Genomic DNA, 229,016 nt, shown 5'->3' on the forward strand with positions numbered 1-229,016 from the left:
CGTCAGTTCATTCTTCAGCAGCACCTCGGCCAGGATGGAGTAGAGGCCGCCGGTCTGGAAGTGGTCCTCCAGCGTCACGACCAGGCCCCCGGCCCGCACCACTTGCAGCAGTGCGGCTTCGTCCACGGGCTTGAGGGTGCGCATATTTACGAGGCCCACCGATTTGCCCTGGGCTTCGAGCAGCTCGCGGGCGATGAGGGCCTGCTCGAACAGCATGCCGTAGACGAGGATGGTGGCGTCGGTGCCGGTGGCCACTACTTCGGCTTTGCCCATTTCAAAGGGCGCGTGCTGGTAGGTGCCGGGGCGGGTATTGATGCGCACGTAGGCCGGGCTGGGCGAGGCCCAGATCTGGGGCAGCATACCCAGCATGTCGGCCTCGTCGGCGGGCGCGAAAACGGTCATGCCCGGGATGCCGCGCATCAGGGCCACATCCTCGATGGCCTGGTGGGTAGGCCCGTTGCCGTCCGACAAGAAGCCGGGTACGAAGCTGCTGATTTTGACCGGCAGCTGGCCGATGCCCACGTCGGTGCGAATAAACTCAAAGGCCCGCAGGGTGAGGAAGGTAGCCAGCGCGTGCACCACCGGGATGCGCCCGCGCAGGGCCAGCCCGGCCGCCGCCCCAATCAGGGTTTGCTCGGTGATGCCGGTGTCGATGAACCGGGGCCCCAGCACGGCCGGCAGGTTGCGGATGAGGGCGCGGTTTTCGGCCGTCATCACAATGAGGCGGTCGTCGGCCAGGGCCGTTTCGCGGATAAGGTCTTCGTAAGCCATTTTGCGAACAGTATTTTATTAGGCCGTCATGCTCATCTAGCGTCCGCGGAATGAAGTGGAGTCGAAGTATCTCTCCCGCTGACTAACTGATTACTAATGCAGTAGAGATGCTTCGGCTGCGCGGACGCTAGATGAGCATGACGGCCTTTTTAATTGTTTAGTTAATTACCGCACCGTCAGCGTTTCCGAGGTGAGCGTGGTGGCTTCCTGGCTGTGCAGCTCTTTCAGGAGCTCCACTACTTCGTCGGCCGAGAAGTTGCAGAACCAGCGGTCGGCGCGGGCTTCGATGCTGGGCAGGCCGCGGCCGCGCACCGTGTCGCAGATAATGACCGAGGGCTTATCATCGGAGAAGGGCAGGGCCCCGAAGGCGGCTTCGAGCTGCGCGAAGTCGTGGCCGTCGATGCGCTGCACGGCCCAGCCGAAGGCTTCAAACTTGGGCCCCAGGGGCTCCAGCGGAATCAGGTCTTCGGTGGCCACGTTGGCCTGGAAGTGGTTGCGGTCGACGACCAGGGTGAAGTTGCTGAGTTTTTGAGCGGCGGCTACCAGCACGGTTTCCCAGACGGAGCCCTCGTTCAGCTCGCCGTCGCCGGTGATGACGATGGTGCGGTTTTTCAGGCCCCTCATCCGGTTATCGAGCGCCACGCCCAGACCCACGGACGGCAAGTGGCCCAGCGAGCCCGAGTGAAACTCGACGCCCGGCACCGAGCGGTTGGGGTGCCAGTAAATGCTGTCGTTGGCCTTCAAGTGATTGGCTAGTCGCTCTTTGGGCATGAAGCCCAGCTCGACGAAGGTGCCGTAGAGGGCCGGTACGTCGTGCCCTTTGCTCAGGAACAGAAAGTCGCGGTCGGGCGCGTCGAGCGTCTGGGGGCTGATGTTCAGGAAGTCGGCGTAGAGGTACACCAGCAGGTCGGCGCAGCTCAGCGAGGCGCCGGTGAAGCAGCCGCCGTCGGTGCTCAGGCGCACGATGTGCTCACGCACGCGCAGGGCCAGGGCTTTCAGTTCGTCTTGTTTTTCGGAAGTCATAGGCTTTTTTCTTGCTAGAGAACGTCATGCTGAGCGTAGCCGAAGCATCTCTAACGCATACTGAATCGATAATTACTGCCGCAGTAGAGATGCTTCGCTGCGCTCTGCACGACCGTTCAACTATATAGCCTTGGTTTGGTCGGCGGCCACGGTTTTTAGCTCGTCCAGGTGGTTGCGGTACCAGTTCACGCCGGCCAGGCTGGCGTTGAGGGCGTAAATGTCTGGCCTTTGCTTTAATAAAGTTAGAATATCGTCCAGGCCGAACGCTGGATTGGCCGGGTACAGCGCGTCGAATACGGCCTTAATGAACTCGTAATCTTCGCGGTAGTCAATCGTGAAGCGGTGCGACATGGAGTAGTCGAGCCCCGTTTCCCAGGCCACGTTGGCGAGGCGGAAGTGGCCGGGGTTTTCCCAGAAGAAGGGTGTGGTGTGCTCGCGCTCTAGCGGGCGGTGGGCCTCGCGCCAGGCAGTGGCCAGGGCCCCCAGGGGCATCACTTCCACGTCGTTGCCGTCGGGGTAGGTGGCGGGGTGCAGGTTGCCCACGAAATCGAACTGCCCGGCCGTATCTATATAATAGCCCAGCACGCGGTCAATCACGGCGGGGTCGATGAGGGGGCAGTCGGACGGGATTTTCACTACCGCATCCACCGGCCCGAAGGCCAGCGCCGCCTGGTAGTGCCGGTCGAGCAAGTCGGTGGGCGAGCCGCGGAACACGTCGATATTGTGTGCTTCGCACAGCGTCGCCAGGGCGTCGTCGGCCGCATCGGTGGTGGTGGCCACCACGATCTGGCCGGCCAGCGTGGCCCGTTGCACGCGCTGCACCATGCGCACCAGCAGGGGCTGGCCGGCCAGCGGCAGGCTGACTTTATCGGGGAGGCGCGACGAGCCGCGGCGGGCCTGGATGACGGTGAGGATGTTCACGGGCGGTTGGGCTGGGCCGCGTGGGTGGCGGCTGGGGCCCCCGCGGCGGGCTTAGAAAAGTCTTCGGGCCGGTATTGTTTCAAAAACGCCGGGCCGCTGCCCGCGAAGCCGGCGTAGCGGCGGCACACGTCGGCGATGCGGCGGGCCGAGGTGCCGTGGTTTTGCCAGGGCAGCTTGCGCTTCAGGTCCTCCACGTCGAAATAAGAGTGCACCGGCAGACCCAGCGCCAGGCCCACGAAGGCCACGGTGCTGTACTGGGTGATGAGTTCGGCGCAGTTGGCAATCATTTCCTCGGTGTTGCCCTCGGTGTAGATGAGCGTGCCAGCGGGGGCCCAGCGCCGCACCTCGGCGGTGGCGCGGGCCATGTTTTCGTTGGGGTGGAACTTGAAAATCAGGGGCCGGCCGGCGGCGATGCGCACGGCCTCGCCGATGAACTTGCGGCGGTTGTCGGGCCGGTAGGTTTCGCGCATGTCGGTGGTGGCCACCAGCACGTAGCCGCGGTGTGGGAAGCTGTTGCGGCGCAACTGCTCCACGTCGTCGAAGTTGGGAATGCCCGTCACCACGAGCTTGCCCGCGTCCACGCCCACCTGCTCGAAGTGCTCCGCGTAGCCCGGTGAGGCCACGCAGTACACGTCGCAGCAGTTATTCATGCCATTCAGGGCGGTGCTGATGGTGAGGATGGGGTAGCGGGTGAAGCGCTTAATTAGGCGGGCCCAGAAGTTGAGCGGGTCCGTCATGCCCTCCTGCACGAACACCGACTTGGTGTAGGCCAGCAGGTTCCAGGGCACGATGATGTCGGAACAGCACACAATCAGGTCGTAGCGGTGGCCGTACACCCGGGCCTCAAAGTCGTTGGGCAGGCCGTGGGCGGCCAGGTAGCGGTCGGCCTTCTCCTTGATGTGGCCCGTGACGATGGTGCCCTTTAAGAGGTTGGCCCACAGCAGGAATTCGTAGAAGCGGCGCTGCCAGCCGTCGTAGTACAGCTGGCTGAAGTACGGGTCAAACTCGTCGCGCAGCAGCCCGGCAATTTGGTGCATCTGCGTGGTCTGGTTGGGCGAGCCAATCAGAAACAAGACTTTTTTGCGCGGCATACGGATGGGACGGAAGCGAAAGCAAAGCGGGAAGCAAATTTACGGCGGCTGGTCGTAGCGCGTCATTTTTCCATTAGCCTGGGATGAAATTCGCGCCGCTCAAGGTAGCGCCTGCGCAGGGCCCGGAGGCCCTGGGCGGCGTTGCGGGCGGGCCCCGGCGCGGGGCCCCAAGTGGCAGAAAAATTGAGTAGCTATGAAATATTGGTGAGCAAAAGCAATACTTTTTCTGCCGATTCCGTTAAAGGCAACTCAAACCCCGCGCTTTAGCGGCGTGGGTTCCTTCACCAAATCCTTATATTCCCGTGAAAAAGCAACTCGTTCTCCTCGCCCTGCTGTGCGTTGCCGGTGGCTACTCGGCCAGCGCCCAGACCACGACTACCACGACCCAGCAAACGACGGCGCCCACCACGCCCGCTGCCCCGGCCATGACGCCCGCTCCGGCCCCGGAGATGACCCCCGCCCCGGGCATGACCACTACCACCGTGGAATCGACCACCACCACTGCCGACCCCAACACGGTGACCATCCCCAAGGGTGCCAAAGTGAAAGGCAACCGCAAGAAAATGAAAATCAAGCCGAAAGACTAATTTTTAGCCGTTTTCGCTCCTGTTGAAAGCCCCGCCGCAAGCACTTGCGGCGGGGCTTTTTGGTGGTGCTTACCGCAGCAGGGCCCCCACCTGCTCCACCAGCACGGGCACGCTTAGGGCCCCCATGATGGCCACCACCACCCAGCCGGCGGCCAGCATCCAGCGCGGGTGGCGGTAGGTGCCCATGAGGCGGTGGCTGGTGGCCGCTACTAATATGATGCCCAGTGCAATGGGTAAAATTAGCCCGTTCACGGCCCCCGCGAACACCAGGAGCTGCGCGGGCTTGCCGACGAGTACGAAAATGCCCGTCGACAGCACAATAAAAACGGAGATGCAGGCCCGCTCGTAGCGGGCAAATACGGGGTGAAACGTCTTGAAAAACGACACCGACGTGTAGGCCGCGCCCACCACCGACGAGATGGCCGCGCTCCACAAAATGACGCCGAACACGCGGAAACCCACCTCGCCCGCCGCCGAGCGGAACACGCCCGCCGCGGGGTTGTCGGCGTCGAGCACGGCGCCGTGGCTGAGCACGCCCACGATGGCCAGGAACAGCACAAACCGCATAACCGTGGAAATAACAATGCCGCTGACGGCGCTGCGCGTCACCACGTCTTGCTGGCCGGGGCCCTTAATGCCAGCGTCGAGCAGGCGGTGGGCCCCCGAAAACGTGATGTAGCCGCCTACCGTGCCGCCCACGATTGTGACGATGGCCGCCGCGCTGATTTTGGCCGGCAGCAGCGTGTGGTGCAGCGCTTGCAGCAGGGGCGGGTGCGCGCTGAAGGCAATGCCCAGCGTCAGCAAAATCTTGACCGTGCCGAGGATTTTGGTGAAGCCGTCGAGCATTTTGCCGATTTCCTGCACCCAAAACAAGGTCAGGGCCACCGCGCAGCTCACCAGGGCCCCGTGCTCAAAGCTCATGCCCGTCAGCACGTTCAGGCCCAGCCCGCAGCCCGCGATGTTGCCGATGTTGAAGGCGAAGCCGCCCAGAATCACCATCGTCGCCAGGAAGTAGCCCAGCCCGGGCAGCAGCCGGTTGGCCAGGTCCTGGGCCCGCAACTCACTGACGGTGAGAATACGCCAGGTATTGAGCTGGGCCCCCACGTCGAGCACCACCGACACCAGAATGACGAACCCAAAGCTGGTCAGCAGCTGCTGGGTGAACACCGTTGTCTGCGTCAGAAACCCTGGCCCGATGGACGAGTTGGCCATCAAAAACGCCGCCCCCAGGCTGGCCCCGCCGAACCACCGCTTGCCCGCCGCCATTAGCGTGCCCCGGCAAAAGTGGCGCCCAGGTGCACGCCCGCTTCGCGCAGGGCCCCGTACAGCCGCTGGGCAAATTCCAAGGCGTGGGGCCCGTCGCCGTGCAGGCACACGGTATCGGCCCGGAGGGCCACATCGGGGCCCTGCTGGCTGCGCACCTGGCCCTCGCGCACCATGCGCAGCACCTGGGCCACGGCGGCGTCGGCGCTGGCCACCAGCGCGTCGGGCTGGCGGCGCGGGGTGAGGGTGCCGTCGGCCTGGTAGGTGCGGTCGGCGAATACTTCGTGGGCGGTTTTGAGGCCCAGCCGCTCGCCGGCTTTGGTTAACTCGCTGCCCGCCAGTCCGTAGAGTACCAGCTCGGGCTGCACCCGGTACACGGCTTCGGCAATAGCCTGGGCCAGGGCGGCGTTGGTGGCGGCCATGTTGTACAGGGCCCCGTGGGGCTTGAGGTGGTGCAACCGTCCGCCCTCGGCCCGGGCCACGGCCCCCAGGGCCCCCAACTGGTATACGGTCATGTCGAAAGCTTCCTCGGGCGAGATGGCCAGGTCGCGCCGTCCAAACCCCACCAAATCGGGCAGCCCTGGGTGTACCCCGATGGCCACGTGGTGGCTGAGCGCCGCCCGCACGGTTTGCCGCATCACGCCGGGGTCGCCAGCGTGGAAGCCGCAGGCAATGTTGGCCGACGTCACGAAGGGCAGCACGGCCGCGTCCTGCCCCATCGTCCAGGCCCCGAAGCTCTCGCCCATGTCACAATTCAGGTCAACGGAGTATGTCATACGGGATGGAATAAACGCGGGTATTTATCAAAAGCAGAACATCATGCAGAGCGCAGCGCAGCATCTTTTCCGCGCCAGTAATTATTATTAGTAACGCGGGAAAGACGCTGCGCTGCGCTCTGCATGATGTTCTGCTTTTTGCCAATTCGGAAACGATGCTAATAAAGAGTCAGTGGAAAAGATACTTCGCTGCGCTCTGCATGACGTTACTTTTATTCAGATACTCAATGGGCAAACCTAAGCCCAATACCCCGCTGCAACGCCCTCATGGCGCGCTCCTGCGCAAGGTACAGCGCCTGGGCTTCGGCCAGCGGTACTTCCCGGAAGCGCAGCGCCTGGCCCGGGGCGGCTTGTGCCAGGGCCCCAAAATCGGCGGTGATGGCTTGGGCCAGGCGCGGGTAGCCGCCAGTGGTTTGGCGGTCGGCGAGCAGCACGATGGGCTGGCCGCCGGGCGGCACCTGCACCGTGCCGAAAGTGACGGCGCTCGACAGCAGCTCCGCGTCCGTCAGCCGCACCAGCGCCGGCCCTTGCAGCCGGTAGCCCATGCGGTCGGCCGCGGCCGTGATGGCAAACGGCTGCTCCCAAAACGCCTGCTGGCTCGCGGCCGCAAATTGCCCGTACTCCGGCCCCCGCACGGCGCGGATGAGGGGGCTACGGCGCGGCACGGGGCACAGCCGGGGCCCCGGCGTCCAGCTGGCTTGGCTTTTAGCGAATTGATTTTCAGTTAATTCTTTTATGATGTTCTGCCCAATGGCCGAAGGCGCACCCACGGGCAGCTGGTCGTCGGCACGCAGGGCGCGGCCGTGCCAACCGCCCAGCCCGGCGCGCAGGTAGGTGGCGCGGCTGCCCAGCACCGGGGCCACGGCCACGCCGCCCGCCACCGCCAGGTAGGTCCGGCAGCCCGCCCGGGGTGCGCCGAAGGCCAGCTCCGCGCCCGCCGGGGCCCAGGTGGGCCGGTGCAGTTGCAGCGGCTGGCCGTTGAGGGTGGGGGAGAGGTTGGCCCCGGTGAGGGCCAGGAGGCAGCCGGCGTCGAAGCGGAGGCGGGGGCCCTGGAGGGTGATTTCGAGGCCGGCCGCTCCGTCGGGGTTGCCCACCAGTAGGTTGGCCACGCGCAGGGCCCCGGCATCCAGGGCTCCGCCCACCGCCACACCGGCTTGCTGGTAGCCGGGCCGGCCCAGGTCCTGCACAGTGGTGAGCAGACCGGGGTGCAATACGCTAATAATCATGCTGCTGGGTGTGGGCGTACTCCGCCGCGCTGATGGGCACGAAGCGTAGGTGCTGGCCCGCGTGCAGCAGGCTGGGGGCGGCCCACGCAGCATCGAATAGCCGCAGCGGCGTACGACCGATGAGCTGCCAGCCGCCCGGCGTGGGCAGCGAGTAAACGCCGGTCTGGGGCCCCGCAATGCCTACCGTGCCGGCCGGCACCCGCGGGCGGGGCTGGGCCAGCCGGGGCGTGGCCAGCCGCGCATCGAGCCCGCCCAAGTACGGAAAACCCGGCGCGAAGCCAATCATGTGCACCAGGTACTCCGGAGCCGCGTGCCGGGCAATTACCTCAGCCGCCGACAAGCCCGTGTAGCGGGCCACAAACGCCAAATCGGGCCCCCAGGCCCCGCCGTAGCACACCGGAATTTCTACCAAACCGGCGCTGGCCGTGGCCGCCGGGGGCCCCACGGCGGCCAGCCGCTCGCGCAGCGCCGCCGCCACGGTCTCGTAGGGCGGGTGCCGGCCGCCGTCGCTCACCAGCCACGGGTCGTAGTACACGGTGAGGGTAGTGAAGGCGGGCACGCACTCGCGCAGGCCCGCGAACGGGTGCTGCGCCAGGTGCGCGCCAAACGCCCGAATGGCCGCGTGCGTAGCCGGGCTGATAACGTCGCCAAACTGCACCACCACGGCCGCATCGCCCAGCGGATACAACTGCCTGGGCAGCGCGGGTAACGACGGATCGGTTTGGTTCATGCGGCGCGGGTGCGGGGGCCCTGGGCAGCCAGGCGGCCGGGCCGTAAACATAGTGGGGCCGGACCGGCCCCGCCGGCGTTTGCCTTCGGCAAGGCTGGCTTATTGCTTGATCGGCTTATATTTACCTGCGGAACAACCGAATAGCCCGGGGCCCCTGCCCGCCAGAAATGGCACGCAGCCCAGCTGCCGGAACGGAGTCTTTCTGTACGTCATCACCTTTCATTTTTCAAGCAATGAAAACCGTTCTAACCCTGCTAACCGGCCTGGTGTTAGGGGCTCTACTGCTCCCCGCCCGCGCCCAAACGGCCCCGGCCAAACCGACCCGTTCGGCTACGCCCGCCGCTACGCCCGGCCCCAAGGTAGTCGGCGCGGTCGCTCGTGAGCCCGGCTCATATAAAGGCCCATATGTGGTGAGCGATACCAAAGCCCTGGGCCAGAAATTCATCCAGCACAGCCGCCCGTCCGATGAATTCTTCCCCCGCCACCCCCTGCCTTCTCTAAAGTAAGGCTCCTATTGCGTTAGCGTGAACGAGGCCATCTGCACGTCGCGCGAGTTGCTGCCGACCATTACCTGGAACTCGCCGGGCTCGGCCACGAACTGCAAATTGTTGTTGTAATACTTCAAATCCTCCACCGTGAGGTGGAAGGTGAGCTGGCGGCTTTCGCCCTTTTTGAGCAGCACTTTCTGGAAGTTTTTCAGCTCCTGCACCGGGCGGGTGCTGGTGCCCACCACGTCGCGCAGGTACAGCTGCACCACTTCTTCGCCGTCGGTGGTGCCGGTGTTCTGCACGGTCACCGTCACGTCCAGGGCCCCGGCCATGGGTATGGTGGCGGCGCTGAGTATGGGCTTGGAAATGCTGAACGTAGTGTAGCTTAGGCCGTAGCCGAAGGGGTAGAGCGGGTCGTTGGGGAGGTCCAGGTAGCGCGACTTGTACTTGTCGAGCTTGACGCCGGCGTAGGGGCGGCCGGTGCTTTTGTGGTTGTAGTAAATCGGAATCTGGCCTACCGCCCGCGGGAAGGTGGCCGTAATTTTACCCGCCGGGTTGTAGGCCCCGAACAGCACGTCAGCCACGGCGTGGCCGCCCTGCGTGCCCGAAAACCAGGTTTCGAGGATGGCGTCGGCGTTTTGGTCTTCCCAGGGCAGGGTGAGGGGGCGGCCGTTCATGAGCACTACCACCAGGGGTTTGCCAGTGGCTTTCAGGGCCTTGAGCAGATCGAGCTGGTGGCCGGGCAGGCCGATGTCGGCGCGGCTGGCGGCCTCGCCGGTCATGCCCTGGCTTTCGCCCACCACGGCCACTACTACGTCGGCGCTTTGGGCAGCGGCCACGGCTTCGGCAATCAGCGCCTCGGGGGCCCGGGGGTCGATGTTCAGCTCGCCGCCGTAGGCGTTCAGGCGGTCAATCATCTGCGGGTCGTCGGCCACGTTGGCACCTTGGGCGTAGGTAATTTTCAGGCCCGGGGCGGCGGTCCGCAGGCCCTGCTCCACCGACACGGCTTGCTTCCAGTCACCGGCCCCGCTCCAGCTGCCAATCATATCGCGCTGGCGGTTGGCCAGGGGCCCCACCAGGGCAATACTGCCGGTTTTTTTGAGGGGCAGGGTTTGCTTATCGTTTTTGAGCAGCACGAAGCTGCGGCGGGCTACGTCGCGGGCGTCGGCCAGGTACTGGGGCTTCATCAGCGTGGCCTTGGCGCGCTTCTCGCTCACGCCGTGGTAGGGGTCGCGGAAGAGGCCGAGGCGGTACTTGGCCTCCAGCACGCGGCGGCAGGCCTGGTCAATCTGGGCCTGGGTCACGGTGCCGTCGGCCAGGTTTTTCGCCAGGTTGTTCAGGAAAATCTCGCCCACCATGTCCATGTCGATGCCCGCGTTCATGGCCAGTTCCGACACCTTTTTGTCGTCGCCCAGGCCGTGGGCCTCTAATTCGTTAATAGCGGTGTAGTCCGTGGCCACGAAGCCATTAAAGCCCCACTGCGTGCGTAGCAAGTCGGTCATCAGGAACTTGTTGGCCGTGGCCGGGATGCCGTTTACGTCGTTGAACGACGACATCACCGAGCCCACGCCGGCCTCCACGGCGGCCTTATAGGGCGGCAGGTACTCGTTGTACATGCGCTGGAGGCTCATGTCGGTGGTGTTGTATTCGCGCCCGGCCTCGGCGGCCCCGTACAGGGCAAAGTGCTTGAGGCAGGCCATCACCCGGTCGGGCCGGGTCATGTCGTTGTCGGGGCCCTGGTAGCCGCGCACCATCGCTCGGGCAATCTGCGAGCCCAGGTACGGGTCTTCGCCGCTGCCCTCCATAATGCGGCCCCAGCGCGGGTCGCGGGCAATGTCCACCATCGGCGAATACATCCAGTTCACGCCGTCGGCGCTGGCCTCGTCGGCGGCGATGCGGGCAGTTTTTTCCATGGCCGGCAAATCCCACGACGCAGCCAAACCCAGCGGCACCGGGAAAATGGTGCGGTGCCCATGAATGACGTCGTATCCTAAAATGAGCGGGATGTGCAGCCGCGACTCCTTGACGGCCAGGGCCTGGAGTTTGCGCGCCGCTACCGGCGTGTAGGTGTTCAGCACGGCCCCCACGCGGCCCTTGCGGATGTTGGCGTCCACGTCCTTGCTCACCACGGGGCCCGTCACATCGAAGCCGACTGACACGAGGTTGAGCTGCCCGATTTTCTCCTCGGGCGTCATTTTACCCAGCAGGTTGTCAACGAAGGCCGTCATTTTGGCGTCGGGCGCGGGCAGCGTAGTTTTAGGCGCGGCCGCTTGCTGGGCCGCCGCCGGCCGGGCCCCCAGGCCCAGCGTGAGTAAGAAAAAGGCGCCGCAAATACGGGTAGATTGGGTCATTGGTGAGAAGAGTAGGTGATTTGGTAAAGAACGGGATGGGCTGCCGGTTTTCCTGCCGGCTACCCGCTAATCGGTGTACTGGGTGAACGGTGCGGAGCCCGTGGCGATTACCGGGCGGGCGGCTTTATTTCTTAATATCCGGGCTCTCGAACCCCAGCTTCGTCAGGCCGCGCTGCACCTCGGGGGCGCTCATGAAGAGCTTCCAGAGCAGGCCGGTGCGGTGGTTCTCAATCATGGCCACGATGGGGCCCTGGTCGATGGCCAGGTACGAGGCGGCGTACCAGTTGTGCTCCTCGCTGTAGGCATCCACGAAGCCGTAGGGGCCCCAGATTTTATCGCCCAAATCATCGTAGAAATGGCGCAGCGCCAGCATCGATTCGGCCGGTGCGTAGGGCATGGCCGACAGCGCCGCGGTGGGCGAAATCACCCCCAGGTCTTCGGTGGGCGAGTGGGCGGCGTAGCCCTGGTAACTGTCTGATGCCGTGAGGCCCCAGGCATTGGCGCCGTAGCCCTTGTAGTGCTTGGGGTTGGCCACGCAGTAGGCGCGGTTGATGAGCGTGTGGCTTTTGTTCTGCTCCCAGTAATCGGCGTGCGCGTCCTTCAGGCCGTGGGGGTTGAGGCCCAAAAACGAGTAGTGCGAGAAGAACAGGGGGCCCCCCAGCGCGGGGCCCAGGGGTAGCTGGTGGCCGTAGTAGGTATTGCCGTTCAGGTAGTCGGGGCCCGTAGCCCAGCCCTGGTCGTACACGGTCTTGTCGATGGCGTAGCGGGGCGAGCCGGCGGCCAGCACGTAGGTCACCAGGGCTTCGTTCCAGCCGTGCAGCTGGTGGTTCATGCTCCAGCCGTTGTTGGGGCTCCAGTGCCAGTACAACACATTCTGGCCCTGGGTGAACCAGTTCCACTCCACGCCTTCCCACAGCCAGAGCACCTTGTTGCGCACATTGCGCTCGTCGGGCGTGTCCTTGGTAAAGTACTGGCGGGCGCAGAGCAGGCCCTCGTACATAAAGGAGGTTTCCACGAGGTCGGCCCCATCGTCTTTCGGGCTGAAGCGGATGGTGTGGCCCGTGGCCCCGTCGTACCAGTGCGGAAACGCGCCGTGGTACTGGTCGGCCTTCCACAGGAAATTTACGATTTTACTGACCCGCGCCGCCGCCTGCGCCCGGGTAATCCAGCCCCGCTCGGCGGCCACGATGATGGCCATCAGGCCGAAGCCCGTGCCGCCGGTCGTCACCACCTCATCGCCGTAGTCGAACGACCTATTGCTGCGCTCGCGCGCCATGCCGCTCACTGGGTGCCCAAAGTCCCAGAAGTACCGGAACGTCTGGCGCTGCACCAGGTCCAGCAGCTGCTCGTCGGTGAGGTGGCGCGGCCGTTGCCGGGCATCGAAGGCGGGCGGCGCGGCGGGTTTTTTCGGCGGTGCTTTGGGCGTGGGCTGGGCCCCCAGCAGGCCGGGGGCCAGTAGCAGGGAGGCAAGAAGTTTCAGGCGCATGGCTGTCTTTTTAAGACGTGTAGTTGTCGTTTAGCGAGGCGCCTCACGCCCCCTTGGGGCCGGCCTCAAGGGGGCCCGTGAGGCGCCTCGCTGAACGATGGGAAGGCGGAATCAATACCCCGGGTTTTGGGTGAGCACGCCGCCGCTCAGGTCGATTTGGGGCTGCGGGATGGGGAAGATTTCGCTTTTGCCCTTCGCGAAGGTTTTGCCCTGAGCCGCGAAAATGGGCACAATGCGCCCGGGCATCACGCTTTCCTGGCGCACCAGGTCGAAGAAGCGGTCGTGCTCCATGGCCAGCTCCACGCGGTGCTCCTGCCAAATGGTGGCCAGCGTGGCGGCTTTGGCCCCCAGGCCGGCGCGGGCGCGCACCGCGTTGAGGCTGGTGGCGGCGGCCCCGGCGTTGCCGATTTGCAGGGCGGCCTCGGCGTTGATGAGCAGCACCTCGGCGTAGCGCATGATGCGGACGTTTTTGGGCAGGTAGTCGGTGTTGCCGCAGTTGGGCTCCTTGGTGCGGCTGTGGTAGGCCTTGTAGCTGTAGCGCATGTTTTCCACCGAGTCCTTGGTCGGGATGCGGAAGCCGTCCCAGAGCACGGTGCCCACCGAGCGCTGCCCGGCCGGCGCCGTGGGGTTGATGAAGATGATGGTGCCGGCCCGGCGCACGTCGCCGGGCTCGTAGGCGTCCGCCAGGCTCTGGGTGGGGTTGTTGAAGCCAAAGCCCAGGTCCGACCACCCGCCCTTGCCGCCCGCGCGGGGGCCCTGGCACACGGCGTACAGGTTCACGGCCGAGTTGTTGCAGGCCGCATTCACGCCGGTTTGCACCTCAAATATCGATTCCGAATTATTGTTGCCCACCGTGCGCCAGATGTCGGCGTAAGTGGGGTACAGGGAGTAGGCCGCCCCGGTGATGATGGCGCTGGTGAGGTCGTAGGCCTTCTGGTAATTTTTCTGGTACAGGTACACCTTGGCCAGCATGGCCTGGGCGGCGGCCTTGGTGGCCCGGCCCACGGGCGTCGCGCCCTTCGCCGGCAGGTTGTCGGCGGCAAACTGTAGGTCGTTGATGATGAAGGCGTATGTATCCGCCGCCGAGGCCCGCGTCTGGAGCGCCGGGTTATTGGCGTCGGCGGCGGCGGGCACGCCGTTGATCAGGGGCACGCCGCCGAAAAACCGCACCAGGTTGAAGTAGAAGTACCCGCGCAGGAAGCGCACTTCGCCCAGCTCCTGGTTTTTGAGGACGTCGGCGGCTGGGCTCAGCGGAATTTTGTCGATGGCCTGGTTGGCCCGGGCAATGGCCTGGAAGTAGCCATTCCAGACGTTGTTGACGGTGCCGTTGGACGAGGTGGCGGTGAAGTTGTCGATGGTCAGCGCGTCGCCGTAGTCGGTGGGCGTGCTGCCCTTGTCGCCGTCGTCCGAGGCGATGTCGGTCATGATGATGTTCTGCAAGCCGTTCACGTCGGGGCCGAAGCCGCCGAAGTACAGGGCGTTGTACACGCCGTCGACCAGCTTCTGGGCCGCGGCGGGGTCGGTGCGGATGGCGTCTTCGCTGAGCTGGCCCTGGGGGGCCACTTCGAGGAAGTTTTTGCAGCCACTGGCCACAACCAGGGCCAGGGCCAGGGCGGCGGTGCCGGCCCGGCGGCCCGTCGAAAAGGGGGTAGGTTTCATAACAGGCGGCGGCTTATTTGAAGTTAGCGGTCAGGCCCACCGTGAGGGTGCGCGGGGTGGGGTAGCTGCTGGTGTTGCCCACCAGCTCGATGCCGGAGTTGAGGGGGCCCCCGGGCAGCTCGGGCGTGAAGCCGGTGTACTTGGTGGCGGTGAAGATGTTCTGGCCCGACAAAAACAGCCGCAGCGACGCCAAATGCGCCTTCTCCAGGCTGCTCACGCCGAAGGTGTAGCCCACCACGAGGCTGGTCAGGCGCAGGTACGCGCCCGATTCGAGGAAGTACGACGAGTTGGGCATGCTGCTCGTCAGGGCCCGGGGGTTGGTGCCGGAAGGGTTGGCGGCCGTCCAGCGGTCGGCGGCGAAGCTGGCCTCGATGTTGTCGGTGCCCTGGGTGCGGGCCTGCTTCTTGGCGTTGTACACCTTGTTGTTGAGGTTGCCCGAAAACACGAACGAGAGGTCGAAGTTGCGCGCGGTGAGGCCGCCGTTCACCCCGAAATACACCGGCGGCTGGTACGAGCCGAAGTAGCGGCGGTCGTTGAGGTCAATCTTGCCGTCGCCGTTCACGTCGGCGTACTTCAAGTCGCCCACCTGGGGCCCCCCGTTGGGGCCCGTGCCGAAGATGGACACCGGCGAGTTTTTAATCTCGTCGGCCGACTGGTACACGCCGATGGCGTCGAGCAGGAAGAAGCTGCCGGCCGCCACGCCGTTGTCGGACTTGGTGACCAGGTTTTGCCCCGCGAACAGCGCCTGCCCGCCGTTGAGGTTGGCGATGCGGTTGGTGTTGAAGGTGGCGTTCACGCCGAAGTTGTAGGTGATGCCGCTGGCTAGCTTTGCGCGCCAGTTCACGGCCGCCTCCATACCCTTGTTGGTGATGTCGGCGGCGTTGGTGATGAGCTGGTTGTCGGGGTCGCCGAGGATGCCAGGGATGTTAATGGGAATCAGGGCGTTGCTCGTGCGCTTGTTGTAGTAGGTCAGCTCGCCGGTGAGGCGGTTGTCGAGGAAGCCAAACTCCACGGCGGCGTCGTACTCGCTGGTGGTTTCCCAGTGCACGCTGCCGTCCTTCAGCTGGCTGATGACGGCCCCCAGCGTCTGCTGCCCGTTGATGATGTAGGGCACGTTGATGTCGGCCGTGGTCACGTAGGAGTTGGTCGGAATCTGGTCGTTGCCCAGGCGGCCGTAGCTGCCGCGCAGTTTCAGGAAGCTCAGGCCCCGCACGTCCTTCAGGAAGTCTTCGTCGGAGAGCACCCAGCCCACGCCCAGCGACGGAAACACGCCCGTGCGGCGGTTCGAGGCGAACTTCGACGAGGCGTCGTAGCGCAGGTTGGCCGTGAGCAGGTAGCGGCCCTCGTAGGAGTAGTTCACGCGGCCCAGCACTGAAAAGCGGCGGTCTTTCGAGGGCAGCATCCCGGCGTCGGGGTTGTTGGGGTCGTAGGGGTTCACCACCGACGTGTTGGGGTCGCCCGTGTTCAGGTACCACTGGTTGGGGTCGGCGGGCACGCCGCGGCGCGAGCCGTAGAGCGGCGTGGTCTGGCCCTCCTCGGTGGTAGTGCCGGCCAGCACCGTCAGGTCGTGCTTGCCGCCGAAGGTTTTATGAAACGTAGCCGTGTTTTCCCACAGGTAGCGGTAGGAGTTGTTCTGCATCACGCCCAGGCTGCTGGTTGGGCTGAACTGGTTGCCGCCGGCGATGATGAACGTGCTGGCGTCGTTGTTGAACTGGTAGTTATAAATCGTGCGGTTGTTGAAGTTCAGGTCCAGGTTAATGGCCGAGCGCAGCACGAGCCAGTCCACGGGCCGCACGTCGATGCCGACGTTGCCCTGCAAGCGGTTTTCGAGCGAGCGGTTGTTGTTCTTGTCGATGTCGAGCAGTGGGTTGCCCGCGTTGCCGAAGGCGGAGGTGTTGCCGTACAACTCGCCCTGCTTGGCCGGAATGAAGGGGGCCGCCCGGTAGGCGTTGAGGTAGGCCGCGCCCAGGTTCACGTCGCGCGTGTCGGCGTGGCTGTACGAGGCCTGCGAGCTGATGGTAACCTTGTCGGAGAGCGAGAACGAGGTATTGGAGCGCACCGTCAGGCGCTGGAACTTGTTCTGCGTCACGATGCCGTCGTCTTGCAGCAGGTTGCCCGAGAAGTAGTAGCGCACGTTGTCGGTGGCCCCCGACACGGCCAGGTTGTGGTTCTGGAAAATGCCGTGCTTCAGGATTTCCTTGTACCAGTTGGTAGTGCCCGTAAAGCCCGGGTAGTCCGGAAACTTGGTATTCGGCGACGTGTCGGCGAGGTAGCTTTTGTACTGGTCGGCGTTGGCCATTTCCACGAGGTGGGCGGCCTGTTTGAAGCCGTAGGTGCCGCTGTAGCTGAGCACCGGCTTGCCCAGGGCCCCCTTCTTGGTGGTCACAATGATGACGCCGTTGGCCCCGCGCACCCCGTAGATGGCGGCGGCCGAGGCGTCCTTCAGCACGTCAATCGTGGCAATGTCGGCGTTGCTCAGGTTGCGGATGTCGGTGGTTTGCACGCCGTCCACCACGTAGAGCGGGTTGGCCCCGGCCAGCAGCGTGCCCGTGCCGCGGATGCGCACCGTGGGCTGCGAGTTGGGCGAGCCGTCGCTGATGATTTGCACGCCGGCAATTTTGCCTTGCAGGGCCTGGGTGGGCGTTTGCACCGGCTGGTTCACAATTTCCGAGCCCTCCACCCGGGCCACGGCCCCGGTCAGGTCGCGGCGGCGCTGGGTACCGTAGCCCACCACCACCACTTCGCTCAGCGATTTGGCATCGGGGGCCAGCGCCACGTTAATGGTCGTCTGGGCGCCCACCGCCACTTCTTGCGAGGTGTAGCCCACGAAGCTGAACACAAGCGTGGCGTTGTCGGGCACGGTCAGGGTAAACTTGCCGTCGGGGTCGGTGGAGGTGCCGGTGGTGCCGCCCTTCACTACCACGTTCACGCCGGGCAGGCCCTGGCCCTTTTCGTCCACCACGCGGCCCGTCACGGGACCGGCCGCTTCGGGCTTCAGCACAATGCCGTCGTCGGTGAGGGTGTAGCGGATGCGCAAGGGCTCCAGCAGCTCGGCCAGCACCTGGCCCAGCGGCTGCCCGGTGGCCCGGAGGCTAACGTGGCGGTTGGCCCGGATGAGCTGGCGGCTGTACTGAAAGTGCGCGTCCGTCTGCTTCTCAATGTCGGCCAATACTTTGTACACCGCCGCGTCCTGGGCGTTTATGGTCACGGCCTGCGTGAGCGACGGCTGGGCAGCCGTGGGGCTGGCCGCCGCAATGCTGAGGGTGCTCAACAGCGTGAGGCACAGGAACTGGAGCAGGGCGGCCCGCTTGAGGCGGGGCAGGCCCGGTAAGGGAAGTAGCCTTGGTAGCATAGGGGTGGGAAGAAAAGAGTGGATCAATGGGCGGAGCTGCCGCCGCGCAGAACGGGAAAACCAGCGTCATTCACCCCGGGCGGCCGGGCCACCAGTTGGGGTTATGCAAACGATTGCAATGAATATACATGGTTTTTCCGGGGTTAGATTGACTGACAGCCAGTTGAATGGAAAGTAATTTGCGCGTCGGCTTGGGAATAAGTCGCTCCCGTGGCCTGGCACAGCACTTCTAGCTTGGCGAAGCGAGGCCTGCCGGTGCAGGTTCACGGTGCAGCCCGCCACGGCTGCGGGGCTGTAGCGAATGTCCACGCCATAGGCGGTTTTTAAGGCTTCGAGCACCTCGGCCACCGGTCGGTTATCGAACGCAAACGGCTGGGGGGCCAGCAGCACCGGCTGGGGCGTCAGCTCGCGGCGTAGCTGCTGCCGGCCCGGCGCGTACACGGCCTGCTGGTTGGGCAGCAGCACCAGGGCCCTCACCGCCGGGCCCAGGGTTCTGTTTTGGGCTTGGGCAACGGTGGGTGCTGGCCGGCGCGGGCTTACCCGCACCCGGCCCGTGCGCACCTGCACCACGGTTCCGGCCTGCTGCGGGTAGGCTCGCACCGTGAAGCTGGTGCCCAGCACGCGGGTTTCCAGGTGGGCCGTGAGCACCCGGAACGGGTGGGCCGCGTCGTGCGCCACCCGGAAAAACGCCTCCCCGCTCAGGTACACCGCCCGCTGCCCGCCGGCGAGGGGCGGTAGCGCAGGCGGCTACTGGGCTTAAGGGCCACGTAGCTGCCGTCGGGCAGCTGCACTGCTTGCGTGCGGGCCGTGGCGTTGGAGCGTACTTGCCAGCCAGCCGGGGCCCCAGCTGGGTCGGGCCGGGGCCCCAGCAGGCCACTGCCCACTCCCAGGCCCACGACTACGGCGGCCGCGGCCAGCCACTGCCAGCCGGCTGGGGCCCCAGCGGTGCGCTGCCCAAGGGCCATCGAGGTGGGCCGCAAACGTTGCCACAGCCGGCGCCGCAAAGCCTCGCGCTCGGCCCCGGCCAAGGAGGGAGCGGGCCCGTCGGGCTGAGCCGCGTACCAAGCCTCCACGGCCCGCGTTTCGGCGGGGGTGCAAGTGCCGTCGCGGTAGCGGTGCAGCAGGGCTTGGAGGGTGGGGTTGATCATGGGCAAGCGGCCGGCGGGGCCGGGTTCGTCCTAGTAAGTCGGAGAAAGGTGCCAAACCCCTGGCCGGCCTGCAAAAAAAAATTAAAGCCCCGCGCCCCGGGGCCCTACCACAGCCACCACAAGGCCAGCAGCACGAAGTCGCGCAGGCTCACGCGCAGCAGCTTGAGGGCGCGGGTGAGGTGGTACTCCACCGTTTTGGGCGAGAGGTTGAGGCGGCTGGCGATTTCCGGCACCGAGCGGTGCTCGAAGCGGCTGAGCCGGAACACGGCCTGGGTGTGGGCGGGCAGCTGGCGCAGACCGGCCAGCAGCGCGGCCGACAAATCGTTGGCCGCCAGTGCGTTTTCGGTGCTGGTGTCGGCTTCGTGGGCGCGCTGGTGGTCGAGGTAGTGGGCGTAGGCCAGGCGGGCGCGCAGGGCGTCGATGGTGCGGAAGCGGGCCGCGCCCAGCAGGTAGCTTTTCAGGTGCTCGATGGCCAGCTGGGCGCGCCGCTGCCACAGGGCGGCCAGCACGTTGTACACCACTTCTTCGGCCAGCTCGGGGACCCCAGCTTGCGGTAGGCCGCCGCGTACAGCTCGTACCAGTACCGCTCGTAAATCTCCGCAAACGCGGCCTCGCCGCCGCTGCCGCCCAGGGCCTGCACCAGGGCCGTGTCGTCGTGGCCGGCCAAAGGCCGGGGTACGCGGGGCGCAGACGAAGCAAACAAGGCCATACCAAGCAAGGGAACCGGCCGCGGCTAAACCACTAAAAGCGGGGTAAAAGAAGTCGAATTATTCCGCTTAACTGCTTACGGCCCGCCGCCAATGTGGTTGATTTTTTGAAATTAGTGGTAGAATAATGAGGGCTCGTTAAAAAAAATACCCGCCGGCCTCCCAGGGCGCGGCGGGTATCGTTTCCACGAAAACCAGGGCCCCGGGCGGGCTTGGCTCCTCAAAAGCTAGCGCTTTTGCAGCTCGATGCGGTCCACGCCCCGGTTCAGCCCGCGCCAAACCATGCGGGGCTGCCCGGGCGTCGCCTCTAGGTAAAAATTGTCTTGAAGCACCCCCAGATCCGTCAAGAATTGCTGGTCCACATCCAGCGGGTACGAGCCCGCCGGGCGGTTGAGGCCGGGCGAGAATATGGCCTGGGGGCCCTGGCGCGTGCTGGCGTATTCGGGCGTAATCCGGAGGGCAAAATACACCGGAAATACCTTGCTACTGTACTGCAAGGTGCCCTCAAACTCGCCGTACTGCGGGTCGCGCGGGGTGTAGCGCGAGGCCACGGCCGGCGCAAGGGTCAACACGGCAAAATCCTGAAAAACAGTATCTTTGGTTACGCCCGCGCGTTTTTGGTAATAGTCGTTGCCCAGGCGCTTAACCACTACCCGGCGCAGGTCCCACGTCCCCGTTAGCTGGGGCGTCAGCTGTTGCATGAGCTTCACGCCGGCCTGCCGGTAGTCTGTTTCAGGGGTGGCCTCCGGGGCTTTGCTGCACTGGCAAAACAGGGGCCCCGCGGCTAGCAGAAGCAGCCAGCGGGAATAGTGGTTTTTCATAGCGGTTGGGAAGGAGCAGGGTAAAAAAAACAGCAGCATCTCCTTTATTGGGAATGCTGCTGTTTAGCTGTGAGTCAAAAATTTAAGTGGCCCCGGCGAGAATCGAACTCACATCTAAAGTTTAGGAAACCCTTGTTCTATCCGTTGAACTACGGGGCCATGGCAGCGGGCAAAAGTACGGCCCGCCGGGCGGTTTCTACGATTTGTAGGCCAGCACAATGCCGAAGGAGAGCACCGTCAAGATCAGGCCCACCATGAAGATGGCGTAGCTCTTGCGCAGCAGGCCGTACTTGCGGGCCAGCACCTCGCCGAGGTAGTACACGTCGGTGACCATGTTGGTGTAGAGCATGTCTTTTTCGCGCATCAGGTCGCGCATCCCGGCCTGGAAGTTGTCGAGGCTGAGCTTGGTGAAGTTGCCAAAAAACAGCAGGTTCACGCGGCGGTTGGTGGCAATTTCGGGGCTTTTTTTCAGCCACTTGAAGCTCGTCACGTCGGGCTGGGCCGAGAGGATGGCCGTGACCACCGAGCCCAGCGAAGTGAGCAGCAGGATGCCCATCGGCACGGCCAGCATGGGGTTGCGGGTGAAGGAGGGCCCCAGGGCCGAGCTTTTGGCCCCTAGGTAGGTGATGATGACCGAGAGCAGTACGGCGTTGAGGGAAATCATCATGCTGGCCTTTTTGTCGGCCATGTCGCTCAGCTTCATGTGGTTGCCGTACATGGTACGGAACATGGTTTCGATGCCGCGCTTGGGCTGGGCCAGGGTTTCGGTTTTGGCCTCGGTGCGCTGCCTGGTCTTCTTCTCAATCTTTTTGAGTTCTTTCCGCTGTGCTTTTTTGTTGGCCCTGAAGTCCTTGTTGTAGCGCTCCTTGCCGGCCTCGGAGTGGTAGCGGTGGGCCTGCATGAAGGTGAGCTGGAGCTCGGCCCAGTCCGCGCTGCTGTAGGTTTTGCCCAGGGCCACCTCCCACTCGGTGCGCAGCAGCTCGGCGCTGGCCTGAAAATCGTCGCGGGCCAGGTTGCTCAGGTCGGCGTCCACGAGCAGCTGTTGCAGCGCAGTTTCGGCCGCCTCGTCGCGGTGCGTGGCCCGGATGAGGCTCTGCACCAGCGCGCTGCGCTCGGCGGGCACGCCCTGGCCAGCCAGCCAGGCGGCGGCGCGCGCCATCGAGCGGTACTCGTGGCCGTCGTACACGTCGAGGTAGCCGGTGTCGTGCCACCAGGCGGCCACCAGCAGCGCCTCGGTATCGGCGGGGCCCAGGCCGGCGGCGGCGGCCAGGGCCCGCGCCTCCTTGGCCACGGTGGTGGTGTGGCGTAGGGTGTGGTAGGTGAGGGTGGGCGCCAGCTGGGTTTCGAGCAGGGGCACCACGGCGGCGCGCGCGGCCTCCACTAAGGGCGAAAGCGCGGGCTTTTTGGGCTTACCAGCGGCTTGGTCTGGGCCCCCAGCGGCCGGGACTGGAGCGGCTGGGGCCCCGGCGGCTGGGTCTGGAGCCGAAGCGGCCGGGGCCCCGGCAACCACCAAGGCCGAAGCCCCAGCGGCTGGGGCCCCGGCGGGCACTGCGCCGGGCGGTGCGGGGGCGGGCGGCGGGGCCGGGAGGGGAAGGGTTTCCATGCGGGGACGGGGCAAAAAGGGCCGCGCGCCTGCCTCAAACGCAGGTACGGCCAGGCAAGTTAATTCCGGCGGCGCGGTGGGGCCAGGGGCAACTCGTCCGGGGCCCCGTATTTTTGCAGGATTCCCGCCGCGGTCGGGCCGGGCCCCGCCGCTCTCCTACGAAGGTTACTAGTTATTATCGGAAGCACGCTATTATTACATGAAGGCATTTATTCGCGTCCTGGGGCTATTAGTTGTGCTGGTGGCGGGGCGCCCGGCGGTGGGGTGGGCCCAGATTGAGGAAATCGGGGAAGCCGGCGAATCGCCCGATAACCCGCTGCACCCCAAGCCCAACTACCGCCGCGGGGCCGTGGGCTGGGAGAAAACCGCGCCCCCCGACACCACCCACCTCCGCTACTCGGTGTTCCTGATTGGCGACGTGGGCAACCCCGTGCTGCCGGCTAACGGCGGCGAGCCGTCGCTGAACTTCCTGCATAAGCAAATTATGCGGGCCGGGGCCCGGAGCACCACCGTTTTTCTGGGCGATAACATTTACAACCAGGGTATGCCGCCGGTGGGGGCCGTGGACCGCCGCACGGCCGAGGGCCGCATCACGGCCCAACTCGACGTGCTGAAGGGCTACCAGGGCGAGAAGTACATGACGCCCGGCAACCACGACTGGATTCAGGGCACGCGCAACGGCCTGGCTCAGGTGAACCGCGAGCAGGAATTCACGGAGAGCTACCTGAAAAAGGACTCGACGGCCTTCCGCTACACGGGCGACTTTTTGCTACCCCGCGACGGCTGCCCGGGGCCCTACGAGGTGCGGGTGCAGGACAACCTGGTGCTGATTTTCCTGAACTCGCAGTGGTTCCTGACGCCGGCCGAGTTCCGGCCCGCCAACGGCTTCTGCAACATCTCCTCCGACGCCGACATCTACGCGGAGGTGGAGGACATTATTGCCCGCAACCAGGACAAAAACATCATGGTGCTGGCCCACCACCCGCTGTATTCCGACGGCATCCATGGCGGCTACTTCACGCTGGCCGACCATATTTTCCCGCTCAGCATCGTTTTCAAGTACGCCTTTGTGCCGCTGCCCCTCATCGGCTCCATCTACCCCTGGGCCCGCAAGTACGGCGGCATCAGCCAGGACATTGCCTACCCGGCCTACCAGGCCTACAAAAAGGGCCTGACCGACATTTTTGCTAAGTACCCGAACGTCATTTACACCAACGGGCACGAGCACAACCTTCAGTATTTCAAGGAGAACAACACGCACTACATCACCAGCGGCTCGGGCTGCAAAACCCAGCACGTGAAGCCCGGCGACGGCGGCGGGGCCCTGTTTTCGGACAAGGAGAAGGGCTTCGCGCGGGTGAACTACTACGACAACGGGGAGGTGTGGAGCGAGTTTCTGGTGCCCGACGGCAACGGCGAAACCGCCCACCAGGTGTTCCGCACCCGCCTCTACACGGCGGGCGCCAGCGGGGCCATCGCGGCCGTGCCGGCCGGGGCCCCGGACCGGCACCACAAGCGGAAAAAGCACAAGGACCGCGACGACGACCAGCCCGAAGCGGCCGTGGGGCCCCTGCCGGCCCAGCGCCCCGCCTTCGGGCCCGACAGCGTGCGCACGGTGGCCGTGGACCCGGCCTACAACCGCCACGGCAAGTTCCACGACTGGCTGCTGGGCCGCCACTACCGCGCCGAGTGGGCTACGCCAGTGGCGTTTCCGGTGCTGGACCTGGCCACTGAAAAAGGAGGCCTCACGCCCTACAAAACCGGCGGCGGCAAGCAAACCGCTTCGCTGAAGCTGCGCAACGAGGCCGGCCACGGCTTCACGCTGCGCACCATCGACAAGGACCCCGCCGCGGTGCTGCCCGAGGCCCTGCGCACCGGCCTGGCCAAGGCCGTACTGCAAGACCAGGTGTCGGCCCAACACCCCTACGCCTCGTTTGTGCTGCCGCCGCTGGGCACGGCGGCCGGCATTCTGCACACCAACCCGGTGCCGCGCTACATCCCCGCCGACCCGCTGCTGGGTCAGTACTTCCCGCAGTTTGCCAACAAAACGGTGGCCCTGGAGGAAGATGCCAAGGACAGCCAGAGCAACGTAGCCAGCCTGGACTTTGCCAAGAAGCTGGTGGACACGGAGAAGATGCTGGAGCGCCTGCTCGACGACAACGACAACCGCGTGGACGGGGTGGCCTTTGCCCGCTCGCGCCTGTTTGATATGTGGATTGGCGACTGGGACCGCCACGAGGACCAGTGGCGCTGGAGCGAGCGGAAAAACAAGGACGGCGACCGCACCTACGTGGCCGTGCCCAAGGACCGCGACATCGCTTTTTTTAAGGGCGACGGCGTGCTGCCTTACCTGGCCAGCCGCAAGTTTGCGGTGCGCAACCTCCAGAATTTTGGCTATGACTACGCCGACTACAAGGGCCTGAACCAGACGGCCCTCAGCAACGACCGCACCTTTATGGGCGGCGTGAGCCGGGCGCAGTGGATTGAGCAGGCCGAGTACCTGAAGGCCCACCTGACGGACGAAGTGATTGAAAAAGCGTTCCGCGACAAGTGGCCGGCCCAGATTTACGCCCTGCACGGGGCCGAGATTGTGGCCAAGCTGAAGAGCCGCCGGACCCTGCTACCTGACGTGGCCGGCAAGTACGCCGACCTGCTGGCCGACATCGTGGAGGTGCGCGGCTCGCGGAAAAACGAGCGGTTCACGGTGGACCGCCTGCCCAATGGCACCACTCACGTCACGGTGCAGAAAATCAGCAAAAAGGGTAAGCTGAGCACGATTTATGACCGCACGCTCGATGTGAAGGTGACCGACGAGCTGCGCCTCTACGGCATTGCCGGGCAGGACGTGTACGTGGTGCGCGGTGACGTGAAAAACGCCATCAAGCTGCGCATCATCGGCGGCACGGGGCGCGACACCATCATCGACCGCTCGCACGTGGCCGGCATCCGCCACCGCACCCAGGTATACGACGCTGATACGGGCAACGTGGTGCTGACTAGCTCCGAGGCCCGCTTGCGCCTGGAGCCGGGCACCGACGTGAGCCGCTACGACCACCCCAAGCGCTTCGACCTCAAGGACTACCGCCTGAACTACACCGGCCCGGCCGTGTTCTTCGGCTACAACATCGATGACGGCCTGCTGCTGGGCGGCGGCGTCACGCACCGGCGCTACGGCTTCCGCCGCGACCCGTTTAGCTCGGAGCACACCCTGACGGCCAACTACGCCCCGGCCCGCGAGGCCTACAACCTGCGCTACACCGGCCAGTTTACCCGCGTGTTTGGCCACATCGATTTGCACGTGGCAGCCCAGTATTACGGGCCCCAGCTGCTCTACAACTTCTTCGGCCTCGGCAACGACTCCAAAAACCTGACCGACCGCGCCGACGCGCCCCAGGCCACCAACCGCACCGTCAACAACTCGTACCGGGTGCGCTTCAACCGCCTCTACGTGGCCCCCACTTTCGAGCGCCACATTCTCAACTTCATCAAGGTGGGCCTGGGACCCCAGTACGACCAGTTCCGGGTCGAAACCGACCCCATCGGCCAGGTCATCAAGGATAGCATCGGGGCGGGCAACGAGAACCGCCGCTTCGGCGTGCGGTCCTCGGATTTCAAGTCGAATAAGTATCTGGGGGCCCTGTTCTACTTCAACATCGACGCCGTGGACGCCGATAAGAACCCGCGCATCGGCATCCGCTGGCACAACGAGGCGCAGTACAACTGGCAGCTCAACAGCGAGAAGCTCACCTACGGCCGCCTCAGCTCCGAAATCAGCGCCTACCTCACGCCCAGCTTCCCGTTCCGCCTCACCTACGCCGGGCGCGTGGGCGTGCAGCACAACATTGGCGACTACCGCTTCTACCAGGCCACCACGCTGGGCGGCACCACCAACCTGCGTGGCTACCGCCGCACCCGCTACGCCGGCCGCACCGCCCTCTACGGCAACTTCGAGGCCCGCTTGCAGCTGCTCAGCTTCAACGCCTACCTCTTCCCCGGCAAGCTCGGCCTCCTGGGCCTGGCCGACGCCGGCCGCGTGTACTCTGATGTGGACGTGCGCCAGGGCCTGTCGGCCTTCCATTCCGGCTTCGGCGGCGGCGTGTACATCGACGTGCTCAAGCAGGCCATCATCAACGCGACCTATACCGTGGGGGAGGAACGGCTGGTGCTCGTAGGGTTTGATTTTTTGTTTTAAGCCGTAGCGCAATAAAAAGCCCCGGCCGCCCGCGCGGCCGGGGCTTTCTGGTGGCCGGTAGGCCGGCCCACTACGCCGACCCGCCGACATCCTGCTGCGAGTGGCCGACGGGCTGCCAAGGGTAGTATATATTCTGCTTTGGCTGGAAGATATCCTACTATTGGCGTCCGACCCGTTCCTCCGACCAACAGTTGTCCTACGCTGGCTAAAAGATATCTTACTTCTCCGCCCAGACTGCCAGTAGCGGTTGTGAGCGTTAGTGCCAGGCGGTAAAAGAAACTATAGTTCTGCTTATTAGCATTCGGTACCTTAGCACTTGCTTAGAAGCTGTTTGAGTTAACTAAAAAGTATCACAGGTGGTCATGCTGAGCGCAGCCGAAGCATCTCTACCGCTCAACTATTCCAATCGATTGATTTACTTGCGCAGTAGAGATGCTTCGGCTGCGCTCAGCATGACCGCTTTGTTAACTCAAACCGCTTCTTAGCCGCGACTGGCTGGGAGAGGCTTATCCACTTTACTTTTTAGGTACATGACCGACGTAGAAATCAATTTCCAAAACATGGCCACCCAAGTGCTCATGCTGCTCACCGACCAGCGCGCCACCTGGGAGCCCATCTACAAAAAACTAGTGCCCGACTACCAGGCGCTGCAAACCGCCCTGACGGCCCTCGATGCCAAAGCCCAACAGCGCAGCGGCAGCGGCACCAAGGGCTACACCGAGGCCAAAGACCTGGCCGAAATGGCCGTGCTCGACGCGGCCATGCCCGTGGTGCAGGGCCTGAAAACCCTGTACCTGGATGGCGGCTACCCCAACCTGGGCAAGGTGGCCGCCTACTCACGCTCGGGCCTCGACGACATGCGCGGCACTACGCAGGTGGCCGCCCTCGAAGACCTCTACACCACCGCCCTGCCCCTGGCCGCCGCGCTAGCCGAAGAAATGGTGAGCGCCGGCCAGCTGCAAAGCCTGCGCGAGCGCACCGCCGCCTACAAGCCCCTGCTGGGCACCCCGCGCCAGCAAACCGCTACCGGCAGCGCCCTGCGCGAAGCCGCCGTGCAGCACCTGGGCGAAGCCCGCCAGGCCCTGGCCCACCTCGACGTGCGCGTGCCCAACCTGCAAAGCGCCCTGCCCGCGCTGGTAGCGGCGTATGAGAGGGCGCGGGTGATTGTGGACGCCGGTCACGGACCCAAAAAGGCCGCTGCGGCCACCCCATCGGCATAAGTAGCGCCAGGAATAACGCACCAAGGGGCCCCGGCTGCGCAAGCGGCCGGGGCCCCTTCAGTGGGGTAGGGCAGAAAAGACGCGCTCAGCAACGTACGCCCCGCCGGCCGTAGCTTCGAAGCCGGTTTATATCCTTGCCTTTCTTACTCATGCCGCCCAAACCTGCTGCCAAAGCCCCGCCCTCAACTACTCCCTTGTTTTTCGCTACATCACCGACCCGAGCAATGAGAACGCCAAAGGAGACTACGTGCGGGGTTTCTTCCGTCAGATGTTTAAAGACTTCCTCTGTGAGTCGGACGCTAACGGGGCCGATGGCTACGTGCGTGGCCGGCTGGTAATTGAGTTGAAAGGCGACCATGAAGATTGGCTGGCTGGTTTTTACCAGGCCTTGCACTACGGCCGCTACAGCAGCCGCGAAGCCGAACCCCTTGGCTACACCCATGTCGTAGTGCTGGCTTTCGGTTTTATTGGCCTGTGGCGCATCACCGAGATACCGGATTTTGCTAAGCGCCTGGCAAACCAAACGCCCCCGCTAGAAGCCCCCAACGCCGCCGGTGTTGCCAATGCCCGCCAGACCAAAGACAAGAGCCAGCAACGAGAAATTCTGGATAAGGCCCAATTTCTCTTCAAAGAACCGCGCCCGCAGGATGTGGAAGTAGGGAAGGGTGCCAATGTAAACGCGCACCTATTTGCTCAGTGTATGCGCCAGCTGCGCGACAACCCCAACGAAGTGGGTCGCGCAGCCATCACCCTCAATAATTTCATGCTGGTGATTGAGGCAATGGAGGCGTACTTTCCCCGGCCTCTCGATGCCGTCCATGCCTTTTATGACATCGTAAACTTCTGGGATGCCATGAGCCATGTCTCGCAACGGGAGTCAGAACCGGGTGCGCTGACCGTAGTAGGCGGACGCAAAAAGAGCCTGCAAAGCGAGCCTGTACAGGTGGCGGTCGATAAGCAGTTGCTTTTCCAATCCTTTATCGAACGCCATTACGTGGCCACTAACGAGGGGTCGGGCATTACGACGGACGACTACTTTGCGCGCTTCGATGAGGTGATGGCCCGCATCGTGCCCGAATACGTGAAGCAGCATGGCATCTTCTTCACCGATTTGCGGCTGGCCCGCTTCGCCCTCTGGTTCACGGATACCTACTTTGACGCCGGCCTCACCGACAACTACGTGGTGCTGGACCCGGCCGGGGGCTCGGGCAACCTGGTCAGCTCCTGGCGCAAGCACATTCAGCACAAAATCGTGGCCGAGCTACAGCCCGACTTGCTGCGCATCATCGACCGGCGCTTCCGGGCCGACGAGGAGGAGGCCATGCGCGGCTTTACCATCGTGCCCCGCGTGGCCGAAAACCGGGGCCTCAACTTCCTCGACCAGCCCGCCACTGACTACTACCAGCACCTGCTCGACGCGCTGGCCCCCGAAGGCCGCACCCTCGACAAGCCCTTTGCCTTCCTACTGAACCCGCCCTACAAAAACACCGACGAAAGGCAGGACGTGCGCGACGCCAATGAAGCCACCTACGCCATCGATCCCGACATTCTGGAAATGACCGGCCCCGACGCGGGCAACGAGCGCTACCTCGGTTTCCTGGGCCAGATAACTCGGCTGGCGCTTGCCCAGGTGGCCCAATACCCCGATTTCCAGCCGGTGCTGCTGGTGTTCACGCCCACGTCGTGGCTGATTCCGCGCCCCACGTATGCGGCGTTCCGCGCCCGCTTCGACCAGCATTGGCAGTACGAAACCGGCTTCCTGACCACGAGCAACGAGTTTTTCAAGCTCAATGGTAAGTGGCCCGTGGCCTACACCATCTGGAAGTGGCGCGGCGGCACCGAGGCCCACGAAGGTGCCAGGAACACAATCACCGTGCGCGATTTAACGGGGCTAAAAAAGCAGGATTTGGATAAGGCTTTTTCGATGGCTGGGGAAGAGGATGCGCTGCTAAGTGACTTCGTAACGGCAGCGTCTGTCGTGACGCTAGGCAGTGAGCGGCATGACATTCGAGTGTTATTGCCCGAACTGGAAAACGGTAACCGGAGCGGGCGGCAAACGCGCTACGACTTCAGCCGAAAGAAAAAGTCGGATGAAGTAGGCCGGGTAGTGAGCGGCTTTCCAATAGCAGACAAAGCCAACCACTTTGAGCTAAGCCGGAAGTGTGGAGATGTGGCGGGGATGTTTGTAGGTTTTATGGACAACCTCACGCCGGTTCGCGTGAAGCAAGACCCCTTGGGCCGAATGTCGAATCAGCCGGACCGGGTGTGGTTTTATCTTGATACGCGGGTAATTGGGCTGAATATCTCCAAAATCTTCAACGGTCCGCCCGATAACCGAGGTTATTGCGCCTACGACTTGGCTTCGGCCCGCGCCTGCTTTACTTGGTTTGGGGTAACGAAGGCACTCAATAACAACTATCCCACTTGGTTCAACCAATACAGTCTCTGGGCCCCCGACTTCACCCGTGCCCCGGCGGTAGAGGCAGAATTTTACCGGCTGTGCTTCGCCTTCGGGCTGGCCCAAAACCGCTGCGTGGTGACGCGCTTCGAGGTCGACAACCCCGTGCCCGGGGCCCCGGCCGTGTTCGTGGATAACCCGCTGGTGCCCGGCTACGCGGCGGGATTCTGGGAGCAGGTGCTGGCCCCCGAGTTCGTAGGCCAGCCCGCTACCGATGCCGCCACGCAGCTGGTAGCCGCCGTGCGGGCCGTGTACGGCCACTGGGCCACAGCAGTGTGCGGCGGCCAAACCCTGCCCGCACCGGAACTGCACGGCGAAGCATATTTCAAGTTCTTCGCCGCCGATGCGGCCCGGCTCACACCCCGCGCCGGCCTGGTCCAGATTCGGGCCTACGCCACCCGCAATACTGGTGAGGCGTGGTATCCCGAACTGCACCGTCGCCTCGCCCGTCTGGCCGAACTACGCGAAGCCGTAAAAGGCGAAATTTACCGCCTGCTGGTACAGGAATTGCGCTATTTCAGCTAGTAGGTTTCGCCTCCGCTACCCCAGCCGCGCAAACAGCGGCTGATTCATGTAGTAGTTGCTTTAACCCCCTCTTATGTATTGGCCAGATTATAACAGTTACGCTGTTGAATCCTTTCTGTCCAATTGCCGAAAGCGCACCAAGGTCGATGCGAGGAGCTCAAACTTTTCTCGATCATGTACCTACCGCCTAGGGCTACACCGACGGCCTAAAAGGAGTTGGGGTCGAGTAGCCCGTTTTCCAAAGCAGACGCTCAACGCGGGGCACGAAACGGGTGGCCGTGACGTAAGCCGGCAAAAGCCTAGTGCGTAGGGGGGCACGAGCTTGCGGCGTTTGGCGGGCGTAGGAGGCGCTAATTGTTTCTGTTTCCAGGGATGATTTGTTGGTTTCGGGGAAGAAAAATTTGGCAGTGTCGAGCCGGTTTATATCGCGGGGCCCGTTTATTCCGTTTTGTCGAGAAAAAAGGGGGCCAGGCAAAGCAGCAAAAAGCTGATGGAGCCGTGAATAAACCGGGTGTCGAAACTAGCAATTGCTTCCGCTTGAAATTTGGCTAACTGCTTGGTTTGTTCAACGGTTATGTTGCTCAAATCCAGCTTATTCATGAAAATATTAATTGGCATTTGCTCCCTTAGGGTGAAGGATACATCTATTGCGAAGGCGACGAATGCCAACACTAAAAATATAAATGTCGGACTGCGCCAATTTGGGATGAACAACAAAATGGTAACGATAAGTAATACCCCCGTCCCCGGCTCCATAATGGCCATGTGGGTGTGCATGGAAGTGCTGTCCACTATTTTCCAGTACTTCGCGTAGTCCAGCGGGCTCAGCTGCGTCTCGACGGGGTATATGCTGTGGTTGAGCAGCATCCCCGCGTACAGACCAACGAGCACTAGCACCGAATACAAAAAGACTTTTTGAATCGAGGGAAAAACCCTTGTCGTCGTTAGCTTGGTTGCGAGGCGGGTTAAGTCGAGCATGGGGTCAGGTGGCTAAAACGCGGCCCGCGGCCGGTTCAGGCCTGGCAGCAGGAAGGGCGAGAGGCACATCATGAGAAACGTGGTTTTCTGGCCGGCGTTACGCACCCCAAAATTATGGTCCGATTACCCGCGCATCCGGTGCAAGGTTTGGGTAGCGGCGAGATGGTCCGCGCCCACGCTTTGAAAAAACTGTTTGATCGGAAGCCCTGGAGCTCCAGATGGTATGGAGGCGAATTCTATCTAACAGTAGGACTTACTATATTAATTCACAACCAGCACTGGCCCGGTTTGTTGCGCTGCCCGGGCAGGCGCTGTCGGGGGGGGGGCGGGAACCTGTTTGACGGGTTTTTTGTGGAGGAACAGCAAGCCGGCCGCCGCGCTCGACGGCCCGCGTAAGGTTCGCAGGATGCGTGCCCAACCTGCAAAGCGGCCTCCATGGCATCGAGGCGGCGCACCAGTTCCTCGTTGCTGGGAAAGAAGGGGCGCAGCTCGGCGGGCAGGCTATCGGTGAGGGAGTAGGTGGCCCCGCCGATAGATTTCGCTAATTTTCAAGTTAACCAAGGCCGCGGCCATCCTTGAATGAAAATAGGGAATGCTGCGACCAATGGTTGCTGGATTCCCCTCAACTCAATTCTCCAACCGCCGGTTGGAGAAATTCTCGCACCAATGGCGCGAGAATTTTATCGCCTCTGTATTCCAGGAAAAAAGTCCGCATCCGCCACAAGTTTGACTCTGAAAACCCGCCTATGCCCACAAACTCCGTTTGCAGGTCGCGGGCCAGGTTTTCGATCATGCTTTTGCCCCAGCCGTGCTGCTGCTGGCGCTCGGCAATAAGCTGGCCCCGGTCCCTATACAGCTGCATCTGCTGCTGGTTGACCTGCTGAAGGGCGCGGTGTACTGGGCTTCGCGCACGCGCTGCCTCACGGCGGCTAGCAGCTGGTGGTAGTCGGGAGGGGCTGGGTTCATAGCGGTAAGATATTGCAGCGCCGTCCGTCGTTTTCAGCCCCGTTTTTTTTCCTCCCCCAGCCGTGCTACCGGGGCCCTATGGCCGCCGCTTCAGCTTTTTCAGCCACTGGTAGGTGGCCTCCTGGGCGCGCACGCGCGGGGCCCCGGCGGGCGTGGGCAGGATAAATTGGTTGTCGAAGTCGCGGGCTTTCACGTTGTCTGCGCGCTGGAAGTCGAGGAGCTGGCGCACCTCGGCGCGCAGGGTTTCGTCAAGCAGCGGGAAGGCCACTTCCACCCGGCGGTCGAGGTTGCGGGTCATCCAGTCGGCCGACGACACGAACACTTTTTCCTCGCCGCCGTTTCCGAACACGTACACCCGGCTGTGCTCCAGGTTGCGGTCCACGAGGCCACGCTGGCTAATGTGCTCGCTCAGCCCGGCCTCGCCTGGCACTAGGCAGCCGATGCCGCGAATGATGAGCTCGATGCGCACGCCGGCCTTACTGGCGGCGTAGAGCCTGGCAATCAGGCCAGGGTCCTGCAGAGCGTTTAGCTTGAGGATGATGTACGCCGGGGCCCCCTTGTGGGCCAGCTTGATTTCGTGGTCAATCAGCTCGTTCAGGCGCGGGCGCAGCGCGAAGGGCGCCAGCAGCAAGTGCTCGAAGGGCGCGGCGGGGGCCACCCGGTCGTGGCAGTAGTTGAACACGGCGGCCACCTCGCGGGTCAGCCGCTCATCAGCCGTGAACAGGCTGTGGTCGGTGTACAACTCGGCCGTGTCCTCATTGAAGTTGCCCGTGCTGAGGTAGGCGTACTGGCGCGTGGTTTCGGCCGCCTCGCGCCGCGTAATCAGCAAAAGCTTGGCGTGCACCTTCTGCTCGGGCGGGGTGAAGATGACGTGGGCCCCCGCCTTTTGCAGCTTCTCGGCCCAGTAAATATTCGATTCCTCGTCGAAGCGAGCCTTCAGCTCCACCACTACCGTTACTTGCTTGCCGTTTTTCACGGCCTTTAGCAGGGCCTTAGCCACGGCGCTCTTGGCCGCCACCCGGTAGAGGGTGATGGCCACGGCCGACACCTGCGGGTCGGCGGCGGCCTCGCGCAGCAGGCGCGTCACGTAGTCGAAGGATTGGTAGGGCGGGTGCAGCAGGTGGTCGCGCCGGCCGATGGCGGCCAGCAGGCTGCCCGTGCGCGGCAGCGTGGGGTGGGGCAGGGGCGGCCAGGCGGGGTTCAGCAGCCCGGCCTGCCCGAAGCTGGGGAAACCAAAAAAGTCGCGGAAGTTGTGGTAGCGGCTGCCGGCCACCAGCTCCTCGTCGCCGATGCCGGTTTTCTGCTTGAGGGCCCGCAGCACCTCGCGCGGCATGGCGGGGTCGTACAGCATCCGGGCCGGGTAGCCGGTGGCGCGCTTGGCCAGGCTGCTGCGGATTTTGGCCAGCAGGTCGTCCGATACCTCCTCCTCAATGTCCAGCTCGGCGTCGCGGCTCAGCTTCACGGCGTGCACGGCCACCCCGGCGTAGGCCGGAAACAGGCCGGGGGCCCCCACGCGCACCACGTCGTCGAGGAACATCACGTAGCGCTCGTCGCCGTCGGCGGGCAGCTGCACGAAGCGGCCGCCGTGGCGCTTGGTGGGCAGCTCCAGGACCAGCACGCGCTCGGCCGCGTGGTCCTTGGCTCTGCCCTTGCCCTTGGCCGGTGCGGCGCGGGGCCCCGTCAGGAACAAGGTGAGGTAAACGGCCTGGTCCTTCAAAAACAAGTGGTGCAGCGTGCCGTCCAGCACCACCGGCGAGAGCAGGTCGCGCACCGAGTTGTTGAAGTATTCGAGCACCCAGGCGCGCTGCGCATCCGTCAGTTCGGCCTCGCCCAGCAGGTGGATGTGCGCGGCGTTCAGGGCCGGCAGCAGCTGCTCGCGGTAGGTGGTGCCGAACGCTTCCTGCTGGCGCTGCACCTCGGCTAGCACGGCCTTCAACTGGCGCCTGGGGCTCTCGTTAAGCTGGGCGCGGGTTTTCTTCTTGAGCTTGACCAGCCGCCGCAGCGTGGCCACGCGCACCTTAAAAAACTCGTCGAGGTTGGCGCTGAAAATGGCCAGGAACTTGAGGCGCTCCAGCAGCGGCACGGTGTCGGCCTGGGCTTCTTGCAGCACGCGGGCGTTGAAGCGCAACCAGCTCAGGTCGCGGGGAAGGGTTTTCATGCGGCAAAGATCAGGGAACGTTCGCAGGGGCGAAAGCCTCCGGAACGGGGGCATCGCCGCAGTACGCCAACGGGCCCCCGCGGTTCATTACCCTATCGTTGCCCCGGGCCCCGGCAACGGGGCAATGCACGCTATGTCTTTGCTAAACAAATTGTTGAAAGCCTACAGGGTTTGGCTCGTAGCCTAAAAAAAGCCGGGCCCCTAGCTGATGGCGCACGCCGGGCCCAGCAGCGAGCAGGCCAGCACGCCCAGCAAAAACAGCCACCATGACCAGTGCGTGCCGGCCGGGGCCGGGGCGCTGGCTTCGGCACGGGCGGAATCGGCACGGGTGGCATCGGCACGGGCGGCAAGAAAGGCGCCGGGTGCGCCGGGAAAAGGAGCGAGGGTTTTCATAGCAGTAAGAAGAAAGGGTGAGGGCCTGGCGCCGTATTACCGGCGTCAGGCTGAAAAATGCCTGATAGCTAAGATTTTGGCTGGGGCCCCGTGTACGCCGACTGATCCGCCGGGGGCACGAATACCACCAGCACCAAGCCGCTGCTGAGGGGAACGGTGTAGTATTTCATAGCAGTGGAAAGGGCGTGGCAACTACCGCGGCGCCAAACGGCGGGCGGGCAAGCGGCATCAGTGGGAAGGGCGGGTGGCTGCCAGGTGGTTAGGCTGGCTATGCAAAGGTGTCGCCTAAAATAAATTCATACAATCACATATTAATGTGATTTAATGCAGCCGGGCATGGCCGCGCCGGCTGCTCTGGGGGCCCCGGCCGGCTACGCTAGGCCGTCGCGCAGGGCCCGGCTCACGGCTGCCGTGGCGGAGCGCACGTGCAGCTTCTCGTAGATTTTTTTGATGTGCGAGCGCACCGTGTCCAGGCTGATGGAGCACTTGTCGGCCAGCATCTTGTAGCTGTAGCCTTCCACCAGCAGGCCCAGTATTTCCAGCTCGCGGGGGCTGAGGTCGGAGGCCGGGCGGGGTGGGTGCGCCGGGGCCCCCGGCCGCGGAAACAGGCGCAGCACCTGCCGGGCCACCGCCGGCGTGAGGGGCGCGCCGCCGGCCCGCACCTCGGCAATGGCCTCCAGCAGCCGGGCGGGCGGGGTTTTCTTGAGCAAGTAGCCGTCAGCCCCGGCGCAAATAGCGTCAAACACCCGCTCGCTGTCGTCGAATACGGTGAGTATCACCACGCTGGTGGCCGGGGCGGCCGCTTTCACCAGCCGCAGCCCCTCAATGCCCGAGCAGCCGGGCATGTCGATGTCCATCAGTACCACGTCGGGCAGCAGGCGGCACGCGTCGGCCCCCGCCTGCGCACACGACTCAAACGCGCCCACCAGCACCAGCCCTGGGGCCCCGGCCAGAAACTGGCCCAGGCTGGCCCGCAGCCCCCCATTGTCCTCGTACAAAATCAGGCGGGTGGGGGACATGGGGCGGGGCTTAGCAATAAGTGAAAGTACGGCTAGTGGCGGCAGGCGGCAACCACATAAACGGGTGGTTTTTAGAGCGGCGTGAACGGCCCAACTCCCCGGTCTCCCTACACCGGCACGCTTAATTGCACAATGGTGCCCTGGCCGGGGGCCGAAGTGAGGGTGAGCACGGCGTGCAGGGCGGCGGCGCGGGCGCGCATGTTGGGCAGGCCGTTGCCGCTGCCCTGGGCGGGCGCGGCGGGCGCGAAGCCCACGCCGTCGTCGGCTACTACCAGCAGCAGGTGGCCGGGGGGGCAGGTGAGGGCCACGCGGGCGTGCTGGCAGTGGGCGTATTTGGCCAGGTTGTTCACAGCTTCCTTGAAGAGCAGGAAAAACTCGCGTCGGCGCTCCATGGGCAGGTGCAGGGCCCCCACGGCGGGCGCCACCTCGAAGGCCAGCGCAATGCCGCGGGCCTCCAGCAGCTCGGCGGCGAAGGCCCGCATCCGGGCTGTCACGTCGCCCAGGCCGTCGTGGGCGGGGTTGATGGTCCACACAATGTCGTCGAGGGCGTCGAGCATCTGGCGCGACGAATCCTGGATTTGGTGCAGCAGGCCGGCGGCCTGGGCCGGGCGCTGGCCCAGCTGGTGCTGGCGGGCCATTTCACTGAGCAGGGCAATGCTGCTCAGCGTCGAGCCCATGTCGTCGTGCAGGTCGCGGGCAATGCGGTGGCGCACCCGCTCCAGGGCCAGCAGCTGGCCCACGCGCAGGCGGTAGGCCAGCCAGGCAAGGACCCCCACGGCCCCCGCCGCCAGCGCCCGGAACCACCAAGTGCCGTACCAGGGCGGGGCCACCAGCAGCCGCAGGGCGGCCCCGGTGCCGGGCGGCGCGTCGGCTTCGCGCACCCGAAACGTGTACGGGCCGGGGTCGAGGTTGGTGTAGGTGGCTTCGCGCTGCAGGCCGGCGGGCACCCAGTCGGGGTCGAAGCCTTCGAGCTGATAAACAAGCCGCTGGCGGCCTGCGCCCCGCAAATCCAGCGCCGCAAAGCCGAGCGTAAACACGTAGTCCCGGGGCCCCAGGCGCAGCAGGCGGCGCTGGCCCACGGCCGTATCGGGCAGGGCCACGGGCTGGTTGAGGCGGCGCAGGCCCGTGAGCAGCACCGGTGGCGCGGGCGGTACCCGCAGCGCCGCGGGCCGGAAGCCCACCAGCCCGGCGGGGCCCCCAAAGTAGAGGGCGCCGCCGGGGCCCCGGCAGGCCGCGCCGGCGTTGTATTCCTGCTGGGGCAGGCCGTCGCGGGCGTCGAAGGCCGTGAGGCGGTCGGTGGCCAGATCGAGGCGGGCCAGGCCACGGTTGGTGCTCAGCCACACGGCGCGGGCGGCGGGGTCGGGCAGCAGGGCGTACACCACGTCGTTGGGCAGGCCCTGGGCTTCGCCAAACGACGTGAAGCGCCCGGTGGCGGGGTCGTCGAGCCGGCACAGGCCGCCGTCCTCGGTGCCCACCCACAGGTGGCCGGCGGCATCCAGGCACAGGGCCCGCACGAAGTTGCCGGGTAGGCTGCGCTCGTCGCGGGGGTTGGCTTTGAAGGCCGTGAAGCGGCCCGTGGCGGGGTCGTCGAGCCGGCACAGGCCGCCGCCGCCCGTGCCTACCCACAGGCGGCCGGCCCCGTCGCGCAGCACGCAGCGCACGAAGTTGTTGGGCAGGCCGCGCGGGTCGTCGGCCCGCTGGCGATAGGTGGTGAAGCGCCCGCTGCGCGCGTCGGCCAGTCGGCTCAGGCCGCCCTCGGTGCCCACCCACAGGGTCCCGTCCAGCGGGTCGCGGTAGAGGCAGCGCACGAAGTCGTCGGCCAGCGCGTCCGCCTCGCCCGCCGTGTGTCGGAAGTGCTGAAAGCCCAGGGCCCCCGGGGCGCGGTAGTCGAGCCCCTGGCGCTGGGTGCCGGCCCACAGGCCCCCGTCGGCGTCGGGCAGCACGCAGCGCACAAAGTCGTCGGCCAGGCTGGCGCGGACCCCTGGGTGGTGGCGCAGGCGCTCGGCCACGGCCCCGGTGCGCGGGTCGAGGCGAAGTAGGCCCTGGCGCTCGGTGCCCACCCACAGGCTCGTGGCGGCCGGGGCCACCGCCCACACCGGCCCCGTCGGCAGCAGCGCGAAGGGCGAAGGCCGCACGTCGAGCCGGAGCAGGCCCGCGCCGGTGCCCGCCCACAGCTGGCCGGCGCGGTCGGGCGCCAAAGCCAGCACTTCGCCGGCCAGCCGCAGCGAATCGGGCGCCAAGGCAGCCGGGGCAGCGGCGGTGGCTGGGGCAGCGGCGGTAGCTGGGGCAGCGGCGGGGCCCACACCGGCCGGTGGGGGCCCCACCGGCCAGTAGCGCAGCCCGGCGGCGGTGGCCACCCAGGCCCCGCCGCGGGCGTCGGCCCACAGGCTGCGCACGGCTGGCTGGCCGGGGCCGGGCCGCAGCAGCTCGGCGGCGGGGCGGCCGGGCCTCAGGTAGCGCAGGCCGCCGCCCTCGGTGCCGGCCCACAGGCCCCCACCGGGCGCGGCGGCCAGCGCGCTCAGCGGCGTGGGGCCGGCTGGGCCATAGCGCGGCTCGGGGCGCAGGGTGCCGGTGGCGGCATCGAAGCGGCAGAGCTGACCCTCGCCGGTGCCGGCCCACAGGGTGCCGGCCACGTCGCGGGCCAGGGCCCGCACCGAGTTGCGGCGGGCGGTACCGGCCGGGGCCCCAGCCGGGGCGTACCAGTAGCGGCGGAGGCGGCCGGTGGCGGGGGCGTAGTGCCAGAGGCCGTTTTCGGTGCCAATCCAGACGCCGCCCGCGGGGTCGGCGAGCAGGGCGTTCACGAAGTAGTGGGCCGCCGAATCGGAGGGCACGCGGCCGAAGCGCTCGGTGCGCGGGTCGTAGTAGCACACGCCGTCGCCGGTGCCCACCCACAGGCCGCCGCGGGCCACATCGGGGGCCAGGGCCCGCACGAAGTTACCGGCCAGAGCCCCCGGCCGCCGCGCATCGGCCCGAAACGTGCGGAAGGCGCGGCCGTCGTAGCGGCTTAGCCCGTCCTGGGTGCCGGCCCACAAAAACCCCTGCCGGTCCTGGGCCAGGCACTGCACTGTATTGTCCGCCAGGCCGTCGGCCGTGCTCAGCAGGGGCGCGGGGCCCTGGGCGCGCCCAGCCGTCGCCAGCGCTAGCAGCCCGGCCAGGGCCAGGGCCCTGGCCCGCCCGGCCCATTTCGTTGCAACGAACCCCCGAACCCGCATGGCACACCGCTGAAGTAAACGCCTGACCTAGAAGCCGCTGCCCAAGGCGGCGGCGGCCGCAAGGTAATCCGCAATTCTTGCTTCCGCGCTGCCCAATAAGCTGGGCTTTAGGGCATTTATCTCCGGCGCTGTAGAACGGAGTGGCACTCCGTTCGACGTTCGCCTGGAAACGGAGTACCACTCCGTTCTACACGTCTTCTATACAGGCTGTGCGCCAGTTGGAAAACTGCGCTGTGGGGCCCCGGCGGCTAGCTCGCGTTCTTCGGATAGTCGTAGAAGTAGAACTCGGCGTTGGCGCGGGCCACCTCTTCCCAATGGTCGGTGCTGAAGCGCAGGCAGACAACGGCCGCGGTGGGAAATTCGTTGAACGGGCTGGGCGAAAGGGCGTTGGCGGCGTCGGTGATGGTGGGGTTGTGGCCTACTAGCAGCGCCGATTCGGCCGCGTCGGGCAGGGCCCGGATGATGGCAACCAACGCGTCGGCATCGGCCCGGTAGATGGCGGGGTCGACGGTGATTTTCTCGTGCGCGAAACCCAGCTCGCAGGCTACCAGCACGGCCGTGCTCAGGGCCCGCACCGCCGAGGAGCTCACCAGCACGTCGGGCTTAATGCCGCGCTTGGCCAGGGCCTGGCCCATGCGCGGGGCGTCGTCGCGGCCCCGGTCGTTGAGCGGGCGCTCCTGGTCGGTCAGGTCGTCGAAGCTCCAGCTCGACTTGGCGTGGCGGAGGAGGTACAGCGTTTTCATGGCGCGAAGCTAGGCCGGCGGTATTAATCCAAGGTTTCCCCGGCCAGCACTTCCCGGATTTCAGCAAACAGCGGCCGTTCGCCCACCGCCGGCCGGGTGCAGCGGGCCTGTAAGTTCCACAGCGGTTGCAGGGCCGCGGCCGGGGCCCCGCAGCGGTCCAGCAATTCTTCGAGCAGGCAGCCGAAGGCGCGGACTTCTATGCGCTGTAAGGCCAGGGCCGTGGGGCTGTCGGGGGCAAAAAAGCAGGCCGCCCCAAAGTCGCCCAGCAGGCAGTCGCCGGTGCTGGTATTCAAAATGTTGTGGGCGTATAAGTCGCCGTGCAGCACGCCCTGCGCGTGCAGGTGCGCCGCCGCTGAAGCCACGCCGTGGGCCAGGTGCAACAGGGTCCCCAGCGCGAAGGCGATGCCGGGCGCGTACACGTCGCGGGTGCAGGTGGCCAGGCTGGGCGGCCCGGCCAGGTTGCCAAAGGCGGGATCAATCAGGGCCATAACCAGGCCCTGGGCCCCGGCCGGGTGGTCAACGATTTGGCCGTGCACCTCGATGAGGTGGGGGTGGGCCCCGGCGCTGATGCAGGCGGCCATCTCGCTGTGAGGCAGGCCGTCACTGGTCACCGCCCCCTTGAAGAGCTTCACCGCTACGTCGGCCACCGGGGCCCCCAGCGGGTGCCAGCGGGCCCGGTAAATGATGCCCGACGCGCCCTCGCCCAACTGCTTCTCCAGCCCCAGGCTGTGCCACTCGATGCCCACAATGGGGTGTCGGGCTAGCGCGGCGGCCTCGGCCTCGGCGCAAAACGGGTTGCCGGCGTAGGCCAGCCAGGCCAGCCGGGGCAGGCCCAGCAGCCAGGCCGGCAGCGCCTCGAAGCGGTTGGCGGCGATGCGCAACAGCTCGAGCCGGGTGCAGGCGGCCAGCGCGTCGGGCAGGTGCGTGAGGCGGTTGCCGGCCAGCATCAGCTTTTGCAGCTGCTGGCATTGGCCCAGCTCGGGCGGTAGGCTCTCGAGCTGGTTATCCGTCAGAATAAGCCAGCGCAGCGCCGGCGAGAGGGCCCCCGCGGGCAGCGTCCGAATCTGGTTGGCCTTGAAGCCCACCATACTCAGCTGCGGGCACTGCCCGAGCACGGCCGGTACTTCGGTAAACAGGTTATCGGAGCAAAACAGCACCCGTAGCCGGTGCAGCCGCCCAAAATCGGCGGGCAGGGCCGCGAGCCGGTTGCCCGACAGGTTGAGGACTTCGAGCGTGTCGGCCAGGTCGAAAATCTCGGGCGGGAATTCCGTCAGGTCCGCCGCCAGGTCGAGGCGGGTGGCGCCGGCCAGCTGCCCGGCGCGGAGTTGGGCAAGGGTGTGCATGGCGCAAAGGTCGGGCGCAATTGGTGCGGGCGCACGGGTGGGCAACGCATGGGTAATTGCGGCACAAAATGTTTTGGTAAATAGGTGTTTAGGAAATCCAGACCTATTTTTGAAAAGTGCGGAACGGCACTTAAATTAGGGTGTTCTTGAAAAATTCTAAGCTTTGAAGTTGGGTAAAACTTGCGCAACGTTTGCGGCATGGCCGCTGCGTAGCTCCCGATGAACATCATTTTATAGCTACCTACCTGTTTTTTCACGCGGCCGGTTGTTTGCCTAAAAAGGAGGCGAGGCGGGTTGTTTTCAGCGACGCGATATGAGTATTGTCTATTTTGATTCGACGATGCCCGAGCCCCAGGTTCGCCAGAAGCTCTACGAGGGCAGCCTGTTTGTGTACTCGCCCCGCCCGAGCGTGCAGGCCTTGTGCGACTTTGCCCGCGCCCTCACCGAGGAGGCGTTTGGCCACATACACCCCACGCTGGCCCAGCACCACCTGGCCCCCAGCGAATACGCCCAGATTCTGAACCAGCTGAAACCCAGGTTTATCAACCACCCGCACTCGAAGCAGCTCATCCAGAACATTCTGCGCGAGATGGGCTTCGACCTGGACAAAACCTACTTCGACGTGCCCCGGATGCGCACCGCCACCAGCCACGGCTACCTCACTACGGGCATCGCCTACTCCTTCGACCCGCACCGCGACACGTGGTTTTCGGCCCCGATGAACCAGCTGAACTGGTGGATTCCGATGTACGACATCGAGGCCGACAATTGCCTCACGTTTTACCCCAGCTATTGGGACCAGCCGGTGCGCAACGAATCGGACGGCTACGACTGCCGCGACTGGTACGCCGAGAGCCGCCGCCTCCAGGTCGGGGGCCTCCCGGACGAGCGCAAGCGCCCGCGCCCGCTCGACGCCGTGGACCACGTCCACGAACTGCGGCTGGTGGGCCAGGTGGGGGGCCTCATCCTGTTTTCGGGGGCCCACTTGCACGGCACCGTGCCCAACACCACCAACGCCACCCGGTTCAGCATGGATTTCCGCACCGTGCACCTCGACGACGTGGCCGCCCATACCGCCGCCCCCAACGTGGACAGCCACTGCACGGGCACACTGCTGGGCGATTTCCTGCACCCTGTTACCCTGGCCCCCGTGCCCGGCGAGCTGGTTGCCCGCTACGAGTCCGGCACGCCGGTGCAAGCCGAAAGAACGCCCTCCGTGCGCCCTAAAGCCGGGGTCCCGGCTCAATAATCCGCGCCCTTGTTAAGCCAAAAAACCCGCCGTGCCTGGTTGCGCACGGCGGGTTTTTTATTTGGGAAAAATGGGCCCCCAGACCTAGCTGACGCTGTGGAACAAACGGCTCCAGCGGATTTTGTGGAGGAAATCGGCGTAGGGGTCCACCGACAGCCACACGAGCACGGCCTTGCCCACCACGAGGTCTTCGGGCACGAAGCCCCAGAAGCGCGAGTCGAGCGAGTTGTGGCGGTTGTCGCCCATCATGAAGTAGTAGTTCTGCTTGAACGTGTAGCTGGTCAGCGGCTTGCCGTTTTGCAAAATGGTGAGGTCGTGGCCGGTGGCGCGCAGGGCGATGCCCGCGTTGTGCTCGTAGCGGAGGATGAGCTTGTAGTACACGGCCGCGTTTTGGGGCGTGAGCTGCACGGTTTGGCCCTTCTTGGGTACCGCCAGGGGCCCGTAGTTGTCCTGGTTCCAGTGGCGCAGGCCGGGCGTGGCGGGCGCTACTTCGGTGGCCGGGTAGTCGGGGTTGTCGGGGAAGAGCGCGGGGCCCCAGGGCGCGGGCTGGCCGGCGGGCTCCACCTCGGCCACCACGCCGCGCACGTAGGGCTGGGCCCGGAAAAACGCCGCCGCCGTGGGCGTGCAGTCCACCTCGTAGCCGGGGCCGTAGCGGGCGTTGTTTTGCAGCGCGGGCTTGCCCTCGTTGTCGTAAATCAGCTGATCGGCGGCCGTCAGGTGGTAGTCCGTCACGCGCTGGGCGCGGAAGTCGCGCTGCACATCGTCGTTGTTCTCGGTGGTCTGGATGAAGTACTTATGCTCCAGCGCGCCCTGGCTGGGGGCCACCTGGCCGTTCACCAGTAGCTGGCCGTTGCGCAGCTCAAACTGGTCGCCGGCCACGGCCACGCAGCGCTTCACGTAGTTGTCGCGCAAGTCGGCCGGGTACTGCGCCTCAAACGGCACGTGAAACACCACCACGTCGTTGCGCTTAATTTCCGAGAAGCCCGGGAAGCGGTAGGTGGGCAGCTGGATGAGGTCGGAGTAGCTTTTGAGGTGAAACAGCGGGTCCGTCTGGTGCGTGAGGGGTACTTGCAGCGGCGTTTGGGGCGTGATGGGGCCGTAGTGCAACTTGCTCACCACCAGGTATTCGCCCACCAGCAGCGTGCCTTCCATGCTGGGTGAGGGAATGACGTAGGCCTCGGCCGTCGACCAGCGGAAAAGGCTGGCCACCACCACGGCAAACAGCAGCGAATCGGCCCACTCGCGGGCGGTACTCTTGGGCGGGGCGGGGGCCCCGCTGGGCTTCTTTTTGAAAAATGCCATGCGGACGAAGGGGTTAGGGGCAAACGGAACGCCCAAGGTATCGGAATATTTCGTCCGTCCGCTATTTGAGTTTAGTCGGTTTCGGGGCTGGTGCATTCAGTGTTGTAGAACGGAGTGGCACTCCGCTTGGCATTCGCACGGAAACGGAGTGCCACTCCGTTCTATAATGCCGTCCATGACTGCTCCAGGGGCCCCACAAAAAAGCCTGCCGCCCATGGTTATCAAACCAAAAGCGGCAGGTTTGCAATCCGGGTGGAGGCCCGTTAACCGCTTAGAATGCGGTATCCTTGTCTTTGATGCGCTTGTAGAGGTAGAAAACGCCGGCGGCCAGCAGCACGCCGCTCAGCAGCCGGTGGCGTGCGGTGAAGCCTTTGGCCACGTCGGCGCCGGTTCTGTCGCCACCGAAAATGGAAGATGCCATATCGCCCAGCGTGCTGCCCGGCTTGGCGCTGCTGTTGCCGCCGAAAAGGGAAGATACGATGCCGCCCAGCGTGCCGCCCGGCGTGTTGTTGTTATCGCTCATCAGTGAAAAAGATTTAAGGGTATGACGGGCATTTTACGCGGGACGTACGGCTGGTGTTGCCCGCCGCCGCCGGGCGGGTCATACATTCGCGGCGGGCCCCTGCCGGGGCCAAGTATCACTTTTTCCACTCCATGATGCACTTACTCACGATGCGCGCCTGGCTGGCCCCGGCCGTGGCCGGCCTGCTGCTGGCCGGCTGCCAGGGCAAAACCACCACCGCGGACACCGCCGCCGCCGGGGCCCCCGCGGCCGAAGCGGCTCCCACCGATACGGCCAGCGTGCCCACGCCGAACGACGGCATCACGCCCGCGCTGCTGGCCCGGCACATCAAGGTGCTGGCCTCGGATGAATACCAGGGCCGGCGGCCGTTCACGGCGGGCGAGGACAAGGCTACCGCCTACCTGGCGGCCGAGTTCAAGAAGCTGGGGCTGAAGCCCGGGGGCCCCGACGGCACCTACTTCCAGCCGGTACCGCTGGTGGAAATTGCCGGCCGCCCCGACTCGGTAGCCACCGTGACCGGCAACGGCAAAAGCCTGGCCCTCAAGTACCGCACCGATTTCATGTTCCTGACCGAGCACGAGCAGCCCACGGTGGAGATTAAGGATTCGCCGCTGGTATTTGCGGGCTACGGCGTGACGGCCCCCGAGTATAAGTGGGACGATTACGCGGGCCTCGACGTGAAGGGCAAGACGGTGGTGGTGCTCATCAATGACCCCGGCAACGCGGGCAACGACACTACTATGTTCCAGGGCAAGGCCATGACGTACTACGGCCGCTGGGGCTATAAGTACGAGGAGGCGGCCCGCCACGGCGCCACCGGCCTGCTCATCATCCACGACACGAAACCCGCCTCCTACCCCTGGACGGTGGTGCAGAGCAGCAACGGCGGCGCCAAGCTGCACCCCACCACGCCCGACCACGGCGCCAGCAAAGTGGCCCTCGAAGGCTGGATGACGTTGGACGCCGCCAAGCGCATCTTCGCCGCCGCCGGCCAGAACTACGACGCGCTCTACGCCGCCGCCAACACGCGCGGCTTCAAGGGCAAAGCGCTGGGCCTGAGCCTGACGACCACGCTGCACAACAAAATCATCTACAAAACCTCGAAGAACGTGGTGGCCGTGCTGCCCGGCACCACCCGGCCGAAGGAGTACATCATTTACTCGGCGCATTGGGACCACCTGGGCATCGGCCCGGCCGTGAAGGGCGACTCGATTTACAACGGGGCCCTGGACAACGCCAGCGGCTGCGCCGGCCTGCTGGCCATTGCCACCGCCTTCGAGCAAGCCAAGGAAAAGCCGCAGCGCAGCATCGTGTTTCTGGCCGTAACGGGCGAGGAGCAGGGCCTCCTGGGCTCCGATTATTACGCCCAGCACCCGCTGTTTCCGGTGGCTAACACGGTGGCCGACATCAACATGGACGAGCTGCTGGCCTTCGGGCCCATGCGCGACCTCACCATCACCGGCTACGGGCAGTCGGACCTGGACGACTACGCCCGCGCCGCCGCCAAGGAGCAAAACCGCTACGTCATCCCGTACCAGCACCCCGAAACCGGCAGCTTCTACCGCTCCGACCATTTCAGCTTCGCCAAGGTGGGCATCCCGGCGCTCTACGCCAGCGGCTCGTTTGAGAGCCGCCTGCACGGCAAAGCCTTCGCCGAAAAGGAGCGCGAAGACTTCGAGGCCAACAATTACCACCAGCCCTCCGACCAGTACAATCCCGCCTGGGACCTGCGCGGCGCCGCCCAGGACGCCCGCTTGCTGTTCCGCATCGGCCAGAAGCTGGCCTCGGAAACCACCTTCCCGCAGTGGAAGCCCAGCTCCGAATTCCGGGCCGTGCGGCTGAAAAGCCGGCCGCGGTAAGCGGTTCGTCAGGCTTGTTCCTGATAGTAGAAAAAAGGACGCCAGATGAGCATGACCGTCTTTATTGGGGTCCTCTCAGGAAACGGAAAATACAGCACGTTAAGAAGCTGTGGGATTTGATTAAATCCCTTTTTGGCGGTCATGCTGAGCGCAGTCGAAGCATAACCGTTTTATTAACTGATGTTACGTAGTGGCCGTTCCTGGCACGAGTTGCGCTGCGCTAAACGCGCGCCAGGAACGGGCTAAGCGCCCTTTCTCCACTTCGCTGTTACCCACCACGCTTACCGATGAAATTTCTTAGTACTGCTGTCGGCTTACTCCTTTGCGCAACTGCTTTCGGGCAAGACATCCGGTCCTACGTAGCGACGAATACGGTGCCGGTCGCCACGCTGGATGTCACGTCGGACGACTACGGGGATTTAGCGGCCGTTGGCCAGGCAATCGGCGAGGCCCGGGTCGTCATGCTGGGCGAGCAGGACCACGGTGACGGCCCGACGTTTCAGGCCAAAACGCGCCTGATAAAGTACCTGCACGAGCGCAAAGGCTTTACCGTGCTGGCCTTTGAGAGTGACTTCTACGGCTTGACTACGGGCTGGGACAAGCTGGCCAAGCAACCGGATTCCATCCGGCACTTTTTGCAACGGAATATTTTTCCTATCTGGACGGGTAGTGCGGATTGTCGCTACCTGTTTGAGCAGTACATCCCGCAAAGCTTTCAAACCGCAAACCCGCTCAACGTTAGTGGCTTCGATTCGCAGCTTTATCTTATGTATAGCTACTTACATCTAAGAAAAGATTTAGACAGCTATTTGGTTAGCCAGGGTATCGCCAACAAGTTTCCCTCCCCGAGCGACTACCAACAGTTTCTAGAGGCGGTGCAAGGTCTGATTGCCGAGCCGCGTACGCCCGGAACATTTCGCTCCGGTATGCGCAAGGCCCTGGAAAAGGGCCTGCAACTGGTTAGCCAAGCTCAACTCGCCGCCCACGACGCCTCTGGTTGGCCGTGCGTGGTAGCTAGCCTGCAATCTTACATCGTGAGGAGTTACCCGCTGTTGGCCCGGGATAAGGCGATGGCCGACAACCTGAAGTTCTTGGTGACTACGCAGTACAAGGACGCTAAAGTCGTTGTCTGGGCCGCCAATGCCCATATTATGAGGTATGCTGACCAGCAACCAGGCAAAGGCTGGGCCTTTGACTTGGTAATACGTCATAAAATGGGCTCGAATTTCGTGCAAGACCCGCAGTGGGCCAGGCAAACGTACGTGCTGGGCTTTGCGTCTTACCAGGGCACCGCCGGCCGGCTGGGCACGGCTCCATACCCGGTGCAGGTGCCCGACAAGAATGGCCTGGAAACCTGGATACCGGCGAGCATGGCTTATGGCTTCCTTGATTTTACCCCGTACAATAAGCAATTTAACTACCCAACGACTCCCTTCTTGATGAAAAGTCCTGGTCATTCCATGCCTCCGGCACCCATTCCTCCTATTGCGTGGAATTTGGTGTACGATGGCCTTTTCTTTATCCGCGAGATGCAGGCGACGAAAAAATGGGATTAGGTTTCGGCGCGCCGGTTCGCCCCTGGCCCGGCGACCGTTTGAGCAGCAAGCGGCCACGCCAACCAAGTTGACTGATTGAGTTTGCCCCAAGCTTCCGTGCCGATGCTTTAACGTGCTATTTTTTTCGTTTTCTGAGAGGCCCCCTATTGATTCAAATAGCCACTAAAAAAGCCCTGGGCGGCGACCATTTGCACGGTCGCCGCCCAGGGCTTTTTTAGTGGCTAAACGCCGGGCCGGTAATTAGGGTGGCGCCTGGGGGCCCCGGCCTACTCCGCCTCGTATTCCCCGTATTCGCCCGCCGCCAGGTGCGGGTAGCGCTGCTGGTGCAGGGCCGCCACGCGCTGGCCCAGCAGCTGGCGCAGCTCGTCGAGGTTTTCCTTGGTTTGGGCCGAAACGAACACTACCGGGTCGTGCAGCTTGGCCATGTAGGTGGCCTGGAGCTGGGCCAGGGGCGGGCGGGCGGCGGTTTCGCGCTCGGCTTCGGCAGCCTCGGCGGCGAAGTCGTCGGCCAGAATTTCGTCGGGCCGGTACTGGTCTATCTTGTTAAACACCAGCAGTATCGGCTTGTCGGCGGCCCCAATTTCCAGCAGCGTATCGTTCACCACCTGGATTTGCTCCTCGAAGTTGGGGTGCGAAATATCCACTACGTGCAGCAGCAGGTCGGCCTCCCGAATCTCGTCCAGGGTGCTTTTAAAGCTCTCAATGAGCTTGGTGGGCAGCTTGCGGATGAAGCCCACGGTGTCGGAGAGCAGGAACGGCGTTTGGTTGAGCACGACCTTGCGAGTGGTAGCGTCGACGGTGGCGAAGAGCTTGTTTTCGGCGAACACCTCGGCCTTGCCCAGCGCGTTCATCAGCGTGCTTTTGCCCACGTTGGTGTAGCCTACCAGCGACACGCGAATGAGGCCCTGGCGGTCTTTGCGCCGGGTGGTGGCCTGCTTGTCCAGGGTTTCGAGCTTCTCCTTGAGGAAGGCAATCCGGTCGCGCACGATGCGGCGGTCGGTTTCGATTTCCGTCTCGCCGGGGCCCTTCATGCCCACGCCGCCGCGCTGCTTGTCCAAGTGCGTCCAGAGGCCGGTGAGGCGGGGCAGTAGGTACTGGTACTGAGCGAGTTCGACCTGTGTTCGGGCCGTGGCCGACTTCGCCCGCAGGGCAAAAATGTCCAGAATCAGCAGCGATCTATCCACGATTTTCACCTTCAGCTCGGCCTCCAGGTTGCGCAGCTGCGAAGGCGAGAGGTCGTCGTCGAATACCACCATGCTGGTGCTGTTGTGCTTCACGTAGGCCTTGATTTCGGCCAGCTTGCCCTCGCCTACGTAGCTGCGGATGTCGGGCTTTTCGAGGCGCTGCACGAAGCGCTGGGTGGCGGTGGCCCCGGCGGTTTCGATCAGGAAGGCCAGCTCGTCCATGTACTCGGTGGTCTGGGCCTCGGTTTGGCGGCGCGGGGGCACGCTCACCATCACAGCGGTTTCGTGCTCGGCGGCCGTGGCATGCACGCGGCTTTTGCCCGTGCCGGCCGAGGTGTGGGCCTGGGTGGTGTCGGTGTTGAAGTTGCGGGTGCTGCCGGTATTGCGGCTGTTCGAGTTCGGTTTATTGGCCATATTGGAAAGGCGTTGGGCGCGGCCCACAGGGGGCCCGGTACGGCGGGGGCCCCGGCGGGGCCGCCACGAAAAATGAATCTACGGCCGCCGCCGCGCAATGGCCGAACCGGAGCCCCGGGGCCCTACTTCAGCGTCTGCGAATACGCCACCACCTGGGCAACCTGGGCGGCGCTGAGCTTAGTTTTGAAGGCTGGCATCTTGCCCAGGCCGTTAGTGACCAGGTAGGTGCGCCCGAAGGCATTGAGGTTGCTTTTGGTCAGGTCGTGGGCCCCGTTCAGGCCCAGCTTGCCGTTGGCGCCGTGGCAGCGGGCGCAGTTCTGCTGGAACAAGGCCTGGCCCGGCGGCACGGGTGGCGCGGCCCGCAGCACGGCCGGGGCCCCCAACAAAACGGGTAGTAGCAAACGAAACATCATACGGCCATAACAAAGATTACGGCCACAAAGGTCGGCGCGGCGGCATGCTTCTGCCGATCTTTGCCTCATTAGTGAATGAGCGAAGGAGTGAATGAGTGAAGTGGGAGTCTCCTAACTCATTCACTCCCTCGCTCCTTCGCTCCTTCGCTCCTTCACTGATTGTCCCGAATGCGCGTCGCCATCGTCCTCAACACCAGCTGGAACATCTGGAATTTCCGCGCCGGCCTCGTCCGGGCCCTGCAAGCCGCCGGCCACGAGGTGCTGGCCATTGCCCCGCCCGACGACTACTCCGCGCGCCTCGAAACCGAGCTGGGCTGCCGCTTCGTGCCGATTTTGATGGAAAACAAGGGCACTAACCCCGCCAAAGACGCCCAGCTCACGCGCCGCTTTTACAAGATTTATAAGCGAGAAAAACCCGACGTGGTGCTGCACTACACCATCAAGCCCAACATCTACGGCACGCTGGCGGCGCGGCTGGCGGGCGTGCCCAGCATCAATAACGTCAGTGGGTTGGGCACGGTGTTCCTCATCCGCAACGTGGTGAGCCGCGTGGCGCTGGGCCTGTACCGGGTGGCGTTCCGGTTTCCGCGCCGGGTATTTTTCCAGAACGCCGACGACCGCGAGCTTTTCATTGCGCACGGCCTGGTGCGGGCCGAAATTGCCGGCCTGCTGCCCGGTTCGGGCGTCGACACGGCCCGGTTCCGGCCGGCTGCCGCGTTCATGCGCAACGAGCCGTTCGTGTTTTTGATGGTGGCGCGGGTGCTCTACGAAAAGGGCATCCAGGAATATTTTGAGGCGGCCAAAATCGTGCGGCAGGCCGCGCCCGGCACGCGGGTGCAGCTGCTGGGGGCCCTGGATGAGGCCGGCGGCGTGGGCGTGGCCCGGGCCGTGTTTGAGAGCTGGCTCGAAGCCGGCGACATCGAGTACCTGGGCCGCTCCGACGACGTGGCCGGCTACCTGCACCGCGCCGACTGCGTGGTGCTGCCCAGCTACCGCGAAGGCACGCCCAAAACCCTGCTCGAAGCGGCGGCCTGCGGCAAACCCTTGGTAACCACCGATGTGCCCGGCTGCCGCGACACCGTGCAGGACGGCCAAAACGGCTACCTCTGCCAGGTACGCTCGGGCCCCGACCTGGCCGCCAAAATGCTGCAAGTGCTGCACCTGGGGGCCCCAGCATTGCAGCAGATGGGCCATGCCAGCCGCGCCCTGGCCGAAACCCGGTTCGACGAAAAGCTGGTGCTGGACCAGTACCTGGCGGCCGTGGCCGCCGTGCCAGGGCCCAAAAAATAATCTGTCTTCTAAGTGCTATTCTATAGTTTTGCTGCCCTATGCAAGTCAAAAAATACGCCATTGCCGGCCCCATCGAGTTCACTCCCCGCTTGTTTGGCGACCCGCGTGGGGTGTTTTACGAAACCTTCAGCGCCCGCCTGATGCAGGAGGCCGGCCTGCCCGCGGGCCTCGACTGGGTGCAGGACAACCAGAGCAAGTCGCAGCCGGGCGTGTTGCGGGGCCTGCATTTCCAGCGGCCGCCGCACGCGCAGGCCAAGCTGGTGCGCGTAGCCCAGGGCCGCGCCCTGGATGTGGTGGTGGACATCCGCCGCGGTTCGCCCACCTACGGCCAGCACGTGGCCGTGGAGCTGAGCGCCGCGCTGGGCAACATTTTTTACGTGCCCGTTGGCTTCGCCCACGGCTTCGTGGCCCTGGAGGAAGACACGCTGTTCCTCTACAAGTGCTCCGATTATTACGCGCCGCCCGCCGAAGGCGGCCTGTTCTGGAATGACCCGGCGCTGGGCATCGACTGGAACGTGGAAAACCCCACGATTTCCCCCAAAGATGCTATTCTGCCTGCACTGGCCGATTTGGACAGCCCGTTTTAGGGCCCCCAGGGGCTTTTGTCTGAGGGTTCTAAAGCGGGTTTTATAAAGGGACTTCGCTGCGCGCTGCATGACATTCAATATTAGCCGGGGCCCTAATTATCAATACGCCACGTCGTCGCCCAGGAAATCCAGGCTGGGCATGCCGATGGGGGCCCCGGGGGGCGTGTCCACGCTGGGGTTGGGCACGAACTTGTTGGGGTCATCCTCAAACCGGCGGATTTGGGCCAGGCCGAAGAGCAGGCTGGCTTTGTGGCGGGGCGGGGCGGCGGCCAGGTGGGCGCTCATCCACTGCTTGAGGTTGGTAATTTCGAGCAGGCTCTCGCCGCGCACGCTCTCGGCGGCGTCGGGGGCGGCGGCGAGTTGCAGCAACGATTTCAGGGTGAGGTTATTGACCAGCACTTGTAGCTCGCCTTGGTAGCCGGCGGGCAGGGGCGCTTTCCAGGTTTGGGCCAGCATTTTATCCACCACGGGCATAAAGCCGGGCTGCCGGGCGTCGCGGGCGTGGTACTCCACGAGGCGGGCGGCCCGCTCGGGGTTCAGCACCGAGGCGATGGTGAGGCCCGCGGCCGTTTCGGCGGCGGCGATGGGGTCGAAGGTGGGCCCGGTGTGGCCGCTGAAGGTTTCCAGGCTGCCCGGGAAGCCCGAGGGCCGGGGCGGAATCTGCTTAATCAGGGCCTCGGGTAGGGCCAGGGCGGCGGGCGTCACGGTGGCCATCAGCGCGTCGAAGGCCCGCCACTGTTCAGCCGGCGCCACCATCCGCGTAATCACCTGGCCGTCGCCCTTCACGGCGTGGGTGAAGTAGAGGCCGCCCAGCGACTTAGCCGCGGCCTCCACCTGGTAGCGGTGCAGCAAGTACATGGGTACCAGCACTTCCTCCAGCGTGGCCATGGGGGCCCCGGCCGGAATGGCGTTGGTGGAGAAGCCGTCGAGCACGTGGCGGCGCACGGTCATCAGCGTGTTCAGCTGGGTTACGGCGTTGGTGCCGTCGTCCCACTGGTTGGCGGTGGGGTGCACATAGCCGCCGATGTCGGGGATGAAAATGTGGCCCTGGGCCAGCGTTTCCTTCAGGATTTTTTCCAGCCCGGCCGCCTCGTCGGTACCCTTCGGGAAGTCCTGGTAGCCCCAGAGAATGGCGCGCTTGTCCCAGCTGCCGATGCCCGTGGCGTAGGCCTGCGACACGTCCACGGTGCCGTCGGGCCGCAGCGAGAAGCGCGGAAACGGGTAGTCCATCACCGAGCCCCGCTCCTTGGTGCTGGAGGTGAAGTTGTGGTAGAGGCCCAGCGTGTGGCCAATTTCGTGGGCCGAAAGCTGGCGCACGCGGGCCAGGGCCATTTCGGCCATGGCGGTGGGCACCGGCTGGCCGGGCTTGTAGGGCTGGAGCAGGCCCTCGGCCAGCAGGTAGTCCTGGCGGTGGCGGTCGGAGCCGAGCGTGACCACGCCCTTGATGATTTCGCCGGTGCGCGGGTCGATGTACGACGAGCCGTAGGAAAACGCGCGCGGGTTGCCGGCGCGGTCCACCCAGTTCACCACGTTGTAGCGGATGTCCATCGGGTCGGCGCCTTCGGGCAGCTCCTTCACGATGAAGGCGTTGCGGTAGCCAGCGGCCTCAAACGCCTGGTTCCACCAGCTGCCGCCCTCGATGAGGGCGCGCTTGATGTCGGGCGGGGCCCCCCGGTCGATGTAGTAGGTGATGGGCGTCACCGGGTCGCTGAGGGCGGCGGTGGGGTCTTGCTTGGCCAGGCGGTGCCGCCGGGAGTAGCGCCGCACCAGCGGCTCGCTCATGGGGGCCGAAAAATCCTGGTACGCAAACTGGTTGAGGCCCGAGCGCGGGTCGAACCGCCGGGGCTGGTAGCCGGCCTCGGGTAGGGCCACAAACGACTGGTGCATCCGCACGGTCACGGCGTTGGGGTCGGGGGCGAGGCCGGGGCCCCCGTCGCCGAAGCCGCCGCCCGTCCCGCTGGCCCCCCCCACGAAGGTGATGATGGCCTCGAACTCGGTGTTCCGGGGGAAGTTGCGGGTATTATCGGGGTACACCGCCGAGCGGGTTTCGTCGAGGTGAAACGGCGTGGGGGCCCCGGCCGCACCGGCGCCCGCCCGCAGCCCGGCGAAGTTGCGGCGGCCCAGCTGGTCGGCCAGCTTCTGGCTGTCGCGCACCAAAAAGGGCGTCAAATCCACTAGCACCTTACTGCCCTCGATGGCCACCGGCGCGAAGCCCCAGATGATGGACTTGGCGAAGGCGCTTTCCACGGCCCGCTGCTGGTCGGGCCCCGGCGCCGAGGCTCGGAAGCTAAGGTTGGGCTCCAGCAAAAACACCTTGCCCCCGGTGCGCACGAACTTGGCCACCGCCGCCGCGGCCGTGCCCCGCTCGGGCCCCCCCTGGCCCACCCCGTCGGTGAGGGAGCTGAAGTAGAGAAACTCCTGGTCGAAGTGCTCCAGCTCCAGGTACACTTTGCCGGTTTTATCGTCGTAGTAATACGGGAAGTAGCCCTCGGTTTTTTTCAGGCCCTTGGTCACTGCATCGAGCGTGGCAGCGGGCTGGCCAGCGGGGCGGGCGCTGGCCGCGGGGGCCCCCGCGGAGGCATTCTTGTTAGCGCGTTGCGCCGTGGCCAGGCCACTGGTGGCCAGCAGGGCAGCCAGGAGTAAAGAAGGGTGCTTCATGCAGAAGGGGGGAGGAGTGGCCCCGGCACGCGGGCCGGCAATATGGGCCCCAAGCCGCCCACTGCCCGCAAAATCGGCATTAAAAACCAAAAAAATACCATTTCTCCCGGCCCAGCGGCGCGGTCCTGGAAACGCTGCCCGCAGCTACAGCAGCTCCACCAGGGTTTCGAGGGCCATGCCGCGGCTGCCCTTCACCAGCACTTGCCGGCCGCTGAGGGGCGCGGCGGCCAGCCAGGCGGCGGCGTCGGCCTTGGTGGCGAAGTGGCGGGCCTCGGGGCCCAGGGCCGGCCGGGCGGCGGCCAGCAGGGGCCCCACCAGCACGATTTCGGTCAGCGCCAGGCCAGCCAGCAGCTCGCCCAAAGCGCGGTGCTCGGCGGCGGCCTCGGAGCCCAGCTCGAACATGTCGCCGAGGATGACCAGCTTGCGCTGGCCGGCCGCGGCGGGGCGTTGGGCGAAGCTGCGCAACGCGGCGGCCATGCTGCTGGGATTGGCGTTGTAGGCGTCGAGCACCAGCTCGTTGCCGCGGGCGGTGCGCAGCAGCTGCGAGCGGTTGTTCTGGGGGTTGTAGGCGGCCAGGGCGGCGGCCACGGCCTCGGGCGGTACGCCGAAAAACTGGCCCACGGCGGCAGCGGCGGCCAGGTTGGGAAAGTTGTAGTCGCCGGTGAGCTGCACCGCCACGTCGGGCCCCTGGGGCCCCAGGCGCAGGGCCAGGGCGGGGTCGGCGGCGAGCAGAGTGGCGGGGAAGTCGTCGGCGGGCCCCGGGTAGGTGCGGCGCTGGGGCACGGCGGCGGCGCGGGCCACCACCTGCGCGTCGAGCGTGTTCACGAAGGCCAGGCCGCCGGTATCGCGCAGGAAATCAAACAGCTCGCCTTTGCCCAGGGCCACGCCCTCGGCCCCGCCGAAGCCTTCGAGGTGGGCCTTGCCGATGTTGGTGAGCAGGCCGTGGGTGGGGCGCGCCCACTGGCAGTAGGCCGCGATTTCGCCCCGGTGGTTGGCGCCCATCTCCACCACGGCAAAGTCGTGCTCGTCTAGCCGCAGGCGCAGTAGGGTGAGGGGCACGCCGATGTGGTTGTTGAAGTTGCCGAGCGTGGCCAGCACCCGGAACCGCTTGGCCAGCACGGCGGTGAGCAGCTCCTTGGTCGTGGTTTTGCCATTCGAGCCCGATATGGCCAGCACGGGCCCCCCGAACTGCTGGCGGTGGTGCGCGGCCAGGGCTTGCAGGGCCCCCAGCGGGTCGGGGGCGAAAAAGTAGTGGGCGGCGTCCTGGGCGGCCAGCGCGGCGTCGTCCACCACGGCCAGTTGGGCCCCCTTGGCCACGGCCTGGGGCGCGAAGTCGGCGCCGCGGAAGCTGGGGCCGTTCAGGGCAAAAAACAGGGTGCCCGGCTGGGGCTGGCGCGAATCGGTGCTGACCTGGCCGTGGGCGGCCAGGTAGTGCGCGTAGAGGGCGGGAAGGTCGAAGGCGGGCATGGGGCAAGCGGCGGCGGCCAAACCCGGCCGCAACGCCGGGGCAAATTAAGCCGCGAACTTTGTGCACTGCCCGCTTCTTACGTAAGCGCAACTGTACGTTGGGCCCCTGGCCGCTGGGGGCGGGCCCCGTTTCCATCAGGTTCTTAATCGTTTGCTTGTGCTGCGCCGCTATGCCTTTCTGTTGTTGATGCTGCTGCTGGGGGCCCCGGTGGCCCGGGCCCAAACCGCCACCTTTGGCGGGTTTGAGTACCGGGCGGCGGGGGCCGTGGTGGAGGGCGCCGATACGCTGCGGCAGGCCTGGGCCGGCGGCTTCAACACGCCCCAGTTCAGCAGCATCGACCTGGACGGCGACGGCCGCAACGACCTCTTCGCCTTCGACCGCCAAACCAACCGCTGCTACACGTTCCTGAACGCGGCGCAGCCGGGCGGCCGCCGCGGCTGGCAGTACGCGCCCGACTACGAGGCCCTGTTTCCGCCGGACCTGGCGGGCTGGGCCCTGCTGCGCGACTACGACTGCGACGGCCGCCCCGACCTGTTCAGCTACGTGAACGGGGGTGACATCCGGGTGCACCGCAACATGGCCGGGGCCGGCGGGCGGCCCAGCTTTCAGCTCACCACCAGCCAACTGCGCTTTTCGGGGGCCGGTGTGGGCACCAGCAACCTCACCATTGGCGGCTACAACATGCCGTCCATTGCCGACGTGAACGGCGACGGCAAGCTCGACATTCTCAGCTACGACTTCGTGAGCGCCACCATTATCGAGCTGTACCTGAACACCAGCCCCGACGCCTGCGGGGCGGGCCTGACCTATAAAATCGACACTAACTACTGGGCCCAGCTGCAAGCGTGCAGCGGCTGCGCTGCTTACCAGCTGCCGGGCCTGGCCTGCCGGGGCGGCTTGGCGGCGGCCAAACCCGCCCACACCGGCGGCCACAACCTGCTGGTACTCGACGTGAATGGCGACGGCGTGTACGACGTGCTCGACGGCCGCGACAACTGCCCCGAGCTGGTGGCGCTGCTCAACCAGGGCACCAACCAGCTGGCCAAGCTCACGGCCAGCAGCATCCGCACCGATTTCCCGTCGGCGGCCAACCCCGTGCGCCTGCCGGTGTTCCCGGCGGGCTACTTGATTGACACCGATTTTGACGGCATCAACGACCTGGTGGTGGCCTCCAATACGCTGGATAACAGCCAGGATAACGTGAGCCAGCGCGACAACGTGCGCCTCTACCGCAACGCGGCCGCCACCGGGGCCCCGGCGTTCGGCTACCAGCCCCGCGGCTTCCTCACCAACGACGCGGTGGACGTGAGCGAGGCGGCGGTCCCCACCTTCGGCGACCTCGACGGCGACGGCCTGCTGGACCTGCTCATCGGCAGCAACGCCGACCGCGTGGATGGCCAGTACCGCGCCAGCCTGACGTACTACCGCAACGTGGGCACGGCCGCCAAACCCGTGTTCAGCCTCGTCTCGCGCGACTACCTGGGCCTGGCCGCCAAGGGCAGTGCGGCCGCCCCGTTCCTCGCCCTCAAGCCCGCACTGGTGGACCTGAACCGCGACGGGGCCCTGGACCTGGCCTACGCCGCCAACTACCAGGGCGTCAACCGCATTTACTACATCCTGAACACGGCCGCCGCAGGCCGCCCGGCGGTATTCGACCCCGCCACGGCCAACTACTTCAAGCCCCAGGGTGCGGCGGGCAGCGGCGTGCTCCCGTCGTTTATGGGCGACATGCCATGCTTCACCGACGTGGACGGCGACGGCTACGTGGACTTGCTCATCGGCACTGATGATTATACCGAGCCCGGCCAGTCGCTGCGCTACTTCCGCAATCAGGGCCCCGGCGTGGCGCTCGAAAACGCCTTTGTACTGGTAAATAACGACCTCGGCCAAATCCGCGACGCGGCAGGGGCCCGGCCTTATCACCTCAGCCCCACCGTGGCCGATTTCGACGGCGACGGCCGGTCCGACCTCGTGACGGCCGACAACACCGGTGCCGTCCGCTTCTTCAGCAACTACCGCGCGCTGCTGGCCGGCCCCGCCGCGCCCCGTACCAACCTGTTTTGGAACGCCCTGCTGAGCCAGTACGAAGGCAACCGCCTGGGCCAAAGCGCGCTGGTGCGCTACGGCCTGGCCGCGGCCGACGTGAACGCCGACGGCGTGCCCGAGCTGTTCATCGGCACCGAAACCGGCGGCCTCAGCAGCTACGCCGTGCGCCGCGGCACGCCCACGCCCACCCGCCCCGCGGCGGCTGCGGCCTTGGGCCTGGCCCTGTACCCCAACCCCGCCCGCACCCAAGCCACCGCCGAAACTGCCCAGCCCACCCGCGTCTCGGTGCTCGACGCCACCGGCCGCGTAGTTAGGGCCCCCGACGCCCTGGCCCGCCAGCACGACCTAACCCTTGGCGGCCTGGCCCCCGGCCTCTACCTGGTCCGCGCCGAAGCCGCCGACGGCACCGCCGCCACGCAGCGCCTGGCCGTGCAGTAAGGGGAAGCGGTGGACTCAAATTGCCGGACTTACACTAAGGGTCAAATGGAGATGCAAGCGTGGGTCAATGCTGTTCAAGGTGCAGGATTCTCGATACGAACGCAAGATTTGTTGCACGTTGCGTGGATAGCAAGTTTTATGGACCGTTTTCAACTAACTTCGATGGCGGTTCGCACCAGTTAAGTAGCGAGCTGGATTGTTCAGCCAAAAGAGCATCTAGAGGTTGCCAAACGTAAGTCTGCTCATGGCCACAAATCCGGACTTAGAAAGCAAGGTTATCCAACGGTTTATCGTCAAGAGTAAACAGGATCGTTATATCCAGTTCGTGAATTCGTCTAATAATCGAAAAAAGTTTATTGCAAACTTGGCTCATTTCCGCGACTTGGAAGCCAGCGTCTTCGAGCTGGTAAGTGGCATCGAGGAAGAAGTAGTTCGACAGGCGCTAGCCCAACAAGGTATTGCCACTCGCACGTGTTACGTCATCAGCGAAAATTCCCAAATTGATGCCCGGGTACTAGATATCAGCGAAGCTATGCGCGAGACGGTCGGGCATCAAATGGGGACGATGCTCGTCTTTGGTGACGCAGATGCGCTGTACTACGAGTCGGAAACTATGAAAATTCGCTACATCAGCAAGCCGAGGTAGATCCGTCGATTGTTAACGCAAACGGTGGTGTGAATTACCATGCACACCCCAAGCGGGACGTTCACGGCACCTAAATGTAGTGCGCTTACCCAGCACACGTTACACTCCCGCCAGCGTGAACTCATCCCCGTCCTGCAAGGCCGGGAACTTCGCCCGGAACTCCTGCAAGCCCTCCCAACTCAGCGTGCGGGTGAGGCAACTGGGGGCCCCAGCGGCTTCGGCTACGTACTCGCCGCGCATGTCCAGCAGGGCTGAATCGCCGGCGTAGGCGTGGCCGAGGCCGTCGGTGCCGATGCGGTTCACGCCGGCCACGTAGGCCAGGTTTTCGAGGGCGCGGGCTTGCAGCAGCACCTGCCAGGGGCCCCGGCGCACGGCGGGCCAGTTGGCCACGTACAGTAGCAGGTCGTAGGGCGCGGCGGCGGGGTTGCGGCTCCACACGGGGAAGCGCAGGTCGTAGCAAATGAGCGGGCAGATGCGCCAGCCGCGCCATGCCTCCACCAGCGGGGCCCCCTGGCCGGCGGTGTAGGTGCGGTGCTCGCCGGCGAAGGTGAACAGGTGGCGCTTGTCGTAGTGGGCCAGGGTGCCGTCGGGCCGCGCCCACAGCAGGCGGTTGTGGAAGGCGTCGCCATCGCGGATGATGACGCTGCCCGTCACCACCGCGCCCAGGCGGGCGGCGGTGGCGCGCAGCCAGGCCACGGTGGGGCCCTGCATGGTTTCGGCCTGGCCGGCGGCGTCCATGCTGAAGCCGGTGGTGAACATCTCGGGCAGCACCACCAAGTCGGTGGGCGCGGGCAGGGCCCCCAGCAGCTCATCGAACTGGGCGCGGTTGGTGGCTGGGTCGTGCCAGTGTAGGTCGGCTTGGACCAGGGTTACGGTGAGGTCGTTCGGCATGGAGTGGCTTGCGGGTCAAGAGGATGCGGTTGGTAAAGGACGGGCGTTTGAGCCAACTCAAATGGCTTCTAAGAAGGGGTCCGGAAGGGAAGAGGCGCCGGGCCCCCAAGGTATTGACTGGCGGCGGTTTCTGGGGCCCCGGCGCTGCTTTGGGAGCAGGCCCCAGAATTTTTTTCGCTGGATTAATTCTAAATAAGGAATTCATTCTGTTTCTTTGCAGGAAATCTGGATTAATTCTAAATAGCTGAGTTTTGCAAAATCTTCGACTCCTGGGCTTGGCCACCGCATTTGCCGGGTCCGCCTTCACCGCTCAGGCGCAGCAGGCGGCCGCCATCCGGGGCCGCGTCACCACTGCCGACGGCCAGCCTGCCCAGGCCGTGACGGTGGGCCTGAAGGGCCGCGGCCAAGGGGCCATTACCAACGCTCAGGGCGAGTACGTGCTCGACCGCCTGCGGCCCGGTTCCTACACGCTGGTCATCTCGGCCGTGGGCCTGAAGGCCGAGGAAAAAACCGTGACGTTGGGCCCCGGGCAGCCATCGGTTTCCGTCGATTTTGCGCTGGCCGAAAACGCCCAGCAGCTCCAGGAAGTGGTGGTGAGCAGCGGGCGCACCAACAAGTTCAGCCGCACCAACAGCGACGATGTGGCCAAGATGCCGCTCAAAAACGTGGAGAACCCGCAGGTGTACAGCACCGTGACCAAGGAACTCCTGACCGAGCAGCTGGTCTTCACCGCCGACGACGCCACCCGCAACGTGCCCGGCATCCAGCGCCTGTGGGAATCGACGGGCCGCGCCGGCGACGGTGGCAGCTACTACACCATGCGCGGCTTCGTGACGCAGAGCCAGTTGCGCAACGGCCTGGTGGGCAACGTGGCCACCACCATCGACGCGGCCAACCTCGAAAAGCTGGAAGTCATCAAGGGGCCCTCGGGCACGCTCTTCGGCAGCGCCCTCACCTCCTACGGCGGCCTGCTGAACCGCGTCACCAAAAAGGCCTACGACAAGTTCGGGGGCGAGGTGAGCTACTCGGCTGGCAGCTATAACTTCAACCGCGTAGCCCTCGACCTGAACACGCCGTTGAACCCCGCCAAAACCATCCTGTTCCGGGTGAACGGGGCCTGGAACTACGAAAACAGTTTCCAGGACGTGGGCTTCAGCCGCACTTACGCGCTGGCCCCCACCCTCACCTTCCGGCCCACCGACCGGCTGACCATCACGCTCGACGGCGAGTTTCAGCGGAACACGGCCACGGGGCGCACCTTTTTCTTCCCCAACTCTGCTATCAGCCTGCTGGGCTTCGACCGGGCCGACCAGGCCCCCATCGACTACCGCAAAACCTACAGCGGCGCGGGGCTGTGGACCGCCAGCCGGGCCACCAACCTGTTTGGGCAGGTGAACTACCAAATTTCGCCCACCCTGCGCTCGTCCACCAACTTCGCGTCGAGCAGCAGCTACTCCAACGGCTTCGGGCCCTACTTCGGCATTGTGGGCAACGGCAAGGGCATCGGCCAGGATTCGCTCCAGCAGTCCGACCAGTCGAGCCGCGACAGCCGCGCCCGCCTGGTGCAGGTGCAGCAGCTCTTCAACGGCGACTTCCAGCTGGGCAATATGCGCAACCGCGTGGTGCTGGGCTTCGATTTCCTGCACGTGCGCAACGACCAGTTCCTGTTCGGCAGCACCTACGCCACCGTGCCTATCAGCTCGCCTACCTACGGTTATGGCGCCTTCAACGGGGCCAACATGACCCGGCTCTACAACACGCAGGCCCCCAGCTACACGTACCCGGTTTTCAACGAAACCAATACTTACAGCGCCTTCCTCTCGGACGTGCTGAACCTGACCAACCGCCTGAGCGTGCTGGCCGCCGTGCGCATCGACCGCTTCGCCAACAAGGGCGCCGACGGGGCCAACGCCGGCTTCAACCAAACGGCGGCCTCGCCCAAGTTCGGGGCCGTGTACCAGCTGGTGCCCGCGCAGCTGTCGGTGTTTGCCAACTACCAGAATTCCTTCGCCAACCGGGGCACCTACTTCGGCTACGACGCCGCCACCAACGCCCTCACCGCGCCCATCACCGCCAAGCTGGAGCACGCCAACCAGGTAGAGGCCGGCGTGAAGTTTGACCGCCTGGGCGGCCGCTTCACGGCCACGCTGAGCGTGTACGACATCCGCGTGCAGAACGTGCTGCGTACCGACTCCAACCCGCGCGGCGCGGCCCTTTTTGCCCAGGTGCAGAGCGGCGAGCAGGTGAGCCGCGGCGTGGAGGCCGATGTGGTCATCAACCCCCTGCCGGGCCTCAACGTGGTGGCCGGCTTCGCCTACAACCACGCCGAGCTGACCAACGACGTGCCCGCTACCGAAGGCCGCCGCCCCGGCACCGCCGGCTCGCCCACCCTGGCCAACCTGTGGGTGAGCTACCGCCTGCCCACCGGCCTGCTCAAGGGCCTGGGCCTGGGCGCCGGCGGCAACTACGCCAGCGATAACCTGGTGGTGAACGACGCCAACGCCGGCCAGTTTACGCTGCCCAGCTACGCGGTGCTGAACGCCAGCGCCTTCTTCGACCAGCCCCGCTACCGCCTCGCGGTGAAGATGGACAACCTCACCGACCAGCACTATTGGATCGGTTACGGCTCGATGAACCCGCAGAAGCTGCGCAGCATCATCGGCTCGGTAGCGTTCAAGTTTTAAGGTTGAGCCGTTTCGGGGTTAGTGAATGTAGGGGCGGGGCTTGCCCCCGCCCGAAGGCCGCGCCCGCCATACAATTCCGTTCCAGGACGGGCGGGGGCAAGCCCCGCCCCTACACCTGTGCAGGGGCTCCGAAACCGCTGTAAGGCCGGATAGCAGGCCGTCAGAGCGATTAAAAGGACGTCATGCAGCACGCCTTTCTCTGTTTCGCTTGATAATCTCACGGCCTTAGGGCCCCGGCAACTCACTCCATCTCCCCGCCATGACCCTCAAGCAAGCCATCGGCAAACTGCACCTGTGGCTGGGCCTCGGCTCGGGGCTGGTGGTGCTGGTAGTGAGCTTGACGGGGACCATCTTCACGTTTCAGGACGAAATACGGGACGCCATCGAGCCCTGGCGGCTAGTGGCCGCGCCGGCCCACGGGGCCCTGCTACCGCCCTCGCGCCTGCACGCAGCCACCGTGGCGCAGCACCCCGGCGCCGTGCCGTTGTACACCACGTACTACGGGCCGGGCCGCTCGGCTACGGTGTATTTCTCCGATCCGGCCGGGGGTAGCTACCTGGCTTCGCTGAACCCCTACACCGGCCGGGTGCTGCGCGAGCAAAACCTGGCCACCGACTTCTTCACCATCGTGCAGGCCCTGCACATGTACCTGCTGCTGCCGGTGGCCGTGGGCGAGTGGGTCGTGGGCGTGGCCACTGCCATTTTCCTGGTGGTGCTGGGCACTGGCCTGGTGCTGTGGTGGCCCAAGCGCCGGCAGGAGCGCAAGCAGCGCCTCACTATCAAGCGGGGTAGCAAGTGGCGCCGCCTGAACTACGACCTGCACCAGGTGCTGGGCTTCTACGTGGCGGCGGGCGCGTTCATTATCTCCCTCACGGGCTTATTCATGAGCTTCGGCTCGTGGCTGCAAGCGGCCAGCACCCTGGCCAACGCCGGCCGCCACTACCCCCGGGAAGAGGCCCCACCCGCCGTGGCTGCGCTGGCCGCCGCCCGGGCCCCTGCCCAGCCGCTGGTAGACGCGGCCTACGCCCAGGTGCGCCAGCATTCGCCCACGGCCAACATGGTGATGATCGGGTCGGTCACCGATCCCAAGCAGCCCCTGTATTGCCTCACCTACCAAAAGGCGCTGCACTACTACCACCGCGACGAGTACTACTTCCACCCCGTGTCGGGCCAGCTATTGGGGGCCCTGCCCCACGCCACCAAAAGCCCCGGCAAGAAGCTCGGCGACCTGAACTACGACCTGCACACCGGCCAAATTTTAGGCCTGGGTGGCAAAATCGTGGCCTTTCTCATCAGCCTGCTTTCGGCCAGCCTGCCCGTCACCGGCACGCTGCTGTGGTGGGGCCGTCGCCATAAAGCCAGGAAGCCGGCGCTGGCCCGCGCGGCGGCGGTGCGGCGCTAGATGCGCAACGGGGGAACCTCACCCCCGGGGCCCTGTTCTCACGTTGGCCCCGGGGGGGCCTAAGTACTCACGCGTAAGTAAGCGTATTGAATTGAACGTCATGCTGAGCGCAGTCGAAGCATCTCTATCTCGTAAGTAAATAATTACTATTGCGATAGAGATGCTTCGACTGCGCTCAGCATGACCGCCTTTTTTGCTACGGTCACTTTTGCGCGACTACTTAATCCAGCCGCTGGCGCAGGCGGGCGGCGGCGGCTTCCAGCGTGGGGGCCTCTTTGGCAAAGCAAAAGCGCACCAGGCCGGGGTCGTAGCCGTCGTGGTAAAACGCGGATACCGGCACCACAGCCACGCCCCAGCGCCGGGCCAGCTCCTCGGCAAATTCCACGTCGGGGGCCTCGGAAAACGCCGCGTAGCCCGCCAGCTGGAAGTAGCCGCCCGGCACTGCCAGCAGGTCCCAGCCGGTACCGGCCAATAGGCCCCGGAACAAGTCGCGCTTGGTCTGGTAGAAGCCGGCCAGGCCGCGGGCGTGGGCGTCGGTGGCGTCGGCCTCCAGCGCGTCGGCCAGGGCCAGCTGGGTGGGCGTGCTCACGCTGAAGGTGACGAACTGGTGCACCCGGCGCAGCTCGCGCGTGAGGGCCGGCGGGGCCACGCAGTAGCCCACCTTCCAGCCGGTGGCGTGGTAGGTTTTGCCAAACGACGAGAGTACGAAGCTGCGCCCGCGCAGGCCCGGGTGCTGCCGCGCACTGCGCGCCGGGGCCCCATCAAGCACCAGGTGCTCATACACTTCGTCACTGAGCACCAGTGCGTCGGTGCCGTCCACGAGGTCGGCCAGCGCGTCCCAGTCTGCATCCGAAAACACCGCCCCGCTGGGGTTGTGGGGCGAATTCACGAGCACTAGCCGGGTGCGCGCCGAAAAGGCCGCCCGCACCGCGGCCCAGTCGGGCCGGAAGCTGGGCGTGGGCAGGCGCACATAGCGCGGCACGCCCCCTTGCAGCCGAATGGCGGGCCCGTACAAATCATACGCCGGCTCAAACACCAGCACCTCGTCGCCGGGCCGCACCACGGCCGCCAGCACCGCGTACAGTGCCTCGGTAGCCCCGGCCGTGATGGTGATTTCCGCATCGGGGTCGGGCGCCGGGGCCCCCGGGCGCAGGCGGCCCACCTGCGCAGCAATAGCGGCCCGCAGCCGCGGCAGCCCCGGCATGGCCGCGTATTGGTGGCCGTCGGGCGAGAGGGCGTGGCGGGCCAGGGCTTCGCGCAGAGCCAGCGGCGGGGCGTAATCGGGGAAGCCCTGGGCCAGGTTAAGGGCCCCGGTTTCCTGGGCCAGCAGGGTCATGCGGGTGAAGATGCTGGTGCCCACGTCGGGCAGTTTGGAGGCAAGCATTTTGGTAGCTTTTGGTGGCGGCTTCTGGCTGAGGATTGGGAACAGTAGGCCCCCGTATGGCCGTCAAAAGCCGTTAGCTGCCAGAGTTGTTCCCGAATAGAAAATTGCACAAAAAAGGCCGTCATGCAGAGCGCAGCGAAGCATTTCTACTGTGCCACTAATTAATGATTGCTGCTGCGGGAGAGATGCTTCGCTGCGCTCTGCATGACGGCCTTGCGGGGCCCCAACTCCCACCACCACTCCTAACTAAAAGCCAACATCCATTAGCTAACCGCCTCACAGATACAATGTGAACGTAGTGCCGGCGTCTACTACGCTGGCTACTTCGAGGTGGCCGCCGTGGCTCTCCACGATGCGGTTGACGAGGTAGAGGCCCATGCCCGTGCCGTCGATGTGGGCGTGGAAGCGGGCGAACTGCTGGAAGAGCTGGGGCCCAAACCGGTCGAGGTCGATGCCCAGGCCGTTGTCGCGCACCGTGAGCACGGGGCGGCCGGTTTCGGCGTCGGGCACGGCCCCCACTACAATGCGGGGCGGCCGGCCGGGGGCGGCGTACTTCAGGGCGTTACTGAGCAGGTTGAAGAGCAGGCTTTGCAGGTGGGCGCGCACGTAGAGCACGGTGGGGCAGCGCGCCACGTCGAGGGAAATATCGGCCCGCAGGCGCGTCACCTGGTTTTGCACGCTGTGCACGACGGCGCGTACCATGGGGGCCAGCTCTACGGCCTCGGCCGGGGCCGGCTGGGGGCGCTGGAGCTGCACCACAGCCGTCAGGTCGTCGATGGTGTCGTAAATCTGGGTGAGGGCCCGCTCGAAGTAGGAGATGAGCTGCCCGGCTTCGGGGTCGCGGAAGTAGGCCGTGCGGGTAAGCTCCTCAAAAATGCCCGCCATGTTGTTGATGGGCTGCTTGAGGTCGTGGCTGGCGGTGTACACGAAGTTGTCGAAATCCTGGTTGGCGCGGGTCAGGCGCTGGTTTTGCTCCTCCAGCAAGCCCTGGGTACGTACGGCGTCGTCCACGTCGGTACTGGTGCCGTACCAGCGCACAAACTGGCCCCGGGCGTCGTAGAGGGGCTGGCCGCGGTGCACAAACCAGCGGTACTGGCCCGTGCGGGCGTCGTACAGGCGCGTGTGGAGCTCAAAGGCGCGGCCGCTGGCCCAGTGCGTGGCCATTTCCTGCACGGCCGCGGGCCGGTCTTCGGGCGGCAGCAGCTGCGCCCAGCCGTCCTGGGCTTGGTCTAGGGGCAGGCCCGTGTAGTCCACCCAGTGCCGGTTTACGAAGGTGAAGCGCCCGTCGGCGGTGGCGGCCCATACCAGGTGCGGAAGGCTTTCGACGAGGAAGCGGAAATCCTGCTCGCGGCGCACCAGCTGGTGGGTGAGGGTGCGCAGCTGGTGGATGTCGGTGTTGGCGCCGTACCAGCGCAGCACATGGCCGCGGGCGTCGCGGGCGGGCTCGGCCTGCACCAGCACCCAGCGGAAGGCTCCGTCGTGGCGCAGCAGGCGCAGCTCCACCTCAAATGGGCTGCCCTGGGCTACGGCCTGCTCCCAGCGGGTCAGCGCCTCTTCCTGGTCGTCGGGGTGCACGGCGCGCCGCCAGTCGTTGGGGGCCCCGCGGCCGGCCGGGTCTTCGCCCAAAAACTCGGCGGTGCGCTTGTTGAAAAACTCCAGCTGGCCGTCGGCGGTGGCGGTCCACACCTGCTGGGGCAGGTGCTCGGCGAAAATGCGCAGGCGGGCCTGGCTGTGCAGCGAGTGCGGGTCGGCGGGGTGTAGCGCGTCGGTTACGTCGAGCAGGCTCAGCAGCAGGCCGGGGGGCGAGCGGCGGTACGCAGGCAGGGCTTGCAGCGTGGCCTGCCAGTAGCGGGCCCCGGGGGCGGCGCGCTGCGGGGTGGGCGTTAGTACCTCGGGCTTGCCTGTGGCCAGGGCTCGGGCCAGGGCGGCGGGCCACTCGTGGGCGGGAGCCAGCAGGGCCTCGGCGGCGGCGGCGGCGTGCAGCAGCTCGGCCAGGGGCCGGCCCGGCAGGCGGGCCGGTTCCTGGCCGGGCAGCAGGGCCAGCAGTGCATCGTTCAGCACCTGCACCTGGCCGCCGGGGCCCAGCAGGGCGTGGGGAGCGGGCAGGGCGGCAAATACCAGCTGGAAATCGAACCCGGGAGAAGGCGCAGAAACAGGGGGCATGCGGCAGCAGGCAAGGTGAGGGCAAGGAACGCAAAACCAAAGGTAACCGCCGGCTGCAAAGGCCCGCCTTTGGGCCTAAAAAAGCCCCCGGCCGCGGGACCGGGGGCAAAGCAGCTAGTGGAGTCGGGGCCCTATAGCACCGGCTTTAGCAGGCTGGGAAACAGCTTGCGCACGTGCTCCACCTTATGGGCCGACACGTTCTCGATGTATGGGCTGTCGAGGTGCAGGCGGTAGTAGCCCTGGTGGTAGCCCTCGGCGGGCCAAAACTGCTGGAGCGGCACTACCTGGGTCACGATTTTGCCGTCGTACTCCTTCGAGCCGTTCACTTTGGCGATGGTCGTCTCCAGCACTTTCTTCTCGGCCGGGGTGCGGTAGAACACGGCCGAGCGGTACTCGGGGCCCGTATCGGGGCCCTGGCGGTTGAGCTGGGTGGGGTCGTGCGAGGCGGTGAAGAAGATATCGGCCAGCTGCTGGTAGCTGATCACCTTGGGGTCGTAGTAGATGTCGACGGCCTCGGTGTGGCCGGTTTCCTGGCCCGCTACCTGCTCGTAGGTGGGGCGGGCCACGGTGCCGCCGGTGTAGCCGCTCACTACCTGCTTCACGCCTTTTATTTCTTCAAACGCTTCTTCCTGGGCCCAGAAGCAGCCCCCGGCGAAGGTGGCCTGCGCCAGGCTGGCGGCGTTGGCCGGGGCGAAGCCGGCGGTGGAGCGCGTGAGGGTTCCGGGCTTGGCTTGCGCCTGGGCCTGCGGCGAGCCGCAGGCGGTAGCGCCGGCCAGCAAGGCCAGGCCGGCGGCTAGTTGCAATAGGTTTTTCATGGGGAAGCAGGGGGTGAAAGCTGAAGTACGAAACGGCGCGGCCCGCCGGATGGGGGCGGGGCCTGGTCCGGTAGACGGCCCCGCGCGGCGAACCTTGCACGGCCCACCGCGCGGATGCTCCTTCGTTAACAAAGAGCCCGCCGAATAGGCTCCCGAAGCGCGGTAATTTGCAGGGAGTGAGCGCTGGATGGTGGCAGGCTTCACAAACCATTTAACTACAATTTGTATATAGCGTTACCTTTCAGCCCGGGGCCCTGGCTGCGGCTTCCTTTCCTTTAATTTTACCATTCCGCACTATGCCTACGCCCTACCCGGTGCCGCATCGTTTTCGTTGGTACGCCCTCGCCGGCCTGGGCCTGCTGGGCCTGGGCACGGCCGCCCTGCGCCCCGCCGCTGGGGCCCCCGACGAAGTAATCCGCCGCCTGGTGCAAGGTGTGCAAATGTTCTATGCCGATGCCCGGCCCGAAAAGGCCTACCTGCACCTCGACCAGGACGTGTACTCGGCCGGCGAAACCGTGTGGTTTGGGGCCTACCTAGTGGACGGCCAGCAGCACCGCCCCGACTCGCTGAGCCAGGTGCTGCACGTCGAGCTGGTATCGGCCCGCCACCAGGTGGTGCTGCGCCAGGCCCTGCACCTGGCCGGCGGCCGGGCCCCCGGGGCTCTGGCCTTGCCCGATACGCTGGCCCCCGGCACCTACCAGCTGCGCGCCTACACCGGCTGGATGCGCAACTCTGGCCCCGACTTTTTCTACAGCCGCCACCTGCACGTGTGGCCCGCCCCAGCCGCGGCCGACGCCCCCACTGGGGCCCCCGTTGCGGCGTGGAACGTGGCCGCCGCCGCCCGCGCCGAGGCCCGCCACCTAATTGCTCCGCCCGATGTGCAGTTCTTTCCCGAAGGCGGCAATCTGGTGGAAGGCCTCGAAAGTGTGGTGGCCTTCAAGGCCGTGGACGATGCTGGCCAGGGCCTCGACATGAGCGGGCAAGTGCTCGATGACCAGAACCGGGCCGTAGCCACGTTCCAAAGCACGCACCTAGGCATGGGCACGTTCCGGCTGGTGCCGCAGCCCGGCCGGCGCTACCATGCCATGGTGGCGGGGCCCTGGCCCGAGGCTATAAGTGTGCCCCTGCCTGCCGCCCAGGTCAGCGGCTACGTCCTGCACGTGGCGCCCGAGTTCAACGCATTCCGCGTGAGCATTCGCCAGCGCGGGGCCCCCAGCGGGCGGGTGCTGCTGCTAGCCCAGGTGCGGGGCGCGGTGGGCTACCTGGGCCAGGGCGAAGTGGTGGGCAACGACGAGTTTACGGTGCGCATTCCGCGGGCCAAGTTTGCGGCCGGCATTGTGCACTTCACGGTGTTCGACGGGGCCGGGGTACCCCAGGCCGAGCGCCTGGCCTTCGCCCCCGAGGTCGCCCCGTTGCGCGTGGCCCTCGCCCCCGACCGCCCCACCTACGGGCCCCGCGAGCCGGTGCGTGTGCAGGTGAAGGTGACCGACGCCGCCGGCCAGCCGGTGGGCGCCACCCGGCTGTCGGTGGCCGTGGCCGATGCCGCCGGAGCCGCCGCCGACGCCGAAACTATTGCCTCAAACCTACTGCTGACTTCCGACCTGGCCGGCTACGTGGAGGGCCCCGGCTACTACTTCGAAAACCCCACCGCCGAAACTGCCGGGGCCCTCGACGCCCTGCTGCTGACCCAGGGCTGGCGGCGGTTTGCATGGCCCAGCGTGTTGGCCGGCCCGCCGCCCCGGCCCGCATTTGGCTTCGAGCAGTCGCTGGGGTTGCTGGGGCAGGTAGCCTTGCCTAATGGACAGCCCGCGCCCAACAGCCAACTCCTGCTGGTGCGCAGCGCGCCCAGCCGCTTGGTAGTGCCGGGCACTACTGATGCGCAGGGCCGCTTCTTATTCAGTGGCCTGGGGGGCTACGATAGCAGCCGGTTCGCATTGCAGGCGCGCACCGCGCGGGGTGGCCGGGCTTTGGTGCTATCCCTCGACGCCGGCCCGCCCGTGGCCCCCGTGGCCCTGCCGGGCCTGCCTCCGCTGCCCTCACCCGCCGAAACCGAAGCTGCACGCGGAAGCCAGGCGCAGGCGGTGGCCAACCGCCGCTTCCGCCGCGACACCGTCGGAACGGTGCAGCTGGACAACGTGAGCGTGAAAACCAAGAAGCTGGCCGCTTTAAACAGCCGCCTCTACGACCCGCACAACGCCGCGGTGCTGCGCATGGACGACCTGCCGCCCGCGGCCGTGAGCATGACGGCGTTTCAGGTGCTCCAGGGCCGGATACCGGGCGTGAACGTTACCGGGGCCGAACCCAATATGGTGGTCCAAATCCGGGGGCCGTCAACTATCCACGGCGGCGACCGCCCGCTGTTCTTACTTGACGGGACGCCCGTGGCCTCGGACGCGCTGGCCTTCTTCCCGGCCCACGACATCGAAACGATTGAAGTACTGAAGGGGACGGCGGCGATGGTGTACGGTAGCCGGGCGTTCAATGGCGTGGTGGCCATCTTCACGAAGCGCGGCGGCCCCACTAATGCCCAGCGGCAGGCGGTGGCCCCGGGTGTGCTGAGCATCCGCACGGCTGGCTACGCCTGCCCACGGCAGTTCTACCAGCCGCGCTACGACCGGCCCGTGCCCGCCGCCGCGCCCGCCGACCCGCGCCGCCGCACCCTGTACTGGAACCCCGACGTGCGCACCAACGCCGCCGGCGAGGCCGAGCTCACCTTCTACACCGCCGACGCGGCCGGGCGCTTCCAGCTCGTGGCGCAGGGCGTGTCGGCGGCCGGGCAGCCGGCCCTGGGGCGCGGGGCCCTGCAAGTGGCCCTGCGGCCGTAAGGCGGCGGGCACGGCCGGCCCGCGGCAAAACCTATTCGGCGTAACTTTGTCCGGACAGTGCGCGCCACCAATGGCCGTGCTTTTTGCTCCCGTTCTGCCCGCATGGCTACCGCCCCCACCGCTTTTACCGTGGCCACCGCCACCGAGCCGCACCGCGTGCGCACCCGCCAGATTGTGCGGGCCCACCCCGAGGTGAAGCAGCTCATGACCCGCACCCCCGCTACCCTCCTCATCGGGGCGGGCTGCGTGGCGGCGCAGGTGCTCATCGCCTATTTCCTGCGCGACCAAGCCTGGTTCTGGACCATTCCGGCCGCGTATTTGGTAGGCGCGTTTTTCTCGCACACGTTATTTGTAGTTATCCATGAGGCGGCCCATAACTTGGTATTCAAGGGGTTGTGGAAGAACGTAGCTACCGGCATCCTGGCCAACTTCCCCTCGATTTTCCCCACAGCCATCAGTTTCAAAAACTTCCACATCAAGCACCACGTGTTCCAGGGCGTGCACGAGCTGGACGCCGACTTGCCCGACTGGTACGAGGCCAAGCTGATCAAAAACTACAGCATCGGCAAGGCCATCTGGCTGTTTTTCTTCCCGGTGTTTCAGCTCATCCGCACTATCCGCTGCCGCGAAGTTGCCACCGTCGACCGCTACGTGGTGGCCAACATTGTGGCCCAAATTGCTTTCGATGTGGCGATTGTGTATTTCTTCGGCTGGACGGCCCTGCTATATTTGTTCCTCAGCTTTTGGTTTTCGGTGGGCCTGCACCCGCTCGGGGCCCGCTGGATTCAGGAGCACTACCTCACCCTGAGCGATACCCAGGAAACCTACTCCTACTACGGCCGTCTGAACGGCGTGAACCTGAACGTGGGCTTCCACAACGAGCACCACGACATGCCCAGCATTCCGTGGAACAACCTGCCCAAGCTCAAGGCCGTAGCCCCCGAGTTCTACGAGCCGCTGCTGGCCCACACCAGCTACACCAAGCTCTTTTTCCAGTTTCTGTTCGACCAGGAAATCAGCCTCTACTCGCGCATCATGCGCAAGGAGCGCGGCACCGCCACTCTCAAAGACCAGAGCGTGCCGGACAAAGAACTGGTCACCGTTTAGGGCCCCTGGGGCCCCGCCAAAAAAAGGGCAGCCCGCAGCGGGTTGCCCTTTTTTTGGCGCTTAAAAAATACTTTCGGTGAGCCGTGGGGGCTACCTTTGCCTTGCCTTTCCCGCCCATGAAAACAGCAATAAAAAACGCCTTCGGCAAAGTAATCATGACGGCGGAGTACGACGCGGCCAACCGGCTCGTGTACAACGAGTGGTTCGGCTACCAAACCCGCGAGGGCGTCATTATGGCCGCCAACGCGGGCCTGGCAGTCATCGCCCGGCACCGCTGCCCGCGCCTGCTGAACGACAATACCGCCGTGCTGGGCCCCTGGAACCACGCCGTGGACTGGATTGCCCAGGACTGGACGCCCCGCGCCATTGCCGCCGGCCTCACGCACTTCGCCCACGTCGTCAGCCCCGAGTCGTTCGCTGCCCTTTCGGCCCAGGCCATGGCCAGCGGCACCGCCGGCAGCTTCCAGATGCGCATTTTCGGCAATGTGCCCGAGGCGCGGGCTTGGCTGCGCGCGGCCCGGTAGCAGCCGCGGGCTACGGCGCCACGGGCCCGCAGGGCGTGGCCGAAAAGCTGGTGAGCACGACGTGGGGTACGGGCAGCGGAATGCCCATGTGGTTGCATGGCCCGAAGTTGCTGAACCCCTGTGTGTCGCCGGTGCAGGTGAAATAAATGCGTTGCCCTGGCGTATTGAACCGCGCCAGCTCAGTGCTGTTGAGGGCCCCAATAACGTTTTGGTAAGTAACTTTAGTAGAGTCTTTGGGCGCAAACCCTGCGCCCACGGGCTTGCCAATCGGGAACTGCGCGTCCACGTTGATGATGAGGCCATCGTAACAGCTGGAGCCGAGGACGGTGCCCGCGTAGCACTGCGGCTGAAGGTCTTTATCGTGTTTGCAGCTAAGCAGCGCACCGAATGCAAAGGCAAAGAGCAGGAGTAAGTGTGGGCGCATGGAGGAAAAGGGAAGTGAAGGAAAAGCAAGAGGCCTAGCGCGTGGTCGCGCAGGGCGTGGTGGACACGTTGCTGAGCACCCGGTGCGGGACGGCGAGCGGGGCCACATTGATAAAGCAGTAGCGCGGGGCGGGGGCTTCCGTGTTGGCCTGGTAGGTAAAATAAATGTGCTGGCCCCGTTTGCCTAATATGCCCGACGGGTGGTTGACCGCTGCTATCACATTGTTATCGCCAAGGCTATCAGCCGGCCACCCTGCTGGAAGCGGTTTGCCGATGGGAAATTGACCGTCAACCTGAATTAGCGTACCATCCACGCAATGGTCGCGCAGTATTACACCCGAATAGCACGCGGGTGCCGTATCGGCGTCGTGCTTGCAGCCGGTGGCCAAAGCGTAAAAAGCGAGAGCGAGCAGTAGTAAGTGTGGGCGCATGGTCTGGAAATTTAGGACGAAGGGAAAGAACCAAAAATAAGAGCTACCTCCCCCGCCAATGGTTGCACTACTCCCCGCCAGCCTCAGCCGCAACTCACCGAAACTAAGTAGCTTGCCGGGCGGGGCCGTGGCGCGGGGCCAACGGTTCGCCCGCTTTTGCTGAATGATGCGTCGTTTGTTGCTGGGGGCCCTGGGGGCCTTGTTGTTTGCCGGGGCCGCGGGGGCCCAGAGCCTGCCCGTCATCGCCCAGAACCCGCCTGACCTGCGCTGGCGTGAGCTGCGCACGCCGCACTTCCAGGTGCTGTACCCGGCGGGGCTGGACGCGGCGGCGCAGCGCACGGCCGGCCGGCTGGAGGCCGTGCACGGGCCCGATGGGGCCACGCTGGGCGTGCAGGCCCGGCCCCTGGCGGTGGTGCTGCAAAACCAAACCACCGTCAGTAATGGGTTCGTGACGTTTTTGCCGCGCCACGCTGAGTTTTTTACGACGCCTGAGCAGGGCCAGGGCCTGGGCACCGTGGACTGGCTCGACGGGCTGGTGGTGCATGAGTTCCGGCACGTGAACCAGTTCGATAAGGCGCGCCAGGGCGTGGGGCGCGTGCTGGGGCCCCTGCTCGGCGATGGGGCCCTGGGCGTGGCGGCAGTGGGCGTGCCGCAGTGGTTTTTCGAGGGCGACGCCGTGGGCACCGAAACCGCCCTCACGCGCAGCGGCCGCGGGCGCATCCCGTACTTTGGCCTGGGCCTGCGCACCAACTTGCTGAGCGGCAGGCGGTACAATTATCAAAAAGCGGTGAGCGGCTCGCTGCGCGACTACGTGCCCGACTGGTACGTGCTGGGCTATTTCATGACCTCGTACCTGAAAACCCACCGGGGCCCCGACGCCTGGGCCCGCGTGCTGGACGACTACTACCGCTTCCCATTCTACCCGTTCTCGTTCTCGAACAGCCTGCGCCGCACCACCGGCCTGCGGGTGGAGGATCTGTACGATAGTACGATGGCCGAGCTCGACTCGACCTGGCGCGCTGAGCAAGCCGCCCGGCCCGCGCCCATGCCGGTGCGCGAGCTGGCCGGGCAGGCCGATACGCGCATCTTCACGCAGTACCAGTTTCCGCAATATGTGACCGACAGTACAGTGCTGGCCCTGAAAAGCGGTTTAGATAATATCCCGCAGCTGGTGCTGCTGGGCCGCCACGGGCGCGAGCGGAAGCTGTTCACGCCGGGGCTGATTAACATTCCCGAGCAGCTTTCGGTGGGCGGCGGGGCCTTGGTGTGGCCCGAGTTCCGGCAGCAGCCGCGCTGGGGGCAGCGGGTGTTTTCAGAGCTGAAAATCCTGGACCTGGCCACCGGCCGGGTGCGCGCCGTGGGCCGGGGCGGGCGTTATGCCGCCGCCGCGCTTTCGCCTGACGGCCGCCGCCTGGTGGCCGTGCGTACCGATGAAAGCTACCACCACGCGCTGGTGGTGCTCGACGCCCGCTCCGGGGCCCTCATCCAAACCCTGCCCAACCCGCGCAACGACTTCTACCAGCAGCCGCGCTGGCTACCCGACGGCCGCCGCGTGGTGGCCGTGGTGCTGCGCGCCGCCGGCAAAACCCTGGAAATCATCGACCCCGCCACCGGCGCTACTCAGCCCCTGCTGCCCGTGGCTAACGTGAACCTGACCAATCCCCAGCCCTGGGGCGACTACGTGCTGTACAATTCGCCGCAGTCGGGGGTGGATAATATTTACGCCGTCAGCCTGAAAAACGGCTTGACTTACCAAGTCACCAACCGGCCCTTTGGGGCCTACCACGCGGCCGTTTCGCCCGATGGCCGCACCCTGGCCCTGCACGACTACCGCGCCACCGGGGCCCGCATCGTCGAGCTGCCCCTCGACCCCGCCACCTGGACCGCCCTGGGGGCCCCCGCCACCGCCGACGCGCCGGGGCCCTACGCCGCCGCCCTGGCCGCCGGCGAGCCGTCGGGGCCCCGCATCGCGGCGCTGCTGGCCTCGCCCGATTCGAGCGGGCCGCGCTACGGGGTGCGGCGCTACCGGCCGCTGGCCCACGCGTTCCGGATATTCGGCTACGGCGTGGTGCAGAGCCCGGCCGGCAATGCGGTGAGCGTGGGCGTGCGCTCGCAGGATTTTCTGAGCACCACCCAGGCCTTCGCCGGCCTGAGCTACGACCAGACGGAGCGCACCTTCGCTGGCACTGGGGCCCTAAGCTACCAGGGCCGCTTCCCGGTGCTCGACGTGGAGGCAAGCTACGGCGGCCGCAACTCGACGCGCTATTTCGACCGGGCCGCACCGCTCGACAGCCTGCGCCCGGCCCGCTGGCAGTACGCCCGGGTGCTGGCCGGCGTGCGGGTGCCGCTGGTGCTCACCCGCTCGAAGTACTTGCAGGCCCTCACGCTGGGGGCCTACTACCTGCACGAGCGGGTGTACAACTACCCCGCCACCCTGCGCAACCGCGACGAAACGGGCCCCACCACGCCGCTCCACGCCCTCCAAACCTACCTCTCCTACGCGAGCCAGCTCAAGCAAAGCGCCCGCGACGTGGCCCCCCGCGGCGGGGCCACGCTGCTGGCCACCTACCGCACCACGCCTTTCGGCACGGCCTTGCAGGCCAGCCAAATAGGGGCCCAGGCGGCCGTGTACCTGCCCGGCCTGGCTCCCCACCACGCCCTGCGGCTGCGCGCCGGCTACCAGTACCAGCAGCAAGGCCAGTACAATTTCACGGCCGCCATTTCGTACCCGCGGGCCGAAACCAGCTACCTCAGCTTCGACCGCCTCGCCGCCGCCAGCGCCGACTACAACCTGCCCCTGGCCTTCGTGCACTGGTCGGTGGGCCGGGTGCTGTACGTGCAGCGCCTGCGGGCCGACCTATTCGTCGACGTGGCCCGCGGCAGTAGCCTGGTAACAACGGTGCCCGTGAACGGCCCGCCCGTGCGCACCCCCGCCACCCAGGACTTCCGCAACGGCGGTGCCGACCTGCTGGCCCTCTTCAACGTCTTCCACCTGCGCACGCCCGTCGAAGCCGGCGTGCGCATTGCCTACAGCAGCTATTTGCAGCGCGTAGTGGTGCAAACGCTGGCGTTTAATGTGCGGCTGTGAGGTAGGGTGGGGGCCCCGTTCAATGAGGCGCTTCGTTGCCCAGGGCCCCCAACCTGACCCCTACCGCACGTGCTTAATATCGTCGTTGTCCTCACCGCGGCGGGGGTTGGTGAGGCGGCCGTTGCCTTTGTAGCGCAGGTCGGAGCCGCCCGAGGCGTTGGCGGTCAGCTCGCCGTCCACCCACACGTCGGCGTCGGAGCCGCCGCTGGCGCTGATGGTGGCTATGGTGCTTTGCAGGCCGAAGCCGTGGTAGTCGGAGCCGCCGCTGAAGCGCATGTCCTGCCGCTCGACCTTGCCGGTCAGCGTTACATCGGAGCCGCCCGATGATTCGGCGCGTACCGTTTTGGCCTGCAAGGCCAGCGTCACGTCGGAGCCGCCGCTGGCCTGGATGCTGAAGTCGTCGGCCGAAAGCGGGGTTTGGCCGTGGGCGTCGGCCCCGCCGCTCAGCGCGAGGCCCGTCAGGCGCGGGGCCGTGATATACACCCGCACGCTGCGCTGCCGGCCGCTCAGACCGTTCCACGAAGTCATTTTTTGCCACGAGAAACCCTGCTCCCAGTGGATGGACAAGGTGCCGTTGCGCACCTCCGTCACGATGTGGGGCAGGGCGTCGGGCATGGCCTCCACCGCCACGGCCGCCGCGGGGCCCTGCGTGAGGTACACGTCGATGCCGCCGCTGGATTCGACCTGCTGGAAGCCGCCGCTGACCGGGCGCGCCTGCCGCTGCTGAGCCAGCGCGCCGGTGGTGGCAAGGGCCACGGCCACAGCCGTGCCAAATAGGCGGGTAAGGGGAGAAGTAGCCATGCGAAAGGGTTGATTAGTAAGGCGTGAGCAGCAGGTAAGGTATGGGGTTTGGCGATGGCTACCGCCGCTGGGGCCCCGGCGTTACAAGGGCCCCAAAATATATTTCCGGCTGGATCCGAAACGAGCTCCGGGGCCCCGCCCCGCCAAACGGCCTTACTTTGTAAAAAAGCCATTCCCCCTATGCCTGCTCCTGCGAACGCGCCGGCCGTGCCCCGCCTCACCTATCTGCGCATCAAAAATTACCGCGCCCTGCGCGACGTGGAATTCCGCGACCTCACCCCGCTCAGCGTGTTCATCGGCCCCAACGGCAGCGGCAAATCCACGGTGCTAAAAGCGCTGGCTTTTTTAGCAGAAGCGGTGAGCGGGAATTTGGAAAAAGCATGGGAAAGTGAAGATAGATTTAAAGGTATGCTGACGCGGGGAATTAATGATGACATTGTGTTCGAATTAGAATTCCAAGAGTTATTAACTAAAAAAACGATTTTTTATAGTCTTATCGTACGAGAATTAAATGGTAAAATATTTGTCGTCAAAGAGATTCTAGCTGAAAGAGATAAATTAGGTAGACTCGATTTGACATTCATATATGAATTAATTAATTTACAAACTCAAACTTCTAATTTTAAGGTTACAAGTAGAGAATCAGTTAAAAAGACAACCACTAAGAATCCCTTTGGTGTTGGCATAGGAACCCATATTAGTGGATCTTCACATGGGAAATCAGAGTCTCAAATAGATTTTTTATCTTCAATCGAGAGCCCTCTGAAAAATCAAGCGGCTGCTTTTATTGCATTTATAATATCATACCGCTACGTTCACCTCACCGACGATCACCTAAAAGGCTACTCTGACAAGGGGCCCCGGGAGCGGCTTTCCGCCAATGGCGACAACCTGCCCAATGTGCTCTATTACCTGCACCTCAAGCACCCCGAGGTGCTGGCAAAAATTACGGCGCAAATGCGGCGCTGGGTGCCGGCGCTGGCCGACATTGTGCCGGAAATAACCTCCGACGAGCGGCTGCTGCTGCGCTTCAAGGACACGCCGTTTGAGAAGCCGCTGCCGGCCCAGTACATGTCGGACGGCACCATGCGGCTGGCCGCCTTGCTCACGCTACTCTACGAGCCCGACGCCACCGGCTTGCTGGGCATCGAGGAGCCCGAAAACGAGCTGCACCCGCAGCTGTTAACCCGGTTGGCGGAAGAACTAATTAAGGCCACCGAAACGCGGCAATTGCTGGTGGCCACGCACTCGCCGGCCCTGCTGAATGCCCTGGAGCCCGAGCAGGTTTGGATTTTGCACCGGGGCCCCGACGGCTACACGCAGGCCACGCGCACGGCTGATATTCCGCACGTCAAGGAAATGGTGGAGGACGGTTCGCCGCTGGGTTATTTGTGGACGAGCAATTCTTTCATAGTGGGTAACCCGCTTGCTGCCGCGCCCGATGCACGTTGAGTTTTTGCTGGAAGAAGAATCGGCCGAAGCGGCCCTGCGCGTCCTGGGGCCCCGGTTGCTGCCCAATTGTACGTTTCAGTTCATTCCGCACCAAGGCAAAGACGATTTGCTGAAGCGCCTGCCGGGGCGGCTGAAAACGTACGCCCGGCGGCTACCTACCGAGCCGGAGCTACGGGTCGTCGTGCTGATGGATGCGGACGCGAACTGCCGCGCCCGTAAGCAAACCCTGGAACGGCTGGTGGCCGAGGCCGGAATAACGACGAAAACCGCCGCCGCCGCGGGCCAACCGTTTCAAGTAATCACGCGCTTGGCCGTGACGGAGTTAGAAGCGTGGTTTCTGGGCGACCCGGACGCCATCCAGGCAGCGTACAGCCGTGTGCATCCGAACCATTTCAAAGGTATTCACACCGTGCCCGACGAAATACCCGACGCCTGGGAAACCCTGTGGCGGGTGCTACAGCGCGCCAACCTGTACCCCACCGGCAAGGCCAAAGTGGAATGGGCCGAAACCATCGCCCCGCACCTCGACCCAGCCCGCAACACCTCCGCCAGCTTCCGGGGTTTCTGCGCGGGGCTGGGGGCCCTGCGCTAGCTCCTCACTTCTTGAACCAGGCCAGCAAACCGGGCTTATAGGAGCTGCCGATGGGCAGCGCGCTGCCCATCGGCCAGCACCACTTGCTCGGGCTGGAGCAGCTTAATGTGGGCCCCGGCCACGATGAACGAGCGGTGCACGCGCACGAACCGCCCGCCCAGGGTTTCGGCCATTTCCTTCATGGTTTCGTGCAACAGGTGGGTTTTGGCGGCCGTCACCAGCTTCACGTAGTCCTTGCAGCCTTCCACGTAGAGGATGTCGCGGTGCGGTATTTTCAGCAGGCCGCGGGCGTCCTTCACCAGCACGTGGGCCTCTTCGGGAGCGGCGGGCGGGGCGGGCTGGGCGCGGGCCACGGCCTTCAAAAACCGCTCGTAGCTGAAGGGCTTGAGCAGGTAGTCGAGCACGGCCAGCTCGTAGCCCTCGCAGGCGTACTCGCGGTAGGCGGTGGTGAGGATGGTTTTGGGCGGGCTTTTGAGAGCGCGCAGGAAGCTCAGGCCATTCATCAGCGGCATCTCAATGTCGAGAAACAGCAGGTCGACGGGGTGCTGCGTGAGGTGCTCGTGGGCCTCCATGGCGTGGCGGCAGGTGCCGGCCAGCGCCAGGCCGGGCGTCTGGTCGATGAACTGGGCGAGCACTTGGTGGGCCAGCGGCTCGTCATCAACAACAAGGCAGCGAAGGGTGGGGGCGGTCATGGCTGGTTGTTCGTTGCTAGTTGTCAGTTGTCAGTTGTGCAGGAGGTCGTTAAGACGTCATGCTGAGCGCAGCGGAGCGGAGTCGAAGCATCTCTAGCGCACACTATACTCATCGCGAATTGGAATGCGAAAGGAGTCAACAAAAAGTACTAAACTTGTTTGATGAAGGTAAGCTTGAGCGCGCCGGAACGGGCGCAACTGCGGCAGTGGCAAAAGCAGCGGCGCGACAACGAGGGCAATGTGAAAGTCACGGTGGTGCTGATGCTCGATGCGGGCTGGCCCGTGAGCACCGTGGCCGAGACCCTGGGCCTGGACGAGGCGACGGTTTACCGGTATGCCGCGGCTTTTGCCGAGTTGGGGCTGGCCCAGTACCTGGCCCACGAGCAGCCCGGCTACTGGGGCCTGCTGACCAGTGCCCAACTGGCCCACTTGTGCCGGGAAGTCAATACGCACCTCTACACGGATTGTAAAAACCTGCAAGACTGGCTGCGGCGCACCTATCAAGTGGCCTACTCGCGTTCGGGCCTGACGGACCTGCTGCACCGGCTAGGCTTCACCTACAAGCTGACTACGCCCGTGCCCTGCCAGGCCAATGCCGAGGCGCAGACCGATTTTCTGGACGAGTTGGCCGTGCGCGAAGCCCACGTCGAGCGGGGGGAGGCCGTGTTGTATTACGCCGATGCCGCCCACCCCACCCACAACACGCGCTGCACCCGCGCCTGGTGCGAGGTGGGCAAAGAACGCCCGCTGCTCACCGTCAGCGGGCGGGAACGGGTGAATCTGAACGCCGCGCTCAATGCTTACGACCCCACGCAGGTGCTGCTGGCTGAAACCAGCTGCGTCAACGCCCAAAGCACGCGGCGCTTGTACGAGCAGCTGCTGGCGGCGCACCCCGATAAGGCCCGTGTCTACGTCATCTGTGACAACGCCCGCTACGACAAAAACAAGGAACTGCGGGCCTGGCTGGCTGATAAACTCATCTGCCAGGTGTTTCTACCGCCCTATTCGCCCAATCTGAACCTGATTGAGCGCTTCTGGAAATACCTGCGCCAGAAGATTATTAACACCACTTTCTATCGCACCAAGGGCCCGTTTCGCACCGCGGTGCTCGACTTCTTCGACCGACTCCCTGAGTTCGGAGACGACCTCGCGTCCCTGCTAACCCGTAAATTTCATATTCTTGACGCGCAGCCCACTTCGTGACGAGTATAGCTACGGCTACCACACCGATGTGCTCATCGACACCTACACCAAGGACGACGCCACCCAAATCGTGGTCAACTCCTGCCAGAACTTCCGTAGCGCCAGCGAGCTGAACGCCACGATGACGCTGATGAAGCCCCTGCTGAACGACGAGTGGCAGACCGTGACCACCCTGGGCGCCACCTACGCCAAGGTGAACGCCGGCCCCTGGGCCCTGGGCCTGGGCGCCACCCGCCCCGCCGCCTTCCTCTCCACCAACCACACCCTGGTGCTGCCCCGCGGCTTCAAGGCCGAAGTGTCGGCCATGTACATGTCGCCGATGACCTTCGGCGGGCTCGCCATCCGGGCCAGCTTCGTGAGCAGCGCCGGGGTGTCCAAAACGGTGCTGCACGGCACTGGCACGCTCACGCTCAACGTTACCGACCTTTTCAACACCCAGCAAAGCCGCTTCGACGTGCTCGCCGGCGGCGTCAATTCCTCCAACGTCACCAAAGCCGAAAGCCGCTTCATCAAGCTCGGCTTCAGCTACAAATTCGGCAACAAGAACGGGAAAGCCAGCCCGCGCCGCGACACCGGCACCGAGGCCGAGCGCGCCCGCATGGATAATTAGCAACTGTTTACGAAGCACGCAAGGCAGGCCCCTGGGCAGCGTAACCTCTAGGCTGTCATGCTGAGCTTGTCGAAGCATCTCTCCCGCAGCAGTAACCCAATCGATTGGATTACTGCCGCGGGAGAGATGCTCCGACAAGCTCAGCATGACTGTTCTATCGTAATGGTCTGGTTTGAATAATTATAAACCCCCAGGGGCCCAACGCAAAAGCGGCCGCAGCTCCTGGAGCTGCGGCCGCTTTTGCGTTGAAAACCAACTGTATTCTTAAGTGGCGGCCGGAGCCGGGGCTGGCGCCGGCGGCGGGGTGGCGCTGGCGGCTTTCACGCGCACGGCGGTGGGGCCCTTCTGGCCCATTTCCACCTCGAAGTTCACTTTGTCGCCCTCCTTGATGGGGCCCCCGGCCAGGCCGTTGGCGTGCACAAAGATGCTTTCCTGGGTCTGCGAATCCTTGATGAAGCCGTAGCCCTTCGAGTCGTTGAAGAAGGCCACGGTGCCGAGGCGCACTGGGTCTTCCTGGGGCAGATCTTCCTGCCGGGCGATGCCGATGCGGATGTCCTCAGTCTTGATGATGCGCTTCTTGGTCGGGTCGGGCGGCGTCGTGGAGATGTTGCCGTTTTCGTCCACGTAGGCCAGCATCTCGTCCAGGCTCTGGCCGGGCTTGGCGTTGGCCTTGCGCTGCTCGCGCTTTTCTTCCTTGTCGTTTTTCTTTTTTAGCCGCTTTTTCTCGTTCTCTTTTTTACCGAACGTTTCTTGTGCTCTTCCCATGGGTTGTTGTTAGTTCGGCGTAGCTGCTTGGCCTAGCCAAAGCGAAAAGGTTAAAGCGGCTAATTAGATTCCGCCGAAAGGCGAAAGTTACGAAAAAAGTAGTTAGCTTAAAACCCTTCGGGGCCCTAACCGCCGCATCCGGCGAAAGCTGCCACCTCGCGCGCCTCGCCCGGGGCCAGGTCGCTGAGCCACACACCGCCCACCCGCACGCGCACTAGGCGCAGGGTGGGCAGGCCCGCGGCAGCCGTCATCTTGCGCACCTGCCGGAACTTGCCCTCCGTGAGCACGATGGCCACCCAGCTGGTGGGCCCGTGCCGCTCGTCGCGGATTTTGCGGGTGCGTGGCGCGAAGGGCGGGGCCTCGGCCAGCCGGCGCGCCTGGCAAGGGGCCGTGTGGTAGGCCATGCCGTCGGCAGCGCGCAGCGCAAAGCCCGTGCGCAGCTGCGCCAGGGCTTCGTCGGTCACGAGGCCGTCCACCTGGGCGTAGTATTCTTTTTCTACGCCGGGGCTGCGCACCTGCGCGCTTAGGGCCCCGTCGGTGGTGAGCAGCAGCAGGCCCTCGCTGGCCTCGTCGAGGCGCCCGATGGCCATGGTGCCGGGCGGGAAATCGTGCAGGGCCCCCAGAAACTGCTTGTTGCGCTCGCCCTTGAACTCGCTGCGGAACTGGCTGAGGCAGCCGTAAGGCTTGTGCAGCACAAAATGCCGGTGCGGCACGGCGGGGAGGCCTTCGGGAACGGCCGTGTCATTGGGCAGCGCTACCTGCAATTTTCTTATCTCCGTTGGTAGTTGGCTTGGGCTGGGCATTCGGCAAAAACAGGGCGCGGCAAACCGCAGGCCGCCGCGAGCCCGTGGGCTAATAATTGGTGTCCTTTTTCGTTAAGGTGCAGCTGGTCTACGAATAAGTCGTTGCTGTTGCCCAGCAAGTGGTACGAATCAAGCCACTGCACGTTGGGCAAAGCCGCCACCCGTTGCCGCAATAGCCAGCCGCCCCAACGCCGCAAGCGTGTCGCAACCGGGTCGATGCACGGTAGCGGAGAAACCATGACAAACGACGTCGTGGGGTGCTGCCGCACGTAGGCATTCAAGGCGCGGAAGGCCCGCCGGTGCCGCGCCGACAAGTGCCACAGCGCGGCCGTGAGAAAGCCAATGCCCACTAAGCGGGTGTAGCGGGCAAGGCGGCCACGCGGCGGTGCTGGTATCATTTCGAGCGAGGAATGCGCGGAGGGAGAGGACTGACCACCGCCGCGCTGCTTCTTGGTTTCTGACCGGTTGGTAAACTCGCGCCTGAACTGCGCAAGGATGGACCGCAGGCTGGGCGAAAACTCGTAATTTCCTAGCTGTAGCACCATGAGCGAGGGGCCCGCCGCTTCGAGCTTGGCCAGCTGCTCGGGCAAGCATACGAACTGCAAATTAGGTATTTGCATCACCAACGTACCAGCCAATTTTTCAGCGAGTAATTTGGGAAAAGCGCGGTCTGGACCGATGGGCCAGCCCACTACATGGCAGCCGCCCATGACGATAATTTCAACTGTTTTCATAGCAAAAAGTGGTGCCGAGTAGCGGCGGTGTGGGTCTTTTGAAGCCGCAACATAACATTAGTTTAACATAGGGTCATACGCAAGAGATATTTTACAGATGAAACTTGACTTACCACTGACCCCAAATAGCTGAATCCTGCTGCAAACCCTGGTAAAAAAAGCCCCGGGGCTAATCCCACCGCACCACCGGCCGTCAGCAGAGCCAGTTCGACTTTCCCTTCAAAATTCCATCATGGCCGACAAACCCATCATTTTTCCGCCCCAGAAGCAAGACGCCGGCGCTGGTAAGCCCGGCTTCGAATAGAAAATGACCCCCAGGGCGGAATTCATCCGCGAAGGCTACAAGGGGGCTGAGAAACTCAAGGGTAAAATTGCCCTCATCACGGGCGGCGACTCGGGCATTGGGCGGGCCGTGGCCGTGCACTTTGCCGTGGAAGGGGGCCGACGTGGCCATCTGCTATTTTCCCACCGAGCAGCAGGACGCCGAAAAAACCCAGGAGCTGGCGCAGGGCCACGACCGGCGCTGCCTGTTGCTGCCCGGCGACCTCAAGCAACGCGAGTTCTGCAAGGAGGTTTTGGTGCGCACCGTAGCCGAGTACGGCCAGCTTGATGTGCTGGTGAACAACGCCGCTGAGCAAAACTAGCACGATACGCTGGAAGACATCACGGACGATGAGCTGGATAGCATCTTCAACCTCAACATCATCGCCATGTTCCGCATCACGCGGGCGGCGCTCAAGCACCTCAAGGAAGGCGCGGCCATCATCAACACCACCTCGGTGAACGCCTACAAAGGCAACGAGATGCTGCTCGACTACACCTCGACCAAGGGTGCGATTGAGGCGTTCACGCGGGCCCTGTCGTTGCAGCTCATCAAGAAAGACATTCGGGTAAACTCGGTGGCCCCGGGCCCCATCTGGACGCCCTTCATCGTGGGGGTGTGCCTGCTGAAGCTGCCCCTGTTCGGGCACGACACCCCAATGGGCCGCGCCGGCCAGCCTTCGGAAGTGGCCCCAGCCTACGTGTTCCTGGCTTCGGAAGACGCCTTCTACTTCTCGGACCAAACGCTGCACCCCAACGGCTAACCGATGATAAATCCTTAAAAATTAAGTAATAACAGGTCATTAAGGCCGGGCCTGGGTAACCCCGCGCCGGGCCCGGCCGTATTAGTTTCCTAAAACTGCAAAAGAGCGGTTTTACAATTCTTAATCTTGCCTTTATGAACACCAAACTGCTGGGCCTGTTGGCCGTCGCCGCACTTACTACCGCTTCCTGCTCGCAAGAGAAAAAAACCGAAACCACGGAAACCACCGCCACCGTGCCCGCCGACGCGGCGGCCACCCAACCGATGGCCGTGGATACGCTGGCCTACCGCAGCTCGGCCGCTGCCCTGGCCGCTCGCGTGGCCGCCGACCTCAACCCCGCCGATACGGCCCTGCCCACCAAGTTGCGCCCCATTTACTACACCCGGGGCCGCGTACTGCGCGACATTGAGGCCCGCAAGGACACCGCCGGCGTTTACGCCGCCACGAAGGCCACCAACGACCAGGCCAGCAACGCGGTAAAGGCCGCTGTGCCCGCCACCGAGTACAAAACCTACACCACTAAGCAAAGTGCTTACTACGTGGGCCCCTACACCAGGGCCGTAGCAGAAGCCACCGAAACCAAGCCTAGCCTCGGCGCCCGCGTGGGCCAGGGCTCGGGCATAAAGAAGCTCGAAAACAGCGAAGACGAAGGCAAGGTGAAGTACGAGAACGGCGCGAAAATCAAGCGTAGCGACGATGGCTCGCTGAAAATTAAGCGCGCCGACGGCACCAAAATCAAAATCGACGAAGACGGCCACCGCACCGTGAAGAAGCCTCTGCTCTAATCAGCACGCACGGCGCAAGCCCCGCATTGTCCCGAAAGCCCTCCCCTGTACGGGGGAGGACTTTTTTTTGGGCCGCAATTTGCCTGGGGGCCCTGCCGGCCCGCTGCAACAACCGGCGCCGGCCGCGGCGCGCCAAAGGCAGTGTAGGTGCAATGCCTTGATAATCTATTCTTAACAGTGTGCTCATGACCCTTAAAACTTTGGTTCTGCTGGCCGTGGCGGCGCTGGCTACTGCCGCATGCTCGCAAGAGAAGGAGGCTGAAAACACGGCCGCTACCTCGGCGTACTTGCCCACCAACGGGGCCCCGGCCGCCGCCGTTTCGGCCCTCGACACCATGCAGCTGCGCAACGACGCCGACGTGGTGGCTATGCGCGTGGCCCGCGACTTGCAAATCACCGACCCCACCTTGCTCACGCGCATTCGCAACGAGTACTACGCCCGGGGCCGGGCGCTGCAAGGCTACTCTGCCCAGTACGCCGCCGATACGGCTGGGGAATACGCCGCCGTACGGGCTACCAACGAGCAAACCAGCCGCCGCCTGAAATCGGCCTTTACCCCTCATCAGTACCAGGCTTACGCCAGCCGCCAGGCGGCCTACTACGCGCCGCCGCGCCCCGGTGCGGTGGCGCCCGTGGCCGCCCGCCCGGCGGCCCTGGCCGTGCCCCCGCTGGGCGCCAAGCCCCTCGGCGCCAAGGGCCGCTACCGGGCTCCGGGCGCCAAGGTGACGTTCCAGAAGGTGAAGTACGCCAACGGCGTCAAGATCAAGCGCAACTTCGACGGCTCGCTAAAAATCAAGCGCGCCGACGGCACCATCATCAAATTCGACAAAAAAGGCCACCGCACTGTGAAAAAGCCCTTGTTTTAAGCCGGTACGCTGGGCCCTGGGGCCCTAAAAAAGGCCGTTTCCCGCCCGGGAAACGGCCTTTTCGCGTTAGCTGGCGAGTATTACCAGCGCCAGGTGAGGCTGGCCCCGGTGAAGGGCCCGTACACGAACGGCGCGGGTTGCGCCCGCCGGTACCAGGGCTTGGGCAGGGCCAGGCCGGTGGCCGGGCTGAGGCGGGTACGGCCGTGGGCCACGGCAATTTTGGCGAAGCCGTAGCCTAAGGCAATGCCCAGCGGATAGTCGGAGGACCAGTGCACGCCGTTGTTGAGCATGGCCGCGCCCAGCACCGTCATCAGGCCGTAGCCCACGGGGCGGATGAAGCGGTACTCAGGGTAGTTGTCGGCGATGACCGTGACCGTGGCCATGGCCGTAGCCAGGTGTCCGGTGGGGAAGGCATCGTGCTGGGGTACTGCGTTTTGGTAGTCGTTGTAGTTGGGCAGCAGGTTCCACTCGCCCCGGGGCTTGGTCGATACGTTGGGGCTTTGGCGGCCGGTGAGGTGCTTGAGCAGCTGCGTGGCCAGGCCGGTAGTGAGGATGGCCTCGCCGAGCTGGCTGGAGGTTTGCAGGGCCCGGTTGTCGTGCCCGAAAATGCCGTAGGCCAAAAAGCTGCTGGCAATGGTGAGGTGCGTCCAGCCGTCGCCGAGGAAGTACAGCGAGGTGTTGAAGTTATCGGGCGCGTTGTACTCGATGGGCAGGTTGATGCTGCCGATGTGAAAGGGCAGGCGAAACAGGTTGCGCTGCTTGTCTTCGGCGGTGATGCCCAGGCCGCGGCCGCCGCGCTGCACCCCGTCGGTGATGAGCTGGTCGAAGGCGTACAGCACCACGCTGCTGCCCACGATGCCTACCAGCATGGGCACGTTTTTCTTCTTGAAAGCGTAGCCCGGCAGCTCTGCCACGTCGCGCGGGATGTGGTAGAGCCACTGGAAGGGCCGGGGCTTTTCGTAGTGCCAGGTTACGCCCGGGGCCACCGTATAATCGGTGCGGCGGGCGTGGCGGGGCTTGGCGGGCAGCGAATCGGCGGGGGCCCCCGCGGCGGTAGCGGCGGTGGGGCGAACGGTATCGGCCAGTGCGGCGGGGCGGGGAGCGGCCACCGAGTCGGGGCGCGGGGTGGGCGCGGCGGCGGCCGAACCCAGGGCAAGCAGCAAGGTCAACGGCAGCACAAGAAGCTGCCAGGGCCCCCGCCGATGCGGGTAGCAAATTAACATGTTGATAACGAAAGCAATAAAATAAAACGCCGGGCAAATAGTACGCGGCCGCCCGCAGGCCGCCGCCGGGGCCCCGGCCGGGGCAAAGATAACGTGCGCATAACATCGGCCGGGGCCCCGGCGGGTTGGCGGGCCCCGGCGTACCTTTCAGCGAGGGGCCCCGGCCCCGTTGCTGCCCACCTGCCCTGCCCTTATGAACCCCGCCGCCGTCCCCACTGCGCCGCCCGCGCCCGTTGCCGCCTCCAACCCGTACCAAGCCCCGTTTGAGGCGCTGCGCCACCGGGCCCCCGCCCTGCGCCAGGAAGACGTGGCTGCCCGCCGCACCCGCCTGCGCCGGCTGGGCGACTGGCTGGCGGCCAACCGCACGGCCATCCAGGAAGCGCTGTACGCCGACTTCCGCAAGCCGCCGTCGGAAACCGACATCACTGAAATCTGGGCCGCGCAGGTCGAGCTGAAGCACACTGCGGCGCACCTCAAGAAGTGGATGGCCCGGCGCCGGGTGGGCACGCCGCTGGCCCTGGCCGGCACCCGCGGCTGGGTGCAGGTCGAGCCCAAGGGCGTGGTGCTCATCATCGCGCCCTGGAACTACCCCTTCTACCTGGCCGTCGACCCGCTGGTGTCGGCCATTGCCGCCGGCAACGCGGTGGTTATCAAGCCCGCCGAGCAGACGCCTGCCACCGCGGCCCTGCTGCGGCGCATGGTGGAGGAGCTGTTTCGGCCCGATGAAGTGCTGGTGGTGGAGGGCGACAAGGACGTGGCTACCGACCTGCTGCGCCTGCCCTGGGACCATATTTTCTTCACCGGCTCGCCCGCGGTGGGCAAAATTGTGATGCGCGCCGCCGCCGAGCACCTTAGCGGCCTCACCCTGGAGCTGGGCGGCAAGAGCCCGGCCATCGTGGACGCCACCGCTAACCTGCGCGACGCGGCCGAGAAAATCGTGTGGGGCAAGTTCCTCAACGCCGGCCAAACCTGCGTGGCCCCCGACTACCTGCTGGTGCAGCGCCCCGTGCTGGGGCCCCTGGTGGAGGAGATGAAGGCTGCCATCGGCCGCTTCTACAACCCCGCCGGAGCTGGCATCAAGGCCTCCGATTCGTACGCCCGCGTGGTGAACCCCCACCACTTCGGCCGCCTGGCCGCGCTGCTGGAAGACGCCAAAACCCGCGGCGCCACCGTGGCTACCGGCGGCGCCTTCGATGCGGCCCAGCAGTACCTGGAGCCCACCGTGCTCACTAACGTGCCCGCCGGGTCCGCCGTGCTCGAAGAAGAGATTTTTGGGCCTCTGCTGCCCGTGCTGACCTTTGATGAACTGCCCGACGCGGCCGCCTACATCAACGCCCGGCCCAAGCCGCTGGCCCAGTACGTGTTCACCACCAGCCCGGCCAACCGCCGCTACCTGCTCGGGGCCGTGGCGGCCGGCGGCGCGGCCGTGAACGAAACCATCCTGCACCTGGCCCACCCCGAGCTGCCGTTTGGCGGCGTGGGCACCTCGGGCTTGGGCAAGGCGCACGGCCACGCCGGCTTTCTGGCCTTCAGCAACGAGAAGGGCGTGCTGCAACAGCGCGTGGGCTTCACTGCCCTCAAGCCCATGTACCCGCCCTACACCAGCCGGACCAAGCGCCTGATTGGCTGGTTGCTAACGTATTTGTAGGGCCCCCGGGGCCCCGGCAAACGTACCTTTGACGAGTTAATGACAACGACTATGGGACACGTTGAACCGCAAACGCGCCGCTACACGCCAGAAGAATACATGGCCCTAGAGGAGAAAAGTGAGGTGCGCCATGAGTACTTCGACGGCGAAATATTTGCTATGGCGGGGGCCAGTGCCCCTCACAACCTGATAAAAGGAAACATGATAGCGGCCTTAAGGCCAGGGGTACGGCAACGGGGCTGCCGGGTATTTGATGAAAATATGCGCCTGGCTGTGCAGGAGAGGAAATATTATACCTACCCCGACATTATGGTAAGCTGCGACCCGGACGACCGCCGCGACCCGTACCTGATTCGCCAGCCCATGTTAATCGTGGAAGTTCTATCGCCCTCCACCGCCGAGTACGACCGGACGGAGAAATTTGCGCAGTACCAAAAGCTCACCAGCTTGCGCCATTACCTGCTGGTGTCGCAGACCGCATGGGTGGTGGAGTGGTTCCGGCGCGACGATGCCGGGCAGTGGATTTACACGCTGCTGAGCGAGCTGGCCGATGTGCTCGAAATCCCCGACCTGGGCCTACGCCTGCCGCTGGCTGAGTTGTACGATGACACCGATGTAGCCCCGTTGCGCATGACGCCTTCGCTTCTTTAAAACAGCCACAGAGCTTACACAACCGGGCGATTTGTAACCCCAGTGGGGCGGCCCGTCGGCAGTAAAAATAATGACTACTAAACCTAAAGCCCCGGCGGGGCGACCCTAATGAATGGGTCGCCCCGCTGGGGCCTTAGCGTTGTTGTACAGTTACTACCGACGGGCCGCCCCGCTGGGGTTATAATTCGCCTGGTTGCATAAGTCTTGAGTCGCTCAGGCAGCGTATCGTAGCAAGCTGCGGCGCTTATTGCCGCGCCATTTCGGCTTGCACCTGGGCTTGCTTGGCCTTGAACTCGCGGTACTTGGCGGGACCCATAATCTTTTGCAGTTCGGCCTGGGAGGTGATGTTGATGCGCTTAAGGGCGGCGGCTAGCTCAGGCGACTGGGCGGGGTGCTGCTGCTTGGCGGCATTGGCTTGCTCCACGGTGCCGTTGAGAACGGTGCGGATGCGGCCCGTTTGATTGGGGGCGAGCTTGAGCACGGTGGCCATGGCGTCGGCCAGGTCGCGGGCGGCGGTGACGGGTGTGGGCGCGGCCGGCGCGGGGCCCACTTCGGTTACCGGGGCCGGGGCCTTCGCGCGCTTGTGAAACACCGAGCAGCCCGAAGCCGCCAGGCCCAGGGCCAATACTAGGGTAGAAAAACGGGCAGAATGCATAAGCGGGAAAATAGCCATACCCGCACGGTTACGCAAAAACCGCTCCTGGGTACGCTGCCCACCTAAAAAAACGGTTTCGGGGCCCCTGGCTACTGGTTCCCATGGCGCAGGCGCCGCTCAATCTTGCTACGGCGGTGCGCAAAATTGCGCCGCTCGAATTCGCCGAACCGCAGCGAGTCGATGCGGGCGTCGGTCAGGGCCTCGATGCGGCGCAGCTCGGTGTGGCGGGCGCGGCCGTGCAGGCGCTGCCGCGCGGCGGCCCGCAGGACCAGCCGTTGCGCAATGGCGTCGTTCAGCCGGGCGCGGCGGGTGGGCCCCAGGCCGTTGATGAACCCGTACACGCCGCCCCTGCAGTTGCCAAACAGCACCACCACCAGGGGCAGCAGCACCAGCCCAAAGCGCGCCGGACGTTTCATGCCCAAAGCAACGCATTTTCAGCCAATAGATTAGCGCGCCTACTGCACTGCCACCGCGCGGGCCGCTACGGGCAGCGTGGCCTTCAGGCCCTGGGCCGTGTAGTGGGCCAGGCCCATAATGGTGAGCATGGGGTTCACGCCCGAGCACGCCGGGAAGGCCGCGCCGTCGGCCACGTACAGGCCGGGCAGTTCCACGGTTTCGCCCGTGATGCGCACGGGGTGGGTGGCCGCGTCGCCGCCCATGCGGGCGGTGCTCATCTGGTGGGCGCTGTAGAGGCCAAACTGATTTGGCCGCCAGCCCAGATGCGGCAGTTGGGCCAGCCGCTCAGGGTGGCACAGGGCCCCATTTTCGGCCTTCAAAATGGGCAGTGTGCCGTGGGGCAGGTAGATGGTGTGGGCCCCGGCGGCGGCGTGGATTTCGGCCGCCGCCCGCACGCCGGCCAGCAGGTTGCCGCGGTCGAAGTCCGACAGCGTGTAGTCAATCAGTGGGGCCCCTTGCCGGTCCACGCGCACGCGGCCGCCGTCGCGGTCGCGGGTGAGGGCGATGAACGAGCCGAGGTGGGCGGCCCCGGCCATCATTTCGCGGTGCTGGGCCCCGCTCAGCCAGGGTAGCACGGTGCTCAGCAGGCCGGGGTGAATGGGGGGCGTTTCGAGCTTCACGCCGAAGTTGGTGCCGTGCCGGCGGGTGTGGGCGTCGTTCACCACGCTCATGCTGGGGCCGTGCCACGAGTGCATGGCCCAGGGGTACTGCGCGGCCACGATGAGGGTGGGGTGCAGGTGCAGGTGGCGGCCCAGGTGCGGGTGGCGCAGGCCCGAGCGCAGCAGCAGGGCCGGCGTCTGGATGGCCCCGGCGGCCACCACCACGCAGCGGGCCCGCACCTGCACGCGCACGGCGGGCCCGTCGGCGGGGGCGTACACGGCCTCGGCGCCGGCGGCGCGGCCGTGGGCCCGGGTGATACGTTCAACGCGGGCATCGGCCAGCAGACGGGCCCCGTGGCGGGCGGCCAGGGGCAAATACGTGTTCAAGGTGCCCTGCTTATGGCCGTGCCCATCGCCGAGCGACGAGTACCCCAGGGCCCTAAAATGCGCGTCGGAGCCATCTAGGTTTCGCTCGTTGCGCGGAATCAGCTTTACGTCCTGGCCCAGGCGCCTCGAGCCGTCCCATAGGGCTTGGTTTTGGCCGTTGTGGCGGGCGTAATCGGTGTTCACGCCCAGTGTCTCGCTCACAGCGTCGAGGCTCTGCTGGAAATCGGGGCCCGTGAAGTGGGGCGCCTGGTGCTCGTGGGCCCATTCCTCCAGCACGTAATCGGGGGTGCGGAAGGCGCCGGCCCAGTTCACGGTGGTGCCGCCGCCCAGGCACGAGCCGGCCAGGATGCCCACGCCGCCGTCGTGGGTGCCGAGGGTGCCGCGGGCGTCGTACAGGGCCCCCATCATGTCGGTTTCGCGCTGCGTGAAGTCGCGCCCGTGGTAGTAGGGGCCCTTTTCCAGCACCAGCACGTCGAAGCCCGCGGCGGCCAGCTCGCCGGCCACCACGCCGCCGCCCGCCCCTGAGCCCACCACCAGCACGTCGCAGTCGTAGGTCGTATCCACGCGGGGCCGCAGCGTTTCGAGGGGCCGGGCGGTGTCGGTGGGGGCGTCGGCGGGGCCGGGGTAGCCCAGGGCGTCCCAGGCGGCGGGGCGGCCGGGCCGGCTGCCGCCGTAGTATAGGAACAGGCACAGCTTGCGCAGGGCCTGAAACCCCTTGCGCAGCGGCGGCAGCCGCGAGGCGGCCCAGCTTTGCAGCAGCTCCTCGCGCTGGGCGGCGCTCAGCTGCGCAAACGGCCGCAGGGGCCCCAGCCAGGTGAGGCCCACCACGGGCTGGCCCAGTAGGTCGAGCAGCTGCCCGAACTCGGCCTGGGCCCCGGCGGGCTGGGCGCGCACGGCGGCCGCAAACTGGTCGAGGTCAACGCCCTCGGACCCGGCGGGCAGGCCGGGGGCGGGCGGCAGCAGCGTATCGGCCACGGCGCGGACCACGGCGGCGCGGGCGGGGGTAAGGTCGAACATCGGGCAAAAAATTTGGGACGGGAACGGTCCGGAAAAGATAGGCATTTTCGGGCAAAGTAGTAGGCGTGCCGAGTAGTTTGGGGCGGCTTTGGGCCCCGGCGCTACTTTTGCGCCATGCCCGATCTTGTTCGTACCCCCGAAACCCGCCACCGCGTCCACTTCCAGGACTGCGACATGCTGGGCCACCTCAACAACGCCCGCTACCTCGATTACTTCCTCAACGCCCGCGAAGACCAGGTGGCCCAGCACTACGCCCTGAACATGGGCGAGCTGGCCCGCGAACAGCATGCGGCCTGGGTTATCACCAAGCACCACCTCAGCTACCTCAAGCCGGCGCGCCAGGGCGTGGAGGTGCTCATCCGCACCCAACTCATCCACTTCGACAATTCCAACCTGGTGCTGGAAATGCAGATGCGCGCCGCCGACGGCCTGCGCCTGCTGGCGCTGCTGTGGTCGGAAATGACGTTCGTGAAGATGCCCGCCGGCACTCGCCTCGACCACTCCGACGAGCTGATGGACCTGCTCAACCAGGTGGACGTGGAAGGGGTGGAGTACGACCCCGATGGCTTCGACGACCGGGTGAAGGCCGTGCGCCAGGAGTTGAAGCAGCTGCGCCGTGCCGCTAGCGGTGAGGGACAGGGCCCCGCGCCCCGGCAATAAGCCGTACATTTCCTTTTGTTACCGTTCGTTATTTTTAATGCAATATGTATCCGTTATTTTCTTTGATTATAAGCAGGTTGCCAAATAAGGGCTTGGTAAAGTTTAGTTATTTCGGGGTGCTGCTGGTGCTGCTGGCAACGGGGGCCCGGGCCGCGCCGCTCGGGGCCCCGGCGGCGGCCGGGGCTCCGGACACGGTGACGCACGACGATGCGCACCGCATCGAAATCGGCTACACCACGCTGAGCGGAATTTCTGGGCAGGTGCGCGACGTGTACGACCCCCGCGACCTGGCCGATGAGCTGCCCGGCGTGTGCGAAACCCTGAAAGCCATCCAGCACGGGGTGGAGGAAACCGACCAGGTGGTAGACCTCAAGCAGTTGCAAATGTGCCAGTTGATGCTGGCCACCACCCAAGACCAGCTCGTGGAGTGGCGCATGGCGCTGGGCGGGGCCCACGAGGCGCTGGAAGCCATGCAGGCCCGCCTAAAGGCCCTGCCCGGCCCGCCGGCCCGCGCCCCCCACCCCAACGCGGCCGCCCTCACTATGGAGCGGGCCGATTCGGCGCTGCAAGGGCGGCAGCAGCTCATCGCGGGGCTGCTCACCAAGCGGTTCCAGCGGGTTAAGGTGCTGCAAACCCAGGTGGCGGCCAGCTACATCCAGTCGCTGGAGCTGCAAGACCGCGTGGGCGACCTCATGCGCCGCTTCGGGCGCGCCACCATCAAGGCGACCTACCCGCCGCTGTGGGCCGCGCGGCCCACTCCGCCGCCCCCGCCCGACCCCGACGCGGCCCAGGACGAAGTTTATCGGCGCGAAATTATCGGCTATTACTTCGCCAGCAACTGGGATAACTGGGCCTTCATGGCCCTGATTGGGGTCGTATTTTACGGTTGGGTGGCCTTTAACTACCGCCGGGTGAACAAGCGGGCGCTGGCCATCGAGCCTTCCTTCCACTACCTGCGGCCGGGGCCGGTGGCGGCCACGCTGGTGGTGGTGTTCAGCCTGGCCCCGGCCCTGGAGCTGCACCCGCCGCCCGTGTACCTGGCCCTACTGCAAGCGCTGCTGCTCGGGGCCCTTACGGCGGTGTTTGCCCGCAGCTGGCCCCGGGGTGCGTTTTGGTACTGGCTGGGGCTGGTGGTGTTTTTCGTTGCCCTAGTCGTCATCAACGCCAACGCGGCGGCGGGCCTGCTGGCGCGCTGGGGCCTGCTGCTGCTCGACATGGCGGCCGTGGGCATCGGGGCAGTGCTGCTGCGGCGCGTGCGGCACGCGGCGCGGCTGCCCTGGTTCGTAGTGCCCGTCACGGGGGTGTTCATGGCCCTGAACGGGCTGGCCGTGGCCTGCAACGTGTTGGGGCGCTTGAGCATGGCCAAGATGTTCAGCACGACGGCCATTTTCGGGCTCACGCAGGGCATTGGGCTGGCTGTGCTCATCGAGCTGCTTACCGAGGCCTTTTTGCTGCAAGTGTTGTGCAGCCGCTCGGCGGCGGGCGGCGCGGGACACTTCGACTACGACAAAATCGGTCCCCAGCTGCTGCGCCTGCTCACGGTGGTAGCGGCGGGCCTGTGGGGGCTGGTGTTTACTTCCAACCTGAACCTGTACGCCGGGCTCTATGGCGCGGCCGCGCACTTTCTCACGGCCCCGCGCCTGCTGGGCAGCACCGCCTTCACGCTCGGCAACATCGGGCTGTTCTTCGTCATCCTCTACGTATCGACGCAGCTCCAGCAGTATGTAGGCTATTTTTTTGGCGAGGTGGGCGACGCCAGCGACACTCCCGACGCCCGGCACCGCGGCTCGTGGCTGGTGGGGCTGCGGCTGCTGCTGGTGCTCGTGGGCTTCGCGCTGGCCACGGCCGCTACGGGCCTGCCGCTCAGCAAAATCGCCATCGTGTTCGGGGCCCTAAGTGTAGGTATCGGCTTGGGCCTGCAAAGCATCGTCAACAACCTCGTGTCGGGCATCATCCTCATCTTCGAGCGGCCGTTCCACGTGGGCGACTTCATCGAAGTAGCCGGCAAAGCGGGCCGCGTGCAGGACATCGGCATCCGCTCCAGCAAGCTTGCCTCCGTCACGGGCTCCGAAATCATCGTGCCCAACGGCGATTTGCTCTCCGGCCACGTCATCAACTGGACCCGCACCAACGACCACGTCCGCGTGGACTTGACCCTGAAAATTACTCCCGTCGTAGACCCCGACGCCGATGGGCAAGCCGACCCGCAAGCCGCCCTGCAAACCGCCCGCGAGCAAATCCAGGAAGAAATCAAGGCCAGTCCCTACACTATGAACACCTTGGCCCCCGAAATCCTGCTCAACAACATCAACGGCCAGATTTACGAGCTGCGCGTGCTATTTTGGATTACCAATATCCGCCAGCAGGAACTCACCAAAAGCGAAATCCTGGCGGGGATATACCGGCGATTCACGGCGCAAGGGCTGGTACTTAGTTGAAGTAAATTGCGTTCTCAGAACGATGCCCTGGGGCACTATACCAAGATTATCAATCTAAAAAGTAAGTAGCTATGCGTGATGTCAAATTATACTGCTCACGAAGTGAAATGCGAAAACGAAGTAGGGTGCAGGGCTTGCCCCCGCCCGTCATTGAACGGTTCCGTCGGCTTTCGTTCAACGACGGGCGGGGACAAGCCCCGCACCCTACTTCGTGACGAGTATAGTCTTGCGGGCGCTGCTGATGGGGATTGTGAGCATTACCGGATGCACGACTTTTCAGATTCCAGTGCAAAGCTTTCGGCAGCAATTGGCTGGGGTTAACGCAGCCAGTTTGCAACCCGTGAAAGTTGCCGGACCATATGGATTACCAATTATTTACCGTGCTAAGTGCTTGTTCAAAATTAACTAATGGATTGGTTGTTACTTTGAAGATGCAAAAACGCTACATTTCCTTGGACGCTGCGGAACGGACTACGCTGGAAGCTGGCCGTCACCATCACCCGCAGCACCAGTTCCGCGCCCGTTGCCAAGGCTTGTTGTGGAGCGCGGACGGGCAGTCGGTCCCCGCGCTGGCGGCCCTGCTGAACGTGAGCCAGGGCACGGTGTACGGCTGGTTTAACCGCTGGGAACAGGGCGGCTTAGCGGGCTTGGCCAACGCCAAAGGGCAAGGTCGGCCGGCTATCCTGCAGCCCGCCGACCAGCAGCGCGTGGAAGCCGCTGTGCGCGCCAACCGCCAGCAACTCAAAGACGTGACCGCCGTGCTGCGTCAGGAACTGCGCAAAGATTTCTCGGCCCTGACGCTGAAGCGTTTTTTAAAAAGTGTGGGGGCAAATGGCGGCGCTTCCGCCACGGGCTGAAACCGGCCCAGGACCCGGACGACTACGCCTTCAAAGCCCACCAGTTGCGCCAGGTGCAAGAGTTGGAGCAAGCAGGCGCGCTTGACCTGTTCTACGGCGATGAATCCGGCTTTTGTCTGACCTCGGCCATCCCGTACGGCTGGCAATTTCCCGGCGAACACGTTGCCACCCAGCCCCGCCATAGCCAGCGCTTCAACGTGTTGGGCTTGTTCAACGCCACCACCAACGAGTTGCACACCGCCGCCCGTGAGGGAAGCGTGGATGCGGCCTTTGTCATTGACACGCTCGACGCCTGGGTCGCGACCCGCACCCGGCCCACGGTACGGGTCCTCGACAATGCCCGCCTGCACCACACCGCCGCGTTTCAAGCGCGGCTGCAGGACTGGGAGGACCGCGACGTGCACATTTTCTACCTGCCCACCTACAGCCCTCACCTCAACAAAATCGAGACCCTCTGGCGCAAAGTCAAATACGAGTGGCTGCGGCCCGAAGCCTACGCCGATTTCAAAACCCTCAAAACCGCTGTGTGGCACATTCTCGACCGCGTTGGCCGCCAATTCACCATCCAATTTGCAACCTGACATTGCCGAAATAAATTTGAATAAGCACTTAATGTGAATACGCTCAAAACGATTAAGTGTGTTACGGCGAATGGGAGGGACGTAATGGTACCGAATAGCCCATCTATCGAAGTTCGGATTTCCCACCAAGGCAAAAAAAACATCTTCTATTTTGACCGGCTCTACGTTCGAGATAGCGCCGTCATCGGAAGTCAATCAACCTTTATACCGGGATTGACAAAGGGAATTCCGTTGCGCGATATTACTAAAATTGAGGTGCAGGACGGGCACAAGAATTTTCATTACGTGAATTAGAGCCGCAAAACTTTGATAAACCAAAGGGCCCCGCGGGCGTAATAGGGAAAGGGCCGGGACTATCCCCGGCCTTTGCCTTTTACCATTCCCCACTTATGTCCATCTTCAGCAGCGATAAGCTCAAGGGCAAGAAAATCGCCATCATTGCCACCGACGGTTTCGAGCAGGTCGAACTGACCGAGCCCAAGAAATACCTCGAAGGCGAGGGCGCTACCACTCACGTCATCTCCCTCAAAAGCGGCTCTATCAAGGGCTGGGACGGACCCAATAACGACTGGGGCGACAAAGTGAGCGTCGATAAGGTCATCACCGATGTGAAGCCGGCCGACTACGACGCCCTGGTGCTGCCCGGCGGCCAGATGAACCCCGACATCCTGCGCCTGAACAAGGACGTGGTGAGCTTCGTGCGCGAGTTTGCCGGCTCGGGTAAAGTAGTGGCTGCCATCTGCCACGGGCCCTGGACGCTGATTGAGGCCGACGTGGTGCGCGGCAAGAAAATGACCAGCTGGCCTAGCCTGAAAACCGACCTTAAAAATGCTGGCGCCTACTGGGAAGACTCGGAAGTAGTAACCGATAAAGGCCTCATCACCAGCCGCAAGCCCGAGGATATTCCCGCCTTCAACAAGAAAATCGTGGAGGAAATCCTCGAAGGCCAGCACGCCCCGCGCACCTAGGGGCCCAAGCTTTCAACTTGAATGTAAAACGGCCCGCTACTATACAGTAGCGGGCCGTTTCCGTAGCGCGAACCTAGTAGTTCGCCCCGCTGCCCAGTCGCTGAACGGTAATCGTTCGGCGGTAATCGGCAGGACGAAGCGAGCGCCGTGAACTATAAAGTTCGCGCTAGAAGCAAACGGAGTTACAGGCCGGCGGCGCGTAGCGGGGCCCCGGCCAGGTGCAACAGGGCCGTCATGGCCAGGTCGAATACGAACAGGAAGCCGCCTTGCAGCAGCACCGAGTGGCCAAAGCCTGCCAGCCGGGCAGGGTGGCCCGCGCCGGGCTCGGTGGCCCGGCGACGCAGCCAGAGGGCCACAACGACGTAGAGCACGTCGAGCCCGGTGTTGATGAGGAACAGGTTTTCGTCGTGGTGGTGGGCCCCCGCTTCGGCGGCCAGCGACCAGCCGGCCGGCGGCAAGCGGCGCAGCATGACGATGCCCCAGGCAGCGAGGCCGGCGTTCACCAGGGCCCAGGCCACGTTCATGAGGTGGAAGTAGTAGGGCTCCAGGCGGCGGTCGGCGCGGCCCACGGCGTAGCCGCTGCCCACTAGGTTAATGATGACCCAGGCGGCGAGCACCGCCAGGCCACGGCCCACAATTAGCTCGCGGGTTGCGTACAGGGCGTTGGGGTCGAGGACAGGCATGGGAAAAGAAAATAAAAAAAGCCGCCTGCCCCACCGCAACCCGGAAGGTAGCGCGCGGGCAGGCGGCGGTGGGGGCCCAGCCGGCCTATTGGGTGAAGCCCAGGCCCAGGTACACCTGGAAGGTTTGGTTGTGCAAGTTGCTGCTCGACAGGTCGGCCACCTTGTTGTTGCCGTACTTTATCGACACGCCGTCCTTGTATACATTGCCCAGGCCCAGGTCGTAGCGCACGCCGATGCGGGCGGGGCCCACGCGGCCCTCAAAGCCGGCCACGGCGCCGTAATCAAGCGCATTGAAGCCGCCGGCGGACAGGGCAAGGTCCTGGTCGTACACCCGGGCGTTGGTCAGCAGCGACACCTGCGGGCCGATGTGGAAGCTCAGGTTCTTGGTGAAGTTGGCTACGTACAGGATGGGCAGCTGCAAGTAGTTCAAGCGGGTGGTGCGCTGGCTTTCGTTATAGCTGGGGCCCCCCACCGAGTTGAAGTTGGCGATGTAGCCTTTGCGCGTGTACAGTAGCTCGATCTGCACGGACGACGTCTGGTTGAAGCCAAACTGGCCGTATACGCCGCCGTGGAAAGCGTTGAGGGAGGTGGGCCCGAGCAAGTCCTTGCCGCCGCCGTAAAGGTTGCTCAGATTATAGCCGCCCTTGATGCCGAAGCCGGTGTTGCGCGAGTCGGTGACGGCGCCGCCGGTGTAGTCCTTCGAGGAAAGGTCGCCGCCGGCGCGGGCCTGGGCCATAGCCGCCGGGGCCGCCGCGACGCCCAGCATAAGCGTGAGGAGAAGATTTTTCATAGATAAGGGAACAGATAAAGTGGTAGAAAACAGCGGTCCCGGCGGGGCCGCACATCGGGTATCGACGAGGCCCTATACTTCGCCCCGCCCAGAAAGTTGCCCGCCGGGGCCCCGGGGGCCTAAAAATCCGCGGGCCGGTGCTACCTTTGCCCGGCTCGCCACCCTCCGGCGCGGGCGCCTTTGGGGTATTAGCTCAGTTGGTTCAGAGTACCACCCTGACACGGTGGGGGTCACTGGTTCGAGCCCAGTATGCCTCACAAAAAGCCTTCCCGCCGCGCGGGGAGGCTTTTTGCATTTGGGCCCCGGCGCTTGGCGTAGCTTGGCGGTGCACCCCAACTGACCACATCCCAGGGCAATGTTTGAGTTGGTGTGCCTGGTGCTGTCGAACGGAGTGGCACTCCGTTTCCGTGCGAAGGCCGAACGGAGTGCCACTCCGTTTACAATCCTTCCGTACTGGCTGTACACTGACCTGAAAATTACTGTAGATGCTGCCCATTGCCTTCGCGCCCAGCTATGCCCACCCGCTGCCGACCGCCCACCGCTTCCCGATGCTGAAGTACGAGCTGTTGCCCGAGCAGCTGCTGTACGAAGGCACGGCCACGGCGGCCGATTTTTTTGTGCCCACACCGCCACCCGACGCCGATATTCTGCGGGTGCACGACGCCGGCTATTACCAGCGCCTGCGCCTCGGCCAGCTCACCCGGCAGGAGGAGCGGGTGACGGGTTTTCCATGGTCGCCGGAGCTGTTTGCGCGCGAAATCACCATCCTCGGTGGCACCATCGAGTGCGCCCGGCGGGCCCTCGTGCACGGCGCAGCGTTCAACATCGCCGGCGGTACCCACCACGCCTTCCGCGACCGGGGCGAGGGCTTTTGCTTGCTGAACGACCAGGCCGTCGCCGCCGCCTGGCTGCTGGCCAACGGCTTGGCGAAGAAAGTGTTGATTGTGGACCTGGACGTGCACCAGGGCAACGGTACGGCCGCTATTTTCCAGCACGAGCCGCGCGTGTTCACCTACTCGGTGCACGGGGCCCGCAACTACCCCGGCCGCAAGGAAACTTCCGACCTCGACCAGCCCCTGCCCGACGGCACCACCGACGCCGAGTACCTCTCCCTACTAGCCGCCACCCTAGGGCCCCTGGTGGCGCGGGTACGTCCCGACTTCGTATTTTACCTGGCCGGCGTGGACGTGCTGGCCACCGACAAGCTCGGCCACCTGGCCCTGAGCCGCGCCGGCTGCCGCCAGCGCGACGAGCTGGTGCTCCGCCTGTGCCACGCCCAGGGCCTGCCTGTGGTGGTGTGCATGGGCGGCGGCTACTCCGCCCACATCGCCGACATCGTGGAAGCCCACGCCAATACGTTTCGGGCGGCCGCCGGCCTGTGGGGCTGAGTTAGGGCCCTAGGAAACTGGCTATACTCGTCACGAAGTAGGGTGCGGGGCTTGTCCCCGCTCGTCGTTGAACGAAAGCCGACTGAACCGTTTAAGGACGGGCGGGGACAAGCCCCGCACCCTACTTCGTTTTCGCATTCTACTTCGTGAGCAGTATAACCAGATATACAGTCCCAGAGTGTGGTGGTGTAATTTCGGGGATGGGGAAATCTGAGTAAAACCAGGCAAGTGCCGTCTTCAGATTCCTCCTTCGCCGGAACGACAAAGCCTTATTCGGATAGCCTGTTAGGATCCCCAGCGGCCCGGCAGCGGCTGCCACTCGCGTAGCCGCTGCCGGGCCGCTTGCCGTGTATCTTGCGGCATGGCTTTTCTCTCCTCATCGCGCCGGTTGGTGCTGGCCGCCAGCGTTTTCCTGGTCGATACCGGTGCCACCGCGGCCCAAACAATGCCGAACGCCTACCAGGTCGTGCACACGCCTGATTCGGCCAAGGTGTACTTCTACGTCGAGCAAATGCCACAGCTGCCTGGCAAGGCCAGCATTGCGGCGTCCATCCAGCAGGGGGTGGCCCCGGGTAGCGGCTGCGGCGGCAAGGTGTTCGTGTACTTCGTAGTGGGCCCCAGCGGCACAGTGAAGGACGCCAAAGTCGTTAAAGGTCCGGACGGCGGCTGCAACGCGGCCGTGCTAGCGGCAGTGCGCAAGCTGCCGCGCTTCCGGGCAGGCCGGCAAAACGGTCAGGCCGTGGCGGTTTCCTACACGGTGCCGCTTACTTTTTAGCCAGTTGCCAGTTGCCAGCCGCCGGGGCCCTAACTCGGCCAGATAACCAGCTGCCACCGGAACGCCCAGCGCCAGCGCAGCTCATATTTTGCCAGGCCGGCTTGGGCCAGCAGCCGCACCCAATCGGCACGGCGGAAAGCGCGGGCCACCGACAGCGGTGCGTCGTGCCGCACCAGGTACGAGCCGCCGAGCAGCCGCGTCAGGGCCCAGATGCTGCCGTAGGCCATCCAGTGCCGGTGCAGGTCGTTGACGACCACCGCTACCTGCGCCTGCCGGGCCCACTGCCCCAGCAGGGCCCCCAGCTCGGCATCGGTGAAGTGGTGGCAGAACAGGCTGCACGTCAGCACATCGAAGGCCTCAGCCTGAAATTCAGCCGAGAAAATATCGAACTGCTGGTAGCTGATTTCGGGGTAATCGGCGCTTTTGGCGCGGGCGTAATCCAGCATGAATTGGTTGGCGTCGATGCCGACCAGCTCCACCGCCACGCCGTGCCGGCGGGCCCAGCGGGCCACGTGGCGCAGGGTGTCGCCGCCGCCGCTGCCCAGGTCGGCCACGCGCAGGGCCCGGCCCGCGGGGAAGCGGGGCCGCAGCCGGGCCAGCGCGTCCAGTACCGGCTGGTAGCCACCCAGCCAGGTATTGATGACTTCCAGCTCGTCGAGATTGCGGCGCAAATCGTCGGAGGCCAGCGTCAGGTCGTCCATCAGCTCGGGGCCGGGCGCTCGGTCATTTAACATTTAGCAGGCATTATGTAACACGCGCTTTTTGCTATTCGGCCGCCACGAGCGCGGCGGCAACTGGCTCCCCTTCCATCGAACGGACAGCCTTTTCGTTGTTAACTGTCAATTGATAACTGTCAACTGAAATCTCCAGCAGCATGGCCTCCAGCGTCAGGCCGGGGCCAAAGGCGAAGCTGAGCACCGGGGCCCCGTGGTCGGCGGGGGTGGCGGCGGCCAGCACATCGCGCAGCACAAACAGCACCGTAGCCGACGACATGTTGCCGTAGTCGCGCAGCACGCGGTAGGCGAAGCGATTATCGTCGTGGCTCAGGTCCAGGGCCTGCTCAATGGTCTCCAGGATCTTGCGCCCGCCGGGGTGGATGGCGAAGTGGTGAATGTCGGCGCGCCGCACCGGCAGGGTTGACAGCAGCTGCTCCGTGAGCCGCCCAATGCCACGCTGGATGAGCTTGGGTACGTAGCTGCTCAACGTCATCTCAAACCCAAAATCGTTGATGTGCCAGGCCATGTCGGCGTGCCCATCAGGCTCCAGGCCGCAATGAAACGCGGTGAGGGCCAGGCTGGGGGCCCCGTCGGGCAGCGGCTGGCCCTGCACCAGGCACGCCGCCGCGCCGTCGCCAAACAGTGCGTTGCTCACCAGGTGGTCGTCTTCGGCGCTTTTCTGGAAATGCAGTGTGCACAGCTCCACGCTCACCACCAGCACGCGGGCGGCGGGATTAGCGCGGCAGGCGGCATCGGCCAGCTTCAGGGCGTTCACGGCGGCGTAGCAGCCCATAAAGTTCACGCAGGTGCGCTGCACCGCGGCCGGCAGGCCCAGGGCCTGTACCAGCTCAATGTCGAGCCCCGGGGCGTACATACCCGTGCAGCTCACCGTGATGAGGTGCGTGATGCTGGCCATTTCCAGGCTCGGCACCTGGCGGCGGCAGTCGGCCACGGCGGCCAGGGCCAGCGGCAGGGCCTCGCGGCGGTACACGGCCATACGCTGCCCTACCGATGGAAATGGATTCAGGCCAGGCGTGTTCGGGAAGAAAGTGTAGTCGCCGTTGGTGCGGCCGTAGTCGGGCAGTACCGAATAGCGCTGGCTAATGCCCGACACCCGGTACAAGGCCCGGAGCCGGCGGGCGTCGACGTCGCCGAATTCCAGGGCCTGGGCCATAAAATCGGCAATTTGTTGCTGCGCGATGCAGTGGGAGGGGTTGGCGGTGCCGATGGCGCCTAAGTAGCTAATCATTGTGCGCAGTTTACGCAAAATACGGAAAGCGTGGGGGGAAAAGATTTCGTCCGGCCGGTTTGCCAGCATTTTCCTCAGAACGGGGCCCCGTGGGTGCGGCGCATCAGGCCCTGCACGGCGGCGGGCCAGTGGGCCAGGGCCCGCACCACGGCCTCGCTCAGCACGGGGCCCCCAAACAGGCCCTGCACGGCGCGCCCCACCCGCAGCCGGGTCCCAAACTGCGCCTGCCACGCCCGGGCGTAGGCCGCTTCCATGGCCGGGCGGCTGGTTTTTTCGGTCAGGAAATCGTGCGCGGCGGCACTGGCCAGGGCCCCGCCGTGCAGGGCCATGGCCATGCCGTTGCCGCACAGCGGTGTGATGAGGCCGGCCGCGTCGCCGCACATCAGCACGCGCTGCTCCACGGGCTGCTTCGGGGCAAAAGAAATCTCGTTGATGACCTCGGGCTGGTCGTACAAAAACTCGGCTTCGTGGAAAATGGCGCGCAGGTGCGGATTTTGGTGCAGCACCGCTTTTTCCATTGCCGCAATGGTGCCGCCGTGGGCCTTCAAATTATCGCGCGTGGTGAGGTAGCAGAAGCACAGCTTGCCGTCCTCAATGGCCGAAATGCCCGCGTAGCCGGCCCGGAAGTTGTGCAGCGCAATCACGTCGCGGGCGTGGCCCGGCAGGCGCAGGTGGTACTTCACCCCGAGGTAGGGCGAACGCTGCCGGAAAAACGGCCGCTCCAGCTGGCGGTCCAGGTTGGCACGCTTGCCGTAGGCTCCCAGCACCACGCGCGGGGCCAGCGCGCGGCCGTCGGCCAGGGCCACCGCGTGGCGGCCCGTGGCGGCATCAAACGCCACATTGGCCACCGTGGCGGGCAGGTAAAACTGCACGCCCGCCGCCACGGCCTTGTGGTACAGAAATTCGTCCAGCGCGTAGCGGCTCACCCCGAAGCCGCCTAGGTCCAGCGGGCTGTGCAGCACGCGCCCGGCCGGCGACGACAGCTCGAACCGGCAGATGTTGGCCAGGCCCAGCGGCGCCGGGTCGGCCCCGAGCCGGGCCAGATAGGGCCGCACCTCGTTGCTGACGTATTCGCCGCACACGCGGTGGAACGGGTAGGCCCGGCGCTCGGCCACCGCCACAGCGTGGCCGCGCCCGGCCAGGTCTAGGGCCGCGGCCAAACCGGCCAGGCCGCCGCCAATGATGAGAACATCCACTCAGCGGGGCGATAAAAAGTAGTGAGTAATCGGGAAAAGGTTTGATTCCATCAGTAATAATAGCTTTTTCATCAACAACATAGATATTTGGAATTATCTTTGTCAACTAAAATTAATTTCCATCGTTAACCTCATCAGCCCCTGTGTCATCCACAGCAAGCGGGCCGATTTGCTACCTCGAATTTTTGTATGATGCCACGCTTACTTGTCTTTTCTCTTCTTCTAGCCCTGGCCACTGGTGGCCTGGCCAGTGGGTTTGCCCCGCCCACGCTGCCCCAGCCCAGCGAGGCCCAGCGCACTACCATGCAGCAAACGCGCCCCGGTCCCGACGATAAGACGCTGGCCGTGTACCCCAACCCCAGCACCGGCATCGTGCACCTCACCATCAACGGCCAGGAAGGCCGCCGCGTCGAGCTGCAAGTGCTGAACGTGATTGGCTCGGTGGTGTATCACGAAACCATGACCGACCTCAACGACCGCGCCACCAAAGTGCTCGACCTGAGCCGCTTCGCCAATGGTTTGTACTACGTGAAACTTGAAGGCAACGGCGCTAACCAAATGTGTAAGCTCGTCATCCGCTAACGATTTCAACGGCGATGCCCCGGTTTTCGTGTGGTAAAGGCAACAAAAAAGCAGCCTAGCGGGCTGCTTTTTTTGTTTATGGGGCCAGAGGCCTTATTTGCTACGCACCGGCACAGGCACCAGCTTGGGTTGGGGGGCCTGGGCAGCACGGCGGGCAATGAGGGCGGCAGCGCCTAATAAGCCTAATACGAGGGTCAACATAGCGGCAATGAATGAATAGTGCGAATGAATCAACGGTTCCGCGCGGGACCGGTGTAGATCGCCCATATAACCCGGGGAACCGGCATTAAGTTGTCCCAAACCAAGTATAAGATTAAGGCCTGGCTAAGGTAGGGGAAATTTGTGGGGAGCAACAGGATACCGCCTCAGCGCACTTGCACGGACCGCTGCTTAATCATGCGGTAAATGGTGGATTTGCCCACCCCCAGGCGGTCGGCCGTGGCCAGCACGTCGCCGCCCAGCGCGTCGAGGCACTCCTGCACGAGCCGGGTGGTTTCCTCGCGCAACGTGCGCGCGGGCCCGCTGCCGGCCGCCGGGGCGGGGCCCCGCAGCGACAGGTCGGGGCTGCGGATCAGGTCGCCTTCGGCCAGCACGGCGGCTAGCTCCACCACGGCCTTCAGCTCGCGCACGTTGCCGGGGAAGGGGTGGGCCAGCAGCCGCTGCCGGGCGTCGTCGCCGAAGCGGCGCGGCGGCAGGTTGTTGCGCTGGCAAAACGTCTGCACGAAGGCCTCGGCCAGCAGCAGCACGTCGGGGCCCCGCTCGCGCAGCGGCGGCAAGGCAATGGGCAGGCCCAGCAGGCGGTAGTACAGGTCTTCGCGGAAGCGCCCGGCCTGTACCTCGGTCAGCAAATCGTGGTGGGTGGCCACCACCAGGCGCACGTCGAATGCCACCCGCTGGCGCCCGCCCACCCGTACCAGCTCGCGCTCCTGCAACACCCGTAGCAGCTTGGCTTGCAGGCTTAGCTCCAGGTCGGCCACCTCGTCGAGAAACAGCGTGCCGCCGTCGGCCTCTTCAAAGCGCCCCACGCGCCGCGCCACGGCCCCCGTGAAGGCTCCCTTTTCGTGCCCAAACAGCTCGCTTTCGAGCAGCTCGCGCGGAATGGCGGCCATGTTCACGGCTACAAACGGCCGGCCCGCCCGCTCCGAGCGCGCGTGGATGGCCTGAGCCACCAGCTCCTTGCCGGTTCCGGTTTCGCCGCTGACACTCACCGTGATGGTGGTGCGCGCCGCCTTGCTGATGAGTTCCTGCAAGCGCAGTATGGTGGGGTGCGCGCCCAGGATGGGCGCGCTGGCACCGGCGTTGCGGGCATCGAGCTGCTGGCGCAACTGTTCGTTTTCGCGGCGCAGGCGCACCTGTTGGCGTACCTGGCCCAGCAGGTTCCACAGGCGCTCGCCGGTCGAGGCATCCTTCACGAGGTAGTCGTGGGCCCCCAGGCGCAGCAAGGTTACGGCGGTGGCCACGTCCTCCTGCCCCGAAATAACCACGATGGCCGCCTGGGGGGCCCGCTCGCGCAGTTGGCGCAGCGTGTGTTCGCCGTCGGCGTCGGGCAGCGAGTAGTCCAGGGTGATGACGTCGGGTACCTCCCTGGCCATTTGGGCCAGGCACTCGCTGGCCGTGCTAAAGCGCTGCACGCGGTGGTCGGGGTTGCGGCCCAGCTGGTGGAGCAGCAACTCGCCGTACCACTCGTTGTCTTCTACAATAAATATGCTTAAAGGAAGAGGTGCTTCCATGCTAGCTAAAGGTATATCGAACGGTATTCAGGCCGTGGGGCTCGGCCCATCAACGTAATAAAATAGGAAATTTTCCTACAATAATTATATTTTATAGAATAACCTCGCTTCGAATTGAAAATTTATGAAAATACTTACCCAAGGGAAAATTAGCCACTTGGCTGCGTAAATGGAGTTTTATTTCTCGTTTTATAAAAAGACCATTCTCAATTTAGGAATATAAACTTTATAATGGGCTATTGTGCGCATCCTATGCAAGTAATAATTTGTTAAAGTATTGATTGATAGAGTTATGAATTATTGATTGAAAATTAGAGAAGCGATTGTGAAAACTGATGCTAACCAAGCTAAGTGCTACCGCATCAGTATTACTCTTCTAATAGGGGTGGGGCCATCGTGCCTGCCGTGCTAGCGCTCACGGGCAGCGGCGGCATTATGCTGGGCCCCGGTGGAGTTGCAGCCAGTTTTTAAAAACCGGCCTCAACAGTACCGGCCGGCCCGGCAACCGCGCCGGTGTGGTTGCCGGGCCGGCCGGTACTGTTGAGGTCGGCTTGCTGGATATTAACGCGCCGAATATTAACGCGCCGAAAAAATTTACCCTGCCGGCTGATGATGCGGCTGGTAACCTGGTGGAAAGCGCTACGGCCAGCAATCTGCCCATGCTTGGCTTGCTGCCCAATGGCTCGCCCGTGGTGGCCCTGGCCGTTGGGATCCCGGCCAGTAGTTCGCAAGTGTACCCCAGCCCCGCGCCGGCGACCGTTAGCCTGCGCTACGAAGGCACCGGGGCCGCCAGCGCCTACGTGTACTCGGAAATGGGCCACCACCAGGGGGCCGTGGGCTAGGTGCGAAGTAAATGGCCAAAGCTACGACCCGGAACGGCGGGCACGCAACCAGTCGCGGGGCCCCGAAAAAAGATTGGGTACTTGCGGCGGCAGTAAATCGGGTCGGAATTAATTAATTGACGCAATTCGGGAGGGCGATAAAAATTTCTATTGGATGAAATAAAAAATTAAATCTACGAAACAATTACCGGGCATAAAATTTGCGTAATTTTGCAGCATGATTCGCCCCAATCATCCCCCGATGGAGCGTGGAACAAAGCCGCAAGGCATTCTGCGAGAGGACCAACCGGTCGTTGCTTTCGGCGATTTTTCTGTTTTTCGCCTTGCTTCCGTTTCGGTTTTCCGAGACGGTTTTTTTATGTTCGTACGGCCCAGTTTCTAATTCAAATAGCCCCCCTATACCCATTCGTTTCTCACTTTGATGGATTCCAACACGCTCGCTCCGGAAGTAGCTGCTGCCCTTGCTTCGGCCCACGCTGGCAACTGCAACTTGAGCACCGAGCCCAAGCGGATGGCCGTGATTAAGGTGTGGGACGCCATGTTCCGCGGGGCTCGCAAATACGTGGAATCGGAGCATTTCCTGGCCGTGCACAACATGCCCCACATCGTGGGCGCGAGCGGCGCTTGCGAGAACACCGACACGCTGTTCACCATCGATTGGTACGACGGCAAGAAAATGTTCCTGCCTCAGTCGAACCAGCTCTACATCGAGATGCTGACCCAAAAGGTGGAAAGCGGCCGCGTGTACGGCGAAATTCAGAGCTTCCGCAAGGAGCTGAAGGCCGACAACTACCGCCTGGTTGACATCAAGTTCTTCAACGTGCGCAACAACGACGACGACCCCCGCGTGGTGAACTCGACCGACTTGCTGCTGCCGCTGGCCGGCGAGTCGGCCGGTGCGGACGAGCGCGAGCTTGACGGCGCTAAGCTGCGCCATAAGCTGAAACCCAGCTCGATGCCGGCCGGCCTCATCCGCCAGGGCATGAAGCTCAAAGACTTCGCGTGGTACCTTGCGCTTCCACCAGCAGAACGAAGTGCAACTGCACTCGGGCGCTGGCGTGGGCATGGCCCACGTGGCTCCGTTCATCCCAGGCCAGATCGACATCCGCTACTGCGCATCGTTCCTCATCAACCGCGAGAACGTTATCTAGTTGACCCACAGTAGCAAGCTGCCCGGTGCAAGCCGGGCGGTTTTGCTTCCGGGCCCCCGGTGGGCCGTGCGGGCGCCGCCAGCCCGCGCATTGGAATAATCAAACGTTTTACCCGTGGGCCCCTCGTGTCTACGATCTTATGCAACAGCTGATTACCCGCGTTCATTCGGCCAACTCGCTACTCTGCGTGGGCCTCGACCCCATCGGCACGGACGCCGAAGTGGTGGTGCGCCTGCGCCAAGTGGTGGCTGAAACCCACACTTACGCGGCGGCTTTCAAGCCGAATTTGGCTTTTTTTCTAAGTCGGGAAGCTGGCGTGGCGCTGCTTAAAAGCACCATCCAGGGCATTCCCGCAGATATTCCGGTGATTTTGGACGGTAAGTTTGGCGACATTGCCAATACGGCCGACCACTACGCCCGCTTCGCCTACGACGTGGTGGGGGCCCACGGCGTGACCGTGAACCCTTACATGGGCGACGACGCCATCCGGCCCTTTGCCCGGCCTGGCAAGCTGGTGTTCTCGCTGGCTAAGACCTCCAACAAGCCCGCCCACAACCTGCAAGACCAGGCCCTGGCCCACGGCGGCCACCTCAGCGACCTGGCCGCCCAGGTGGCCCGGCAGCTCGACGAGGAGCTGCCCGAGGCCATCATTGGCCTTGTGGTGGGCGCCACCGAGCCCGCTGCCATGGCCCGCGTGCGGGCCGCCTGCCCGCGGCAGTGGTTCCTGGTGCCCGGCATCGGGGCCCAGGGCGGCGACTTGGCCGCCACGCTAAAGGCCGGCCTGCGCAAAGACGGCAGCGGTGTGCTCATCAACGCCTCGCGCAGCATCTGGCAAGCAGCCGATGCCGGGAAGGCGGCGCAGGAGCTGCGCGACCAGATTAATGAGTTTCGCGTGGTAAGGGCTTAAACGTTATTTTTATGAAACTAAGGCCGTCATGCTTATCTGGCGTCCGCGCAGCCGAAGCATCTCTACTGCGGCAGTAATCAGTTAGTCAGCGGCAGAGATGCTTCGGCTGCGCGGACGCCAGATAAGCATGACGTTCTAGGATAGTTGTTCGAATAAAATCTCCATGACCCCAATCCTCACCCCCGACCTGCCCGCCGCCGAAGTGGCCACCATCCTGGAAGCGCAGCTGCGCCAGGAAGATGCGCTGCTTAGTGGCCACTTCAAGCTATCGTCGGGCTTGCACTCGGATACATATGTGCAATGTGCGCGCTTTTTGCGGCGGCCCGAGCTGGCGGCCCCGGCCATGGCCGTGCTGGCGGCGCAGCTGCGGGCGGCCGGCCTGGTGCCCGATACCGTGGTGGGCCCCGCGATGGGCGGCGTGGTGGTGAGCTACGAGCTGGCCCGCCAGCTGGGCGTGCCCTCACTTTTTACGGAGCGCGACGCGCAGGGCGAAATGACCTTGCGGCGCGGGTTTACGCTGCGCCCGGGCGAGCGGGTAATCATTGCGGAAGACGTAGTTACGACCGGCAAGAGCACGCTGGAAGTAGCGCGGGTTTTGGGGGAGATGGGGGTGGAAGTTTTGGCGGTGGCCTCCTTAATTGACCGGACGGGTGGTGCGGTGAAGCTTCCGTTCCCGAACTTTGCCCTGTTGGCGGTGAACGCTGCCGTGTTTGACGCCGACCACATTCCAGCGCATCTGGCCGGAGTGCCGGCCTTGAAGCCGGGCAGCCGGCCCGAAAAGGCCGCGTAAATTCATTGATTGGGAAGGCAGCTTTTTAGCGAGGACTTATGACTTTGACGGATTTGGAACCGACCACCCATACCATCCAACTCACCCTCAAGCCGGGCCAGCACGACGGCGACGGCCACCGGGTGGCGGCCGCGGCGGCGCGCCACCTGGGCCTGGCTACCGGCCGCGTGCGCACCGCCGCCCGCTACACGGTGCGCTACGGGACCCTGAGCACGGAGCAGCTGCACGCCTTTGCCACCCGCTGCCTCGCCGACCCCGTCCTGCACGACGTAACCCTGAACGAAGTCGTGGCCCCCGTGCCCGGCTTTGCTGCTTATATTCTGGTGGCCAGGGGCCCCGGCGTGACCGACGACGAGGGTACCAGCGCCCAGAATGCGCTGGCTGACTTTCTCAACGAGCCGATTGACACGCGCACGCAGCATATTTTCAGCAAGCGCCTGTACTTGCTGGAGCACGACCTGCCCACCGCCGACCTGCGCCGCCTGGCCGAAGAGCTGCTGGGCAACAAGATGATTAACCGCTTCGAGGTAGGCCGCGTGGCCGACGGCATCCGCGACTATACGCCGCGGCCCGGCGGCGGCGCGGAGGCCATTACCGAAACGATTTCGCTCACCGGCCTCAGCGATGGGGCCCTAGTGCAGCTCTCGAAGGACAACATCTACGCCCTGAACCTGGAGGAAATGCGCGCCGTGCGCGCCTACTACGCGGCCCCCGCCACCCAGGCCACGCGCCGCGCCCAGGGCCTGCCCGCCGACCCCACGGACTGCGAGCTGGAAATCATCGCCCAAACGTGGTCGGAGCACTGCAAGCACAAGGAGTTCAGCGCCGTTATTAATTACCGCGATTTGGCGACGGGGGAGGAGAAGCAGATTGACTCGCTCTTCAAAACCTACATCAAAGACGCCACCTCGGAAGTGGACCGCCAGCTGCGGGCCAACGGCAACGACTGGCTGGTTAAAGTGTTCAGCGACAACGCCGGGGCCGTGCGCATCAACGCCGATTCGCTGTTTGTGTGGAAGGTAGAAACCCACAATTCGCCCTCGGCCATCGACCCCTACGGCGGGGCCATCACCGGCATTTTGGGCAATAACCGCGACCCGCTGGCCACCGGCATCGGCGGGGCCCGGCTGCTGTTCAACACCAACGTGCTCTGCTTCGGCAACCCCGCCTACGACGGGCCTCTGCTGACCGGCCAGCTGCACCCGCGCCGCATTCTGGAAGGCGTGCGCAAGGGCATTGAGGACGGCGGCAATAAGTCGGGCGTGCCCACGGTGAACGGCGCCATCGTGTTCGACGACCGCTACCGCGGCAAGCCGCTGGTGTACTGCGGCACCGGGGCCGTGATGCCGATGCAGTTCGCGGGCCTCGACTCGTGGGAGAAAAAGATTGACGCCGGCGACCGGATTGTGATGGCCGGCGGCCGCGTGGGCAAGGACGGCATCCACGGGGCCACGTTTTCTTCGATTGAATTGGACGAAAGCGCCCCGGCCACGGCCGTGCAAATCGGCTCGCCGATTACCCAAAAGCTAGCGATGGATTTCCTGCTCCTCGCCGCCCGCCGGGGCCTGCTCAAGTGCAGCACCGATAACGGCGCGGGCGGCCTGTCGTCGTCCGTGGGCGAGCTGGCCGGCATCAGCGGCGGCGCGGTGGTGGAGCTGGAAAAAGTGCCGTTGAAGTATCCTGGCCTGCGGCCCTGGGAGATTTTTGTGAGCGAGTCGCAGGAGCGGTTTACGCTGGTGGTAGAGCCCGCCCGGATGGCCGAATTACTGGCTTTGGGCCTGGAAATGGAAGTGGAGGTGACCGATATCGGCCACTTCACCAGCGACGGCTCGCTGGACGTGAACTTCGACGGGCAGCCCGTGGCGCGCCTGGCACTGGCGTTTCTGCACGACGGCGTGCCGCGCAAAACGCTGGAGGCCGAATATGAAAAGCCCGCCGCCACCGAGCCGAAAATCCCGACCCAAACCGACTACACCGGCACGCTGCGCCAGCTGCTGGGGGCCCTGAATATCTGCTCCCGCGAATCGGTCATCCGGCAGTACGACCACGAGGTGAAGGGCCGCACGATTGTGAAGCCGCTGATGGGCGCCACCGGCCAGGCCCCGCAGGACGCGGCCGTGGTGCGCTTCAACTTCGAGAGCTGGGAGGGCGTGGCCGTGAGTAACGGCATTTTGCCCCGCTACGGCGATTTGGACGCTTACCAGATGTCGGCCGGCTCGTTTGACGAGGCGGTGCGCCAGATTATTGCCGTGGGCGGCAAATTGCCGAACCTGTCGCCGGGCGACGGGATTTTCTGGTCAGTGAACGACAACTTCTGCGTACCCGACTCGGTGTACGACCCCGCCATCAACCCCGACGGCAAGCAGAAGCTGGCCAAGCTGGTGCAGATGTGCGAGGCCCTGCGCGACGCCACGGCCGCCTACTGCATCCCGCTCACGAGCGGCAAGGACAGCATGAAGAACGACTTCAAGGCCGACGGCGTGAAGATTTCCGTGCCGCCCACCGTGCTCTACTCCATGACGGCGAAGATGGAGGACGTGCGCCGCGCCATCACCTCCGATTTCAAGGAGGCCGGCGACGTTATCTACCTGCTCGGCGAAACCTACGACGAGCTGGGCGGCTCCGAGTTCTACGCCCTGCACAGCGAGCTGGGGGCCCAGGTGCCCCGGGTGCGCTTCGCGGAAGCCAAGGCGCTGTACACGCTCATCGGCCAGGCCAACGACGGGGCCCTCATCCAGTCGTGCCACGACCTGAGCGACGGCGGCCTCGCCGTGGCGCTGGCCGAGGCCACGTTCGGCTACGGCTGCGGCGCTTCGGTGGAGCTGCCCGAAAGTGCATTGCCCCTGGCCACGCAGCTATTTTCGGAGTCGCACTCGCGCTTTGTGGCCACTATGGCCCCGGCCGATGTGGTGGCTTTTGAAGCGCTGCTGGGCGGCCGCGCCACGCGCCTGGGCGTCGTCACCGACGATGGCCAGCTGACCGTGCGCCACGCCGGCGAAACGGTCATTAGGGCCCCGGCGGCCGAGTTGCGGCACACCTGGTCAAACGGGCCTGTTAATCAATTGCTTGGCGTGGACGAGCTGGCGGGCTTCGGCGAGTCGGCTGGGTACTAATGGCACAAACTGCTGGGGCTTCGGCCCAAAACCTAAATCAGATGGCACAAGACTCGCAAGGGCTAGTACATAAAGTTCAATCACCGGCACAAGATGGCGCCGTGCGGGCCCTCGTGCTCACCGGCTTCGGCATCAATTGCGAAGAGGAAATTGCGGCCGCCTACCGGCTCGCCGGGGCCCAGGCCACCATTGTGCACCTCAACCAGGTGCTGCACGGCGCGGTGAGCATCCACGATTTTGACGTGCTGACCTTCCCCGGTGGGTTCTCGTTTGGCGACGACCTGGGCTCGGGCGTGGTGCTGGCCAATAAGCTGCGCTACCGCCAGACGGGCCCCGGCGGCCGTACCCTGCTCGACGACATCAAGCAGTTCGTAGCCGATGGCAAGTTCGTGCTCGGCATCTGCAACGGCTTCCAGGTGCTGGTGAAGCTGGGCCTGCTGCCCAACCTGGGCGGCGACGTGACGCCCGAAGTGACCTTGACGCACAACGCCTCGGGCCGCTACGAGGACCGCTGGGTGCGCCTGCGCGTCAATCCGCTGTCGAAGACGCCTTTCCTTAAAGGCCTCGATGTGCTGGAGGTGCCCGTGCGCCACGGCGAAGGCCGCCTCGTGGTGCCCGACGCCGCCACCCGTGGGGCCCTGCAAGCGGCCGGCCTCAACTGCCTTTCCTATATAGATGCGGCCGGCGACGGCACCAGCGAGTACCCCCACAACCCCAACGGCGCCGACCTCAACTGCGCTGGCCTCACCGACCCCACTGGGCAGGTGTTCGGCCTGATGCCGCACCCCGAGGCGTTCCTCTCGGCCTTCAACCACCCCGACTGGGCCCGCCGCCGCCGCCAAAACCCGGGGGCCCCGGAAGAGGGGGCGGGGCTTCAAATTTTCAAGAATATTGTGGAGCACATTGCTCAAAAGCACTCGGTTTTAGCCAACTAGGTCCCACAACATGAATACCCTCACGCACTTCGCTTCCTCCCAACTCCCGCCCTTGCACCGTGGCAAGGTGCGCGACAGCCTCCGGGCCCCCTCCGGCGACCGCCTTATCATCGTGACGGACCGCCTTTCGGCGTTTGATTCGGTGCTCGAAACGGCCATCCCCTACAAGGGCGCGGTGCTCAATGGCCTGGCCGATTTCTGGTTTGCCAAAACCGCGCACATCATTCCCAACCACGTGCTGAAATTGGTGGACGCCAACGCCATGCTGGTGAAGGAAGCGCAGCCGATTAAGGTGGAAATGGTTGTGCGCCAGTACCTGACGGGCTCGATGTGGCGCGGCTACCAGGCCGGGCAGCGCACGTTTTCGGGCGTGACGGTGCCCGACGGGCTGACCCAGAACCAGGCCTTCCCGCAGGCTATCCTGACTCCTACTACCAAGGAGGAGTCGGACCGCGAAATCACCCCCGAAAACCTGGTGAGCGAGGGCTGGGTGAGCAAGGAGCTGTACGACCAGATGGGCGAGAAGTCGCTGGCACTGTTCGCTTTAGGTTCGCAGCTGCTGGCCGAGAAGGGCATCATCCTGGTTGATACCAAGTACGAGTTTGGCTTGCTCGATGGCCAGTTGATTTTAATCGACGAGATGCACACGCCGGACTCGTCGCGCTTCTGGGCGGCCGACGACTACGCGGCCAACCCGCTCACTGCCACGCAGATGGACAAGGAGTACGTGCGCCAGTGGCTGATTGCCAACAAGAAAGACGGCCAGTACCCCCGCGCCCTCACCCCGGAAGTGACCCAGGAAGCCAGCCGCCGCTACCTCGACATCTACCAGCGCATCACCGGCCAGACTCTGCCCGCGGCGGAAACCGCCGAAGCCGGGGCCCCCGGCTCGGGCCGCCAGGATGCCCGCGCCCGCCTGGTGGCCAACCTGGTGCAAGCCGGCATCATGAAGGAAGCTTAGGTGAACATCGTGATGCGCTCGGCTGCCGCGGGCTTCTCGTACTCGGCCTCAGTGGGGCCCGGCCACCAACGTGAACGTGCCCATCATCAGCTGCCCGCCGTGGATGGACTACGCCGAGTTGGCCATGAATCTGAATTCGCCGGTCGTCATGCCTTCGGGCACGCCCAACCTCACCGTGGTACGCCTCGACAACGCCACCCAAGCTGCTCTTAATGAGCCCCGCCCGAGCGAGAAGTTGAGCCAGGAAATCATCGCTATCAAAGCTAAGTTGAAGGCAGCAGGCGCGGAATTAAAGGCGTTGTAGCTCTTTCTTTTTTACCCTATTCCATTATATGGCAATTTTCATTCGTCGGCTTGGTCTGGCTGACAGCCAAGTATATCAGGAGATTCGGCTGACCAGCTTAGCCGAGTCCCCGGCCAGCTTTGGGGCTTCTTACCAGGAAGAAAGCCGGTTGGATGGAGCGGGCTTTGCAACGCTTATTGACGCAGCGGCTAAAACGGCGTTCGTCCTGGGCGCTTTTGATGATGATGCGTTGATTGGCATTTGCCGGTTCACCCAGGAAGAAAGGCGCAAAACCCGGCACCGCGGCAGCCTCCAGTCCATGTACGTGCGCCCGGCCTACGGCGGCCAAGGCGTTGGAAGCCTGCTGTTGCAGCAAGCGGTGGCAGAGGCGTTCGCCAACCCGGACATCCAGCTGATTTTGCTGGGGGTGGTGGCGGACAACGCCGCGGCCAACCGCCTGTACGAGCGCCTGGGATTTGAAGAATACGGTGCCCTGCCGCACTACTTACTAGTGAGCGGCAATTATTACACCATGCGGTTTATGGCGTTGAAGCGCCCGGCCGTCATCCCCGAAACCCACGCATGAAACCCATCATTCTCCTCGGTTCCGGGGCCCGCGAGCACGCTATGGCCGCCAAGCTGACCCGCGACGGCGCGTCGGTGCAGGTGGTGCCCGGCAATGCCGGCATCCCCAACAGCCACCCCGGCCTTGACCCGCTCGACTTTGCGGCGCTGGCGGCCTACGCCCGGCACCAGGGCGTGCGGCTGATTGTGGTGGGCCCCGAGGCCCCGCTGGCAGCCGGCGTGGCCGACTACTTCGCCGGGACTGACATTCAGGTGTTTGGGCCGACCAAGGCGGGGGCCCTGCTGGAAAGCTCCAAGGTGTGGAGCAAGGACTTCATGCGGCGCCACGGCGTGGCCACGGCCCAGGCCTGGGCGTTCCGCAGCGACGAGGTGGCCGCCGCCCGTGCCCAAGCCGCCGCGCTGGGCGGCCAGGTGGTGGTGAAGTACGATGGCCTGGCCGCCGGCAAGGGCGTGTACGTGTGCGGCTCGCCGGCCGAAGCCGCGGCAGCGCTCGATGACTTGCAGGCGCACTACACCGGCGCATTTTCTTTCTTGTTAGAGGAGCGGCTGACGGGCCCCGAAATCAGCATCATCGGCCTCACCGACGGCCACGAGATGAAGCTGCTGGCCACCTCGCAGGACCACAAGCAGCTGCTGGCCAATGACGAGGGCCCCAACACCGGCGGCATGGGCGCCTACTGCCCCGTGCCGTTTGCCGACGCCGACGTGCTGGCCGATATCCAGCGTGATATTGTGGAGCCCACCCTGCGTGGGCTGCAAGCCGAGCCGTTCGAGTTCCGCGGCTTCCTCTACTTCGGCATCATGCTGACGCCCACGGGCCCCAAGCTGCTGGAGTACAACGTGCGCCTCGGCGACCCCGAGGCCGAAGTGCTGCTGCCGGCGATGGACAGCAGCCTGCTGGCGCTGGTGGAGGCGACGCTCGACGGCACACTGGCTCGCCAGGTGGTGCGGCAGCGGCCGGGCGCGTTTGTGGGCGTGGTGCTGGCTTCGGGCGGCTACCCGGTCAGCGGCTTCCCCACGGGCTTTCCCATCACGGGGCTGGAAAAATTGCCGGCCGGGGTGGAGGCTTTCCACGGCGCTACCCGCCGGAATACTGAGGGTCAGCTGGTTACTAACGGCGGGCGGGTGCTGGTGCTCAGTGCCCAGGGCCCCACGCTGGCCGCCGCCACGGCCCTGGCCTACGAGGCCGCGGCGCTGGTTGCGTTCCAGGATAAGTACGTGCGGCCCGACATCGCCCAGCGCCCCGCGCCAGTGCTAACCCAACGCGCCGTAAATTGAAGCTTGAAACCGCCATTATGACGACCTCGCCGCTCCCTGCCGGCCGCCGGCCCCCCGCCGCTACTGCCCGGCCCCCCGGGCCCGGGGCCCCCGCCAAAGCGCGGCTGGCCATCCTGCTCTCGGGCCGCGGCTCCAATATGCTGGCCGTGGCGCGCGCCACCCAAACCGGCATTTTGCGCGACCTGGCCGAGGTGGCCGTGGTGTTCAGCAACCGGCCCGACGCGCCCGGCCTCGCCGCCGCCGGGGCCCTGGGCTGCCCCACGGCAGCGCTGCCCAGCCAGGGCCGCCCGCGGGCCGCTTTCGACGCCGAAGCCGCCGCACTGCTCCAGCAGTACCGACCCGATTTTGTGGTGCTGGCGGGCTACATGCGCATCTTGTCGCCAGCCTTCATCCAGCCGTTTGCGGGCCGCATCGTCAACATCCACCCCGCCGATACCCACCAGCACCAGGGCCTGCACGCCTACGAGTGGGCCTTTGATAACCACCTACCGGAAACCAAAATCACCGTGCACCTCGTGGACGAGGGCCTCGACACGGGCCCCGTGCTGGCCCAACAAACGGTGGACCTGCGCGGGGCCGGCACGCTGGCCGAAGTAGAGCGCCGCGGCCTGGCCGTGGAGCACGAGCTGTATGCCCAGGCGTTGGCCGATTTGATTCGCAGCGGCCATCGTGCAGAAAAAGAACGTCATGCTGAGCGTAGTCGAAGCATCTCTCCCGCTGACTAATTAATTACTGCCGCAGTAGAGATACTTTACTGCGTTCAGCATGACGTTTTACAGGTAAACTTTTAATTCAAAAATATGTGCGGTATTGTAGGTTTCCACGGCCCCGACAACGTGGTGGGCGACATGATTATCGGCCTCACTGCCCTCCAGCACCGGGGGCAAGACGCGGCCGGTATCGCCACGTTTGACGATTCCTTTCACCTGCACAAGGGGCAGGGGCTTGTGAACGACGTGTTCAAGCCCAAGCACGTGAAAAAGCTGAAGGGCCACACCGGCATCGGGCACGTGCGCTACACCACGCAGGGCGCCAACGACTCCGACCTGGCCCAGCCCTTCACCACCAGCTACCCGTTCGGGCTGGCGATGGTGCACAACGGCAACGTCATCAACTTTCGCGACGTGGCCAAGCGCCTGCACGACCACTACCACGTGCTGCCCAAAACTACCAACGACCTGGAGCTCATCATGTACACCTTCGCCTCAGAACTGCGCGTGAAGGACCTGGACCACCTGAGCGTGGTGGATATTTTCGACGCCGTGGAAACCACCCAGGCGCTGGTGGAGGGCGCCTACGCCACCATCACCATGATTGCCGGGCACGGCCTGCTGGCCTTTACTGACCCGCTGGGCATCCGGCCGCTGGTGCTGGGCCGCCGTGACACGCCTGAGGGCCCCGTGTTTGCCTTCGTGTCGGAGAGCACCTGCTTTGATTATTTGGACTTTGAGTTTGTGGAAAACGTGGGCCCCGGCCAGGCCATTTTTATCGACAACAACTTCCAGGTCCACTACAAAAACCCCTACGCGTTGCCCAAGAATTTCTGCGCCTTCGAGCAGATTTACTTCGCCCGCGAAGACTCCGTGATTCACGGCCGCCTGGTGGCCCGCGAGCGGGTGCGCCTGGGTAAGTTGCTGGCCCGCAAGGTGGCCGACGCCGGCCTGAAACCCGACATGGTGATTGACGTGCCCAGCAGCGGCTACTTCGCCGCCTCCGGCTTGGCCGAAGCCATTGGCGTACCCTACCGCCGGGCCTTGGTGAAAAACAACCACATGGGCCGCTCGTTCATCGTGCCCACCCAAGCCGGGCGCGAGGACGTAGTGAAGAAAAAGCTCAACCCCATCCGCGACTTTGTGCGCGGCAAAAAGGTGGCCGTGGTCGACGATAGTATCGTGCGCGGCACCACCTCGCGGCGCATCGTGCGACTGCTGCGCGAGGCGGGGGCCCTGGAGGTGTACTTCATTTCGAGCGCGCCGCCCATCGTTTCGCCCTGCATCTACGGCATCGACATGGCCATGAGCACTGAACTGATTGCGGCTAACTATTCGGAGGACGAAATTTGCCGCTACATCGAAGCCGACCGGGTGATTTACCAGGATTTGTCGGATTTAGAGGAACTGTTCGCCGAGGAGCGTGGCCACGGCGGCTCGTGCTTCGCCTGCTTCTCGGGCAAGTATCCCACCGGCGACGTGACGCACTACCTGCGCCACGTGCAGGAGGAGCGCCAGAGCCACCGCGGCGATAAAAAAGGTAAGAAGCTGGCCAGCACTTCAGTAAGTGCTAAGGCTCCCGAACCCACGGAGCACTAGGCTTTTAGGGCCCCGGGCCCGTCATGATGAGCGGAGCGGAGCGCAGCCGAAGCATCTCTACTGCGGCAGTAATCCATAATCAGTCAGCGCGAGAGATGCTTCGCTTCGCTCAGCATGACGGCCTTTCGGTTTGTCTACAGTTAATCGTTTTTATTACTTCATGTCTACTTCCCCCTCCGAAAACCCCGCTGGCTACTCCATCGAAGAAGGTAACGCCGCCTCGCGCAACGCCTATGGCTGGGCCAAAAAAACCTTCGCCAACCGCACCGGCCTGCCCGGCGAGCCTGCCCAGGATTTGGACGGCGGCTTCTCGAACGAAATCCGGTTTGGGGCCGAGCGCCTGGGCATCAGCTCCGACGGCATCGGGACCAAGATTGAGGTGGCCGAGCGCCTGAACCGCTACGACACGCTGGGCTACGACCTCATCGCCATGACGGCCGACGACCTCATCGCCGCTGGCTTCGTGCCCACCAACTTGTCGAACATCATCGACGTGAACCACCTCGACTACGGCGTGGTGGACCAAATGATGCGCGGTCTGCACGACGCGGCCAACTTCGCGAAAGTGGCCATCACCGGCGGCGAGATTGCCGAGCTGGGTAACCGCATCGGCGGCTGGCCCGGGGCCCAGATGAACTTCAACTGGTGCTCCACGGCCATCGGCGTGCTGCACCCGAGCCTAGCCCAGCCTTTGAGCGGCAAAACCGCCCAGGCCGGCCACGCGGTGGTGGCCCTGCGCTCGCCCTCGTTCCGCTCCAACGGCTACTCGCTGGCCCGCAAAACCCTGCAAAAGCTGTTCGGCGATAACTGGCACGAGGCTCCCTACGACGGCCCCGACGCCGCCGAGTTCCCGACCTGGGGCGACGCCATGCTGGCGCCCTCACTCATCTACTCGCCCGGTATCACGGCCCTGCTCGACGCCGGCCTGCCGCTGCACGGCGTGGCCCACATCACCGGCGGCGGCGTGGCCGACAACTTCCAGCGCGTCCTCAAAAACGGCCTGGGGGCCCTATTGGATAACCTGTTCGCGCCGTTACCCGCCATGCAGCGCCTGTGCGAAGTGGGCGGCATCAGCCCCGAAACTGCCTACCTCTACTGGAACATGGGCACCGGGATGCTCGTCGTGACCGAAGCCGCCAGCGCCGCCGCCGTAGTGGCCGCCCTACAAGCCAGCGGCTACGACGCCCAAGTGGCCGGCCACCTCACCGCCGAAGCCGGCGTAACGCTGCGCGTGGGAGCGGGGGAATTGCGGTACGGTGCGGCGTAATCCTGGCCGCTTGGGGAAAGCCCCTTGGTGATGCAGCCTGCGCGAGTAGTGCCCAGTTCCGGAAATAATTAGGAAGCCTCGCCAGACATTGGCGGGGCTTTTTAGGTAAGGATGGCGCAGGTTTCCGGCCGGCAGCCGTTCAGCGGTATTACGGCGAGCGAGTCCCGCGGGCTGGAATCCTGCGGATACCCTGCATGGGCGCAGCTCCGCGCCATTGCAAGAAATTGCGGCAGAAGATAGGCCAACACGGAGGGTTTGGCGCAGGTTGCTTAGTTTTGTGCAAATTACTTCCTCACCATTCAGTGTTATATGAAACGTTTACCTTTTATTCTTCTTTTTATTATTTTCGCCCTACCGGGTTTGAATGCCCACGCACAATCTAAAAGAAAAAGCAGCAGCGGCGATTCGGGCTATAGCACCGGCATCGGTCTGCGTGGCGGCGGCTACTCTTCGGGACTTACCATTAAGCACTTTCTAAGCGGAAAAAACGGGGTAGCTATTGAAGCCTTGGTCACGACAGAGTACAAAGCCCGCGGTGCCCGCCTCACTCTGTTGGGCGAAAAGCACAAGGCTATTTCGGATGTGAAAGGCCTGCAGTTTTTCTACGGGGCCGGCTTCCATGCGGGGGCTTATCAGGGCCGTTATTACTTCGAAGATGCTCGTTATTACCAGGGCCATAAAGATGACGACTATATCCGGCGCTACGACTACCGTTACGACGACGCGACTTACATAGCGTTTGGTGCCGACTTGATTCTGGGCCTGGAATATAAACTGGCGGATTTGCCGTTCGTGGTAGGCGTCGATTACAAGCCTTTCTTTGAGGTCTATAATGGATATACCGGTTTCTACAACGATGCCGCAGTAAGCCTTCGCTACACTTTCTAGCCGCATCAAAAACAATCGAAAAAAGCCCCATCGGTAACCGATGGGGCTTTTTTCTTTACAAGAATCTGTTTGCCCCAGAGCTGAATGTATACTAAAAAATATATATAATTATACTTATTTATTTTGCTTATGTCATCTTCCCCCGCTGCCATGAGCACCATGCTTCAGTTCGTTGCCAACTACGATGACCTATCGACCGACAAGGGCTACCAGTTCAAGTTCCACTGCGACAAGTGCCGCAACGGGTACATGTCGCGGTTTCAGCCCAACGCCATCGGCATTGCCGGGGGGCTGTTGCAGGCGGCTAAGTAACTGGCCTTATTTAATCTAACATTGCTTCGATCGTAAAAATCTGTTGAACAGTATTTTGTATCTTGGCAATTGATGGTTTAAATAGGTTTAGCCTCTTAGCAGCTTTTTTGGGGGCTTAAGCGGGGCTGAGAACGCGGCCTACCACATCCAGCGGGCCATTGGGGGCAAGGCCCACGACGGGGCCCTGGAAACGGCTGTGGACGAGGGCAAAACCTACTTCAAGCAGTGCACGCGCTGCGGCCACTGGGTGTGCCCCGACGTGTGCTGGAACGGCAGCGCCGGCCTCTGCGAAGACTGCGCGCCCGACGAGCAGGAGGAGCTGCGGGCCCAGCAGGCCCAAGCCACCCGCGAGCAAATCCAGACCAAGACCCGCGCCCAGGACTACACCCAAAACCTTGATTTCCTGGGCCGTACCCCGCTGGTGCAGTGCGCCAATTGCCAGGCCAAGCTGGCCGCCGGCCAGAAGTTTTGCCCCAGCTGCGGGGCCCCCAACGCCGCGGCCCAGGTGCCGGGCCGGTTTTGCACCGGCTGCGGCACGGGCCTGAAACCCGACCAGAAATTCTGCGCCGACTGCGGCGCGAAAAACTAGGCGGCGTGGGCTGAATAGGGCCCCGGCCAGCCCCGGGGTCATGTTTTACGTTAGGGCGGGGGTGAAGCAATTTCTCCTCTTCTTTCTCCTGGCAGGTTTGCTGGAGGCGGGGCCCGCTAAGGCCCAGCCGGGCAGCCCGGCCCCGGCCCGCATCTGGGATACCAACCGCAACGCGTGGCTGTGCTACTTCTCCGATGCCCAAGTGTACCGGCGCTGGGGCCTGCACACTGAGTTCCAGTACCGCCGCACCAACGGCCTGCGCGACCCGCAGCAGTATTTCTACCGCACGGGCGTCAACTACGCGGCCTCGGAACAGGTGATGCTGACGGCGGGCTACACCTACCTGCTCTCGCTGCCCTACGGCGACTACCCCGACCCGGGCCGCACCGGCGAACGGCGCATCTACGAAAAGGTCGAAATTGACCAGGCAACGGGCCGGCTGGCCTTGGCCCACCGCTACATCCAGGACCAGCGCTGGCTGCGGCCGGAGGGCCAGGCACGGTTCGATTTCCAGCACCGCTCGCGCTACCGTTTGCAATTGAAGTTTGCCCTCACCCGGCCCAAAATTGAGCCCGGGGCCCTGTACGCGCTGGCATCAGATGAAATCTTCGTTAGCTACGGCCACAACGCGCCCAGCTTTTTCAACCAGAACCGCCTCTACGGCGGCCTGGGCTACCAGTGCACCAAGGCCTTGGCCGTGGAGGCCAGCTACCTCAACCAAGTGGTGGCGCACGACGACAACATCGTGTACGAAGACAACCGCACGGTGCAAGTGAGCTTGTATTTCAACCCTGATTTCCGGCCGGCCAGCCAGCGGTAGCTGGGCCCCAGTAGCGGCGCGCGCCAAAAACCGCGACCTTTGCGGCTTCATTTTTAGCAGCCGGCGGCTGCGTTTTATGCCTGTTTCTACTTCTTCTGCGCCGTCGAAAACGGCGTTGCTCACGGCTTTTGCCCTGGTTTACATTATCTGGGGCTCCACGTACCTGGGCATTCGGTTTGCCATCGAAAGCCTGCCGCCGCTGCTGATGGCGGGCACCCGCTACGCTCTGGCGGGGGCCCTGCTCTACGGCGCCATGCGGCTGCGCGGGGCCCCAGCGCCGTCGGGGGCCAGCTGGGGCCGGGCGCTGCTCATCGGCATCTGCCTGATTTCCTTCGGCAACGGTGGCGTGACGCTGGGCGAGCAGTACATTTCCTCGGGGCTGGCGGCGCTGCTGGTAGCCACGGTGCCCATGCTGCTGGCGCTGCTGGGCTGGGCCAGCGGGGTGTCGGGGCGGCCCACGCCGCTGGCGGCGCTCGGCTTGGGGCTGGGCCTGGCGGGGGTGTACCTGCTGGCGCGGGCCTCGGCGGGGACGGGCAGCGCGGTGGCCCAGCCCGGCCATGAAATCCTGGGCATAGCCTGCGTGCTGGTGGCGGCGCTGGTCTGGGCCATCGGCTCGCTCTACGGCAAGCGGCGGCCGGCGGTGGCCTCGCCCTTCGTGGCCGGCGGCATGCAAATGCTGTGCGGCGGCCTGGTGATGGTGGTGCTGGGCCTGGCCCGCGGCGAAACCCAACACCTCGACCTAGCCGCCGTCAGTGCCAAGTCGTGGTGGGCCTTTGCGTACCTGGTCACGTTCGGCTCGCTGGTGGCCTTCACGGCCTACGTATGGCTGCTGCAAGCCGTGGAGCCGGCCCTGGCTGGCACCTACGCCTTCGTGAACCCGGTGGTGGCCGTGAGCCTGGGCTGGGCCTTCGGCGGCGAGCAGCTGAGCTGGCCGATGCTCGGCGGCGGGGCCCTGGTGGTGGTGGCCGTGGGCCTGCTGCTGCTGGGTAGTAAGGCCCCGGTGGTGGTGGAAAAGGATAAATTAATGGAATAAGCTGCCAAAATTGAATGGCTACCGAAATTAACCATTACTGTTAATTTCAAGATTGAGCCATGTGCCCTGTTGAATGTTCAACAGCACATTCAAAAAGTATTTTCCGCCGTCCTCTACCATCACAATCTCTCGAGGTTGGTCAGTTTTATAGGCTCCACAAAAGCAATTAACCCATACTTCCTTTTCGCCCTTCGCATTAATTACGGCAACTAACTGGCGCTTGTAATTGGTAAGGTTAATCAATACCTGTCTGTCAGTATACACTCTAAGCGAATGGTTTTTTCGCCATTCACTTAGAGTAACTCCTTGCTTCTCATTATAATCCTCAATGCAGCGCTTTAGTACTACTTCAGCCTGAATCAATTCGCTTGGAGAAAGCGAAGCAGCTGCGACGTTTTGAAAAATGTACTTGTTTAGTTTCTTATCGTAGGTGCGAAAAATGTATTTATCCCGCTCCTCATCGTAAGGGAAAACCGCCACGCGGCGGCTATCTGCCACCGGCTTCGGCGCAACCGTTCGGGGCCCCGGTTTCGCCGCCGCTGGTTCTGATTCCCGCGTCTGGCAGCCGGTCATTATTGCTAGAAAGCCGGCGGCCAGGGTTCGCAGGGAAAGCATAGGATCAGTTCGCGCTGTACGTTGCGGCAAGGTAGCGCGGGTTGTAGCGCGGATTTTGCAGTCCGCGTTTTTGAACGGTCGCTGCACGGTCATCGGCAGGACGAAGCGAGCGACGTGGATTCGCAAAGTCCACGCTACTTCACGCTGTATGTTACCGCCAGGTAGTAGAGGCCGCCCACGCTGGGCCCCCCGAGGTAAGTCACGTAGTAGTTGTTCAGCACGTTGCTGGCGCCCAGCTTGAAGCGCAGGTTGGGGGCGGGCACGGCGTAGGTCACCTGCGCGTCGAGCGAGTCGTAGGCCGGCACGTCGCCGTTCACCAGAAAGGTTTGCGAGTAGTAGTGCTGCTGCCAGCGGTAGTTGAGGCCGAAGCCGAAGTTGCCGACGGCTTTTTCGTTACCCAGGCTCAGGTTGTAGGCCCAGCGCGGGGTGTTGAAGCCGTCTTCCAGGCCGTCGCCATTCGCGGTGCGGTCGAGGCGGGTGTAGGTGGTGTTGGCGCCCGCGAGGTAGCCGCCGGCCACTTCGTAGCGCAGGCCCAGCGAGCCGCCGTAGTTGTACACCTGGCTCTGCGAGTTCGTCCAGAGGCGGTAGCGGGCCTGGCCGGCGCGGGCGCTCAGAGCGGTGGCGATGGTGTTGAGGTCGGTGCCGGTGTTCAGGGCCACGCCGGTGCTGGTCTGGGGCACGTAGGCTTCCACCTGGGCAATGAAGTCGTGGTACGAATTGTAGTAGAAGTCCACGTCGGCTTGCAGGCGGCCGCCGGGGCCCAGCGCGGCCTTGTAGCCCAGCTCCAGCGAGCGGATGTACTCGGGCTTGAGGTACGTGTAGGGGTTTTTGACGAGCCGGCCTTGGTTGGCCAGTACGGCCGCCGCGCGCTTCTGGGCCGTGGTTTGGGCCGAGGTGTTGGCGTTGATGTTGGCCGTGACGGCCGTGTTAAAGGCGTCGATGCTCGTGCGTAGGTAGCTGTTCTCAAACACGCCGTCCGACATCACGCGCAGCCCGCCGATGCGCTTCACCTGGCCGCTGTTCACGTTGCTGAAGCCTTCGAACAAGCTCGGGAAGCGGTAGCCGCTCTGGTAGCTGAGGCGGAAGTTGTGGCGTGGCGTGGGTGAGTACACGGCCGTGAGCCGGGGGTTGAACCTGGCGGTGAAGTAGTCGTTTTTGTCCACCCGCAGCGTGGCCGTGAGGCGCAGCTTATCGGCCAGCAAGTGGGCCCCGGCCTGCACGAAGCCGCCGGTTTTGCTGTACACCAGGTCGTCGGTCGGGGCGTGCTCCTTCTCCGGGTTCACGAAGTAGTTGCCGTCGGGCACCACGAGGTAGCTGCGGTGGTCAGCCCCGGCCAGCAGGTCGAAGGCCGCGGGCAGGGGCTGACCACCGCGCCGCAGGGCCTCGGCAATGTTCACCTGGGCCTCGGCGTGGGCTAGGTTAGCGCGCACGCGCAGGGCCGCGCCCACGTCCCAGTTGTTGATGGTGGAAAGGGCTTTCAGCTTCTGGTCGAAGGCGGCGGTGCCGGGCTGGTAGCGGCCGGCGTCGGCGGTGGTGCGGGCGGTGGCCAGGGCCTGGGCCACGGGCTGGCCGCCAGCAGTGGCCGCGTTCCAGGCGTTGGTGAAGTCCTGGTTCCAGGTGGCGTCGGGCTTGTAGCTGCGGTCGATGTTCTCGGCCGCCGAGCGTAGGTTATAGCTTTGGCCCGTAGTTTCTTGCGTGAAGTAGGCGCGGGCCTGCACCACGGGGCCCGTCAGCTGCAGGGCGTGCTGCTGCAAGAGGTAGCCTTGCAGCCGGAAGCGGTTCGAGCGCTGGTACACGTTGTCGAAGCTCGCCACCCGGTAGGTGTAGCTCAGCTCCGATTCCGCGCCCAGCTTGCGGTGGATGGCCAGGTCGCCCTTCAGCGTGCGCAGGTCGTAGCTGGTCACATCTTTCTCGTTGTAGCCGGTGCGGGCCACCGAGTACTGCTTGCCGCCGAGCGTGAGCGTGCTGCGGTCCGACGACTCGTTGCCGTAGCGGTTCACCTGGTCCTGGGCCGGGTTTTGGGCCCCGAACAGGCCGGTGGTGGCGTTGCCGTTAGGGTTCAGCTCGGTCTGGTCGTTGGCAATCCAGTCGTAGCCGCGCAGGTACGTACCGTTAATTTTAAAGGCCCACTTATCTGACAGCACTTTGGCAAACCGCACGCTGGTTTCGGAGTAGGCCTTGGCGCCTACGTTGGGGTCACTGATGTGGTTGACGCCCGTTTTTTGCAGCACGCTCAGCCCCTCGTACTTAAAGGGGTTGCGGGTGCTGAAGTTGGCCAGCCCATTAATGGCGTTCAGCCCGTATAGGGCCGAGGCTGTGCCCGGCACCACCTCCACCGCCAGAATATCGAGGTCGCTGGGCCCCAGTACATTGCCGATGGGCCCCCCAACGTGCGGCGCCTGGTTATCGATGCCGTCCACGAGCTGCGCGAAGCGCACGTTGGTGGTGTTGGTGAAGCCCCGGGCGTTAATCACCTTAAAGCCCAGGCTGGGCGTAATCACCTGCACGCCCTTGAGGTACTCGATGGCGTCGAAAAACGACGGCGCCGGCGTGAGCCGTAACGCCCGCGGGTTAATCTTTTCCACCGTCACCGGCGACTGCAAGATGCTCTCCTCTACCCGCGAGGCGGCCACCACCACCTCGCCCAGGCCCACTTTCGCAGTGTCGCGCGGGGCGGGGCGGCCCGGGGCCCCCTGGGCGGCGGCGGCGGGCGGCGGGAGCAGCGCAAGGGCCACGGCCGTCGCCGCCGCGCCCCGCAAAGCGCGTAATTTATGCACCATATAAGTTGGCAAAGGAGACTTCCAAAAGGTCGTATTTTGAGAAATATAACGCCCGGCACACGTCGTACTTCAACTTGGCCGCGGGGAAACCAGCGGCTATAGTCTGACAAATATAACGGTCAGCAAAAGTAGTTATTTGGAGCGCCAACTGGGCCAGCCGACAGTTGCTTCACCGGAAGCTCATTACTCGGCCAGCCGCTGGGTTTCTTCGGCCAGGAAGGTGCGGAAGCGGGTTTGGACGCCCTGAAAGTCGGCCACGGCCCGGGCCCCGGCGGGGGTGAGCAGGGCCCCGCCGCCGCTTTTGCCGCCAGTTTGGGTGGCCACCAGCGGCGTAAGGGCCTGGGTGTTCATGGAGTGTACCAGGTCCCAGGCGCGCTTGTAGGACATGCCCATGGCCGCCGCCGCCCGCGAAATGGAGCCCGTAGCCTGAATCTGAGCCAGCAATTCGAGCCGGCCAATGCCGAGGAAACGGTCGTGGGGCCCCTGCACCCACACGCGGCCTTCGAGGCGGTAGTCGGCAGGGGTGGGCAGCAGGTCTTTCATAGGCGCAATTTTACGTAGAAACCGCTGGGGCCGTCCGGCCGCCGGCTACGCCGCCGCTACGGGTAGGAAGGCATTGATGGCCGCAAGGATTTCGCAGGGGCCGTGAGCTGGGGGAAATGGCCGGAAGTATCGATGATCCGCAACTGGCTGTCGGGCAGCAGCTCGTGCAGGTAGCGGCCTACGGCCAACGGAGCCACCACATCGCGGGCCCCCTGCAAAATCAGGGCGGGGATGGCCAGCAGGGGCAGGTCGCGGCGGTGGTCGCAGAGGAAAGTGACGCGGGCGAAGTGCCGGGCCAGTGCGGGGTTGGTGAAGAGGAAACTGTTGGTCAGCTCCGCAACCAGGGTGTGCTGGTCGGGGAGTACCGTGGCGGCCAGGGCCCCAGCCCAGTCGTGGTAGTTGTTTTCCATCGTGGCCAGTAGCCCGTCGATGTCGGCTCGTTCGAAGCCGCCGTAGTAATCGTTGTCGTTGATGAAGCGCGGCGACGGGGCCAGCAGCACCAGCCGGGCGAAGCGGGCCGGCTCCTTAATGGTGGCCAGCACCCCAATCATCGAGCCGGCCGAATGGCCCACGAATACCACGTCGTGGAGGTGCGGTTCGCGCAGCACGTCGAGCAGGTCGTCGGCGTGGCCGTTGAGCGAGCCGTGGCGGGCGTAGTCGTAGGCCGTGGGGCCTGACTGCCCGGACCCCACCAAGTCGAAGTGTACCACCTGGTAATGTTTTTCAAAGGCCGGGGCCAGCAACCGCCAAGTGCTTCGGCTACAGCCCAGGCCGTGCGAGAAAACAATGGCTGGGGCCCGCGCCGGTTACCGTGGCGTGGCTGCGCTGCACGGCCGAGGTATTGACGGAATCACCCATGTTTGTTTTGATTTAGTACAATTTATTGTCACCACTATTGCCAGCCCAACGCATTGAAATGACAGACGAAAGTATTACCATAGGCGACTAAATAATTATCTTCCTGTACAGGGAATTGATTTCCTGATAGGAGGAAGCAAAACAACGCACGGGCTTACGAAATGGCCTTGCCAGCCGTGGCCCCGGCATCCACCACCGGCTCCGACTTCACCTGCCCGATGATGTAGCGCAGGCCTTTGTCCTGGCTCCAGTAGTTCCAGGCCCAGGTGAATGCCACGCCGATGCGGCTGCGGTAGCCCACCAGGGCCAGTACGTGCACCAGGCTCCAGGCCACCCAGGCCGGGAACCCGCCGAGGTGGTACTCGCGGCCGAAGAGCTTGAGGTCGGCCACGGCGCGGTTGCGGCCGATGGTGGCTATGCTGCCTTTGTCGCTGTACTCAAAGGGCTGCATGAGCTGGCCGGCCAGCAGGTGGGCCAGGTTCGCGCCCAGCAAGCGGCCCTGCTGGATGGCCGGCTGCGCCACCTGGGGGTGCCCGTCGGGGTAGGCGGCGGCTTTCATCAGGGCAATGTCGCCGAGGGCAAATACGTTGTCGTAGCCCATCACGCGGTTGTGCTCGTCAACCAGGTAGCGGTTGCCGGGGCCCAGGCACTCGGCACTCAGGCCGGCCACGGGGGCCCCGGTTACGCCCGCCGCCCAAATGAGCGTGCGCGTGACCAGCTTTTCGCCGGTGTTGAGCGTGGCCGTGTAGCCGTCGTACGACTTCACGCGCGCATTGAGCCACACCTGCACGCCCATGGCCTGCAGGTCGGCCAGCGACTGCGCCGAGGCCTCGGCCGACATGCCCTTGAGCAGCACCGGCCCGCTCTGCACCAGGTGGATGTCCATCTGCTTGAGGTCCAGCTCGCGGTAATCCTGCGGAAACACGTTGGCCCTCAGCTCACTCAGGGCCCCGGCCATTTCTACGCCCGTGGGGCCCCCGCCCACAATCACGAAGTCGAGTAGGCTGTTGAGCTGCTCCTGGTCGCCGAGCTGCAGGGCCTGCTCGAAGTTGGCCAGCAGCGTGTTGCGCAGCTCCAGGGCGTCGCTCACGCTCTTCAGCGTCACGGCGTACTCCTGCATCATCTTGTCGCCAAAAAAGTTGCTGGTGGCCCCGGTGGCCAGTACCAGGTAGTCGTAGCGCAGCAGGCCGATGGTGGTTTCCACCACCTGGGCCGTGGCGTCGATGGCCTGCACCTCGGCCAGCCGGAAGTAGAAGTTCTTCTGCTTGCCCAGCACCTTGCGGAACGGGGCCACGATGTTGTCGGGCGCCAGCCCGGCCGTGGCCACCTGGTACAGCAGCGGTTGGAAGGCGTGGTAGTTGTGCTTATCGATGAGCACCACCTGCACCGGCACCTTGGCCAGGGACTGCGCCAGCGCCAGCCCCCCAAAGCCACCCCCCACGATGACCACCCGCGGCTGGCCCAAATCGTCAATTTTCGTCAGTCCATCCATGCTGTAAAGATTGCCAAAGGGCGCGGCCTGGGGCCCCCGGGCCCGAACTCTTTCGGCGCCGGGCGGCGTTACAGCCGCACCGTGCTGATTACTTGTGCTTGCTATGAAGGCTTTACTGTTTTTTTTGCTTTTGGTTGGCGGCAATTGCATTTCTGGCGCCGCCGGCCCCGCGGCCGCGCCGGGCCCCGCCACCGCCTCGGTTACGGTGGTGGTCGTGGGCCTGGCGTCCACCGAGGCAGTGGTGCGGCTGAATTTTTACCACCGCCCCGAAACCTTCCTCAAGCACGGCCAGCAGGCGTTTCGGCTGGAGGTGAAGCCCAACGGCCAGCACGAAATTTCGGTGCCCGTGGCCCTGGCCAAAGGCGAGTGGGCGGTGGCTCTCACCCAGGACGTGAACAACAACGACAAGCTCGATAAAAACCTGCTGGGCATCCCCACCGAGCCCTACGCCTTTTCCAATAACGTGCGCCCCAGGCTCTCAGCCCCCAATTTCGAGGAGTGCAAATTCATGGTCGATGCCGACGGCCAGGTAGTCACCATCAGGCTGATGAAGTAGCCCGCGGTGCGCCAGCACGGGCCCCCACGAAAAAGCCGCCCGGCGGCCTACAGCACCACGCCGTGCCCCAGGGCCTTGAATGCCAAGGCCAGCGCCGCCGCTGCCAGCACCAGCCACCACTGCGGTTGCCTCAGGCCGGTAGAGGCCTCCATTGCCGCCGGGGCCCCCGCGGGCGGCGGCCACGGCGTAAGCGCGGCGCAGCACCATGGGGCTCATGAACATATTGGCTACGATGGCTGGGTGCGGCGCGGGCAAGGCCAGCAGCACCAGCACTACCGAGCCCACCAGCCACGGCCACAGGATGAGGGCTTTCAGGCCGGCCGCTTTGTGGGCGCCGTGGGCCCATGCGGCCGTGGGCAGCAGGCGCGCAAACAGGGGCCCTGCGCCGCTAATGGACTTGACCAGCGCGACTAGAGGGTGAGGACAATCATCGCAACCAATCTAGGGCGGCCGCTACATGCCAGAAGGCCAGAAAAGAAACGACGGTTTTTTCGTAGCGCGTGGCCAAGCGGCGGTGGCGTTTCATGCGGTTGAAAAACCGCTCGATTTTATTGCGGTCTTCGTATTGTTCTTCGTCGAAAGGGGCCGGCGCGGTGCGATTGGGCCGATTCGGAATTACGACGTCGATGTTCTTTTCGGCGCAATAGGCGCGGTTTTTATCGCTGTCGTAGCTCGTATCGGCAATGACCTGGCCCGGCGCGAGGCCTTCGAGCAAGGCCGGTAGGTGGGGGCAGTCGCCGGCTTGGCCGCCGGTGGCCCGCAGGCAGACACCGTTGCCCAGCGCGTCGGTACAGGCGTGGATTTTGGTACTCATCCCGCCCCGGCTGCGGCCCAGGCACTCGGTTGCCGGGTCGCTTTTTTTTGGCCGGCGGCGTGTTGGTGGGCCCGCACCACGGTCGAATCGAGCATCACCCACTGCAAATCGGGCGCTTTCAACGCCTCGAACACGGCCTCCCACACGCCTTTTTGGGCCAGGCGACGAAAGCGGCGGCACACGGAATTGGACTTGCCGAAGCGCTCGGGAAGATCCGCCCAGGGCGCCCCGGTGCGCAGAATCCACGTTACGGCGTTGAAAAAAAAGCGGTTATCCTTTGCTATAACGCCGCAGTCTGTCGCCTTGCCCGGCAAGAGCGGCGCGATGATGGCCCACTGGCGGTCCGTTACCGCGTAGCGATGCGTGAATGTCTTCATTCTTTTTAGTAAAGATAATTGTCCTCACGCTCTAGCGCCAGCACCGCCACGGCCCACGTGGCCCCGGCGGGCACGTGCAGCCGCGACACCAGCTGGCCGGTGTCGCCGCCCGCCACCAGCGGCGCTATCATTTAGTAGCCCAGAAAGTTAATGAGCCCAAACACGCCCAGGTAGAGGATGAACAGGGCCCCGGGCCCGGCCGACCGGCGGCGGTGCGCCAGGGCCAAGAGCATCACGCCCTAGGCCAGGCGCACCAGGGGCCCCGCCGCCGAAATGAGCACATGGGCCGTGTTCGACAGCAGCTGGCTGGTGTTCGCCACCGACGTGTTGTAGAGCACGAAGTGGTTGCCGAGGGCCACGGCCATGGCGGCGCGGCCCATTTTGTGCACCACAATGGTGACCAGGTACGCGGCGATGTAGAGGCAAATGGCGTTGAGGGCCAGCGGGCGGGGGGCAAGCAGCATGATGGCGGGTGAATGGGTCCCCAAACCTAAGGACGAGCCCAGCCGCCGCTGCGCCAAAACTTGCCCAACCGCTCGCTGGGCCCGCCGAACCCGCGCCGGCCGCTACCAAACCGCCCCGGGGCCCTACGCGGCGGGGTTCAGAAACAGCGAACCTTAGGCCGCCAGGGCTTGCAGCTGCTTGTTGATAAAGTCGATTTCCTCGAACGAGAGCTGCAAGTCGATGGCCCGGGCGTTTTGCACGGCCTGCTCGGGGTTGCGGGCCCCCACCAGCGCCACCGTGATGCCGGGCTGCGCCAGCGTCCAGCGGAGCACGAGCTGGCCGAGGGTGGCACCTTTGGTTTCGGCCAGGGGCCGGATTTTGTTCAGGAACCCGTTCACGCGGGCCACGCTTTCGGGCTGAAACAGCTTGTTGGTGCTGCGCAGGTCGCTGGCGTCAAAATACTGGCCGGGCTTCATCTTGCCCGTCAGCAGGCCCAGCTGCAAGGGGCTGTACACTAGGATGCCCTTGTGGTGGGCCTGGCAATACGGCACTACGTCTTGCTCAACACCGCGCCGCAACATGCTATACGGCACCTGGTTGGAGGCCAAGTCGATGGTTTTTTCGGCTTCCTCCATCTGCGCCACGGAGTAGTTGCTCACGCCCGCGGCGCGCACCTTGCCCTGCTCCATGAGGCGCTGCACGGCCTCCATCGTCTCGTCAATCGGCGTGGTGGTATCGGGCCAGTGCTGCTGGTAAAGGTCGATGTAGTCGGTGCCCAGGCGCTTCAAGCTGTCCTCGCACTCCTTGATGATGCTGCCGCGGCTGGCGTACTTGTACACGTCCAGGTCGTGGCCCGCATTGTCCTTGGTTTTCATGGCGAAGTCGCCCTGGGCCAGGTCCCAGCGCATACCGAACTTGCTGAGCAACTGCACCTTGTCGCGCGGCAGGCTTTTAATGGCCTCACCCACAATCTGCTCGCTCAGGCCCTGCCCGTAGATGGGGGCCGTGTCGATGCTGGTTACCCCCAGCTCGTAACTGGCGTGGATGGCGCCCACGGCGTCGTTCTGCTCAGTGCCGCCCCACATCCAGCCGCCGGCCGCCCAGCTGCCAAACGTGATGCGCGAAACCTTGACGCCCGAAGCGCCCAATTCTTGAAATTCCATAGCAAAATGCGGTTCGTAGGCAATGCAACAGGCCCAGGGTCCCGGCGTGTTCAACCCGTTTTTGACGTAAAGCGTTGCCCTACCGGAACACTACCCCGGCCCCGGCAGAGCAATAGCGCCAATGAACGCGGTAAAAACACAAAAATTTCGCAAAGTATTAAAGTTTCCCCCTGGTTTACACAATAGTTAGTGCCTCTTACCCGTGAATATCAGCATAGTGCTAAATGACGTTATAATCAATTTATTGATTACCAAAATATTAGCTTGCTAATACTATTCAGTATTCTCTAATTTTTCTACATTCCCCTCGCCATGGCTATGTAAATCAATGGCTGTCTCATTGGCCGCTGCCGCTGTCATCAGTTTCTCGTTGGCTAGCTGCTCACACAACATCAGCGGCGTGAATTCCAGCGACCCATACGTTGCCGAGCAGGCCCAGAAAGCCCAGTTGCTGCAAGACCAAGCGAACACCCAGGAACGTTTGGTTGAAACCGAGAAAGAACGCCTTAAGGTATTGAAACTTCAACTCGACGGGGCTAAGCAAAATTTGAAGGGCCGCAAAGCCGCCAACAAAGTATAGCCGCCGGGCCCCCGGCCCGGATGAACATTCGGTCGGGGCCCGCTTGTTGTGACGGCACGCGCCGCTCTTCAGCGCTGCTGGGGGCGACTTTTTGTTGCATCCGAATTTATTTTTAAGCGTTATGAAAGTTGAAATCTGGTCCGACGTGGTTTGCCCGTTCTGTTACATCGGCAAGCGCCGGTTTGAGGACGGCCTCCGGCAATTTGGCCACCCCGAGGCGGTGGAAGTGGTGTGGCGCAGCTTCGAGCTGACGCCCGACTTCCGGCCCGTGCCCGGCCAAAGCATTCACGAGTCGCTGGCCGCCAAAAAAGGCATCTCGCCCGCCGAAGGCCGCCGCATGAACGACCACATGGCCGGCATCGCCAAAGAAGTGGGCCTGGCCTACGACTTCGAGCATACCGTGCCGGCCAACACGTTTCTGGCCCACCAGCTCGTGCACCTGGGGGCCCACCACGGCCGGCAAGACGCCACCAAAGAGCGCCTCATGGCCGCCTACTACACCCAGGGCCGCGACCTGAACGACGTGGAAACCTTGGTCGCGCTGGGCACCGAAGTGGGCCTCGACGCCGCCGAAACCCGCCAGGCGCTGGCCGCCGGCACCTACGCCGAAGCCGTGCGCTACGACGAATACCAGGCCCAGCAAATTGGCGTGCAGGGCGTGCCCTTCTTCGTGTTCGAGGATAAGTACGCTGTGTCGGGGGCCCAGCCGGCCGAGCTGTTTGCCGAAGTAATGGGCAAGGTGTGGGACGAGGCCCAGGCCGCCAAGCCCCAGCTGGTGGCCGTGGCCGGCCAGGCCGATGGCCCCATCTGCGGCCCCGACGGCTGCGACTAGCGCCGTCGCCCTGGCTTCCGAACCGCTTATAGAACGGGCCCCGCCAGCACTGGCGGGGCCCGTTTGGCGTTAGGGGCCCCGGGGCGGGGCCACGGCTTCACCCCGCCGACACTTTGCCGGGACCCCCGTGCGGGGCCAGCGGCCCATTTCCTTGGTAGCTTTCCTGCATGAACGCACATTTTTCCCGGAATTGGGCTTTGGCACTGCTTGCTAGCGGTGGCCTGCTGGCGCTGGGGGCCGCCCGGCCCCGCCCGGTCGACGAGAGCATCCTCCAGCGGTTGGCCCGCCAGGTGAGCGAGTACTACGCCACCGTGCTGCCCGAAAAAGCCTACCTCCACCTCGACAAGCCCGTGTACGCCACCGGCGAAACCATCTGGTTCAGCGCCTACGTGGTGGACGGCCTGCGCCACCAGGCCGACTCGCTGAGTAAGGTGCTATACGTGGATTTGGTGTCGCCCGAGCAGAAAATAGTGGCCCGGCGCACTCTGCGCCTGCAAGGCGGCCGCGCCTACGGCGACCTCGACGTGGCCGACACGCTGGCCGCTGGCACCTACCAGCTGCGCGCCTACACCAATTGGATGCGCAACGCCGGCGACGACTTCGTGTACAGCCGCCGCCTGCAGGTGTGGGCCGCCTCGCCCTACACTGCTAATGCCCCGCCGCCGCCCGCCGTGCGGCGGCCCGTTGCCGGGGCCCCCGCCGTGCCTGCGGGCCGGCCCGATGTGCAATTCTTCCCCGAGGGAGGGGCTCTGGTGGCTGGCCTGCCCACCGTAGTGGCCTGCAAGGCGGTGGATGCCAATGGCCGCGGCGTTGACATCAAAGCCCTGATAGTGGACGACCGCAACGCGGCCGTGGTGCCCAATTTTGCCACCACGCACTTGGGTATGGGGCACTTTGCCTTCACGCCCGCCGCCGGCCAGCACTACCGCGCCCGCGTGGCCCTGCCCGGCGGCACCACCGCTGACTATGCCCTGCCCGCCGTGCAGGCCAGCGGCTACAGCCTGCACGTGGCCGATGCCGGCCCGGATTACACGGTGGAAGCCCGCTACCAGGGCCCCGCCGGGGCCCCCGTGCCCGGCCCGGTGATGCTGCTGACGGAGGTGCGCGGCTTCCTGGTGTACATGGCGCCGCGCCCCATCGGCGCGGGCCCCGCCACCTGGAAGGTGTCGAAGGCGCGCTACCCCAACGGTATCCTACACCTTACCCTGGTGGACGGGCAGGGCACGCCGCAGGCCGAGCGCCTGGCCTTCGTGCAAAACGGACCGGCCGCGCTGCCCGCCGCCCTTACCCCCGACAAAACGGGCCCCTACGGCCTGCGGGCCCCGGTACAGGTGAAGGTGCGCGTAGTCGACGCCGCCGGCCAGCCCCTGGCCGCCACCCGCTTGTCGGTGTCGGTGGTCGAAACCGCCCTGGCCGGCCTCGACCCCACTGCCGAAACCATCGCCTCGAACCTGCTGCTGACCTCCGACCTGGCGGGCTACGTGGAGGGCCCCGGCTACTATTTCCAAAACCCCACGGCCGAAACCGCCCGGGCCCTCGACGACCTGCTGCTGACCCAAGGTTGGCGGCGCTTCGTGTGGAAAAACGTGGTGAGCGGCCAGCCCGTCGGCCTCGAATACCCCGCCGACCAGGCCCTGGCCCTGGGTGGGCAGGTGCTGAGCGAGCACGGCTACCGCCCCATCCCCAACAGCCAGCTCACGTTCGTCGAAACCCGGCCCATCCGGCAGGTCACCACGGGCGTTACCAATGCCGCGGGCCGCTTCCGCTTCGTGGGCTTTGATGGGCGCGATACGGCCATCGTGACCTTGCAGGCGCGGCGCGCGCAGGGCGGCTCCAACGTGGTCATCCGGCCCGATACGGGGCCCTCTGTGGAAAACCTGCGGCTGCCGCCCCTGCCCACCCCGCCAGTCCCCGTCGCGGATTTTGTGAAGCGCAGCCGCCAGCAGCAGGCCGACGAGCACGAGATGGACCCCTCGCGGCACCCCGTGGGCATGGTGACGCGCAATATTCTGCTCGATAACGTGGCCGTGACGGCCAAGCGCGTGGCCGTACCCCCCGATGATCCCCGCCGCCTCTACGGGGCCACGGGCGGCACGGTGATTGACTTCGCCAATACCCCGTCGGCGCAGTCGGGTCTGAACATTTTCCAGGTGCTGCAAGGGCGCGTGGCCGGGCTCACCATCAGCGGCAGCCCGCCCAACATGTCAATCCAAATCCGCAACCAGGGCACGCCGCAGTTTATCCTCGACGGCATGCGGGTAGACGCCGACGTTATCAACACCCTCGTATCGAGTGATATTCAGTCGGTGGAAGTTTTTAAGGGTAATGAGGGCGCTATCTTCGGCGGTACCGGCGGCGTTATCGCCATCTACACCAAGCGCGCCGACCCCAAGTACAAGGGCGCCGATAAGGGCCCCGCCCCGGGCATCGTCACCGTGAGGCTGCCCGGCTACTACCAGGCCCGCGAGTTTTACGCGCCCCGCTACGGGGCCCCCACGCTCACCACCCCGGGCCCCGACCCGCGCCGCACGTCCCTCTATTGGAACCCAACGGTGCGCACCGACGCCGCCGGCGAGGCCACGCTCACCTTTTTCACCGCCGACGTGAGCGGTACCTTCCGCGCTACCGCCGAGGGTATCACGGCCGCGGGCCAGCCCGTGCGCGGCACCGCCACCGTGACGGTGCAGGGCAAGTAGCGCCGAACGATAATTAAAAGGAAAGGCCCTGCGCACGTGCGCAGGGCCTTTCCTTTTAGGGGCCTGGCGAAAGTTATTTCTTCGCGCCGGGCTTCACGGCGGCGTTCTTGCCCATCGACTGGGGCTTGTCGCTGGCCGTGGCCGTGCCCTGGTTGGCCGCCTTGAGGGTGGAGCTGGAGCGCGAGGCGCGGTTGGCGCCCGTGGCGGGGGCCGTGTTCACTTTCTGGCCGGGCTTCACGCCGGCGTTCACGGGGCCGTTGGGAGCCGCTGTCACGGGGTCGCCCGTCACGGGCTTGTGGTTCATGGGCCCCGATTTGCCCTGGGCCGAGCCCGGCGCTTGCGCCGAAGCAGTGGTGATGCCGGCTGCCAGCGCGGCCAGGAAAAGGAGCTTTTTCATAAAATGGGAAGAAGGGAAGAATGAGAAAGGATTGGCTCTGCTTACGACGTTTCGGGGGCCACCGTTGGCTCAAAAGCTTTGTTTAAACCCGTTTCAGGCCCGTTGTTCAGCTTCGATTGGCGGTAGGTAGTGGTGGTGGGGGCCCGGGCGGGCCACTAAAAAACCCGGCCTGGTAGCTACCAAGCCGGGGTCTATCAAATTTTCCAGCACTGGAAACCTAGTTGGTCTTGTTGAAAACGGCAGCTTCCAGCCGCTGAAAACGCGCTTCGTAGGCGGTAAGAATTGGAAACTTGCGCTCCAGCTTATCCGTGCGGTTCGCGTTGTAGCTCATCAGCTCCAGCATCTTCATCTGGGTTTGCAGCAGCTTATCCAGCTGCGCGCCCTGCTCCACCAGCCGCTCATCCTGCTGCTCCAGCCGGGCCCCTTGCTGATCGGTGCGGACGCCTTGTTGACTGATTTCCGCCAGCATCGTGTCTTAGCGCTCTCCGGCCTGGGCCTGGCGGGCATCGGATATTTTCAGAATGCCAATGATGTCGTCAATCTGACCAATTTGCCGGTCTATTTGCCCGGCCTGCTGGTCTATTTGCCGTAGCAAGTCGGCCAGCAGGGTCCCAATCTGCCCGAAACGCTCATTACTTTCCATGATTTGAATCTTTTGCGGAAGGTAGCGAATCCTGTTTTACGCCTCTACTAGTTCGGCACTGCCCAGCTCAGCCAGCACCTTTTTGGCCTGCGGGATGGACTTCACCTCCTCGAACGTAATCACCAGCTGCTCTTTGCGTTCCTTCATGCTGGCGCTGCGGGCGTGGGTTTGCACGTAATTGAGGATGTCACCGAACTGGTCGCCCTGGAAATAGGCCTGATGGTCGGGGCCCGCAGGCAGGTAGCCCTTTAGCGTGTCGCGCTTCAGCGTGAGCTTGGCGAAGCCCAGGCGGCCGGCCTGCCAGCGCAGCCGCACCAGGTCGGCGAGCTGCTCCACCTCGGCCGGCAGGGGCCCGAAGCGGTCCACCATGCTAGCCAGCAGCTTGCGCAGGGCTTCGGGTTTCTCGGCCCGGTCCAGCTTGGCGTACAGCTGCAAGCGCTCCGACACGTTGCTCACGTAGCGGTCCGGTATCAGCACCTGGCGGTCGGTTTCCACGCTGCACTCGTGGTTGCGGGCGGCCCCGGCGGCGGCTTGCAGGCGCTGGTTCGAGTCGCCCATGAACAGGTCCTTGAACTCGGTTTCCTTCAACTCGCGCACCGCCTCGTCCAATATCTGGTGGTAGGTTTCGTAGCCCAGGTCGTTGATGAAGCCGCTCTGCTCGCCGCCCAGCAGGTTGCCGGCCCCGCGAATGTCCAGGTCGCGCATGGCCACGTTGAAGCCCGCGCCGAGGTCCGAAAACTCCTCCAGCGTGCTCAGGCGCTTGCGGGCGTCGGCGGGCAGGCCGGCCACGGGCGGCGTCAGCAGGTAGCAGTAGGCCTTGCGGTTGGAGCGGCCCACACGGCCCCGCATCTGGTGCAGGTCGCTGAGGCCGGCCAGGTGGGCCCGGTTGATGATGATGGTGTTGGCGTTCGGAATATCCAGCCCGCTCTCGATGATGCTTGTGCTCACCAGCACGTCATATTCACCCTCCACGAACTTCATCATGCGCTTTTCGAGCAGGTCGCCCTCCATCTGGCCGTGGGCGTAGGTAATCTTCGCGTCCGGCACTAGGCGCAGAATCGTGCCCGCCACTTCTTCGATGTCCTTAATGCGGTTGTGCACGAAAAATACCTGCCCGCCGCGCTTCAGCTCCCGCGCTACCGCGTCGCGAATCAGGATTTCGTCGTACACGTGCAGCTCGGTTTGCACCGGCTGGCGGTTGGGCGGCGGCGTGGCAATCACGCTCAAATCCCGGGCCCCCATCAGCGAGAAGTGCAGCGTGCGCGGAATCGGTGTGGCCGAAAGTGTGAGCGTATCCACGTTCACCTTCAGCTCCTTGAGCTTGTCCTTAGTTTTGACGCCGAACTTCTGCTCCTCGTCAATAATCAGCAAGCCCAAGTCCTTAAAGACAATATCTTTATTGGTAAGCCGGTGCGTGCCGATGAGGATATCGGTTTTGCCCTCGGCCACGCGCTGCAAGGTTTCCTTAATCTGCTTCGTGCTTTTGAAGCGGTTCACGTATTCCACCGTCACGGGCAGCGTGGCCAGCCGGTCGCGGAACGTCTTGTAGTGCTGCATCGCCAGGATGGTTGTAGGTACCAGCACGGCCGCCTGCTTGCCGTCGGCCACCGCCTTGAACGCCGCCCGAATCGCCACCTCCGTCTTGCCGAAGCCTACGTCGCCGCAGATCAGGCGGTCCATCGGGTGGGGCTGCTGCATGTCATGCTTCACGTCCTCAGTGGCCTTGGCTTGGTCGGGCGTGTCCTCGTAAATGAAGCTCGATTCTAACTCCGCCTGCATGAAGCCGTCGGCCGAAAAGGCGAAGCCCGGGGCCGTCTTCCGCTTGGCATACAGCCGAATTAGGTCGGCCGCGATATCCTTCACCTTCTTCTTGACGGCCTTTTTCTTATTCTCCCATTCCGGCGAGCCCAGCTTGCTCATGGTGGGCGGGGTCCCCTCAGCCCCGCTGTACTTGGCAATTTTGTGCAGCGCGTGGATGCTCACCGTCAGCACGTCGTCGTCGCGGTACACCAGCCGGATGGCCTCCTGCACCTGCCCGTTGATGTCCACCTGCGTCAGGCCCGCGAATCGGGCAATGCCGTAGTCCTGGTGCGTCACGTAGTCGCCGGGTTGCAAAGTTTTCAGCTCGCGCAGCGTCAGCGCCTTTTTCTTCGAGAACTTCTTGGTTTCCTGGGCCCTATAGTAGCGCTCAAACAGCTGGTGGTCGGTGTATACGGCCAGGCCCATTTGCTCGTCCACGTAGCCCTCGCGCAAGGCCAGCAGCAGGTGCTGGAACTGCACGTTATTATCAATCTCGTCGAAAATCGTGCGCAGCCGGTCGGCCTGCCGCACCGTATCAGCGGCGATGATGGTGGTGAAGTCGCGGGCCTGGTTTTCGCGCAGGCTCTTCGCCATCCGCGCAAACTCCTTGTTGAAGCTCGGCTGCGGCTTGGCCGCAAACTGAAAAGCGTCGGCGTTTTTGAAGTGAAAACGCTTGCCAAATTCCACTACCGCGAATTCATCAAGCAGCTTTTTAACGTTCCTGCCCGACTCAAACAAGTCGGCCGGCTTACTCACGATTTGCATCCCGCCGCCCTCGCCCAGCATCGCCTGGAAATTGGCCTCCGCCTTGTCGAACAAGTCCGTCACTATGTCCAGGGTCTGGCGCACATCTTTCAGCCAGAGGCAGGCCGTGCGGGGCAGAAACTCAAAGAAGGCCTCCCGCTTTTCCTGCAACAGCTTGGTTTGCACGTTGGGGATGATGCTCACCTGCGGCCGCACCTCCACCGACAATTGCGTTTCGGGGTTGAACGTGCGGATGCTCTCAATCTCGTCGCCAAATAATTCGAGGCGAAACGGCAGGTCGTTGGCGTAGCTGAACACGTCCACGATGCCGCCGCGCACCGCGTACTGGCCCGCTTCGTACACGAAATCCGCCTTCTCAAAGTCGTACTCGCCCAGTAGCTCGCCCAGGAAGTTCACGTCCAGCTTGTCGCCCACCTTCGCCATGAACGTGTTCTTTACCAAGCTCTGGCGGTTGATAACCTTCTCCGTTAGGGCCTCCGGGTAAGTTACGATGAACACGCCCTGCCCCGCCGCCCCGCCGCGCACCGTGTTGAGGCGGTTCAGAGCCTCAGCCCGCATCAGTACGTTGGCGTTCTCGGTTTCGTCGAACTGGTAGGGCCGCTTGTACGAGCTGGGGAACAGCAGCGCTTCGCTGCCCTCGGGCAGCAAGTGCTGCAAATCGGCCAGGAAATAGGCTGCTTCCTCTTTGTCGTGCAGCACAAACACGTGGGCGTGCTGGGGGTTGGCTGCCGCGGCGGCCACTACCGCGTCCTGGCTGCCCACCAGGCCGCGCAGGTGCAGGCGCACGCCGCCAGGGGCCGGCTTGGCGGCCTCACGTAGGCGGGCCGCTAGGGTCTGGATTTCGGGCGAGAGACGGTAAAGACGCAGAAAATCAACTACTTGCACAAAAGTCGGGGCTAGGCAGAAACACGTAAAGCAGCCCGGCCGGAACGTATTCCGGCCGGGCTGGCTCCTGCAATACACCCGGGGCCCGGTGAAGGTTTCCGGGGCCCCAGTAGGCGGGCCGCGTAGCTTTGCGGTCTTTTATTGCTATTCGGTTTTTAGTGCGCGGATCTTCTCACCTGGCCATCGGCCTCATCACGGGCGTGGCCGTTGCGGGGCTGGCCCCGGGCGTGCCTGCCTCGCTGGCCGGCGTAGCCCTGGCCGGCTTTTCGGCCCTGGCCCCCGACCTCGACCACCCCGAAAGCCGCCTGAGCCAGCGCCTGGGCTTTGCGCAGCACTACGTGCGCTGGGCCTTCGTGGCGGCGGCGCTGGTCATTGGGGCCTATAGCTACCTGCACCTGCACGTGGGCGGTGGGCAGCGGCTGTACTACCTCATCGCCCTGGGTTTTGGCCTGCTGGGGGCGGGCTTGCAGGGCGGCTCGGCGCGGCGGCTGGCGCTGCTCTTCACGGGGCTGGGCACGGGCGTGGCGGGCCTCTACGCCGGGCAGGTGTGGCTGAGCCTGCTGGGCGCCTTCATCGCCCTGGCGCCCTTCACCAGCCACCGCTCCTGGACGCATACCGTGTGGGCCACCGCCTTCTGGACCTACGTCGGCTACCTGGCCGAGCACCACTTGGGCTGGCGCGGCGTGGCCCTGTTTGCGGGCGCCGGCTACGCCTCGCACCTCGTGGCCGATAGCCTCACCAAGGCGGGCGTGCGCTGGCTGTTTCCGCTGCTGGGCTACGCCTTCAAAATCCCGCTCATCCGCACCGGCTCGCCCTCGGGCAATTTGCTCGAAGTAGGTATTTGCGCCGGCTACGCGCTGCTGGTGCTGGGACTAATAATGGGCAAAATAGGATTTTAGGTATTATTTTCTGTGCTTCGGATGTAAAAGAAACGGGCAATCGGTTGCATTAGTCGGCACGAGCTATTAGCTTCGCAGCGGATATGTGCGGAGAGGGCGGGATTAGGTGCCGATTTATACGTTATTTCTTCGTTATTAATTGGTTCTGCCAGCCGGGATTACGCTTAATTAGTCACTATAATTATTGATTAACGGCCCGCTGGGGCCCCCAGCCGGCCCGGTTCTTGGCCGCCGTCTCCCCCCCACTCACTTCTGAACTGCTCCATCCCGCGTTGCCGCTTTGGCGCGCGGTGGGGCCCTGTCCGCACGTCTCACATTAAAACATTTCTCATTTACTACTATTTTACCCAACCATCCGCATGAACCAGATGAATAGCCCCCTGATTCGCGTCGGCGTGTTTTACGACGGCAATTATTTCCTAAAAATCAGCGACTATTACTATTTCCAGCACGAGCGAAAGGCGCGGATCAGCCTCGAAGGCCTGCACGAGTTTATCCGCCACCAGGTGGCCGAGGAAGAGGATGTGGACGTACGCCTGGCGCAAATCACCGACGCCCACTTCTTCCGGGGGCGCCTCTCGGCCACCGAGGCCCGCGACAAAGACCGCCTGTTTCACGACCGCCTGCTCGACGATATTCTGATGAACTTGGGCGTGAGCACCCACTACATGCCCCTGAAAACCCGCGACGGCCGCTTGCAGGAAAAAGGCATCGACGTGTGGCTCTCGCTGGAGGCCCTGGAGCTGGCCCTGCACAAAACCCTCGACGTGGTGGTGCTCATCGCTGGCGACTCGGACTACGTGCCCCTCATCCGCAAGCTTAACACCGTGGGTACCCGCGTAATGCTGCTGAACTGGGACTTCAAGTACGAAGACTTCAAAGGCGAAACCCGCGTGACGCGCGCCTCGCAGCAGCTGCTGGAGCAGGTGACCTACCCCGTGGCCATGCACACCGTGATTGACCGCGGCCTGACCGCCCAGGACGAAGTGGTGGAGGCCCTGTTCGTAAGCCAGTCGGAGCCAGCCGCGTTTGCGCCCAGCACCATGGCCGCCGCCGCTGCGCCCAAGCCCATCCGCCCCAACGGCCCCACCGCCGCGGGCCCCGTGGGCACCACCGGCATGAGCACCATCAAAAACCTGAAAAACGGCTTCGGCTTCGTGGTGATGCCGCCCAACAACCTGTTCTTCAGCTACGCCGACCTCACCGAAGGCGACTTCAACGACCTGCGCGAGGGCGACTGGGTGGAGTTCACGGTGGGCCGCAACCACCGCGACGAGGACTGCGCCCGCAACGTGCGCAAAGTGGCCGCCCCCCAGCTGTCCGAAACCGACGACTATGAGCCCGAGCCGGACCTGCAAACGGTGCCCGTCGAGCTGTAAATTTTGAGCTGTTAGCTACTGGCTGTTAGCCGTTAGCTCTTTCATGGGAACTACTAATTTTAGTAAAAGCAGCCCAGTAGCCAAATCTGGTTAGAAAAGCGCCACGGGTCCCCGCGGCGCTTTTTTTGGGCCCCGGCGCGGGCGCGGGCTAGCGAATTTGGTCGGACTGGGGGCCCCGCAGCAGGTGCGCAAAGTCGCGCTTGTCGGCCGGGTAGCGGTTGAAGGTGCCCAGGCCGCGGGCCACGGCCACGTCGGGGCCCCCAGCCACCACCCGGTACACTACGCAGCTGCTCACCAGCAGGCGCTGGCCGGTGTGCTCCACGCGGCCCTCGGCGCGCAGCTCGTCGTGCAAGTGTACGGCGTGCAGGTAATTCATTTTGAACTCGACGGTGGACACCAGCTCCTGGGTGGTGAAGGCCAGCGTGAGGGCCGCCGCCCCGAGGGCCGCGTCCATGAGGCCGGCCAGCACGCCACCGTGGCAGGTGTTGGGCGACGATAAATGCTCGGGGCGCACGTGCATCCGGTAGTCGGCCTGGCCGGGGCCCGGCACGTCCAGTGCCATGCCGTTGGCGTGGCCGTAGCGGTTGATTTGGTTGTACACGGCCACCATGGCGGCGAGGTCGGGGAGGGGGGACATGGCAGGACTGTGAAAAAACAAACGCCTGGCCCCCGGCGGCCCGGGCAACGCCCGGCCGCCCGGCGCGTACTACAAGGCCGTTTTGGCCGGCCGGGGCCCCGGGGCGGAGCGCAAAGATGCACCCGGGCCCCAGCTATCTTCGTGCTGGGCAGCGGCGATTTCCTTTGTACTTCAACCAACCTTCCGACATGGCCTCCTTCGATATTGTGAGCAAAGTGGACCCGCAAACCCTCGAAAACGCGGTGAACACGGCCCAAAAAGAACTCCTGACCCGCTACGACCTCCGCGACACCAAGGGCGGCATCGAGCTCAACAAAAAAGAAAACACCATCCTACTTTCCTCGGAAAACTCGATGCGCGTGAAGGCCCTCGAAGATATTTTGCTGGGCCGCGTGGTGAAGCAGGGCATCGACGGCACCAGCCTCGACTTTTCGGCCGACGAGCAGCCCAGCGGCCAGCTCATCAAGAAAACCATCAAGGTGCGCGCCGGCGTGGACAAAGAATTCGGCCGTAAAATCATCAAGGCCATCAAAGATGCCAAGGTGAAGGTGGAGGCCCAGATGCAGGACGACCAGGTGCGCGTGACGGCCAAAAAGATTGACGATTTGCAGGCCGCCATCGCCGTGCTGCGCCGCGCCGATATTGGCCTGCCGCTGCAATTCGTGAATATGAAAAGCTGAAAAATGTGAAAATGAGGTGATGTGGAAAGGTGAAAAATAGCCAAGCTGCTTAACTCTCTAATTTCCCACATTTCACGTTCTTACATCTTCACATTTAATCTATGTACGATTTCTCGGCCTTTGGGCAACTGCAAACCTGGATTAGCCTGCTGACCCTCACGTTCATGGAAATCGTGCTGGGCATCGACAACATCATCTTCATTTCCATCGTCGTGAACCTGCTGCCCCGCGAGCAGCAGCCACGCGGGCGCACCATCGGCTTGCTGCTGGCCCTGGTGTTCCGCGTTGCCCTGCTTACCAGCATCTCGTGGCTTGTGAGCCTGCGGGCTCCGCTCTTCACGCTGCCCATCCCGACGGCGGAGGGCCCCTTCGGCGTCACGGGCCGCGACCTGATTTTGATGACCGGGGGGGTGTTTCTGCTCTACAAAAGCATCGTCGAGATTTACGAAAAGCTACAAGGCCACGACGACGACGGTGCCGGTATGGGCAAGGCCGGCACTACCATGGCGGGCGTAATCGTGCAAATCGTCATCATCGACATCGTATTCAGCTTCGACTCTATCCTCACGGCTGTGGGCCTGGTAAGCAACGTACTGGTGATGATTGCGGCCGTGATTATCGCCATGGGTATCATGCTGGCCTTCTCGGGCGTGGTAGCCGATTTTGTAAACCGCAACCCCAGCATCAAGGTGCTGGCGCTGTCATTTCTCATCATGATCGGGGCCATGCTGGTGCTCGAGGCCGCCCACCAAGAAATTCCCAAGAGCTACGTGTATTTTGCCATGTTCTTCTCGCTGGTAGTGGAGCTGCTGAACATGCGCATGCGCAAAAACATGGACGCTGTGCAGCTGCGCAACTCAGAGTGCGAGTAGCGCAGCTGCTTACAAAATCAACAGAAAGTGGTGGGCCCCAGGCGGGCGCCAGCGCTTTTTTTAGGCAGCCACTAGGGCCCCCACAGTGGCCGCCTGGCCCAGCACGCGCTGCTGGGCCAGCGCCAGCAGGCGGCGGTTCAGCTCGGGCCGTTGGGTGCGGTAGTAGGTGTACTCGGCGGCCGTGAACAGGGCCGTGACGAGGCCGATAATGGTGTAGCGCAGCTTGGTGTTGCGGCCCAGTAGTTCGGTGAGCAGGCGCTGCTGGATGGTGGCATCGGCCGCGGCTAGGGCAATGTGGTGGTCGCGCACGAAGTCGGCCACCGCGGCCAGCAGCAGCGCGTTTTGCAGCTTCAGTACGGGGCGCAGCGTGGCGTGGAGGAAGTCGCCCACGGTATCGGTAGCCGCATCGGCGGGCGTTTCGGTGGGCACCAGGGGGCGCAGGGCGCGGAGCTGGTCGTCGGGGCGGAGGAAATCGGGCATGGGGTTAGTTGCTTGTTATCCGTTATCAGGCTGGTGCTATTTGGAAGCTGTTCGAGTTAGGTAAAACGGTCATGCTGAGCTTGCCGAAGCATCTCTGCCGCGGTAGTAATCTTAATTAGTTGCGCGGGAGAGGTGCTTCGGCAAGCTCAGCATGACATTCAAATTTTAATTTTCAGACACTTCAAACAACGAACAACTAGACTACGCCCAGCTTTACCAGCACGTCCCAGAGAACCACGCCGGCCGCCACGCCCACGTTCAGCGAGTGCTTGGTGCCAAACTGCGGGATTTCCACGGCCACGTCGCACAGGGCCAGCACCGCGTCGTCCACACCGAACACCTCATTGCCCAGCACCAGCGCCAGCGGCCGGCCCGGCGCGGGCCGGAACTGCGGCAGTGGCACGCTGCCCGTGGTTTGCTCCACGGCCACTACCTGGTAGCCGGCCGCTTTTAGGGCCCCCACGGCGTCGGTCGTTTCGGCGGCGTATTCCCAGGCCACGGCGGTCTCGCTGCCCAGGGCCGTTTTGGTGATTTCGCGGTGCGGCGGCCGCCCGGTGATGCCGCAGAGCCAGATTTTTTCGAGCGCAAACGCATCGGCGGTGCGGAATACAGCGCCCACGTTGTGCAGGCTGCGCACGTTGTCCATCACCAAAACCACGGGGCTTTTGGGCGTACTTTTGAAGTCGGCCACCGCCACGCGGTTCAGCTCGGCCATGGTAAGTTTTCGCATGGCCAAAGGTAGGAACGTGCCGCGGCGCGTTCTGCGTTGGGGCCCTGGCGCCCCGTGCCGCTGGGTCCCCCGCGGCCCGTGCTGCGCTAGTAATTGCCGTTTCCTCACCGCCCGAAGCCCTGGCTTCGCGCCCCAGGTTTTTTCGCTTTGTCCGCTCCCAAAAAAGAATTCGTCATCAAGTCCGTGGGCCCCGACCACTTCATCGCCGCGCCGGTGATCGATACGCCCCTGATGAAGCAGTACTACCAGCTCAAAACCCAGTACCCGGGCGCGGTGCTGCTGTTTCGGGTGGGTGATTTCTACGAAACCTTTGGCGAAGACGCCGTTACTGCCAGCCGCATCCTCGACATTACCCTCACCAAGCGCGGGGCCGGCACGTCCAGCGAGGTGCCGCTGGCCGGCTTCCCGCACCACTCGCTCGATACGTACCTGCCCAAGCTGGTGCGCGCCGGCCAGCGCGTGGCCATCTGCGACCAGCTCGAAGACCCCAAGCAGGCCAAGGGCTTGGTGAAAAGAGGAATAACCGAGCTGGTGACGCCCGGCGTTAGCCTGCACGACAACGTGCTGGAGCGCCGCGCCAACAACTACCTGGCCGCCATCCACTTCGGCAAGAGCGAGGCCGGCATTTCCTTCCTCGACATCAGCACCGGCGAGTTCCTGGTGGCCCAGGGCGACATTGGCTACCTCGGCAAGCTGCTGCAAAACTTCGGGCCCGCCGAGGTGCTGTTCTGCAAGAAAAGCCGTGGCGACTTTGAGCGCCACTTCGGCCCCGATTTTTGCACTTATGCCTTGGATGAGTGGGTGTTCGGCCCCGACTACGCCCACGACACCCTCACGCGGCACTTCCGCACCACGTCGCTCAAGGGCTTCGGGGTGGATAATCTCAAGGAAGGCGTCATCGCCGCCGGCTGCATCCTGCACTACCTGGCCGAAACCAAGCACGCCAACCTCAGCCACATCGCCAGCCTGGGCCGCCTGGAGGAGGACAAGTACGTGTGGCTCGACCGCTTCACGGTGCGCAACCTGGAGCTGATTCAGGCCCAGCACCCCGGCGGCGTGCCCCTGATTGACATTTTGGACCAGACGCTGACCCCGATGGGGGCCCGGCTGCTGCGCAAGTGGGTGGTACTGCCGCTGAAGGAAGTGGGCCAGATTCAGCGCCGCCTCGACACCGTGGGGGCCCTGGTGGCCGACGAGGACCTGCTGGCCGACCTCACCCAGCACCTGCGCCAAATCAATGACCTGGAGCGCCTCATCAGCAAAGTGGCCGTGCGCCGCGTGAACCCGCGCGAGCTGCTGCAACTAGCCAGGGCCCTAGAGGCCGTGGAGCCCATGCGTGCCCGGCTGGCCGGCTCCGGCGTGCGGGCCCTGGAAAAGCTGGCTGACCAGCTCAACCCCTGCCTGGCTCTGCGCAAGGAGATTCAGGCCAAAATCAAGTCCGACGCGCCCCTGCTCACCAACCAGGGCGGCGTGCTGCACGACGGCGTGGACGCCGAGCTGGACGAACTGCGCGGCCTGGCCTTTTCAGGTAAAGACTACCTCTTGCAGCTGCAAGTGCGCGAGCAGCGCAACACCGGCATCTCGTCGCTAAAAGTGGCTTACAACAAGGTGTTTGGCTACTACCTCGAAGTCACCAATGCCCACAAAGACAAGGTGCCCGCGGCCTGGATTCGCAAGCAGACCCTGGTGAACGCCGAGCGCTACGTGACCGAGGAGCTGAAAACCTACGAGGAAAAAATTCTCCACGCCGAGGAGCAATTGTTCGTCATCGAGCAGCGCATCTACACCGATCTGGTGCTGAGCGCGCTCGATTTCGTGCCCCAGATTCAGCAAAATGCCCGCGCCATCGGCGTGATGGACTGCCTGGCCAGCTTTGCCCTCACCGCGCGCCAGCACCGCTACGTGCGGCCGGTGGTGAACGACGGCACGGTGCTCGACATCAAGCAGGGCCGCCACCCCGTCATCGAGCGCCAGCTGCCGCCCGGCGAAAGCTACATCCCCAACGACATCTGCCTCGACCAGACCGACCAGCAGATTGTGGTGATTACGGGTCCCAACATGGCCGGCAAATCGGCTCTGCTCCGCCAAACGGCCCTCATCGTGCTGCTGGCCCAAATTGGCTCCTTCGTGCCCGCCGAAAGCGCCACGGTGGGCATCATCGACAAGATTTTCACCCGCGTGGGGGCCTCCGACAACCTGAGCAAGGGCGAGAGTACCTTCATGGTGGAGATGACCGAAACTGCCTCCATCCTGAACAATTTATCAGACCGCAGCCTCGTGCTGATGGACGAAATCGGGCGCGGTACCAGCACCTACGACGGCATCAGCATCGCCTGGGCCATTGTGGAGCATCTGCACAACAACCCCAAAGCCAAGGCTAAAACCCTGTTTGCCACCCACTACCACGAACTAAACCAGCTGGCCGACGACTGCCCGCGCGTCCGCAACTACAACGTGGCTGTGAAGGAAGCCGACGGCCGCATCTTGTTCCTGCGCAAGCTGCAGGCCGGCGGCTCCGAGCACAGCTTTGGCATCCACGTGGCGCGGCTGGCCGGCATGCCCACCGCCGTGGTGCTGCGGGCCAACGAAATCATGCACCACCTCGAAGTGGAGCGCACCAGCGCCGGCGTGGACGACGCCGGGGCCCCCACCGCGTTCGACGCCGTGCTGGCGGGCCTCGACGAGGACCCCCAGCCGGCCCAGCCCCGGCCCCGCGCCACCTCGGCCGTGGCCACCGCCCCGCGCGCCCAGCTCCAGCTAAGTATGTTCGAGCCCGGCGACCCGGCCCTGGAACGCCTGCGCGAGCTGCTCCAAAACCTCGACGTCAACACCCTCACGCCCATCGAAGCGCTGCTAAAGCTGAACGAATTGAAGCTGACGCTGGGCCCCGCGTAAATTTTTCAGGCTGAAAATGAGCCCCAAAGCTGCGCCAGGGGCAAGTTTTTGGGCCCCGGGCTTGCCTCCCGCCAAAATCCCCCTACCTTTGTGAAACCATTAGCCGCTACGCCAGTCGCGGTTATATTGCGAGAGTAGCTCAGTTGGTAGAGCGCGACCTTGCCAAGGTCGAGGTCGCGAGTTCGAACCTCGTCTCCCGCTCCAAGTTCGAAAAAAGACGCTGCCCCTGGCAACGTCTTTTTTGCTTTATCCCGCCCCATGGCCGCCACGCGCAAATTCCTCAGCACGGACGACGAGTTTCGGCAGGCGGTGGCCGAAAGTTTGTCCATCCGGCAAGTGCTGGGCCGCATCGGGCTGGTGCCCGCGGGCGGCAACTACAAAACGGTGCACGCCCGCATCAAATTGCTGGCCTTGGACACGAGCCACTTCACAGGGGCGGGCTGGAACCAGGGGCCTCGCTACCACATGCTCGGCAAGTCTTTTTCGTGGGAAGGCATCCTGGTTGAAAACTCTACCTACACCTCCACTTTCCGCCTTCGGAACCGGCTGATTCAGCATGGCTTAAAAGAAGTAAAGTGTGAGGATTGCGGGCTGGTTGAATGGTGTAACCAAGCCATTCCGCTGGAACTGCACCACGCTAACGGCGTGAACAATGACCACCGGCTTGCTAACTTGCGCTTGCTTTGTCCCAATTGCCACGCGCTGACCGATAATTATCGGGGTAAAAACCAACAGCGTTCAAAGCTAACTGCTTGAGCCAGAGTGGTGAAACTGGTATACACGCGACACTTAAACTGTCGTTTCCGTGAGGAAGTACGGGTTCGATTCCCGTCTCTGGTACAATGCAAAGCCCCGCTTCCCGCCCGGAAGCGGGGCTTTGTCGTTAGAAATGGGGCCCGGCGGGTGGGTAATCTTAATATTTGATTAGAAGACGGGGATGCCAACGGCCGGCGCGTATCTTTGGGTATCAACCTGGTGTTTAAAACGGGAAATAATTGTATGGCTACTGCTCACCTTGCCCCGTTGCCCCTCGCCGAAGAGCTGCGCTTGCAGGCACTGCGGCCGTATCAGCTGCTGAACACGATGCGGGACGAGACGTTTTCGGAGCTGGTGCGCCTGGCGGCCAAGCTATCTAACGTGCTCATCGGCATTGTGGCTTTCGTGGACGAATAGGAAGTGAGCCTGGGCCTCAACTACGGGCTGGGGCCGGGCCTGGACATTGTGGACCGGGGCGAAACCCTGTGCTCGGTGGCTATGCTGAGCGAGGAAACCACGGTTTTTGAAAACCTGCACGACCACCCCTGCGACCTGATTAATCCCTTCCTGGTGAAGCAGTTGTACCTGGGCTTCTACGCCGGCCATGCGCTGCGCACCGCGGCCGGCTACCCTATCGGCGTGCTCTGCATAATTGGCCACGAGCCTCGCACGTTCAGCGAGGCCGAATCGGAGCTGCTGGCGCGCCTGGCCACCGTGGTGATGGCCTGCTCGACCTGCGCCTGCACCTGCTGCAACAGCCCACCTGGAACCAGCTGCTGTGGGAGGCCATCTACGCCCGCACCGAAAGCTTGGTGACGCGCCTGGAAACCCTGGGGGCCCTGGCCGCCTGGGAGGCGGAGGACGGCCCCATCGCCCGCGCCTACCAGGCCGCCCGCGAGGAAAGCCTGCGGGTAATTGCGGTGCTGACGGAGCAAATTCAGGCTTTGCGCGCCTGAAGCGGCCGGGGCCCCGGGCCGGCGGTGTAATTTGCGGCCCCACTCACGCCCCTGCCTATGTTGCCCACGCCTCCCGCCGCTGCTCCCACGCCGCCCGACTACCCCGCCCTCATCCAGCGGGTGTTCACCGAAATGGGCAAGGTGGTGATTGGCCAGCAGGTGCTGGTGGGGCGGTTGCTGATCGGGCTCTTCACGGGCGGTCACATTCTGCTCGAAGGCGTGCCGGGGCTGGCCAAAACCCTGGCCGTGTCCACCTTAGCCAAGGTGCTGAACCTGCATTTTCAGCGCGTGCAGTTCACGCCCGACCTGCTGCCGTCCGACCTCGTGGGCACCATGATTTACAACCAAGGGCAGTCGGTGTTTGAGGTGAAGAAAGGCCCCATCTTCGCCAACCTCGTGCTGGCCGACGAAATTAACCGCTCGCCGGCCAAGGTGCAGAGCGCCTTGCTCGAAGCCATGCAGGAGGGCCAGGTGACCATCGGCGAAATTACTTACCGCCTCGACCGGCCTTTCTTGGTGCTGGCCACCCAAAACCCGGTGGAACAGGAAGGTACCTACCCGCTGCCCGAGGCCCAGGTCGACCGCTTCATGCTGAAGGTGCACGTCGATTATTTGAAGAAGGCCGACGAACTGGAGGTGATGCGCCGCATGGCCAACCTGAGCTTCCAGGAAGACGTGCAGCCGGTGCTTACGGCCGCCGACATTCAGGGCATCCGACAGGAAATCAACCAGGTGCAGATTTCCGAAACGCTGGAGAAGTACATCATTGAGCTGGTGTTTGCCACCCGCCGCCCGGCCGACTACGACCTTCCCGACTTCGCGCAGGCCGTACAGTTTGGAGCCAGCCCGCGGGCCAGCATTGCCCTGCACCGCGCCGCCAAGGCCGTAGCCTACCTGGCCGGCCGCGATTATGTACTGCCCGAAGACATTAAGGACGTGGCCGCCGATGTGCTCAACCACCGCATTTTGCTGACCTACGAGGCCGAGGCTGACGGCATCCGCACCCAGGATTTAATTGAGGCCATCCTGGGCAAAGTGCCGATTAGCAGCTAGCGCCATTCAAGCTAAGCTATGCAGCTTATTGCAGCGTGATGGGTAGGCTGGCCGACTGGCTGCCGGCCTGCACGCGCACTGTGTAGAGGCCGGGGGCGAGGCCATTCACGTCGAGCAGGGCCTGGGTGCCGGCGGGGGCCAGGGCGATGGTGCGGGTCAGCACCTGCTGGCCGAGGCCGTTGTACAGCGCCAGGGCGGCGCTGCGGGCCCCTGCCACGGCGGGTAGGCTGAGGGTGAAGGCGCGGCCGGCGGGGTTCGGGAACGCGGCCAGTACGCCGGCGCCCAGGGCGCTGCGCGTGGCCGTGGGCACCCCGGTGGTGAAGGTGGTAGCCGCCGCCGCGGCCGGGCTCCCGCCGCAATTACCCACCACTGTTACGGCGTAGGCCGTGTTGCCCGCAAGGCCCGTGAGCAGCACCGGCGAGGCCGTAGGAGCCGGCGCCACCGTGCGGGCCGTGCCGCCGGCAGGCGTGTAGGTCACGGTGTAACTGGTATTGCCACTGCCGGCTGTGAAGGACACTGTAGCCGTGGTGGCCCCGGTAGGCGTGGCGCTGAGGGCCGTCACGGGCGCGCAGGTGGCCCCGGGGCCCAGCGTCACATCAATGGCCAGGCGGGGGCTAATACTAGTTTGCGTGTTCAAATCGCTCCAGGTAGTGCCGTCAGTGCTGAGAAAGAACGCGCCGGCCCGGAGCGGAATCTCGTCCTGGTAGGCTAACATGATGTTATCGGCCCCGATGGTTTTGACGCCCACGAAGAAGTTGCCACTCACGGCCGTGCTCGGGATGGTTACCGCGTCGGGGGTTGCGATGACGTTGGCCGAAGGCCGGGGCCGCACGGGCGAGGTGTACAGCACTGCGCCGGGCTGGCCGGTGGTGGTGGCCCCGTACACTACCACTTGGTAAGTTGAGCCCGCCATGCCGCCGCCGTAAAAAGCGGGGGTAACGGTGGTGAGCACCGCCGGCCCGGTGGTGCGGTAGCCCACGGCCACCACGTTGCCGGCCGCGGCAATGCCAGCCCCATTGATAATGTTTTGGTTGGGGGCCAGGTAGCTTAAATTGATGGGCGAAATTGCCTGCGCCACGGCTTGCGAAACGGCGGGCGCCGCAGTCGTAGCTGGTACCGAAACGGCCACGGTATTGGTGCCACTGGTGGCCGCCACGGGGTAGGGGGCAAACGTGACCAGCGCCGAGGCCCCGGCGGCCAGCGACGCCACGGTTTGGGTATTGCTGAACGTGGTGGCCCCGCTCACGGCCAGCGTCACGGGCAGGTTGGTAAGCGGCGCGGCAGAGTAATTGAACACCCGGGCCTGCACGGCCAGCGGCGAGGCGTAGCTAGCCACCGTGCCCAGCGTGTACACCACCACGCCCAGTTGGGTGAAGCGGTACGTGCGGCCCGCGTCGGCCGGCACGTCAGCGCGAATGTTGTGGGTATAGTTGATGGAGAAGCTGGTCGCGGAAATGTTCGTGGTGGGGTAATAGCCCGTGCGGAACGTAGTGGACGCCCACGGCAGGTTCGAGCCAGGCTTTTCGGCCAGCACTGTTTGGCCGTCGTGCAGCCCCGAGCCCTTAATGCCCACCACCGAATAGCGAAAACCGGGCGTGCCCGTGCCCGCTACGGTGGGACCGTACACAAAGTCGATGGTATTATCGGCTTCGTAGAGCTTGAGCTGGAAGCTGAAGCTGGCGTACTGCGTGGCGGCGGTGGCGGCCTTGTCGCTCACGTTTTTCCATTGCACGGTGCACACGCGGTTGGGCTGCGTGCCGGTGGTGGCCACGCGGTACTCGGGGCCCCCGGCAGCCGTGCCCGCCGCCAGGTCTATGTTGAACGGGGCTAAGATGTTGACGTCCGCCGGGTCCTGGCTGAGGATGGGGTCGAGGGTGGGCGCCGTCTCGCTCAGGAACAGGGCCCCGGCCGAGGGTGCTACGGCCCCCAGCCGCACGAAGCCGTTGGTGTTCAGTACAAACTGCGTGAACGCCACGCCGTTGAAATTAAACGTGAACCCAATGTTCTGGGCCGCCGAGTTGGCATCGTCGGTATTGGCCGTGGCAATGGCCGCGCCCGCCGCGCCCAGGTCGGCGTAGGTGCCGGCCACGTTCACGGCGCCGCCTGGGATATACGCCAGCGACTGGGCGCCGGCTTCCAGGGCCGGCAGTAGCGCCAGCGCCAACAGCCCGCGCCGCACCCAGGTGGGCGCGGCGGCAAAGAGTAGTGGTTTCAACATAAGAAAGGGTAGAAGAAATGTGAAAAATACGCTTCTGATCAAAGGTAGGAGAAATCCCGCTTCTATCGCGCCAAGCGCTTGAATGCAAGCAACTAACGCCAACCGGGCCCCGGGCGGCGGGGGGGGGGGCACCGTTTCCCGGGCCCCGGGCCCCAGGGCCCGGCTAGCGCAGCTGCCGCTTGTAGAGCTGCACGGTATTTTCCAGGCCCAGGTACAGCGCATCGGCCACCAGGGCGTGGCCGATGCTTACCTCGGCCAGCTCGGGCAGCTGCTGATGCAGAAAGGCCAGGTTGTCGAGGTCGAGGTCGTGGCCGGCGTTCACGCCCAAGCCCAGGCGGCCGGCGTGGGCAGCGGCGGCGCGGTAGGGTCCCACGGCGGCCTCGCGCCCGGCGGTGTACTGCCGGGCGTAGGCCTCGGTGTAAAGCTCGATGCGGTCAGTGCCGGTGGTGGCCGCCGCGTCCATGAGGGCCAAGTCGATACCGAGGAAAATGCTGACCCGACTGCCGTGGGCGTGCAATTCGGCCACTACATCGCGCAGGTATGCCTGGTGTAAAATCGTGTCCCAGCCCGCGCTGGAGGTGAGAGCTTCGGGCGCGTCGGGCACCAGCGTAACCTGGGCGGGGCGCACCTCGCGCACCAGGGCCAGGAAATCGGGCGTGGGATTGCCCTCCACATTCAGCTCGGTGGTCACAACGGCATGCAGGTCGCGCACGTCCTGGTAGCGGATGTGGCGCTCGTCGGGCCGTGGGTGCACCGTGATGCCCTCGGCCCCGAAGCGCTCGATGTCGCGGGCGACTTGCAGCAAGTCGGGGCGGGCGTGGGGGCCCCGGGCGTTGCGCAGGGTGGCAATTTTGTTGATGTTGACGCTGAGCTTAGTCATGGTAGGGCGGGGTATATTGCGGGCAGAACGGCCCGGCCGCGAAGGTCAGGCCGTTCCATCTCCCAGCACAACCGGCGGCCGGCCCTGGCGTTTGCCGCCTTGCTCTTTTTCTGATGACCGTAGCCTTTCCCGTTGCCCCGCGCCTGCGCCCGCTGCTGCTGTTTGCCGGGCTGGTGCTAGCCATTGTGGCCACCGAGCACGCCGTTACCACGCGGCCCATTTTCTACCAGCACCCCGCGCTGCCAGCGGCCGTGGTGTTCGATTTGCTGGTGGTGGTGCCGGCGCTGTTCTACTGGCTGGTGATGCGGCGCTATGCCCTGCCCCTCAGCACGGTAGGGGCGGCGGTGGGCGTCTGCCTGGCGCTGGCATTTTGGTTGCTGCCCGCCAGCCGGCAGCAACCCCTGCGGGCCCTGGCCTTCCTGCCCGCGCTGCTGGAAGGCGCGGCGCTGCTGGCCGCCGCCGCCCGCGCCCGGCGCCTGTGGCGGGCCTACAGCGCCGCCCGGCTGCAGTTGGGCCGGGGCTCCAGCCTGGCCTTGGCCCTGGAGCAGGTGCTGGGCCAGGCGGGCGTTTTTTTGGTGGCTGAAATCAACATGCTGCGCTACGCCGTGCTGAGCTGGTGGGCCCCGGTAGCGGCGCACCCGGCCCACGCCGCCTTCAGCGGCCACCGCGAGTCGGGGTTCGTGGCGCTGATGGCGACGGTGGGCTTGCTCACGCTCGTCGAAACTGCCGCCGCGCACCTTGTGGTGGGCCACTGGTACCCCGCGGCGGCCAACTGGCTCACGTTTTTAAGCCTGTACACGGTGCTGCTGCTGGTGGCTCACACCCACGCCGTGCGGCTGTGCCCGCTGCTGCTGGGGCCCCAGGCGCTGGTGGTGCGCGTGGGTTTCGTGTGGCAGGTGGTGGTGCCCCGGGCCGCGGTGGTGGCCACGGCCATCCGTGAGGCCCCGGCGTCCGCGCCCGATACGCTGGACGCCGCCAAAGTGCTGCTGGCCAGCCCCAACGTGCTGCTCACGTTTGCCGCACCCGTGGTGGTGGCGGGGCCCTACGGCACGCGCCGCACCGTGCGCCGGCTGGCGCTGTACCTCGACCGGCCCCAGGAGTTTCTGGGGGCCCTGGCGAGCGGCGCAGCGGCCTAAAGTAGCTGCCGGCCCGCTACAGCGTAATTTTGCGGCAGTACACGGGCCTCCTGGGTCCCGGTTTGCCCTTCTACATCCCAACTTTCCTGGCCATGCCCCTCAAAGAAACCCTCGACGCCGCCATCAAGCAAGCCATGCTGGCCAAAGACAAGGTGCGCCTCACCACGCTGCGCTCCCTCAAGTCGCAGATTATGTTGGCCGAAACCGCCGAAGGGGCCCAGGGCGCCGCCCTCACCCCCGATGCCGAGCTGAAGCTCCTCAACAAAGCCGCCAAGCAGCGCCGCGACGCCGCCGCCATCTACAAAGAGCAGTTCCGCTCCGACCTCGAAAGTAACGAGCTGGCCGAGTTGGCCATCATCGAAGAATACCTGCCCCAGCAGCTTACCGAGGCCGATTTGGTCGAGCGCCTCGTGCACATCATCCAGCGCGTAGGGGCCCAGGGCCCGTCCGACTTGGGCAAGGTGATGGGCGTAGCCGCCCGCGAGCTAAGCGGCCAGGCCGACGGCAAGCTGATTTCCCAGGTCGTAAGCAACCTGCTGAACAATACCAACCAGTAGCGTTATTTAGTGATTTGTGAATGAGTGATTTGGCGAATGAATAGGGATTATTTCCATATAAAAAAGGCCGTCATGCAGAGCGCAGCGAAGCAGCTTTCCCGCGCCAGTAATCATGATTATACTCGTCGCTCAGTAGGGTGCGGAGCTTGCCCCCGCCCGTCGTTGCACAATTGGCGCGCGGTTCGCGCAACGGGGAGCAGGGGCAAGTCCCGCACCCCACTGCTTTTTCGTAAATCACTGCGCGACGAGTATAGTAACACTGGAAAGCTGCTTCGCTGCGCTCTGCATGACGGCCTCATCCATTCGGGAACTCACTGACTCGCCAACTCACCCAGTCACAAAATCACTCATTCACCAACGAACCAACTCACTCATTGAAAAAATGGTGGCCCTCGATTTGCTCCTGCTGCTTGTGCTTGGCGTGGGGGCCGTGAAGGGGTTCCGGCGCGGGCTGGTGCTGGAAGTGGCCTCGCTGCTGGCCTTCGTGCTGGCTGTGGTGGGGGGGCTTAGCCTGCTCACGGCCACGGTGCCGGTGGTGCGGCACTACGTGGGCGAGGCCTACGGGCTGCTGCCGATTGTTTCGTTCGCGCTGGTGTTTGGGCTGATATTGTGGGGCGTGCACTGGCTGGGTGGCCTGCTGAAAACTGCCCTGCACCTAACCCCGCTGGGCTTCTTGGATAGCCTGCTGGGCGGGGCCGCGGGCCTGCTCAAGTGGCTGCTCGGCCTGAGCCTGCTGTTGCACGGCACCGGCCTGGCCGGGCTGCCGCTGCTGGGGCCCCAGGTGGTGGCCGGCTCGCAGGTGCTGCCCGTGGTGCGGCAGGCCACGCCGCTGGCGCTGCGCACCACGGCCTACGTACTGCCCGTGGCCAAGGGCCTGCTCACGCGCATGAAAACTGCGCTTACCCACCCCAACTAGCGTGCGCCTGCTGCTGCTCGACAACTTCGATTCCTTCACCCACACCCTGGCCGACTACCTGCGCCAGCTGGGGGCCGAGGTGGTGGTGCGCCGCAACGACGTGCCCCTGCCAGAGCTGCAACAAACGGCCTGGGACGGCATCGTGCTCTCGCCGGGGCCCGGCGTGCCGGCGGCGGCGGGCGTCATGCCGGCCGTTATTGCCCACTACCACGCGCGGCTGCCCATGCTGGGCGTGTGCCTGGGGCACCAGGCGCTGGGCGAGTTTTTTGGGGCCGAGCTGGGGCGGGCGGCCCGGCCCATGCACGGCAAGGTATCCAGCGTTGCCTGGGCCCCGGGGGCGGCGCTGGCAGCGGGTCTGCCGGCCGTCACGCCCGCCACGCGCTACCACTCGCTGGTGCTGCGCGAGCCGCTGCCCGCGGCGCTGGTGGCCCTGGCCCACACCACCGGGGGCCCCGGCCCACCCGAGCTGATGGCCCTGCGCCACGCCGCCTGGCCGCTGTTTGGGGTGCAGTTTCACCCCGAAGCTCTCCTCACGCCCGACGGCCGGGCGATGCTGGCCAATTGGCTACGCTTTTGTAACATTGCAAAACCCGTACCCTCCGCGGCCGGTTAGTATCACTTCCATGGAATTGCAGACCCACCACCGCCAAGGCTACGAGTACGTCGACGAGGGCGAGGGGCCCGTGCTGCTCCTGCTGCACGGCCTGTTCGGGGCCCTCAGCAACTGGGCCGACGTGGTGGATGCCTTCCGGCCGCACTACCGCGTGCTCATCCCGCTGCTGCCCATCTACGAAATGCCGCTGGCGCAGGCCGGTGTGCCGGGCTTGGCGCGCTACGTCGAGGGCTTCGTGGCGGCGCTGGACTTGCCGCCGGCCTTCACAGTGCTCGGCAACTCGCTGGGCGGCCACGTGGCCCTGGTGTACGCCCTCGACAACCCGGCCCGGGTGAGCCGGCTGGTGCTCACGGGTAGCAGCGGCTTGTTTGAGGACGGCATGGGCGGCTCGTTCCCGAAGCGCGGCAACTACGGCTTCGTGCAGGAGCGGGTTGCCTACACCTTCTACGACCCCGCCGTGGCCACAAAGGAGCTGGTTGATGAGATTTTTCGCATTACCAACTCCAACGCCAAGTGCTTGCGCATCATCGCCATTGCGCGCTCGGCCCAGCGCCACAACCTCACTAAGGAGCTGCACCGCATTCAGGTGCCGGTGCTGCTTATCTGGGGCCTGAACGACACCATCACCCCGCCGCCGGTGGCGCACGACTTTGCCCGCCTGCTGCCCGCGGCCGAGTTGGCCTTCCTCGACCACTGCGGCCACGCCCCGATGATGGAGCGCCCCGCCGGCTTCAATGCCTACTTGCGCCGCTTCTTGCGTAAGACCGAGCCGCAGTCCGCCGTTTTGGCCTGACGTGGCGGCCCGGCGCAATTTTTGCCAGTGCCCGCCCGTGGGGCCCGGCGGCCCGGGGCCCCGCCAACTTTTCGCTTCTCGTTTCCCAACTATCGTTACCAACTGAATACAGGTTGCCCTATTTCCGTTTTCTCATCTTGCGTGCGTCCGCCCCGGCGCCGCGTTTTTTCGCCCCGCCCGCCCATGCAAGCCATGCTCGCCGAAGATTTACTCAACGAAATGATTCCGCCCCTCAAGGGCACCGACTCGCTGGGCAAAGCTGCCCGGTGGCTCGATGAGTTTCGGGTGGGCCAGCTACCGGTGCTGGCCGAGCGCCGGTACCGCGGCCTGGTGACGGAGGCCGATTTGGCCGATGTTGACGACCCCGACACGCTGCTTTCGGAGCTCACGCTGGGCTTCCGCGAAACCGTGGTGCGGCCCGATCAGCACTTTTTCAAGGTGGTGGAGCTGGCCATTGAAAATAAACTTCAGCTGGTGCCGGTGGTGGGTGATGACGACGCCTACGTGGGCGTGGTAACGGTGGCCGACGCGCTGGCCGCCTTCGGGCCCCAAACGTCGGCCCCTGGCCAGGGCGGCATCATTGTGCTCAGCATGGCCGAGCGAGATTACTCGCTCTCGCAAATCAGCCGCTACGTGGAGGAGAACAACGCCAAAATCGTGAACTCCTACGTCATGCCCGACGAGCAGGACCCGTACCGTATCCGCCTCACCCTGAAGTTGAACACCGATAACCTGGCCCGCATCGTGGCCACGCTCGAACGGTTTGGCTACTTTGTGGCGGCGCAATTCAGCGGAGCCGGCGAGGTAAATGAGGACGAGCAGGAGCGCTACGACGGCCTGTTGCGCTACCTGAGCGTGTAGCGGGAAACGGGTGCTGGGCGTGCTATTATTTTTGCTGGGGTGGCTGGCCGGTCCGGGGCCCGCCCCGGCCGATACGCTGCCCCTGCGCGCTACCCGCGCCCTGCCCCCCGTGGTGGCCCCCACCGATACGCTGGTGCGCATTCTGCCCTGCACGGGGGGAGGCGCCCGGGCCCGCGTGGCCGCGGTGCTGCTGGTGGGCAATCGCGTGACGCGCGCCCGCATCCTGCGAGCCGAGCTGAACATCCGCGAGGGCGACACGCTGGACCTGGCCGAGTTGCCCGCCCGCCTCGAAGCCAACCGCCGCCGGCTGTTCAACCTCCAGCTTTTCCACGCGGTACTGGTGCAGGCCAGCTGCCAGGGCAACGGCCAGCTGGTACTGCTGTTTGTGGTGCAGGAGCGGCTGTACACGTTTCCGGTGCCCATCTTTTCCATTGCCGACCGCAACTTCCGGTCTTGGCTCGACCGGCCCGACCGTTGGCGGCGCCTCGATTACGGCCTGCACCTGGTACGGAACAACTTTCGGGGCCGCAACGAGCAGCTGACGGCCAACCTACAGCTGGGCTTCAACCCCAAGTACGAGGTGTTTTACGAAGCCCCCGGCCTGGGCCGCACCCGCCGCGTGGGCGTGGGCGGCGGCTTTTCATTTTCCCAAAGTCGCTCCGTCGATTTCCGCACCCTTGACGACCGCCTGCAAGCCTACCGCCCCGCCGACGCCTACGCCATTCAGCGGCTCTACGCCTCGGGGGGTCTGCGCCTGCGCCACACCGTACAGTTCCTCACCGCCTTCGACGTTTCGTACCACCGCGAGCAGATTCTGGACTCGGTGAATTTCGACAACCTCAATTATTTCCTGGGCCGCACCGCGCGCGAGTTCCTCGATTTCAGCCTCGTCAGCACCCTTAACCAGCGCAACACCTTTGCCTACCCGCTCACCGGGCAGTTTGCCCAGGGCCTGCTGGCGCACCGCGTTTTCCTCAACCCCGACCTGCCGGCCCTCACCACCCTGCGCCTGGTATACGACCACTATTTTTCGCTGGGCCACCGGTTCTATTATGCATTCGAGCTGAACGGGCAAGTGCGCCTCACCAGGGCCCTGGCTTATGCCGATGCACGCGCCCTGGGCAACGACGCGCTGGTGCGCGGCTACGATGCCTACGTCGTTGACGGCCGCCACTATGGCCTCGTGCAGCAGGGCGTGAGCTACCGGCTTTTCAACGCTAGCGAAATTCACCTGGCCGGCATCAACAATCCTAAAATCAACACCATCCCGCTCGTGGCCTACCTCAACCTGTTTGCCGACGCGGGCTACGTGGTGGCCCCCGGGGCCCCACCCGGCAATCAGCTGCCCAACCGCCTGCTGCGTTCGGTGGGCCTCGGCCTGCATTTGGTCACGTACTACGACCGGGTGTTCACCCTCGAATATACCCTGAATGGCCTGGGCCAGGCGGGGTACTTTTTCCGCAGCACTTTCCCCATTTGAGGCCGCCGCCGGGGCCCCGGACTCCGCGACGCCGCTCCAGGTGCGTTATTCGCATCAACTACCGTTTCCGACCGCATGAAATTCGCCATCCTTGGCAAGCCCTTCGCAGAGGACGCTGCCCCGGCCATCCAAGCCCTCCTCGACGACCTGGCCGCCCGCCAGGCCGAAGTGCGCATCGTAGAATCCTTCCGCACCTACCTCGACAACACCTTGCGCCTGCCCGCCAACACCACTAGTTTCCGGCGCGGCGACTCGCTGCGGGGCACCAACTTTGTACTCAGCATCGGTGGCGACGGCACCCTGCTCGACACCGTGACTTACGTGGGGGCCCTGCAAATTCCTATTCTGGGCATTCACACCGGCCGGCTGGGTTTCTTGGCTACCGTCACCCCCGAGGGCATTGGCCCGGCCATCGACGCCCTGTACAAGGGCCATTTTGTGTTCGACGACCGCAGCCTCATCCGCGTCGACACCGACCCGGACGTATTCGGCGGGTTGAACTTTGGACTGAATGAATTTAGTATTTTAAAGGGAGACTCGGCTTCAATGATTGCCGTGCATACCTACATTGATGGCGAATACTTGAATTCTTACTGGGCCGATGGCCTCGTGGTGGCCACGCCCACCGGCTCCACGGGCTATTCGCTGAGTTGCGGGGGCCCGGTATTGGTTCCCCAAACCAACAATTTTATCATTGCGCCCGTATGCCCCCACAATCTGAATGTGCGGCCCCTCGTTGTGTCCAACCAAAGCGTACTTTCCTTTGAAATTGAGGGCCGTAGCTCAAATTATATGCTTTCGCTCGATTCCCGCTCCATCTCCGTCGACGCCAATGTGCAGATGGCCGTGCGCCGCGAAAGCTTCTGTGCCCGCCTGGTCAAGCTCAACCACGTGAATTTTTTGAGCACGCTCCGCAGCAAGCTGAACTGGGGGCTTGACCGCCGCAACCCTAGCTCAGTGCCAGGTTAATAAATTGCGGTGGGTCTGAAAATCGCCCACAAATTTTTTTTAGTTCCCAAGAGTCTCTACTTTTGTAACCACCTGAGAGTCCGCTATTGGTACTTTTCCGTTTCGCCCTCGATCTACGCTATTCACTTTCGTTGCCTTATGAAACATATCTTCACATATCCCACTGCCCTACTGGTGGGACTGGCGTTGCTCGGTTCCTCGCAGGCCGATGCGCAACAGTTCAACAAGCGTAAGCAGTACAATTCCGTCGGCTTCAATATCAACGCCATGAACTATTTCGGCGACTTGGCCCCTAATACCGGGTTTGCCAGTTTCCGATTCAATAACACTCGCCCCAACGTGGGCGTGACCATAACGCGTCGCTTCTTCCCGCGCGTTTCGGGGCGGTTGGGCTTGTCGTACGGCCGCATCAACGGCGATGACGCTACGGCTGCCAACGCTTCTGACCAAAATGCCCGGTACCGCTACAACCGCAACGCCAACTTCCAAAACGACATTGCTGAACTCTCGGGCGTAGTCATTATTGACCTCATCCAGAACCGCAACAACTACCTGAAGCGCCCGGACTTCGTGCCATATGTGTTTGCTGGCGTGGCTGCCTTCCACCATAACCCGAAAGGCCGCGACGCAAACGGCAACTACGTCCCCTTGCAGCCGCTGGCTACCGAAGGAGTGAACTACAGCCGTTTTCAGGTCGCTATTCCGTTCGGCGGCGGTGTGCGCTACCGCATCAACCGCAACTTCGACGCTAGTCTGGAGTTTGGCATCCGCAAGACGTTCACCGGTTACCTCGATGACGTGAATGGCAAGTATGCGGCTAATTTGACGGGCCAAGCTGCTTACTTTGGCGGTACAGACCCAGCGACCTCGGTAACCAAAAGCAATACTGGTGATTTTAGTGGGTTTGTCCCTGGCGCTCAGCGCGGCCAAAATAAAACCGACTGGTACACCGTAACCGGCTTGTCGTTGAACTACATCCTGACGCCCCGCATCAAAAACCCAAAATTCCGCTAAGCGACCTTGGCCCGCCACTGCTGGCCAGCGCTCAGTTCCTTACTTAGCTTGATGATAGTTAATGCATTTCGTTACGCATTCCTTGCTTGCCTGGTGCAAGCGGGGAATGCGTTTTTTTGCGCCTCGGCGCAAGCCCAAATCGAAACCCAAAGCACCAGTGAGCTAGGCTTGGGCTTAGGCGTAACTAATTACCGGGGCGAAATTTCCCCGCAATACCAATTCGGGAACAACCGCCCGGCCATCACTGCTTTCTACCGGCGCGATGTATCGGCGCCGATAACGTTGCGGGGCAGCTTTTTAGCCGGCTTATTGCGAGCTGACGATGCCAACGTAACTGGTGAAGGCGGGGGCGTGCCACCCCTGCAATCTTACCGGGGCTCCAACATGAAAGGTAGCGTGTTGGAAGCAGCCGTGGCCATGGAGTATAACTTCATGGATTACCACGCCCGCAAGCAAAAAGTCCACTTCACGCCGTACCTGTTCATCGGGGTGGGCGGCTACTATGCCAACACCCGGACCCAAACGGCCAATCAGGGCCTGGGGCCCGACTATAACCGTTCGGGTGGGCATTTCGGAATTGCCATTCCGGCAGGGGCTGGTGTAAAGTATGCGTTGTCGCAGCACATCAATCTGGGCTTGGAGGTGGGCGTGCGTAAAACATTTAGCGACAAGCTGGATAACTTAGGCGACCAAGACCCGCTACTGGTAAATCCGCACGACAACGACTGGTATTATTACAGTGGCCTTAGCGTTTCATACACCTTTTATAAGGTGCACTGCCCGCCACAGTACAAAAACAACAAGCGGCTGCTGAAGTAACCCGGTACCGTTTAAAGAGCCCGCCCTGCACTTAATAGTGGTACAGTGGCGGGCTTTTCTTGTGTAGGAGCAAGGACGTTGGGGCCCCGCCTGGCCCCCTGGTGCTGGCAGATGCAACCGTCTTCGTAACTTGCGGCCTCTTATATCAAAACCGCAACGATGACCGGCCAGGCCGAAATCGACTCTCTTAATATTCCCGCGCACGTAGCTGTCATCATGGACGGAAACGGCCGCTGGGCCAAGCAACGGGGCGGCCTTCGGGTGTTCGGGCACCAGAGCGCCATTAAGGCTGTTCGCGAAACTGTGGAAGAAGCTGCGCAGCTTGGAGTTAAGTACCTAACGCTGTACGCCTTCTCTACTGAAAACTGGAACCGCCCGGCGCTGGAGGTGATGGCCCTGATGCAATTACTAGTACACACCATCCGCCAGGAAACGCCGATTTTGCTTAAGAATAGTATCCGCTTGCAATCCATTGGCGACACGGCTAGCCTGCCGGCAGGTTGCCAGCGCGAGTTGGCCGAAGCCCAGGAGTTGACTAAGGCCGGCACCCGCATGACCCTGGTACTGGCCCTGAGTTACAGCGGCCGCTGGGACCTGGCCCAGGCGGCCCGCCGCCTGGCGGTTGATGTAGCCGCCGGCCGGGTGCAGCCCGCCGATGTAAGCGAAGCCAGCATCGCGGGCTACCTCGCCACTGCAGGCATTCCCGACCCAGAATTACTTATCCGAACCAGCGGCGAGCAGCGCATTAGTAACTTCATGCTGTGGCAGTTGGCTTACACAGAGCTTTACATTACCGATTTGCTGTGGCCCGATTTCCGGCGCGAGCATTTGCAAGATGCCATCCGGGCATACCAGCGGCGTGAACGTCGTTTTGGCAAAACCAGTGAGCAAATCACTGTTTCCTAGTGTTTTATTCAATTCATGATTTCAGTGCGTAATTTTTCTTGGTTTCTGCTACTGGGGTGGTTGGTGATGGGGAGCTTGGGCGTGGCCCAGGCCCAGAGCCCGGGCGTGCGCCCGGCGGGGGGCGCCGACGAACCCAAAAAATACGTGCTGGGCGGCATCACCGTGAGCGGCACCCGCTACCTCGACCCCAACACCCTCGTTGGCCTGTCGGGGCTGCGGATAGGTGATAACATAACCATTCCGGGCGAGGAAATTGGTAAAGCTATCCGCAAGCTCTGGGCCCAAGGTATTTTGGGTGACGTGAACGTAAGCATTGCCCGGACCGAAGGCGACAAGATTTTCCTGGATTTTACCCTGAAAGAGCGGCCCCGCCTGTCGAAATTCACATTCGATGGCCTGAGCAAAGGCAAAACGGAAGAACTCACCAAAAAGATTACCCTGATTCGGGGTAAGGTGGTGACCGATGCGCTTCTGAACAATACCCGCGCGCAAGTGCGTAAGTTTTACGTTAACAAGGGGTACTTGGATACTAAAGTTAATATCCTGCAAGTGCCGGACTCTTCGCTGTCCAACAGCGTGGCCTTGCGCATCAACGTGGATAAAGGCAATAAGGTCCGCATCCACGACATTACGTTTGAAGGCAACAAAGCCTTTTCGGACTACAAACTGAAAGGCAAGCTGAAAAAGACCAAGGAGCGTAAACCGTACAAATTCCTGACTTCGGGCAAGTTCCAACGGACGGAATACGAGGAGGACAAGAAGAAACTAATCGAATTTTATAACGCCGAGGGTTACCGCGACGCAACCGTTGTGAGCGATACCCTGGTGCGCGATGCCAAGGGCTTGGCCTTGACCATTAAAGTGGACGAGGGTCCCAAGTACTATTTCCGCCACATCACCTGGAACGGTAACTATCTCTACGACGACAAAACGCTGTCGGGGGTGCTGGGCATCAGGTCGGGCAGTCCGTACAGCAAGGAAACGCTGGATAAGCGCCTGAACTACAACCCAACAGGCCAAGACGTTACGTCGCTTTATATGAACGATGGCTACCTGTTCTTTCAGATTGAGCCGGTAGAGAAAAAGGTGGAAGGCGATTCGATTGACATTGAGATGCGCCTGACGGAAGGGGTGCAGGCCCACGTCAAGGAAATTAACATATCAGGAAATACCAAAACCAGCGACCACGTGGTGCGTCGCGCCATCCGGACGCTGCCCGGTGACAAGTTTAACCGCGAGCTACTTATTCGTTCCAACCGCGAACTTGCCACGTTGGGCTACTTCGACCCCGAAAAAGTAGGCATTAACCCCATCCCAAACCAAGCCGATGGCACGGTGGACATCAACTACACGGTGGTGGAAAAGCCTTCGGACCAGGTGACGCTCTCGGGCGGCTGGGGCGGCTACGCTGGCTTTATCGGCACGGTGGGCTTGGTGTTTAATAACTTCTCGCTGCGCAAAGCCGGTACGCTGCGTAACTGGACGCCGGTGCCCGCCGGCGATGGCCAGCGCCTGGCCCTGAACGTGCAAGCCAACGGCTTCCAGTACCAGGCTTACTCGCTCTCCTTCACGGAGCCGTGGCTGGGTGGCCGCCGGCCAAACTCGCTGTCGTTCAGCTTGAACCGCAGCATTAGCCGCCTCGGCAGGACATTTGATGCCAATACGGGCAGTTTCATCAAGGTAAACAGTGCCACGGTGGGCCTGGGCCGCCAGCTGCGAGTGCCGGATGACTATTTTACGCTGAGTAACTCGCTCTCGTACAGTCACTACCAAACGCAGAACTATTCGCTGCTGACCTCGGGCGCGGCCACCGGCACGTTTAACAACATTACCCTTAACACGACGCTCTCGCGCAACAGCATCGACAACCCGACCTTTACGCGCCGGGGCTCGTCGTTGAGCCTGAGCCTAAGCCTGACACCGCCGTACTCCATCTTCCCGGGGGCCCACCCCGACGCCAACCAGTGGTTGGAGTTCCACAAGTGGATGTTTGATGCCTCCTGGTTTACTCCTATTGTAGGCAAGCTGGTGCTGAACACCCGGGCCCACTTTGGTTTCCTGGGTTCATACGGTACGCGCGACATTGGTCCGTTTGAACGCTTCAAAATGGGCGGCGCTGGCCTGGGCTACAACGGCGGCGGCAACTTCATTGTGGGCACCGACTACATTGGCTTGCGTGGCTACGACGACCCCAACGCGACCTATGCCATCCCAACGGCGCAATCGCAGCAGAATGGGGGTATCATCTACAACAAGTACGTGTTGGAGATGCGCTACCCCGTTAGCCTGAACCCTGCGGCAACGGTGTACGTGCTCGGATTTGCCGAAGCTGGCAACGCATTCGATTCCTACAATAATTACAACCCTTATAAGTTGTACCGCTCAGTGGGCGTGGGGGCCCGCATTTTCATGTCGGCATTCGGTTTGCTAGGGTTTGACTTCGGCCACGGCTTTGATACAGTGGTACCACTGCCGGGTGTAAATACTAAGCAAGACTTTAACCACTTCCACTTCATCATCGGCCAGCAGATCCGCTAATTTGGCGGGCACTTAGCGGCCGCTTCCTTTGTTCGATGCGCATGAAAATAGGTTTTTGGGGCGTGTTGGCGGGGCTACTACTGGTGGGCCCTGGGGCCCGGGCCCAAAAGTTCGGGTGGGTCGACTCGGAGTTCATCATGGCCAAAATGCCCGATTTTGCCAAGGCGCAACAAGAGCTGAATGCCTTGTCGACGACGTGGCAGAAAGAAATTGAAGCGCAGAAAAAGGACTTGGAACGCCTAAAGCGTACCTACCACGACGAAGAAGTGGTGCTGACTGAGCAGATGAAAAAAAAGCGGCAGGACGAAATTCAGCTAAAGGATCAGGAGGTGAAGGCCTACCAGAACAAGCAGTTTGGCTATGAAGGCCAACTGTTTAAAAAGCGCCAGGAACTGAATAAGCCGGTGCAGGACAAGGTGTTCGAGGCGTGCGAAAAAGTGGCTAAGAAAAAACAATTGGCCATGATCATCGACAAAGCCGGTGACTTGACCTTGCTCTACACCAACCCGACCTACGACTACACCGAATTTGTGCTGGAGGAATTGGGCTTGGCCGCCGAAGACCGCAACCAGCCCGGCACCAAGGGCCCTGTGAAGACGGTAGCGCCGCCCAAAACGGCGGCTACCGACCCGGCTTTCGAATCGGATTCGGGTACTCCCGACGTACCCGCCAAGGCCAAGCCGGGCCGCGCGGCGGGGAAGAGCCCAAAATAACTACCTTTGTATCTACACTTTCTCCGAAAATTTTCCCTTGATGAATCCCGTGAAAACCCTCCGCTTGACGTTGGCCGCCGCTCTGCTGACCGCTGGCACCCTGGCCGCTAACTCTGCGCAAGCCCAGGCCCCGCTCAAAATTGGCTACACCAGCGTGCAGTATGTGCTGAGCCAGATGCCCGAGAGCAAGCAAATTGAATCGAGCCTGAAGACCTACAACGAACAGTTGGCGGCCCAGATGAAGAGCAAGTACACCGAGTACCAGGGCAAGCTGGACGCTTACCAGAAGAGCGCCAACACAATGACCGACGTGGTGAAGGCCGACAAAGAGAAGGAGCTGACCGGCTTGCAGCAGTCCATCCAGGAGTTCCAGCGCAGCGCCGAGCAGTCGTTGCAACAGAAGCAGCAAAGCTTGCTGCGCCCGGCCCTCGACAAGCTGCAAAAGACAATTGACGAAGTGGCCACCGAAAACGGCTACACCTACGTGCTGAATTCGGACGGTGACACCCCGACGCTGTTGCACGGCCCCAAAGAAGGGGATATTTCGGAAATTGTACTGAAGAAAATGGGTATTACGCCCACCGCCCCGGCCCCGCTGAAAGCGGGCCCGACTACGGGCGCTGGCGCCATGCCAGCCGCTCCCGCAGCTCCTACCCCCGGCGTGAACAAGACCAAAACCAAAAGCAAGAAGTAAGCAACTTGTGCTTGCAAATGCGAAAGGCCAGGGCGCAAGTCCTGGCCTTTTTGTTGAAATATTTTTCTGCTGCTATGAGCGAAGCCGAACAGGGCCCCGAAATTGACGCCGACGATTCTGAAGGTGGCGACGAATTATACGAGCATCACCGCATTGTGGTGGACCGTGGCCAGGAGTTGTTGCGCATCGATAAGTTTCTGCTGCACCGGCTGGGTAATACCTCGCGCAACAAAGTGCAGGAGGCCATCCGGGCCGAAGCCGTGCAGGTGAACGGCCGGGTAGTGAAGCCCAACTACCGCATCAAGCCCTTAGACACCATCACGGTGACGCTGCCCGAGCCGCCGCGCACAGGCAAGGTACTGCCCGAGCCCATGGACCTGGACATTCCCTACGAGGATGACGACTTGCTCATCGTCAATAAGCCGGCGGGGATAGTAGTGCACCCTGCCTTTGGGCATTGGGAGGGCACGCTCGTTAATGGCCTGGCCCATCACTTGGCCAATCTGCCCACGGGCCGCAACGGCGAAGTTCGCCCGGGCCTGGTGCACCGCATCGATAAAGACACGTCGGGGCTGCTGGTGATTGGCAAGACGGAATTTGCCATGACGCATCTCTCGTTGCAATTCTTCCACCATACCATTCGGCGGCGTTACTTGGCCTTGGTGTGGGGCACACCCAAGGAGGCCAAGGGCGCCGTTCGGGGCCACATTGGGCGGAGCGTGCGTGACCGCAAAGTGCAAGCCGTGTACCCGGGCGGCGAGCAGGGAAAAGCGGCCGTCACGCACTACGAAGTGCTGCGCAGCTACGGGCCCGTAACGCTCATTAGCTGCGTGCTCGAAACCGGCCGCACCCATCAGATAAGGGCCCACATGCAGTATCTGGGCCACCCGCTGTTTAACGATGCTACCTACGGGGGAAACCGCATTCGGACGGGGCCCAATACGGCTAGCTACCGTGCCTTTGTTGAAAATACCTTTCAGTTGCTTCCGCGGCAGGCCTTGCACGCCCAATCGCTGGGCTTTGTGCAGCCTGCTACAGGGCAAGAACTCTTGTTTGAAGCGGAGCTGCCCGCTGATTTTGCCGCTGCGCTAGCCAAGTGGGAGGCATACGCCGCGCAGCAGCAGCCAAACGCTTATTAAGTAAGCAAAAGGGGCCCCGTCGCAATATTGCGACGGGGCCCCTTTTGCTTGTAACTAACCGAAAAATCTACTTTTTTCTAACGGTAGTAGTTTTCTTAGTAGTCGTAGTACGGGGCTTGGTATTGATGATGTCCAACGCGTTCTTAGCCTCTTTGTTAGCCGGGTCGACTACCAGCACTTGCTGGAAATAAGTGCTGGCACCGGCTTTATTGTTTTTTACCTGCAATTCGTACACCCCAAGGTAGTAGTTTGATTCAATCAAGCCGTTACGGAATTTAGCAGGGTCGGCACCTTCCGCCTTTGAAAGCTCAACGTAATGCTCGTAGTACGGCTTGGCCAAGCCTTTCTTCGAATCTGGATCCAGGTTGTTATTCGTACGGGCCCGGGCTAGTACGCCAGGGCCATAAGTTGGCTTAGCCGTCAGAATAACGTTGTACACGCTGTCAGCCTGGGTGTATTTTTTAGCATTATCATATGCCGAGGCCAAGCGGAATACGTCCGTCAAATCACTCTTATCCGTGCTGGCGGCAATTTTCGACTTGTAGATGCCAATAGCCGAGGAGTAGTCCTTTTTGGTGGTATAAGCCGTGGCCAAGGCGTCTTGCAGATCTGCTTTCTTGGCAGGGTCAGTCGTGGCGGTAATAGCTTTTTGTAGCACCGCAATGCCTTCATCGGCCCGGCCAGCCCGCGCTAAAATACGGCCCTGGTAAGAATAATCCTCGGGGATAATCTTGCTGGCCGGTGCTATTTTCATATACGAATCCATGGCCGTAGCGGCTCCAGCGTAATCGTTGGTTTCGTACAGCAAATACGCTTTCAAACGATTCATGGTAACGTTATTCGGGTCGCTTTGCAGCGCGGTGTTTACTGCTGTCAGGGCCTCCGGGTACTTTTTCGTCAAGTACAAGAAAGAAGCATACTGCGCATCGGTGCGTGGCGACTTTTCCGACAGCTCCACGTACTTCTGAAACGTGCTCAGCGCTTGGTCGTACTGGCCTGCGTAGTAGTACATATCGGCCAGCTCGCGGTAAGCAGGGGCGTAGCTCGGATCTAGCTCAACGGCTTTGTTGAGGTTGGTACGCGCCTCGTTGTAGTTGCGGGCACGCACGTTCAGCACACCTTTCTCGTAATAAGCCGGCGCGTAGCTGGGATTGGCCGCAATGGCCTGGTCAAAGCTGTTCATGGCTTCGCCACCGCCTTGCTCGGTGTTCATGTACATTTCGCCCCGGGCCAGCATCAGTACCGGATCTACCTTGCCTTTGTTCGCAACCTGGGCACTGTTGACAAATGTCACGGCTTTATCGACGCTTTTTACATCGTCTGCCTCCGCGTAGGCTTGGGCAATCATGGTCAATACCTTGGCGTCTTTGTTCTTAGTAGCTTTCGCTGCTGCGTCAAACTGCGCACCGGCCGGGGCTATTTGGCCTTTGGCCAGCAAAGCACGGCCGGCAGCAACCTGGCCAAAAGGCGAAGAGCCGCTCGCTTTATTAAAGTAGAAAGCTGCCGAATCGGGCATATCCCGGAACTGGTAAATACGGCCTAGTTCAAAAGCATTCTCCGGCGTGCTGCCTTGGCCCAACGCGGCCTTGGCCTCGTTGTAGCGTTCGTGCTGAATTAAGGTTTGCACATTGTTGGTTTGGGCGGTGGCCGCCGTAGTACCGGCTACCAAGGCGGCGGCAGCGAGCAGGGGCTGTTTCCAGGGCTTGAAACTCATTGGAGGGGGAATAGTGAAAAAAGAAGAATTAATAAATTTACGCAGAATGGTAACTACCGTTTGGGAGTGGTCACGACCCGCGCCTGCATCTGGGCGGGCAACAGCCCGGATTTTTGAAAAATCAACTGGCCGTTTTTGCCTGCCACAAACGAAGCAAACCCACTACCCAATCCGGTGCGGGCCTCCCGGCTGATGATGTACAGGTTGCGGCGCAAAGGATAATTTTGGAGCTCAGGGTACTTGGCTAGTTGCTCCGGCGTCTTCTGGGCCAGGTTAACTTGGTAGGGTTGGATGTAATCATCGGGCTGTGGGTTGGGCCGGGCCGTGATGCTGGCCACGCGCACCTTCTGAAGAAATTTCATGGCCGCCGGGTCATCGTGGTCAGAAATCCAATTCACCCCTATTACGCCAATTGCGTTAGGATGATTCGCCACGTAGTCCAGCAAGGCCGGATTTGACGAAGCAGCGAATACCCGCGTCGTCAGCGGGGCCCCCTTTGTCAACGAGTCGCGCACAAAGCGGGCAGTACTGCTGCGGTTGGCATCAAAAACAACGTTAATATCACCCAGCTTTTTTTGGTTGCTGACTTGGCTCCAGGTCTTGTTCTTGCCGGTAAAGATGTCGCGCAATTGATTAATCGTCAACAACGAGTCCGGGTTAGATGGATGCAAAACGATGGCCAAACCATCGATGCCAATGCGCGTAGTGCGGGGCACGATGGTTTGCTTGACAAAGGAGGCAATCTCTTCCGCGTTTAGTTCGCGGGCAACCACGGCCACCTTCACCTTGTCGTTCAGGAGGTCCACCATCACGTTTTCTTCCGGCTCAAACCGCAACTTGACGTGCGCCTCGGGGTACAGCTTGCTAAACGTATCAACCTGTGCTTGCAGAATGGGCGCAAACGTTTCGTCAACTGCTACCGCCACGTTGCCACTGGTGGCGGTATCAGTGCCACCGGCTCCGTTGTTCGACTGGCAGCCAGCTAACAATAACCAGCCGCCGGCCAGTACGGTAAGGAAGTGAGCGGGCTTAACCATTGGAATGTTCATCGGTGTCGGGGGGTGGAGAAGGGCGGAGGGTAGCTCGATAGCTTCGCATAAAACGTACCAAACCATAGATGATAAAAACCAGCCCCAGCAGCCGTAAACGGTTGCCAGTGAGGCCAATTTGAGCAAAGTGCATGGTAACCGGGCTGGCGGGCTGGCTAACCGTCCAAGCCAGCCAAGCCCCCATGCCCGCGTATACTAGCGACATAAAAAGCGTGAAGTAGCGCGCTATATGCCGCGGCGACCGGCCCAGGCGCTCTTCAGTGGTGAGTATGTTAAGCATCAAGCAAATTGGAAACGGCCCCAAAAGCCAGTTAAGGATCAGTTAAAACCGTTCTGTCTTGCCAAATGGTTCGGCCGGGGCCCCATGCGCTGGGCAACTAATGTGCAAAAAACTAAAAACTGCTATTATAAATTATTGCCGGAACTCCAAAGTCATTCAGTATCGGCCATGATATGCAAAAACCCCGGCCGGGCCATGGCTCCGTCCGGGGTTTTACAAGATGTTGCGAGTACAAACCGCAACGAAAATTACTGAATTTTGAAAGTAATCGGCACCGTAAAGGATACGCTCACGGCCCGGCCGTTCTGCTTGCCTGGAATAAATTTAGGCAAGGTCTTCACTGCTCGAATCGTTTCCTCGTCCAAGCCAGAGCCTAGCCCTTTTACCACTTTCACGTCGGAAACGTTACCCTCGGCATTCACCGTAAAGCTTACGAAAATCCGGCCTTCAACCCCATTGTTCTGGGCCATGCGGGGATATTTGACAGACTTCTGGATGGCTACCACGATAGCGGCGTTACCACCACCGCCGGGAAGTTGGGGCATCTGCTCCACGTACTGGTACACCTTGGTGTCCACTACTTCTGCTACCACTTTGTCACCATCCCCCGAAAGTTCAGACAAATCCTGGGTATCGGTGTTGCCTTTTACAGTCACCGTAGCTACAGTCTTATCTTTCAAATCCTCTTGGTCCGGCACATCCTCCTGTTTCACTTCGTTATCCTTCTTGATCACGGGGGGGGTGAACTTGATGGTTGTGAGCTTGGGAGGAGGGGGTGGGGGGGCCTCAGGCGGCGGCGGCGGGGGTGGGGGCTTGGTATCGTCCAGCGGCGGAGCGTCCATCAACACGTTTTCCGTGAGGTTTTTTTTCACCTCCTCTTTCGGCTGACGGTCTTTAATGTACTGCGCGATGAGCGGGAAGGATACCAGCAGCACCAACAGCGCCGTCGCAATAATCAACGACCGGGTAACGTTGCGCTGATAGAGTTGGCGCAGCACGTAAGCGCCGTAGCTTTTGTTGCGGCCCTCAAATACGATGTCGTCCAAGCTGGCCTGGGCAATTTGTGCAGAGTTCATCATAGCCCGGATTTCTTAATAAGGTCTTGATCGGACTTGGCGACTTTCACCAAAGCGTATTTCCGCTGGTTGGTGATGTTCATCTCGTCGAGGATATCCACCATGTTCTTATATACGGCTTTATCATCGGGCTTGATGAGAATTACCGTCTTGGGCTGTACCCGCTGGCGGTCCAGAATAACCTGGCGGATGCCATTGGGACCGTAATTGGTTACTTTTAGATCAGCCGGGGCCTCGGCAGTATTCATTCCAGCGTAATAATACACCTTATTATTTTCGCCCATAATAATGGTGAAGGCCTCCGATTCCTTAAGCTTAGTTTGCTCGTCCTCGTTTTTCTCCTTTACCGGCATGGTCAACTGCATCACGTTGGGTTTAGCAAACGTGGTAGTGAGCATGAAGAAGGTGAGAAGCAAAAAGGCCAAATCCACCATCGGTGTCATATCGATTTTGGTCGACATTTTTTTGGCCCGCTTTTTCCCGCCTTTGCCACCGGAATCGGCTTTTCCTTGTATTTCTGCCATGATTTCTAGTTAGATACTAGTGGGTGGATTGCTGGGTAAACCACTTTATTTGGTCACCACTGGCTTGTTCTCCAAGTCAGTAATGAGATTGAAGCGGTTAATGTCCTTCTCCTGCAGCACTTTGATTACTTGCTGCACTGTCTGTACATCGGCATCGCCATCGCCCTTTATGGCAATAAACGTCTGCTTCTTGTACAGCGCTAAGTTGGCTTTGCGGGCCTCCATCACCCAGTCGATGAGCTGGTTGTTGAGGGAATCCATGGGAATACCGGCCTCGGTTTTAGCAACGGCCTTGCGCTGGTCAGCGTCCATGCTTAGCAACGAACCGAGCTGGCCGATGGGCACGCCAAAGTTGGTCAGGTTCCCGAAAGCCTTGGCTTGCGATGCATTAAAGGTGACACCATATTTGGCCCCCACTTTTTGCAGCGTTGCTACCTTGGCTTTATCGTCGTCTAGGCCGAAGAATACGCGCTTGTTCTTGTCTATCGTCAGTGTAATAACGTTGCTTTCCGGCAGTTTAATTTCCGACGTCGACGAAGGAGTATCTACCACGACGGTTTCTTCAGGGGCAAACTTGGTAGTCAGCATGAAGAACGTCACCAACAGAAAAGCCAGGTCCACCATCGGCGTCATGTCCAGCGACGGCGAGGTGCGGTGCGGTTTTACTTTAGGCATTGTGCGGTGGGGTTAAAAAAGGAATGCCGTAGTAAACGGCATTCCCTATGTTTTAGTGCGTCAGTAAAGACGACAGCTTAGACGTTGGCAGGCTGCTGCGTCGAGGTGTGCTGGCCGAAGGTCTGCACAATGCTGAAGCCGGCTTCGTCAATGCTGTAGGTCAACTCGTCAATCTTGCTGGTGAAGTAGTTGTAGGCAATGATGGCCAAAGCCGAAGTGCCGATGCCGAAAGCCGTGTTGATCAGCGCTTCCGAGATACCGTTGGCCAGTTTCACAGCGTCAGGCGAACCGGCTTGGGCCAGGGCCGAGAAGGCGCTGATCATACCGAACACCGTGCCGAGCAGACCCGTCAGCGTGGCTACCGAAGCAATGGTGGAGATAATCACCAGGTTCTTTTCCAGCATTGGCAATTCGAGGGCAGTGGTTTCCTCAATTTCTTTCTGGATGGCCAATACCTTCTGGTCGTTGTTCATGCCACGCTCGGTCACCATTTCCTTGTACTTCAACAAGCCGGCTTTTACTACGTTGGCTACCGAACCTTTCTGCTGATCGCAGGCGACAATTGCACCGTTGATGTCGTTGCTGTTCAGCTTCTGGCGTACGGTGCGCACAAAACCTTCGATGCTCTTCGTGCCTTTAGCTCTCGAGATGGTCAATAGGCGCTCAATCGAGAAAGTGATAACGCATAAGAACATCGTAATCAGGATTGGTACGATGTTACCGCCGCTGTACACTGTGCCCAGCATGTTGCCCGGAAGGGGCGCGTTGGTGTTGACACCGCCTTGGAAGTTACTACCGTTGCCGAGGACAAATTTGAAGATGACGTAGGCGACGACGAAGGCCAGGATAATGACGATTACGGAGAACAGCGAGGCACCCCCGCTGCTTTTCTCGGCGGCCTCGGCCTTAGGAGCGGCCGGGGTGGTGGGCCGGGGGCTTGTGTTCAGGGCATTTTTCTGTTCCATTATTCCGAAAGGTTTGGGTTGGGGGGTTGGGAAGAAATAAAAATTAAAGGAAAAAAAAGAAAAAAGCTAAGACAGGCTAAACAAAAAAAGAAGAGCGGCCCTGCCTGAGCCAGCCTAGGGATTGGATGCCCCGGAACGGAGGCCAGAAGAGAAAGAACTGACGCTAGAAGTAAGTCAAACGATAATTCAGTTGGACAAACCTAACCAAAATCTTTGGCGCAGCCAAAGAAAAAACCGTTTGAGCAGCCTTACAGCAATCGATTGAGGTGTGCAAGAAAGCTATTTTTTTGCGGAAGAAGCAATAGCTGGGGCCGCCAGCTGGCGTTTTGCTGCTTCCCAATACTCGTTCATCTGGGTTAAAGACAAATCTGCCAACCGGTGGCCATCGGCTGCCGTAGCCCCTTCAAGGTGCTGAAAGCGACTGATAAACTTGCGGTTGGTGCGCTCTAAGGCCTCTTCGGGATTGATGCCGGCGAAGCGGGCAAAGTTGACAAGTGAAAATAAAAGGTCACCAAATTCATCGGCGGCGCGCTCGGCCTGCATTTTTTCGGGCTGCCCGTGGCTGTACTCGTCGCCAAACTCGCCCAACTCTTCTTGCACCTTGGCCCATACCTGGGCCGGATCGTCCCAATCGAATCCGGCGCCGCGCGCTTTTTCCTGAATGCGCATGGCTTTGACGAGGGCGGGCAACGAGACGGGCACGCCGCTCAGTACGCCGGCATTGCCTTTTTCTTGCAGCTTGAGCTGCTCCCAATTGCGCTTCACGGCGGACTCATCGGTGGCTTGGGCGTCGCCGTAAACGTGCGGGTGGCGAAAGATGAGCTTTTCGCATTGGGCATTGAGAACGTCGGCGATATCGAACGCTTCCTGCTCGGCGGCAATGCGGGCGTAGAAGAGCAGGTGCAGCATCACATCGCCCAGTTCTTTCTTCAAGTCGGGCAGGTCGTCGCGCAAAATGGCGTCGCTGATTTCGTACGTTTCCTCGATGGTGAGGTGGCGCAGGCTCTGCAATGTCTGTTTTTTGTCCCAAGGGCATTCGGTGCGCAGGCGGTCGAGCACGTCGAGCAAGCGGCCGAAAGCTGCCAATTGGGCCGGGCGGCGGGTGGGGCCCAGCGGGGCCCCAGGGGCAGGCGGGTGGTTTTCCATCGTTTCAAAGATAGACCGAACCGGACCCAACCCGGCGCAGTTGCGTATTTTTGGCTCCCTTTACATTCCTGTTCCGTGACTCTCATTAAATCTATCTCCGGCATTCGCGGCACCATCGGTGGGCCGGTTGGCCAAGGCCTCACTCCCCTCGACGTCGTGAAGTATGCCGCTGCCTACGGCACCTGGGTCATGACGCAGCCCACGGCGGCGCGCATAGTTGTTATCGGTCGCGACGCCCGTATTTCGGGCCCCATGGTGAGCCAGCTCGTGGCCGCCACCCTGCAAGGCCTTGGCCTCGACGTAGTGGATTTGGGCCTGAGCACCACGCCCACCGTGGAAATGGCGGTGACTGCCAAGCAGGCGGCCGGTGGCATCATCCTCACCGCCTCGCACAACCCCAAGCAGTGGAACGCGCTGAAGCTACTCAATGCCGACGGCGAGTTTTTGTCCGACGCCGCGGGGCAGCAGGTGCTGGCCTTGGCCGAAAGCGAAGCTTTTGACTTTGCGCCCGTTGGCAAGCTGGGGCAGTACACCACCGATGATGAGTTCCTAGCCCAGCACATTGCGGCGGTGGTGGCGCTGCCGCTGGTGGACGTGGACGCCGTGCGGGCCCGCAACTTCCGGGTGGTGGTGGACGCCGTGAACTCATCGGGCGGATTTGCGGTGCCGCAGCTGCTGGCGGCCTTGGGCGTGACGACGGTAGAGAAGCTGCACTGTGAGCCCACGGGCGACTTTGCCCACAACCCCGAGCCGCTGCCCGAGCACTTGCGCGACATTGCTAAGGTGCTGGAAAAAGGCTCGTTTGACCTGGGTATTGTGGTGGATCCCGATGTGGACCGCCTGGCTCTGGTAAGCGAAAACGGCGAGATGTTTGGCGAAGAATACACGCTGGTGGCCGTGGCCGACTACGTGCTGGGGGCCCTAGGCGGCGGCAACACCGTGAGCAACCTAAGCAGCACCCGGGCCCTGCGCGACGTGACCGAGCGGCACAGGGGGCAGTATGCCGCCGCTGCCGTGGGCGAAGTGAACGTGGTGACCAAGATGAAGGAAACCGGGGCCGTAATTGGGGGTGAGGGCAACGGGGGCATTATTTATCCCGAGCTGCACTACGGGCGCGATGCGCTGGTGGGCATTGCGCTGTTCCTGACGCACTTGGCAAAATCTGGTCTCACCGCTTCTCGGTTGCGGGCCTCCTACCCGAGTTATTTTATCTCCAAGAATAAGATTGAATTAACCCCGGAAATCGACACCGATGAGGTGCTGGTGCAAATGGAAAAGCGCTACGCCAAACAGCCGGTGAACACCATTGACGGCGTGAAAATTGAGTTTGACAAGGAATGGGTGCACCTGCGCAAATCCAACACCGAGCCCATTATTCGCATTTATGCCGAGTCGGATTCGAATAGTACGGCCGACCACCTGGCGCAAAAAATTATTGCTGACATTAAGGAAATTATTGCCGTAAAAGCTTAAAACCAGTGAACAGTTAGTAGCGAGTAGTTAACAGCTATCGGTGAGAATTCCGGCAGCTGTGCCATCCCGCAACAATTGCCAACTGTTCACTGCTAACTGTTCATTGAAAAATAGATGCACGCCTACTTCGACAACGCCGCCACCACGCCCCTCGACCCCGAAGTGCTGGAGGCCATGCTGCCCTTCCTGAGCCAACACTACGGCAACCCCAGCAGCTTGCACGGGCCGGGGCGCCAGGTGCGCGCCGCCATCGAAAACGCGCGCAAAACGGTGGCCCACCTGCTGGGTGCGGCGCCGGCTGAGATTTCCTTCACCAGCGGCGGCACTGAGGCCAACAACGCGGCCATTTTCGGCAGCGTGCGGGCCCTGGGTTTGCGCCACGCCGTCACCTCGCCCCTGGAGCACCATGCGGTGCTGCACCCGCTGCAAGCCCTGGCCAAAGCCGGCGATATCGAGCTGAGCTACGTGCGCCACGACGCCCAGGGCCGCTTCGACCTGGCTCACCTTGATGAGCTAATAGCCACGCACCCGCGCAGCCTGGTGAGCCTGATGCACGGCAACAACGAAATCGGTAACCTGAACGACATCGAAGCCCTGGGGGCCCTGTGCGCTGGGCACGACGCCATTTTCCACACCGATACGGTGCAGACGATGGGCCACTACCGGCACAACGTGCAGGCGTTGCAAAACCATTTCCTGGTGGGCGCAGCGCATAAGTTCCACGGCCCCAAAGGGGTAGGGTTTCTGTACACCCGGCCGGGCACGCAGTCGGTGCCGTTCATCCACGGCGGCTCGCAGGAGCGCAACGTGCGGGCGGGCACCGAAAACGTGTACGGTATCGTGGGTTTGGCCAAGGCCCTGGAAATTGCTTACCGCGACATGGGGGCCCACCGCACCTACGTGCAAGGGTTGAAAGATCGTTTCATCGAGCAATTGCGGGCCCAGGTGGCCGACGTGCAGTTCAACGGCTGCTCGGCCGACGCCAACTGTAGCCTCTACACGGTGCTCAGCGTGAGCATGCCACCGTCGGCCATCAGCGAGATGCTGCTCTTTAACCTGGACATTAGTAAGATAGCGGCCTCTGGCGGCTCGGCTTGCACCAGCGGGGCTCAGGCGGGCTCGCACGTGCTGGAGGCCCTGCGCACCGACCCCGACCGGGCCACGGTGCGTTTCTCTCTCAGTAAAATGAACACCGCCGACGAGGTAGACTACGCCGTGGCGCACTTGGCCAAGTTGTACCAGCCGGTAACCGTTTAAGCTCATTTATAGGATCCTAGCCGACAAAAAACTCCCTGGGAAACAATGTTTTCCAGGGAGTTTTTTGTCGGCTTATCCAGCGAAGCGGCCTAGTTTACCATTAGAGCAGTATTCAAGCTGGTGTACGGACCGGCTGACCCGCCGCCGTTTGTTTTCCCTGATGATAAGCAATCGGCCGGCTGAAAAAACCGGCCGACCGGTAGTAACCAGGCTCTGTACACTGACCTGGAAGCTGATTTAGGGCGCCAGCACTACACGGGCTGTGCGAACGGCTCCAGGTAGTTGTACCCGCAACAAATAAAAGCCCTTAGGGAGGCCTTGTGTATCAAGTGCGTGCGTACTGCCGTTGGCAGAAGGCGCGTAATGGCGGGCCAATTGGCCAGTGGCACTAATCAAATCAACGCTGGTAGAAACCTCACCCGTGGGGAGGATAAACGCCAGAGAGCCGTGCGCGGGGTTCGGGAAAACTTGCAGCGCCGTGCTAGTAGGCTTTTCCACCGCAACGGCCAGCGCCGTGCCCGTGGACCTAACGGCTTTTACCAGCGAATAAGTTAATTGCCCGTCGGGGTACCGTAGGGCCAGGCGGTAATAAGCCAAGCCCAACAGGGGTGTGGCATCGGTAGTGCGGTAGGTAGCACCCGCCGCCTGGACGGTGGCATCCTGCGTTTGGATAGTGGCCCAGTTGGCACGGGTGCTGCTGCGCTGTACTTCAAACGAAGCAGCGCCGAGTTCAGAAGCGGTCGTCCAGTCTAGCCGCACGGCATTGCTGGCAGCAGTGGCTTCGAAGCTGGCGAGTGTAATCGGCAGGGCCCCGGGTAGGCTCACGGCATCGCCGCGCGAGCAGCCAAATGCCCCGTATGATTTACCTAAATAATTGCCCGTCAGGTGGTCAATCTGATAAATAATGCCGTCCTGAGCCGAAATAGCGTACACGTTGTGGCGGTTATCTGTAAATAGGGCGCCAATGTTTTGGGTGCCTGGGGCGCCCGAAGCACCAGGGATGGGCACGGCCACTGCTGTAGTGCGGGCCACGGGCTGGGTAGCGGGGTTGGCAATGGTCAGGAAATGGTTGGACGTGCCGATGTAAGCCACTAGCTCGTCGCGGTCAGTGTTGTACACCCAATCCTGAAAGCCACCGTCGGGGACGGGGGCCGTGCCCATGCTGTTGAGATAGTGCTCTGCGTTGGCCTGGTAAGTAGCCGTTAGGGCCGCCGAGGATGCATCGGAAAGGTCTACTTGGTGCCAGCTGGGGCTTAAGGCAGCGGTGGTAGCCGGTGCCGTGGCTAGTCCCGCTAACAACAATAGGCCAACGTGTAAATGCACATCAGCCAAGCGGTACGTACGAGCCACGCCGTCGTAGAAAACCCGGCACGTTACTCCGGCCAGGTAATAGTTAGAACTTGCATCGCCATCGCCCACAAAATCGAGCACGAGCGACATATCCCGGTAAATTTCGGTAGGCCTCGGGGCTGATTGGCCTGTGGTAGGCACGAGCGGGGCTGCCACGGGCCCCAAACCAGTAGCAGCTGCTGTGGCCACGTCGATGCGGAAGAGCGTGGGCGAAACCGCATTGCCAGAAACAAGTAGGGAGGGGTCCAGGGGCTTTGATTGCAGGCCGTAAATCACGGTTGTGTTGGCAGCATCATAGCCCAAAGCATTAATTACGAGTCCTTGCCCTCCTTCGTTGACTGTGCCGACTGGAACCAAAGCCCCAGTGGTTACTATTGATTGTAGCGTAGAGTAATTGTTAGCACTGCCTGGGCATGGAGATGTAACAGCGTAGCTATTGGTGGGGAGTTGGGCCAGCAGTCGGATGCTGCTTGTTAAAAATAAGATTATTATTATAGCTGCTTTCATGTTAATAAGTGGCGATGAATATTAATATGCTTCTACAGACACTAATTTACTATAAATTCCTTTGTGGATTAATCCGGCCGAAAAATTAAATTGTATTAATTTGATAATGCTTTTAATTCAAATTTTAAAAGTGGAGTTAGCCTTCTAATTGTATAGTTTTTTGGTCGTTAACTGATTTTTTATATTTTATCAGCTCACTGCGGGTGCAAAAGCAGGTTGTAAGGCTCCAAAAGCTTTAGAATAGTGCGCGTAGTTAGCCAACCCCAGCGGCTGGTTTGCGTTTTTTGCGTTGAAGGTCTCGCAATCCTCCCCCAACCCTTCTGCTACCGTGGCCGAAATCCCTATTCAACGCAAGAAAAAACCGCTGAGCCCCTGGCTGCTGGTGGCCTTGGCCGCCCTGGCCCTCACGCTCGGCGCGTACTGGTACCTGCGCCCCGCGCCGGCCGACGAGCCCACCCCGCCGGCCACCGAAGCCCCCGCCGCACCAGTTCCGGCCGTGCCCGCCGATTCGTTGGGGCCCGATACCACGGCCACTGGCTTGGCCGCCGCGCCCGATTCGAGCACCACCCGGGGCCACCTGCTGCTACTGGTGCCGCAGCTCTCGGCGCTGGCCGACCGTGCCGACCTGCACGACGACCCCACGGTGCGCGAGCAGCGCGACAACCTGACCAGCGCCACCGCCCGCCTGGCCAACGGCGACGCTCAGGCCAGCCTGCGCCCGGGCCTCGTGGCGGCCGCCAACCTGCTCCGCGCCGTTCAGCAGCGCGCGTATCCGGCGCTTGGCGAGGAGGCCGCGCGCTTGGTGCAGCAGGCCGGGCAGCTGTCCGGCCGCGACGATACCGCCGACGAGCAGCGGCAGAACCACGCCTTTCTGCAAGCCGCCGGGGCCCTGCTAGCAGCTGAAAATACTCCGCCCGCTTCCTGATTCTTTGTATGGAACCCGTAATCAACTTGCGCCGCCTGCGCGATTTGCCCGATTTTGAAGTGGCCGATGGCTACCCCGACGTGCGCGGCTGGGCCGTGCGCGGAGCCACCGGCACGGCCTTAGGTACCGTGTCGGAGCTGCTCGTCGATGCCGACGCTGAGCAGGTGCGCTACCTCGACGCCCAGCTTACTGGGGCCCCGGGGCCCAAGCGGGTGCTGCTGCCGTTGCGCTTGGCGGTACTCGATGCCGAAGCGTGCAGCGTGTTCATCCCGTCGCTCACCGACGCGGCCGTGGCGGCTTACCCTGTTTATGCTGAGGAGCTGCTGACGCCTTCCTACGCCGCGGCCATGCACCAGGCGCTGGGCGAGGCGCTATAGATGGAAAAAATGTGCCCAAAAAAAGGCCGCTCCCGGAAGGGAGCGGCCTTTTTTAATTCCGGTAAAAAACCGAAATTATTTTTTAACCTCGGTCGTGGTGGTCGTGGTGGTGCCGGCAGCGGGGGCATCCATTTTGCCCGCGTTGTCTTTGATGGCATCGGCAGTAGCTTCGCCAGCTTTTTTGGTCGAATCAGCGGCGGCTTCCATGCCAGCGGCTTTGGCATCGGCCGAAGCTTCCACGGCATCGCCTTCTTTCTTAACGGCTGCTTCTTGCTTGCTACCGCACGAGGTGAACGAGAGGGAAGCAGCAGCCAGAGCGAGGAACAGTACGTTTTTCATCTTGAAAGAAAAGTTAGGTAAGGGTGAAATTTTGCGTTGATGAATGCGGCAGGCCAGTAGGCCAGATTCGACGCTTTATACCCCGGGGCCCAAAAGGTAACCTTCTGTATAGAAAAAATTATTTCTTGCGGAATACGATGCCAATCGGCACGCCCTTGAAGTCGAAATGCTCGCGCATCCGGTTCTCGAGGTAGCGGGCGTAGCTGTCTTGCACGTACTGCGGTAGGTTGCAGAAGAAGGCAAACACCGGGTTGTGCGTGGGCAGCTGCGTCACGTACTTGATGCGCACCAGCTTGCCCTTGAGGGCGGGCGGCGGATAGCGCTCAATCTCCTTCAGCATCACGTCGTTGAGCTGTGAGGTCGGGATTTTGCGGCGCTTGTTCTCGAATACCTCCACGGCCGTTTCGATGGCCTTGTGCACGCGCTGCTTCGTGAGCACCGAGATGAATACGATGGGCGGGTAGGCAATGGGGGCCAGCTTGGAGTATATCTTCTCCTCAAACTCCTTAGTGGTGTTCGTTTCCTTGTTTTCTACCAGGTCCCACTTATTCACCAGAATCACGACGCCCTTGCGGTTCTTGTCGGCCAGGCCAATGATGTTCACGTCCTGCGATTCGATGCCGCGGGTGGCGTCGATGAGCACCACGCACACGTCGCACTCTTCCAGGGCCCTGAGGCTGCGCATGTTAGCGTAGAACTCGATGTCCTCGCTCACCTTGGCCTTGCGGCGCAGGCCGGCCGTGTCCACCAGGATGAAGTCGTGGCCGAACACGTTGTAGCGGGTCGAAATGGCGTCGCGCGTGGTGCCGGCAATGTCGGTCACAATGCTACGGTCGGTGCCCAGCAGCAGGTTCACGAAGCTGGACTTGCCCACGTTGGGGCGGCCCACCACGGCAATTTTCGGCACGCCCGAATCGGGCTCTTCCTCGCCGGCTTCCGGGAAGTGGCGCACCACTTCGTCGAGCAGCTCGCCCGTGCCGTGGCCGTTGGCGCTGCTGATGGCGAAGATTTCGCCGTCGCCCATACCCAGGGCGTAGAACTCGCCGCTGGCGTGGGCCCGGGCGTTGGTATCGGCCTTGTTGGCCACCAGCAATATGGGCTTCTTGCCGAGGTAGGGCCGCAGCACCTGCGCAAACTCCTCGTCGAGCCCGTGGACGCCGGCGTCAGCGTCCACCATGAACAGGACCACGTCGGCCTCGTCGATGGCCAGCTTCACCTGCTTGCGGATTTCACCCTCGAAAATATCGTCCGACCCGTGCACGTAGCCGCCGGTGTCAATCACGACGAAGTTCTTGCCGATCCAGTCGCCGTGGCCGTAGTGGCGGTCGCGCGTCACGCCGCTCTCGTTGTCCATGATGGCCTTGCGCTGGCCCACGAGGCGGTTAAATAGGGTGGATTTGCCCACGTTGGGCCGCCCCACAATGGCGATGGTATTACTCATAAAAATGGGGGCCCCAGCCGCCGGCCCAACCAGTTTCGGCAGTACCCGGGGTGATTAAATTGAAGAATGGTCGGAGGTTTTTTTAGGGTATGAAGGCGGGCGGGTACGAGGGTAGGAGGGGTGGTGAAATAAAACCTCCTGCCATCCTACCCTCACGCCCTACGTGCTACTGGTACCCGAACCGGCTCAGGGCCTTGGGGTCGGTGCGCCAGTTCTCGTTCACTTTTACGTGCATTTCGAGGAAGACTTTTTTATTAAAAAACTTCTCCATGTCCTCGCGGGCCCAGGTGCCCACTTTCTTCAGGGCCTCGCCTCCTTTGCCGATGACGATGCCCTTCTGGCTGGCGCGCTCCACGTAGATGACGCCGCGGATGTGGATGATGTTTTCCTCCTCCTTAAACTCCTCGACGGTGACTTCGCAGCTGTACGGAATCTCCTTTTTGTAGAGCTTGAAGATTTTTTCGCGCACCATTTCGGCGGCGAAAAAGCGCTCCGGCTTGTCGGTCAGCTCGTCTTTGGGGTAGTATTCGGGATGCACAGGCAGCTTTTCGAGCACCGATTCCAGCACCCGCTCGGTGCCGAAAGCGTTGAGGGCCGAGATGGGCAGCACCTCGGTGGCGTTGGGCAGCTGCTCCTGCCAGTAGGCCAGCTTGGCTTCCACGGAGGCCTGGTCGGCCTGGTCTATTTTGTTGACCAAGAGGATGATGGGCGTATCCACCATTTTGCGCAGGCGCTCCACTACGGGCTCCTCGTCGTACTTCTCGTAGATGTCGGTGACGAACAGCACCACGTCGGCGTCTTCCAGCGACGAGTACACGAACGACATCATGGCGTTGTGCAGCTCATATTTGGGCTGGATGATGCCGGGCGTGTCGGAGTAGATAAGCTGAAAATCGGCCCCGTTGAGGATGCCGAGGATGCGGTGGCGGGTGGTCTGGGCCTTGCTCGTGACGATGCTGAGCCGCTCGCCCACCAGGGCATTCATCAGCGTCGACTTGCCCACGTTGGGCTTGCCGATGATGCTTACAAAGCCGGCCCGGTGGGGCTTAAGTTCGGGATTCACAGATGGATAGATTTGATAATGAGGGCGCAAAGGTACGGCTTCCTTTAGCTATTAGCTATTAGCTGCTAGCTATTAGCTTTTTTTGCTGTTAACTCTGAGCCGAAACGCCACGTTTTTGGTTAAATGAGAAGTTTCCACAAAACAGGCCGCCAGCCGGTAGCAGTTAGCTTCACAAAAAACTAACTGTTACCAGCCAACAGCTAACAGCTTAAAAAAAAATGCCTACCTCCGCCCGCCGCATCGGCATTCTACTAGTCAACCTCGGCACGCCCGACTCGCCCGAAACCAGCGACGTGCGCCGCTACCTCAACGAATTTCTCACCGACGGCCGCGTGGTGGACATGCCGGCCGCTATCCGCTACCCGTTGTTTCAGGGGCTGGTGGTGCCGCTCCGGGCCCCTAAGTCGGCGAAGATTTACAAGGAGCTGTGGACGGACCGCGGCTCGCCGCTGCTCTTCCACGGCCTCGATCTGAAAGAGAAAGTGCAGGAAGCGCTGGGCGATGGCTACGTGGTGGCCTTTGGGATGCGCTACCAGAAGCCGGGCGTGGCCGGGGCCCTGGAGGAGCTGCGTGCCGCCAACGTGGAGCGCATCGTGGTGCTGCCGCTGTTTCCGCAGTACGCCTCGGCAAGCACCGGCTCGGTGCAGGAAAAGGTGATGGACCTCGTGAAGGACTGGTGGATTGTGCCCAGCATCAGCTTCATCAGTCAGTTTGCAACTGAGCCGGGCTTTATTGCCTCCATCGTAGCGCGCGGCCGGGCCGAGATGGACAAGCAGCACTACGACCACGTGGTACTCAGCTACCACGGCATTCCGGAGCGCCATATCAAAAAAGGCGACCCCACCAACTACTGCCGCTTCGGCAGCTGCTGCGATACGCTCACCGACCAGAACCAGTACTGCTACCGCGCTCAGTGCTTCGCCACTTCGCGCCTGATAGCGGTGGGCCTGGGCCTGGGGCCCGAGCAGTACACCGTCAGCTTCCAGAGCCGCCTGCAAAGCCGCCTGCGCGACCCCTGGCTGCAACCCTACACCGACGAGGTGCTGAAGGAATTCCCCGCCAAAGGCATTAAGAACGTGCTGGCCTTTAGCCCCGCTTTCGTGGCCGACTGCTTGGAAACGACCATTGAAGTAGGCGAAGAATTCAAGGAATTATTCGAGGAAGCCGGCGGCGAGCACTGGCACCTAGTGCCTTCGCTGAACTCGGAGCCGCAGTGGGTGGAGGCCGTGGCCGACATGCTCCGCCGGCATTAGGGCCCCGGCTCCGGCCGTTGCTATAATATGGAAGGGGGCCCCACAGCTGGTGTGGGGCCCCCTTTCGTTTGGGCTAATTCAAGCGGCGCTGCAACAGGCTGTCTACGATTTCAAAGAGCCGGCGCGGCTCCAGGGTGCGCCAGGGCAGGTCGTCGAGTTGTCCCCCGAAATTCACGTAGTTATCCACATTATACTGGTGCATTTCGCGCTGCACGTGGTCCTGGAAGTTCACGCCGGCAATCCAGCCGTCCTCCACGTCCTCAAACCACTCGGCGTAGTAGTCGTCCTCGGCGCCATGGAAGTTGAATACGTTCTCGCCGATGAGGATGAATTTGCGGATACCCTCGGCCACGAGCGGGTCCACGATGTGGCGCTTGAGGTGCATCACGTCGTTCTCGATGGCGTCGTTCCACTCGCCGATAAACTCGATAACGGCCACGCCGTCTTCATAATCCGCAAACAGAATTTTGAGGAACAGCGTGTCCGATTCCATGCTATCCCATTGCGGGTGAATGAGGTAGCCGTAAATATTGTTGGTGAATAATTCCAGGCTGTTCTCGGCCCCGAAGAGCGGCGAGTGGGGGTCTTCGGCGGCCGAATACTGGTCAATCCAGTTATAGAAAGGCTCGATGGTGTGCATGGCAAAGCGGGGTAGAAAGCAAGGTAGAAACGTGCCAGGGCGCATTCGGTTCAGTCGGACCGGCTGAAATTTGGTCTTTTTCTCCCAACGCCAGGCGGGCGTTTCCGCGTTCCGGCCCGCGCCTAGGCCGGGCCTGGGGCCCCCAGCGCGGCCCGCACGCTGCCATAGCGGGCCAGCAGCGCGGCCGCCTCGGGCCGGGCAATGCCCAGCTCGTCCATTAGCATGCGCTGGCCGCGCTCCACCAGCTTCTCGTTGGAGAGCTGCATGTCCACCATTTTATTGCCCTTCACCCGGCCCAGGCGAATGAACGTGGCCGTGGTGAGCATGTTGAGCGCCAGCTTCTGGGCCGTGCCGGCCTTGAGGCGCGTGCTGCCAGTGACGAACTCGGGGCCCGTCATGACTTCCACCGGAAACTCGGCCGCCGCCGCCACGCCCGAGCCGGCGTTGCACACGATGCAGCCCGTGGCCAGGCCCGCCGCGCGCGCTGCCTCCAGGCCCCCAATCACGTAGGGTGTGCGGCCCGAGGCGGCCAGGCCCACCAGCACGTCTTTCGCATTGGCGCCGTGGGCCTGCAAATCGACCCACGCCTGGGTAGCGTTATCCTCCGCGCCCTCCACGGCCTGGCGGATGGCGCCGTCGCCCCCGGCCATAATTCCCACCACCAGCCCGGCCGGCACGCCGAACGTGGGCGGGCACTCTGAGGCGTCCACCACGCCCAGCCGCCCGCTGGTGCCCGCCCCGATGTAGAAGAGGCGCCCGCCGGCTTGTAGCCGGGCCACGGTGGCTTCCACCAGGGCCCCTAGCTGCGGCAGGGCCCGGGCCACGGCCAGCGGCACGGTCTGGTCGAGGCGGTTCATGCCGGCCAGCAGTTCGGCGGTGGGTAGCGTTTCGAGGTTGGTAAATTCGGATGGCGCTTCGGTGGTCATCATGGCAAAAAGCTATTTCAGGAGGCCAATAACAGGGAAATTGTCGAACACATTGGCGTTATGCGGGGCGTCTTTGTCGAGCTCGGGCGTCAGGTCCTGGCCGGCCCAGTGCTCGTAGTGGTTGCCGCGCTGCCACAGCCGCGAGCGGCCCACGTCGTAGATGCGACCCTGGTAGGCCACCCAAATCTCGTCGCGGTCCTGGCCGTTGCGCAGGGCCAGTTGGCCGCGGGTGTATTCGGGGAGCATGCGTGGGGAAAGTAGTTAGGCGGCCGGAGGCGGCGCTGGGGACCAAAATTACGCTGGGCGGCCGTCTTCGGGCAGCCGGCGCAAACCCCGCAACGGGCCAGCGGCGCTACAATGTGGCGCACTGACGGGCAATCTCCAGCTCCTCGTTGGTCGGAATGACCAGAATCCGGGCCCGCGACGAAGGCTGGCTGATGTCGCGCAGGCCCCCAGTGCAGTTCTCGTTCCTGGCCGCATCCAGCGCCAGGCCGAAAAACTCCAGGTCCTGGCAGGCGCGGGCCCGCACCAGGGCATCGTTCTCGCCCACCCCGGCCGTGAACACGAGGGCATCGAGCCCGTTGAGCACCGCCGCGTAGGCCCCGATGTACTGGCGGATGCGGTAGGCGTAGATGTCCAAGGCCAGCGCGGCGCGCGCGTCGCCGGCCGCCAGTGCCCGCCCCACGTCGCGCATGTCGTTGGAGCCGGCGAGGCCCAGCATCCCGCTTCCCTTGTTCAGCAGCGTGCTCACCTGCTCCGTAGTGTAGCCCAGGGGCCCCAGCAGGTGCAGCAGTACCGAGGGGTCGAGGTCGCCCGAGCGGGTGCCCATTACCAAGCCGGCGAGTGGGCTGAACCCCATGCTAGTATCCAGGGAGCGGCCGCCGCGTACCGCCGCCATGCTGCACCCGTTGCCAAGGTGGATGGTGATGAGCCGGGCGTCGGGATTCCTCAAATGCTCGGCCGCCCGGCCCGCTACGTACTGGTGGCTGGTGCCGTGGAAGCCGTACTTGCGAATGCGCTGCTCGGTATAAAGCGCTGTGGGTAGCGCGTAACGAAAGGCGTATTCCGGCAGCGTCTGGTGAAACGCTGTGTCGAATACCGCCACCTGCCGGGCCCTCGGAAACAGCCGCTCCGCCACCTCAATGCCCTGGTAGTTGGCCGGGTTGTGCAGCGGGGCCAACCCGAACAGCTCCTTAATCTTAGCCTTCACCACCGCGGTGATGACCGTGGGGCCCGTGAAGGTTTCGCCGCCGTGCACCACGCGGTGCCCCACCACGTCTACCGCCGCCGGGCCCTGGATAACGGCGGTGGGCCCGTCCGTTAGCAGGCGCACCACTTCGCGCAGGCCGGCCTCGTAGTCGGGCACGGCCAGCGTGCGGCGCAGCGCCTCTGCCGGGGCCCCCGCGCCAAATACCCGGTGCGTGATTTCGGCCTGCGCCGAGCCGATGCGCTCCACCAGTCCGCTGCACAGCGGCTGCTCATCGGGCCAGTTGAACAACTGGTACTTAATGGAACTGCTACCGGAATTGACGACGAAAATGTTCATACGGGAAGGAGGTGGTGAGGCAATAAACAGAACGTTATTATGAACGTATTTAGGTCGTTATGCTGAACGCAGTGAAGCATCTCTACCGCATCAGTAATCATGGTTACTCAGCGATAGAGATGCTTCACTGTGTTCAGCATGACGACCTAAATGGGCCAAACACCGTTCAACTCTGCTGGCTCTGAATCGCCGTAATCACCACCGTGTTAAATATGTCGTCCACGGTGCAGCCGCGGCTTAGGTCGTTCACGGGCTTATTCAGGCCTTGCAGCACCGGGCCGATGGCCAGGGCCCCGGTTTCGCGCTGCACGGCTTTGTAGGTGTTGTTGCCGGTGTTCAGGTCGGGAAAGATGAAGACGCTGGCCTGGCCGGCCACTTCGGAGTCGGGCAGTTTCTGACGGCCCACCAGCGGGTCCACGGCCGCGTCGTACTGGATGGGGCCCTCTACCTTCAGCTCGGGCCGCAGCTGGCGCACCAGCTCGGTGGCCCGGCGCACCTTCTCCACATCGGCCCCCGCGCCCGAGGTGCCCGAAGAGTACGAGAGCATCGCCACCCGCGGCTCGATGCCGAACGCCCGGCTGCTGTCGGCCGAGGAAATGGCAATTTCGGCCAGCTGCTCGGCGGTGGGGTTGGGGTTCACGGCGCAGTCGCCGAACACGGCCACCCGGTCGGGCAGGCACATGAAAAACACCGACGATACCACCGACACGCCCGGCTTGGTCTTAATAAGCTGCAACGCCGGCCGAATCGTGTGCTGCGTGGTGTGCACCGCCCCCGACACCATGCCGTCGGCGTGGCCCCGGTACACCATCATCGAGCCGAAGTACGACACGTCGCGCAGCAGGTCGCGGGCCATGTCGTGGTTCACGCCCTTGTCCTTGCGCAGCTCGTAAAATGTCTCCACGTAGTCGGCATAGTATGCCGATTCCACCGGGTCGATGATGTTCAAATGCCCAGCGGGTAAGCTGATGCCCAGGCGTTTGGCAGCGGCGGCCACGTCGGCGGGGTTGCCCAGGATGGTCAGGTCCACGATGTCCTGCTGGAGCAGCAGCGCGGCGGCCCGCAGCACTCGGTCGTCGTTGCCCTCGGGCAGCACGATGTGGCGGCGCTGGCGCTTGGCCCATTGCAGCAGCCGGTACTGGAACATGTGCGGCGTGAGGCCCACCGACTGGAAGCCGGCCAGTTTTTCTTCCAGGGCCCGCACGTCCACGTACCGCTCGAAGGTGCTGATAGCCAGCTGAATCTTCTTCGGATTATCGGGCGTGATGCGCGAGCGGATGGCCCCCACGCGGGTGGTCGTGGCAAATGTGCCGGTGTCCACGGCCAGGATGGGCACTACGCCCGGCAGCCCGTCGAGCAGGCGCACCACGGCCGCGTCGGGCTCGCCGCGGGCCGTGAGCACGATGCCCGCCACGCGCGGGTAGTTGGCCGACTGGTGGGCCTGCAGGGCGCAGATGATGATGTCGCCGCGGTCGGCGGGCGTCACAATCAGTACGTTGTCGGTGAGGTAGTTGAGGAAGTTGGGCACCTGCATGGCCCCGATAATGTAGTTGTCCACCTGGTTGTCGAGGCCCACCGCGCCGAACAGCAGCTGCCCGCCCAGCCCGGCCTGGATTTCGCGCATGGTGGGGTGCAGCAGGTCGGCATCTTCGGGAATGACGGCCAGCAGCACTCCGGCCGGCAGCTGGCCGCGGAGCAGGGCCCCCACCTCGGCGGCCAGGGCGGGCGGCACGCGGTTGGCCACGGCCAGCAGCACCGGTACCTCGCGGGCCTCGAAGTTGTGCAGCAGCGTGAGCACCGCGCTGATCAGCTGGGCCGTGCTCTTGCCCTCGCCCGACACCACCAGGATGACCGGCACGCCCAGGTTCTTGGCAATCGACACGTTGGCGTCGAACTCGAAGGCCGTACCGGGCCCCAAAAAGTCGCTGCCTTCCACCACCGTGAAGTCGTAGTCGTCCTCCCAGCGCTTGAACTTGCGGATGATGGCGTCAATCATGGCCCCCTCTGCGCCGGCCTCCATCAGCCGCAGGGCCTCGGGCCGCGTATAGGCGTAGGTGTCGGCCACGGCCAGCGGCAGCTTAAAATGGCGCATCATCACGTCCAGGTGCGAGTCGAGGCGCTCCACCGGGTCGTTGTCGATAATGGGCTTGAAGTAGCCTACCCGGCGGGCCTGCCCGAGCAGTAGGTTCACCAGTCCCAGCGCAACGATGGACTTGCCGCTGTAGGGCTCGGCGGCGGCAATGAAAACGGCTTTGGTCATGGGTAAGCTAACGCAGCAGCAGGGGCTGGCGTTGGCTGTTCAATGGGGGGGGCCTCACGGGACCCCCTTGGGGCCGGGGGGGGAGGCGGGCCAAATCCCTACCCCAGCAGCGCCTGCAACCGAATCCAGCGCTCGGGCAGGTCGCCCTGCGAGGCGTGGAGGTAGTCCTCGTACGAGCACGGCACCACGCGCTTCACGGCGCTGTCGCCGAGGCTTTCCACTTCCATCCACCACTTGTCGGCGCGGCGCGACTTGTAAAACACCAGCTTATCGGGGTTGCCGGGCAACACCACGGTATAAGTAAGGAAGCGGAACGTGCCGAAGCCCGTTTCGGGCCGGCGGTGGTAAAAGCCTTCCACGAAGTACCAGAGCATGGTGGCCAGCGTGGCGGCGGCCAGGCCGTGGGGGTCGTGCTCGGGCCGGTAGCCGTAGAGGCCCAGCGACGAAAGCTGCTCGCTGTGCCCGGCGTACCAGCACAGCTGGGTGGCGTCGTTGGCGCTGAGGCCGAAGGGGTTGGCCGGGGCGTAGCCGGGCGCGTCGGTCCAGCGCAGTGCGGCCAAGTCGATGCTCAGGAAATCGGCCTGGCGCACCAGCGGCTCGGCCTGCCGCCGGTCGGTGCGGATGGCCCCCACGCTCATCATGTCAAAGTGCATTTTGTCGAGGGCCAGCAGCACTTCGGGCGGCGTGAGGTACTGCTGGTGCCCCAGGTGGGCCAGGCTGAACACGTAGTTGGGCTCGTGCACCAGCAGGCGGCGCAGGTGGCTGGTTTCGGCCGGCGTGGCGGGCCCCGGCTCGGCCATGTCGGGCCGGGCATCCACGATGGCGAAGCTCACCGGGCGCTCCTGGGTTTCGTAGGCCATAAACTGGCCGTAATCGAGGTCGTGCGAGCCGCCCAGCAGCACGGGCACCGTGTTGGCTTCGAGCAGCGCGGCCACAATTTCGCGCAGCCGCTGGTAGGTGTCCTCCAAGCTGAGGCCGGGGCGCAGGTTGCCCAAATCGACGAGCCGCAGGGCCCCGGTGCCTTTCTGGAGCTGGTAAAACCGCTCGCGCACGCGGTTGGCGCCGTGGTAGCCGGCCGGTGGGGCCCCGGCGGCGGCACCGCGCCACTCGTCGAGGCCGAGAATGGCCAGGTCGGCCCCGCGCCAGTCCGGAAACGCCTCGGTGAAGCGCGTGGCGTAGGCCGCCAGCGCGGTGGGCGGGGTTGGGGTGGCCGTGGGCTCGTCGTCGGCGAGCGGGTCAAAAAACAGGGCCAGGTTCATGAAAATACCAAAAGCAAGGGCCGTAAAATTACACGCTCCCGCGGCGGCCGGGGCAATTTAAAACGGGGCCCCTGCGCAGCGCAAAGCCAACCGGGGGCCCATCGCCAAAAAAGCTCGTTTATTTATCCGCAATTTCATTTCGCTTAAGCCTTATCCCACCCGCTGATGGACGTCCGCCGCTCTTTCGATATCCTACCCTACCAACTCGCCGAGTTTGCCAAAACCGACGCGCTGGCCGCCAAAATCAACGGCCAGTGGTCGCCCCTCAGCACCCAGCAGGTGCAGAACCAGGCCAACCTGGTGAGCCTCGGCCTGCGGGCCCTGGGCTTGCAGCGCGGCGATAAAGTGGCGCTCATCAGCATGAACCGGCCCGAGTGGCTGCTGGCCGACTTCGGCATCGCCCAAATCGGGGCCATCAGCGTGCCCATGTACCCCAGTATTACGGTCGAAGACTACAAATACATCTTCACCGATGCTGGCGTAAAGGCCGTGTTTGTGTCCGACGCCAAGCTGTTCCACAAAGTGCAGGAGGCTACCGCAGGCCTGGCCATCCCGGCCGAAAACGTGTTCACTTTTGATAAGGTCGACGGGGCCCGCCACTTCAGCGAGCTGCTGGCGCTAGGCCAGCAAGGTAACCCCGCCGACCTGGAGCCTCTGAAAGCCGCCGTGGAGCCCGACGACCTGCTCACGCTCATCTACACCAGCGGCACCACCGGCCAGCCCAAAGGCGTGATGCTGAGCCACGACAATCTCCTGAGCAACTGTCGCAATTCCAAGCAGTTTGTGCCCGTAGGGCCCCAGGATAAGGCGCTGAGCTTTCTGCCGTTGTGCCACATTTTCGAGCGCATGGTTACGTACATCTACATGATGAGCGGCGTGAGCATCTACTACGCCGAAAGCCTGGAAACCGTGGCCGAAAACCTGCGCGAAGTGAAGCCCGAAATCTTCACCACCGTGCCGCGCCTGCTCGAAAAGGTGTTCGACCGCATCGTGTCCAAGGGCCACGAGCAAACCGGCCTCAAGCACAAGCTTTTCTTTTGGGCCCTGAACCTGGGCCTGAAATACGATACCCAGAAAGACCAGGGCTTCGTGTACAACACCGAGCTGGCAGTAGCCAATAAGCTCATATTCAGCAAGTGGCGCGAGGCGCTGGGCGGTAACCTGCGCTGCATTGTGAGCGGCGGCGGGGCCCTGCAACCACGGCTGGCGCGGGTGTTCTGGGCCGCTGGCATCCGCGTAATGGAGGGCTACGGCCTCACCGAAACCTCGCCCGTGATTGCCGTGAACGGCTACGAGCGCGAGAACAACATGATCGGCACCGTGGGGCCCCTCATCAACAACATGGAGGTGAAAATTGCGCCCGACGGCGAAATCCTGACCCGCTCGGCCTCCGTGATGAAGGGCTACTACAACAAGCCCGAGCTCACGGCCGAAACCATCGACGCCGACGGCTGGCTGCACACCGGCGACATTGGTGAATTAATAAACGGGCGGTTTTTGAAGATTACCGACCGCAAAAAGGAGATGTTCAAAACCAGTGGCGGCAAGTACATCGCCCCGCAAGTCATTGAGGGCAAGCTCAAAGAAGAGCCGCTCATCGAGCAGGCGATGGTGGTGGGGGCCAATAAAAAGTATGCCGCCGCGCTGGTCATTCCCTCATTCCCCGACCTGAAGGCCTGGTGCAAGCGCCATGGCGTCTCCGACGCTTCCAACGAAGAATTGGTGCGGAACGAACGAGTGGTGAAGCTTTACAACGGGCTGGTTGCTAATTGCAACAAGAGCTTCGCGCAGTGGGAGCAAGTGAAAAAAATTGCGCTGCTGCCCGAGCTGTGGACCGTGGAAACCGGCGAAATGACGCCCACCATGAAGGTGAAGCGTAAGGTCATCACCGAAAAAAACAAGGACCTCATCGAGGGGCTATTTTAGGCGGGCCGCCGCCAACGGGCCTGCCTTGGCTTTTGAAAAAGTAGTATGCAAGCCGAATAGATTTCTTCGTATGTTTACCGCCTTTAACTTGCGCCATGAAACCCGAAGAAACAGTCGATTACAACATCAAAGTGGCCTGGCACGCCATCTCGCGGATGTACAACGCCCAGGCGGCCCAGAACGACATCACGACCAGCATCGGCTTTGTGCTGCTCAACATCGACCACGAGCACGGTATTCCGGCTACCAAAATTGCGCCGCTGCTGGGCTTGGAAACCCGTAGCCTCACGCGCATCCTGCGCAGTATGGAGGACAAAGGCTTGATCTACAAGCAAGCCGATGCACACGATAAACGCTCGGTGCGGATTTTCCTTACTCCGCTGGGCCTGGAGAAGAAGGAGGTTTCGCGCCAGACGGTGCGGCATTTCAACGCCAGAATCCGGGAGAAAATCCCGCAGTCGCAGCTCAACGTATTCTTGAAAGTAACGGCCCAGATTACGGGCATTATCGAAGGAAAAACTATGTTCAACGGCTTCGAGCTGAAGCCGTTGCGCCACGAAAACCTAGCGTAGGGCCCCGGTCTGTCGCCCGCAGTTGCCAACCCACCCATTCACCCGAACTGAATGAAACGAATCATCAAGAAAGTAGCCGTATTGGGCTCCGGCGTCATGGGCTCGCGCATTGCCTGCCATTTCGCCAACATCGGCGTGCAGGTGCTGCTGCTCGACATTGTGCCCAAAGAGCTGCTGCCCGCCGAGCAGGCTAAAGGCCTGGAGCTGGGGGCCCCCGCCGTGCGCAACCGCATCGTGAATGCCGCGTTGCAGGCCGCAATCGTTGCCAATCCGTCGCCGCTTTACCGCAAGAGCGAGGTCAGCCGCATCAAAACCGGCAACTTCGACGACAACCTGAAGGAAATTGCGCAGTGCGATTGGGTGATTGAGGTGGTGGTGGAGCGGCTCGACATCAAAAAGAGCCTTTATGAGCGGGTGGAGCAGTTCCGCAAGCAGGGCACGCTCATCACGAGCAACACCAGCGGCATCCCAATCCACTTGCTGGCCGAGGGCCGTTCGGACGACTTCAAGCAAAATTTCTGCGGCACGCACTTCTTCAACCCGCCGCGGTACCTGAAGCTGCTGGAAGTAATTCCGACGCCCGACACGAAGCCGGAAGTGATTGATTTCCTGCTGCACTACGGCGACCTATACCTGGGCAAAACCACTGTGCTGGCCAAGGATACGCCCGGTTTTATTGCCAACCGCGTGGGCGTATTCGCCCTGCTCGATGCCATGCAAACCATGCAGAAGCTGGGCCTGACCGTGGAAGAAACCGACAAGCTGACCGGCCCCGTTATTGGCCACGCCAAGTCGGCCACGCTGCGCACTTCCGACGTGGTGGGCCTCGATACGACCATCAACGTAGCCAACGGCCTGGCCCAGGGCCTGCCCGACGACGAGGCCAAGGACGTGTTCGTGCTGCCCGATTTCGTAAAGAAAATGGGCGAGAATAAGTGGTTGGGCGACAAGACCGGTCAAGGTTTCTACAAGAAAGTAAAGGGCGAAGGCGGCAAGTCAGAAATCCACGCCCTGGACCTGAACACGCTGGAATACAAGCCCAGTCAGAAGGTGAAGTTTGCCACGCTGGAGCTGACCAAAACCATCGACAAGGTGGCCGACCGCTTTAAGGTGCTGGTGGCGGGCAAGGACAAAGCCGGCGAGTTCTATCGCCTGAGCTTCGGCAGCTTGTTTGCCTACGTGAGCAACCGCGTGCCTGAAATTGCCGACGAACTCTACAAGATTGACGATGCCCTGCGCGCCGGCTTCGGCTGGGAGCTGGGGCCCTACGAAACCTGGGACGCGCTGGGCGTGCAGGCCGGCATCGACCTGGCCAAGGCCGCCGGCCGCACCGTGGCCCCTTGGGTGGAGGAAATGCTGGCCGCTGGCCATCAAGCCTTTTACCAGATAAATGCAGCCGGTGTGCGCGAGTTCTACGACCAGCAGAGCAAGCAGTATCAGGCGGTGCCGGGCGTGGAGAACTTCATTATTCTCGACAACCTGCGGGCCAGCGGCAAGGTGCTGTGGAAGAACAGCGGCGCCTCAATCATCGACCTCGGCGACGGCATTCTGAACGTGGAGTTCCACTCGAAGATGAACGCCATGGGCCAGGATGTGATTCAGGGCCTGCTCAAGGGCATTGAGATGGCCGAAGGCGGCTACCGGGGCCTGGTGGTGGGCAACGACGCGCCCGCCTTTTCGGCCGGGGCCAACCTGGGCCTGGTGTACATGCAGGCCGTGGAGCAGGAATTCGACGAGCTGAACCTGATGATCAGCCAGTTCCAGCAGGCCATGATGCGGCTGCGCTACAGCAGCATCCCGGTGGTGGGGGCCCCCCACGGCCTGGCTCTGGGCGGCGGCTGCGAGCTGAACCTGCACTGCGACCGAGTGGTGGCCGCGGCCGAAACCTACATGGGTTTGGTCGAATTCGGCGTGGGCCTGATCCCGGGCGGCGGCGGCACCAAGGAAATGACGCTGCGCACCGCCGCCAAGTACGAGGAAGGCGAGCCCGAATACAACCTGCTGCGCAACACCTACATGACCATCAGCACGGCCAAGGTTTCGACCTCGGCCGCCGAGGCGTTTGACCTGGGCTTTTTGCGCCGGGGCGACGAAATCGTGGTCAACGGTAGCCGCGTAATTGCCCAGGCCAAAGCCGCCGCCCTGGAAATGGCCGACGCCGGCTATACCCAGCCCACCCAGAAGACCAACGTGAAGGTGCACGGCAAGGGGGCCCTGGCCATGTTCCGCACCGGCGTGTACGCCATGCAGCAGGGCAACTATATCTCGAAGCACGACGAGCTGATTGCCAACAAGCTGGCCTACGTGATGTGCGGCGGCGACCTGAGTTCGCCCACCGAGGTAAGCGAGCAGTACCTGCTGGACTTGGAGCGCGACGCCTTCCTCAGCCTCTGCGGTGAGCGCAAGACGCTGGAGCGGATTCAGAGCATTCTCACCACCGGTAAGCCGCTACGCAACTAAAAAATTGTCATGCTGGCGAAGGGAGCGTCTTATCACGGCTGCCTTCGCCAGAATCAATTTCCCACCCGAGCAGCGCGAACGTGATAAGATGCTTCGCCTGCTCAGCATGACAGAACCTATCAAAATGGCCAATACCGCCTATATCGTCGCCGGCTACCGCACCGCCGTTGGCAAAGCGCCCCGCGGCGTCTTTCGCTTCACCCGCCCCGACGACCTCGCCGCCGAAGTTATCAAGCACCTCGTCAAGTCGGTGCCGGCGCTCGACCCCAGCCGCGTCGACGACGTGATTGTGGGCAACGCTGTACCCGAGGCCGAGCAGGGCCTGCAAATGGGCCGCCTCATCTCGCTGCTGGCGCTGCCCATCAACGTGCCCGGCCTCATCGTGAACCGCTACTGCGGCTCGGGCGTGGAAACCATCGCCATGGCGGTGGGCAAAATCACGGCAGGTATGGCCGAGTGCATCATCGCCGGCGGCACCGAAAGCATGAGCATGGTGCCCACGGTGGGCTGGAAAACCGTGCCCAACTATAAGCTCGCCAACGAGCACCCCGACTACTACATGGGCATGGGCCTCACTGCCGAAGCCGTGGCACAGGACTACAAAATCTCGCGCCAGGACCAGGACGAATTCTCCTACAACTCGCACCAGAAGGCAATCAAGGCCATTAAGGAAGGCAAATTTGCCAAGAGCATCGTGCCCATCACGGTGGAGGAAACCTACCTTGACCAGGCCACCGGCAAGAAGAAAAACCGCGTCTACGTGGTGGACACCGACGAGGGCCCCCGCGCCGATACGTCCATCGAAGCCCTGGCCAAGTTGCGCCCCGTGTTCGCCGCCAACGGCAGCGTCACGGCCGGCAACTCGTCCCAAACCTCCGACGGCGCGGCCTTCGTGCTCGTGATGAGCGAGCGCATGGTGAAGGAACTGAACCTGGAGCCCATTGCCCGCATGGTCACCTACGCCACCGAGGGCATTGACCCGCGCATCATGGGCATGGGCCCCGTCAAGGCCGTGCCGAAAGCCCTCAAGCAAGCCGGCATGAAGCTGGAAGACATTGACCTGTTCGAGCTGAACGAGGCCTTCGCCTCGCAGAGCCTGGCCGTAGTGCGCGAGCTGGGCATCAATACCGACAAGCTGAACGTGAACGGCGGGGCCATTGCGCTGGGCCACCCACTGGGCTGCTCGGGCGCCAAGCTCTCCATTCAACTCTTCGACGAGCTGCGCGACCGGGGCCAGAAGTACGGCATCGTAACCGCCTGCGTGGGCGGCGGCCAGGGTGTGGCGGGCATCTACGAGCTGCTGAAGTGACGACCGGCGTTGCCGATTAGAACGTCATTTTGAACGCAGCGAAGCTTTTCTATTGCCTGTGAGTAATGTAGTAGAGATGCTTCACTGCGTCCAGTATAAGGAAGGTTTGTACTTAAGTACTCACGCACAAGTAAGCGTATTGAATTGAACGTCATGCTGAGCGCAGTCGAAGCATCTCTACCGCAATAGTAATTCTTTACTTACGAGGTAGAGATGCTTCGACTGCGCTCAGCATGACCGCCTTTTTTGCTACGGTTACTTCTGCGCGACTACTTAGAATATGAAGAAACGGCTGCGAAAAAAGAAATACCAGGGTGAGTTCACAACCGTGTATTGGAAACTCATATTTGAATTTCGCTTTGATTTACCACGTGGCCGACTACAGGAGGTAAGAGAAGCCCTGTTTGAATTTCTAGATACAAATGGTTTATCATGGTCTGGCTAGTCTGGTCCACCGCGTGGAATTTTTTACATCGAAACGGGCAAGCGTTATGGCTCGAAGCTTTACGGCTCAGTTACTGAAGTGCAGAGGGAATTAGTAACAGCTTGGTTATTACAGCTACCTGAAGTAGCCAGAGTAGTGGATATACCACTGATAAGATTCTTGGGTTGAAGCCATAAAGAACCTTTTTTTCGTTCAAAGTAGTAGGCACGCCTAACATTTTTGCTTATCTTGCAGTATTAAATCCCGGGGGCCCTATTTGTCAAAATAGTAGGCGTGCCTAACACTTTTTTCATATTAATCTCCAACTCCTCACTTAGAACCGTCATGGAAGTATCCCAAAAAGCTGTCGTGAAGGGCGGCGAATTCATCATCAAGCCGACCGATGCGCAGGACGTTTTCACGCCGGCCGATTTTAGTGAGGAGCAGCGCCTGATGCACCAGACCTGCCTGGACTTTGTGGCCCAGGAAGTAACGCCGCTACTGGAGCGCCTCGACAACCACGAGGAAGGCCTCATGCGCGGCCTGATGGAGAAAGCCGGCCAGCAAGGCTTGTTCGGGGTAAGCATCCCGGAGCAGTTTGGGGGCTTGGACATGGACTTCCCCACGGCGCTGCGCGTGACGGAGGGCGTGGGCGGCGGCCACTCATTCCCGGTGGCCTTTGCGGCGCACACGGGCATTGCCATGCTGCCTATCCTGTACTTCGGCAACGACGCGCAGAAGGAAAAATACCTGCCCGGCCTCACCGACGGCACTCTGATGGGGGCCTATTGCCTCACCGAGCCCGGCTCGGGCTCCGACGCGCTGGGGGCCAAGACTAAGGCCGTGCTGAATGCCGAAGGTACCCACTACGTGCTGAACGGCCAGAAAATGTGGATCACCAACGCCGGTTTTGCCGACGTGTTCATCGTGTTTGCCAAGATTGACGGGGAGCAGTTCACCGGCTTCATCGTGGATAAAGACACCCCCGGCCTGAGCCTCGGCAACGAGGAGCACAAGATGGGCATCAAGGGTAGCAGCACGCGCCAGGTGTTTTTCAGCGATGCGCAGGTGCCCAAGGAGAACGTGCTGGGCGAGATTGGCAAGGGCCACCTCATCGCTTTCAACGTGCTGAACATCGGCCGCATTAAGCTGGCCGCGGCTTGCCTGGGCGGGGCTAAGGGTGCTGCTATACAGAGTATTAAGTACGCCAACGAGCGGGTGCAGTTCAAGTTGCCTATCAGCAAGTTCGGCGCCATTCGCTACAAGCTGGCCCAGCAGGCCATCCGGATGTACGCCGTGGAATCGGCCATTTACCGGGCCGGCGACGACATCTACCGCATGGAACAAAAATTGCTCGCCGAAGGCAAGGGCAGTAACGAGGCCCTGCTGGGCGCCGCCCGCGAATTCGCCGTGGAGTGCGCGATGCTGAAAGTGGAGGGCTCGGAAGTGCTCGACTACGTGGTGGACGAAGGCGTGCAGATTTTTGGTGGCTACGGCTTCTCGGCCGACTACCCGATGGACCGCGCCTACCGCGACTCGCGCATCAACCGCATCTTCGAAGGCACCAACGAAATTAACCGCATGCTAGCAGTGGACATGATTTTGAAAAAGGGCATGAAGGGTGAAATCGACCTGATGGGCCCCGCCCAGGCCGTGCAGCAGGAACTGCTGGCCATCCCGAGCATGGGGGAGAGCGACGACTCGCCGTTTGCCGCCGAGAAAAAAGCCATTGCGGGCCTCAAAAAGGCCATCCTAATGGTGGCTGGCACGGCTGTGCAGAAGTACATGAACTCGCTCGCCAAAGAGCAGGAAGTGCTGACCAACATTGCCGATATGTCCATCAAAACCTACGTGGCCGAAAGCATCCTGCTGCGCGTAGAGAAGGAAATTACCCTCAAGGGTGAGGAGGCGATGAGCCGCGAGCTGGACATGGCCCGCGTGTACCTCTCCGACACCATCGACATCGTGGAGAAAGCCGGTAAGGAAGCCATTGCCAGCATGACCGAGGGCGACGAGCAGCGCCTGCTGAGCATGGGCCTCAAGCGCTTCACCAAGGCCGACCTCTTCAACGTGAAGGATGCCCGCCGCCGCGTGGCCGCCGGCCTGATTGAAGCCAACGACTACATCTATTAGGTCTGAACCATGGATTTATCGGATGAAGCGGATCTGTCGGATTTCGGTGACGATTCCGTTTTGACGTAGGTGTTGACGCAAAAAGGGCCGCTCCTAAAACATAGGAGCGGCCCTTTTTGCGTTTAGTGGGCTGGTTATTTTAATTCAACCCGGTTGAGTTGTAGCGCGGCGGAGCGCTTGCTGGGGCGGCTGATGCCGATGATGGTTTTGGGCCCCAGCCAAGCGGTGAAGTCCTTCACATAGGCTAGTTGCTTGTCGTCGGCCACGTTCAGCTTGAGGCGCTGCGGGGCCGAGGCCACGCCGCTCAGCACCGGTAGGTGGCGCAGGTACAGGTCCGACTTACCGGCCAGGGTTTCCAGCGTCACCAGCTGGACTTCTTCGTTGAACACCGCCGCCCGGAAGCCAATGCCCGTGTAGCTGTCGATGGCCGGGGCCGTCTGGTCCTTGGCTATCAGCTTGTGCCAGCTCGGCCGGGCAAAGCTGTTGTAGCCAAACGCGTGGATTTCGCGGGCGTGCACTGGTAGTTCGGGGCCCCCTTCCTCGTAGTGGCGCTCGGCCAGTACCACCAGGTTTTTTTCGGGTGTGAGAAGTAGGTCGGCCAGGTAGATGTCCTCCAGTTGCTTGGGTGTCGGGGCCCCGGTGGCCTGCCCCACAGCGGCCAAATAAGCAGCGTCGAAGGGTACTTCGTCGCTCAGCTTGATGTCGTTTTTGTCGAAATCGAACCGCACTACTTTCAGGCCCGTCAACTCGCCCGAATCGTAGTCGGCCACCAGCGCGGCGGCGTAGAGTTGGCCGTCGGGCAGCAGCTTGAACCGCGCATCGCGGATGCGGATGGTGCGGCCCCCAAAAATGCCCCCTACCGGCACGCCCAGCACCGGCACCGGCGTGGCCTGCGTGGGCGCATCGGGCGTGGCCGGGTAGCGGCGCACGGTCAGCTTGCTCATGCCGTCGCTGAGCATGGTTACGAGCTGGGCCCCGTCGTTGGCCACCAGCACGTTGGGCGAGAAAAAGTCGCGCGTAGACCGGAAATCGTAGGTCCGGCTCAGCACCTTGCCCAGCTTCTGGTCGAACAGCGTCGCGTCGAGGGCCTTGATTTGCGCCTCGCGGGTTTGGTAGGCGAAGGCCAGCAGGTGCGTGCCATCGGGCGAAATGGCCACGCCCGGGCGGCGGTCGCGGGCGGGGGCCGCCACCAGCACCACCGGGGGCCCCGGCTGGCCGTTGCGCAGGCCCACCGGGTGCACGGTCAGGTTCTGGCCGCTTTCGTCGGTGTGGTGCAGCACTACCCAGGCCTGCTCGGGGCCCAGCCCGAAGGCTTCTGCCGTTTCGCCTGGGGCCACGGGCAGGGCGGCTTCCCACTGCTTTTTCAGGGCCTGGTCGTAGCGCTCCACGGCGTAGCCGCCGTTGGCCTGGTGGGCCAAAATGATGAAGCCGCTGCCATCGGCCAGAGGCAGCGTTTTGACGGGTACCCGACTGTCGTAGCGGTCGGCTCCCTGTTCGGGCTGGTAGCTGAACGGAACGGATTTGATCTTTTGGGCCCGAGCAGGCGCCGCTGCAATTAGCAGCCCCGCCGCGGCCAAAATAGCGCCAATTCGATGATATCGCATGTAGTGAAAATTAGATTAATACAGGAAAGCCCGTCCGTGCCTTTGGGCCTGTACGCCAAATGTAGTGCTTGCTTAGGGCCCGTACGGCATATAAGCACGGCGCCCGGGGGCCTTGAGGTGGCAATAAAAAGGTAGCATAAACGCAACTGACACAATTAAACTTTCGTATATCGGCACCGTTTAAGGGATAATTCAAATGCGTGCGCCTTTCTAGCAAACAGCGTAACTTGCCAATGCAAAGACTACCTATTGATTTACAAGTTGATTGATTGTAAATATTCCAAGAATTATTCTTTCCATGCCGAAAGGCATTCTACTATATGAAAACCATAGGAAAACTTTTTCTGCTCCTCAGTTTCGTGGTTATCGGGCGCTGGTCACGCCCCAACCCACACGTTACCGTCGCTACTTTCTCCGAATTGATGGCCTCCGCCAACCACCGTTCCCTGAGTACCAGCAATCCCGTGGTGCTGGTGCGCAATGGCTCGCAACAAACGCCCATTACCAGCGTCCTGGCCCTGTTTTAACCAAAAAAGCGGCTCCCATCGGAGCCGCTTTTCTTTTGGCCTGTTTTTTAGCTGATTCTGCTCCAGTTCACGGCGGTGGCGGGCAGGCTGTCGATGTGGTGGCGGATGTTGCCGTTTTCAGGCCGCGCCAAGTCCGGGTCCTCCGCCAGCAGCGACTGCGCGGCGGCGCGGCTCTCGCTGAGAATGCGCCCGTCTTTGGCCAGGTCGGCGATGAGCAGGTCGAGCACGCCGCTTTGCTGGGTGCCCATCAGGTCGCCGGGGCCCCGGAGCTTCAGGTCGATGTCGGCAATCTCGAAGCCGTTGCTCGTACGCACCATCGTTTCGAGACGAGTGCGGGCATCCTTGCTCAGCTTGAAGCCCGACATGAGGACGCAGTAGCTCTGGTCGGCCCCGCGGCCTACGCGGCCCCGCAGCTGGTGCAGCTGCGAGAGGCCGAACCGCTCGGCCGACTCAATCACCATCACCGACGAGTTGGGTACGTTCACGCCCACCTCAATTACAGTGGTGGCCACCATAATCTGGGTTTCCTGCTTCACGAAGCGGGCCATTTCAAAGTCCTTCTCTTCGGCCTTCATGCGTCCGTGCACCATGCTGATTTGCATTTCCGGGAAGGCGCGCGTTACGCTCTCGTAGCCGTCGGTCAGGTCTTTGTAGTCCAGGGTTTCCGACTCCTCAATCAGCGGATACACGATGTAGGCCTGCCGGCCCAGCTTCACCTGCTGGCGAATGAACTCGAACACCTTCAGGCGGTTGGTGTCGTAGCGGTGCACCGTCACGATGGGTTTGCGGCCAGCCGGTAGCTCGTCAATCACGCTCACGTCGAGGTCGCCGTACAGCGTCATGGCTAGGGTGCGCGGGATGGGCGTGGCCGTCATCACCAGCACGTGCGGGATGACGTGCGGGTTTTTCTGCCACAATTTTGAGCGCTGCGCTACCCCGAAGCGGTGCTGCTCGTCCATAATCGTCAGGCCCAGATTGCGGAACTGCACCACATCCTCCAGCAGCGCGTGGGTACCCACCAGCATGTGCATGGTGCCGTTGCGCAGCTCCTCATGCAGCACGCGGCGCTGGGCCGTGCGGGTGCTGCCTGTGAGCTTGCCCAGGTGGATGCCTAGCGCGTCGGCGTACACCTTCAGGCCCTGGTAGTGCTGGTCGGCTAATATTTCGGTGGGGGCCATCAGGCAGCTTTGGGCCCCGTTATCGGCCGCCATCAGCATGGCAATGAAGGCCACAATGGTTTTGCCCGAGCCCACGTCGCCCTGCAACAGCCGGTTCATCTGCTGGCCGGTGCAGAAATCCTTATAAATGTCGTGGATGACCCGCTTTTGGGCCCTTGTGAGGTCAAAGCTCAGGTGGTTGTTATAAAAGTCGACCAGCGTGGGCACCAAGTTGAAAATCTGGCCGGCCAGCGTCACCTTGCGCTGGTCTTTCTGGCGCAGCAGCTTGAGCTGGATGTAGAATAGCTCCTCGAACTTGAGCCGGAACCGCGCCGCCGCCAGCAGGTCCGGGGTCTGCGGGAAGTGAATCTGCTGCATCGCCTGGGCCTTGCCCATCAGCGCGTACTGCTCGACGAGGGCCGGCGAGAGCGTCTCGCTCACGTGCGGCAGGGCAATTTTCAGCAAATCGCCCACCATCCGCATGATGGCCTTGCTGTCCACGCGGTGGTAGTTTTTGAGCTTCTCGGAGGTGTTGTACACCGGCTGCAAAAAGCTCTGGCCGGCCTTGGCCTCGGTCACTTCTTCCAACTCGGGGTGGGCCATCTGGGGCCGCCCGTTGAACATCGTGGGCTTGCCAAACAGGATGTACTCCTTCTGGTTCTGCACAATTTGCTGCATCCACTTGATGCCCTTGAACCACACCAAGTCCAGGTCGCCGCTGGCGTCGCTCAGCGTGGCCGTGAGGCGCTGTTTGGGACCCTCGCCCACCAGCTGGCGGTTGCGCAAAATGCCCTTCACCTGCACGTAAGGCAAGTCCTCGTGCAAATCGACGACGTTGTAGAACTGCGTCCGGTCGAGGTAGCGGAACGGGTAGCGCTGGATCAGGTCGCCGTAGGTGAACAGGCCCAACTCCTTGCCCAGCAGCTGCCCCCGCTGGGCCCCCACGCCCCGCAAAAACTCCAGCCGGGTATTGAAGAAACTCATTTCATTTAACAATTAACATTTATCATTTATCATTTATCATTTAACAATCATACAATTAATTCTTTAACAGCCATTAGAACGGCCAAAAAACAGCCTTTTTGTCACCAAAAGCAATGTTAAATGTTAATTGATAAATATTAAATGATCAGCGGTATTTCAACGTGTTCAGCATCTGTACCATGTCGGTTTTCACGTACTCAATCACCGGGGCCAGCGAGTCGTTGGCGGTGGCGGTTTGGAAGTACAGGGCCCCGCGCAAAAAGTGCTTGGTGCTGTCGGTAGTATAAAACTGGAACTGGCTCGGCACTTCGCCCTGTAGCTCGAACACCGAGGCGCGCATGCCGTTGGGCATCTTCAAAATTCGCTCGTCGATGGCCGTGGCCTTCACCTGGTGCTTGCCGGTGAGCCTGCGAGCGTCCTCCATCATCTTGTTGTAGAGGCGCCGGTCGCGGGCCACGTCCATGTACGTAATCTGCACGTTGGCATGTAGTTGCGGGTAGTAAATGTTCAGCCAGTGCGGCTGCGCCATGTACGACGAGTCGCGCTTCACCACCGCAGACTGCGAGTAGTCAAACGTGTAGGGGTGGCCGCCGGGCAGGGGCCGGTAGCGGTGGGGCGGCAGCACGATGCGGTTGTAGCCCTTGGGCTTGGGCGTGAAGTCAGGTGCGGCTGTGCAAGCGGCCAGCCCTAGGGCCAGGGCCCCCAGCCAAGCCAGCCGGCCGGCGAAGCGCGGCAAAAAAGTAGAATGTATCACGGATTGCTGTTAGTGGTCGCCGCCGTTCAAAGGTACTCCCGCCCCGCCGCAACGAAAAAAGCCCCAGCGCAGTGCCAGGGCTTTTCAGAAATGAGACGGGCGCACAGCTAAAACGGCAGCTGGTCCAGCTCCGGCTCCTGCCGGAAGCTGACCGCTGGCTCGGCCACCGCGGCTGGGGCCCCGGGCGAACCGCCCGGCCGGGCCCCCAGCATCGAAATCTCATCGGCGATGATTTCGGTGATGTAACGGGTTTGCTGGTCCTTGTCCTGGTACTGGCGGGTGCGCAGCTTGCCTTCAATATACACCTGCTGGCCTTTTTTGAGGTATTTGTCGGCCATTTCCGCCAGGCCACGCCAGGCGGAAATGTTGTGCCACTCGGTGCGCTCCACGCGCGTGCCTTGCTTGTCTTTGAAATACTCGTTGGTGGCGAGCGTGAAATGCGCTACGCTCACGCCGCCTTCCAGGTGCCGCACCTCGGGATCTTTGCCCAGGTTGCCTACTAAAATTACTTTGTTTACTCCGGCCATGACGGTAGGGGCTAAAATGGTAAAATGCGTTTTACCTCGCAGAGATTAAGGTGCTATAAAAGTACGCACCGGAAACAAATTTACCAAATTAATTAGCAATAATATTTTAATTTTTGCCCAAATAATTGGCAATGAGCTGCGGCTTGGGCAGCGCTTCGATTTCGGCCGGCGAGTAGGCCCGCAGGCCCGTATCGGCTAGGGCCGTGGCCGGCAGGGCCCCCGCCAGCCACACGGTGTGGAAGCGCGCTTCCAGCTTCTGGTGGCTCAGCACGTGCTTGAGTAGGGGCGGGGGCCCCGGCTCGGCCGCGAGGCGGGTATCGAGCCGGCCGCCCAGGGCCTCCACGTGGCGCAGCACCTCGGCCGCACCCAGCTTCAACCCCGCGGTTTCGACTACCGCAAAGTCGTACAGGCCCTGCCAAATATCTTTTGCGCCGCGCTTTTTCAGGTACATAGCCTCGCCGTGGCGCAGCACCAAGTAGTGCAGGTAGCGCACACGCGCCGCCTTGGCCTTGCTCTTCACCGGCAGCAGCGCTACCTGCCCGTGCTGAAACGCCCAGCAGCTGTGTTGCAGCGGGCAAAACAGGCAGTCGGGCCGCGCCGGGGTGCATTGCAGGGCCCCAAACTCCATGATGGCCTGGTTGAAATCGGCGGGCGTACTGGCCGGAATGTGCTGGTCGGCCAGGGCCTGGAATTCCTTGCGCGAGGCCGGCGCGGCAATGTCGGAATGTAGGCCGAAAATGCGCGCCAGCACCCGGTACACGTTGCCGTCGAGCACGGCCACCGCCTCGCCGAAGGCAAACGAGGCAATGGCCGCCGCCGTGTAGGGCCCCACGCCGCGTAGCTTCAGCAGGCCGGCGTAGGTGGTCGGGAACAGGCCATCGTATTCCTGCACCACTTGCTGAGCCGTGTGGTGCATGTTGCGGGCCCGGGAGTAGTAGCCCAGGCCCTGCCACAAGCGCAGCACTTCCTGCTCGGGGGCCCTGGCTAGGGCCTGCACCGTGGGGTAGGCGGCCAAAAAGGCTTCGTAGTAGGGGAGGCCCTGCGCCACGCGGGTTTGCTGGAGAATAACTTCGGACAGCCAGATGGCGTATGGATCGCGGGTGCGCCGCCAGGGCAAGTCGCGGTGGTGGCGGGGGTACCAGGCCAGCAGCGCGGCGGCCAATACGGAAGGTTGGCGGGTGAGATTAGCCAAGATTTTGAGGACGAATAAATTGGGCCGGGGCCCCGATTGCAATGGATGGTTGGTAAAAACCAAAAAAGAAGCTACCTTTGTGGCCCGATTTCATAAGCGAATCGCCTACCGGGCAAGGGCTTACGCGGAGAGCGGGAATTTTTATTGCCCAGATTCTTATTTTTTTTACCCTAAGTACCTAACCAACGTGACCAAAGCAGAGGTAATCGCCGAAATTTCGCAGAAAACCGGCATCGAGAAAGCAGATGTATTGATGACTGTAGAAGCCTTCTTCAAAGTGGTGAAGGATTCGATGACCGAGGGCAACAACATCTACGTGCGCGGCTTCGGTTCTTTCGTTAACAAGAAGCGCGCCCGTAAAGTGGCCCGCAATATTTCGAAAAACACGTCGCTCATCATTGAGGAGCACTACATCCCGAGCTTCAAGCCGTCGAAAACCTTCGTGGCTAAAATTAAAAATAGCAAGAAAGTAAAAGCCACGGCTGCCAAAGCTTAGGCTTCAGTTGTTGATCACTAGCTAATTACCGGCTGTGCCGCCGGTGTCTTTCCACAACTGGGAAGCCCGGCGGCCGGCTATTTTCTATGGCTACCACCGCCTCCCGTCCCGCTGCTCACCAAGTATTGGTCCTAGTCCTCGCTTTGGCGTTGATTGGTGGCTTATTTGTGCTTCCCAAAGGCATTGTGAAGCCCAAGGAAGGGAAGGCGGAACTGACCCAAGATGCGGCCCGCACGGCCAACCGCGACGGTGGCGGCCCGGCCACCAACGGCTCCAAAGCCGATGCGTCGTCGGGCCCCGTATCGGCCGAGGCCGGGCCTACCACCTCCCCGGAAGGCCCCACGGCCGCCGCCCCCCACACCGCGGCCACCCCGGTGCAGCGCCAGGAGCTGAACCGTTTGCTGGGCCAATTTACCAAAGCCGGCACCTCAGCCCAAAAAGCTGAGGCCGCCACGCTACTGGCCCGCCGCTACGAGAACGTGCAGCGCTTCGACAGCGCGGGCTATTACTACGAGCAGGTGGCGGCGGCGCAGCCGGGGCCCCAGGCGTTGCAGCAGGCGGCCGATGCTTATTTTCAGGCGTTTAGCTTTGCTTCGTCGGATGAGCGCATCAAGCTGCTCGGCGGCAAGGCCCGTGATTTGTACACCAAAGTATTGGCCAAGAGTCCTGACAACCTCGACGCCAAGACCAACCTGGGCATGACATACATGGCCTCCGACAACCCCGTGAAGGGCGTGACGCTGCTACGCGAGGTGTTGGCTGCCGACCCCAAAAACGAAAGAGCGCTGTACGACTTGGGCATCTTGGCCGTGCAAAGCAACCAGTACGACAAAGCCGTGGAGCGCTTCCAGCAGTTGGTGAAAGTGAATCCCAAAAATGTGAATGCCCAGTTTTACCTGGGCGTGACCTCGGCCCGGACGGGGGCCAAAGAACAGGCCCGCGCCGCCTTCCTGACGGCTAAAAGCCTCAGTGCCGACCCGGCTCTGGCTGCATCGGTCGAGGAAGAGCTGGCTAAATTGAAATAACTACCCTAATCCTAATAACCTAACCCACAAGCATATGCCCTGCGGTAAAAAACGTAAACGCCATAAAATTGCCACCCACAAGCGCAAGAAGCGCCTGCGCAAGAATCGCCACAAGAAGAAGTAAGCCGCCCCTCGGGGTGCTTTGGTAGTTGGTGGTTTCTACCCGAAATCTGCCGGCTACCCATCTCTCACAGTAGCCTCCCGGATGCGGCGGGTGTTTGCTTTTCCCGTGGCTCGCGAGGGAAGTCAGAACTTTTGGTTCTGGCTTCCCTCTTGCTGGTTCTGGGGTATCGCTATATATCCGTCCATTGGAGCTACTTTAACCAAACAAGACATTGAGTAATGAATTAGTAATTAATTCTACTCAGGAAGGCGAACGGATTGCGCTGTTGCAGGATAAGCGGCTCATTGAGTACCACTTCGACCGCAACGACACCAATTATTCGGTGGGCGATATCTTCCTGGGCACGGTGAAAAAGGTGATGCCCGGCCTCAACGCGGCTTTCGTGGACATTGGCTACGAAAAGGACGCGTTTCTGCACTATGGCGACTTGGGCGAGCAATACCCCTCGTTCACAAAGTGGGCGCGGACCGTGCAAAGCGGCCGGACCGCCGCTGCCAGTCTCGATCAGTTCACGTTTGAGCCGCCCCTCGAAAAAGTGGGCAAGGCCGATAGTGTGTTCAAAAAAGGCCAGCAAATTGTGGTGCAGGTCATCAAGGAGCCCATCTCCACGAAGGGGCCCCGGGTGAGCACCGACATTTCGATGGCGGGCCGTTACCTCGTGCTGATGCCGTTTTCGAACACGATCAGCGTGAGCAAGAAAATTGTGAGCAAAGCGGAGCGCGACCGGCTCAAGCGCCTCATCGCTAGCATTAAGCCCGAAAATTTTGGCGTCATCATCCGCACCGTGGCGGAAGGGCGCGATGTGGCCGAGCTGGATAAGGACATGCAGGACATGGTGGGCAAGTGGGAGCAGCTTTACACCACGCTGCGCACCGCTAAGCCCAATGACAAGGTGCTGGGCGAGCTGGGTCGTACGTCGTCGATGCTGCGCGATATGCTCAACGAGTCGTTCGACAGCATTTTGGTCGATGCCCCGGCCATGTACGAGGAGATGCGCGACTACTTGCAGAAGATTGCGCCCGATAAGCTCGGGTTGCTGAAGCTGCACAACACTAAGGTCAAGATTTTTGAGCAAACGGGCATTGAGAAGCAGCTTAAAACGCTGTTTGGCAAGACTGTAACCGTGCCCGGTGGCGGCTACCTCGTTATCGAGCATACCGAAGCCCTGCACGTCATCGACGTGAACTCGGGCAGCAAAAGCAACCAGGAGAACGATCAGGAAGCTACGGCTTTGATGATTAACCTGCTGGCGGCCAAGGAAGTAGCGCGGCAGCTGCGCCTGCGTGACATGGGCGGAATTATTGTAGTAGACTTCATTGACATGCGCGCCGCCGAAAGCCGCAAAAAGGTGGAAGATGCCGTGCGCGACGTGATGAAAGCCGACAAGGCCAAGTTCACGGTACTGCCCTTGACCAAGTTCGGGCTGCTGCAAATCACGCGGCAGCGCGTGCGGCCGGCTGAAACCATTATAACCGGCGAGGTGTGCCCCACCTGCGGCGGTACGGGCCGTATTTCGGCCTCCATCCAGGTAACGGATGATATCGACAACAGCATCGACGACTTGCTGGTGGCCCAGAACCAGTCGGGCCTCACGCTGTCGGTGCACCCCTTCTTGTACGCCTATTATACCAAAGGCTTGGTTTCGCGCCAGATGAAGTGGTATCTGAAATACTACAAGTGGGTGAAATTGGTGAAAGACAGTAGCCTGGGCCTCACCGATTACCGGATTGAGGACGAGCGCGGTGAGGAAATCCAGCTTCGCTCAATGGCCGCGGCCATGAGCAAGGTGCAAGACCGGGAAATTGAATTTACCGACTAGGGCCGCAGATTTCGCTGATTCGTCTATCAAAAAAAGCCCCGGCTGCATTTGCAGCCGGGGCTTTTTGACGGGCGTTCTTCAGCTTAAAAAATCAGTAAAATCACGGTTAATCAGAAGAATCAGTGTTTAGAATTTCATGCCTAAATCCAGGGCGAACACGTTGTTTTTGATCGTAACGTCGCTGAAGTCTCGAGTTTTTTCGAAGTAATGGTCAAGGTTGACCAGGCCGCGGTGGTAGCTCAGGCCCGCTAGCAACTTGGTGCTGTGGCCCAACTGGTACTCTACCCCGGCTCCTAATAGGGCGTTGAGGTCGAGGGCGAAGACGTGCTCCGAAGCCTTGGTTTCGTTGTTATTATCGTACGGATCTTGGTAGAATTTTTCGTTGTTGACGCGGGTGGCGATGGGAACGGCTAATGAGCCACCAAGTTGAAAATATAGCCGGGTAGCGGGTGCCAACTCATTAGTAAAGAGCTTGAGTGTGACGGGAAGCTCAAGGTATTGGGTCGCAATTTTCTGGTTGACCCGGACTGGCGTGGTGCCCACCACACCGCCGACCGTGGCGTGGTCGGTATACGAAACTGTGCCGCCCTTTCCCATTAGCGCCAGGCCGGTGCCAAACGCATAGTTTTCGCCGAAGAAATAATCCACAATCAGGGCCCCGCCGAAGCTGAACTTGCTGCTTTCGTTGGTGAAGGCGGTGGACGATGGCGATTCAGCTCGCAAATAGGTGATGGAAGGGGATATCTTGACCCCGATTTCGACTTGGGCGGAGGCTGCCGTAGCGCTAGCCGTGATGACTGATAACACGAGGAATAATTTCTTCATAAGCTGGGAAGTAAAAGAATGCGGGAATGATTGTGGGCCCGGGCCATTGTTGTGGCTATTTTTACACAAAAGTAGAAACGCGTGGATAAGAAAAGAATTGCCAAACGAGGGCTCTGGCCTATTGTGCTGGCCGCTGGGCTGGCCTTGACGGGCTGCGGCCAGAGCCAACCCGCTGGTTGCCGACCCGATGCCGCCGCCGATGCCCCTATGCCCGCCGTACAAGTGCAACGGCTGGAAGCTGCGTTTTTTAAAATTCAGGGCCCCGGCGGCGCGATGGCGTTTATGAACGCGCACCCGGCGTTTGCGCGCTTTTACTTGCAGCGGCGCACGGCTACTGATACCACCGGGACTACTGCTTTGGCCCGCCTCGCGGCCGAGCCACACCTGCGCGAATTGGCCCAGCAAACGGCCACCGCCTTTCCAGATAGTGCTGCTTTGGGCCGCGACCTGGGGGCCCTGTTTGGACGGGTGAAGTATTACTTTCCGGGGTTTCAGGCCCCGCGTGCAGCCACGTTTGTAAGTGGGTTTGAGGGCAAGGATATCTTTGTAAACGACAGTTTGCTGGTGCTGAGCCTCGACTGGTTTGCGGGGCCCCAGGCCAAGTTCCGGCCGGTAGAAATGCCCAAGTACATCTTGCGCAACTATACGCCAGCCAACTTGATGCCATCCCTTGCGCTGCGTGTGGCTACTAAGTATAATCGCCACGAGCTGACCGCCAACACCATGCTCGACGCCATGGTGAGCGGCGGCAAAGCCCTGTATTTTGCTGGCCGCGTACTGCCCTGCACGCCCGATTCGCTGTTATTGGGCTTTACCGGGAAGGAAGTAGTGGGCGTGACTGCCAATGAGGGTAAGATATGGGCTCACTTTCTGGAGCAAAACCTGCTGTACAACACCACGCCTTTCACCATCCAGAAGTATGTGGGCGAGCGGCCCAACGTGCCCGAGATTGACGCTACCTGCCCCGGCCGGGTGGGCCAGTGGGTAGGCCTGCAGATTGTGCGCAAATACATGAACGACCATCCCAACGTGACCCTGGCCCAACTCATGGCCGAGCGCAGCGCGCAGAAGCTGCTAAATGAATCGCACTACCGGCCCAAACGGTAATAAGCAAGCAGTAACGAGCAAGTGGGCGAATGAGCGAATAGATGCCATATACACGGCCTGTTGCTCATTCACGCAGCCACTCATTCGCCCACTTATCCATTGATTTCGTGCACATTGCCGTCTTCAGCCAGTACCACACCAACCCCGATTGCCCGGCCACTAGCCGGCACTACGCGCTGCTGGCCCACATTGCCCAGGCGCACCGGGTAACGCTGCTGACCACGCCCACCTGGCGCGGGCAACGGCTGACGCACGAGTTTCCGTGGGTGCCGGCCGGGGTGGAAATCTGCGAAGCCAGCATCCCGTACGACAACAAAATGGGCCCCGCGCGCCGGGCTCTGGCGTTTGCGCAGTACGCGGCATGGGCCGTGCGGGCAGGGCTGCGCATGGAAAAGCCCGACGTTATCTGGGGCATCAGCACGCCCCTGACGGCGGCCTGGGCGGCGGCGCAGGTGGCGCGCTGGCGGGGGGTGCCGTGGGTGTTTGAGGTACAGGATTTGTGGCCGGCGTTTCCGGTGGCGATGGGAGCCGTGCCCACGGCCCTGGCCCGGCAGCAGCTGTTTGCGCTGGAGAAGCGCTTGTACCACAGTGCTCAGCACATTCTGCCGCTCTCGCCCGACATGGCGCGCTACGTGATGGACCGGGGCGTGGCCGCCGAGAAAGTCACCACCGTGCTCAATGGCACTGACCTGGACCTCGCGGCCCGGGCCACGCTGGTGGCCGTGGCGGCGCTACAGCGGGCGCAGGGTTTGGAGGATAAAAAAGTAGTGCTTTACGCCGGCACCTTCGGCCGGGCTAATGACATTCCGACGCTGATAGCTGCCGCGGAAACGTTGGTGGCGGCCGACCCTGATGCGGTGTGGCTATTCCTGGGCCACGGCTACTATGAGCCGCTGGTGGCGGCGGCGGCGGCGCGCTGGCCGGGGCGCATCCGGCTGGTGGGCGGGCAGCCGCGCCACGCGGTGTTCGCCTGGTTCGGGCTGGCCGATGTGGCAGTGGTGTCGTTCCTGAACTTGCCAGTGCTCGATGCTAACTCGCCCGCCAAGCTCTACGATGCGCTGGCGGTGGGCACGCCGGTGGTCGTCACTAACCAAGGCTGGACCAAAATGCTGGTCGAAACCCACGGCTGCGGGTGGTACGCTCCGGCCGGCAATGCCCCACAGCTGGCCGCTCGCTTGCGCGAGCTATTGGCCCAGCCCGCGCAGCTGCAAGCGGCTGGCCAGCGTGGCAGAATCCTGGCCATTAAAGAGTTCAACCGGCAACAACTGGCCGCGGTAGTGCAGCGGGTACTGGAGAATGCGGTGGCCTAATGGCCCGCTGCCGGGGCCCCAGGTGCAGCTTTGTGGACTTGCTTGGCGCCGGACTTGGGCTCTGCCGCCTTGGCTGGGACGAGGCCAGCCAGCGGCGATATGTTCTTTTCGAAATACATACAGCTGGGCGCCAGCGGGCAGATGCCGCACTTGGGGCTGCGGGCCACGCAGGTGTAGCGGCCGTGCAGAATCAGCCAGTGGTGGGCCTTGGGGATGAGGGCCTGGGGGATATGGCGAACCAGGCCTTTCTCAACGGCCAGGGGCGTGGTGGCGGTTTTGGGCACCAGGCCCAGGCGGTGCGATACCCGAAATACGTGGGTATCAACGGCCATGGCGGGCTGGTTGTAGATGACGGACACCACCACGTTGGCCGTTTTGCGGCCCACGCCGGGCAGGCGCTGCAACTCGTCGAGCTGGCTGGGTACCTCGCCGCCGAAGTCTTCCGTTAGCATCCGGCCCAGCCCGGCGAGGTGCTTGGCCTTGTTGTTGGGGTACGAAACGCTGCGGATGAAGGGAAAAACCTCGTCGGCCGTAGCGGCACCGAGGGCGGCGGGGGTGGGGAAGGCCGCCAGCAGCGCCGGCATCACCAGGTTCACGCGCTTGTCGGTGCACTGGGCGCTCAGCACCACGGCCACGATGAGCTCGTAGGGGTTGCGGTACACTAGCTCGGTTTCGGGGGCCGGGAAGTGGACAGCGAAGTAATCGAGGAAGAAACGAAACCGCTCGGGACGGGTCATAAACGAAGAATTGGGGCGGCCAGTAAGCAAAAAACCATCCCAGGCGCTGCGGTGGGCGGCGCTTGGGATGGCAAAGGTCGGGCGAAATCCCGAGGCCTAACGGCTGGCTGGAAACGTGCGCGAGTATTCTAAAATACGGGCCGATACCGCCGGTCGGGGCTCGTAGCGCAGGGCGTTGAGGGTGCGCTGGGCCAATAGCAGATCGGCGCAGGCGGTGGCCAGCTCGGGGTCGTGCTGAAGAGCTTCTTCTATTTCAGGCAAGGCACTAGCTGGCAATTCGTTGTACACGTAGCGCAGCAGGGTCGTATAGGGTAAGGTTTGAATCATAGTAAGGTGGGTTTACGGCCATTTTCTTCCGTAGGTTTATCAGGGCGTAGCGCATCCGGCCGAGGGCCGTATTAATGCTCACCCCGGTGGCATCGGCAATCTCCTGGAAGCTCAGGTCGCCGTAGTGGCGCATGAGCAGTACTTCTTTCTGGGCCGGCGGCAACTCCTGGATGAGCGCGCGCAGACGGCTGTGGGTTTCTTCGCGGGCCAGGGCATCGTCGGCCCCTTCTTCCGAGTGGGCGAGCGAATTGGCCAGGGGCCCATCGCCGTCGAGGCTGAGGTGGGGCACGCGCTTACCGCGGCGAAAGGCGTCGATGGCCAGGTTGTGCGCGATGCGGCACAGCCAGGGTCCGAATTTGCCTTCGTCGTTGTAGCGGCCACTTTTCAGCACGTGGATGGCTTTGATGAATGCGTCTTGAAGGAGGTCTTCGGCCACGTCTTCGTCGCGCACGATGAGCAGGATGGTCGTGAAAGTGCGGCTTCGGTGCCGCTCAAGCAGCAGCGCGAAGGCGGATTCCTGGCCAGCCAGGTAAAGCGAAACGAGCGCGGAATCGCTCAGCTGCATGGATTCCATAAAGGACTACGGATAAGGGGAACGTAGAGCTTGAACCGATAGTATGCAGCTTTAGAGACTAGAGGAAATAAAACGGAAGATACCGGTTATAAACAGAACGTTGCAAACGGTTGCCAAATGTAGCGGCGCGTGCACGGCATCCGCAAGGTGGCCGGAGTAAAATGACAAAATATTTTTGGAAACAGGCGCAACCTTCCTGAAAACTTCACGTCGGCCCCCAGCGCATACCCGGAAGCCTAGCCTTCGGCCTGGGCCAGCCAGGCGTGGGCAGCGGCTTCGTCGGTGAAGGTGGCAATGCGGCAATCGGCGCTGGCGGCCGAAACTACGGCCGTGACGGCCCGTTGCGCCCGCAGCGGCGACACCAAAAACGCAATCCTCACCGGGGCTGCGTAGCGCCCCCGCAGTGCTGGCGCAAAAGTGGTGCCGAACCAATTATTCACGGCGGGCTCTACCACGTCTTCGCGGCGGCGCAGGTCGAGCAACCAGCGGCTGCATCCCGCCGCGTCGGCCGCCGTCAGCACGGCCTGGTAACCGGCTTGCAACTCCTGGGGCGTGATTTCACGCTGCCAGCGGGCGATGAGGGCCGGCAGGTCGGGGCGGTACACGAGGTCGAGGCCGTAATTGGACATAGCAAAGGCTAACGCGTGGCGCAAGGTAAGCGGTGGCTGCGATGAAACAAGCGCTACTTTGGGCGCAGCGCGGGCTACCTTTGCCCGGCGGGGCCACGCAGGACGCGCCGGCCCAGCGTTTTTGTATGGACCCTGCTTCGCCCGCGGCTTCCGCGGCCCCCCACGACCCCTACGCGGCCTTGCGCCTGCCCGATTTTCGCCGCCTGATTACCGCCCGGGTCTTGTTCTCCGTGGCCACCCAAATTCAGGGGGTGGTGGTGAGCTGGCAGATTTTTGAGCTCACCAAAGATCCGTTGGCCCTGGGCCTCATTGGGTTAGCCGAGGCCATTCCGAGCATCACGGTGTCGCTCTATGCCGGGCACGTGGCCGATTCGGTGCGCCGCAAGCGTATCATTGTGCCGGCTGTAGCGGTGTTGTTTGCGTGCGCCCTGGCGCTGTTCTGGCTGGCGCACCCGGGCCAGGCCGGCCTGCTGGCGCGGGGCCGGTTTCACCTGGGCGTTTTCAACGCCACGGTGGTGTGGCCGCTGTACCTGGTGATTTTTGTGAGCGGCATTGCGCGCGGGTTCATGGGGCCCGCGCTGTTCTCGTTCATGCCGCAGCTGCTGCCCGACCGCAGCTTTCTGCCCAACGCCGTGACCTGGAACTCAACTACCTGGCAGGCGTCGGCGGTGCTGGGGCCCGCCATTGGGGGCTTGCTGTTTGCGCACTTGGGCAAGGAGTTCGCCTACGGCACCGACGTGGTGCTGGAGGGCCTGGCGCTGGTGCTGTTCATCACCATTGCCAGCCGCGAACTGCCGCCCATCGAGGGCGAGCAGCTGGGCTTGAAGGAGAGCATTCTGAGCGGGGTCAAGTTCATTTTTGGCAATCAGATTGTGCTGGCGGCCTTGTCGTTGGATATGTTCGCCGTGCTCTTTGGCGGGGCCGTGGCGCTGCTGCCCATCTTCGCCTCCGACGTGCTGAAGGCGGGTCCCGACGCCCTGGGCTACTTGCGCGCCGCGCCTGCCGTGGGCTCGGTGGCGATGGCGGTGTGGCTTACGTTCTCGCCGCTGAAGCGCGGGGCGGGCCGCAAAATGCTGTGGGCCGTAGCCGGTTTCGGGGCCGCCACCGTGGCCTTCGCGCTGTCGACCAATTTGTACTTGTCGATGTTTCTGCTGTTTTTGACCGGAACCTTCGATTCCGTATCGGTTATCGTGCGCTCAACGCTGGTGCATACCTACACGCCGGAGTACATGAAGGGCCGCGTATCAGCGGTGAACAGCATCTTTATCGGGTCCAGCAACGAGCTGGGCAGCTTCGAGAGCGGCGCGGCGGCCAAGCTGATGGGTACGGTGCCCAGCGTGGTGTTTGGGGGCCTGATGACGATGGTCGTGGTGGCCGTCACGACCTGGAAGGCCGATAAGCTGCGCGGCCTGGAAATGGGCGCTGGCAAGAAATAGCCGCCCGCCGGGGCCTCACGGTGGCTTCTGAGCCAATAAAGTCGTTCAAGTAGAAAAAGAACGTCATGCAGCGCGTAGCGAAGCATGACGTTCTTTTTCTGTGTAATTTTTTGCTTGGGAACAACTCCAGCAATTTGAAATTCCTCTATTCGCAGCGCACGTAGGGCCGCAGCTTGGCCCAGTCGTCGGGCTTCAGGGTCGGGATTTGCTGCAAATCCTCGGGCTTGCGGTAGGGGCCGTGCTGCTTGCGGTAGGCCACGATGAGGCGGGCCAGCGGCTTGCGAATGTAGGGGTGCAGGTACAGCTCGTCGAACGAAGCGGTGTTGACGTTCACCAGCTGCGGCGCGAAGCCCGGCCGCACGAACGTGTACTTGCGCAGGCTGTCCACCAAATCGGGAGCGTCGCGCAGTACGAATATTTCGCTAAGCTGGTCGGCCCGCAGGTAGCCGCCGAGCTGGTTGCGGTACTGCACTACCCATTTGGCCCGGCCCGCGCCAATACCGCGGATTTGCATAAGTTGCGTGGTGTCGGCCGCGTTCAGGTCGAAAGGCTGGAGGTGCTTGGGCTTGCTAGGGAACTTGCTGGCGGCGAAGGGCGGGAACTTGCCCGGGGCCCCGGCGGCGTAGGCGGGCCGCTCGCCGCGGCCCGGCAGCGCCTCGGGCAGCTGCATAAATGGCGCCAGCCGCTGGTACACCGAATCTTCCAGCCCATACATTTTTTTGATTTGCGCCTTGGCGCGGAAGCCGCCCGCCGCGTCGCGGTACTTCACGATGCGCCCGGCCACGAAGTGCGGCACACCGCGGGCTTCCCAGCCCTCGGCTGTGAGGGCATTGGGGTCGAAGGGCCCCAGCGGTACTTGCGCCACGGCGGGGGAGCGCGCGGGGCGGTCGAAGGTGCGGGGGGCGTAGGCGCGGCCCGCGGCGCGGTTGGCGGCTAGGTTGGCCGCCAGTTGGTCGAGGCGCTGCTGGTCGGCGGCGGGCAAGTACTGGGGCTGGGCGGGGTGCCAGAGCAGCGGCAGCAGCAGGGCCGCGGCCAGCACGGCCAGCAGCCCCACCATGCCCCGGGCTTCGGCGCGCGAGTAGCCCATGTAGCGCCGCGCCCAGCGCAGGGGCCCCGCATCGGCCCAGGAGCGCCGGGGGTACGGCGAAGGTTTCATAGCAAATAGATTGAACACCAGTTGGAACGGGTGCGGAAGGGTGGAAGCGCTCGGGGCTTTAAGCAGCGCGCAGTTCCCGCAATGTTACGGGTTCTGTGGGATCCGAAATAGCGCTGGCGGCAACGGAATGGAGGTTTTGTAGCTACCAAGGTATTTCTTAGGCTAAGGGACACCTTTGGAGATAATTAAAAATCAAAAGTGTAGCAGTCAAGTTTTTAATTACATCCAAGAACTTTGAAATAGCTCTAGGGCCCTCAGCGGCCGGCGTGGGCCGCCACCCAATTGCCGATGATTTGCAGAGTGCTGGGCGCAAATGTTTCCTCGATGATGCCGTACTCGGCAACGGACCCGGTGGGAGCAGTTTGGAACAGGTGGTTGAGGCCGGGCAGCGCCTGCGTAGTCACGTTGCGGTTGCCGCCGGCTTGCAGGCCCTGGGCGATGGCCGCGAGGTTGGGGCCGGCTGCTACCTGCACGTCTTTCGTGCCGCCGAGGGCCAGCACCGGGCAGTGCACGCGGGCCAGAGTTTGGGCGGGGCGGTCGGCCAGCAGGTGGCGGTAGGCGGGCGAGAGCAGCACGTTGATTTGGCCATCGGCTCGCGCCAGGGCCCCCGGGGCCGCGCCGCCAGCACCCAGCAAGGGGCGCAGCTGGGCGCGGGCCTGGGCGTCGTTGGGCGTTTGCTCCACAATGTTCAGTACTTGGCGCTGCATTTTTTCGGCACTCTGCAATTGGGCTGGGGTGGCTCCACCCAGCTTGCCCAGGGCCAGCACCTGCTGCACAATCAGCTCATTACCGGGCAGGCCGGGGGCGGCCAGCAGCACCAGGAAGTTGGGGCCCTGGGGCTGGCCGGCGGCGGCAATGGCGGCGGTGCCGCCCTCGCTGTGGCCCAGCAGCCCTACGTGCGCCGGGGCAATTTTCGGCTGGGCCCGCACGAAGGCCAGCGCCGCCCGCGCATCGGCGGCGTAATCGGCGCTGGTGCTGGTGGCCTGCGAGCCGCCCGACTGGCCCACGCCGCGGTCATCGAAGCGCAGCACGGCGATGCCGCGCCGGCTGAGGTAGTCGGCCAGCACCCAAAAGGGCTGGTGGCCAAACAGAGTTTCGTTGCGGTCTTCGGGCCCCGAGCCCGTCAATAGCACCACCGCCGGGAAAGGCCCCGGGCCGGCCGGCGTGGTGAGGGTACCGGCCAGCACCACGCCAGCCCGGGCGTTGGTGAACGTCACATCGGCCGACTGGTACGGGAACGGCGGCTGGGGCACCTGGGGCCGGCGGGGGCCCGCTGCGCTGCCCGGCGCTGCGCGGGCCAGCGTGAGGGGCAGGGCCTGGCCGTTCTGGTGCCACGTGCCCATCAGCTGCTGCCCGGCGGCGGCGCGGCGGCCGGCAAAGTAGGCCCCGGCCTGCGGCAGGCGCAGGTACACGCTGTCGGCGGTGGGGGCAGTGAATTGCAGCGGCAGGCCTTGCGCGTGCTGCATGGGTACGTCGAGCGTGGCCGTGCGGGGGCCCCCGGCGGGGTCGGCAAGGTGGGCAGTGAGGGTAAGGGGCCCCAGCGCGCCGGTCCAGTCGCCGGTGAGGCTGGCGGGGGCTTGCGCGCAAGTACCCAAGGGCAAGGTCAGCAGGGCCGCGCCGGCCAGTAGCTTGCCGGCTCGCCGCGCGGCCTCAATAAGTAGTAATAATCCCACGCTGCAATGATACGGCCGGCCGCCGGGGCTTAGCCGCGGGCCCGGCCGTAGCGCACGGGTTTGTGCGGGGCGGCGCGCTTTACGGTCACGGGCAAGGGGGGGCCGGGTAGCTTGGTTTGGAGGGCCACCCACTCGCGGATGTTTTTCAGGGCCTCGGGCGAGAACGTGGGCTGCGGGGCCCCGTCCACCACCGTCCACTGGTCGGTGGGGGCCTCGAAGAGGTGGTTCACACCGGCCAGGCGCTGGGCTGTGGTGGGGTTGTGGGCGCGGTTCAGGGCCTTTTGTAACGGCGTCATGTTTTGGCGCACCGATACTTGCAAATCCTCCGTGCCGTTGAGCAGCAGCACCGGGCACTGCACCTGGGCCAGGCGGTTTTGGGGGTTGAAGTCGAAAAAATAGCGCGACCAGGGCGAGGTGAGCTGCGCGGCGCGGGCCCGGGCCATGCCCGCATCGAGGCCCGTATTGGCGCCGCTGAGCAGGGCCGTGACCTTGGCGCGGGCCGTGGTATTGTTGGCCGTTTGGCGCACCAGCCTCACGGTGCGGGCGAAGGCCTCCTGGGCGGCCTTCACCTGCGACGGGTCGGCCCCAATTAGGCGCATGATTTCACTTTGCTGACGCAACAGCACGTCGTAGCCCGGCTCGCCGTAGCCGGCCAGCGACACCACGAACGCCGGCGCCCGGCCGCTGGGGGCCCCGGCGGCCAGCAGGGCCACATTGGCCCCTTCGCCGTGCCCCACCAGGCCCACCCGCCCCCCTGATACCAGGGGCTGGGCGCGCAGGCAGGCCAGGGCGGCCTGCGCATCGGTCACGAGGTCGGCCGTGGTGGCGGTGGCGTAGGTGCCCTCCGATTTACCTACGCCGCGGTCGTCAAAACGCAGTACGGCGATGCCGTGGCGGGTGAGGTAGTCGGCCAGCTGCCCAAACATGCGGTAGCCTGACACCTCGGCGTCGCGGCCTTGGGGCCCCAGGTCGGAGAGCAGCACCACGCCCGGGAAGGGCCCCTCGCCGGCCGGCACCGTCACGGTGCCGCTGAGGTGCTCGCGGGTGGCGGAGTTGAGGAACGTGACGTCGGTTTCGCGGTAGGGCGGTGCGGCGCGCAGGCGGGTGGCGGCCTGTTGCGCGGCGGCGCGCACCAGCACCAGCGGCGCCGTCAGGCCCGGCTGTGTCCAGGTGCCGCTGAGGCTGGCCCCGCCGTTCAGCACCTTGCCCACGAAGCGGCTGCCAGCCTGCTCGATGCGCAGCGTGAGGTCGTCGCCCTGCACTTCCACCGCCACCGGCATCCGGCTGATGCGCTGCTGCGGGGCGTCGAGGGCCGCGTAGTAGCTACCGTTGCTGAGCGGCACGATAGTGATATACAGCGTAATCTCGCCGCCGAGCAGCTTCAGGGGCCCTTTCCACTGGCCGTTGAGGGGCGCGGGGCCCGCTGGTGGCCCCCCCGCCGCATGGCCCGGCTGCCCCAGCGAGGTAATGAGTAAAAATGCAGCGAGTATAAATTTAATCATGAAATAACTATATAAAAAATACCTTAGGAAGACCAGCAGGAATATTTAGGGCTTAAAAATACAAGAAATAAGTCACTGGCGAGCAATTTATCGGCGAATGGCGGTTGGGGCTGTGTATTGAGCTGCGTGGCGGTGGCCCAGCGGCGGCGGCCTTCCTTTGCGGACGCGGGCGGAAGCGGCCCGCGCCCGCAACCTTTTCCCCCCTGCCCGCTGTTAGCCTGTCTATGCCCAAAAACGACGCTTTGCAAGTGGCTGCCCCTGCGGCCGACCCGATTGACCAGCTCGACCCCCGCGAGTTCATCCTCATCAAAAACGCCCGGGTTCACAACCTGAAAAACCTGAGTGTGGCCTTGCCCCGCAACCAGTTCATTGTCGTCACGGGCCTCTCGGGCTCGGGTAAATCCAGCCTCGCCTTCGATACGCTGTATGCTGAGGGCCAGCGGATGTACGTGGAAAGCCTGAGCAGCTACGCCCGGCAGTTTCTGGGCCGCATGGACAAGCCCGACGTGGACTACATCCGCGGCATTTCGCCGGCCATAGCCATCGAGCAGAAGGTCAG

Annotated in this window: 199 protein-coding genes, 4 tRNA genes and 3 pseudogenes (2 of these 206 running past the window's edge); 104 read left to right on the forward strand and 102 right to left on the reverse strand. The window is 63.1% G+C overall.

What is annotated here, in order from left to right; translation table 11 throughout:
- From DDQ68_RS17465 to DDQ68_RS17480, 4 genes are all read right to left on the reverse strand, one after another.
- Positions 1-771: the 5' portion of a transketolase family protein gene (locus DDQ68_RS17465; RefSeq protein WP_109657451.1), read on the reverse strand. 183 nt of this gene lie to the left of the window's left edge; 771 of the gene's 954 nt are visible here — the first part of the coding sequence; it begins with the start codon at positions 769-771; its stop codon lies beyond the left edge, outside the window.
- Between the two features lie 165 nt (positions 772-936).
- On the reverse strand, positions 937-1,794 hold the full coding sequence (locus tag DDQ68_RS17470; protein ID WP_109657452.1) for a transketolase: 858 nt from the start codon (positions 1,792-1,794) through the stop codon (positions 937-939).
- Between the two features lie 120 nt (positions 1,795-1,914).
- Positions 1,915-2,715, reverse strand: coding sequence for a cytidylyltransferase domain-containing protein (locus tag DDQ68_RS17475; protein ID WP_109657453.1), 801 nt, complete (start codon positions 2,713-2,715; stop codon positions 1,915-1,917).
- A complete protein-coding gene (locus DDQ68_RS17480; protein ID WP_211320168.1) occupies positions 2,712-3,806 on the reverse strand; it encodes a CDP-glycerol glycerophosphotransferase family protein in 1,095 nt (364 codons plus the stop codon). Before DDQ68_RS17480 ends, DDQ68_RS17475 begins: the two co-directional genes overlap by 4 nt.
- A 302-nt stretch (positions 3,807-4,108) precedes the next feature.
- On the opposite strand from DDQ68_RS17480, the gene DDQ68_RS17485 reads away from it, so the two are divergent.
- Complete coding sequence (locus DDQ68_RS17485; protein WP_109657454.1) at positions 4,109-4,393, forward strand: hypothetical protein; 285 nt, start codon at positions 4,109-4,111, stop codon at positions 4,391-4,393.
- Between the two features lie 69 nt (positions 4,394-4,462).
- On the opposite strand, the gene DDQ68_RS17490 is transcribed toward DDQ68_RS17485, so the two are convergent.
- From DDQ68_RS17490 to pxpB, 4 genes are all read right to left on the reverse strand, one after another.
- Entirely contained in the window at positions 4,463-5,659 is a 1,197-nt protein-coding gene (locus tag DDQ68_RS17490) for an NRAMP family divalent metal transporter (RefSeq protein WP_109657455.1), read from the reverse strand.
- Positions 5,659-6,432: a LamB/YcsF family protein gene (locus tag DDQ68_RS17495; RefSeq protein WP_109657456.1), complete on the reverse strand. Its 774-nt coding sequence runs from the start codon at positions 6,430-6,432 to the stop codon at positions 5,659-5,661. Before DDQ68_RS17495 ends, DDQ68_RS17490 begins: the two co-directional genes overlap by 1 nt.
- Before the next feature lie 224 nt (positions 6,433-6,656).
- Entirely contained in the window at positions 6,657-7,658 is a 1,002-nt protein-coding gene (locus DDQ68_RS17500; protein WP_109657457.1) for a 5-oxoprolinase subunit C family protein, read from the reverse strand.
- Complete coding sequence (gene pxpB / locus DDQ68_RS17505; protein WP_109657458.1) at positions 7,648-8,388, reverse strand: 5-oxoprolinase subunit PxpB; 741 nt, start codon at positions 8,386-8,388, stop codon at positions 7,648-7,650. Before pxpB ends, DDQ68_RS17500 begins: the two co-directional genes overlap by 11 nt.
- 233 nt (positions 8,389-8,621) lie before the next feature.
- Between pxpB and DDQ68_RS17510 the strand changes: the two genes are divergently transcribed.
- Entirely contained in the window at positions 8,622-8,894 is a 273-nt protein-coding gene (locus DDQ68_RS17510; protein ID WP_109657459.1) for a hypothetical protein, read from the forward strand.
- Between the two features lie 5 nt (positions 8,895-8,899).
- Here the strand turns inward: DDQ68_RS17510 and bglX are convergent, their stop codons facing one another.
- From bglX to DDQ68_RS17560, 11 genes are all read right to left on the reverse strand, one after another.
- Entirely contained in the window at positions 8,900-11,227 is a 2,328-nt protein-coding gene (gene bglX, locus DDQ68_RS17515; protein WP_109657460.1) for a beta-glucosidase BglX, read from the reverse strand.
- Between the two features lie 124 nt (positions 11,228-11,351).
- The gene (locus DDQ68_RS17520) at positions 11,352-12,713 is read right to left on the reverse strand and encodes a glucoamylase family protein (protein WP_109657461.1); all 1,362 of its coding nucleotides are present in this window, start codon (positions 12,711-12,713) and stop codon (positions 11,352-11,354) included.
- Positions 12,714-12,824: 111 nt separating this feature from the next.
- Positions 12,825-14,372, reverse strand: a complete 1,548-nt coding sequence (locus DDQ68_RS17525) for a RagB/SusD family nutrient uptake outer membrane protein (RefSeq protein WP_109657462.1) — start codon at positions 14,370-14,372, stop codon at positions 12,825-12,827.
- A 13-nt stretch (positions 14,373-14,385) separates the two neighbouring features.
- The gene (locus DDQ68_RS17530; protein ID WP_109657463.1) at positions 14,386-17,724 is read right to left on the reverse strand and encodes a TonB-dependent receptor; all 3,339 of its coding nucleotides are present in this window, start codon (positions 17,722-17,724) and stop codon (positions 14,386-14,388) included.
- Between the two features lie 66 nt (positions 17,725-17,790).
- Positions 17,791-18,432, reverse strand: coding sequence for a FecR family protein (locus tag DDQ68_RS17535; RefSeq protein WP_109657464.1), 642 nt, complete (start codon positions 18,430-18,432; stop codon positions 17,791-17,793).
- The gene (locus DDQ68_RS17540; protein WP_109657465.1) at positions 18,423-18,872 is read right to left on the reverse strand and encodes a FecR family protein; all 450 of its coding nucleotides are present in this window, start codon (positions 18,870-18,872) and stop codon (positions 18,423-18,425) included. Before DDQ68_RS17540 ends, DDQ68_RS17535 begins: the two co-directional genes overlap by 10 nt.
- Before the next feature lie 104 nt (positions 18,873-18,976).
- Positions 18,977-19,393, reverse strand: a complete 417-nt coding sequence (locus tag DDQ68_RS17545; protein ID WP_162550210.1) for a sigma-70 family RNA polymerase sigma factor — start codon at positions 19,391-19,393, stop codon at positions 18,977-18,979.
- Positions 19,330-19,581 (reverse strand): RNA polymerase sigma factor, encoded by a 252-nt coding sequence (locus tag DDQ68_RS23040; protein WP_162550211.1) that lies wholly within the window; start codon positions 19,579-19,581, stop codon positions 19,330-19,332. The genes DDQ68_RS17545 and DDQ68_RS23040 overlap by 64 nt, the downstream gene beginning before the upstream one ends.
- A 225-nt stretch (positions 19,582-19,806) precedes the next feature.
- Positions 19,807-20,400: a hypothetical protein gene (locus DDQ68_RS17550; protein ID WP_109657467.1), complete on the reverse strand. Its 594-nt coding sequence runs from the start codon at positions 20,398-20,400 to the stop codon at positions 19,807-19,809.
- 87 nt (positions 20,401-20,487) lie between these two features.
- Positions 20,488-20,559, reverse strand: a tRNA-Arg gene (locus DDQ68_RS17555).
- Positions 20,560-20,596: 37 nt separating this feature from the next.
- Positions 20,597-22,003, reverse strand: coding sequence for a Pycsar system effector family protein (locus DDQ68_RS17560; RefSeq protein WP_245897091.1), 1,407 nt, complete (start codon positions 22,001-22,003; stop codon positions 20,597-20,599).
- Between the two features lie 199 nt (positions 22,004-22,202).
- Between DDQ68_RS17560 and DDQ68_RS17565 the strand changes: the two genes are divergently transcribed.
- The 3 genes from DDQ68_RS17565 (at position 22,203) to DDQ68_RS17575 (ending at position 30,398) form a co-directional block, all read left to right on the forward strand.
- A complete protein-coding gene (locus tag DDQ68_RS17565) occupies positions 22,203-26,195 on the forward strand; it encodes a metallophosphoesterase (RefSeq protein ID WP_109657468.1) in 3,993 nt (1,330 codons plus the stop codon).
- Positions 26,196-26,725: 530 nt separating this feature from the next.
- Positions 26,726-27,415 carry a hypothetical protein gene (locus DDQ68_RS17570; protein ID WP_109657469.1) on the forward strand — a complete coding sequence of 230 codons (690 nt, stop codon included), beginning with the start codon at positions 26,726-26,728 and terminating at the stop codon, positions 27,413-27,415.
- Positions 27,416-27,683: 268 nt separating this feature from the next.
- Entirely contained in the window at positions 27,684-30,398 is a 2,715-nt protein-coding gene (locus DDQ68_RS17575) for a hypothetical protein (RefSeq protein ID WP_109657470.1), read from the forward strand.
- Between the two features lie 438 nt (positions 30,399-30,836).
- Here the strand turns inward: DDQ68_RS17575 and DDQ68_RS17580 are convergent, their stop codons facing one another.
- The 8 genes from DDQ68_RS17580 to DDQ68_RS17615 form a co-directional block, all read right to left on the reverse strand.
- The gene (locus DDQ68_RS17580; protein WP_109657471.1) at positions 30,837-31,376 is read right to left on the reverse strand and encodes a hypothetical protein; all 540 of its coding nucleotides are present in this window, start codon (positions 31,374-31,376) and stop codon (positions 30,837-30,839) included.
- Positions 31,377-31,998: 622 nt separating this feature from the next.
- Positions 31,999-32,238, reverse strand: coding sequence for a DUF1016 N-terminal domain-containing protein (locus tag DDQ68_RS24850; RefSeq protein WP_109657472.1), 240 nt, complete (start codon positions 32,236-32,238; stop codon positions 31,999-32,001).
- Positions 32,239-32,418: 180 nt separating this feature from the next.
- Positions 32,419-34,500 (reverse strand): polyphosphate kinase 1, encoded by a 2,082-nt coding sequence (gene ppk1 / locus DDQ68_RS17590; RefSeq protein ID WP_109657473.1) that lies wholly within the window; start codon positions 34,498-34,500, stop codon positions 32,419-32,421.
- Between the two features lie 201 nt (positions 34,501-34,701).
- The gene (locus tag DDQ68_RS23540; protein ID WP_162550212.1) at positions 34,702-34,893 is read right to left on the reverse strand and encodes a hypothetical protein; all 192 of its coding nucleotides are present in this window, start codon (positions 34,891-34,893) and stop codon (positions 34,702-34,704) included.
- Positions 34,894-35,264: 371 nt separating this feature from the next.
- Positions 35,265-35,912 (reverse strand): response regulator, encoded by a 648-nt coding sequence (locus tag DDQ68_RS17600; RefSeq protein WP_109657474.1) that lies wholly within the window; start codon positions 35,910-35,912, stop codon positions 35,265-35,267.
- Positions 35,913-36,019: 107 nt separating this feature from the next.
- Positions 36,020-39,124, reverse strand: coding sequence for a sensor histidine kinase (locus DDQ68_RS17605; RefSeq protein WP_109657475.1), 3,105 nt, complete (start codon positions 39,122-39,124; stop codon positions 36,020-36,022).
- 248 nt (positions 39,125-39,372) lie between these two features.
- Positions 39,373-39,867 carry a SixA phosphatase family protein gene (locus tag DDQ68_RS17610; RefSeq protein WP_109657476.1) on the reverse strand — a complete coding sequence of 165 codons (495 nt, stop codon included), beginning with the start codon at positions 39,865-39,867 and terminating at the stop codon, positions 39,373-39,375.
- A gap of 23 nt (positions 39,868-39,890) precedes the next feature.
- Positions 39,891-41,210, reverse strand: a complete 1,320-nt coding sequence (locus DDQ68_RS17615; protein ID WP_109657477.1) for a leucine-rich repeat-containing protein kinase family protein — start codon at positions 41,208-41,210, stop codon at positions 39,891-39,893.
- A gap of 313 nt (positions 41,211-41,523) precedes the next feature.
- On the opposite strand from DDQ68_RS17615, the gene DDQ68_RS17620 reads away from it, so the two are divergent.
- On the forward strand, positions 41,524-42,459 hold the full coding sequence (locus tag DDQ68_RS17620) for a phytanoyl-CoA dioxygenase family protein (RefSeq protein WP_109657478.1): 936 nt from the start codon (positions 41,524-41,526) through the stop codon (positions 42,457-42,459).
- A gap of 84 nt (positions 42,460-42,543) precedes the next feature.
- On the opposite strand, the gene lepB is transcribed toward DDQ68_RS17620, so the two are convergent.
- Positions 42,544-43,761 (reverse strand): signal peptidase I, encoded by a 1,218-nt coding sequence (lepB, locus tag DDQ68_RS17625; RefSeq protein WP_109657479.1) that lies wholly within the window; start codon positions 43,759-43,761, stop codon positions 42,544-42,546.
- Positions 43,762-44,032: 271 nt separating this feature from the next.
- The gene (locus DDQ68_RS17630; RefSeq protein ID WP_109657480.1) at positions 44,033-44,284 is read right to left on the reverse strand and encodes a hypothetical protein; all 252 of its coding nucleotides are present in this window, start codon (positions 44,282-44,284) and stop codon (positions 44,033-44,035) included.
- A 131-nt stretch (positions 44,285-44,415) separates the two neighbouring features.
- On the opposite strand from DDQ68_RS17630, the gene DDQ68_RS17640 reads away from it, so the two are divergent.
- Complete coding sequence (locus DDQ68_RS17640) at positions 44,416-46,143, forward strand: M28 family metallopeptidase (protein ID WP_162550213.1); 1,728 nt, start codon at positions 44,416-44,418, stop codon at positions 46,141-46,143.
- A 287-nt stretch (positions 46,144-46,430) separates the two neighbouring features.
- The gene (locus tag DDQ68_RS17645) at positions 46,431-47,699 is read left to right on the forward strand and encodes an erythromycin esterase family protein (RefSeq protein ID WP_109657482.1); all 1,269 of its coding nucleotides are present in this window, start codon (positions 46,431-46,433) and stop codon (positions 47,697-47,699) included.
- Positions 47,700-47,965: 266 nt separating this feature from the next.
- Here DDQ68_RS17645 and hflX read toward each other — a convergent pair whose 3' ends face one another.
- Complete coding sequence (gene hflX, locus DDQ68_RS17650) at positions 47,966-49,156, reverse strand: GTPase HflX (RefSeq protein ID WP_245897451.1); 1,191 nt, start codon at positions 49,154-49,156, stop codon at positions 47,966-47,968.
- A gap of 263 nt (positions 49,157-49,419) precedes the next feature.
- Entirely contained in the window at positions 49,420-49,710 is a 291-nt protein-coding gene (locus DDQ68_RS17655) for a c-type cytochrome (RefSeq protein ID WP_162550214.1), read from the reverse strand.
- 168 nt (positions 49,711-49,878) lie between these two features.
- Here DDQ68_RS17655 and DDQ68_RS17660 point away from each other — a divergent pair, with 168 nt between their 5' ends.
- Both DDQ68_RS17660 and rfbC read left to right on the forward strand, forming a co-directional pair.
- Positions 49,879-51,000 carry a glycosyltransferase family 4 protein gene (locus tag DDQ68_RS17660; protein ID WP_109657485.1) on the forward strand — a complete coding sequence of 374 codons (1,122 nt, stop codon included), beginning with the start codon at positions 49,879-49,881 and terminating at the stop codon, positions 50,998-51,000.
- A 38-nt stretch (positions 51,001-51,038) separates the two neighbouring features.
- Entirely contained in the window at positions 51,039-51,587 is a 549-nt protein-coding gene (gene rfbC / locus DDQ68_RS17665) for a dTDP-4-dehydrorhamnose 3,5-epimerase (protein ID WP_109657486.1), read from the forward strand.
- Positions 51,588-51,686: 99 nt separating this feature from the next.
- Here the strand turns inward: rfbC and DDQ68_RS17670 are convergent, their stop codons facing one another.
- Together DDQ68_RS17670 and DDQ68_RS17675 are read right to left on the reverse strand one after the other, a co-directional pair.
- Positions 51,687-54,245 (reverse strand): zinc-dependent metalloprotease, encoded by a 2,559-nt coding sequence (locus tag DDQ68_RS17670; RefSeq protein ID WP_109657487.1) that lies wholly within the window; start codon positions 54,243-54,245, stop codon positions 51,687-51,689.
- Positions 54,246-54,389: 144 nt separating this feature from the next.
- Positions 54,390-55,712 carry a UDP-N-acetylmuramoyl-tripeptide--D-alanyl-D-alanine ligase gene (locus tag DDQ68_RS17675; protein ID WP_109658493.1) on the reverse strand — a complete coding sequence of 441 codons (1,323 nt, stop codon included), beginning with the start codon at positions 55,710-55,712 and terminating at the stop codon, positions 54,390-54,392.
- Positions 55,713-55,869: 157 nt separating this feature from the next.
- Here DDQ68_RS17675 and DDQ68_RS17680 point away from each other — a divergent pair, with 157 nt between their 5' ends.
- Both DDQ68_RS17680 and DDQ68_RS17685 read left to right on the forward strand, forming a co-directional pair.
- Entirely contained in the window at positions 55,870-58,197 is a 2,328-nt protein-coding gene (locus DDQ68_RS17680; protein WP_109657488.1) for a T9SS type A sorting domain-containing protein, read from the forward strand.
- Positions 58,198-58,441: 244 nt separating this feature from the next.
- Positions 58,442-58,843 (forward strand): hypothetical protein, encoded by a 402-nt coding sequence (locus DDQ68_RS17685; protein ID WP_109657489.1) that lies wholly within the window; start codon positions 58,442-58,444, stop codon positions 58,841-58,843.
- 99 nt (positions 58,844-58,942) lie between these two features.
- Here the strand turns inward: DDQ68_RS17685 and DDQ68_RS17690 are convergent, their stop codons facing one another.
- A complete protein-coding gene (locus DDQ68_RS17690; protein ID WP_109657490.1) occupies positions 58,943-59,734 on the reverse strand; it encodes an amidohydrolase in 792 nt (263 codons plus the stop codon).
- 275 nt (positions 59,735-60,009) lie between these two features.
- On the opposite strand from DDQ68_RS17690, the gene DDQ68_RS17695 reads away from it, so the two are divergent.
- On the forward strand, positions 60,010-62,418 hold the full coding sequence (locus DDQ68_RS17695) for a TonB-dependent receptor (protein ID WP_245897093.1): 2,409 nt from the start codon (positions 60,010-60,012) through the stop codon (positions 62,416-62,418).
- A gap of 259 nt (positions 62,419-62,677) precedes the next feature.
- On the forward strand, positions 62,678-63,820 hold the full coding sequence (locus DDQ68_RS17700; protein ID WP_109657491.1) for a PepSY-associated TM helix domain-containing protein: 1,143 nt from the start codon (positions 62,678-62,680) through the stop codon (positions 63,818-63,820).
- 220 nt (positions 63,821-64,040) lie between these two features.
- Here DDQ68_RS17700 and DDQ68_RS17705 read toward each other — a convergent pair whose 3' ends face one another.
- The 3 genes from DDQ68_RS17705 to msrA form a co-directional block, all read right to left on the reverse strand.
- Complete coding sequence (locus DDQ68_RS17705) at positions 64,041-65,204, reverse strand: methionine aminotransferase (RefSeq protein ID WP_109657492.1); 1,164 nt, start codon at positions 65,202-65,204, stop codon at positions 64,041-64,043.
- A gap of 276 nt (positions 65,205-65,480) precedes the next feature.
- Positions 65,481-67,367, reverse strand: a complete 1,887-nt coding sequence (locus DDQ68_RS17710; protein WP_109657493.1) for a sensor histidine kinase — start codon at positions 67,365-67,367, stop codon at positions 65,481-65,483.
- A gap of 131 nt (positions 67,368-67,498) precedes the next feature.
- Entirely contained in the window at positions 67,499-68,182 is a 684-nt protein-coding gene (gene msrA, locus DDQ68_RS17715; RefSeq protein ID WP_109657494.1) for a peptide-methionine (S)-S-oxide reductase MsrA, read from the reverse strand.
- A 296-nt stretch (positions 68,183-68,478) separates the two neighbouring features.
- Here msrA and DDQ68_RS24310 point away from each other — a divergent pair, with 296 nt between their 5' ends.
- The 3 genes from DDQ68_RS24310 (at position 68,479) to DDQ68_RS17730 (ending at position 72,638) form a co-directional block, all read left to right on the forward strand.
- Complete coding sequence (locus tag DDQ68_RS24310; RefSeq protein WP_109657495.1) at positions 68,479-71,007, forward strand: TonB-dependent receptor plug domain-containing protein; 2,529 nt, start codon at positions 68,479-68,481, stop codon at positions 71,005-71,007.
- A 102-nt stretch (positions 71,008-71,109) separates the two neighbouring features.
- Positions 71,110-72,114: a fatty acid desaturase gene (locus DDQ68_RS17725; RefSeq protein ID WP_109657496.1), complete on the forward strand. Its 1,005-nt coding sequence runs from the start codon at positions 71,110-71,112 to the stop codon at positions 72,112-72,114.
- 116 nt (positions 72,115-72,230) lie between these two features.
- Positions 72,231-72,638, forward strand: coding sequence for an STAS/SEC14 domain-containing protein (locus tag DDQ68_RS17730; RefSeq protein ID WP_109657497.1), 408 nt, complete (start codon positions 72,231-72,233; stop codon positions 72,636-72,638).
- 10 nt (positions 72,639-72,648) lie between these two features.
- Here the strand turns inward: DDQ68_RS17730 and DDQ68_RS17735 are convergent, their stop codons facing one another.
- Positions 72,649-73,062, reverse strand: a complete 414-nt coding sequence (locus DDQ68_RS17735) for a hypothetical protein (RefSeq protein ID WP_109657498.1) — start codon at positions 73,060-73,062, stop codon at positions 72,649-72,651.
- Positions 73,063-73,096: 34 nt separating this feature from the next.
- Positions 73,097-73,492 carry a hypothetical protein gene (locus tag DDQ68_RS17740; protein ID WP_109657499.1) on the reverse strand — a complete coding sequence of 132 codons (396 nt, stop codon included), beginning with the start codon at positions 73,490-73,492 and terminating at the stop codon, positions 73,097-73,099.
- Positions 73,493-73,655: 163 nt separating this feature from the next.
- Between DDQ68_RS17740 and DDQ68_RS17745 the strand changes: the two genes are divergently transcribed.
- Positions 73,656-76,580: a hypothetical protein gene (locus DDQ68_RS17745; protein ID WP_162550215.1), complete on the forward strand. Its 2,925-nt coding sequence runs from the start codon at positions 73,656-73,658 to the stop codon at positions 76,578-76,580.
- A gap of 60 nt (positions 76,581-76,640) precedes the next feature.
- Here the strand turns inward: DDQ68_RS17745 and DDQ68_RS17750 are convergent, their stop codons facing one another.
- Positions 76,641-77,381, reverse strand: a complete 741-nt coding sequence (locus DDQ68_RS17750; protein ID WP_109657501.1) for a head GIN domain-containing protein — start codon at positions 77,379-77,381, stop codon at positions 76,641-76,643.
- 180 nt (positions 77,382-77,561) lie between these two features.
- On the opposite strand from DDQ68_RS17750, the gene DDQ68_RS17755 reads away from it, so the two are divergent.
- Positions 77,562-78,833 (forward strand): AAA family ATPase, encoded by a 1,272-nt coding sequence (locus tag DDQ68_RS17755; RefSeq protein ID WP_162550216.1) that lies wholly within the window; start codon positions 77,562-77,564, stop codon positions 78,831-78,833.
- Positions 78,823-79,425: a DUF4276 family protein gene (locus tag DDQ68_RS17760; RefSeq protein WP_109657503.1), complete on the forward strand. Its 603-nt coding sequence runs from the start codon at positions 78,823-78,825 to the stop codon at positions 79,423-79,425. Before DDQ68_RS17755 ends, DDQ68_RS17760 begins: the two co-directional genes overlap by 11 nt.
- A gap of 35 nt (positions 79,426-79,460) precedes the next feature.
- Here the strand turns inward: DDQ68_RS17760 and DDQ68_RS17765 are convergent, their stop codons facing one another.
- Positions 79,461-80,117: a LytR/AlgR family response regulator transcription factor gene (locus DDQ68_RS17765; RefSeq protein ID WP_109657504.1), complete on the reverse strand. Its 657-nt coding sequence runs from the start codon at positions 80,115-80,117 to the stop codon at positions 79,461-79,463.
- 162 nt (positions 80,118-80,279) lie between these two features.
- Here DDQ68_RS17765 and DDQ68_RS17770 point away from each other — a divergent pair, with 162 nt between their 5' ends.
- Complete coding sequence (locus DDQ68_RS17770; RefSeq protein WP_109657505.1) at positions 80,280-81,320, forward strand: IS630 family transposase; 1,041 nt, start codon at positions 80,280-80,282, stop codon at positions 81,318-81,320.
- The gene (locus DDQ68_RS17775) at positions 81,298-81,930 is read left to right on the forward strand and encodes an outer membrane beta-barrel protein (RefSeq protein WP_162550217.1); all 633 of its coding nucleotides are present in this window, start codon (positions 81,298-81,300) and stop codon (positions 81,928-81,930) included. The genes DDQ68_RS17770 and DDQ68_RS17775 overlap by 23 nt, the downstream gene beginning before the upstream one ends.
- Positions 81,931-82,194: 264 nt before the next feature.
- Here DDQ68_RS17775 and DDQ68_RS17780 read toward each other — a convergent pair whose 3' ends face one another.
- The 3 genes from DDQ68_RS17780 to DDQ68_RS17790 all read right to left on the reverse strand — a co-directional run bounded on the left by DDQ68_RS17780 (position 82,195) and on the right by DDQ68_RS17790 (position 84,232).
- Positions 82,195-82,695 carry a cold-shock protein gene (locus DDQ68_RS17780; protein ID WP_109657507.1) on the reverse strand — a complete coding sequence of 167 codons (501 nt, stop codon included), beginning with the start codon at positions 82,693-82,695 and terminating at the stop codon, positions 82,195-82,197.
- A gap of 125 nt (positions 82,696-82,820) precedes the next feature.
- Positions 82,821-83,498, reverse strand: a complete 678-nt coding sequence (locus DDQ68_RS17785) for a pseudouridine synthase (protein ID WP_109657508.1) — start codon at positions 83,496-83,498, stop codon at positions 82,821-82,823.
- Entirely contained in the window at positions 83,465-84,232 is a 768-nt protein-coding gene (locus DDQ68_RS17790; protein WP_109657509.1) for an SGNH/GDSL hydrolase family protein, read from the reverse strand. The genes DDQ68_RS17785 and DDQ68_RS17790 overlap by 34 nt, the downstream gene beginning before the upstream one ends.
- Positions 84,233-84,678: 446 nt before the next feature.
- On the opposite strand from DDQ68_RS17790, the pseudogene DDQ68_RS17795 reads away from it, so the two are divergent.
- The 3 genes and pseudogenes from DDQ68_RS17795 (at position 84,679) to DDQ68_RS17805 (ending at position 86,968) form a co-directional block, all read left to right on the forward strand.
- Positions 84,679-85,317 (forward strand): annotated as a pseudogene (locus DDQ68_RS17795) (SDR family oxidoreductase).
- A 134-nt stretch (positions 85,318-85,451) separates the two neighbouring features.
- Entirely contained in the window at positions 85,452-86,102 is a 651-nt protein-coding gene (locus tag DDQ68_RS17800) for a hypothetical protein (RefSeq protein ID WP_109657510.1), read from the forward strand.
- 185 nt (positions 86,103-86,287) lie between these two features.
- Positions 86,288-86,968, forward strand: a complete 681-nt coding sequence (locus DDQ68_RS17805) for a hypothetical protein (RefSeq protein WP_109657511.1) — start codon at positions 86,288-86,290, stop codon at positions 86,966-86,968.
- Between the two features lie 80 nt (positions 86,969-87,048).
- Here DDQ68_RS17805 and DDQ68_RS17810 read toward each other — a convergent pair whose 3' ends face one another.
- Positions 87,049-88,137 carry a phosphatase PAP2 family protein gene (locus tag DDQ68_RS17810; protein WP_109657512.1) on the reverse strand — a complete coding sequence of 363 codons (1,089 nt, stop codon included), beginning with the start codon at positions 88,135-88,137 and terminating at the stop codon, positions 87,049-87,051.
- A 247-nt stretch (positions 88,138-88,384) separates the two neighbouring features.
- On the opposite strand from DDQ68_RS17810, the gene DDQ68_RS17815 reads away from it, so the two are divergent.
- Together DDQ68_RS17815 and DDQ68_RS17820 are read left to right on the forward strand one after the other, a co-directional pair.
- A complete protein-coding gene (locus tag DDQ68_RS17815; RefSeq protein ID WP_109658495.1) occupies positions 88,385-89,839 on the forward strand; it encodes an aldehyde dehydrogenase family protein in 1,455 nt (484 codons plus the stop codon).
- A 51-nt stretch (positions 89,840-89,890) separates the two neighbouring features.
- Positions 89,891-90,490 carry a Uma2 family endonuclease gene (locus DDQ68_RS17820; protein WP_109657513.1) on the forward strand — a complete coding sequence of 200 codons (600 nt, stop codon included), beginning with the start codon at positions 89,891-89,893 and terminating at the stop codon, positions 90,488-90,490.
- Between the two features lie 244 nt (positions 90,491-90,734).
- Here DDQ68_RS17820 and DDQ68_RS17825 read toward each other — a convergent pair whose 3' ends face one another.
- The 3 genes from DDQ68_RS17825 to DDQ68_RS17835 form a co-directional block, all read right to left on the reverse strand.
- The gene (locus DDQ68_RS17825) at positions 90,735-91,145 is read right to left on the reverse strand and encodes a hypothetical protein (RefSeq protein WP_109657514.1); all 411 of its coding nucleotides are present in this window, start codon (positions 91,143-91,145) and stop codon (positions 90,735-90,737) included.
- An 89-nt stretch (positions 91,146-91,234) separates the two neighbouring features.
- Positions 91,235-91,561: a hypothetical protein gene (locus DDQ68_RS17830; protein WP_109657515.1), complete on the reverse strand. Its 327-nt coding sequence runs from the start codon at positions 91,559-91,561 to the stop codon at positions 91,235-91,237.
- Between the two features lie 39 nt (positions 91,562-91,600).
- Positions 91,601-93,604: an FAD-dependent oxidoreductase gene (locus tag DDQ68_RS17835; protein ID WP_162550218.1), complete on the reverse strand. Its 2,004-nt coding sequence runs from the start codon at positions 93,602-93,604 to the stop codon at positions 91,601-91,603.
- Positions 93,605-93,718: 114 nt separating this feature from the next.
- Here DDQ68_RS17835 and DDQ68_RS17840 point away from each other — a divergent pair, with 114 nt between their 5' ends.
- The 5 genes from DDQ68_RS17840 to DDQ68_RS17860 all read left to right on the forward strand — a co-directional run bounded on the left by DDQ68_RS17840 (position 93,719) and on the right by DDQ68_RS17860 (position 99,108).
- Entirely contained in the window at positions 93,719-94,264 is a 546-nt protein-coding gene (locus DDQ68_RS17840) for an acyl-CoA thioesterase (RefSeq protein ID WP_109657517.1), read from the forward strand.
- 92 nt (positions 94,265-94,356) lie between these two features.
- The gene (locus DDQ68_RS17845; RefSeq protein ID WP_109657518.1) at positions 94,357-96,702 is read left to right on the forward strand and encodes a mechanosensitive ion channel family protein; all 2,346 of its coding nucleotides are present in this window, start codon (positions 94,357-94,359) and stop codon (positions 96,700-96,702) included.
- A gap of 431 nt (positions 96,703-97,133) precedes the next feature.
- Positions 97,134-97,559, forward strand: coding sequence for a helix-turn-helix domain-containing protein (locus tag DDQ68_RS17850; protein WP_109655318.1), 426 nt, complete (start codon positions 97,134-97,136; stop codon positions 97,557-97,559).
- Positions 97,556-98,140, forward strand: a complete 585-nt coding sequence (locus tag DDQ68_RS17855) for an IS630 family transposase (protein WP_245897453.1) — start codon at positions 97,556-97,558, stop codon at positions 98,138-98,140. The genes DDQ68_RS17850 and DDQ68_RS17855 overlap by 4 nt, the downstream gene beginning before the upstream one ends.
- A 389-nt stretch (positions 98,141-98,529) precedes the next feature.
- Positions 98,530-99,108: a type 1 glutamine amidotransferase domain-containing protein gene (locus DDQ68_RS17860; RefSeq protein ID WP_211320169.1), complete on the forward strand. Its 579-nt coding sequence runs from the start codon at positions 98,530-98,532 to the stop codon at positions 99,106-99,108.
- Between the two features lie 182 nt (positions 99,109-99,290).
- On the opposite strand, the gene DDQ68_RS17865 is transcribed toward DDQ68_RS17860, so the two are convergent.
- Positions 99,291-99,791: a DUF6992 family protein gene (locus DDQ68_RS17865; protein WP_109657521.1), complete on the reverse strand. Its 501-nt coding sequence runs from the start codon at positions 99,789-99,791 to the stop codon at positions 99,291-99,293.
- Between the two features lie 85 nt (positions 99,792-99,876).
- Positions 99,877-100,581 (reverse strand): porin family protein, encoded by a 705-nt coding sequence (locus DDQ68_RS17870; RefSeq protein WP_109657522.1) that lies wholly within the window; start codon positions 100,579-100,581, stop codon positions 99,877-99,879.
- 182 nt (positions 100,582-100,763) lie between these two features.
- On the opposite strand from DDQ68_RS17870, the gene DDQ68_RS17875 reads away from it, so the two are divergent.
- From DDQ68_RS17875 to DDQ68_RS17885, 3 genes are all read left to right on the forward strand, one after another.
- Positions 100,764-100,838: transfer RNA gene (locus tag DDQ68_RS17875), tRNA-Val, on the forward strand.
- 228 nt (positions 100,839-101,066) lie between these two features.
- Positions 101,067-101,969 (forward strand): histone deacetylase family protein, encoded by a 903-nt coding sequence (locus tag DDQ68_RS17880; RefSeq protein WP_109657523.1) that lies wholly within the window; start codon positions 101,067-101,069, stop codon positions 101,967-101,969.
- A gap of 361 nt (positions 101,970-102,330) precedes the next feature.
- Complete coding sequence (locus DDQ68_RS17885; protein WP_109657524.1) at positions 102,331-102,744, forward strand: energy transducer TonB; 414 nt, start codon at positions 102,331-102,333, stop codon at positions 102,742-102,744.
- 29 nt (positions 102,745-102,773) lie between these two features.
- Here DDQ68_RS17885 and DDQ68_RS17890 read toward each other — a convergent pair whose 3' ends face one another.
- The 3 genes from DDQ68_RS17890 to DDQ68_RS17900 form a co-directional block, all read right to left on the reverse strand.
- Positions 102,774-103,478: a methyltransferase domain-containing protein gene (locus DDQ68_RS17890; protein ID WP_109657525.1), complete on the reverse strand. Its 705-nt coding sequence runs from the start codon at positions 103,476-103,478 to the stop codon at positions 102,774-102,776.
- Positions 103,479-103,509: 31 nt separating this feature from the next.
- The gene (locus tag DDQ68_RS17895; RefSeq protein WP_109657526.1) at positions 103,510-104,709 is read right to left on the reverse strand and encodes a type III polyketide synthase; all 1,200 of its coding nucleotides are present in this window, start codon (positions 104,707-104,709) and stop codon (positions 103,510-103,512) included.
- Positions 104,710-104,783: 74 nt separating this feature from the next.
- Positions 104,784-105,905: an NAD(P)/FAD-dependent oxidoreductase gene (locus DDQ68_RS17900; RefSeq protein WP_109657527.1), complete on the reverse strand. Its 1,122-nt coding sequence runs from the start codon at positions 105,903-105,905 to the stop codon at positions 104,784-104,786.
- Positions 105,906-106,094: 189 nt separating this feature from the next.
- Here DDQ68_RS17900 and DDQ68_RS17905 point away from each other — a divergent pair, with 189 nt between their 5' ends.
- Positions 106,095-106,487, forward strand: a complete 393-nt coding sequence (locus DDQ68_RS17905) for a T9SS type A sorting domain-containing protein (protein ID WP_109657528.1) — start codon at positions 106,095-106,097, stop codon at positions 106,485-106,487.
- 365 nt (positions 106,488-106,852) lie between these two features.
- Here DDQ68_RS17905 and DDQ68_RS17910 read toward each other — a convergent pair whose 3' ends face one another.
- Entirely contained in the window at positions 106,853-108,217 is a 1,365-nt protein-coding gene (locus DDQ68_RS17910) for a sigma-54-dependent transcriptional regulator (protein ID WP_109657529.1), read from the reverse strand.
- A gap of 551 nt (positions 108,218-108,768) precedes the next feature.
- Between DDQ68_RS17910 and DDQ68_RS17915 the strand changes: the two genes are divergently transcribed.
- The 18 genes from DDQ68_RS17915 to DDQ68_RS18000 all read left to right on the forward strand — a co-directional run bounded on the left by DDQ68_RS17915 (position 108,769) and on the right by DDQ68_RS18000 (position 126,280).
- Entirely contained in the window at positions 108,769-109,059 is a 291-nt protein-coding gene (locus tag DDQ68_RS17915) for a hypothetical protein (RefSeq protein WP_109657530.1), read from the forward strand.
- 421 nt (positions 109,060-109,480) lie between these two features.
- Entirely contained in the window at positions 109,481-110,224 is a 744-nt protein-coding gene (locus DDQ68_RS17920) for an asparagine--tRNA ligase (RefSeq protein WP_109657531.1), read from the forward strand.
- 125 nt (positions 110,225-110,349) lie between these two features.
- Positions 110,350-111,117, forward strand: a complete 768-nt coding sequence (gene pyrF / locus DDQ68_RS17925) for an orotidine-5'-phosphate decarboxylase (protein WP_109657532.1) — start codon at positions 110,350-110,352, stop codon at positions 111,115-111,117.
- Positions 111,118-111,280: 163 nt separating this feature from the next.
- Complete coding sequence (gene pyrE / locus DDQ68_RS17930) at positions 111,281-111,907, forward strand: orotate phosphoribosyltransferase (RefSeq protein ID WP_109657533.1); 627 nt, start codon at positions 111,281-111,283, stop codon at positions 111,905-111,907.
- Between the two features lie 38 nt (positions 111,908-111,945).
- Positions 111,946-115,020 carry a phosphoribosylformylglycinamidine synthase subunit PurL gene (locus DDQ68_RS17935; protein ID WP_245897094.1) on the forward strand — a complete coding sequence of 1,025 codons (3,075 nt, stop codon included), beginning with the start codon at positions 111,946-111,948 and terminating at the stop codon, positions 115,018-115,020.
- Between the two features lie 41 nt (positions 115,021-115,061).
- Positions 115,062-115,955: a phosphoribosylformylglycinamidine synthase subunit PurQ gene (locus DDQ68_RS17940; protein ID WP_109657534.1), complete on the forward strand. Its 894-nt coding sequence runs from the start codon at positions 115,062-115,064 to the stop codon at positions 115,953-115,955.
- A 10-nt stretch (positions 115,956-115,965) separates the two neighbouring features.
- Positions 115,966-116,916, forward strand: a complete 951-nt coding sequence (locus tag DDQ68_RS17945; RefSeq protein ID WP_109657535.1) for a phosphoribosylaminoimidazolesuccinocarboxamide synthase — start codon at positions 115,966-115,968, stop codon at positions 116,914-116,916.
- A gap of 70 nt (positions 116,917-116,986) precedes the next feature.
- Positions 116,987-117,220 (forward strand): hypothetical protein, encoded by a 234-nt coding sequence (locus DDQ68_RS17950; protein ID WP_162550219.1) that lies wholly within the window; start codon positions 116,987-116,989, stop codon positions 117,218-117,220.
- Positions 117,221-117,248: 28 nt separating this feature from the next.
- Positions 117,249-117,785: a GNAT family N-acetyltransferase gene (locus DDQ68_RS17955; protein ID WP_109657537.1), complete on the forward strand. Its 537-nt coding sequence runs from the start codon at positions 117,249-117,251 to the stop codon at positions 117,783-117,785.
- A complete protein-coding gene (purD, locus tag DDQ68_RS17960; protein ID WP_109657538.1) occupies positions 117,782-119,062 on the forward strand; it encodes a phosphoribosylamine--glycine ligase in 1,281 nt (426 codons plus the stop codon). Before DDQ68_RS17955 ends, purD begins: the two co-directional genes overlap by 4 nt.
- Complete coding sequence (gene purN, locus DDQ68_RS17965) at positions 119,059-119,787, forward strand: phosphoribosylglycinamide formyltransferase (protein WP_245897095.1); 729 nt, start codon at positions 119,059-119,061, stop codon at positions 119,785-119,787. The genes purD and purN overlap by 4 nt, the downstream gene beginning before the upstream one ends.
- 75 nt (positions 119,788-119,862) lie before the next feature.
- A complete protein-coding gene (gene purF / locus DDQ68_RS17970; protein WP_109657540.1) occupies positions 119,863-121,371 on the forward strand; it encodes an amidophosphoribosyltransferase in 1,509 nt (502 codons plus the stop codon).
- Between the two features lie 160 nt (positions 121,372-121,531).
- Positions 121,532-122,638: an AIR synthase-related protein gene (locus tag DDQ68_RS17975; RefSeq protein WP_109657541.1), complete on the forward strand. Its 1,107-nt coding sequence runs from the start codon at positions 121,532-121,534 to the stop codon at positions 122,636-122,638.
- Positions 122,639-122,947: 309 nt separating this feature from the next.
- Positions 122,948-123,526, forward strand: coding sequence for a hypothetical protein (locus tag DDQ68_RS17980; RefSeq protein WP_162550220.1), 579 nt, complete (start codon positions 122,948-122,950; stop codon positions 123,524-123,526).
- Between the two features lie 150 nt (positions 123,527-123,676).
- The gene (locus DDQ68_RS23050; RefSeq protein WP_162550221.1) at positions 123,677-123,838 is read left to right on the forward strand and encodes a hypothetical protein; all 162 of its coding nucleotides are present in this window, start codon (positions 123,677-123,679) and stop codon (positions 123,836-123,838) included.
- 196 nt (positions 123,839-124,034) lie between these two features.
- Positions 124,035-124,427 carry a zinc ribbon domain-containing protein gene (locus DDQ68_RS17985; protein WP_162550222.1) on the forward strand — a complete coding sequence of 131 codons (393 nt, stop codon included), beginning with the start codon at positions 124,035-124,037 and terminating at the stop codon, positions 124,425-124,427.
- Between the two features lie 61 nt (positions 124,428-124,488).
- Positions 124,489-125,247, forward strand: a complete 759-nt coding sequence (locus tag DDQ68_RS17990; protein WP_162550223.1) for a DUF2490 domain-containing protein — start codon at positions 124,489-124,491, stop codon at positions 125,245-125,247.
- Between the two features lie 76 nt (positions 125,248-125,323).
- The gene (locus DDQ68_RS18000; RefSeq protein WP_109657545.1) at positions 125,324-126,280 is read left to right on the forward strand and encodes an EamA family transporter; all 957 of its coding nucleotides are present in this window, start codon (positions 125,324-125,326) and stop codon (positions 126,278-126,280) included.
- A gap of 27 nt (positions 126,281-126,307) precedes the next feature.
- Here the strand turns inward: DDQ68_RS18000 and DDQ68_RS18005 are convergent, their stop codons facing one another.
- From DDQ68_RS18005 to DDQ68_RS18025, 5 genes are all read right to left on the reverse strand, one after another.
- Positions 126,308-126,988 (reverse strand): hypothetical protein, encoded by a 681-nt coding sequence (locus DDQ68_RS18005; RefSeq protein WP_162550224.1) that lies wholly within the window; start codon positions 126,986-126,988, stop codon positions 126,308-126,310.
- Between the two features lie 41 nt (positions 126,989-127,029).
- The gene (locus DDQ68_RS18010; RefSeq protein ID WP_211320170.1) at positions 127,030-129,675 is read right to left on the reverse strand and encodes a TonB-dependent receptor; all 2,646 of its coding nucleotides are present in this window, start codon (positions 129,673-129,675) and stop codon (positions 127,030-127,032) included.
- A 183-nt stretch (positions 129,676-129,858) separates the two neighbouring features.
- The gene (locus DDQ68_RS18015; protein ID WP_109657547.1) at positions 129,859-130,218 is read right to left on the reverse strand and encodes a winged helix-turn-helix domain-containing protein; all 360 of its coding nucleotides are present in this window, start codon (positions 130,216-130,218) and stop codon (positions 129,859-129,861) included.
- 56 nt (positions 130,219-130,274) lie between these two features.
- Complete coding sequence (locus tag DDQ68_RS18020) at positions 130,275-130,961, reverse strand: alpha/beta fold hydrolase (RefSeq protein ID WP_245897096.1); 687 nt, start codon at positions 130,959-130,961, stop codon at positions 130,275-130,277.
- Positions 130,962-131,230: 269 nt separating this feature from the next.
- Entirely contained in the window at positions 131,231-132,568 is a 1,338-nt protein-coding gene (locus tag DDQ68_RS18025; RefSeq protein ID WP_109657549.1) for an NAD(P)/FAD-dependent oxidoreductase, read from the reverse strand.
- Between the two features lie 103 nt (positions 132,569-132,671).
- Here DDQ68_RS18025 and DDQ68_RS18030 point away from each other — a divergent pair, with 103 nt between their 5' ends.
- Together DDQ68_RS18030 and DDQ68_RS23055 are read left to right on the forward strand one after the other, a co-directional pair.
- The gene (locus DDQ68_RS18030; protein WP_109657550.1) at positions 132,672-133,124 is read left to right on the forward strand and encodes a DUF2141 domain-containing protein; all 453 of its coding nucleotides are present in this window, start codon (positions 132,672-132,674) and stop codon (positions 133,122-133,124) included.
- A 75-nt stretch (positions 133,125-133,199) separates the two neighbouring features.
- Positions 133,200-133,538, forward strand: coding sequence for a hypothetical protein (locus DDQ68_RS23055; RefSeq protein WP_162550225.1), 339 nt, complete (start codon positions 133,200-133,202; stop codon positions 133,536-133,538).
- Between the two features lie 13 nt (positions 133,539-133,551).
- On the opposite strand, the pseudogene DDQ68_RS24855 reads toward DDQ68_RS23055, so the two are convergent.
- From DDQ68_RS24855 to DDQ68_RS18050, 4 genes and pseudogenes are all read right to left on the reverse strand, one after another.
- Positions 133,552-134,315, reverse strand: a pseudogene (locus tag DDQ68_RS24855) (IS5 family transposase).
- A gap of 5 nt (positions 134,316-134,320) precedes the next feature.
- Positions 134,321-134,446 (reverse strand): hypothetical protein, encoded by a 126-nt coding sequence (locus DDQ68_RS24315; protein WP_281271043.1) that lies wholly within the window; start codon positions 134,444-134,446, stop codon positions 134,321-134,323.
- A gap of 108 nt (positions 134,447-134,554) precedes the next feature.
- On the reverse strand, positions 134,555-134,779 hold the full coding sequence (locus DDQ68_RS18045) for a hypothetical protein (protein ID WP_109657552.1): 225 nt from the start codon (positions 134,777-134,779) through the stop codon (positions 134,555-134,557).
- Between the two features lie 153 nt (positions 134,780-134,932).
- The gene (locus DDQ68_RS18050; protein ID WP_109657553.1) at positions 134,933-135,922 is read right to left on the reverse strand and encodes an aldo/keto reductase; all 990 of its coding nucleotides are present in this window, start codon (positions 135,920-135,922) and stop codon (positions 134,933-134,935) included.
- 340 nt (positions 135,923-136,262) lie between these two features.
- Between DDQ68_RS18050 and DDQ68_RS18055 the strand changes: the two genes are divergently transcribed.
- The 3 genes from DDQ68_RS18055 (at position 136,263) to DDQ68_RS18065 (ending at position 140,030) form a co-directional block, all read left to right on the forward strand.
- Complete coding sequence (locus DDQ68_RS18055) at positions 136,263-136,502, forward strand: hypothetical protein (RefSeq protein WP_211320171.1); 240 nt, start codon at positions 136,263-136,265, stop codon at positions 136,500-136,502.
- Positions 136,503-136,623: 121 nt separating this feature from the next.
- The gene (locus DDQ68_RS18060) at positions 136,624-137,334 is read left to right on the forward strand and encodes a DsbA family oxidoreductase (protein ID WP_109657555.1); all 711 of its coding nucleotides are present in this window, start codon (positions 136,624-136,626) and stop codon (positions 137,332-137,334) included.
- A 197-nt stretch (positions 137,335-137,531) separates the two neighbouring features.
- On the forward strand, positions 137,532-140,030 hold the full coding sequence (locus DDQ68_RS18065) for a TonB-dependent receptor plug domain-containing protein (protein WP_162550227.1): 2,499 nt from the start codon (positions 137,532-137,534) through the stop codon (positions 140,028-140,030).
- A gap of 73 nt (positions 140,031-140,103) precedes the next feature.
- On the opposite strand, the gene DDQ68_RS18070 is transcribed toward DDQ68_RS18065, so the two are convergent.
- The 4 genes from DDQ68_RS18070 to mfd all read right to left on the reverse strand — a co-directional run bounded on the left by DDQ68_RS18070 (position 140,104) and on the right by mfd (position 144,520).
- Entirely contained in the window at positions 140,104-140,427 is a 324-nt protein-coding gene (locus tag DDQ68_RS18070) for a hypothetical protein (protein WP_109657557.1), read from the reverse strand.
- 217 nt (positions 140,428-140,644) lie between these two features.
- The gene (locus DDQ68_RS18075; RefSeq protein ID WP_109657558.1) at positions 140,645-140,896 is read right to left on the reverse strand and encodes a hypothetical protein; all 252 of its coding nucleotides are present in this window, start codon (positions 140,894-140,896) and stop codon (positions 140,645-140,647) included.
- A 6-nt stretch (positions 140,897-140,902) separates the two neighbouring features.
- Positions 140,903-141,070 (reverse strand): hypothetical protein, encoded by a 168-nt coding sequence (locus DDQ68_RS23060; RefSeq protein WP_162550228.1) that lies wholly within the window; start codon positions 141,068-141,070, stop codon positions 140,903-140,905.
- 36 nt (positions 141,071-141,106) lie between these two features.
- Entirely contained in the window at positions 141,107-144,520 is a 3,414-nt protein-coding gene (gene mfd / locus DDQ68_RS18080; protein WP_109657559.1) for a transcription-repair coupling factor, read from the reverse strand.
- A gap of 158 nt (positions 144,521-144,678) precedes the next feature.
- Here mfd and DDQ68_RS18085 point away from each other — a divergent pair, with 158 nt between their 5' ends.
- Both DDQ68_RS18085 and DDQ68_RS18090 read left to right on the forward strand, forming a co-directional pair.
- Positions 144,679-145,419, forward strand: coding sequence for a metal-dependent hydrolase (locus DDQ68_RS18085; RefSeq protein WP_162550229.1), 741 nt, complete (start codon positions 144,679-144,681; stop codon positions 145,417-145,419).
- A 368-nt stretch (positions 145,420-145,787) separates the two neighbouring features.
- Positions 145,788-146,798: an NYN domain-containing protein gene (locus DDQ68_RS18090; RefSeq protein ID WP_342767412.1), complete on the forward strand. Its 1,011-nt coding sequence runs from the start codon at positions 145,788-145,790 to the stop codon at positions 146,796-146,798.
- A 148-nt stretch (positions 146,799-146,946) separates the two neighbouring features.
- Here the strand turns inward: DDQ68_RS18090 and DDQ68_RS18095 are convergent, their stop codons facing one another.
- On the reverse strand, positions 146,947-147,435 hold the full coding sequence (locus tag DDQ68_RS18095) for a PaaI family thioesterase (RefSeq protein WP_109657562.1): 489 nt from the start codon (positions 147,433-147,435) through the stop codon (positions 146,947-146,949).
- Positions 147,436-147,623: 188 nt separating this feature from the next.
- Between DDQ68_RS18095 and DDQ68_RS18100 the strand changes: the two genes are divergently transcribed.
- Together DDQ68_RS18100 and DDQ68_RS18105 are read left to right on the forward strand one after the other, a co-directional pair.
- Positions 147,624-148,115 carry a YajQ family cyclic di-GMP-binding protein gene (locus DDQ68_RS18100; protein ID WP_109658500.1) on the forward strand — a complete coding sequence of 164 codons (492 nt, stop codon included), beginning with the start codon at positions 147,624-147,626 and terminating at the stop codon, positions 148,113-148,115.
- A 101-nt stretch (positions 148,116-148,216) separates the two neighbouring features.
- On the forward strand, positions 148,217-148,987 hold the full coding sequence (locus DDQ68_RS18105) for a TerC family protein (RefSeq protein WP_109657563.1): 771 nt from the start codon (positions 148,217-148,219) through the stop codon (positions 148,985-148,987).
- Positions 148,988-149,047: 60 nt separating this feature from the next.
- Here DDQ68_RS18105 and DDQ68_RS18110 read toward each other — a convergent pair whose 3' ends face one another.
- Positions 149,048-149,467, reverse strand: a complete 420-nt coding sequence (locus DDQ68_RS18110; protein ID WP_109657564.1) for a hypothetical protein — start codon at positions 149,465-149,467, stop codon at positions 149,048-149,050.
- Between the two features lie 196 nt (positions 149,468-149,663).
- Entirely contained in the window at positions 149,664-150,197 is a 534-nt protein-coding gene (locus DDQ68_RS18115) for an RNA methyltransferase (protein ID WP_109657565.1), read from the reverse strand.
- 231 nt (positions 150,198-150,428) lie between these two features.
- On the opposite strand from DDQ68_RS18115, the gene mutS reads away from it, so the two are divergent.
- The 8 genes from mutS (at position 150,429) to DDQ68_RS18145 (ending at position 155,857) form a co-directional block, all read left to right on the forward strand.
- Complete coding sequence (mutS, locus tag DDQ68_RS18120; protein ID WP_109658501.1) at positions 150,429-153,092, forward strand: DNA mismatch repair protein MutS; 2,664 nt, start codon at positions 150,429-150,431, stop codon at positions 153,090-153,092.
- A 128-nt stretch (positions 153,093-153,220) separates the two neighbouring features.
- Positions 153,221-153,296: transfer RNA gene (locus DDQ68_RS18125), tRNA-Gly, on the forward strand.
- 54 nt (positions 153,297-153,350) lie between these two features.
- Entirely contained in the window at positions 153,351-153,848 is a 498-nt protein-coding gene (locus DDQ68_RS18130) for an HNH endonuclease (protein ID WP_109657566.1), read from the forward strand.
- Positions 153,849-153,932: transfer RNA gene (locus DDQ68_RS18135), tRNA-Leu, on the forward strand.
- 183 nt (positions 153,933-154,115) lie between these two features.
- Positions 154,116-154,265, forward strand: a complete 150-nt coding sequence (locus DDQ68_RS23065) for a hypothetical protein (RefSeq protein ID WP_162550230.1) — start codon at positions 154,116-154,118, stop codon at positions 154,263-154,265.
- Positions 154,266-154,268: 3 nt separating this feature from the next.
- Complete coding sequence (locus DDQ68_RS18140; protein WP_109657567.1) at positions 154,269-154,664, forward strand: GAF domain-containing protein; 396 nt, start codon at positions 154,269-154,271, stop codon at positions 154,662-154,664.
- On the forward strand, positions 154,658-154,804 hold the full coding sequence (locus DDQ68_RS23070) for a hypothetical protein (RefSeq protein WP_162550231.1): 147 nt from the start codon (positions 154,658-154,660) through the stop codon (positions 154,802-154,804). Before DDQ68_RS18140 ends, DDQ68_RS23070 begins: the two co-directional genes overlap by 7 nt.
- Before the next feature lie 57 nt (positions 154,805-154,861).
- Positions 154,862-155,857, forward strand: coding sequence for an AAA family ATPase (locus tag DDQ68_RS18145; protein ID WP_109657568.1), 996 nt, complete (start codon positions 154,862-154,864; stop codon positions 155,855-155,857).
- Positions 155,858-155,882: 25 nt separating this feature from the next.
- On the opposite strand, the gene DDQ68_RS18150 is transcribed toward DDQ68_RS18145, so the two are convergent.
- On the reverse strand, positions 155,883-158,075 hold the full coding sequence (locus DDQ68_RS18150) for an NIDO-like domain-containing protein (protein WP_162550232.1): 2,193 nt from the start codon (positions 158,073-158,075) through the stop codon (positions 155,883-155,885).
- Between the two features lie 163 nt (positions 158,076-158,238).
- The gene (locus DDQ68_RS18155) at positions 158,239-158,955 is read right to left on the reverse strand and encodes a pyridoxine 5'-phosphate synthase (protein WP_109657570.1); all 717 of its coding nucleotides are present in this window, start codon (positions 158,953-158,955) and stop codon (positions 158,239-158,241) included.
- A 113-nt stretch (positions 158,956-159,068) separates the two neighbouring features.
- On the opposite strand from DDQ68_RS18155, the gene DDQ68_RS18160 reads away from it, so the two are divergent.
- The 15 genes from DDQ68_RS18160 (at position 159,069) to DDQ68_RS18230 (ending at position 174,103) form a co-directional block, all read left to right on the forward strand.
- Positions 159,069-160,091, forward strand: a complete 1,023-nt coding sequence (locus tag DDQ68_RS18160; protein WP_109657571.1) for a hypothetical protein — start codon at positions 159,069-159,071, stop codon at positions 160,089-160,091.
- A 92-nt stretch (positions 160,092-160,183) separates the two neighbouring features.
- On the forward strand, positions 160,184-160,648 hold the full coding sequence (locus tag DDQ68_RS18165; RefSeq protein WP_109658502.1) for a GatB/YqeY domain-containing protein: 465 nt from the start codon (positions 160,184-160,186) through the stop codon (positions 160,646-160,648).
- A 382-nt stretch (positions 160,649-161,030) separates the two neighbouring features.
- Positions 161,031-161,564, forward strand: coding sequence for a CvpA family protein (locus DDQ68_RS18170; protein WP_109657572.1), 534 nt, complete (start codon positions 161,031-161,033; stop codon positions 161,562-161,564).
- 1 nt (position 161,565) lies between these two features.
- On the forward strand, positions 161,566-162,177 hold the full coding sequence (locus DDQ68_RS18175) for an anthranilate synthase component II (RefSeq protein WP_109657573.1): 612 nt from the start codon (positions 161,566-161,568) through the stop codon (positions 162,175-162,177).
- Positions 162,178-162,187: 10 nt separating this feature from the next.
- Entirely contained in the window at positions 162,188-162,970 is a 783-nt protein-coding gene (locus DDQ68_RS18180) for an alpha/beta fold hydrolase (protein ID WP_109657574.1), read from the forward strand.
- Between the two features lie 183 nt (positions 162,971-163,153).
- Positions 163,154-163,831, forward strand: coding sequence for a CBS domain-containing protein (locus DDQ68_RS18185; RefSeq protein WP_109657575.1), 678 nt, complete (start codon positions 163,154-163,156; stop codon positions 163,829-163,831).
- Positions 163,832-163,862: 31 nt separating this feature from the next.
- Positions 163,863-165,311, forward strand: coding sequence for a POTRA domain-containing protein (locus DDQ68_RS18190; RefSeq protein ID WP_162550233.1), 1,449 nt, complete (start codon positions 163,863-163,865; stop codon positions 165,309-165,311).
- A gap of 75 nt (positions 165,312-165,386) precedes the next feature.
- On the forward strand, positions 165,387-166,280 hold the full coding sequence (locus DDQ68_RS18195) for an NAD kinase (RefSeq protein ID WP_109657577.1): 894 nt from the start codon (positions 165,387-165,389) through the stop codon (positions 166,278-166,280).
- A 138-nt stretch (positions 166,281-166,418) separates the two neighbouring features.
- On the forward strand, positions 166,419-167,294 hold the full coding sequence (locus DDQ68_RS18200) for a DUF6089 family protein (RefSeq protein WP_109657578.1): 876 nt from the start codon (positions 166,419-166,421) through the stop codon (positions 167,292-167,294).
- 51 nt (positions 167,295-167,345) lie between these two features.
- Positions 167,346-168,113: a type IX secretion system protein PorG gene (porG, locus tag DDQ68_RS18205; RefSeq protein WP_109657579.1), complete on the forward strand. Its 768-nt coding sequence runs from the start codon at positions 167,346-167,348 to the stop codon at positions 168,111-168,113.
- A 159-nt stretch (positions 168,114-168,272) separates the two neighbouring features.
- Complete coding sequence (gene uppS, locus DDQ68_RS18210; protein WP_109657580.1) at positions 168,273-169,019, forward strand: undecaprenyl pyrophosphate synthase; 747 nt, start codon at positions 168,273-168,275, stop codon at positions 169,017-169,019.
- 15 nt (positions 169,020-169,034) lie between these two features.
- A complete protein-coding gene (gene bamA / locus DDQ68_RS18215) occupies positions 169,035-171,557 on the forward strand; it encodes an outer membrane protein assembly factor BamA (RefSeq protein WP_109657581.1) in 2,523 nt (840 codons plus the stop codon).
- Between the two features lie 41 nt (positions 171,558-171,598).
- The gene (locus DDQ68_RS18220; protein ID WP_109658503.1) at positions 171,599-172,270 is read left to right on the forward strand and encodes an OmpH/Skp family outer membrane protein; all 672 of its coding nucleotides are present in this window, start codon (positions 171,599-171,601) and stop codon (positions 172,268-172,270) included.
- Between the two features lie 40 nt (positions 172,271-172,310).
- A complete protein-coding gene (locus DDQ68_RS18225; RefSeq protein ID WP_109657582.1) occupies positions 172,311-172,964 on the forward strand; it encodes an OmpH/Skp family outer membrane protein in 654 nt (217 codons plus the stop codon).
- A gap of 74 nt (positions 172,965-173,038) precedes the next feature.
- Entirely contained in the window at positions 173,039-174,103 is a 1,065-nt protein-coding gene (locus DDQ68_RS18230) for an RluA family pseudouridine synthase (RefSeq protein ID WP_109657583.1), read from the forward strand.
- Between the two features lie 67 nt (positions 174,104-174,170).
- On the opposite strand, the gene DDQ68_RS18235 is transcribed toward DDQ68_RS18230, so the two are convergent.
- The 7 genes from DDQ68_RS18235 to mazG form a co-directional block, all read right to left on the reverse strand.
- Positions 174,171-175,817, reverse strand: coding sequence for a tetratricopeptide repeat protein (locus DDQ68_RS18235; protein WP_109657584.1), 1,647 nt, complete (start codon positions 175,815-175,817; stop codon positions 174,171-174,173).
- A gap of 53 nt (positions 175,818-175,870) precedes the next feature.
- Entirely contained in the window at positions 175,871-176,866 is a 996-nt protein-coding gene (locus DDQ68_RS18240) for a PstS family phosphate ABC transporter substrate-binding protein (protein WP_245897100.1), read from the reverse strand.
- A 528-nt stretch (positions 176,867-177,394) separates the two neighbouring features.
- Positions 177,395-178,225 (reverse strand): energy transducer TonB, encoded by an 831-nt coding sequence (locus tag DDQ68_RS18245; protein ID WP_245897101.1) that lies wholly within the window; start codon positions 178,223-178,225, stop codon positions 177,395-177,397.
- Positions 178,222-178,683, reverse strand: coding sequence for an ExbD/TolR family protein (locus DDQ68_RS18250; RefSeq protein WP_342767413.1), 462 nt, complete (start codon positions 178,681-178,683; stop codon positions 178,222-178,224). The genes DDQ68_RS18245 and DDQ68_RS18250 overlap by 4 nt, the downstream gene beginning before the upstream one ends.
- A gap of 108 nt (positions 178,684-178,791) precedes the next feature.
- Positions 178,792-179,421, reverse strand: a complete 630-nt coding sequence (locus DDQ68_RS18255; protein ID WP_109657587.1) for an ExbD/TolR family protein — start codon at positions 179,419-179,421, stop codon at positions 178,792-178,794.
- Between the two features lie 77 nt (positions 179,422-179,498).
- On the reverse strand, positions 179,499-180,386 hold the full coding sequence (locus tag DDQ68_RS18260) for a MotA/TolQ/ExbB proton channel family protein (protein WP_109657588.1): 888 nt from the start codon (positions 180,384-180,386) through the stop codon (positions 179,499-179,501).
- Positions 180,387-180,665: 279 nt separating this feature from the next.
- Positions 180,666-181,532, reverse strand: coding sequence for a nucleoside triphosphate pyrophosphohydrolase (gene mazG, locus DDQ68_RS18265; protein ID WP_109657589.1), 867 nt, complete (start codon positions 181,530-181,532; stop codon positions 180,666-180,668).
- 75 nt (positions 181,533-181,607) lie between these two features.
- On the opposite strand from mazG, the gene glmM reads away from it, so the two are divergent.
- Positions 181,608-183,005 carry a phosphoglucosamine mutase gene (gene glmM, locus DDQ68_RS18270; protein WP_109657590.1) on the forward strand — a complete coding sequence of 466 codons (1,398 nt, stop codon included), beginning with the start codon at positions 181,608-181,610 and terminating at the stop codon, positions 183,003-183,005.
- Between the two features lie 114 nt (positions 183,006-183,119).
- Complete coding sequence (locus DDQ68_RS18275) at positions 183,120-184,262, forward strand: cysteine desulfurase family protein (RefSeq protein ID WP_109657591.1); 1,143 nt, start codon at positions 183,120-183,122, stop codon at positions 184,260-184,262.
- 237 nt (positions 184,263-184,499) lie between these two features.
- Here DDQ68_RS18275 and DDQ68_RS18280 read toward each other — a convergent pair whose 3' ends face one another.
- Entirely contained in the window at positions 184,500-185,702 is a 1,203-nt protein-coding gene (locus DDQ68_RS18280) for a T9SS type A sorting domain-containing protein (RefSeq protein ID WP_162550235.1), read from the reverse strand.
- Between the two features lie 745 nt (positions 185,703-186,447).
- Between DDQ68_RS18280 and DDQ68_RS18285 the strand changes: the two genes are divergently transcribed.
- Positions 186,448-187,044 carry a hypothetical protein gene (locus DDQ68_RS18285; RefSeq protein WP_162550236.1) on the forward strand — a complete coding sequence of 199 codons (597 nt, stop codon included), beginning with the start codon at positions 186,448-186,450 and terminating at the stop codon, positions 187,042-187,044.
- An 8-nt stretch (positions 187,045-187,052) separates the two neighbouring features.
- Positions 187,053-187,421, forward strand: coding sequence for a PRC-barrel domain-containing protein (locus tag DDQ68_RS18290; RefSeq protein ID WP_109657594.1), 369 nt, complete (start codon positions 187,053-187,055; stop codon positions 187,419-187,421).
- Positions 187,422-187,496: 75 nt separating this feature from the next.
- Here the strand turns inward: DDQ68_RS18290 and DDQ68_RS18295 are convergent, their stop codons facing one another.
- From DDQ68_RS18295 to era, 3 genes are all read right to left on the reverse strand, one after another.
- Positions 187,497-187,760, reverse strand: a complete 264-nt coding sequence (locus DDQ68_RS18295) for a hypothetical protein (protein WP_109657595.1) — start codon at positions 187,758-187,760, stop codon at positions 187,497-187,499.
- 118 nt (positions 187,761-187,878) lie between these two features.
- Positions 187,879-189,201, reverse strand: coding sequence for a ribosome biogenesis GTPase Der (gene der / locus DDQ68_RS18300; RefSeq protein WP_109657596.1), 1,323 nt, complete (start codon positions 189,199-189,201; stop codon positions 187,879-187,881).
- Positions 189,202-189,367: 166 nt separating this feature from the next.
- Entirely contained in the window at positions 189,368-190,264 is an 897-nt protein-coding gene (era, locus tag DDQ68_RS18305) for a GTPase Era (protein WP_109657597.1), read from the reverse strand.
- Between the two features lie 218 nt (positions 190,265-190,482).
- Here era and hemH point away from each other — a divergent pair, with 218 nt between their 5' ends.
- Positions 190,483-191,517 (forward strand): ferrochelatase, encoded by a 1,035-nt coding sequence (gene hemH, locus DDQ68_RS18310; RefSeq protein ID WP_109657598.1) that lies wholly within the window; start codon positions 190,483-190,485, stop codon positions 191,515-191,517.
- 73 nt (positions 191,518-191,590) lie between these two features.
- Here the strand turns inward: hemH and DDQ68_RS18315 are convergent, their stop codons facing one another.
- From DDQ68_RS18315 to DDQ68_RS18340, 6 genes are all read right to left on the reverse strand, one after another.
- Positions 191,591-192,157 (reverse strand): hypothetical protein, encoded by a 567-nt coding sequence (locus tag DDQ68_RS18315; protein ID WP_109657599.1) that lies wholly within the window; start codon positions 192,155-192,157, stop codon positions 191,591-191,593.
- A 122-nt stretch (positions 192,158-192,279) separates the two neighbouring features.
- Positions 192,280-193,083: an N-acetylmuramic acid 6-phosphate etherase gene (gene murQ, locus DDQ68_RS18320; protein WP_109657600.1), complete on the reverse strand. Its 804-nt coding sequence runs from the start codon at positions 193,081-193,083 to the stop codon at positions 192,280-192,282.
- 12 nt (positions 193,084-193,095) lie between these two features.
- Positions 193,096-193,329, reverse strand: a complete 234-nt coding sequence (locus DDQ68_RS18325) for a cytochrome b5 domain-containing protein (RefSeq protein ID WP_109657601.1) — start codon at positions 193,327-193,329, stop codon at positions 193,096-193,098.
- A 106-nt stretch (positions 193,330-193,435) separates the two neighbouring features.
- A complete protein-coding gene (locus DDQ68_RS18330) occupies positions 193,436-194,629 on the reverse strand; it encodes an acetate/propionate family kinase (protein WP_109657602.1) in 1,194 nt (397 codons plus the stop codon).
- A gap of 166 nt (positions 194,630-194,795) precedes the next feature.
- Positions 194,796-196,889, reverse strand: coding sequence for a phosphate acetyltransferase (gene pta / locus DDQ68_RS18335; RefSeq protein ID WP_109657603.1), 2,094 nt, complete (start codon positions 196,887-196,889; stop codon positions 194,796-194,798).
- Between the two features lie 98 nt (positions 196,890-196,987).
- Complete coding sequence (locus tag DDQ68_RS18340; protein WP_109657604.1) at positions 196,988-198,148, reverse strand: formimidoylglutamase; 1,161 nt, start codon at positions 198,146-198,148, stop codon at positions 196,988-196,990.
- Positions 198,149-198,313: 165 nt separating this feature from the next.
- On the opposite strand from DDQ68_RS18340, the gene DDQ68_RS18345 reads away from it, so the two are divergent.
- The 5 genes from DDQ68_RS18345 to DDQ68_RS18370 all read left to right on the forward strand — a co-directional run bounded on the left by DDQ68_RS18345 (position 198,314) and on the right by DDQ68_RS18370 (position 206,972).
- Positions 198,314-200,074: an AMP-dependent synthetase/ligase gene (locus DDQ68_RS18345; RefSeq protein WP_109657605.1), complete on the forward strand. Its 1,761-nt coding sequence runs from the start codon at positions 198,314-198,316 to the stop codon at positions 200,072-200,074.
- Between the two features lie 95 nt (positions 200,075-200,169).
- Positions 200,170-200,646: a MarR family winged helix-turn-helix transcriptional regulator gene (locus DDQ68_RS18350; RefSeq protein WP_109657606.1), complete on the forward strand. Its 477-nt coding sequence runs from the start codon at positions 200,170-200,172 to the stop codon at positions 200,644-200,646.
- Between the two features lie 51 nt (positions 200,647-200,697).
- Positions 200,698-203,106 (forward strand): 3-hydroxyacyl-CoA dehydrogenase/enoyl-CoA hydratase family protein, encoded by a 2,409-nt coding sequence (locus DDQ68_RS18355; RefSeq protein ID WP_109657607.1) that lies wholly within the window; start codon positions 200,698-200,700, stop codon positions 203,104-203,106.
- A gap of 88 nt (positions 203,107-203,194) precedes the next feature.
- A complete protein-coding gene (locus DDQ68_RS18360) occupies positions 203,195-204,415 on the forward strand; it encodes an acetyl-CoA C-acyltransferase (RefSeq protein WP_245897103.1) in 1,221 nt (406 codons plus the stop codon).
- Positions 204,416-205,184: 769 nt separating this feature from the next.
- Complete coding sequence (locus DDQ68_RS18370) at positions 205,185-206,972, forward strand: acyl-CoA dehydrogenase FadE (protein WP_109657609.1); 1,788 nt, start codon at positions 205,185-205,187, stop codon at positions 206,970-206,972.
- Positions 206,973-207,106: 134 nt separating this feature from the next.
- On the opposite strand, the gene DDQ68_RS18375 is transcribed toward DDQ68_RS18370, so the two are convergent.
- Positions 207,107-208,576, reverse strand: coding sequence for a hypothetical protein (locus DDQ68_RS18375; protein ID WP_162550237.1), 1,470 nt, complete (start codon positions 208,574-208,576; stop codon positions 207,107-207,109).
- A 320-nt stretch (positions 208,577-208,896) separates the two neighbouring features.
- Between DDQ68_RS18375 and DDQ68_RS23075 the strand changes: the two genes are divergently transcribed.
- Complete coding sequence (locus DDQ68_RS23075; protein WP_162550238.1) at positions 208,897-209,103, forward strand: hypothetical protein; 207 nt, start codon at positions 208,897-208,899, stop codon at positions 209,101-209,103.
- Positions 209,104-209,150: 47 nt separating this feature from the next.
- Here DDQ68_RS23075 and recG read toward each other — a convergent pair whose 3' ends face one another.
- The 4 genes from recG to mutY form a co-directional block, all read right to left on the reverse strand.
- Positions 209,151-211,244: an ATP-dependent DNA helicase RecG gene (gene recG / locus DDQ68_RS18380; RefSeq protein WP_109657611.1), complete on the reverse strand. Its 2,094-nt coding sequence runs from the start codon at positions 211,242-211,244 to the stop codon at positions 209,151-209,153.
- Positions 211,245-211,389: 145 nt separating this feature from the next.
- Positions 211,390-211,998 carry a gliding motility lipoprotein GldD gene (gldD, locus tag DDQ68_RS18385; protein ID WP_245897104.1) on the reverse strand — a complete coding sequence of 203 codons (609 nt, stop codon included), beginning with the start codon at positions 211,996-211,998 and terminating at the stop codon, positions 211,390-211,392.
- 107 nt (positions 211,999-212,105) lie between these two features.
- Complete coding sequence (locus DDQ68_RS18390) at positions 212,106-212,525, reverse strand: single-stranded DNA-binding protein (protein WP_109657613.1); 420 nt, start codon at positions 212,523-212,525, stop codon at positions 212,106-212,108.
- A gap of 106 nt (positions 212,526-212,631) precedes the next feature.
- Positions 212,632-213,717, reverse strand: a complete 1,086-nt coding sequence (mutY, locus tag DDQ68_RS18395; protein ID WP_245897105.1) for an A/G-specific adenine glycosylase — start codon at positions 213,715-213,717, stop codon at positions 212,632-212,634.
- Positions 213,718-213,904: 187 nt separating this feature from the next.
- Between mutY and DDQ68_RS18400 the strand changes: the two genes are divergently transcribed.
- The 3 genes from DDQ68_RS18400 (at position 213,905) to DDQ68_RS18410 (ending at position 217,181) form a co-directional block, all read left to right on the forward strand.
- A complete protein-coding gene (locus tag DDQ68_RS18400) occupies positions 213,905-214,213 on the forward strand; it encodes an HU family DNA-binding protein (RefSeq protein ID WP_109658507.1) in 309 nt (102 codons plus the stop codon).
- A gap of 167 nt (positions 214,214-214,380) precedes the next feature.
- Positions 214,381-215,238: a tetratricopeptide repeat protein gene (locus DDQ68_RS18405; RefSeq protein WP_162550239.1), complete on the forward strand. Its 858-nt coding sequence runs from the start codon at positions 214,381-214,383 to the stop codon at positions 215,236-215,238.
- A gap of 335 nt (positions 215,239-215,573) precedes the next feature.
- Positions 215,574-217,181: an Rne/Rng family ribonuclease gene (locus tag DDQ68_RS18410; protein WP_109657615.1), complete on the forward strand. Its 1,608-nt coding sequence runs from the start codon at positions 215,574-215,576 to the stop codon at positions 217,179-217,181.
- A 126-nt stretch (positions 217,182-217,307) separates the two neighbouring features.
- Here the strand turns inward: DDQ68_RS18410 and DDQ68_RS18415 are convergent, their stop codons facing one another.
- Positions 217,308-218,006 carry a porin family protein gene (locus DDQ68_RS18415; protein ID WP_109657616.1) on the reverse strand — a complete coding sequence of 233 codons (699 nt, stop codon included), beginning with the start codon at positions 218,004-218,006 and terminating at the stop codon, positions 217,308-217,310.
- 81 nt (positions 218,007-218,087) lie between these two features.
- Between DDQ68_RS18415 and DDQ68_RS18420 the strand changes: the two genes are divergently transcribed.
- Both DDQ68_RS18420 and DDQ68_RS18425 read left to right on the forward strand, forming a co-directional pair.
- On the forward strand, positions 218,088-219,113 hold the full coding sequence (locus DDQ68_RS18420; RefSeq protein WP_109657617.1) for a gliding motility protein GldB-related protein: 1,026 nt from the start codon (positions 218,088-218,090) through the stop codon (positions 219,111-219,113).
- A 107-nt stretch (positions 219,114-219,220) separates the two neighbouring features.
- Complete coding sequence (locus tag DDQ68_RS18425; protein WP_109657618.1) at positions 219,221-220,423, forward strand: glycosyltransferase family 4 protein; 1,203 nt, start codon at positions 219,221-219,223, stop codon at positions 220,421-220,423.
- On the opposite strand, the gene nth is transcribed toward DDQ68_RS18425, so the two are convergent.
- The 4 genes from nth to DDQ68_RS18445 all read right to left on the reverse strand — a co-directional run bounded on the left by nth (position 220,420) and on the right by DDQ68_RS18445 (position 222,690).
- Positions 220,420-221,160 (reverse strand): endonuclease III, encoded by a 741-nt coding sequence (nth, locus tag DDQ68_RS18430; protein ID WP_109657619.1) that lies wholly within the window; start codon positions 221,158-221,160, stop codon positions 220,420-220,422. The two genes, DDQ68_RS18425 and nth, sit on opposite strands and share 4 nt — an antisense overlap.
- A gap of 96 nt (positions 221,161-221,256) precedes the next feature.
- Entirely contained in the window at positions 221,257-221,487 is a 231-nt protein-coding gene (locus DDQ68_RS18435) for a hypothetical protein (protein WP_245897106.1), read from the reverse strand.
- A complete protein-coding gene (locus DDQ68_RS18440; protein ID WP_109657621.1) occupies positions 221,426-222,061 on the reverse strand; it encodes an RNA polymerase sigma factor in 636 nt (211 codons plus the stop codon). Before DDQ68_RS18440 ends, DDQ68_RS18435 begins: the two co-directional genes overlap by 62 nt.
- Positions 222,062-222,297: 236 nt before the next feature.
- Positions 222,298-222,690, reverse strand: a complete 393-nt coding sequence (locus tag DDQ68_RS18445) for an STAS/SEC14 domain-containing protein (protein WP_109657622.1) — start codon at positions 222,688-222,690, stop codon at positions 222,298-222,300.
- A 125-nt stretch (positions 222,691-222,815) separates the two neighbouring features.
- On the opposite strand from DDQ68_RS18445, the gene DDQ68_RS18450 reads away from it, so the two are divergent.
- Entirely contained in the window at positions 222,816-224,126 is a 1,311-nt protein-coding gene (locus tag DDQ68_RS18450) for an MFS transporter (protein ID WP_109658508.1), read from the forward strand.
- 145 nt (positions 224,127-224,271) lie between these two features.
- On the opposite strand, the gene DDQ68_RS18455 is transcribed toward DDQ68_RS18450, so the two are convergent.
- The 3 genes from DDQ68_RS18455 to DDQ68_RS18465 all read right to left on the reverse strand — a co-directional run bounded on the left by DDQ68_RS18455 (position 224,272) and on the right by DDQ68_RS18465 (position 228,457).
- Complete coding sequence (locus DDQ68_RS18455) at positions 224,272-225,282, reverse strand: ComEA family DNA-binding protein (RefSeq protein ID WP_109657623.1); 1,011 nt, start codon at positions 225,280-225,282, stop codon at positions 224,272-224,274.
- A 254-nt stretch (positions 225,283-225,536) separates the two neighbouring features.
- Positions 225,537-226,955: an alpha/beta hydrolase gene (locus tag DDQ68_RS18460; RefSeq protein ID WP_109657624.1), complete on the reverse strand. Its 1,419-nt coding sequence runs from the start codon at positions 226,953-226,955 to the stop codon at positions 225,537-225,539.
- A 29-nt stretch (positions 226,956-226,984) separates the two neighbouring features.
- The gene (locus tag DDQ68_RS18465; protein ID WP_109657625.1) at positions 226,985-228,457 is read right to left on the reverse strand and encodes an alpha/beta hydrolase family protein; all 1,473 of its coding nucleotides are present in this window, start codon (positions 228,455-228,457) and stop codon (positions 226,985-226,987) included.
- Positions 228,458-228,681: 224 nt separating this feature from the next.
- Here DDQ68_RS18465 and DDQ68_RS18470 point away from each other — a divergent pair.
- Positions 228,682-229,016 (forward strand): annotated as a pseudogene (locus DDQ68_RS18470) (excinuclease ABC subunit UvrA) (its annotated part continues 661 nt past the right edge of the window); the annotation flags it as partial.

Origin of the sequence: Hymenobacter nivis, assembly GCF_003149515.1 — a bacterium.
In the GTDB taxonomy this organism is placed as follows: domain Bacteria; phylum Bacteroidota; class Bacteroidia; order Cytophagales; family Hymenobacteraceae; genus Hymenobacter; species Hymenobacter nivis.

Excerpts from the sequence above, each read along its gene's own strand:
- DDQ68_RS17470 (WP_109657452.1), bottom strand. The coding sequence starts at position 1,794 with ATGACTTCCGAAAAACAAGACGAACTGAAAGCCCTGGCCCTGCGCGTG.
- DDQ68_RS17480 (WP_211320168.1), bottom strand. The coding sequence starts at position 3,806 with ATGCCGCGCAAAAAAGTCTTGTTTCTGATTGGCTCGCCCAACCAGACC.
- DDQ68_RS17490 (WP_109657455.1), bottom strand. The coding sequence starts at position 5,659 with ATGGCGGCGGGCAAGCGGTGGTTCGGCGGGGCCAGCCTGGGGGCGGCG.
- DDQ68_RS17495 (WP_109657456.1), bottom strand. The coding sequence starts at position 6,432 with ATGACATACTCCGTTGACCTGAATTGTGACATGGGCGAGAGCTTCGGG.
- DDQ68_RS17500 (WP_109657457.1), bottom strand. The coding sequence starts at position 7,658 with ATGATTATTAGCGTATTGCACCCCGGTCTGCTCACCACTGTGCAGGAC.
- pxpB (WP_109657458.1), bottom strand. The coding sequence starts at position 8,388 with ATGAACCAAACCGATCCGTCGTTACCCGCGCTGCCCAGGCAGTTGTAT.
- DDQ68_RS17510 (WP_109657459.1), top strand. The coding sequence starts at position 8,622 with ATGAAAACCGTTCTAACCCTGCTAACCGGCCTGGTGTTAGGGGCTCTA.
- bglX (WP_109657460.1), bottom strand. The coding sequence starts at position 11,227 with ATGACCCAATCTACCCGTATTTGCGGCGCCTTTTTCTTACTCACGCTG.
- DDQ68_RS17520 (WP_109657461.1), bottom strand. The coding sequence starts at position 12,713 with ATGCGCCTGAAACTTCTTGCCTCCCTGCTACTGGCCCCCGGCCTGCTG.
- DDQ68_RS17525 (WP_109657462.1), bottom strand. The coding sequence starts at position 14,372 with ATGAAACCTACCCCCTTTTCGACGGGCCGCCGGGCCGGCACCGCCGCC.
- DDQ68_RS17530 (WP_109657463.1), bottom strand. The coding sequence starts at position 17,724 with ATGCTACCAAGGCTACTTCCCTTACCGGGCCTGCCCCGCCTCAAGCGG.
- DDQ68_RS17540 (WP_109657465.1), bottom strand. The coding sequence starts at position 18,872 with ATGATCAACCCCACCCTCCAAGCCCTGCTGCACCGCTACCGCGACGGC.
- DDQ68_RS23040 (WP_162550211.1), bottom strand. The coding sequence starts at position 19,581 with ATGGCCTTGTTTGCTTCGTCTGCGCCCCGCGTACCCCGGCCTTTGGCC.
- DDQ68_RS17550 (WP_109657467.1), bottom strand. The coding sequence starts at position 20,400 with ATGAAAAACCACTATTCCCGCTGGCTGCTTCTGCTAGCCGCGGGGCCC.
- DDQ68_RS17560 (WP_245897091.1), bottom strand. The coding sequence starts at position 22,003 with ATGGAAACCCTTCCCCTCCCGGCCCCGCCGCCCGCCCCCGCACCGCCC.
- DDQ68_RS17565 (WP_109657468.1), top strand. The coding sequence starts at position 22,203 with ATGAAGGCATTTATTCGCGTCCTGGGGCTATTAGTTGTGCTGGTGGCG.
- DDQ68_RS17570 (WP_109657469.1), top strand. The coding sequence starts at position 26,726 with ATGACCGACGTAGAAATCAATTTCCAAAACATGGCCACCCAAGTGCTC.
- DDQ68_RS17575 (WP_109657470.1), top strand. The coding sequence starts at position 27,684 with ATGTTTAAAGACTTCCTCTGTGAGTCGGACGCTAACGGGGCCGATGGC.
- DDQ68_RS17580 (WP_109657471.1), bottom strand. The coding sequence starts at position 31,376 with ATGCTCGACTTAACCCGCCTCGCAACCAAGCTAACGACGACAAGGGTT.
- DDQ68_RS24850 (WP_109657472.1), bottom strand. The coding sequence starts at position 32,238 with ATGCAGCTGTATAGGGACCGGGGCCAGCTTATTGCCGAGCGCCAGCAG.
- ppk1 (WP_109657473.1), bottom strand. The coding sequence starts at position 34,500 with ATGAAAACCCTTCCCCGCGACCTGAGCTGGTTGCGCTTCAACGCCCGC.
- DDQ68_RS23540 (WP_162550212.1), bottom strand. The coding sequence starts at position 34,893 with ATGAAAACCCTCGCTCCTTTTCCCGGCGCACCCGGCGCCTTTCTTGCC.
- DDQ68_RS17600 (WP_109657474.1), bottom strand. The coding sequence starts at position 35,912 with ATGTCCCCCACCCGCCTGATTTTGTACGAGGACAATGGGGGGCTGCGG.
- DDQ68_RS17605 (WP_109657475.1), bottom strand. The coding sequence starts at position 39,124 with ATGCGGGTTCGGGGGTTCGTTGCAACGAAATGGGCCGGGCGGGCCAGG.
- DDQ68_RS17610 (WP_109657476.1), bottom strand. The coding sequence starts at position 39,867 with ATGAAAACGCTGTACCTCCTCCGCCACGCCAAGTCGAGCTGGAGCTTC.
- DDQ68_RS17615 (WP_109657477.1), bottom strand. The coding sequence starts at position 41,210 with ATGCACACCCTTGCCCAACTCCGCGCCGGGCAGCTGGCCGGCGCCACC.
- DDQ68_RS17620 (WP_109657478.1), top strand. The coding sequence starts at position 41,524 with ATGAGTATTGTCTATTTTGATTCGACGATGCCCGAGCCCCAGGTTCGC.
- lepB (WP_109657479.1), bottom strand. The coding sequence starts at position 43,761 with ATGGCATTTTTCAAAAAGAAGCCCAGCGGGGCCCCCGCCCCGCCCAAG.
- DDQ68_RS17630 (WP_109657480.1), bottom strand. The coding sequence starts at position 44,284 with ATGAGCGATAACAACAACACGCCGGGCGGCACGCTGGGCGGCATCGTA.
- DDQ68_RS17640 (WP_162550213.1), top strand. The coding sequence starts at position 44,416 with ATGATGCACTTACTCACGATGCGCGCCTGGCTGGCCCCGGCCGTGGCC.
- DDQ68_RS17645 (WP_109657482.1), top strand. The coding sequence starts at position 46,431 with ATGAAATTTCTTAGTACTGCTGTCGGCTTACTCCTTTGCGCAACTGCT.
- hflX (WP_245897451.1), bottom strand. The coding sequence starts at position 49,156 with ATGGTGAGCGTGCCCCCGCGCCGCCAAACCGAGGCCCAGACCACCGAG.
- DDQ68_RS17655 (WP_162550214.1), bottom strand. The coding sequence starts at position 49,710 with ATGATGTTTCGTTTGCTACTACCCGTTTTGTTGGGGGCCCCGGCCGTG.
- DDQ68_RS17660 (WP_109657485.1), top strand. The coding sequence starts at position 49,879 with ATGCGCGTCGCCATCGTCCTCAACACCAGCTGGAACATCTGGAATTTC.
- rfbC (WP_109657486.1), top strand. The coding sequence starts at position 51,039 with ATGCAAGTCAAAAAATACGCCATTGCCGGCCCCATCGAGTTCACTCCC.
- DDQ68_RS17670 (WP_109657487.1), bottom strand. The coding sequence starts at position 54,245 with ATGAAGCACCCTTCTTTACTCCTGGCTGCCCTGCTGGCCACCAGTGGC.
- DDQ68_RS17675 (WP_109658493.1), bottom strand. The coding sequence starts at position 55,712 with ATGCCCGCCTTCGACCTTCCCGCCCTCTACGCGCACTACCTGGCCGCC.
- DDQ68_RS17685 (WP_109657489.1), top strand. The coding sequence starts at position 58,442 with ATGGCCACAAATCCGGACTTAGAAAGCAAGGTTATCCAACGGTTTATC.
- DDQ68_RS17690 (WP_109657490.1), bottom strand. The coding sequence starts at position 59,734 with ATGCCGAACGACCTCACCGTAACCCTGGTCCAAGCCGACCTACACTGG.
- DDQ68_RS17700 (WP_109657491.1), top strand. The coding sequence starts at position 62,678 with ATGACCCTCAAGCAAGCCATCGGCAAACTGCACCTGTGGCTGGGCCTC.
- DDQ68_RS17705 (WP_109657492.1), bottom strand. The coding sequence starts at position 65,204 with ATGCTTGCCTCCAAACTGCCCGACGTGGGCACCAGCATCTTCACCCGC.
- DDQ68_RS17710 (WP_109657493.1), bottom strand. The coding sequence starts at position 67,367 with ATGCCCCCTGTTTCTGCGCCTTCTCCCGGGTTCGATTTCCAGCTGGTA.
- msrA (WP_109657494.1), bottom strand. The coding sequence starts at position 68,182 with ATGAAAAACCTATTGCAACTAGCCGCCGGCCTGGCCTTGCTGGCCGGC.
- DDQ68_RS24310 (WP_109657495.1), top strand. The coding sequence starts at position 68,479 with ATGCCTACGCCCTACCCGGTGCCGCATCGTTTTCGTTGGTACGCCCTC.
- DDQ68_RS17725 (WP_109657496.1), top strand. The coding sequence starts at position 71,110 with ATGGCTACCGCCCCCACCGCTTTTACCGTGGCCACCGCCACCGAGCCG.
- DDQ68_RS17730 (WP_109657497.1), top strand. The coding sequence starts at position 72,231 with ATGAAAACAGCAATAAAAAACGCCTTCGGCAAAGTAATCATGACGGCG.
- DDQ68_RS17735 (WP_109657498.1), bottom strand. The coding sequence starts at position 73,062 with ATGCGCCCACACTTACTCCTGCTCTTTGCCTTTGCATTCGGTGCGCTG.
- DDQ68_RS17740 (WP_109657499.1), bottom strand. The coding sequence starts at position 73,492 with ATGCGCCCACACTTACTACTGCTCGCTCTCGCTTTTTACGCTTTGGCC.
- DDQ68_RS17745 (WP_162550215.1), top strand. The coding sequence starts at position 73,656 with ATGATGCGTCGTTTGTTGCTGGGGGCCCTGGGGGCCTTGTTGTTTGCC.
- DDQ68_RS17750 (WP_109657501.1), bottom strand. The coding sequence starts at position 77,381 with ATGGCTACTTCTCCCCTTACCCGCCTATTTGGCACGGCTGTGGCCGTG.
- DDQ68_RS17755 (WP_162550216.1), top strand. The coding sequence starts at position 77,562 with ATGCCTGCTCCTGCGAACGCGCCGGCCGTGCCCCGCCTCACCTATCTG.
- DDQ68_RS17760 (WP_109657503.1), top strand. The coding sequence starts at position 78,823 with ATGCACGTTGAGTTTTTGCTGGAAGAAGAATCGGCCGAAGCGGCCCTG.
- DDQ68_RS17765 (WP_109657504.1), bottom strand. The coding sequence starts at position 80,117 with ATGACCGCCCCCACCCTTCGCTGCCTTGTTGTTGATGACGAGCCGCTG.
- DDQ68_RS17770 (WP_109657505.1), top strand. The coding sequence starts at position 80,280 with ATGAAGGTAAGCTTGAGCGCGCCGGAACGGGCGCAACTGCGGCAGTGG.
- DDQ68_RS17780 (WP_109657507.1), bottom strand. The coding sequence starts at position 82,695 with ATGGGAAGAGCACAAGAAACGTTCGGTAAAAAAGAGAACGAGAAAAAG.
- DDQ68_RS17785 (WP_109657508.1), bottom strand. The coding sequence starts at position 83,498 with ATGCCCAGCCCAAGCCAACTACCAACGGAGATAAGAAAATTGCAGGTA.
- DDQ68_RS17790 (WP_109657509.1), bottom strand. The coding sequence starts at position 84,232 with ATGAAAACAGTTGAAATTATCGTCATGGGCGGCTGCCATGTAGTGGGC.
- DDQ68_RS17800 (WP_109657510.1), top strand. The coding sequence starts at position 85,452 with ATGAACACCAAACTGCTGGGCCTGTTGGCCGTCGCCGCACTTACTACC.
- DDQ68_RS17805 (WP_109657511.1), top strand. The coding sequence starts at position 86,288 with ATGACCCTTAAAACTTTGGTTCTGCTGGCCGTGGCGGCGCTGGCTACT.
- DDQ68_RS17815 (WP_109658495.1), top strand. The coding sequence starts at position 88,385 with ATGAACCCCGCCGCCGTCCCCACTGCGCCGCCCGCGCCCGTTGCCGCC.
- DDQ68_RS17820 (WP_109657513.1), top strand. The coding sequence starts at position 89,891 with ATGGGACACGTTGAACCGCAAACGCGCCGCTACACGCCAGAAGAATAC.
- DDQ68_RS17825 (WP_109657514.1), bottom strand. The coding sequence starts at position 91,145 with ATGCATTCTGCCCGTTTTTCTACCCTAGTATTGGCCCTGGGCCTGGCG.
- DDQ68_RS17830 (WP_109657515.1), bottom strand. The coding sequence starts at position 91,561 with ATGAAACGTCCGGCGCGCTTTGGGCTGGTGCTGCTGCCCCTGGTGGTG.
- DDQ68_RS17835 (WP_162550218.1), bottom strand. The coding sequence starts at position 93,604 with ATGTTCGACCTTACCCCCGCCCGCGCCGCCGTGGTCCGCGCCGTGGCC.
- DDQ68_RS17840 (WP_109657517.1), top strand. The coding sequence starts at position 93,719 with ATGCCCGATCTTGTTCGTACCCCCGAAACCCGCCACCGCGTCCACTTC.
- DDQ68_RS17850 (WP_109655318.1), top strand. The coding sequence starts at position 97,134 with ATGCAAAAACGCTACATTTCCTTGGACGCTGCGGAACGGACTACGCTG.
- DDQ68_RS17860 (WP_211320169.1), top strand. The coding sequence starts at position 98,530 with ATGTCCATCTTCAGCAGCGATAAGCTCAAGGGCAAGAAAATCGCCATC.
- DDQ68_RS17865 (WP_109657521.1), bottom strand. The coding sequence starts at position 99,791 with ATGCCTGTCCTCGACCCCAACGCCCTGTACGCAACCCGCGAGCTAATT.
- DDQ68_RS17870 (WP_109657522.1), bottom strand. The coding sequence starts at position 100,581 with ATGAAAAATCTTCTCCTCACGCTTATGCTGGGCGTCGCGGCGGCCCCG.
- DDQ68_RS17880 (WP_109657523.1), top strand. The coding sequence starts at position 101,067 with ATGCTGCCCATTGCCTTCGCGCCCAGCTATGCCCACCCGCTGCCGACC.
- DDQ68_RS17885 (WP_109657524.1), top strand. The coding sequence starts at position 102,331 with ATGGCTTTTCTCTCCTCATCGCGCCGGTTGGTGCTGGCCGCCAGCGTT.
- DDQ68_RS17890 (WP_109657525.1), bottom strand. The coding sequence starts at position 103,478 with ATGTTAAATGACCGAGCGCCCGGCCCCGAGCTGATGGACGACCTGACG.
- DDQ68_RS17895 (WP_109657526.1), bottom strand. The coding sequence starts at position 104,709 with ATGATTAGCTACTTAGGCGCCATCGGCACCGCCAACCCCTCCCACTGC.
- DDQ68_RS17905 (WP_109657528.1), top strand. The coding sequence starts at position 106,095 with ATGATGCCACGCTTACTTGTCTTTTCTCTTCTTCTAGCCCTGGCCACT.
- DDQ68_RS17910 (WP_109657529.1), bottom strand. The coding sequence starts at position 108,217 with ATGGAAGCACCTCTTCCTTTAAGCATATTTATTGTAGAAGACAACGAG.
- DDQ68_RS17920 (WP_109657531.1), top strand. The coding sequence starts at position 109,481 with ATGGATTCCAACACGCTCGCTCCGGAAGTAGCTGCTGCCCTTGCTTCG.
- pyrF (WP_109657532.1), top strand. The coding sequence starts at position 110,350 with ATGCAACAGCTGATTACCCGCGTTCATTCGGCCAACTCGCTACTCTGC.
- pyrE (WP_109657533.1), top strand. The coding sequence starts at position 111,281 with ATGACCCCAATCCTCACCCCCGACCTGCCCGCCGCCGAAGTGGCCACC.
- DDQ68_RS17935 (WP_245897094.1), top strand. The coding sequence starts at position 111,946 with ATGACTTTGACGGATTTGGAACCGACCACCCATACCATCCAACTCACC.
- DDQ68_RS17940 (WP_109657534.1), top strand. The coding sequence starts at position 115,062 with ATGGCACAAGACTCGCAAGGGCTAGTACATAAAGTTCAATCACCGGCA.
- DDQ68_RS17945 (WP_109657535.1), top strand. The coding sequence starts at position 115,966 with ATGAATACCCTCACGCACTTCGCTTCCTCCCAACTCCCGCCCTTGCAC.
- DDQ68_RS17955 (WP_109657537.1), top strand. The coding sequence starts at position 117,249 with ATGGCAATTTTCATTCGTCGGCTTGGTCTGGCTGACAGCCAAGTATAT.
- purD (WP_109657538.1), top strand. The coding sequence starts at position 117,782 with ATGAAACCCATCATTCTCCTCGGTTCCGGGGCCCGCGAGCACGCTATG.
- purF (WP_109657540.1), top strand. The coding sequence starts at position 119,863 with ATGTGCGGTATTGTAGGTTTCCACGGCCCCGACAACGTGGTGGGCGAC.
- DDQ68_RS17975 (WP_109657541.1), top strand. The coding sequence starts at position 121,532 with ATGTCTACTTCCCCCTCCGAAAACCCCGCTGGCTACTCCATCGAAGAA.
- DDQ68_RS17980 (WP_162550220.1), top strand. The coding sequence starts at position 122,948 with ATGAAACGTTTACCTTTTATTCTTCTTTTTATTATTTTCGCCCTACCG.
- DDQ68_RS23050 (WP_162550221.1), top strand. The coding sequence starts at position 123,677 with ATGAGCACCATGCTTCAGTTCGTTGCCAACTACGATGACCTATCGACC.
- DDQ68_RS18000 (WP_109657545.1), top strand. The coding sequence starts at position 125,324 with ATGCCTGTTTCTACTTCTTCTGCGCCGTCGAAAACGGCGTTGCTCACG.
- DDQ68_RS18005 (WP_162550224.1), bottom strand. The coding sequence starts at position 126,988 with ATGACCGTGCAGCGACCGTTCAAAAACGCGGACTGCAAAATCCGCGCT.
- DDQ68_RS18010 (WP_211320170.1), bottom strand. The coding sequence starts at position 129,675 with ATGGTGCATAAATTACGCGCTTTGCGGGGCGCGGCGGCGACGGCCGTG.
- DDQ68_RS18015 (WP_109657547.1), bottom strand. The coding sequence starts at position 130,218 with ATGAAAGACCTGCTGCCCACCCCTGCCGACTACCGCCTCGAAGGCCGC.
- DDQ68_RS18025 (WP_109657549.1), bottom strand. The coding sequence starts at position 132,568 with ATGGATGGACTGACGAAAATTGACGATTTGGGCCAGCCGCGGGTGGTC.
- DDQ68_RS18030 (WP_109657550.1), top strand. The coding sequence starts at position 132,672 with ATGAAGGCTTTACTGTTTTTTTTGCTTTTGGTTGGCGGCAATTGCATT.
- DDQ68_RS24315 (WP_281271043.1), bottom strand. The coding sequence starts at position 134,446 with ATGATAGCGCCGCTGGTGGCGGGCGGCGACACCGGCCAGCTGGTGTCG.
- DDQ68_RS18045 (WP_109657552.1), bottom strand. The coding sequence starts at position 134,779 with ATGCTGCTTGCCCCCCGCCCGCTGGCCCTCAACGCCATTTGCCTCTAC.
- DDQ68_RS18050 (WP_109657553.1), bottom strand. The coding sequence starts at position 135,922 with ATGGAATTTCAAGAATTGGGCGCTTCGGGCGTCAAGGTTTCGCGCATC.
- DDQ68_RS18060 (WP_109657555.1), top strand. The coding sequence starts at position 136,624 with ATGAAAGTTGAAATCTGGTCCGACGTGGTTTGCCCGTTCTGTTACATC.
- DDQ68_RS18070 (WP_109657557.1), bottom strand. The coding sequence starts at position 140,427 with ATGAAAAAGCTCCTTTTCCTGGCCGCGCTGGCAGCCGGCATCACCACT.
- DDQ68_RS18075 (WP_109657558.1), bottom strand. The coding sequence starts at position 140,896 with ATGCTGGCGGAAATCAGTCAACAAGGCGTCCGCACCGATCAGCAAGGG.
- DDQ68_RS23060 (WP_162550228.1), bottom strand. The coding sequence starts at position 141,070 with ATGGAAAGTAATGAGCGTTTCGGGCAGATTGGGACCCTGCTGGCCGAC.
- DDQ68_RS18090 (WP_342767412.1), top strand. The coding sequence starts at position 145,788 with ATGAATAGCCCCCTGATTCGCGTCGGCGTGTTTTACGACGGCAATTAT.
- DDQ68_RS18095 (WP_109657562.1), bottom strand. The coding sequence starts at position 147,435 with ATGTCCCCCCTCCCCGACCTCGCCGCCATGGTGGCCGTGTACAACCAA.
- DDQ68_RS18100 (WP_109658500.1), top strand. The coding sequence starts at position 147,624 with ATGGCCTCCTTCGATATTGTGAGCAAAGTGGACCCGCAAACCCTCGAA.
- DDQ68_RS18105 (WP_109657563.1), top strand. The coding sequence starts at position 148,217 with ATGTACGATTTCTCGGCCTTTGGGCAACTGCAAACCTGGATTAGCCTG.
- DDQ68_RS18110 (WP_109657564.1), bottom strand. The coding sequence starts at position 149,467 with ATGCCCGATTTCCTCCGCCCCGACGACCAGCTCCGCGCCCTGCGCCCC.
- DDQ68_RS18115 (WP_109657565.1), bottom strand. The coding sequence starts at position 150,197 with ATGCGAAAACTTACCATGGCCGAGCTGAACCGCGTGGCGGTGGCCGAC.
- mutS (WP_109658501.1), top strand. The coding sequence starts at position 150,429 with ATGAAGCAGTACTACCAGCTCAAAACCCAGTACCCGGGCGCGGTGCTG.
- DDQ68_RS18130 (WP_109657566.1), top strand. The coding sequence starts at position 153,351 with ATGGCCGCCACGCGCAAATTCCTCAGCACGGACGACGAGTTTCGGCAG.
- DDQ68_RS18145 (WP_109657568.1), top strand. The coding sequence starts at position 154,862 with ATGTTGCCCACGCCTCCCGCCGCTGCTCCCACGCCGCCCGACTACCCC.
- DDQ68_RS18150 (WP_162550232.1), bottom strand. The coding sequence starts at position 158,075 with ATGTTGAAACCACTACTCTTTGCCGCCGCGCCCACCTGGGTGCGGCGC.
- DDQ68_RS18155 (WP_109657570.1), bottom strand. The coding sequence starts at position 158,955 with ATGACTAAGCTCAGCGTCAACATCAACAAAATTGCCACCCTGCGCAAC.
- DDQ68_RS18160 (WP_109657571.1), top strand. The coding sequence starts at position 159,069 with ATGACCGTAGCCTTTCCCGTTGCCCCGCGCCTGCGCCCGCTGCTGCTG.
- DDQ68_RS18165 (WP_109658502.1), top strand. The coding sequence starts at position 160,184 with ATGCCCCTCAAAGAAACCCTCGACGCCGCCATCAAGCAAGCCATGCTG.
- DDQ68_RS18170 (WP_109657572.1), top strand. The coding sequence starts at position 161,031 with ATGGTGGCCCTCGATTTGCTCCTGCTGCTTGTGCTTGGCGTGGGGGCC.
- DDQ68_RS18180 (WP_109657574.1), top strand. The coding sequence starts at position 162,188 with ATGGAATTGCAGACCCACCACCGCCAAGGCTACGAGTACGTCGACGAG.
- DDQ68_RS18185 (WP_109657575.1), top strand. The coding sequence starts at position 163,154 with ATGCAAGCCATGCTCGCCGAAGATTTACTCAACGAAATGATTCCGCCC.
- DDQ68_RS18195 (WP_109657577.1), top strand. The coding sequence starts at position 165,387 with ATGAAATTCGCCATCCTTGGCAAGCCCTTCGCAGAGGACGCTGCCCCG.
- DDQ68_RS18200 (WP_109657578.1), top strand. The coding sequence starts at position 166,419 with ATGAAACATATCTTCACATATCCCACTGCCCTACTGGTGGGACTGGCG.
- porG (WP_109657579.1), top strand. The coding sequence starts at position 167,346 with ATGATAGTTAATGCATTTCGTTACGCATTCCTTGCTTGCCTGGTGCAA.
- uppS (WP_109657580.1), top strand. The coding sequence starts at position 168,273 with ATGACCGGCCAGGCCGAAATCGACTCTCTTAATATTCCCGCGCACGTA.
- bamA (WP_109657581.1), top strand. The coding sequence starts at position 169,035 with ATGATTTCAGTGCGTAATTTTTCTTGGTTTCTGCTACTGGGGTGGTTG.
- DDQ68_RS18220 (WP_109658503.1), top strand. The coding sequence starts at position 171,599 with ATGAAAATAGGTTTTTGGGGCGTGTTGGCGGGGCTACTACTGGTGGGC.
- DDQ68_RS18225 (WP_109657582.1), top strand. The coding sequence starts at position 172,311 with ATGAATCCCGTGAAAACCCTCCGCTTGACGTTGGCCGCCGCTCTGCTG.
- DDQ68_RS18230 (WP_109657583.1), top strand. The coding sequence starts at position 173,039 with ATGAGCGAAGCCGAACAGGGCCCCGAAATTGACGCCGACGATTCTGAA.
- DDQ68_RS18235 (WP_109657584.1), bottom strand. The coding sequence starts at position 175,817 with ATGAGTTTCAAGCCCTGGAAACAGCCCCTGCTCGCTGCCGCCGCCTTG.
- DDQ68_RS18240 (WP_245897100.1), bottom strand. The coding sequence starts at position 176,866 with ATGAACATTCCAATGGTTAAGCCCGCTCACTTCCTTACCGTACTGGCC.
- DDQ68_RS18245 (WP_245897101.1), bottom strand. The coding sequence starts at position 178,225 with ATGATGAACTCTGCACAAATTGCCCAGGCCAGCTTGGACGACATCGTA.
- DDQ68_RS18250 (WP_342767413.1), bottom strand. The coding sequence starts at position 178,683 with ATGTCGACCAAAATCGATATGACACCGATGGTGGATTTGGCCTTTTTG.
- DDQ68_RS18255 (WP_109657587.1), bottom strand. The coding sequence starts at position 179,421 with ATGCCTAAAGTAAAACCGCACCGCACCTCGCCGTCGCTGGACATGACG.
- DDQ68_RS18260 (WP_109657588.1), bottom strand. The coding sequence starts at position 180,386 with ATGGAACAGAAAAATGCCCTGAACACAAGCCCCCGGCCCACCACCCCG.
- mazG (WP_109657589.1), bottom strand. The coding sequence starts at position 181,532 with ATGGAAAACCACCCGCCTGCCCCTGGGGCCCCGCTGGGCCCCACCCGC.
- DDQ68_RS18275 (WP_109657591.1), top strand. The coding sequence starts at position 183,120 with ATGCACGCCTACTTCGACAACGCCGCCACCACGCCCCTCGACCCCGAA.
- DDQ68_RS18280 (WP_162550235.1), bottom strand. The coding sequence starts at position 185,702 with ATGTCGCTCGTGCTCGATTTTGTGGGCGATGGCGATGCAAGTTCTAAC.
- DDQ68_RS18290 (WP_109657594.1), top strand. The coding sequence starts at position 187,053 with ATGGAACCCGTAATCAACTTGCGCCGCCTGCGCGATTTGCCCGATTTT.
- DDQ68_RS18295 (WP_109657595.1), bottom strand. The coding sequence starts at position 187,760 with ATGAAAAACGTACTGTTCCTCGCTCTGGCTGCTGCTTCCCTCTCGTTC.
- der (WP_109657596.1), bottom strand. The coding sequence starts at position 189,201 with ATGAGTAATACCATCGCCATTGTGGGGCGGCCCAACGTGGGCAAATCC.
- hemH (WP_109657598.1), top strand. The coding sequence starts at position 190,483 with ATGCCTACCTCCGCCCGCCGCATCGGCATTCTACTAGTCAACCTCGGC.
- DDQ68_RS18315 (WP_109657599.1), bottom strand. The coding sequence starts at position 192,157 with ATGCACACCATCGAGCCTTTCTATAACTGGATTGACCAGTATTCGGCC.
- murQ (WP_109657600.1), bottom strand. The coding sequence starts at position 193,083 with ATGACCACCGAAGCGCCATCCGAATTTACCAACCTCGAAACGCTACCC.
- DDQ68_RS18325 (WP_109657601.1), bottom strand. The coding sequence starts at position 193,329 with ATGCTCCCCGAATACACCCGCGGCCAACTGGCCCTGCGCAACGGCCAG.
- DDQ68_RS18330 (WP_109657602.1), bottom strand. The coding sequence starts at position 194,629 with ATGAACATTTTCGTCGTCAATTCCGGTAGCAGTTCCATTAAGTACCAG.
- pta (WP_109657603.1), bottom strand. The coding sequence starts at position 196,889 with ATGACCAAAGCCGTTTTCATTGCCGCCGCCGAGCCCTACAGCGGCAAG.
- DDQ68_RS18340 (WP_109657604.1), bottom strand. The coding sequence starts at position 198,148 with ATGAACCTGGCCCTGTTTTTTGACCCGCTCGCCGACGACGAGCCCACG.
- DDQ68_RS18345 (WP_109657605.1), top strand. The coding sequence starts at position 198,314 with ATGGACGTCCGCCGCTCTTTCGATATCCTACCCTACCAACTCGCCGAG.
- DDQ68_RS18350 (WP_109657606.1), top strand. The coding sequence starts at position 200,170 with ATGAAACCCGAAGAAACAGTCGATTACAACATCAAAGTGGCCTGGCAC.
- DDQ68_RS18355 (WP_109657607.1), top strand. The coding sequence starts at position 200,698 with ATGAAACGAATCATCAAGAAAGTAGCCGTATTGGGCTCCGGCGTCATG.
- DDQ68_RS18360 (WP_245897103.1), top strand. The coding sequence starts at position 203,195 with ATGCTTCGCCTGCTCAGCATGACAGAACCTATCAAAATGGCCAATACC.
- DDQ68_RS18370 (WP_109657609.1), top strand. The coding sequence starts at position 205,185 with ATGGAAGTATCCCAAAAAGCTGTCGTGAAGGGCGGCGAATTCATCATC.
- DDQ68_RS18375 (WP_162550237.1), bottom strand. The coding sequence starts at position 208,576 with ATGCGATATCATCGAATTGGCGCTATTTTGGCCGCGGCGGGGCTGCTA.
- DDQ68_RS23075 (WP_162550238.1), top strand. The coding sequence starts at position 208,897 with ATGAAAACCATAGGAAAACTTTTTCTGCTCCTCAGTTTCGTGGTTATC.
- recG (WP_109657611.1), bottom strand. The coding sequence starts at position 211,244 with ATGAGTTTCTTCAATACCCGGCTGGAGTTTTTGCGGGGCGTGGGGGCC.
- DDQ68_RS18390 (WP_109657613.1), bottom strand. The coding sequence starts at position 212,525 with ATGGCCGGAGTAAACAAAGTAATTTTAGTAGGCAACCTGGGCAAAGAT.
- DDQ68_RS18415 (WP_109657616.1), bottom strand. The coding sequence starts at position 218,006 with ATGAAGAAATTATTCCTCGTGTTATCAGTCATCACGGCTAGCGCTACG.
- nth (WP_109657619.1), bottom strand. The coding sequence starts at position 221,160 with ATGACCCGTCCCGAGCGGTTTCGTTTCTTCCTCGATTACTTCGCTGTC.
- DDQ68_RS18435 (WP_245897106.1), bottom strand. The coding sequence starts at position 221,487 with ATGATTCAAACCTTACCCTATACGACCCTGCTGCGCTACGTGTACAAC.
- DDQ68_RS18440 (WP_109657621.1), bottom strand. The coding sequence starts at position 222,061 with ATGGAATCCATGCAGCTGAGCGATTCCGCGCTCGTTTCGCTTTACCTG.
- DDQ68_RS18445 (WP_109657622.1), bottom strand. The coding sequence starts at position 222,690 with ATGTCCAATTACGGCCTCGACCTCGTGTACCGCCCCGACCTGCCGGCC.
- DDQ68_RS18450 (WP_109658508.1), top strand. The coding sequence starts at position 222,816 with ATGGACCCTGCTTCGCCCGCGGCTTCCGCGGCCCCCCACGACCCCTAC.
- DDQ68_RS18455 (WP_109657623.1), bottom strand. The coding sequence starts at position 225,282 with ATGAAACCTTCGCCGTACCCCCGGCGCTCCTGGGCCGATGCGGGGCCC.
- DDQ68_RS18465 (WP_109657625.1), bottom strand. The coding sequence starts at position 228,457 with ATGATTAAATTTATACTCGCTGCATTTTTACTCATTACCTCGCTGGGG.